Origin of the sequence: Aquimarina sp. MAR_2010_214, from assembly GCF_002846555.1 — a bacterium.
Lineage (GTDB): Bacteria > Bacteroidota > Bacteroidia > Flavobacteriales > Flavobacteriaceae > Aquimarina.
Map to the genome: position 1 here is coordinate 1095761 of NZ_PJMS01000001.1, position 230686 is coordinate 1326446.

At 33.3% G+C, this 230686-nt stretch carries 187 protein-coding genes and 1 tRNA gene (2 of these 188 cut by a window edge); 122 read left to right on the forward strand and 66 right to left on the reverse strand.

The window, feature by feature from the left end; translation table 11 throughout:
* Positions 1-343, reverse strand: partial view of a ferrochelatase gene (gene hemH, locus ATE84_RS04870; RefSeq protein ID WP_101446294.1) — the start only. It extends 692 nt beyond the left edge of the window; only the first 343 of its 1035 coding nucleotides appear in the window; the start codon lies at positions 341-343; the stop codon falls past the left edge of the window.
* A 213-nt stretch (positions 344-556) separates the two neighbouring features.
* Here hemH and ATE84_RS04875 point away from each other — a divergent pair, with 213 nt between their 5' ends.
* Positions 557-736, forward strand: a complete 180-nt coding sequence (locus ATE84_RS04875; protein ID WP_101446296.1) for a hypothetical protein — start codon at positions 557-559, stop codon at positions 734-736.
* 7 nt (positions 737-743) lie between these two features.
* Here ATE84_RS04875 and ATE84_RS04880 read toward each other — a convergent pair whose 3' ends face one another.
* A complete protein-coding gene (locus ATE84_RS04880; RefSeq protein WP_101446298.1) occupies positions 744-1634 on the reverse strand; it encodes an AraC family transcriptional regulator in 891 nt (296 codons plus the stop codon).
* 204 nt (positions 1635-1838) lie between these two features.
* Here ATE84_RS04880 and hemA point away from each other — a divergent pair, with 204 nt between their 5' ends.
* From hemA to ATE84_RS04930, 10 genes are all read left to right on the forward strand, one after another.
* On the forward strand, positions 1839-3089 hold the full coding sequence (hemA, locus tag ATE84_RS04885; RefSeq protein ID WP_101446299.1) for a glutamyl-tRNA reductase: 1251 nt from the start codon (positions 1839-1841) through the stop codon (positions 3087-3089).
* Between the two features lie 2 nt (positions 3090-3091).
* Positions 3092-4003, forward strand: coding sequence for a hydroxymethylbilane synthase (gene hemC / locus ATE84_RS04890; protein ID WP_101446301.1), 912 nt, complete (start codon positions 3092-3094; stop codon positions 4001-4003).
* 1 nt (position 4004) lies between these two features.
* A complete protein-coding gene (locus ATE84_RS04895) occupies positions 4005-4664 on the forward strand; it encodes a uroporphyrinogen-III synthase (protein ID WP_101446303.1) in 660 nt (219 codons plus the stop codon).
* A gap of 76 nt (positions 4665-4740) precedes the next feature.
* The gene (gene hemE / locus ATE84_RS04900) at positions 4741-5772 is read left to right on the forward strand and encodes a uroporphyrinogen decarboxylase (protein ID WP_101446305.1); all 1032 of its coding nucleotides are present in this window, start codon (positions 4741-4743) and stop codon (positions 5770-5772) included.
* A 2-nt stretch (positions 5773-5774) separates the two neighbouring features.
* The gene (locus tag ATE84_RS04905) at positions 5775-6266 is read left to right on the forward strand and encodes a hypothetical protein (RefSeq protein WP_101446307.1); all 492 of its coding nucleotides are present in this window, start codon (positions 5775-5777) and stop codon (positions 6264-6266) included.
* A gap of 74 nt (positions 6267-6340) precedes the next feature.
* Entirely contained in the window at positions 6341-7129 is a 789-nt protein-coding gene (locus ATE84_RS04910; RefSeq protein ID WP_101446309.1) for an EI24 domain-containing protein, read from the forward strand.
* Positions 7130-7187: 58 nt separating this feature from the next.
* Positions 7188-8090 (forward strand): oxygen-dependent coproporphyrinogen oxidase, encoded by a 903-nt coding sequence (gene hemF / locus ATE84_RS04915; protein ID WP_101446311.1) that lies wholly within the window; start codon positions 7188-7190, stop codon positions 8088-8090.
* A gap of 20 nt (positions 8091-8110) precedes the next feature.
* Positions 8111-8884: a hypothetical protein gene (locus ATE84_RS04920; RefSeq protein ID WP_233195745.1), complete on the forward strand. Its 774-nt coding sequence runs from the start codon at positions 8111-8113 to the stop codon at positions 8882-8884.
* A 199-nt stretch (positions 8885-9083) separates the two neighbouring features.
* Positions 9084-9686, forward strand: coding sequence for a hypothetical protein (locus ATE84_RS04925; protein WP_101446313.1), 603 nt, complete (start codon positions 9084-9086; stop codon positions 9684-9686).
* Positions 9687-9746: 60 nt separating this feature from the next.
* Positions 9747-10151: a hypothetical protein gene (locus ATE84_RS04930; protein ID WP_101446315.1), complete on the forward strand. Its 405-nt coding sequence runs from the start codon at positions 9747-9749 to the stop codon at positions 10149-10151.
* Positions 10152-10161: 10 nt separating this feature from the next.
* On the opposite strand, the gene ATE84_RS04935 is transcribed toward ATE84_RS04930, so the two are convergent.
* Positions 10162-11514 (reverse strand): PAS domain-containing sensor histidine kinase, encoded by a 1353-nt coding sequence (locus tag ATE84_RS04935; RefSeq protein ID WP_101446317.1) that lies wholly within the window; start codon positions 11512-11514, stop codon positions 10162-10164.
* Positions 11514-12878 (reverse strand): sigma-54 dependent transcriptional regulator, encoded by a 1365-nt coding sequence (locus ATE84_RS04940; protein WP_101446319.1) that lies wholly within the window; start codon positions 12876-12878, stop codon positions 11514-11516. The genes ATE84_RS04935 and ATE84_RS04940 overlap by 1 nt, the downstream gene beginning before the upstream one ends.
* Before the next feature lie 274 nt (positions 12879-13152).
* Between ATE84_RS04940 and ATE84_RS04945 the strand changes: the two genes are divergently transcribed.
* The 14 genes from ATE84_RS04945 (at position 13153) to ATE84_RS05010 (ending at position 40159) form a co-directional block, all read left to right on the forward strand.
* A complete protein-coding gene (locus tag ATE84_RS04945) occupies positions 13153-14457 on the forward strand; it encodes a TolC family protein (RefSeq protein ID WP_233195746.1) in 1305 nt (434 codons plus the stop codon).
* A gap of 1 nt (position 14458) precedes the next feature.
* On the forward strand, positions 14459-15709 hold the full coding sequence (locus ATE84_RS04950) for an efflux RND transporter periplasmic adaptor subunit (RefSeq protein ID WP_101446323.1): 1251 nt from the start codon (positions 14459-14461) through the stop codon (positions 15707-15709).
* 31 nt (positions 15710-15740) lie between these two features.
* A complete protein-coding gene (locus ATE84_RS04955; protein ID WP_101446325.1) occupies positions 15741-16436 on the forward strand; it encodes an ABC transporter ATP-binding protein in 696 nt (231 codons plus the stop codon).
* Between the two features lie 33 nt (positions 16437-16469).
* Positions 16470-17219 (forward strand): head GIN domain-containing protein, encoded by a 750-nt coding sequence (locus tag ATE84_RS04960; protein ID WP_101446338.1) that lies wholly within the window; start codon positions 16470-16472, stop codon positions 17217-17219.
* A 46-nt stretch (positions 17220-17265) separates the two neighbouring features.
* Entirely contained in the window at positions 17266-19650 is a 2385-nt protein-coding gene (locus ATE84_RS04965) for an ABC transporter permease (RefSeq protein ID WP_101446340.1), read from the forward strand.
* Between the two features lie 48 nt (positions 19651-19698).
* Positions 19699-22134 carry an ABC transporter permease gene (locus tag ATE84_RS04970; protein WP_101450838.1) on the forward strand — a complete coding sequence of 812 codons (2436 nt, stop codon included), beginning with the start codon at positions 19699-19701 and terminating at the stop codon, positions 22132-22134.
* A 47-nt stretch (positions 22135-22181) separates the two neighbouring features.
* Positions 22182-24572 (forward strand): ABC transporter permease, encoded by a 2391-nt coding sequence (locus tag ATE84_RS04975; RefSeq protein ID WP_101446342.1) that lies wholly within the window; start codon positions 22182-22184, stop codon positions 24570-24572.
* 47 nt (positions 24573-24619) lie between these two features.
* Entirely contained in the window at positions 24620-27049 is a 2430-nt protein-coding gene (locus tag ATE84_RS04980) for an ABC transporter permease (RefSeq protein WP_101446344.1), read from the forward strand.
* A gap of 48 nt (positions 27050-27097) precedes the next feature.
* Positions 27098-29476, forward strand: coding sequence for an ABC transporter permease (locus ATE84_RS04985; RefSeq protein ID WP_101446346.1), 2379 nt, complete (start codon positions 27098-27100; stop codon positions 29474-29476).
* A 51-nt stretch (positions 29477-29527) separates the two neighbouring features.
* The gene (locus ATE84_RS04990; RefSeq protein ID WP_101446348.1) at positions 29528-31957 is read left to right on the forward strand and encodes an ABC transporter permease; all 2430 of its coding nucleotides are present in this window, start codon (positions 29528-29530) and stop codon (positions 31955-31957) included.
* A 53-nt stretch (positions 31958-32010) separates the two neighbouring features.
* Entirely contained in the window at positions 32011-34431 is a 2421-nt protein-coding gene (locus tag ATE84_RS04995; RefSeq protein WP_101446350.1) for an ABC transporter permease, read from the forward strand.
* Positions 34432-34466: 35 nt separating this feature from the next.
* Positions 34467-36893, forward strand: a complete 2427-nt coding sequence (locus ATE84_RS05000; RefSeq protein WP_101446352.1) for an ABC transporter permease — start codon at positions 34467-34469, stop codon at positions 36891-36893.
* Positions 36894-36902: 9 nt separating this feature from the next.
* Positions 36903-39410 carry an ABC transporter permease gene (locus tag ATE84_RS05005; protein WP_101446354.1) on the forward strand — a complete coding sequence of 836 codons (2508 nt, stop codon included), beginning with the start codon at positions 36903-36905 and terminating at the stop codon, positions 39408-39410.
* 86 nt (positions 39411-39496) lie between these two features.
* Positions 39497-40159, forward strand: a complete 663-nt coding sequence (locus ATE84_RS05010) for an ABC transporter ATP-binding protein (RefSeq protein WP_101446356.1) — start codon at positions 39497-39499, stop codon at positions 40157-40159.
* 100 nt (positions 40160-40259) lie between these two features.
* Here ATE84_RS05010 and ATE84_RS05015 read toward each other — a convergent pair whose 3' ends face one another.
* The 3 genes from ATE84_RS05015 to ATE84_RS05030 form a co-directional block, all read right to left on the reverse strand.
* A complete protein-coding gene (locus tag ATE84_RS05015) occupies positions 40260-41789 on the reverse strand; it encodes a carboxypeptidase-like regulatory domain-containing protein (protein ID WP_101446358.1) in 1530 nt (509 codons plus the stop codon).
* 572 nt (positions 41790-42361) lie between these two features.
* On the reverse strand, positions 42362-45964 hold the full coding sequence (locus tag ATE84_RS05025) for a M1 family aminopeptidase (protein ID WP_101446362.1): 3603 nt from the start codon (positions 45962-45964) through the stop codon (positions 42362-42364).
* Positions 45961-46845 carry an ABC transporter ATP-binding protein gene (locus ATE84_RS05030; protein ID WP_101446364.1) on the reverse strand — a complete coding sequence of 295 codons (885 nt, stop codon included), beginning with the start codon at positions 46843-46845 and terminating at the stop codon, positions 45961-45963. Before ATE84_RS05030 ends, ATE84_RS05025 begins: the two co-directional genes overlap by 4 nt.
* Positions 46846-47146: 301 nt before the next feature.
* Between ATE84_RS05030 and hemB the strand changes: the two genes are divergently transcribed.
* The 9 genes from hemB (at position 47147) to ATE84_RS05075 (ending at position 55568) form a co-directional block, all read left to right on the forward strand.
* Entirely contained in the window at positions 47147-48121 is a 975-nt protein-coding gene (gene hemB, locus ATE84_RS05035; protein WP_101446366.1) for a porphobilinogen synthase, read from the forward strand.
* A 96-nt stretch (positions 48122-48217) separates the two neighbouring features.
* Entirely contained in the window at positions 48218-48604 is a 387-nt protein-coding gene (locus ATE84_RS05040; RefSeq protein ID WP_101446368.1) for a permease, read from the forward strand.
* A 62-nt stretch (positions 48605-48666) separates the two neighbouring features.
* Positions 48667-49068 carry a c-type cytochrome gene (locus ATE84_RS05045; protein WP_101446370.1) on the forward strand — a complete coding sequence of 134 codons (402 nt, stop codon included), beginning with the start codon at positions 48667-48669 and terminating at the stop codon, positions 49066-49068.
* Complete coding sequence (locus tag ATE84_RS05050; protein ID WP_233195747.1) at positions 49065-49583, forward strand: DinB family protein; 519 nt, start codon at positions 49065-49067, stop codon at positions 49581-49583. The genes ATE84_RS05045 and ATE84_RS05050 overlap by 4 nt, the downstream gene beginning before the upstream one ends.
* 334 nt (positions 49584-49917) lie before the next feature.
* Entirely contained in the window at positions 49918-51003 is a 1086-nt protein-coding gene (locus ATE84_RS05055; protein WP_101446372.1) for a CNNM domain-containing protein, read from the forward strand.
* Positions 51000-51479 (forward strand): methylated-DNA--[protein]-cysteine S-methyltransferase, encoded by a 480-nt coding sequence (locus ATE84_RS05060; RefSeq protein ID WP_101446374.1) that lies wholly within the window; start codon positions 51000-51002, stop codon positions 51477-51479. The genes ATE84_RS05055 and ATE84_RS05060 overlap by 4 nt, the downstream gene beginning before the upstream one ends.
* Positions 51480-51513: 34 nt before the next feature.
* Positions 51514-53469 (forward strand): histidine kinase, encoded by a 1956-nt coding sequence (locus ATE84_RS05065; RefSeq protein WP_101446375.1) that lies wholly within the window; start codon positions 51514-51516, stop codon positions 53467-53469.
* Entirely contained in the window at positions 53462-54220 is a 759-nt protein-coding gene (locus tag ATE84_RS05070; protein WP_101446377.1) for a LytTR family DNA-binding domain-containing protein, read from the forward strand. The genes ATE84_RS05065 and ATE84_RS05070 overlap by 8 nt, the downstream gene beginning before the upstream one ends.
* 433 nt (positions 54221-54653) lie before the next feature.
* Positions 54654-55568 (forward strand): M57 family metalloprotease, encoded by a 915-nt coding sequence (locus ATE84_RS05075; RefSeq protein WP_101446379.1) that lies wholly within the window; start codon positions 54654-54656, stop codon positions 55566-55568.
* A gap of 491 nt (positions 55569-56059) precedes the next feature.
* Here ATE84_RS05075 and ATE84_RS05080 read toward each other — a convergent pair whose 3' ends face one another.
* The 4 genes from ATE84_RS05080 to ATE84_RS05095 form a co-directional block, all read right to left on the reverse strand.
* Positions 56060-57961 (reverse strand): hypothetical protein, encoded by a 1902-nt coding sequence (locus ATE84_RS05080; RefSeq protein ID WP_101446381.1) that lies wholly within the window; start codon positions 57959-57961, stop codon positions 56060-56062.
* Between the two features lie 73 nt (positions 57962-58034).
* Positions 58035-58664: an outer membrane beta-barrel protein gene (locus ATE84_RS05085; RefSeq protein WP_101446383.1), complete on the reverse strand. Its 630-nt coding sequence runs from the start codon at positions 58662-58664 to the stop codon at positions 58035-58037.
* A 4-nt stretch (positions 58665-58668) separates the two neighbouring features.
* Positions 58669-59136: a T9SS type A sorting domain-containing protein gene (locus tag ATE84_RS05090; RefSeq protein WP_158237178.1), complete on the reverse strand. Its 468-nt coding sequence runs from the start codon at positions 59134-59136 to the stop codon at positions 58669-58671.
* 10 nt (positions 59137-59146) lie between these two features.
* On the reverse strand, positions 59147-60145 hold the full coding sequence (locus ATE84_RS05095) for an IS1595 family transposase (RefSeq protein ID WP_101444842.1): 999 nt from the start codon (positions 60143-60145) through the stop codon (positions 59147-59149).
* Positions 60146-60417: 272 nt separating this feature from the next.
* On the opposite strand from ATE84_RS05095, the gene ATE84_RS05100 reads away from it, so the two are divergent.
* The 4 genes from ATE84_RS05100 (at position 60418) to ATE84_RS05115 (ending at position 64910) form a co-directional block, all read left to right on the forward strand.
* Positions 60418-62235, forward strand: a complete 1818-nt coding sequence (locus ATE84_RS05100) for a histidine kinase dimerization/phosphoacceptor domain -containing protein (protein ID WP_101446386.1) — start codon at positions 60418-60420, stop codon at positions 62233-62235.
* A 70-nt stretch (positions 62236-62305) separates the two neighbouring features.
* Entirely contained in the window at positions 62306-62908 is a 603-nt protein-coding gene (locus tag ATE84_RS05105; RefSeq protein WP_158237179.1) for a DNA-binding response regulator, read from the forward strand.
* Positions 62909-63040: 132 nt separating this feature from the next.
* On the forward strand, positions 63041-64207 hold the full coding sequence (locus ATE84_RS05110) for a serine hydrolase (RefSeq protein WP_101446390.1): 1167 nt from the start codon (positions 63041-63043) through the stop codon (positions 64205-64207).
* Positions 64197-64910, forward strand: a complete 714-nt coding sequence (locus ATE84_RS05115) for a 3'-5' exonuclease (protein ID WP_101446392.1) — start codon at positions 64197-64199, stop codon at positions 64908-64910. Before ATE84_RS05110 ends, ATE84_RS05115 begins: the two co-directional genes overlap by 11 nt.
* Before the next feature lie 429 nt (positions 64911-65339).
* Here the strand turns inward: ATE84_RS05115 and ATE84_RS05120 are convergent, their stop codons facing one another.
* From ATE84_RS05120 to ATE84_RS05130, 3 genes are all read right to left on the reverse strand, one after another.
* A complete protein-coding gene (locus ATE84_RS05120; RefSeq protein ID WP_101446394.1) occupies positions 65340-68366 on the reverse strand; it encodes a M14 family zinc carboxypeptidase in 3027 nt (1008 codons plus the stop codon).
* Positions 68367-68491: 125 nt separating this feature from the next.
* Positions 68492-68722: a hypothetical protein gene (locus ATE84_RS05125; protein ID WP_101446396.1), complete on the reverse strand. Its 231-nt coding sequence runs from the start codon at positions 68720-68722 to the stop codon at positions 68492-68494.
* Positions 68723-69086: 364 nt separating this feature from the next.
* Positions 69087-72008, reverse strand: a complete 2922-nt coding sequence (locus tag ATE84_RS05130) for a fibronectin type III domain-containing protein (RefSeq protein WP_101446398.1) — start codon at positions 72006-72008, stop codon at positions 69087-69089.
* Positions 72009-72895: 887 nt separating this feature from the next.
* Between ATE84_RS05130 and ATE84_RS26055 the strand changes: the two genes are divergently transcribed.
* Together ATE84_RS26055 and ATE84_RS26715 are read left to right on the forward strand one after the other, a co-directional pair.
* A complete protein-coding gene (locus ATE84_RS26055) occupies positions 72896-73054 on the forward strand; it encodes a hypothetical protein (RefSeq protein WP_158237180.1) in 159 nt (52 codons plus the stop codon).
* Positions 73055-73124: 70 nt separating this feature from the next.
* Positions 73125-73247 carry a hypothetical protein gene (locus ATE84_RS26715; RefSeq protein ID WP_255411983.1) on the forward strand — a complete coding sequence of 41 codons (123 nt, stop codon included), beginning with the start codon at positions 73125-73127 and terminating at the stop codon, positions 73245-73247.
* A 539-nt stretch (positions 73248-73786) separates the two neighbouring features.
* Here the strand turns inward: ATE84_RS26715 and ATE84_RS05135 are convergent.
* The 3 genes from ATE84_RS05135 to ATE84_RS05145 form a co-directional block, all read right to left on the reverse strand.
* Positions 73787-76888 (reverse strand): GEVED domain-containing protein, encoded by a 3102-nt coding sequence (locus tag ATE84_RS05135; RefSeq protein WP_101446400.1) that lies wholly within the window; start codon positions 76886-76888, stop codon positions 73787-73789.
* Between the two features lie 185 nt (positions 76889-77073).
* Complete coding sequence (locus tag ATE84_RS05140) at positions 77074-78039, reverse strand: YheT family hydrolase (RefSeq protein WP_101446402.1); 966 nt, start codon at positions 78037-78039, stop codon at positions 77074-77076.
* A complete protein-coding gene (locus ATE84_RS05145; RefSeq protein WP_101446404.1) occupies positions 78039-79040 on the reverse strand; it encodes a bestrophin family protein in 1002 nt (333 codons plus the stop codon). The genes ATE84_RS05140 and ATE84_RS05145 overlap by 1 nt, the downstream gene beginning before the upstream one ends.
* 192 nt (positions 79041-79232) lie before the next feature.
* Between ATE84_RS05145 and ATE84_RS05150 the strand changes: the two genes are divergently transcribed.
* Entirely contained in the window at positions 79233-79715 is a 483-nt protein-coding gene (locus tag ATE84_RS05150; RefSeq protein ID WP_101446406.1) for a thioesterase family protein, read from the forward strand.
* Here the strand turns inward: ATE84_RS05150 and ATE84_RS05155 are convergent.
* Both ATE84_RS05155 and ATE84_RS05160 read right to left on the reverse strand, forming a co-directional pair.
* Positions 79712-80608, reverse strand: a complete 897-nt coding sequence (locus ATE84_RS05155) for a DMT family transporter (protein WP_101446408.1) — start codon at positions 80606-80608, stop codon at positions 79712-79714. The two genes, ATE84_RS05150 and ATE84_RS05155, sit on opposite strands and share 4 nt — an antisense overlap.
* Positions 80601-80954, reverse strand: a complete 354-nt coding sequence (locus ATE84_RS05160) for an arsenate reductase family protein (protein WP_101446410.1) — start codon at positions 80952-80954, stop codon at positions 80601-80603. Before ATE84_RS05160 ends, ATE84_RS05155 begins: the two co-directional genes overlap by 8 nt.
* 202 nt (positions 80955-81156) lie before the next feature.
* Between ATE84_RS05160 and ATE84_RS05165 the strand changes: the two genes are divergently transcribed.
* Positions 81157-81612: a DinB family protein gene (locus ATE84_RS05165; protein WP_101446412.1), complete on the forward strand. Its 456-nt coding sequence runs from the start codon at positions 81157-81159 to the stop codon at positions 81610-81612.
* 47 nt (positions 81613-81659) lie between these two features.
* Here the strand turns inward: ATE84_RS05165 and ATE84_RS05170 are convergent, their stop codons facing one another.
* Entirely contained in the window at positions 81660-82397 is a 738-nt protein-coding gene (locus ATE84_RS05170) for a DUF3298 and DUF4163 domain-containing protein (RefSeq protein ID WP_158237181.1), read from the reverse strand.
* 156 nt (positions 82398-82553) lie between these two features.
* Here ATE84_RS05170 and ATE84_RS05175 point away from each other — a divergent pair, with 156 nt between their 5' ends.
* From ATE84_RS05175 to ATE84_RS05200, 6 genes are all read left to right on the forward strand, one after another.
* Positions 82554-83693 (forward strand): cystathionine gamma-synthase, encoded by a 1140-nt coding sequence (locus tag ATE84_RS05175; protein WP_101446416.1) that lies wholly within the window; start codon positions 82554-82556, stop codon positions 83691-83693.
* Between the two features lie 103 nt (positions 83694-83796).
* Positions 83797-85140: an NADP-specific glutamate dehydrogenase gene (gene gdhA / locus ATE84_RS05180; protein WP_101446418.1), complete on the forward strand. Its 1344-nt coding sequence runs from the start codon at positions 83797-83799 to the stop codon at positions 85138-85140.
* A gap of 183 nt (positions 85141-85323) precedes the next feature.
* Positions 85324-85851 (forward strand): DUF4136 domain-containing protein, encoded by a 528-nt coding sequence (locus tag ATE84_RS05185; protein WP_158237182.1) that lies wholly within the window; start codon positions 85324-85326, stop codon positions 85849-85851.
* Between the two features lie 27 nt (positions 85852-85878).
* On the forward strand, positions 85879-86598 hold the full coding sequence (recO, locus tag ATE84_RS05190; RefSeq protein ID WP_101446422.1) for a DNA repair protein RecO: 720 nt from the start codon (positions 85879-85881) through the stop codon (positions 86596-86598).
* A gap of 4 nt (positions 86599-86602) precedes the next feature.
* Entirely contained in the window at positions 86603-89008 is a 2406-nt protein-coding gene (locus ATE84_RS05195) for a TonB-dependent receptor (RefSeq protein WP_101446424.1), read from the forward strand.
* A 20-nt stretch (positions 89009-89028) separates the two neighbouring features.
* A complete protein-coding gene (locus ATE84_RS05200; RefSeq protein ID WP_101446426.1) occupies positions 89029-89682 on the forward strand; it encodes an HAD family hydrolase in 654 nt (217 codons plus the stop codon).
* 132 nt (positions 89683-89814) lie between these two features.
* On the opposite strand, the gene ATE84_RS05205 is transcribed toward ATE84_RS05200, so the two are convergent.
* The 15 genes from ATE84_RS05205 to ATE84_RS05275 form a co-directional block, all read right to left on the reverse strand.
* The gene (locus ATE84_RS05205) at positions 89815-91137 is read right to left on the reverse strand and encodes a TlpA disulfide reductase family protein (RefSeq protein ID WP_101446428.1); all 1323 of its coding nucleotides are present in this window, start codon (positions 91135-91137) and stop codon (positions 89815-89817) included.
* A 323-nt stretch (positions 91138-91460) separates the two neighbouring features.
* Entirely contained in the window at positions 91461-91955 is a 495-nt protein-coding gene (locus ATE84_RS05210; RefSeq protein WP_101446430.1) for a nuclear transport factor 2 family protein, read from the reverse strand.
* A gap of 10 nt (positions 91956-91965) precedes the next feature.
* Positions 91966-92505, reverse strand: a complete 540-nt coding sequence (locus tag ATE84_RS05215; RefSeq protein ID WP_101446432.1) for a hypothetical protein — start codon at positions 92503-92505, stop codon at positions 91966-91968.
* A gap of 113 nt (positions 92506-92618) precedes the next feature.
* The gene (locus ATE84_RS05220; RefSeq protein WP_101446434.1) at positions 92619-93494 is read right to left on the reverse strand and encodes an ATP-binding cassette domain-containing protein; all 876 of its coding nucleotides are present in this window, start codon (positions 93492-93494) and stop codon (positions 92619-92621) included.
* Positions 93491-94162 (reverse strand): molybdate ABC transporter permease subunit, encoded by a 672-nt coding sequence (gene modB / locus ATE84_RS05225; RefSeq protein WP_101450840.1) that lies wholly within the window; start codon positions 94160-94162, stop codon positions 93491-93493. Before modB ends, ATE84_RS05220 begins: the two co-directional genes overlap by 4 nt.
* Positions 94162-94560: a molybdopterin-binding protein gene (locus ATE84_RS05230; protein ID WP_101446436.1), complete on the reverse strand. Its 399-nt coding sequence runs from the start codon at positions 94558-94560 to the stop codon at positions 94162-94164. Before ATE84_RS05230 ends, modB begins: the two co-directional genes overlap by 1 nt.
* A 3-nt stretch (positions 94561-94563) precedes the next feature.
* The gene (gene modA / locus ATE84_RS05235; protein WP_101446438.1) at positions 94564-95325 is read right to left on the reverse strand and encodes a molybdate ABC transporter substrate-binding protein; all 762 of its coding nucleotides are present in this window, start codon (positions 95323-95325) and stop codon (positions 94564-94566) included.
* A 19-nt stretch (positions 95326-95344) separates the two neighbouring features.
* Positions 95345-96970 carry a M1 family metallopeptidase gene (locus ATE84_RS05240; protein WP_101446440.1) on the reverse strand — a complete coding sequence of 542 codons (1626 nt, stop codon included), beginning with the start codon at positions 96968-96970 and terminating at the stop codon, positions 95345-95347.
* A gap of 225 nt (positions 96971-97195) precedes the next feature.
* Positions 97196-97642 (reverse strand): GNAT family N-acetyltransferase, encoded by a 447-nt coding sequence (locus tag ATE84_RS05245; RefSeq protein ID WP_101446442.1) that lies wholly within the window; start codon positions 97640-97642, stop codon positions 97196-97198.
* Between the two features lie 57 nt (positions 97643-97699).
* Positions 97700-98470 (reverse strand): hypothetical protein, encoded by a 771-nt coding sequence (locus tag ATE84_RS05250; RefSeq protein WP_101450842.1) that lies wholly within the window; start codon positions 98468-98470, stop codon positions 97700-97702.
* 232 nt (positions 98471-98702) lie between these two features.
* Positions 98703-99161 (reverse strand): SRPBCC domain-containing protein, encoded by a 459-nt coding sequence (locus tag ATE84_RS05255; protein WP_101446444.1) that lies wholly within the window; start codon positions 99159-99161, stop codon positions 98703-98705.
* Positions 99154-99483 carry a helix-turn-helix transcriptional regulator gene (locus ATE84_RS05260; protein ID WP_101446446.1) on the reverse strand — a complete coding sequence of 110 codons (330 nt, stop codon included), beginning with the start codon at positions 99481-99483 and terminating at the stop codon, positions 99154-99156. Before ATE84_RS05260 ends, ATE84_RS05255 begins: the two co-directional genes overlap by 8 nt.
* 130 nt (positions 99484-99613) lie before the next feature.
* Positions 99614-100183, reverse strand: a complete 570-nt coding sequence (locus ATE84_RS05265) for a trans-aconitate 2-methyltransferase (protein ID WP_101446448.1) — start codon at positions 100181-100183, stop codon at positions 99614-99616.
* A gap of 48 nt (positions 100184-100231) precedes the next feature.
* On the reverse strand, positions 100232-101056 hold the full coding sequence (locus ATE84_RS05270; RefSeq protein WP_101446450.1) for a class I SAM-dependent methyltransferase: 825 nt from the start codon (positions 101054-101056) through the stop codon (positions 100232-100234).
* 134 nt (positions 101057-101190) lie between these two features.
* Positions 101191-102582, reverse strand: coding sequence for a hypothetical protein (locus ATE84_RS05275; RefSeq protein ID WP_101446452.1), 1392 nt, complete (start codon positions 102580-102582; stop codon positions 101191-101193).
* Between the two features lie 92 nt (positions 102583-102674).
* Between ATE84_RS05275 and ATE84_RS05280 the strand changes: the two genes are divergently transcribed.
* From ATE84_RS05280 to ATE84_RS05325, 9 genes are all read left to right on the forward strand, one after another.
* On the forward strand, positions 102675-103037 hold the full coding sequence (locus ATE84_RS05280) for a VOC family protein (protein ID WP_025665873.1): 363 nt from the start codon (positions 102675-102677) through the stop codon (positions 103035-103037).
* A gap of 45 nt (positions 103038-103082) precedes the next feature.
* Positions 103083-103799 carry a DUF2461 domain-containing protein gene (locus ATE84_RS05285; RefSeq protein ID WP_101446454.1) on the forward strand — a complete coding sequence of 239 codons (717 nt, stop codon included), beginning with the start codon at positions 103083-103085 and terminating at the stop codon, positions 103797-103799.
* 2 nt (positions 103800-103801) lie between these two features.
* The gene (locus ATE84_RS05290; RefSeq protein ID WP_101446456.1) at positions 103802-104161 is read left to right on the forward strand and encodes a TfoX/Sxy family protein; all 360 of its coding nucleotides are present in this window, start codon (positions 103802-103804) and stop codon (positions 104159-104161) included.
* A gap of 32 nt (positions 104162-104193) precedes the next feature.
* Positions 104194-104766 (forward strand): Crp/Fnr family transcriptional regulator, encoded by a 573-nt coding sequence (locus ATE84_RS05295; protein WP_101446458.1) that lies wholly within the window; start codon positions 104194-104196, stop codon positions 104764-104766.
* A 781-nt stretch (positions 104767-105547) separates the two neighbouring features.
* A complete protein-coding gene (locus ATE84_RS05305; protein ID WP_143273576.1) occupies positions 105548-105742 on the forward strand; it encodes a hypothetical protein in 195 nt (64 codons plus the stop codon).
* A 29-nt stretch (positions 105743-105771) separates the two neighbouring features.
* Positions 105772-106233 (forward strand): DUF4440 domain-containing protein, encoded by a 462-nt coding sequence (locus tag ATE84_RS05310; RefSeq protein ID WP_101446464.1) that lies wholly within the window; start codon positions 105772-105774, stop codon positions 106231-106233.
* Positions 106234-106243: 10 nt separating this feature from the next.
* Positions 106244-107476, forward strand: coding sequence for a C45 family peptidase (locus ATE84_RS05315; RefSeq protein WP_158237183.1), 1233 nt, complete (start codon positions 106244-106246; stop codon positions 107474-107476).
* A gap of 121 nt (positions 107477-107597) precedes the next feature.
* Complete coding sequence (locus ATE84_RS05320) at positions 107598-107843, forward strand: DUF2911 domain-containing protein (protein ID WP_101446468.1); 246 nt, start codon at positions 107598-107600, stop codon at positions 107841-107843.
* A 225-nt stretch (positions 107844-108068) separates the two neighbouring features.
* Positions 108069-110483, forward strand: a complete 2415-nt coding sequence (locus tag ATE84_RS05325; RefSeq protein ID WP_101446470.1) for an outer membrane beta-barrel family protein — start codon at positions 108069-108071, stop codon at positions 110481-110483.
* Between the two features lie 557 nt (positions 110484-111040).
* On the opposite strand, the gene ATE84_RS05335 is transcribed toward ATE84_RS05325, so the two are convergent.
* The 5 genes from ATE84_RS05335 to ATE84_RS05355 all read right to left on the reverse strand — a co-directional run bounded on the left by ATE84_RS05335 (position 111041) and on the right by ATE84_RS05355 (position 116980).
* Positions 111041-113269: a xanthine dehydrogenase family protein molybdopterin-binding subunit gene (locus tag ATE84_RS05335; protein WP_101446472.1), complete on the reverse strand. Its 2229-nt coding sequence runs from the start codon at positions 113267-113269 to the stop codon at positions 111041-111043.
* Positions 113266-113730: a (2Fe-2S)-binding protein gene (locus tag ATE84_RS05340; protein WP_101450843.1), complete on the reverse strand. Its 465-nt coding sequence runs from the start codon at positions 113728-113730 to the stop codon at positions 113266-113268. The genes ATE84_RS05335 and ATE84_RS05340 overlap by 4 nt, the downstream gene beginning before the upstream one ends.
* Before the next feature lie 12 nt (positions 113731-113742).
* Positions 113743-114102, reverse strand: coding sequence for a cytochrome c (locus ATE84_RS05345; protein WP_101446474.1), 360 nt, complete (start codon positions 114100-114102; stop codon positions 113743-113745).
* 269 nt (positions 114103-114371) lie between these two features.
* Complete coding sequence (locus ATE84_RS05350) at positions 114372-116522, reverse strand: molybdopterin cofactor-binding domain-containing protein (RefSeq protein ID WP_101446475.1); 2151 nt, start codon at positions 116520-116522, stop codon at positions 114372-114374.
* A complete protein-coding gene (locus tag ATE84_RS05355) occupies positions 116519-116980 on the reverse strand; it encodes a (2Fe-2S)-binding protein (protein ID WP_101446477.1) in 462 nt (153 codons plus the stop codon). The genes ATE84_RS05350 and ATE84_RS05355 overlap by 4 nt, the downstream gene beginning before the upstream one ends.
* Before the next feature lie 1093 nt (positions 116981-118073).
* Here ATE84_RS05355 and ATE84_RS05360 point away from each other — a divergent pair.
* The 4 genes from ATE84_RS05360 (at position 118074) to ATE84_RS05380 (ending at position 120511) form a co-directional block, all read left to right on the forward strand.
* Positions 118074-119210, forward strand: coding sequence for a hypothetical protein (locus ATE84_RS05360; protein ID WP_101446479.1), 1137 nt, complete (start codon positions 118074-118076; stop codon positions 119208-119210).
* 17 nt (positions 119211-119227) lie between these two features.
* Positions 119228-119752: a hypothetical protein gene (locus ATE84_RS05365; RefSeq protein ID WP_143273577.1), complete on the forward strand. Its 525-nt coding sequence runs from the start codon at positions 119228-119230 to the stop codon at positions 119750-119752.
* 69 nt (positions 119753-119821) lie between these two features.
* Positions 119822-119986: a hypothetical protein gene (locus ATE84_RS26060; RefSeq protein ID WP_158237184.1), complete on the forward strand. Its 165-nt coding sequence runs from the start codon at positions 119822-119824 to the stop codon at positions 119984-119986.
* Between the two features lie 312 nt (positions 119987-120298).
* Positions 120299-120511, forward strand: coding sequence for a hypothetical protein (locus ATE84_RS05380; RefSeq protein ID WP_101446487.1), 213 nt, complete (start codon positions 120299-120301; stop codon positions 120509-120511).
* 122 nt (positions 120512-120633) lie between these two features.
* Here ATE84_RS05380 and ATE84_RS05385 read toward each other — a convergent pair.
* A tRNA-Asn gene (locus ATE84_RS05385) sits at positions 120634-120707 on the reverse strand.
* A gap of 530 nt (positions 120708-121237) precedes the next feature.
* Positions 121238-122554 (reverse strand): RIP metalloprotease RseP, encoded by a 1317-nt coding sequence (gene rseP / locus ATE84_RS05390; protein ID WP_101446489.1) that lies wholly within the window; start codon positions 122552-122554, stop codon positions 121238-121240.
* A 156-nt stretch (positions 122555-122710) separates the two neighbouring features.
* Between rseP and ATE84_RS05395 the strand changes: the two genes are divergently transcribed.
* The 3 genes from ATE84_RS05395 (at position 122711) to feoB (ending at position 125833) form a co-directional block, all read left to right on the forward strand.
* Positions 122711-123382 carry an SCO family protein gene (locus ATE84_RS05395; protein ID WP_101446491.1) on the forward strand — a complete coding sequence of 224 codons (672 nt, stop codon included), beginning with the start codon at positions 122711-122713 and terminating at the stop codon, positions 123380-123382.
* A gap of 112 nt (positions 123383-123494) precedes the next feature.
* On the forward strand, positions 123495-123722 hold the full coding sequence (locus tag ATE84_RS05400) for a FeoA family protein (RefSeq protein ID WP_034246606.1): 228 nt from the start codon (positions 123495-123497) through the stop codon (positions 123720-123722).
* A 14-nt stretch (positions 123723-123736) separates the two neighbouring features.
* On the forward strand, positions 123737-125833 hold the full coding sequence (gene feoB / locus ATE84_RS05405) for a ferrous iron transport protein B (protein WP_101446493.1): 2097 nt from the start codon (positions 123737-123739) through the stop codon (positions 125831-125833).
* Positions 125834-126018: 185 nt separating this feature from the next.
* On the opposite strand, the gene ATE84_RS05415 is transcribed toward feoB, so the two are convergent.
* On the reverse strand, positions 126019-126948 hold the full coding sequence (locus tag ATE84_RS05415; RefSeq protein WP_101446497.1) for a DMT family transporter: 930 nt from the start codon (positions 126946-126948) through the stop codon (positions 126019-126021).
* Positions 126949-127292: 344 nt separating this feature from the next.
* On the opposite strand from ATE84_RS05415, the gene ATE84_RS05420 reads away from it, so the two are divergent.
* Positions 127293-128441 (forward strand): lycopene cyclase family protein, encoded by a 1149-nt coding sequence (locus tag ATE84_RS05420; protein WP_101446499.1) that lies wholly within the window; start codon positions 127293-127295, stop codon positions 128439-128441.
* 28 nt (positions 128442-128469) lie between these two features.
* On the opposite strand, the gene ATE84_RS05425 is transcribed toward ATE84_RS05420, so the two are convergent.
* Entirely contained in the window at positions 128470-129204 is a 735-nt protein-coding gene (locus ATE84_RS05425) for a TerB family tellurite resistance protein (protein WP_101446501.1), read from the reverse strand.
* 320 nt (positions 129205-129524) lie between these two features.
* Between ATE84_RS05425 and ATE84_RS05430 the strand changes: the two genes are divergently transcribed.
* On the forward strand, positions 129525-129935 hold the full coding sequence (locus ATE84_RS05430; protein WP_024769985.1) for a BrxA/BrxB family bacilliredoxin: 411 nt from the start codon (positions 129525-129527) through the stop codon (positions 129933-129935).
* Positions 129936-130004: 69 nt separating this feature from the next.
* Here the strand turns inward: ATE84_RS05430 and ATE84_RS26065 are convergent, their stop codons facing one another.
* Positions 130005-130166 (reverse strand): hypothetical protein, encoded by a 162-nt coding sequence (locus tag ATE84_RS26065; RefSeq protein ID WP_158237186.1) that lies wholly within the window; start codon positions 130164-130166, stop codon positions 130005-130007.
* Positions 130167-130379: 213 nt separating this feature from the next.
* Between ATE84_RS26065 and ATE84_RS05435 the strand changes: the two genes are divergently transcribed.
* Genes ATE84_RS05435 through ATE84_RS05445 form a run of 3 tightly spaced genes read left to right on the forward strand, consistent with a single transcriptional unit; the run spans position 130380 to position 132798 of the window.
* Positions 130380-131120 (forward strand): lysophospholipid acyltransferase family protein, encoded by a 741-nt coding sequence (locus ATE84_RS05435; protein ID WP_369828505.1) that lies wholly within the window; start codon positions 130380-130382, stop codon positions 131118-131120.
* 11 nt (positions 131121-131131) lie between these two features.
* Entirely contained in the window at positions 131132-132133 is a 1002-nt protein-coding gene (locus tag ATE84_RS05440) for an acyl-ACP desaturase (protein ID WP_101446503.1), read from the forward strand.
* A gap of 11 nt (positions 132134-132144) precedes the next feature.
* Positions 132145-132798, forward strand: coding sequence for an HD domain-containing protein (locus ATE84_RS05445; RefSeq protein ID WP_101446504.1), 654 nt, complete (start codon positions 132145-132147; stop codon positions 132796-132798).
* On the opposite strand, the gene ATE84_RS05450 is transcribed toward ATE84_RS05445, so the two are convergent.
* Positions 132799-133872, reverse strand: coding sequence for a PA0069 family radical SAM protein (locus ATE84_RS05450; protein ID WP_101446506.1), 1074 nt, complete (start codon positions 133870-133872; stop codon positions 132799-132801).
* A 430-nt stretch (positions 133873-134302) separates the two neighbouring features.
* On the opposite strand from ATE84_RS05450, the gene ATE84_RS05455 reads away from it, so the two are divergent.
* The 32 genes from ATE84_RS05455 (at position 134303) to ATE84_RS05605 (ending at position 182234) form a co-directional block, all read left to right on the forward strand.
* Positions 134303-134893 carry a DUF4255 domain-containing protein gene (locus ATE84_RS05455; protein WP_101446508.1) on the forward strand — a complete coding sequence of 197 codons (591 nt, stop codon included), beginning with the start codon at positions 134303-134305 and terminating at the stop codon, positions 134891-134893.
* Between the two features lie 2 nt (positions 134894-134895).
* Positions 134896-135906: a hypothetical protein gene (locus ATE84_RS05460; protein WP_101446510.1), complete on the forward strand. Its 1011-nt coding sequence runs from the start codon at positions 134896-134898 to the stop codon at positions 135904-135906.
* Between the two features lie 14 nt (positions 135907-135920).
* Positions 135921-137864 carry a phage tail sheath C-terminal domain-containing protein gene (locus ATE84_RS05465; protein WP_101446512.1) on the forward strand — a complete coding sequence of 648 codons (1944 nt, stop codon included), beginning with the start codon at positions 135921-135923 and terminating at the stop codon, positions 137862-137864.
* A 162-nt stretch (positions 137865-138026) separates the two neighbouring features.
* A complete protein-coding gene (locus ATE84_RS05470; protein ID WP_101446514.1) occupies positions 138027-138473 on the forward strand; it encodes a phage tail protein in 447 nt (148 codons plus the stop codon).
* Positions 138473-138916: a phage tail protein gene (locus tag ATE84_RS05475; protein ID WP_101446516.1), complete on the forward strand. Its 444-nt coding sequence runs from the start codon at positions 138473-138475 to the stop codon at positions 138914-138916. The genes ATE84_RS05470 and ATE84_RS05475 overlap by 1 nt, the downstream gene beginning before the upstream one ends.
* A 1-nt stretch (position 138917) precedes the next feature.
* The gene (locus ATE84_RS26450; RefSeq protein WP_199176856.1) at positions 138918-139088 is read left to right on the forward strand and encodes a DUF5908 family protein; all 171 of its coding nucleotides are present in this window, start codon (positions 138918-138920) and stop codon (positions 139086-139088) included.
* A 2-nt stretch (positions 139089-139090) separates the two neighbouring features.
* A complete protein-coding gene (locus ATE84_RS05480; RefSeq protein WP_101446518.1) occupies positions 139091-139816 on the forward strand; it encodes a hypothetical protein in 726 nt (241 codons plus the stop codon).
* 2 nt (positions 139817-139818) lie between these two features.
* Complete coding sequence (gene vgrG, locus ATE84_RS05485; protein ID WP_101446520.1) at positions 139819-141564, forward strand: type VI secretion system tip protein VgrG; 1746 nt, start codon at positions 139819-139821, stop codon at positions 141562-141564.
* Between the two features lie 6 nt (positions 141565-141570).
* Positions 141571-141861 (forward strand): PAAR domain-containing protein, encoded by a 291-nt coding sequence (locus tag ATE84_RS05490; RefSeq protein ID WP_101446522.1) that lies wholly within the window; start codon positions 141571-141573, stop codon positions 141859-141861.
* A 12-nt stretch (positions 141862-141873) separates the two neighbouring features.
* The gene (locus ATE84_RS05495; protein ID WP_101446524.1) at positions 141874-142293 is read left to right on the forward strand and encodes a GPW/gp25 family protein; all 420 of its coding nucleotides are present in this window, start codon (positions 141874-141876) and stop codon (positions 142291-142293) included.
* 36 nt (positions 142294-142329) lie between these two features.
* Positions 142330-145740, forward strand: coding sequence for a baseplate J/gp47 family protein (locus tag ATE84_RS05500; RefSeq protein ID WP_101446526.1), 3411 nt, complete (start codon positions 142330-142332; stop codon positions 145738-145740).
* Positions 145741-145750: 10 nt separating this feature from the next.
* Complete coding sequence (locus tag ATE84_RS05505; RefSeq protein WP_101446528.1) at positions 145751-148564, forward strand: hypothetical protein; 2814 nt, start codon at positions 145751-145753, stop codon at positions 148562-148564.
* 15 nt (positions 148565-148579) lie between these two features.
* Positions 148580-152437, forward strand: a complete 3858-nt coding sequence (locus tag ATE84_RS05510; RefSeq protein ID WP_101446530.1) for a hypothetical protein — start codon at positions 148580-148582, stop codon at positions 152435-152437.
* Complete coding sequence (locus tag ATE84_RS05515; protein ID WP_101446532.1) at positions 152434-154044, forward strand: contractile injection system tape measure protein; 1611 nt, start codon at positions 152434-152436, stop codon at positions 154042-154044. Before ATE84_RS05510 ends, ATE84_RS05515 begins: the two co-directional genes overlap by 4 nt.
* A 52-nt stretch (positions 154045-154096) precedes the next feature.
* Positions 154097-154585 carry a hypothetical protein gene (locus ATE84_RS05520; protein ID WP_101446534.1) on the forward strand — a complete coding sequence of 163 codons (489 nt, stop codon included), beginning with the start codon at positions 154097-154099 and terminating at the stop codon, positions 154583-154585.
* The gene (locus ATE84_RS05525; protein ID WP_101446536.1) at positions 154582-155898 is read left to right on the forward strand and encodes a DUF4157 domain-containing protein; all 1317 of its coding nucleotides are present in this window, start codon (positions 154582-154584) and stop codon (positions 155896-155898) included. Before ATE84_RS05520 ends, ATE84_RS05525 begins: the two co-directional genes overlap by 4 nt.
* 81 nt (positions 155899-155979) lie before the next feature.
* Entirely contained in the window at positions 155980-156414 is a 435-nt protein-coding gene (locus tag ATE84_RS05530) for a hypothetical protein (protein WP_101446538.1), read from the forward strand.
* A gap of 59 nt (positions 156415-156473) precedes the next feature.
* Positions 156474-157133 carry a hypothetical protein gene (locus ATE84_RS05535; RefSeq protein ID WP_143273578.1) on the forward strand — a complete coding sequence of 220 codons (660 nt, stop codon included), beginning with the start codon at positions 156474-156476 and terminating at the stop codon, positions 157131-157133.
* A gap of 3 nt (positions 157134-157136) precedes the next feature.
* Complete coding sequence (locus ATE84_RS05540) at positions 157137-158531, forward strand: OmpA family protein (RefSeq protein WP_101446542.1); 1395 nt, start codon at positions 157137-157139, stop codon at positions 158529-158531.
* Positions 158531-162739, forward strand: coding sequence for a DUF4157 domain-containing protein (locus ATE84_RS05545; protein WP_101446544.1), 4209 nt, complete (start codon positions 158531-158533; stop codon positions 162737-162739). Before ATE84_RS05540 ends, ATE84_RS05545 begins: the two co-directional genes overlap by 1 nt.
* A gap of 4 nt (positions 162740-162743) precedes the next feature.
* Positions 162744-163442, forward strand: coding sequence for a hypothetical protein (locus ATE84_RS05550; RefSeq protein WP_101446546.1), 699 nt, complete (start codon positions 162744-162746; stop codon positions 163440-163442).
* A 144-nt stretch (positions 163443-163586) separates the two neighbouring features.
* Positions 163587-164405, forward strand: coding sequence for a peptidoglycan-binding protein (locus ATE84_RS05555; protein ID WP_101446547.1), 819 nt, complete (start codon positions 163587-163589; stop codon positions 164403-164405).
* A 120-nt stretch (positions 164406-164525) separates the two neighbouring features.
* Complete coding sequence (locus ATE84_RS05560; RefSeq protein ID WP_101446549.1) at positions 164526-165869, forward strand: ATP-binding protein; 1344 nt, start codon at positions 164526-164528, stop codon at positions 165867-165869.
* A gap of 272 nt (positions 165870-166141) precedes the next feature.
* The gene (locus ATE84_RS05565; protein WP_101446551.1) at positions 166142-167125 is read left to right on the forward strand and encodes a toll/interleukin-1 receptor domain-containing protein; all 984 of its coding nucleotides are present in this window, start codon (positions 166142-166144) and stop codon (positions 167123-167125) included.
* A gap of 2 nt (positions 167126-167127) precedes the next feature.
* Positions 167128-168198, forward strand: a complete 1071-nt coding sequence (locus tag ATE84_RS05570; protein WP_101446553.1) for an isoaspartyl peptidase/L-asparaginase family protein — start codon at positions 167128-167130, stop codon at positions 168196-168198.
* A gap of 161 nt (positions 168199-168359) precedes the next feature.
* Complete coding sequence (locus tag ATE84_RS05575; RefSeq protein WP_143273579.1) at positions 168360-169286, forward strand: hypothetical protein; 927 nt, start codon at positions 168360-168362, stop codon at positions 169284-169286.
* A gap of 151 nt (positions 169287-169437) precedes the next feature.
* On the forward strand, positions 169438-174963 hold the full coding sequence (locus tag ATE84_RS05580) for an alpha-2-macroglobulin (protein ID WP_101446557.1): 5526 nt from the start codon (positions 169438-169440) through the stop codon (positions 174961-174963).
* 57 nt (positions 174964-175020) lie between these two features.
* Positions 175021-175533: a hypothetical protein gene (locus ATE84_RS05585; protein ID WP_101446559.1), complete on the forward strand. Its 513-nt coding sequence runs from the start codon at positions 175021-175023 to the stop codon at positions 175531-175533.
* A 127-nt stretch (positions 175534-175660) separates the two neighbouring features.
* A complete protein-coding gene (locus ATE84_RS05590; RefSeq protein ID WP_101446561.1) occupies positions 175661-176431 on the forward strand; it encodes a 5'-nucleotidase C-terminal domain-containing protein in 771 nt (256 codons plus the stop codon).
* Positions 176421-177332, forward strand: coding sequence for a bifunctional UDP-sugar hydrolase/5'-nucleotidase (locus ATE84_RS05595; protein WP_101446563.1), 912 nt, complete (start codon positions 176421-176423; stop codon positions 177330-177332). Before ATE84_RS05590 ends, ATE84_RS05595 begins: the two co-directional genes overlap by 11 nt.
* Positions 177333-177376: 44 nt before the next feature.
* Complete coding sequence (gene pbpC / locus ATE84_RS05600) at positions 177377-179728, forward strand: penicillin-binding protein 1C (protein ID WP_101446565.1); 2352 nt, start codon at positions 177377-177379, stop codon at positions 179726-179728.
* Positions 179729-179936: 208 nt separating this feature from the next.
* A complete protein-coding gene (locus ATE84_RS05605) occupies positions 179937-182234 on the forward strand; it encodes a GEVED domain-containing protein (protein WP_101446567.1) in 2298 nt (765 codons plus the stop codon).
* Between the two features lie 92 nt (positions 182235-182326).
* On the opposite strand, the gene ATE84_RS05610 is transcribed toward ATE84_RS05605, so the two are convergent.
* Positions 182327-182830 (reverse strand): YciI family protein, encoded by a 504-nt coding sequence (locus ATE84_RS05610; protein WP_101446569.1) that lies wholly within the window; start codon positions 182828-182830, stop codon positions 182327-182329.
* A gap of 524 nt (positions 182831-183354) precedes the next feature.
* On the opposite strand from ATE84_RS05610, the gene ATE84_RS05615 reads away from it, so the two are divergent.
* Together ATE84_RS05615 and ATE84_RS05620 are read left to right on the forward strand one after the other, a co-directional pair.
* Positions 183355-184800 (forward strand): PAS domain S-box protein, encoded by a 1446-nt coding sequence (locus ATE84_RS05615; RefSeq protein ID WP_101446571.1) that lies wholly within the window; start codon positions 183355-183357, stop codon positions 184798-184800.
* A complete protein-coding gene (locus tag ATE84_RS05620; protein ID WP_233195748.1) occupies positions 184797-185198 on the forward strand; it encodes a response regulator in 402 nt (133 codons plus the stop codon). Before ATE84_RS05615 ends, ATE84_RS05620 begins: the two co-directional genes overlap by 4 nt.
* Before the next feature lie 101 nt (positions 185199-185299).
* On the opposite strand, the gene ATE84_RS05625 is transcribed toward ATE84_RS05620, so the two are convergent.
* Together ATE84_RS05625 and ATE84_RS05630 are read right to left on the reverse strand one after the other, a co-directional pair.
* Positions 185300-186205 (reverse strand): hypothetical protein, encoded by a 906-nt coding sequence (locus tag ATE84_RS05625; protein ID WP_101446573.1) that lies wholly within the window; start codon positions 186203-186205, stop codon positions 185300-185302.
* 138 nt (positions 186206-186343) lie between these two features.
* Positions 186344-186811, reverse strand: coding sequence for a CYTH domain-containing protein (locus tag ATE84_RS05630; RefSeq protein ID WP_101446575.1), 468 nt, complete (start codon positions 186809-186811; stop codon positions 186344-186346).
* Between the two features lie 107 nt (positions 186812-186918).
* On the opposite strand from ATE84_RS05630, the gene dinB reads away from it, so the two are divergent.
* Positions 186919-188010 (forward strand): DNA polymerase IV, encoded by a 1092-nt coding sequence (gene dinB / locus ATE84_RS05635; protein ID WP_255411987.1) that lies wholly within the window; start codon positions 186919-186921, stop codon positions 188008-188010.
* A 2-nt stretch (positions 188011-188012) separates the two neighbouring features.
* Here dinB and ATE84_RS05640 read toward each other — a convergent pair whose 3' ends face one another.
* A complete protein-coding gene (locus ATE84_RS05640; protein ID WP_101446579.1) occupies positions 188013-189158 on the reverse strand; it encodes a methionine aminotransferase in 1146 nt (381 codons plus the stop codon).
* A gap of 206 nt (positions 189159-189364) precedes the next feature.
* On the opposite strand from ATE84_RS05640, the gene ATE84_RS05645 reads away from it, so the two are divergent.
* The 4 genes from ATE84_RS05645 (at position 189365) to ATE84_RS05660 (ending at position 194296) form a co-directional block, all read left to right on the forward strand.
* Positions 189365-190024 carry a succinate dehydrogenase cytochrome b subunit gene (locus tag ATE84_RS05645; protein WP_101446581.1) on the forward strand — a complete coding sequence of 220 codons (660 nt, stop codon included), beginning with the start codon at positions 189365-189367 and terminating at the stop codon, positions 190022-190024.
* 13 nt (positions 190025-190037) lie between these two features.
* Positions 190038-192053, forward strand: coding sequence for a fumarate reductase/succinate dehydrogenase flavoprotein subunit (locus tag ATE84_RS05650; RefSeq protein WP_101446583.1), 2016 nt, complete (start codon positions 190038-190040; stop codon positions 192051-192053).
* Between the two features lie 6 nt (positions 192054-192059).
* A complete protein-coding gene (locus ATE84_RS05655) occupies positions 192060-192806 on the forward strand; it encodes a succinate dehydrogenase/fumarate reductase iron-sulfur subunit (RefSeq protein WP_101446585.1) in 747 nt (248 codons plus the stop codon).
* Between the two features lie 278 nt (positions 192807-193084).
* Positions 193085-194296 carry a phosphatidylserine decarboxylase gene (locus ATE84_RS05660; protein ID WP_101446587.1) on the forward strand — a complete coding sequence of 404 codons (1212 nt, stop codon included), beginning with the start codon at positions 193085-193087 and terminating at the stop codon, positions 194294-194296.
* Between the two features lie 230 nt (positions 194297-194526).
* On the opposite strand, the gene ATE84_RS05665 is transcribed toward ATE84_RS05660, so the two are convergent.
* The gene (locus ATE84_RS05665; protein ID WP_101446589.1) at positions 194527-196917 is read right to left on the reverse strand and encodes a M28 family peptidase; all 2391 of its coding nucleotides are present in this window, start codon (positions 196915-196917) and stop codon (positions 194527-194529) included.
* A gap of 212 nt (positions 196918-197129) precedes the next feature.
* Here ATE84_RS05665 and ATE84_RS05670 point away from each other — a divergent pair, with 212 nt between their 5' ends.
* Positions 197130-197600: a CBS domain-containing protein gene (locus ATE84_RS05670; protein ID WP_101446591.1), complete on the forward strand. Its 471-nt coding sequence runs from the start codon at positions 197130-197132 to the stop codon at positions 197598-197600.
* Positions 197601-197641: 41 nt separating this feature from the next.
* Here the strand turns inward: ATE84_RS05670 and ATE84_RS05675 are convergent, their stop codons facing one another.
* From ATE84_RS05675 to ATE84_RS05700, 6 genes are all read right to left on the reverse strand, one after another.
* Entirely contained in the window at positions 197642-198196 is a 555-nt protein-coding gene (locus tag ATE84_RS05675; RefSeq protein ID WP_101446593.1) for a pyridoxamine 5'-phosphate oxidase family protein, read from the reverse strand.
* A 384-nt stretch (positions 198197-198580) separates the two neighbouring features.
* On the reverse strand, positions 198581-198928 hold the full coding sequence (locus ATE84_RS05680) for a DUF2116 family Zn-ribbon domain-containing protein (protein WP_101446595.1): 348 nt from the start codon (positions 198926-198928) through the stop codon (positions 198581-198583).
* 62 nt (positions 198929-198990) lie between these two features.
* Positions 198991-199893, reverse strand: coding sequence for a histone deacetylase (locus tag ATE84_RS05685; protein ID WP_101446597.1), 903 nt, complete (start codon positions 199891-199893; stop codon positions 198991-198993).
* Positions 199894-199898: 5 nt separating this feature from the next.
* Positions 199899-201965, reverse strand: coding sequence for a methionine--tRNA ligase (gene metG / locus ATE84_RS05690; protein WP_101446599.1), 2067 nt, complete (start codon positions 201963-201965; stop codon positions 199899-199901).
* Positions 201966-202051: 86 nt separating this feature from the next.
* Positions 202052-203689 (reverse strand): DUF1501 domain-containing protein, encoded by a 1638-nt coding sequence (locus ATE84_RS05695; RefSeq protein ID WP_101446601.1) that lies wholly within the window; start codon positions 203687-203689, stop codon positions 202052-202054.
* 7 nt (positions 203690-203696) lie between these two features.
* Positions 203697-205226, reverse strand: a complete 1530-nt coding sequence (locus ATE84_RS05700) for a DUF1800 family protein (protein ID WP_101446603.1) — start codon at positions 205224-205226, stop codon at positions 203697-203699.
* 211 nt (positions 205227-205437) lie between these two features.
* Here ATE84_RS05700 and ATE84_RS05705 point away from each other — a divergent pair, with 211 nt between their 5' ends.
* Positions 205438-206334, forward strand: coding sequence for an LD-carboxypeptidase (locus ATE84_RS05705; RefSeq protein ID WP_101446605.1), 897 nt, complete (start codon positions 205438-205440; stop codon positions 206332-206334).
* 2 nt (positions 206335-206336) lie between these two features.
* Positions 206337-206696 (forward strand): YraN family protein, encoded by a 360-nt coding sequence (locus tag ATE84_RS05710; RefSeq protein WP_101446607.1) that lies wholly within the window; start codon positions 206337-206339, stop codon positions 206694-206696.
* Between the two features lie 124 nt (positions 206697-206820).
* Here the strand turns inward: ATE84_RS05710 and ATE84_RS05715 are convergent, their stop codons facing one another.
* On the reverse strand, positions 206821-208533 hold the full coding sequence (locus ATE84_RS05715) for an RICIN domain-containing protein (RefSeq protein ID WP_101446609.1): 1713 nt from the start codon (positions 208531-208533) through the stop codon (positions 206821-206823).
* Between the two features lie 559 nt (positions 208534-209092).
* On the opposite strand from ATE84_RS05715, the gene ATE84_RS05720 reads away from it, so the two are divergent.
* The 6 genes from ATE84_RS05720 to ATE84_RS05745 all read left to right on the forward strand — a co-directional run bounded on the left by ATE84_RS05720 (position 209093) and on the right by ATE84_RS05745 (position 215069).
* Positions 209093-210211, forward strand: a complete 1119-nt coding sequence (locus ATE84_RS05720; RefSeq protein ID WP_101446611.1) for an AraC family transcriptional regulator — start codon at positions 209093-209095, stop codon at positions 210209-210211.
* Positions 210212-210297: 86 nt separating this feature from the next.
* Positions 210298-211227, forward strand: coding sequence for a hypothetical protein (locus tag ATE84_RS05725; RefSeq protein ID WP_143273580.1), 930 nt, complete (start codon positions 210298-210300; stop codon positions 211225-211227).
* A gap of 178 nt (positions 211228-211405) precedes the next feature.
* A complete protein-coding gene (locus tag ATE84_RS05730) occupies positions 211406-212524 on the forward strand; it encodes an AraC family transcriptional regulator (protein ID WP_101446615.1) in 1119 nt (372 codons plus the stop codon).
* Between the two features lie 79 nt (positions 212525-212603).
* Positions 212604-213539: an SMP-30/gluconolactonase/LRE family protein gene (locus ATE84_RS05735; protein WP_101446629.1), complete on the forward strand. Its 936-nt coding sequence runs from the start codon at positions 212604-212606 to the stop codon at positions 213537-213539.
* A gap of 46 nt (positions 213540-213585) precedes the next feature.
* A complete protein-coding gene (locus ATE84_RS05740; protein ID WP_101444842.1) occupies positions 213586-214584 on the forward strand; it encodes an IS1595 family transposase in 999 nt (332 codons plus the stop codon).
* Between the two features lie 278 nt (positions 214585-214862).
* Positions 214863-215069 (forward strand): hypothetical protein, encoded by a 207-nt coding sequence (locus ATE84_RS05745; RefSeq protein ID WP_101446631.1) that lies wholly within the window; start codon positions 214863-214865, stop codon positions 215067-215069.
* Positions 215070-215185: 116 nt separating this feature from the next.
* On the opposite strand, the gene ATE84_RS05750 is transcribed toward ATE84_RS05745, so the two are convergent.
* Positions 215186-215506: a hypothetical protein gene (locus ATE84_RS05750; RefSeq protein ID WP_101446633.1), complete on the reverse strand. Its 321-nt coding sequence runs from the start codon at positions 215504-215506 to the stop codon at positions 215186-215188.
* Positions 215507-216021: 515 nt separating this feature from the next.
* Here ATE84_RS05750 and ATE84_RS05755 point away from each other — a divergent pair.
* Positions 216022-216987, forward strand: coding sequence for a hypothetical protein (locus tag ATE84_RS05755; protein WP_101446635.1), 966 nt, complete (start codon positions 216022-216024; stop codon positions 216985-216987).
* Between the two features lie 69 nt (positions 216988-217056).
* On the opposite strand, the gene mfd is transcribed toward ATE84_RS05755, so the two are convergent.
* Positions 217057-220416, reverse strand: a complete 3360-nt coding sequence (gene mfd, locus ATE84_RS05760; protein ID WP_101446637.1) for a transcription-repair coupling factor — start codon at positions 220414-220416, stop codon at positions 217057-217059.
* A 63-nt stretch (positions 220417-220479) separates the two neighbouring features.
* A complete protein-coding gene (locus tag ATE84_RS05765) occupies positions 220480-221622 on the reverse strand; it encodes an aminotransferase class V-fold PLP-dependent enzyme (RefSeq protein WP_199176857.1) in 1143 nt (380 codons plus the stop codon).
* A gap of 1253 nt (positions 221623-222875) precedes the next feature.
* On the opposite strand from ATE84_RS05765, the gene ATE84_RS05770 reads away from it, so the two are divergent.
* Together ATE84_RS05770 and ATE84_RS05775 are read left to right on the forward strand one after the other, a co-directional pair.
* Positions 222876-223691, forward strand: a complete 816-nt coding sequence (locus tag ATE84_RS05770; protein WP_101446640.1) for an SH3 domain-containing protein — start codon at positions 222876-222878, stop codon at positions 223689-223691.
* Positions 223692-223966: 275 nt separating this feature from the next.
* Entirely contained in the window at positions 223967-224398 is a 432-nt protein-coding gene (locus tag ATE84_RS05775; protein WP_101446641.1) for a TerB family tellurite resistance protein, read from the forward strand.
* A 33-nt stretch (positions 224399-224431) separates the two neighbouring features.
* On the opposite strand, the gene ATE84_RS05780 is transcribed toward ATE84_RS05775, so the two are convergent.
* The 5 genes from ATE84_RS05780 to fbp form a co-directional block, all read right to left on the reverse strand.
* A complete protein-coding gene (locus ATE84_RS05780; protein ID WP_101446643.1) occupies positions 224432-225973 on the reverse strand; it encodes an ATP-binding protein in 1542 nt (513 codons plus the stop codon).
* Positions 225974-225975: 2 nt separating this feature from the next.
* Positions 225976-226470, reverse strand: a complete 495-nt coding sequence (locus tag ATE84_RS05785; protein ID WP_101446645.1) for a Rab family GTPase — start codon at positions 226468-226470, stop codon at positions 225976-225978.
* Positions 226457-227281 carry a cell envelope biogenesis protein OmpA gene (locus ATE84_RS05790; RefSeq protein ID WP_101446646.1) on the reverse strand — a complete coding sequence of 275 codons (825 nt, stop codon included), beginning with the start codon at positions 227279-227281 and terminating at the stop codon, positions 226457-226459. The genes ATE84_RS05785 and ATE84_RS05790 overlap by 14 nt, the downstream gene beginning before the upstream one ends.
* 18 nt (positions 227282-227299) lie before the next feature.
* A complete protein-coding gene (locus ATE84_RS05795) occupies positions 227300-227653 on the reverse strand; it encodes a fructose 1,6-bisphosphatase (RefSeq protein ID WP_024769913.1) in 354 nt (117 codons plus the stop codon).
* A gap of 240 nt (positions 227654-227893) precedes the next feature.
* Positions 227894-228892, reverse strand: a complete 999-nt coding sequence (gene fbp / locus ATE84_RS05800; protein ID WP_101446648.1) for a class 1 fructose-bisphosphatase — start codon at positions 228890-228892, stop codon at positions 227894-227896.
* A gap of 175 nt (positions 228893-229067) precedes the next feature.
* On the opposite strand from fbp, the gene ATE84_RS05805 reads away from it, so the two are divergent.
* Positions 229068-229547 carry a GNAT family N-acetyltransferase gene (locus tag ATE84_RS05805; protein ID WP_101446650.1) on the forward strand — a complete coding sequence of 160 codons (480 nt, stop codon included), beginning with the start codon at positions 229068-229070 and terminating at the stop codon, positions 229545-229547.
* Positions 229548-229596: 49 nt separating this feature from the next.
* A protein-coding gene (locus ATE84_RS05810; protein ID WP_101446651.1) for an aspartate kinase crosses the window boundary here: on the forward strand, positions 229597-230686 show its 5' portion. Its footprint extends 164 nt past the window's final position; the window shows 1090 of its 1254 coding nt (coding positions 1-1090); it begins with the start codon at positions 229597-229599; its stop codon lies beyond the right edge, outside the window.

The following is a 230686-nucleotide window of genomic DNA, read 5'->3' on the forward strand; positions in this document are numbered from 1 at the left end:
CACCTTTATCCTGCAATTCTTGTAATCCTTTTTTGATATTCATCGAGCCATAACGCATTGATAAACTTACAGGTATTGAAGTAAGATCGGCAACTTTTTTCTGTAATCGTTCTGATAGTACAATTAAAGGGGAACCTTCATCCCACCATATTTTTTTATATGCTGCTGCTGATTTTTTTGGCCTGGTATTTAGGATGATCCCTTTTACCAATAGTGTTCTTGCCCATAGCGGAACATCGATTACTCTGGGATCCATCAAAAATTCACCAAGATATTTTTTTACATCCTTTGGATCTGTACTGTCTGGTGATCCAAGATTAACAAGGAGAACTCCTTTACTCATAATTTTCTTTTTGCACCAACAAAAATACAAACTATAAGGAGGAATGATACTAAAAGTGATAAGACTTTTTGATAGTAGTATTATAGAATTGATAATTGATAACCGTCGGATATGAGTTAAAAATAAAACAGAACTTAAAATACGTTAAATTCTGGCAAACTGAAAGTTGAGTAGTTTTATTTTAGTATTTTTAGATGATTAAAAAAAGCAAAGATGAAACGTATAATTGTAGATGTCGAAAAAGACAAACTGCCCTTTATTCTGGAGCTGTTAGAACAGTTTGATTTTGTATCAGTTTTAGCAGATACTTCAGATGAAGATCAAGGGATGTATGATTCGATAGTATCCCTGCAAAAAGGAATAGGGATTCCCAAAGGAGAATCAATAGACTAAATGGGTTTTAGTTTAAGCTCATTACATATTTTTTTGGAGTAGTGCCAAATTTCTTTTTAAATGCTGCAATAAAATGGCTTGCAGTGCTATATCCTACTTTTAAGCCTACTTCGTTTACATTATGACTTCCCGAGGCGAGTAGTTGTCTGGCTACTTCCATTTTGTAATCAAACAAGAACGTATATACTGGTTCACCATAGATTTGTTTAAATCCGTCTTTAAGTTTTTTAAGAGGTAATCCAATCTCATTTGATAACTCCTGAAGAGTAGGAGGTTCTGCCATACGGGCGATAATAATTTCCTTAGCTTTTCGGATTTTTAATACATTTTCTTCATCTACCAAAAATGGACATTGTTCTACATCTGCATCTCCGGGTCTATTAAAATAGAGACTTAATAATTCGTATGCTTTTCCTTTAAAATATAATTGTTTGATCGATTTATTCAAATTATAATTCATGATTTGATTCAATACAACAGCCATCGAAGGGGAAATACTAGCATCAGTATAATATTTTTTATCTCGATTCCCATCTCCAAGAAAAGGAATATAATCTGCTTCTTTTGAAAATAAAGAATGAAACCTTTTTATTGAAATCAGGACGGTAATCAACCAAGAATTCTTGTCCATTTCTAGATTCATAGGAAGATCACGCTGTGGATTATAGAGCAGTAGTGAATTTTCTTCAGAAAGGTTAATAGCATAGCTTCCGTTATTAAAATTAAATTTAACCCTCCCTTTTATAGAGAAGTGAAATTGAATAAAACTGCTGTTGATATCCCTTACAACTCGCTGATTTTCATTAGTTTCGTTCTGAAACTTTAGGATATAAAAATCATCTTCGATTTGAGTTTCTTCAAGAACCCCTGGAGCGTTATTTTTTAGTTCAATTTCCATAATTATAAAATTTTATTTATTTAGAACGAATCTAAACTGTCGATATAAGAACCTCTCGTATCTATACAAAAATAAGGGTTTTTGCTTGTTTTTCATGCAAATAATGTCTCAAATAACGTTTTTCGACACTATTAGTTCTTCTGGCGTTGTTTTTTCTGATCTATCTAAAATACTTTTGTTATGGAATATTATAGAATTGACTGCATGGAGTCTCACTTAAGAGCAAAAGGAACAAATTTTTACACTATTGGACTTAGTTATAAAAAAGCTGATGCAGAGATCAGGGGTCATTTTAGTGTAAACGATGAAGCCAAAGAAGGAATACTACAACAGGCCAAAAATGAAGGTATTGAAGCCTTGCTTGTTACCTCTACTTGTAATCGAACCGAATTACACGGTTTTGCTCAACATCCATTTCAATTAATCAAATTACTTTGCGAACATACTCACGGAACCATAGAAGAGTTCGAAAAAGTAGCCTATGTACATAAAAATAATAAAGCAGTATCACATTTATTTAAAGTGGGGACTGGTTTAGATAGCCAGATATTAGGTGATTTTGAAATCATAAGTCAACTAAAAAAAAGTTTTATAGCTTCTAAAAAAGTAGAAATTACTAATCCTTTTCTAGAAAGACTGATCAATGCAGTAATACAGGCGAGCAAGCGTATTAAGAACGAGACTGAGATTTCATCAGGAGCAACTTCGGTTTCTTTTGCTTCTGTTCAATACATTCTTAAGAATGTAGAAAATATTTCAGAAAAGAAGATCGTACTTTTTGGTACAGGTAAAATAGGCAGAAATACGTGTGAGAATTTAGTAAAACATACCAAGAACGATCATATTACTCTGATTAATAGAACTAAGGATAAAGCAGAAAAAGTAGCAGGAAAATTTAATCTTATTGTAAAAGATTATGCTAATATTCAGTCAGAAATAACAAACACAGATATTCTTATTGTCGCTACGGGAGCACAGAATCCTACTATTTCTAAACAGTTAATCCATTCACAAAAACCATTATTGATTTTAGATCTGTCTATCCCAAAAAATGTGGCAGATGATGTGAATGAATTACCTAATGTAACTTTGGTTCACTTAGATCATTTGTCAAAAATGACAGATGATACTTTACAAAGAAGAAAACAATACATTCCACAAGCCGAAGTTATTATAGATGAGATAAAAACAGAATTTGGCAGTTGGTTAGAAACTAGAAAATTTGCTCCTACTATTAAAGCACTTAAAAATAAATTATCTACATTAAAAGATGCAGAAATTAATCTACAACGAAAAAAGTATGCAGATTTTGATGAAGAACAAGCTGATATTATTACTAGTCGAATCATTCAGAAAATTACCAATCATTTTGCCAATCACCTTAAAGATGATAATACTTCGGCAGATGAAAGCATAGAATTGATTCAGAAAGTATTTCATTTACAAAATAAATAGTCTTGACAAAAACGATTCGTATAGGTACCAGAGATAGTGAATTAGCACTTTGGCAAGCTAATACCGTGCAAAAAAGTTTAGAAGAATTGGGATATAAAACCCAGTTGATTCCTGTTAAGTCAACAGGTGATATTATACTAGATAAGCCATTGTATGAATTAGGAATTACCGGGATTTTTACCAAAACACTAGATATAGCCATGTTACATGGTGATATTGACATTGCTGTGCATTCGATGAAGGATGTGCCAACTATACTCCCAAAAGGAATAGTAGAAGCTGCTATCTTAAAACGTGCTAATGTAAACGATATTCTGGTTCATAAAGGATTGGATTTTTTAGAAAGTAAAGGAACAATTGCTACCGGAAGCCTTCGAAGAAAAGCACAATGGTTACATAAATACGCAACACATACAGTAGTTGATCTACGTGGAAACGTAAATACACGAATGCAAAAACTAACCGATAGTGATTGGAATGGTGCCATATTTGCCGCTGCAGGATTAGAGCGTATTAATCTAAAACCCGATAATTATATTGATCTGGATTGGATGATTCCTGCACCAGCTCAAGGAGCTATGTTGGTAGTTGCCAAAGAAGAAGATGAATATTGCCTCGAGGCATTATCAAACTTAAACGATAGCCCATCGGAAATATGTGTACATATCGAACGAGAATTTCTACGGGAATTAGAAGGAGGCTGTACTGCACCAATAGGAGGACTAGCAGAGATTAATACCGATAGTATCCATTTTAAAGGAGCTTTATTTAGCCTTGACGGAAAGGATAAGATTGAAGTGAATAAAGAAATTAAAATCGGTGATGTGGAAAATCTGGGTAAGATATGTGCTCAGGAAATATTGAATAACGGAGGGCATGAATTGATGAAAGAGATAAAAGCAGAAATAGCATAGATTGGATACTTCACCAACAATACTCTCAACCAAAAAACTTTCTGCAGCTCAAAAAGAGTTGTTACTAAATACAGGTCTTGGGTTTGTCGAATATGATGCCATAACTATAGAACTTTTAGAAAATAATATTGAGAATACAATCCAGAATGCAATTTTTACAAGCAAGAACGCTGTGAAGGCAATTAAAAATTCCGGAATGATCATTTCAAACTGTTTTTGTGTAGGAGATAATACCAAAAAACGTTTACAGGAAAATGACTTAAATGTAGTAGAAACTGCTCAAAATGCATCAGATTTAGCCAAAATCATTATAAAAAAGTATAAAAATGAATCTTTTTTGTTTTTTTGCGGAAACTTGAGAAGAGATGAATTACCTAATCTTTTGGAGCAAAATAATGTTGAGGTAAAAGAGGAGATAGTATATAAAACACATTTAAAATCAAATAAATTTAATCGAATGTTTGATGGGATATTGTTTTTTAGCCCATCTGGAATCCAGAGTTATGTTTCAGAAAATAAAATAGGAGAAAGTATTGCGTTTTGTATAGGAAACACAACCGCTTCTGAAGCCAAAAAACATACAGATAATATTATTGTTGCTAATAAACCAACGGTAGAGAATGTAATTGTTCAAGCCGTGAAATATTTTAATAAATTATGATCCTGGTATAGGCCAGAATCATTTTGAATACTAAATAATAAAGAGATTTTCGCAAAGTAGAAAATTCACAATAGCTATGACAGAACTAAAAAACGATCTATTTCTTAGAGCACTAAAAGGAGAAACCGTAGAACGCCCACCAGTTTGGATGATGCGTCAAGCAGGACGATATTTACCAGAATTTCGTGCACTAAAAGCAAAATATGATTTTTTTACTCGTTGTAGAACACCAGAATTAGCGGCAGAGATAACCGTACAGCCTATAGATATCATTGGTCCCGATGCTGCAATCTTGTTTAGTGATATTTTGGTGATCCCGCAAGCAATGAATATCGAAGTCGAAATGAAAGATGGGATTGGTCCCTGGCTTCCTAATCCAATTCGATCTTTGGCAGATGTAGAACAGGTAATTGTTCCAGATGTTCATGAAGAATTAGGATATGTAATGGATGCGATAAAACTAACAAAAGAGCGTTTGGATAATCGTGTTCCTTTAATTGGTTTTGCCGGTTCACCTTGGACGATTCTATGCTATGCGGTACAAGGACAAGGATCTAAGAATTTTGATAAAGCCAAAGAATTGTGTTTTACACAACCAGAGGCAGCACACCAATTATTACAAAAGATTACCGATACTACTATTGCATATCTTAAGGCAAAGGTAGCAGCAGGAGTTAATGCAGTTCAGGTATTTGATAGTTGGGGAGGTATGTTATCTCCTGTGGATTATCAAGAATTCTCATGGAAATACATCCAGCAGATTGTAGATGCGTTAAAAGAAGAAACCGAAGTGATCGTTTTTGGAAAAGGGTGCTGGTTTGCATTACAAGAAATGGCGCAATCAGGAGCTGCTGCGCTTGGAGTAGATTGGACTTGTTCTGCACGTAATGCTCGTTATCTTAGCGGAGGAAATATAACACTACAAGGTAATTTTGATCCTTCGAGATTATTATCTCCGCCTGCAGAAATCAAAAAAATGGTGAAGCAAATGATAGATGCTTTTGGTAAAGATCGTTATATCGCTAATTTGGGACATGGGATTTTACCGAATATTCCTGTAGAGAATGCTCAAGCATTTGTAGATGCAGTAAAAGAATATCAAGCATAAGAATGAGTATTAGGAGTCTGTTAAAACGATTAAGTTTTAGACAAATCCTTAGATTGACAGGGATAATGCTTCAGAATCCTTTACTTGTCTACCCAACGCTAAAAGCTACAAGGAGAACCATGATTATTTGTGATTTGCATTATGGGAAAACACATCATAATCATGGAAAAGCGAATGCGTTTAGACATGCCTTGTGGAATATTTTGATTTGCTATAAAACCTTTAGAATTACTAAAAATGAAGAAAGCTCAATTCGGTGGACCAAGAAAATAACTGATTTGCATGAGAAACTGGCTCCGAATAAACCCATAGAAACTGCAATGGATTTGCAGAATAATGAAATGGGTAGAAAGTACTTTGTTTCTTTAAAAAATATTTCTGAAGATGAAATAGTTACCTTTTTAAAAAAGCATGTACAAAAAGCTAAAAAAGTAACAGAGCTCAATGCATTACTAGATCATAAAAATGATTTGGTTTATCTTTCGGAAAAATAAGAAGTTAAGAAATGTTGAAACAAACTTCATAAAAAAGCTACTTATAAAAGTGAATCAATCAAAAAAGAAAACCAATGCTTAAAAATATCATTAATGGGATCAAAGCTTATTTCGGGACGTTCAAACTTATTTCGAAATTGGGATTATGGAAATTTTTTGCCATACCTATTTTAATAAGTGTAATCGCAGGATTATCTTTTGTGGCATTAGCATATTTCTTTTCTGATAATCTAGGTACTTTGATTGCAAAAATTTGGCCTTGGGAGTGGGGATCGGAAACATTTGCTACTATTAGTACATATATTGGAGGTCTATTGATCCTGGTGATAGGGTTAATACTATATAAACATATTGTAATGGCATTATCCGCACCATTTATGAGCCCAGTTTCAGAAAAAGTAGAAACACATCTTCTGGGAGAAACAAATCATGTGCATCGCAATACATCATTTAGCCAACAATTATCTAGAGGTATCCGTATTAATATACGAAATCTATTTAGAGAATTATTATTTATGATTCCGTTGATTATTTTAAGTTTTATCCCGGTTATAGGTCTTTTATTTACGATTTTGATTTTTTTAATTCAGGCATATTATGTAGGTTTTGGGAATATGGATTATACAATGGAACGTCATTTTAACTACAAAGAGAGTATCCAGTTTGTAAGAAAAAATAGAGGCACTGCAATAGGTAATGGGATCGTATTTGTATTGATGCTCTTTATCCCTATTATAGGGTTTATCATCACACTACCTATATCTGTGGTTGCAGCTTCTACAGAAACAGTGAAAATTTTGAAAGAAAAAGGATTAATTGAACTAAAAAACGCATCCGAAGAGATTTCTAAAATTGAAGCATAATATCATGGTTAAATTCAATTGGGTTTTAAGATCTAAAAAAATATTTACATAGTTATAAATGAAAGATAAGTTTTATCAATATATACAAGACTTACAGGATACCATAACCTCAAAATTAGAGAAAATAGATGGTAAAGCTAAGTTCCAGGAAGACCTTTGGGAACGTCCCGAAGGAGGTGGAGGAAGAACCCGTGTGATCGAAAATGGAAATGTATTCGAAAAAGGAGGTGTAAATATCTCTGGAGTTCATGGAGCACTTCCTAAAGCCATGCAGAGCTATTTTAATGTAGGTGATGTTGACTTTTTTGCTTGTGGTCTATCCTTGGTATTACATCCTAAAAACCCAATGGTACCAACAGTGCATGCCAATTGGCGTTATTTTGAAATGTATGATGCAAACGGAACTATTGTAGATAGCTGGTTTGGTGGAGGACAGGATTTAACACCTTACTATCTATTTGATGAGGATGCAAAACATTTTCACCAGATATGTAAAGATTCTTGTGATAAACATCACCCAGATTTTTATACCATTTACAAAAAGAAATGTGACGAGTATTTCTACAACGCACATCGCGGAGAAGGTCGTGGAGTAGGAGGTTTGTTTTTTGATTATTGTAAAGCAGATGATACGATGTCGATGCAAAACTGGTATGATTTTGTAACCGAAGTGGGGAATAGCTTTTTAGAAGCTTATACTCCAATTGTAGAGAGAAGAAAAGAGCTGCCGTATACCGACACGCAAAGAGATTGGCAGGAAATCCGACGTGGGCGCTATGTAGAATTTAACTTGGTACACGATAAAGGAACTCTATTTGGACTAAAAACCAATGGAAGAATAGAAAGCATTTTAATGAGTCTTCCTCCTCATGTACAATGGCGATATGATTACCATCCAGAAGCGGGTAGTGAAGAAGCACGATTAATAGAAGTACTAACAAACCCAGTAGATTGGGTATAATTAAAAGGCACTCATTATTTATGTTGAAAATAATTAGAAGAATTGGTCTTATCATTAACTATAAGACTTTTGTTATTACTTTTCTCTCCTTGATATCCAGTTATGGATGTAGATATTTTGATTTTACAGCCAATTTTCCTTTAACATTAATTGCTACTGCAATCGTTTTTCCTATTGTTTTTTCTATAGGAGGAGCATATAAGCGGAGAGAAAATGCATTAGATGAATATGGTAGTATCAAGGCACATGGCAGGGCTTTGTACTTTGCAACAATTCACTGGTTAGAAAATCCTCCAATAACTCTTAAGGAAGATTTAAAAGTGCATTTACAAGGATTATTGAACGCTTGTAAGCATATGTTTACAAAACCTGTAGCCGAATTAGAAAACTATGAAAAGGAGGTGTACAGAAATTTTACAGAACTATCTTCTTTCATAAAAGAAATGAGAAAACATGGATTACCTTCGGGAGAAGCTTCGCGTTCCAATCAGTTTTTAAGTAAAATGATGATTTCTTTCGAAAAAATTAAGCATATCTATCAATATCGTACTCCCAGAACACTAAGGACATATAGTGATATTTTTATAATTATTCTTCCCATATTGTACGGACCATACTTTGCTTACAAAGCAAAAGAATACGCTGTGGGATTAGAATTTGCAATGCCAATTTTGTATAGTGTTATTTTGGTCGCTTTGGATAATATTCAATCTCATTTAGAAAATCCTTTTGATCAACAAGGAGAAGATGATGTTAATTTTAACGTAGAGAAGTTTATTTCTAATTTAGAATAAGAAATCCATAATTGACCTCTTAGGGCCTATATATAATGCCATATAATACTTACTAAAAAACCGAACACAAAGTCAAAAACCGGTTAAAGTGCTTAAAATTTCCGCCGAATGACATTTATATAATTTTTTTTTATTAACTTGCAAGACAATCATTTAGGGCTTATCTATAAAATGTTATATTAATTAACACAAATGCCTTATGAAAAAAATTCTACTATTGTTAATTGTAATCCTTGTTGTAGGATGCGAATTTTTACCCAAAGAATCTAAGTTTTCTAAGTTTTCTAAAAATACAATCGAATTTAAAAATAATACGATTGTGCTTACTAGTGGATACTCAAAAATAACTCCAGAAAAATTTAGAAATAGACTGGATTCTCTAGAAAATAAGCCAAAATTTAAAAAGGTTGCTTTACATGAATTGAAAAAAATAGAGGACAAAAAAGTAGACTTCGAGCTATTCGTGGACGAAAATAATGTCGAAAATTATGTTTTTATATATACATGTGATTTTTATCAATTTGATGAGCATAGAGCAGCTAGAGTTGTAGCAGCACTTAATGATCAATTACAAGATGAATCTAATGTTCAGGAAGTAAAATATAAAAGAATTCACGGTCGATTTTTCTTTACTCCGACTTCAAAAGTGGTTAAGCTTAAATACCTAAAAGCGTATAAAAAGGAGAAAAAATTTCAGACAGAGTATATTGTTGCATCAAAATCAGGAGGAATTGGGTTATTGATTAGTAATCTAGAGGATATTGATTTTGAAAGCTCTATAAAACGATTAGCATCAAAATAAGATAATTGATAATGATATATCTTTTATCTTAGTTCTTTTCTACTCTGTAAATTGTAGATCATGCAATGGATAAAGATATTTTTGGTACTGGTTTTGGTTGCGAGTTGTGCCCGCAATATAGAACCAACAGCAGATAACATTAATAAGATATTTACATCTAAAGATTTTACTTTCGAGTTTGTTCGTCAAACCGGACATGAAGAATCTCTTAGTTTTAGGAATGATTATCTAGTTTATAAAAGTGATAAACCTACATATCGTAGAGAAATAAGTTATGATGAGGTACTTTTGATCAATGATTTCATTCAAAAGATTGTTAATCTTCATTCTAAATCATTAGACCCAGAAACATCGTCACATTATACCATAAAAAATACAGCATATAAAGTAGTAATTGTACCAGATCTTGAAGATTACTACTTTGATGCTTTACTAAAAACGTTAGAACTGGATAAGATAGAATAAGATGGTAAACTTATTCAAAAAGTAAAGTAAAAGAAGTCTCTTGATTTGGTATAGAATGCACTGTTAAACTCCCCCCGTGCAAATGCATAATTTGCTTAGAAAGACTTAAACCAATACCGGTACCTTCTTTTTTTGTGGTATAAAAAGGTATAAATATTTGACTCATAATATCTGGATGGATCCCTGGGCCATTATCTTTAACTGTTATATACTTTTTTTCTTCGGGTGTAATTCCCAAAATGAACATAAGAGTTGCTTTTTCGGTCTCTTTTAAAGCCTGAATTGCATTTTTACAAAGATTGACCAATATTTGAGTAATTTGCTTTTCATCAGCATAAATTTCAAGATTTTCAGTAGTATTAATAATATCAAAAGAAATGGTATTAAAATCAATTTCCTGACTCATCAAAACTTTTATCTTTTCTAGTAATTCATACACTTTAATTATTTTCTTATCGGGTACAGGTACATTTAGAAAGCTACGATACGACTGTACAAAACTCATTAAATCATTTCCTTGGTTTTTGATTACTTCTAATCCTTTTGCGGTATTATGGATCTTATTTTCATCAATTTCTGTAACCGGTATGATCCTGTCTTTATCTTTATAATACCCCAAAATAGATTCTGATATTGAAGTAATAGGAGTAACAGAATTCATAATTTCATGGGTCAAAACCCTAATGAGTTTTATCCAAGAATCTGTTTCTTTTTCGTCTAATTCATTATGAATATCTTGTATTGTTATTAACCTTAAAACTTCACCATTTAATAGTATTTCAGAAGATTTAATGGCAAGCTGTATAGTTTCACGTTCGTTAGTGAGTTGAAAAAGTGTTCGTTCAAATGGTTTAATGGTATTAAATAGTTCATATAGGTTTTTATCAACTTGGGCTAGTTGTTTTATATGATTTAGAGGTGTATGATTTAATAGTTTCTCAACTTTGGGATTATTAAAAAGGATATGCCCTTTATGATTAAATGTCAAAATACCGATTTCTGCCTGTTTCAATATTTCCTGATAATACTGCTCTTGCGTTTGGTTTTTTAGGTGTACTTTTTGGATCACAGTATTAAGGCTATTAAGGCTACGATTTAATTCGTTGAATGATTTTGGACCTCCTTTTTCTGGAAATCGAAGAGTGAAATCTTCGTTTTTAATAGAATTAAAAAAATAAGCAATTTTTCGATTATTGTAATTTAGGTATTTGATTAAAAATACAGATTGTAATGAAAGGAATAATAGAAGAAAAAAGGATAAAATATATAGTTCTTTAAAAAAAAGAAAAGCCAATAGTAGTGATGTCAATGAAAGGATTACTACTCTTAGAATGAGTTGTGTATATAGGCTTCGACTTACCATTAGCGTTCTGATTTTTTTATTTTGTTATATAAAGTCTGTCTGGAGATACCAAGTTGATTTGCTGCAGCGCTGTAGTTTCCGTTGTGCTTGTCTAGTGCTTTAGAAATCATAAGTTGTTCCATTTCATCAAGAGTTTCCGGGCCTTTATCCAAAGAAATCCCTGAGCTGGCACTTAATAAAAAATCTGTTGGTTTCAATACATTTCCTTCACATAAAATTACGGCCCTTTCTATAGTGTGTTGTAACTCTCTTACATTTCCTGGCCAGCGATATCCCATTAGTTTTTCTTCGGCAGTAGTATTTATTCGAAGAGATGGTTTGCCATACTTTGAAGCGAATTTTTTTAAGTAGAAATCTGCCAATATCAAGATGTCATTATCTCGTTCTCGCAATGGAGGTACTTCTATATGAATTGTATTAATTCTATAGAGTAGATCTTCTCGAAAAATACCATCATCTACCATCTGGTTAAGATTACAATTAGTGGCACAAACCAGACGTATGTTTACAGGAATAGATTTATTAGAACCAACCCTTACTACAGTTCTGTTTTGTATTGCAGATAATAGTTTGGCCTGTGTTTGTAGTGATAGGTTTCCGATTTCGTCGAGAAACAAGGAGCCATTATTTGCTGCTTCAAACTTTCCTGCTCGATCTTCTTTGGCATCTGTAAATGCTCCTTTGGTATGACCAAACAGTTCACTTTCAAACAATGTTTCTGATATTGAACCCATATCTACACCAATAAAAACTTCATTTTTACGAGGAGACATTCTATGCAATTCACGAGCTATTAATTCTTTTCCTGTTCCATTTTCACCTGTAATCAAAACATTGACATCTGTTTTTGCTACTTTTCTAACTAAGTTCAAGACAGCGGTAAGTGCTTTAGAATTACCAATAATATAATTACTGTCCTGATTAATTACTCGCTTCAGATGGTTTTCTTTCTGTTTTAGTTCTTGTACTTCTTTTCTGGATTTACGAAGTAAAAAAGCTGACTTTATGGTTGCCAGTAGCTTTTCATTATTCCAGGGCTTTAATATAAAATCGGTAGCTCCTTCTTTTAACGCTTTTACAGCAAGATCAACAGCACCATAAGCTGTCATCATAATTACCGAAGTATGAGGAGCTTTTTTCTTTATTTCTCTAAGCCAGAATAAACCTTCATTTCCTGTATTAACACCAGCAGAAAAATTCATGTCTAATGCAACAATATCAAAATCACTTAGATTTTGCATTGAAGAAATTTGATTGGGATTAGAAATCGTTTTAATGTGTTTGTACTCAAACTGCAATAAAATTTCCAGTGCGCTTAAGACACTCTTATTATCATCAATGATTAAAACTTTTCCATCCTGCATCATTTATTATTTAAGTTACCATAGTAAAACTACAAATTTGAGACAGTACTCCTATAGCAGTGTAAAATTATTTGACACTATTTGTATAATAATTTTACATTTTTAAAATTCAGTATAAACGATTTAATACATAATTACCTGATAAGCAATTCATTATGTTTTTGGCATGAGATTAGGTTAAGGTTTGGTATCAAAATATTATTTAAGTGTTTAATAAATGATAAATTCTAAAAACAAAATCTTATATTTTCTCTTGATCTTGATATCAAATACGATGTATTCTCAAGATTCATGGTCATTAGATGATTGTGTAGCTTATGCTGTAGGCAATAATCTACAGCTCAAGGATTTTAAATACAACCAAGATGCTAACAAGGAAACATATCGGCAGTCGGTAAGAAATTTATTGCCAAATATCAATGCATTTTCAGATTATAATATTCGATATGGAAGATCAGTAGATCCTAATAATAACAATATTGTAAACACTGATTTTTTCTCAAATAATTATAGGTTGAATGCAGAAATTGATTTGTTTAGAGGTTTTCAAAAAATAAATACAATAAAAGCTTCGAAATTTTTGCATAAAGCATCAAATGAAGAAGTACTGCATCAAAAATACCTATTGGCATTTAGGGTGATGTCTGCTTTTTATGATATTCAGTTTATGGAAGGGCTTTTAACCATTTCTAAAGAACAAGAAGAAGTATCTGATACTAATTATAAACTTGTAAAAAGACAAGTAGAACTTGGTCAAAAAGCAAAAGCAGACTTGTATGAAGCAGAATCAGCTTTATTAGCTGATCAGTTATTGGTTACTCAAAATGAGAATAATGTAGCAGCAGCAAAGCTTAAGCTTATACAAGAAATGAACTTAGAAGGTGTTACCACTATTTCTATTCAATCTTCTCTTATAGAAGATGATGAGAATGTAGCCACTCTTCGAACAAATAAAGATTCTATTTACAGTAATGCCACAACTTTTGTTCCTATCATAAAAGCACAGGAGTTAAAAGCAAAAGCAGCCAAAAAACGATTAGCCATAGCCAGAGGAGGCTTGTACCCTTCTCTGTCTTTTTTTGCAGGGTATCAAACGGGATATTATGAAACTAATGTCAATGACAATACAGGAGAAGTTATCTCTTTTAAGAATCAGATTAAGGATAATGTCTCAAAATATGTTGGAGTTTCGCTTAGCATTCCTATCAGCAACGGATGGTCAAATCGTTCACGCGTAAAACAACAAAAGGTAGAAATGATGCGAGCAGACAATAATTTTGATATTCAGAAACAAGAAATGTTTAAACTCATTCAGCAACTTGTTCAAGAAGGAGACGCACTACGCACAGAATACCGACAGAGTTCACAAAAAATGAAAGCACAGGTTTTAACTTTTGAGATAGCACAAAAGAAATATGAAAAAGGATTAATAAGTGCTATAGAACTCAACCAATCTAAAAACGTATTAGCGAACTCGCAAAACGAAAACCTACAGGTACAATTACGTTTAAAAGTAAATGAAAGTACATTGGATTTTTATAATGGATTACCTGTTTTTAATATAAATAGAGCACAATAAAATGGATATAAAAATTGAAAAGAAAAAAGGATTAAGGCCTAAACATTACGGATACATTGCTATAGGTATAGTACTGTTTTTTGTAGGTTGGAAAATGGTATCCGGAAACTCAGCAGCTACATTTAGAACAGAAAAAGAAAAATTGTCGATTGCAGAAGTTTCTTTTGGGAAATTTGATGATTATATTACCATTAATGGTTCAGTAGCTCCAATAAGTACAATTTATATGGATGCTTATGAAGGAGGTAGAGTAACAGAAAAACTTATTGAAGAAGGAGCGATGGTAAAAAAAGGGGATATTATATTAAAGTTAGAAAATAGTGCTCTTTATGAACAGATTTTGGCTAGTGAAAGTAATTTAGCTTTGAAACAAAATGACCTTCGTTCGACAAAGTTGACTTTTGATTCTAGACAAGTAGAAGGTCGAAAAGATCTGGTAAGTTCAGAATATGAATTACAAAAACTGAAGCGAAATTATGAACAGAGTAAGGCTCTGTTTGAGGACGAATTGATTTCTAGAGAAGAATATCTAATTTCAAAAGAAAACTATGAGCTATCCAAAAAGCGGCATGAAATAATTAAACTTCAGACAGAACAAGATAAATCTCTTCGAGCTACATCTTTATCAGGATTAGATACTGATCTGGAACGTATGCAAAAAACACTTTCAATGGTGTATGAGCGTTTGGATCATCTAAATGTAAGAGCTCCTGCCGATGGTCAATTAGGATTTTTGGATGCAGAAATTGGGCAGAATATTCAACAAGGACAACGAATAGGTCAGATAAATGTATTAACAGATTACAAGATAGAAGCAACAATTGATGAGCATTATATTGATAGAGTGAAAAGAGATCTGACGGCTGTGTTAGATCGCAATGGTAAAGAATATCAACTTCGTCTTCGTAAAGTATATCCCGAAGTACGTAACGGGAAGTTTAAGGTAGACTTGGTTTTTGCAGATCAAAAACCTGAAACCATACGTGCTGGGCAGAGCTATAATATAAAACTGCAACTAGGAGCATCAAATGATGCACTGTTACTACCTCGGGGAAGTTTTTTCCAGAGTACCGGAGGGCAATGGATTTTTGTTGTGGATGCCTCAGGCGAAGTAGCATGGAAAAGAACAATACGTATAGGAAAACAAAATTCGAGATATTATGAATTACTAGAAGGATTAGAAGCAGGAGAAAAAGTAATTACTTCGAACTATGATAGCTTTGGAGATGCCGAAAAAATAATTTTGAAATAAATAGCATTTAAAAAATAAAATCAATCAAAAAATGATACAGATAGAGAACATAAAAAAGAGTTTTAGAACCGAGGAAGTCGAAACTCTGGCATTAAATAATGTAAATCTAAAAGTTGAAGCAGGAGAATTTGTGGCCATAATGGGGCCATCGGGTTGTGGGAAATCTACTTTACTCAACATCATTGGTATGTTGGATAATCCTAATGAAGGATATTATCACTTTAATGGTCAGGAAGTAGGCGGATTAAAAGAAAATCAACGTACCAAAATTAGAAAAGGGAATCTGGGATTTGTATTTCAGAGCTTTAATTTGATTGATGAACTTACCGTTTTTGAAAACGTAGAGCTTCCTCTGATTTATCTCAACATGAAAAAAAGTGAACGAGAGCAAAAAGTAAGACAGGTGTTGGAGCGAATGAAAATCGCACATCGAGAAAAGCATTTTCCACAGCAACTATCAGGAGGACAACAACAACGAGTAGCTATTGCCAGAGCTGTAGTAACTAATGCTAAGTTAATTCTGGCAGATGAGCCGACAGGAAACCTGGATTCTAAAAATGGTATCGAAGTTATGAATTTGCTTACCGAACTTAACCAGGAAGGAACTACCATTGTTATGGTAACACACTCAGATAGGGATTCTCATTATGCTCATAGAGTTATTAATCTGTTTGATGGGCAAATTGTTACCGAAAGCCAAAATAAGCCTTTCAAAGTCAATGTATAATATGCATCAAATAAACTTATTAAAATTAAAGTCATGATAAAATATTTGTACCACTTAGCAATCGCAATATTATTTTTTTGTATCAATCTATGTCAAGGTCAATCAGAAACTATTGCCGTAAAACACTTTGATAAAGTAATTATAAGTCCGCATATCCAGGTAACCTTTGTTCAGGGAGAGAAAGAAAACGTTATGATCAAAAATGCACGTTTGCCGCAAGAAAAGATCAATATCGAAGTTGCAGGAAACACACTTCGTATGTATTTGGATGGAGCCAAAACAACAACCAAAACAGTGAAAACAAACGAAAATGGATGGGAAAGAAAAAAACCTATCTACAAAGGAACTATGATAACTGCTGTTATAACATATACCCAACTTAGAGAACTTTCAATACGAGGAGAAGAAATAATTGAATGTAAAAGTCCAATAGAAAGAGATGATTTCAGATTAAAAATCTATGGAGAATCTAAAATGACAATGAATTCATTAAAAGTAAACTCATTACGTGTTTCTATTTATGGGGAAAGTTACTTGGAAATTAAGGAGGGTAGTGTAAACGATCAAAAATATACAGTGTATGGTGAAGGAAAAGTGAACACTTTAGGAATGAATAATGAAAATACTAAGATCACTGCATATGGCGAAAGTAATTTTAGAGTAAGAGTTTCAGATCATTTAAAAGTTACTGCTTACGGGGAGGCAACTGTGGCTTATAACGGAAACCCTTTGATAAATAAAGGAATAATTTTAGGAGAAGCAATCATTCAAAAAATGAACTAAGAATTCATCATTCTAATTAAATTCTGAAAATCAAAAAACGACAGTTATGTTTAAAAATCATTTAAAAATTGCCTGGAGAACTCTTCGTAAACGAAAAGTATTTACCTCTATTAATATTTTGGGATTGACCCTTGGTTTTGGATGTGCTATTTTAATTTTTTTATTTGTAACCCACCACCTTCAATATGATAATTTTCATAACAATTCAGATCGAATTTACAGAGTAGTAACTGAAGAGCATCGAGATGATGTTGGTTATGAGTCAAGTGTGCCTCCAGGTTTTCCAGAGAGTTTTGAAACAGATTATGATTATGCAGAAAAAGTTTCCAAAATAGCGATAAGAGACCATTGGCAAGTTAATGGTACAGATCATAGATCCAATCAGAGTTTTCACGAAGATATAGTTTTTGCTCAATCTGATTTTTTTGAGATATTAAATTTTCCATTAGTCGAAAAACTAGGAGATCATACCCTGGAAGAACCAAATACAGCTTATATCACTGAAAGCTTTTCTGAAAAAATGTTTGGTAACGAAAGCGCTTTAGGAAAAACATTTGTTTTAGAAAATGAAGAAACTATTCAAGTAATAGGGATATTAAAAGAATTACCAAAAACAACGGTAATTCAAGGAACAATCTTTCCTTCATTTACAACTTTAAAGAGTTATGATAACTTTTTATCCAGTAATTCTTGGGGAGGAATTAGTGATGCATTAAAATGTTTTGTATTACTTCGTCCTAATCAGAATATTGCTGAGATCGAAAATACATTGATCTCATTGGTCTCAAAACATCGTCCTAAAAGTAAAAATGTACATCGCTACAAACTACAAGCATTAAATGATATCCATTTTAATAATAAGTATGGAGGAATCAACGTAAGTTTACTTTGGATCTTTGGGTTAATAGGGTTTTTTATCATCGCAGTAGCTTGCATTAACTTTATCAATATTTCTACAGCGCAAGCCTTTACTCGTTCTAAGGAAATAGGGATTAGAAAAGTACTGGGAAGTTTCAGACAACATCTTTTTTGGCAATTCATTTCAGAGACATTTATTATCAGTTTTTTTGCGATGATACTAGGTTTAGTATTTGCTATATTGGTATTACCAGCGTTCAATGAACTTTTGGAATTAGATCTTTCTATATCCTCTTTGCTTAATGTTAAAGTAGTTGGATTTGTATTGATGTTGCTGATAGGTGTTTCAATTTTTGCAGGCAGTTATCCCGGAATTATACTGGCACGTATCCTTCCAACTTTGGCGTTAAAAGGAAAACTTACCCAAAAAGATACCGGTGGAAAATTAACTCGAAAAGTATTGGTGACTTCTCAGTTTGCAATTTCTATCATATTTATTGTCGCAACAATTATTATCAGAAAACAAATTAACTATGCAGTAAATGCAGATTTAGGCTTTGATACAGAATCAATAGTAATTGTAGAAATTCCTGAAGATATAGAAACCGTAAAAATAGAAGGTTTACAAGAACGAATCAATACTCTTTCTGGGGTAAAGAATAATACGGCTTGTTTAGCGAGCCCCGGAGCCTCTAGTAATAATTGGGGTACAGGGGTACGATATAATAATAGACCTGAAGTTGAAGAATTCTCGATTTCAGCAAAATTAGCGGATAGAGATTACCTTAATACATTTAACCTTAAACTGGTTGCGGGGCGTAATTTTTACCGCACTGATTCGATCTCAGAAGTCGTTGTGAACGAAAAACTTGCTCAGAAATTAGGCCTTGCAAATTCCCAAGAATTAATAGGTAAACAAGTAGAGTTCAATGGGGCTACAATTAAAGCATCAATTGTAGGAGTAGTTGCCGATTTTCATGATAGGAATTTTCATGAAACAAAGAGTCCTATATTTATTGCTCCTCAATCTAATGCATATAACGAATTAGCTATTAAAGTTTATAACCAAAATGCTAAAACTACTTTAGAAGGAATTGAAAGACTTTGGAAAGAGGTTTTTCCAAAATATATCTATGAGTTTGATTTTCTGAATGAGCGTGTAGCCCAACAGTATAAGGAAGAACAACGCTTTTTACTAATGTCAAAATTATTTTCAGGATTAGCTATTTTTATTAGTTGTCTGGGACTTTATGGATTGATTTCCTTTTTCGTGGGACAAAAAACAAGAGAAATAGGAATTAGAAAAGTATTAGGAGGAAGTGTAAGCGATATTTTGTTATTGGTTACACAAGATTTCTTAAAACTTATTTTAATTGCTGGGGCAATTGCTTCTCCTTTAGCATGGTATTTCATGAATAATTGGCTACAAAACTATACATATCGTATCGAAATAAATTGGTGGGTATTTGTCCTATCAATAGCAGGGTTATTAGTCATCACTTTGCTTACAATAAGCTATCGGGCTATTAAAGCTGCAACTGCCAATCCGATAAAAAGCTTGCGAACAGAATAAATCATCAACTTGTGCTGAACTTGTTTTCAGTATCAAAAAATGACAGTTATGCTAAAAAATCACTTAAAAATAGCCTGGAGAAGTCTAAAAAAGCAACCTTTTTTTACTTTCCTAAATACATTTGGTCTTGCTATTGGTATGGTAGGAGGATTACTGATTTCATTATATATCTACGATGAATTGAGTTTTGATAAGATGTTTGCAGATGCTGATCGTATCTATAGGATAAATGTTGATGTAAAATTTGGAGGAAGTGCCGAAGAATATGCAGAAGTATCGGCTCCTATGGCCGAAGCCATGAAAAGAGATTATCCACAGGTAGAACTGGCCACACGATTTAGGAATTTGGGGAGTATGCTTGTAAGAAAAAGTGATACCGAGTTAAATATAAAAGAAGCCGGAGCTACTTATGTAGATACCACTTTTTTTGAGATGTTTGGCCTTGACCTGTTGGTAGGAAATCCCAAGACAGCACTAAAAGAACCTAATACTTTGATCCTAACCAAAGCTGCAGCAGAAAAACACTTTGGGATAAACGAAGCTTTAGGGCAAAATGTGATATTAGACAATAGGGATACATATACAGTAGTAGGTGTTATAGATGATATGCCAGAGAATTCTTTCATTAGAAACCACAATATTTTTATTGCAATGGCAGGAAATGAAGATGCTGCCTCTACCGAATGGGGAAACCATAATTATCCAACTTTTATTAAACTAAGATCGGGAGCAGATATCAAAGATTTTGATACTTTTTTAAAATCTGCATTAAGAGACTATGTAATTCCTGGAGTACAAAAGTATGCACCTGGGATAACAGAAGAGCAATTTTTGGCTTCTGGGAATTATCTTAATTTTAGTACTATAGCTTTAACAGATATTCATCTATATTCTAGTAGATATCCAGAGTTAAGTGCAAATGGCGATATTCAAAACGTTTATATTCTTTCTTTTATCGCATTATTTTTGATTATTCTGGCAAGTGTTAATTTCATGAACCTATCCACTGCGCATTCCCTTAAGAGGGCAAAAGAAGTAGGGGTTCGTAAAACGTTAGGTTCTAATAAATCAGAGCTCATCAGGCAGTTTTTGATAGAATCTGGTTTGATTTCTTTTATGTCATTAGTACTAGCCATTATAGCGGCTTCAATTGCGGTTCCTTTTTTTAATGAACTTGCAGGGAAAGAAATTTCCATACCATTTACCAATCCTTTTTTCTGGTTGATTTTACTGGTTTCAGTACTAGTATTAAGTCTTTTTTCGGGTAGTTACCCTGCATTTTTTATGTCAAAATTCAAGCCTATCCAGGCATTGAAAGGTATAACCGAAAATGGTATCGGAGGAGGAAAAATCAGAAATTCCTTGGTTGTTTTTCAGTTTGCTATTTCTGTGTTTTTGATTATTAGTACTCTAGTTGTTTTTCAACAATTAAAATTTATTCAAAACAAGGATTTGGGATTTACAAAAGATCAGGTTTTAATTATAAATGATGTGTATGCTACCGAAAACAAAATAGCATCTTTTAAAGAAGAAGTACAGCAATTAGCTCAGGTAAAAAACACATCGGTAAGCGGCTTTTTACCAACACCTTCATTTCGAAGTAATAGTACATTTTATAGAGAAGGGTTAAAAGATGATCATGAAAAAGCAATCAATATGAGTGATTGGAATGTTGATTTTGATTATGTGTCAACTCTAAATTTAGAAATCATTGCAGGACGTGATTTTAATCGAAAATTTAGTACAGATTCAACAGCTATGATTTTAAATGAATCCGCTGTAGCTATTTTAGGAGTAACACCAGAAGAAGCACTAGGGATACGATTATCATCGGATTATGATGGAGGTGAAGTTATATTTAGAACTGTAGTGGGAGTAGTTAAGGATTTTCATTACGAATCTTTAAGAAGGGATATTGATGCGTTGAGTCTTTCGCTGAACAATAGTCTTGGATCAATGGCAGTAAAACTTAATGCCGGAGATTTCTCTAATACTATAGCGCAAATTGAAACTATCTGGAATAGAATATCTCCAGGTCAGCCTTTCAATTATTATTTCATGGACGAATCTTTCAATACAACCTATCAGGCAGAACAACGATTGGGGCGAATTTTTATCATATTTACGATTCTATCGATCCTAATTGCCTGCCTTGGATTATTTGGCCTGGCTGCATTTAACGCAGAAAAACGAACTAAAGAGATAGGTGTTAGAAAGGTGATGGGGGCAAGTGTAAGTCAGATTACATATAGGCTTACCATTGATTTTCTTAAACTCGTTGGGATAGCAATATTGGTATCTCTACCATTAGGATGGTTTGCTATGAGTAAATGGTTAGAAGATTTTTCATACCGAATAGAAGTCAGTTGGTGGGTATTGATCCTTGCAGCTTTTATTGCCGTTGGGATTTCGATATTGACTGTAAGTTATCAAAGTATTAGAGCAGCAATTGCCAACCCGGTAAAAAGCTTGCGAACAGAATAAATCATCAACTCATCCTGAATTTGTTTCAGTATCAAAAAACGACAGTTATGTTTAAGAATTATATTAAAATATCTTTTAGAAACCTATGGAAGCATAAAGGCTTTTCTTTTATCAATATTTCTGGACTAGCTATTGGATTAGCAGCAGGGTTTTTAATGTTATTGTATGTGGGTTTTGAGTTGAGTTATGATCACTTTCATTCTAAATCAGATACTATTTATCGAGTGGTTGCTAATATAGAAATGCCAACAGGTACAATGGAAACTGATAAACCTGCAATTGCTGTACCTCCCCATTTGAAAAAAGAATTTCCAGAAATTTTAGATGCAGTTCGAGTTATGGATATTAATCTGGATGTACGTAATGCAACTATAAAACTAAAAGAAAATAATGCTATAGCAGCAGATTCTACTTTTTTTAAAATGTTTGATTTTGAAATATTACAAGGAGATAAGAATAATGTGCTTAAAGCACCTTATAGCATTGTATTATCCGAGACTGCTGCAAAAAAATACTTTGGAAATCAACCTGCAATAGGGCAAACATTAAAAATCAAAAATGAAGATATACATGATATAAATTTTACGGTTACAGGCCTTATGAAGGATTTTCCAGAAAACTCGCACATGCAAGCAGATATGGTTATTTCTATGACTACATATACACAAGGAGTCTTAACCGATTTTGACCAATATTGGGGTACATATGATCCATCGGCATATCTTCTATTAAACCCTAATGTAGATCCTGTGGTTTTAGCATCTAAATTTCCTGATTTTTTAGAGCGAAATATTGGAGAAGATATGAAAAAAAGCAAGTCTTATGTTTCACTTTTTCTTGAACCACTAAATGAAGTGTATTTATACTCTTCTAGAGGAGGCGGAATAAGTGGGGATATCGATTCTATTTATGTGTTTTCTATAATTGCGATTTTTATACTTTTAATAGCAAGTATAAATTTTATTAATTTAACCACAGCTCGTTCTGTTGAAAGAGCAAAAGAAGTAGGTGTACGTAAAGTTATAGGAGCAGAAAAACGACAACTTACTTTTCAGTTTATAGGAGAATCGATCATAATAGCCTTGTTAGCCTTTATACTCTCTATTGTACTTATAGCGATATTTTTACCTCTTTTTAATACCTTATCAGGTAAAATTGTAAGTCCAGGTATTTTTTCCAACGTCACTCATATAGGAATACTGTTTATAATCGCTTTAACAATTGGAGCACTTGCAGGGACCTATCCAGCTTTTGTTTTATCTTCTTTTAAACCAGTTCAGGTGTTAAAAGGCAGTTTTTCTACAGGTACAAAAGGAATACTGCTTAGAAAAGGATTGGTAGTCGTGCAATTTACGATTTCTATCGCATTAATTATAGGAACCATAATTATCTATAATCAAATGAATTATATGCGCAATCAAGAATTGGGGTTTGATAAAGAACAGATAGTTGTTTTAGAAACAAATATTTCACCTGCACAGAAAAAATTACAAGATAATTTGAATAACCTACCAGGAGTAATTTCTACCAGTTTTGGTTCTAGTGTACCAGGAGGAGGAAATAATATAGCTTATTCTTTAATTAAAAATAAAAATGGAGAGGAACAGGTAATAAACATAGATGCATATTTTACCGATTACAATTTTATTTCTCAATTTGGATTAAAAGTAGTTGCTGGTAGAACTTTTTCAAGAGATTTTGGAACAGATTCTACTGAAGCTATGGTGCTTAATGAAGCGGCTGTTAAGTTATTAGGATACAATTCTCCTGAAGAAGCATTGGGGATTAATTTTTCCCAATGGGGTAAAAGTGGACAAGTAATTGGTGTGGTGAAAGATTTTCATTTTACGTCATTAGAAGAAAATATTAATCCTTTGACTATGACTATTGCACCTAATAGAACAGATCTTTTATCAGTAAAAATCAGTACTCGAAATATCGAAGAGACACTATCTTCTATAGAACAGAAATGGGAAACAATTCTACCCGATGATTCATTTGAGTTTTATTTTTTGGACGAAGCTTTTAATGAACAATATCGTACCCATGAACGTTTCGGAAATTTATTTATATCGTTTACTATACTTGCAATATTAATATCCTGTCTAGGACTATTAGGTTTAGTAGCATATAGCACATTACAGCGTAAGAGAGAAATAGGTGTTCGTAAAGTATTAGGAGCTTCTGTAATTAAGATTATAAAACTTTTATCTAAAGAATTTATAAGTCTAGTGGGCATAGCCTTTATTATAGCCTCACCAGTAGCTTGGTTTATAATGAGTTATTGGTTAGAAGACTTTGCATACAGAATAGGTATACAATGGTGGATGTTTGTATTAGCAGGAATGTCTGCATTATTCATTGCTTTTATAGCTGTATGTTTTCATGCTACCAAAGCTTCTTTCGCTAACCCGGTAAAAAGCTTACGAACAGAATAAATCATCAACTCGTGCTGAACTTGTTTCAGTATCAAAAAACGACAGTTATGCTAAAAAATCATTTAAAAATAGCTTGGAGAAATCTCACAAAAAATAAACTTCAGACATGTATAAACCTATTAGGTTTAACTGTGGGTACTGTTTGCTGTTTAAGTATAATAGTATATGTATTTGCTCAATTAGGTTATGATACACATCATGAAGATGCTGAATCTCTTTATAGAATAAGAACTGTAATTACTGGTAATGGTAACGGCGGTGCTGATTTTAATGCAGCTACAAGTTCTCCTCCCATAGCTTTTGCTTTAAAAGAAGATTTTCCCGAAGTAACAGAAGCTTGTCGTATTGTATATTTTGGTGAGGGTAATGATGCGTTATTGAGAGTTCAGGATAGTAAAGAAAGCTATTATGAATCTCGTGGTTATTTGGCAGATCCTACTTTTTTTAACCTATTTGGCTATTCTTTTAAAGAGGGTAATGCTACAGGTGCACTAACAAGCCCTAATACTGTTGTTCTTTCTTCTACATTAGCCAAAAAATTATTCGGAGCAGGAGAAGCCCTACACAAAAATCTGGTTTTAGGTAGTGGTGAGGATGAATTAATTTTGACTATTACAGGAGTTTTTGAGGATAATTCTGCAAAATCTCACCTTAATCCAAATTATATTTTAAGCATGAATTCTCCTGGATTGGGAGAGTTTGTAAGAAATGAACAAAATTTTGCAACTCAGAATTTTGTACATAGCTATGTAAAACTTCTTCCTGGGTCTAATGAGAAGCAACTGCAGGAAAAATTACCCGCATTTTTACAAAATCGTGGTGCACAAAATCTGGCAGCAGTAGGTTTTGATAAAGCCTTACTATTGCAAAAGGTTAAAGATATTCACCTTTACTCTAAAGGAATCTCTAATCAGATTGATACCGTTTCGAATATTCAATATTTATATTTACTACTTATTCTCGCTCTATTTATCCAGATAGTAGCATGTATTAACTTCATTAATCTTAGTACGGCACGGGCAAATAAACGTGCCAAAGAAATTGGAGTGAGAAAAGCAGTAGGTGCAAATAGAGGATCCCTAATACGTCAATTTTTAGGAGAATCAATATTACTATCTCTGTTTGCTTTGGTGGTAAGTATTCCTATTACAGCTTTAGTATTACCTTTTGTGAATATACTTACCAAGGGAAATATACACTATACTGCTTTATTTGATTTGAAAATTTTAATGCCTTTACTGGCATTAAGTATACTTAGCGGTTTATTTGCCGGAGCATATCCAGCTTTGATCTTATCGGCTATCAAACCCGTTAAGGTACTTAAAGGAACTATTAATGTATCAACTGGGAGTGGAAACTTCCGTAAGGCATTAGTTGTCTTTCAGTTTATTGTATCTATCGCCTTGATAGCAGCAGTAATAATAGTGAATAAGCAAGTAGAATATTCACAAACCAAAGATATGGGGTTTGATAAAGAAAACCTTATTGCAATTCGTTTAGGAACCGATGAAGCGATAGGAAAATTTGATGCACTACGGTCTCAAATATCAACAGTATCAGGAGTTACTGATGTGGCAGGTAGTAATCACTATCCATCAGAATATATAATGAATGATTTAGGATTACATCTTCCAGGAGAAAACCCTGTAAATCAGACATTGGTTAAATACAATGGTATTAGTGATAATTATTTTGAAACTGTAGGAACACCTCTGCTTGTTGGTCGTGATTTACGTGCTAATGATAGTACTCAGGTTATCGTTAATAAAGCTACTATTGATGCTTTTAATATTGATATAGATAATGCATTAAGTTCTAAATTGATACAAACGTATGAAGGAGAAACTTCGATATATGAAATTGTAGGAGTTGTAGCCGATTACCATTTTGCCTCTCTAAAAGAATCAATAGCTCCTATCATGCTTTTCAATGATAATGAACCAGGGTGGCTTATCGTTAAAACAGAAACTACAGATTTTAAAACCTTGTTAGCTAATCTGGATCGTAGCTGGACATCAATAAATCCTAGTACACCTTTTGTATACACTTTTGTTGATAAAGAAGTTGGAAAATTATTTGTTGAAGAAAAACGGCTAAGTCAAATATCAATTGTATTTACTTGCTTGGCTATTTTGATTAGTTGTTTAGGTTTATTTGGATTGATTTCTTTTATGGCAGAGCAGAAGAAAAAAGAAATAGGAATTCGAAAAGTGTTAGGTGCCAGCGTAGGAACTGTAATCAATATGCTTACCAAAGATTTTGTAAAACTGGTACTTATAGCTTTACTTATAGCTACTCCTCTTGCGTATTACTATATGGAAGACTGGTTACAGGGTTTTGCATACAGAATTTCGATTAGTTGGTGGGTTTTTGCTTTAGCTGGAACTATTACTATGGGTATTACAATATTAACTGTATGTGTACAGGCATTTAAAGCAGCAACCGCTAACCCGGTAAAAAGTTTACGAACAGAATAAATTGTCAACTCGTACTAAACTTATTTTCAATATCAAAAAACGATAGTTATGTATAAAAACTATATCAAAATCGCTTGGCGAAACCTAAAAAGGAACAAAGGGTATTCGGTCATAAATATCGGTGGGCTTGCCATAGGTTTGTCGGCTGTGATTTTCATGCTTTTTTATATCAATCATGAGAATAGTTATGATACGTTTCATAGTGAATCTGATAAGCTTTTTAGGGTCGAAAGAACATATGTAAGTAGTATCCAAAGTGATATCTGGGATAGTACACCTTACATATTATCAGATGAATTGCAAAACGCTATTCCAGAAATTACTAATGCGACCAGTATAAGAACTACCGCAAACTACCTAAGTGTTAATGATGCAATGTATCATGAAAAGAATGGACTGTTTGCTGATAATGAGTTTTTAAAATTATTTAGTTTAAAATTCACTGAAGGTGATCAGTACAGCTCATTAGAAAATCCAATGAGTATAGTGCTTTCAGAATCATTAGCCAAAAAACTTTCCCCAGAAAGTAATATTATCGGAAAAACAATACGTATCGATAAAAAATATGACTGTATAGTTACTGGCATATTTGCTGATTATCCCGATAATTCTCATTTAAGGATTGATTACCTACTTTCTTTTAGCTCATATCAAACCATTACAAGAAATACACTCGATGCGGGTTGGGGTACAAATAATGCATCTACTTATGTTCGACTAAGGAATAATGCAGAAATCGGCAAGGTATCAGAAAAGATAAAAGGGTTTTTAACAAATCACCTTACGCTGGAAGATGGAATTCAAGAACTACTTAGTTTAAGATCCATTAGAGATATTTATATGAAAACTTCTAAAGTAAGAGGTGGTGGAGGAAATAGAAGTGAGGTAACTATACTGTATCTTTTTCTTGCAGTTGTAATTTTTACCGCTTTAATCACTTTGTTAAATTATATAAATTCATCGACTGCCCAAGTTATGAAGAGGGAATTGGAAATAGGAATCAAAAAGGTTATGGGTAGCACAAAAAGACATTTAAGATATCAGTTTATTATCGAATCATTGGTTATGGTATCTATTTCTTTTAGTATTGCTATAGGTCTGGTACTATTATTTCTACCACTCTTTAATACGATTGTCGGAAAGAATTTATCTATTGTTTTAAGTCAGGATTGGCCATTTTTTGTATATGTTATGCTTGGTTCACTTTTGGTAGGTATTTTGGCTGGTTTATATCCTGTTTTCTTTCTTACATCCTTAAAAATTTCTTCTTTTCTTCAAGGGAATTCGTCTATTAAACGCCGTGCTGGTCTAAGAAAAGCTCTGGTTGTTTTTCAACTAGTATTAGTGATACCACTGGTATTTACTTCAATACTTATTATAGAGCAGTTTAAATATATAGAACAACGAGATATTGGATTTGTAAAAGAAGATGTATTAGTGTCATTTATAGATGTTATCAATAAAGAAGACAGAGAGGTACTTAAAACATTAGGAGAACGATTATTACAAAATCCTAATATTCTTAATTATTCTATATCAGATTCAGGTCCATTTGGTGGTGGTGGACAGCAAAGTATGGATTGGGAAGGTAATAGAACTAATGAAAAAGCTATTATTAGGTCACACAGGGTAGATTACGATTTCTTGAAAACCTACCAAATGACACTAACCGAAGGAAGAGATTTTTCTGAAGATTATGCTACAGATATCCAAAGCGCATGCATTATAAATCAAACTGCTTTAGAATTGTTCGGCTGGGACAATGCTTTGGGTAAGAAAATTGATAATGGCCGTTTAAAAGTGATCGGTGTAGTAAAAGATTTTAACGATTATACCGCATTCAAGAAAATCCCACCTATGATCCTTTTTATGGATGAAGGTTCTGGTGGTTCATATGTAACCATAAAAGTAGCTCCAGATAAAAGGGCAGAGGCCCAAGCATTGGTTAATACACTTTTTAATAATAATTTTCCAGAAAGCCCTATTGAATTCAGCTTTTTGGATCATGAGCTTGACAGTAGTTTTTTGAATTCACTAAAAGGCACCATCAATATTTTTATTTTTTTCTCGGTGCTGGCTATACTATTGGCAGTACTTGGGTTATATAGTCTGGTATCCTTTTCACTAAGAACACAGCAGAAAATGATAGCAATACGAAAAGTGCTGGGGGCCAATGCAAAAAGTATTTTTTTAATACTGCTTAAAGAGTATATGATATTATTCTGCATAGCTGCAACACTAGGGCTTATTACGGTTTATTTCATAGCAAATAAAATAATACATGTTTTCGCATATCATGAAGGTGTCAAATTTAGCTATCTAATTATGGCAGGGTTGCTAGCCTTATTTGTGGTGCTTTTTTCGGTGAGTAGCAAAATAATTTCTGCAGTATTACAGAATCCCATAAAAAGCTTGCGAACAGAATAATTTATCAACTTGTACTGAATTTGTTTCAGTATCAATCAAAAAAATATAGTTATGTTTAAGAATCATTTAAAAATTGCCCGGAGAAGTATCTTAAAAGATAAGATGTTTACTTTCATCAAAATAGGAGGTTTTGGTGTTGGGATTATGGCGTGTGTATTAATTGCACTTTTTATAAAAGATGAATTAAGCTATGACAAGCATTATGTTAATGAAAAACAAATTTATAGGGTATATACAGAAGTAATACATAAAGGTGAACTTATAAAATGGACTCATTACCCAGCACCTTTTGCCAAAGCCATAAAAAATGATTTTCCTGAAATACAAAAGTCAGGAAGATTTCTTACCAGTGAGCTTTTTGGTACTGGAAACAAAGAGCTTCGAATAGAAGGGGAGTCAGAAAATATTTTTGAAAATGGATTTATTTTTGCAGATCAGGAGTTATTAGAAATCTTAGAAATACCACTTGCACAAGGAAGTACCGAGAGTGCTTTATCTCAACCAGGAACTATAGTAATCTCTCAAGCCAAAGCTGATAAATATTTCCCTAACGGAGATGCTATTGGTAAAATCCTGATTTTAGATAATAATACAGAGAAACCCTACAAAATAACTGGTGTAATGAAAGATTCACCAGAAAACACACATTTTGAGTATAACTTTCTAATGACGATGGTGGGCAGGGATTTTTATCCTTATGAAAAACATAACTGGGGTGCACAGAACTATCATACCTATATTTTAGTAAATGATAATACCAACCTACAAGAATTAGAACAAAAAATGTTCTCCATTGTTGAAGACTATATGATTCCTACCGCTAGAGAATCTAACAGGCTTGATAAAATTGACTTCTTAAAAAGCTATCAATTCAAACTGCAACCTATAAGCGATATCCATTTAAAATCAACAGATATTAGTGATGGATTAAAACATGGTGATATTCGTTTTGTATGGTTGTTTGGTGCCATCGCAGTATTTATTCTACTATTGGCATGTATTAACTTTATCAATCTATCTACAGCCAAATCAGCCAATCGCGCCAAAGAAGTAGGGCTACGAAAAACTGTGGGAGCTTTTAGGAGAAATTTAATTTCTCAGTTCATCACCGAATCAGTCCTGTTTAGTATTATATCATTTGTTTTGGGTGTGCTGCTGGCGTGGGTATTACTCCCATATTTTAATACGATTGCTTCAAAAGCATTGGTCATACCATGGGGGCAATGGTGGTTTTTACCCATACTATTACTTTCGGCATTATGTATTGGGATTCTAGCCGGATTATATCCTGCTTTTTACCTCTCTGCTTTTAAACCAGCGAGCGTATTAAAAGGAAGTTTGAGTACAGGTAGTAAAAGTGGTAAACTAAGAAGTGGCCTGGTTATTTTTCAATTTACTACATCTATTATTCTTATCATCGGAACACTGATCATATACCAACAGGTGAATTATATCCTGAACAAGAAACTGGGTTATGATAAAGAACAGGTTCTGGTTGTTCAAGGCGCAAAAAGTTTGGGGAATAAGACACAAAACTTTAAAGATCGACTATTAAAATTACCCGAAGTAAAACTAGTTTCTGTTAGTGATTATTTACCTATCGAAGGAACCAAACGAAACGGAAACACCTTTAAAGAAAAAGGTAAAGAAAATGATGGGGTAGCTGTTCCTGCACAAATTTGGGAAGTAGATCATGATTACATCAACACTTTGGATATGCGTATAAAAAAGGGACGAGATTTTTCCAGAGAATTAGCTTCAGATTCTACCGATGCAATAGTCATTAATGAGATTATGGCTAGAAATTTTGGTTTTGAGAATCCTTTAGGGAAAAAAATAACTAATGGAAGAGAATCCTGGACTATAATTGGGGTAGTAGAAGATTTTCATTTTGAAACTTTAAAATATGACATTCAGCCGTTGGCAATGACTGTAAGTAATAACCCAGGGATGATTTCTGTACGTTTAGGCACAGACAATATAAATCAAGCGTTAACATCAATTTCCTCAATTTGGGATGAAAGCGTTCCTAATCAATCTTTTAGGTATAGCTTTCTAAATCAGGATTTTTCTAAAATGCACGAAGATGTACAGCGTATTGGTAAAATCTTTATCAGTTTTGCGTTGTTTGCAATTCTTGTAGCATGCTTAGGTTTATTTGCTCTTTCGGCTTTTATGGTAGAGCAGCGTAAAAAAGAGATTAGTATCCGCCTGGTTTTGGGAGCTCCCTTTAAGAGTATATATAAGTTATTGACATTAGATTTTTTAAAACTAATTATAATTTCAATAGGTATTGCTATTCCTATTGGTTGGTATATGATGAGTCGATGGCTAGAGGATTTTGCCTATCGTATTAACATTGGTTGGGGAATATTTTTGATAGCAGGAACCCTGGCAATAGCAGTAGCGATTTTAACTATAAGCTATCAGTCTATCGGGGCAGTATTTATTAAACCTTTAAAAAGTTTACGAACAGAATAATTATTAAACCTCACAGGTTTTAAAAACCTGTGAGGCTTAAATATCACTATATCATGCACACTTTATATTTTAAAATAGCAATTAGATATCTTTTAAAGAATAAACTCTATTCTTTTATTAATATTTTGGGATTAGCCATTGGTGTTGCTTCTTTTATTTTGATCATGGTTTATGTGAATTATGAACGTAGCTATGACACTTTTGAAGGATCAGAAAATGTATACCGGGTATATATGGATGCTCTGGAAGGTGATGTTTTTGAAGCTTCAGATGCGCAAACTGCCAATCTTATTGGCCCTACCTTAAAACAAGAATTTCCCGAAGTGATAGAGCAGGTGCGTCTTTATCGTTTTGATAAGGTGACTTTTAAATATGATGGGAAAATCATTGAAGAATCCAAAGGCGCCATGGCAGATGAAACCTATTTTGAGGTATTTAATTATCCCCTTTTAAAAGGAGATAAACAAAATGTACTAAAAGAACCTAATACTATTGTACTCACAGAATCTTTTGCTAAAAAGATATTTGGAGCGCAAAACCCTATAAAAAAGACGTTATTAGGCTTTCATGTAGGAGAAGAAGTGTTATTAACGGTAACGGGAGTTTTAAAAGATATTCCCGAAAACACTCATATGAAAACCAATTTCCTGATTTCTTTGGATACGTATGCAACTTGGTTTGCATCAGATGCAGAAAAAAAATTAAACTGGGGACATTGTAATTTTTATACGTATCTAAAAATAGATAAAAATACAGATAAGGATCTTCTGAAAAGTAAAGTGATTGCTAGTGACTTTGAGGACGATGCAGATGAAAGGTACAATATTGAGCCTCTAGAAGATGTCCATCTGTATTCTAATAAACCTTATGAAGCCGAAACTAATGGTAGTATCAGTAGAATAAAATTTCTAACAACCATAGCTTTTATAGTACTGTTATTATCATGGCTCAATTATATCAATTTATCCACCACCAAATCCCTGGAGCGTGCCAAGGAAGTTGGTGTTCGTAAAGTTGCCGGGGCACAACGGATACAACTTATTTTGCAATCGTTAACAGAATCGATTGTTCTAAACGGTATCGCAATTGCCATAGCAATTATACTTGCCCTAAGTATGCTTTCAATCTATAACAATGTTACAGGTAAAGAATTGGTTATACAGAATTCTACTATTATAGAGCTATTACCTATTATTAGTTTTATTGTAATTGGTATGATCCTAACAGGACTATATCCTGCTATTTTACTAAGTGGATATTCACCGTCAAAAGCATTAAAAGGAAAGATACGTGCTTCTGCCAGTGGATTGAATATTAGAAAAGGATTGATTGTTATGCAATTTCTAGCCACTATTGTTTTGCTTATTGGTACGATAGTCATTACCAAACAAATAGATTTTATGCAAAAACAACCGATCGGTGCAGAATTGAATCAAACTATTTCTTTTCATGGCGAATTTTTAAGTAATATATCAGATTCCCTGGCTAGAAATAAATGTAAAATCCTTGAAACAGAGCTGCAAAAATTTCCTTTTGTAGAGAGTACATCAAGAACTCAGACATATCCTGGCGACGGTTATCATAATTTATCAGGATTTATAGGGCTGAAATACCCCAACGGAACAGAGGATAGCAAAAAAGTATTTTACAAATATGCTGCAGACAGTAATTATCTTGATGTATTAGATATTCAATTTCTTGCCGGAAATAATTTTATAAACAATCCCAAAGGAAATAGCAATACTGTTATAATTAATGAAGCTTGTATGCGTGAGATAGAAGTTTTTAACCCAAATGAAGCTATAAATAAAACCATAAACTTTTTTGGAAGGGACTGGGTGATTTCTGGGGTTATTGAAAATTACCATCATTTCGGATTAAAAAAAGAGATACATCCTATGATTATTCTACATGGCAATAGCAGTGATAATTTATTAGTAAAATTTGATGAGACTGTTGCTTCTGTTTCAGGATATAACAAAGCAATTACCCAGATAGAAGAAAAATGGAAGCAAATACTGCCACAACGAACTTTTGGTTATACATTTTTGGATAAAAAGTTTGAAGCCCAATATAATGATGATAAAGAATTTAGTGCTGCCTTCAGGATATTTACTCTTCTGGCAATATTTATTGCCGCGTTAGGCTTATTTGGGTTAACATCTTATACCTGTGTACAGCGTAAAAAAGAAATAGGAATTAGAAAAGTAAACGGAGCAAGTATTTTTAAGATTCTGAAATTACTAAACATTGATTTTATCAAATGGGTTGGGATTGCATTTATAATTGCTATTCCTATAGCCTGGTATACTATGAATTCCTGGTTAGAAAACTTTGCAATAAAGACAAGTCTTAGCTGGTGGATATTTGTACTTGCAGGAATAATGGCACTTGGTATTACATTGATTACAGTAAGTTGGCAGAGTTTTATGGCAGCCAATCGAAACCCTGTTGACGTACTTAGAGACGAATAGTAAATGATTCTGAATCAATAAAGAAACAAACCAATATGTTAAAAAACCATATAAGAGTAGCGTGGAGAACACTTTTGAAACACAAAAGCTTGTTTACAATTAATATTTTAGGTCTAGCTATAGGAATTGCTACCGCCCTTATTATATTCCTTTTTGTAGTAGACGAATTAAGTTATGATCGCTACCATAAAAAAGCAGATCAGATTGTTAGAGTTGTACTAAAAGGCAAGATGAATGGTGAATTAATAAAAGAAGCCGTTACCCCCGGTCCTGTTGCATACACATTACAAGAAGAGTTTCCAGAGGTTTTACAGGCAACTCGTATTAAATCAAACGGAACCCCGCAAATTACCTATAAAAATAACACATTTAGAGATCAAAAATTTGCATATGTAGATCCTAATTTTTTTCAGGTATTTACATTACCACTCATTAAAGGTGATCCTGCTACAGCACTACTAGAACCTAATACTATTGTTATTACTCAAAAATTAGCATCAAAGTATTTTGGAAATGAAAACCCTCTGGGAAAAATAGTAGATTTTAAAGAATGGAATCAACGCTATAAGGTCACAGGAGTAATTAACGAGATTCCTGAAAATTCTCACTTTCATTTTGATGCTTTTGGATCTATGAAGGGATTTGCAGATGCAAAAGAACTTAAATGGATAGAATCTGGTTATCATAGTTATCTTCTTCTTGATAAACGTGTGGATTATAGAAATGTAGAAGAGAAATTACCAAAAATCGTTCATAAATATATGGGACCCCAGATAAAAAAATCTATGGGGATGACTTTTGAAGAGTTTCATGGAAAAGGGAATGATATAGGATTATTTCTACAACCTTTGACCGATATTCATCTTCATTCTGATTTTGCAGATGCTACCAATCTCAATCCTGGGGGTGACATCCAAACAGTATATATTTTTGGTGCTATAGCGATATTTATATTAATAATAGGGTGTATAAATTTTATGAACCTTTCTACCGCTGCAGCATCAAAAAGAGCTAAAGAAGTAGGGGTAAAAAAAGTACTTGGATCACCAAAAATCCAATTAATTAAACAGTTTCTGATAGAATCTTTTATTGCAACGATGATTGCTATGGTATTGGCATTAATTCTAGTTGTGATTTCGTTACCGTTATTTAATGACCTATCTGAAAAAACATTAGAAGTGACTTATATTCTTCACCCTAAGGTTTTGATGTACTTGCTGCTATTAGGAATTAGTATTAGTTTTCTGGCAGGAAGTTATCCGGCTTTTTTCCTCTCTTCATTTACCCCAATAGCTGCACTGAAAAACAAATTCACCAATACGGGTAATAGTAAAGGATTAAGAAGCGGGTTGGTCATTTTTCAGTTTACGATATCGGTAGGCCTTATCCTGGCAACCATAGTAGTAGATCAGCAAATGTCTTTCATTCAAAATAAAGATGTTGGTTATGAAAAAGACCAAATGCTAGTATTAAGAGATTCATGGATATTAGGAGATAACGAAAAAGTCTTTAAGGAACAATTATTTAAAGACTCCAGAGTATCTAATATTACAATGTCTGGCCATATCCCTGCGGGACCTTCTTATAATCATATGTCTAGTATTTATCCAGGTCAGGATTCTGATGCAGTTAGAAGAACTGTAGTGTATAATATTGATGAACACTATATTCCAACTATGGGAATGCAGTTAATTACTGGAAGAAATTTTGAGAAAGAAGAAGGATCAGAGACCACAAATTTGATTATTAACGAAACGGCTGCCAGGATTTTGGGCTTCACCAATAATGCAGTTGGTCAGGCGGTAACAATGTCTATAGATAATGAAGGAGGTACAAGACTGTATTCGGTGATCGGAGTGGTAAAAGATTTTCATTTTAAATCATTACACCAAGCTATAGATCCTCTTATTATGATTAATGAACCGAGTTCGGGGCTTATTGTAAGAGCAAAAACTTCAGATATGAAAGGATTGATCGCCAGTGCAGAAAATATATGGAATGGTTTTAAAGTAAATGAACCTTTTAATTATGGTTTACTTGATGAATTATACAATCAAACGTATCTAAAAGAACAAAAAATGGGAACTATTCTTAGAGTATTTGCTTTGCTCACCATTTTTGTGGCATGCCTGGGGTTATTTGGTCTAGTAACTTTTACAGCAGAACAACGATTTAAGGAAATAGGAATTCGTAAAGTATTAGGATCTACCATACCTCAAATTATTATGATGCTCTCAGTTGATTTTATGAAACTGGTATGTATTTCTTTTTTAGTAGCATTTCCTCTTGGGTTTTATGTCATGAATACATGGCTTCAGGATTTTGCTTACCGCATACAAATACAGTGGTGGATATTTGTTCTGGCAGGTTGTATAACACTATTAATTGCATTTATGACTATAGGTTGGAAAAGTTTCAGAGCAGCATCAATGAATCCTATTAAAAGTTTAAGAACTGAATAAACAAAAGTTATGTTTAAAAATTATATCAAAATAGCATGGAGAAATGCTATTCGACAAAAACAATTTACTATTCTTAATATATTGGGATTAAGTATAGGAATAGGTACATGTTTTATCATTGGATTATATATTCATAGTGAAATGACCTATGATACTTTTCATGATAATGCAGATCGTATTTATAGAGTTAATCAGCCTAATATTTGGGACGATTGGAATGAGATATCTTCTGCTACAGGCCCCAATGTGGCTATCGCATTACGAGAGGATGCTCCAGAGTTTGAAGAAGTAACAAGACTCTTAAGGACGGGTACACAGATAGTACGATCCAAACATAATGAAGAAGCAAGTTTATATAGTGAAGAACAATACTTTGCTGCCGAAGAAAACTTTTTTAACATATTTTCTTTTAAGTTTTTACAAGGCGATTCTAACACATCGCTTAGTGAACCTATGAGTATGGTCATGACAAAAAAAACAGCAGAACGTTATTTTGGCACAGAAAATCCAATAGGAAAAACAGTAGAAGTAAAAGATTATGATAACTCCTGGAAAACCTATACCGTAAAAGGAGTACTTGCTGATGTTCCTTATAAATCACATATTCAATTTGATATGTTGGTGTCTTTAAAAAGTCATTCTGAAATGATGCAAAGAAACGGTTGGAAATGGATTTGGACAGCATTTTCGACTTATGGATTGGTGAAAGAAGGGACTGATATAGCTGCGTTTTCCGAAAAAATTCAGGCCATACCACCAAAATGGGCGCCGCCTACAACAGAACGTATTTTTAATCAAACGTTTAAAGAATTTACTGCGGGGCATGACTGGACATTATACCTACAACCTCTTAGAGAAATATACTTATCTGATGCTCCCGGTATTCATTCCTTTGGACCAACAGGAAACCCAATGTTTGTCAAAATATTTGGAGCCATAGGTATCCTTGTACTCATATTATCTAGTATCAATTTCATGAACCTCTCCACAGCAAGATCATCAAAGAGAGCAAAAGAAATAGGAGTGAGAAAAGTTTTAGGATCCAAACGAAATGCACTAATCAAACAGTTTGTTTTAGAATCTACCCTCTTCGTTTTAATAGGTACTGTTTTTGCATTGATATTCGTACAACTTTCTTTGGGTGTATTTAACACTATAGCAGATGTGCAACTAGAATTGATTCCGTATTTAGGGAACCCAATATTTCTGGCAATTGTACTATTGTTTATATTAGGATTGGGATTAATTTCAGGAAGTTATCCTGCGTTTTACCTTTCGATGTTTCAGCCTATAGAAACCCTTAAGGGAAAAGTAAGCACAAAATTTAAAGGAAAAGGAATTAGAAATGGATTAGTTGTCTTTCAGTTTACTATTTCTATTGCTCTGGTGATTTGTACTTTATTTGTACAAAAGCAATTGTCATATACTTCTTCTTTAGATTTAGGATTCGAGAAAGATAATATTCTACAAATTCACAATATCGAGCAGATTGGTTTTGATACCGAAGCACTCAAAACAAAGCTTTTATCAAATCCTGCTTTCTCAAAAGTTGGAAAATCATTTGGGCTTCCTCCAAATATATGGTCTGGAGATCGATATAAAACACTGGGAGCTAATGATCAGGTGGTTCAGCTTAGAAATGTAAGAACAGAAGAAGATTATCTCGATGTATTGGGAGTAGAATTTGTTGCCGGTAGAAATTTTGATTCATCAAGACCTAATGATAAATATAAAGTGATATTAAATGAAAAAGCGGTAAAAACTCTGGGGTGGGGTAATAGCGAAACCTATACTACAGATTCTCCTATAGGAAAAATAGTGGCTTTAGCCTCTGGAAGCGAAGATCAATTTGAAGTCATGGGCGTGGTTAAAGATTTTAATATTAATAGTCTACAACAAGAAATAGCACCACTGGTTATTATTCATCAACAAAATGATAAAGTTTGGGATTATGGGGCTGGATTATCGTATTATTCGATAAAACTTAATCCTGCAGTGGTTAAAAACCCTAATGATCTTCAGGTGTTGATTGATGGAGTTAAAGATGATATTGCACAGATAGATCCTTCGGTACCATTCGAATATAGTTTTATGGATCAGGATTTTGAAAACACTTTTGTATCAGAACAAAGAATGGGAGTGATACTTAGTATATTTACTATTATGGCATTACTTATAGCATGTCTTGGATTATTTGGTTTGGCTGCTTTTACAGCAGAGCAACGTATCAAAGAATTAAGTATTAGAAAGGTATTAGGTGCCAAGGTATCAGAATTAGCTTTTTTATTCTCTTCAGAATTTACAAAACTGGTTCTTATTTCTATCATCCTTGCCTCACCTATCGCATACTTTTTGGTAGATGAGTGGCTCAAAGATTTTGCATACAGAACCCCAATAGATAGCTGGGTGTTTATAGTGGCAGCGATAAGCGCATTTGTAATTACATTGGCAACAGTAAGTTTTCAAACCATTAAGGCGGCATCGACAAACCCCGCGAAAAACTTAAGAGCAGAATAAAATTATTTCAAACCTCACAGGTCTTAGAGACCTGTGAGGTTTAAAGTAAAATCTATTTTAAAAATTAACAATTAAAAAAATAAAATATGTTATTACAACTAAAAAATATATCCAAATGGGTAAACTCAGGAGGGCAGAAGGTATTTTTACTAAAAGACATTAATTTTTGGGTAAATGAAGGAGATTTTATATCAATAATGGGACCCTCTGGTTCAGGGAAATCTACTTTACTTAATATCATTGGGATGTTGGATGATTTTAATGAAGGAGAATATGCGTTCCTGGAAGAAAAAGTACATTCACTAAGAGAAAAACACCGCGCGAATTTGTATAAACAATATATAGGATTTGTATTTCAGGCATATCATTTGATCGATGAATTAACGGTGAAAGAAAACCTGGAGATGCCATTATTGTATAAAAAGCATAATTCATCAGAACGTAAATCTTTGGTAGCCGATATGCTGGATCGTTTTAATATTGTGGGTAAAAAAGATCTTTTTCCTTCTCAGTTAAGTGGAGGACAACAACAATTGGTGGGTGTTGCCAGAGCACTTATTGCCAGTCCCAAACTGATCCTTGCAGATGAACCTACCGGGAATCTTAATTCTAAACAAGGAGAAGAAATCATGGAAATTTTCACACAATTAAATAAAGAAGGAGTAACTATTATACAAGTAACCCATTCTAAAAAGAATATGTCATATGGCTCTCGAGTGATCAACTTATTAGACGGTAAGATCGAGTAAGTATTTTGTTTTGATCAGACCTCACAGGTCTCTAAGACCTGTGAGGTCTGGAGTTTATAACAAGTCAAGTCCCGAAAGACTAGAATAACATGTAATCTTATTATTTTTGCCCTGCCTCTGTATCGGTATCAGGAGCAACTGTAAATTGTTTTATAGCAGAATTTGGTTCTATGATGTTGTATCCTTTCCAGAATTCTGGATTGTATCTGGATAAGTATTGTGGTTTAATACCCTTGTTTTCGGTGCTAGCCTTGTAATCAGCTTCAGACAGTTGTTTCGAATCAAAAACAACAATCTCAAACTTACTTGTATTGGTCATAATAACATCCAGGGCTAACGATAATTCATTTTGCTTACGTCTTCCTTTAACAAACTTATTTTTCTCAATTACTTTTAGAGAGCGATCAAAACCAAAGAGATTTCCTCTACGCATTTCGAGATATTTAAGATCATATGTATTGTTTTGTCCTTTAGAAAAAATCACTTTGTTGCGATACAGGTTATCTCGAAACATAACACCCAGAAGTTTAAAGCTTTTAAGGTTTTTTACATTCTCATAGTCTGCTCTAATAATCGCAAAATCTTCAGTATTAACATATAATGTACCTTTAAAATCCCCTCTCCATTTAGGAGAAAAATTAATAATATACACACTATTATCATCGATATATGTATAATCGATAAGTTCGAAATTATACCTTCCAGATTTATTCAAAAAATTAGACATCACATCTTTGTTAAAGAAAAGACTAGACATTAAACTTTCTAATCCGGATTTTCGGTGTTTTAAAAATTCACTCTTGTCGTCTTTTTTCTTTTGATTATCAATTTCATCCTTTACAATTGATGCTTCTTCTCTACTTTCTATTAGAGAATCTACCTGTACCTTGGTACCAAACAGGCCGGATTTTATTTTTAAGTAAGAATTGGGTTTTACATTTTTCTTAAATATAGCTTCCATACGTTCAGCTACAGCCTCCATAGACACTCTATTATTTTTGTCATAGAGTTCTGCTGCTTTAATGATATGAAGTTTCCGCTTATCAAAATCACCATATAGGTCACATAAAATTTCTGTATAATATTCTGCTTTTTTAGGTAAAACACCCGTCACACTATCAATCAATTTTTTGTTGAGCTCTTTGATTGTTGATTTTTTAAATTTGACGTCGAATTTTTTTACAGTATTAAACTCAGATTCTCTAAAAAATAACCGTCTTTTGGATAACCCAAAATTATAATTTTGGGCTACTCGTTCTTTAACGTTATCAATAATCTCATCTACGGTTAGATTTTTGTTTGAAATAAAAACCCCTTTTAGTTCTATAGCTTTGGGCTGGATGTAAATAATACTATCGGTTACATTTTTTACCGAGACGCCTACTTTTTCATATCCCATAGAGGAAATGTAGATAGAGTCAATTTTGGCAAGATCCCCATTTAGGTTTAAGCTAAACCTTCCTTCTTCGTTAGTAATAACCCCTTGTTCTTCTGATAACTGTATAGTGGCGTAAGGGATAGGTTTATTAGTTTTTTTATCTACCACCTTAGAAGTAATGGTTTGACCAGTTACCATAGTACTTATGGATAAGCATAAAAATAAAACTAATATTACCTGGTTATGATTCATAATTTGATATTTAGATCAATAAAGTTCCTATATATTAAGACGCAATACAAATGTATAAAGTTGCCCGATACAATCACAAAAGGAAGACTGAAACAAGAACTAATTGTTACAAATGAATGTACAAATAAAAAAAATCACAATCAAGATACTAGTATCTTGATTGTGATTTTTTAAGTATAGAAATATATCGCTAATAGCAATATTGGTTAGTTATATTGTTCTAAAAATGCTTGTATAGTATTGATCTTATGATTCAATCTTTGACTCAGAATACGATATTTCTTAAAAAATACTAAATATTATTTGTATAATTTACGGTTTTACCGTAATTTTATGGTGTCAAAATTGTAAGTTTAAAAGAAGAAGGCTTTAAGTAAACACAAAAATGATGCGGTTTTATACTGTGTCATTTTTTTATTTTTACATCAGAATTGGTATAAGAAGATATATGGAAAGCAAAAAAGAGAATTCAATCATGAGAACTTGTAATCCATATAATTATCATATCTAAAAAAATCACGATCAAGACAGCGCTTCTCAATCGTGATTTTAAATGAGCAGATATATAAAGATTATTCTTCTTCTATCGGCTTTAAGTTATCTCCAGAATTTCTATCGATTAATTTATTATAAGGATCAATACCTGCTTTTATCGGTTTTTTATCGGTAACAATAGTAAACGTGTTTTCACCGGGTTGCAACCATTTCCGTTCGAGGTAATATGGGGTTTTAAGCGGCACTTCCTGATCATCAATACTATCTTCACCAAATAATCCAACCTCTATATAATTGGCAGTGTCACCAATGCGTTCTTCTTTACCCGTATCACTATAGTACATCTTTTTTGAAGCTACAGTAAAAGTGGTTTCATACCGGCCATTATCCAAAGCTTTGGTTTTAGCACTAGTAACGCGATTTTCATAGAGTACGATTTTGGTAAATCCATCTTCTACAGCATATTTTAAGGAATCTGGAGCTATTTTATAAATAGCGTCATATAGATCCTCTGAGGTAGGATATACTCCTTTTTTATACTCTCTATATTCATTAAGAAAACCTTTAAGAGCTTTATTCACTTTATCTTCGCCAAGAAGATCCTGAAGCTCATACATCACCATTGATCCTTTTTCATACCAGATATGTGGTCCTGTTTCTACATTCATTAAAGAACGTTCTGGCTTAAAGCTAAACGCTCTACTTTGTAAATACCGATCTAAGGAGTATTTAAGGAAGTTTTTAATTCCATTTTCACCATATTCATGTTTCATGGTCATAAGGGAAGAATATTCTGCTAGCGTTTCAGAAATTATATTGGCACCAGATGTTTTACTTGGTGCAACAAGGTGCCCCCACCACTGGTGTGCTACCTCGTGAGTAGTAACTCTAAATGCATAGTTAAAATCTTCGGCCTTATCAAAATTAGCAGCAAACCCAAAATCTTCAGAATAGGGGATGGTAGTTACAAAAGACTGTGCAAATTTTGAATGGGCAGGAAATTCTACAATCCTGATTACCGAGTTAGGATACTCATAGAAATTGGTTGAGCAATAATCTAGAGCTACTTTAACTCCTTTGATAAAATGCTCTAGATTGCGCTTGTGTTTTGGTGAATGGTAGATCTCAATATCCACTTTTTTTCCACTAGGTGCAGTCCAACTGGATTTTTCTACATCATATCGTGCAGATACGACATTAAAAAATAAATCAGTTTTTGATTCTAAGGTGTAGTGATAGTATGATCTGTCGTTTTCTTGCCATTGTTTTATCAATTTACCAGGAGCCAGGGCAGTCTGATCTGTAGATGTGCTAAGTATAGCTTCAAAATTAATATAATCAGCATCCTCATTAAACAGATTTTTCTTTAGTGCCAGACTATCTGTTCGGCGAGGGAGTAGATAATCGAGTTTTTCTAGTCCATGTTTTACACGCACTCCATTGTCCATAAGACTTCGCTCATAATGAAACCTCGGGAATATAAAATGATTAAGAAAGGATCCATTATATAATACTTCGGTCTCCATTTGATTGGCAAAACCTTTAGTTTCTGAAAATACTTCAATCGTAAGATTAGCTTTCTCATCGGGTTGCATTGCCTTAGGGAGTTTATAAAAATACATCCTGTATACAGAATCTGTTACCACTGGCGAGAGCGTAGTACCATTATAAATCACTTTTTGTAGACTGGTATGTGCCCCCGAATATTGAACCTCGAGTAATAAGGTGTCTATAGGGGTATCATAATTATTAATGATTTTAAAGTCTCCTTTGGCTTTTATATTACGATCTTCAGGAAAAATATCGATATAGGCTTTTAGATCGGTTACCTGTGGGTGAGCCTGCCCTATATACTTCGCATATTTTTTTTCGGCATTTGCATTTATCTTTTCTGAGTGGTTCCCGTCAATCATCGTATTAAGAACCTTAAGGTTATAATAATTATACCCGGCAACAGAAATAAATGCTAATACCGTAACGACAAATACTCCAATGGTTTTGGGAGTGAATCTTTGTTTTGCGAGTGATAATCGCTCTTTGGTCGTAGCAAAGAATCCACGAGTCCAGAATATTTTTCCTATGATCATTAAGATAGCTGTACATAGAATCCAGTACATGTTTAACCAGGTAATTCCTGTAAGATAATGACCAAAACCATTAAGGTCACTTAAAAAAATTGGTGTCGTGCCAGTAAACATATACATGGGGTTGGTACTTTTAAAAGCAAGTGCTACCAAAAGAGGTAATCCAAAATAAATGATAATGACTATAAAATGCCCCAAGAACTTATTATTCACTAGTACATGAACAAAGAAAGAAAGTAAGATAGTTGTTAAAAAACCAGGGAGCACCAGGGCAAAATTATAAATGAAATACATACCCAGATCATATTGGAAATATCCATTAAAGGTTTGGAATAAAATACCAATAATAATGTTTGCTATTGTAAGGACAAGAGCTATCCCAATAAGTGATATTATTTTTGAAAAATATAAGCTGGAATCACTAATAGGTAGGGCATCATAAAAAACAAAGGTTTTATTTTTTCTTGTTCTATGAACAGCCTCTCCCGAATAAATGACTAATATAATTATCGAAAAGAATGAAATCACCCCATTGATATACATTACAATATATCGGGTTAACGGTAAATTTGGAGTCCCGTAAGTTTCATTAAGATTATAAATACTGAATACAGAAAAGATAACTCCTATAATCAACAAAATAATAAAAACAGGGCTTTTAAAAATAGATAGGAATTCAATTTTACTAAGAGATAAAAGGTTGTTCCACTCTGTTTTTTTGGTAAAATTTTGTGTTACAGAAGTGCTTAGTGAAGGTGTATACTCACCGTTTTCTATTTTATTTCCTTTTTTACCAGAAAGTAAGAATTTTTTATAATCAAACCTGAAAAGAGTAATAAGAAAGAATATCAATCCTATAGCTAACCAGAACATTCTATTCAATAAAAATTCACCGTATATAGGAAGTTGATTGGTATTCAATTCATTAATCGACCAGTATTTTTTGACAAAAGTAAAGGCTCTATTTCCAAAAGGATCAAGATAAGGTGTTAACCATTGGTTGTCGAGGCTGGATACAAAATCTCCCGAAATGCTATATAACAAAAACAAGCAAATTCCGCCTAGATAGATAATAGGCATTTTCTTAAAAAAGGCCATTAGGCAGAAGAATAAGGATCCTATTAAAAGTGCATTGATTTGTAATAAAAATATAAAAGGTAACAGATAAGACGATAGATTAAAGCTAGTATACGTACCATAATCAGGGCGATCTAAAAATATACCAATACCAAATCCGATTATCGCTCCTAATATGATAAAGATATTGAGTAAGGTAACAATAGTATAACTACCCAAAAACCGACCTAATACATATGATTTTTGAGTAATCGGAAATGTAAAATAAGTTTGTGCTGTTTTATGATCCTTATCTCTGAAAATAGGAACTCCCATGATTGCTGCGTAAAAGAAAATGCAGATTACAGATATGGGCCCAACAACCCCTGCTATGGTATTAGGACTGTTTACAAATTGAGCTGTTACCGATTTTTCAAAAACCGACATTAAAACAGCTATCATAAATCCAAGAGCTATATAAATCCAGGTGGCAGGCCGTTTTAAACGGTATCTTAGTTCGAATAAGAATATTTCTATCATAATGCTGCCTCCTCTTCTTTTCTGTTAATACAGTAGAAATAGAAATCTTCTAAATCATTATTTACCGCTTCAAACCCTTCTCCTGGATTAGTATCACTATACACATTTATATAAAATTCTCCTCCTCTTAAGTAATTAGACAGTACCGTAAATTCGTTTTCAAAAGCTTCTAATTCAGATTTATCAATATGTTTTCTGTATACTTTTCTGTTTAGAGTATTAGACAATGTTTGTGGATTGCCCTGTACCAGTATTTTACCTTCATTAAACACAGCCATGTTTTGGCATAGATTGGTCACATCATCTACAATATGCGTACTCAAAATAACAACCGCATTCTCACCTAACTCGCTTAATAGGTTATGAAAACGGTTACGCTCCAGAGGATCCAGTCCTGCTGTAGGCTCATCAACAATAATTAGTTTAGGATTTCCTAATAGTGCTTGAGCAATACCAAAACGTTGTCTCATTCCACCCGAAAAATCACCAAGATTGCGATTCCTAAACTTATATAAATTTACTTTATTCAGTAAATCTGCAACATAACCTTTACGTTCCTGGCTGTTGGTAATCCCTTTTACTTTTGCAATATGATTAAGCATCATCTCTGCAGAGACCTTTGGGTATACTCCAAAATCCTGAGGCAGATATCCTAATACTTTTCTTAGTTCTCCCGGTTGTTTAAAAACATCAATCCCATCAAATTCAATCGTTCCCGAATCTGCTAATTGTAGTGTGGCAATGGTTCTCATCAATGTTGATTTACCGGCACCATTGGGTCCTAATAGACCAAACATTCCTTTTTCCAAAGTAAGGTTAACATCATTTAATGCTTGTGTTCCGTTGGGATACGTTTTATTAAGATTCTTTATGGTAAGCATATTTATATATTTGCTAGTTAAATTTTTAAACTCTTTCTACGCCGCCCCTATTAGTTGCAAATTTATCATTTTACTACTTAATTACTTTACAGCTCCTTTATTAAGAGGTTATGATTATTCTGCTTACAAATAAAGAACAAAAGTTAGGATGAATTCATTTCAATATTAGTAATCTTTGTTAAGATTTTGTTACATGATTTGATATATTTTTAAGTAAAATTACCTTTAGTACCTAATTATTAATGATCAATAAGTAATAGATATATCAGTATCTTTACAGGATTAAATTTTACAGTTAAGAATGCAACAAATTCGCAGAAACAGAAGACTAAGAACAAATGATGCTATTCGTTCTTTGGTAAGAGAAAACACAATTACACCTCATGATTTTTTGGTTCCCCTTTTTATCGTGGAAGGAAAAGGTATAAAAGAAGAAATCTCTTCTATGCCTAATTATTATAGGTATAGCTTAGATTTGTTGGGTAACGAAGTTAAAGAGCTATGGTCTTTGGGTTTGAAATCGGTACTACTTTTTGTAAAAGTACCTGATCATCTTAAAGATAATAAGGGTACAGAGGCATTAAATCCAGATGGATTAATGCAACGAGCGATCAAGACCGTTAAAGATGCCGTTCCCGAAATGTTAGTGATGACCGATGTAGCCTTGGACCCATATTCTTCATATGGTCATGATGGTATTGTAGAAAATGGGCAAATCATTAATGATGAAACCTGCAACATTTTGGCAGAAATGTCATTATCACATGCACAGGCAGGAGCAGATTTTGTAGCGCCAAGTGATATGATGGATGGGCGAATCTTAAGTATGAGGAAACTTCTTGAAAAAGAAAACTATAAAAATACAGGTATTATGAGTTATAGTGCCAAGTATGCTTCTGCTTTTTATGGACCTTTTAGAGATGCCTTGGATTCTGCACCAGGATTTGGAGATAAAAAGACGTATCAAATGGATTTTGCCAATCGTGATGAAGCGATCAAAGAAACACTTATGGATATCGAAGAAGGTGCAGATATCGTGATAGTAAAACCTGGATTATGCTACCTTGATCTGGTAAGAGATATCAGAGATGTTGTAGATGTACCTGTAGCAGTATACCAAGTGAGTGGTGAGTATGCTATGCTAAAAGCTGCTGCAGAAAAAGGATGGCTGGATCATGATGCTGTAATGCTAGAACAAATCATGGCATTTAAAAGAGCAGGAGCGCAAATTATTGCTAGTTATTTTGCTAAAGATGTAGTGAAACTTTTAGGGTAATCTTTAAATCCAATAATAAATATCTTTTAGATGAAGTAAATTATTAGTATTATATAAGGGTATAATTGAACAGTCGAATTCAAAAAATCATGAGTTATGGTAAGCAGAGATAGGATATATCAGACGTTTGGAGAGTTACTTTATGTAATTGCAATGAGTGACGGGTTGATACAAAAGAAAGAAGTTGAAACCCTCGAAGATATTTTGAAAGGACATCCTAAAGCAAAGGAAATCAAATGGTCTTTTGATTATGAGAACGAAAATCAAAACGACGTCGAAACCTTATATAAAAAGATTATCGAAGTGTTTTCTGATAATGGCCCCGATCAAGAATATGATTTTATGATGTATGCATTAGCCAAAATTGCAGATGCCAGTGAGGGAATGAATACAAGTGAAGAGAAAATGATTACCAATTTCTCTAGAGATTTATTAGAACGTTTTAAAAGCGATATCGAGAAAATTCAAGAAAAATATAAGTAGCCTTTAGTCAGAAAAGAGACAATTTTTCTGACCAGAGACAAGTAACACGATTTATTATTTATATGCAAAAAATAGCCCTATTATGTATGGCGATAGCTTTATTTTGTGTAAGCTGTCAATCTGAAAAAAAAGAAAATTCAACTGTTACAATAGGAACAAAAGAACAAAAACTCTCCCCGTATGATCTGGGAAAGAAAGTATTTCATGGTAAAGGAAAATGCTATACTTGTCACAAGATTGATAAAAAATCTATTGGCCCAGGTGTTATCGAGATTGTAAAGGTTTACAAGGATCAAAATAAGGATCTGATGTCATTTTTAAAGCAAGAAGCAGACCCTATAGTAAACCCGGAGACCTTTGCTGTAATGAAAACCAATTTTGCGATTATCAAAACATTTACAGAAGAAGAGCTTAAAGCCGTAGAAGTATATATGACAGAAGTAAATGCTAATACAACAAAATGATATATAAACTTTTAGTATTTGTTTTTTTGATTTCGGGTACCGTTATAGCTCAGCAGGGCACTCCAAAAAGTGCCTTTCTTGAAAAGTGGAAAAACTCTAAGGACTATCTTTTAAAAATTGCTGAGCAGATGCCAGAAGATAAATTTGAGTTTAAACCTACCGAACGGGAAATGAGTTTTAAAGAACAATTATTTCACATTCGTGGCAATATGCTTTGGTTAGGGACTACGTATTTTTCTTCAGAAGAATTTGATCGAGAAAAATTAAAAGAAAACCTTCCTGAAACCAAAACTGAAATCATTACTTTACTTACTAAGGCATTTGATAAAGTATATACTTACATTCAGGAAACCGATAAAGATGATCTGAAGTTTGAGGTTGATTTTTTTGCAGGCCGAAAATCAAAGCTGCAAATTCTTAACCTATTACAAGACCATGTTACTCATCACCGAGGGCAGCTCATTGTTTATCTTAATCTAAATGATATCGAACCACCACGTTATGTGGGGTGGTAGTCATTTGACACTATGTCTACATCAAAATCTATATTGCATAAGTGTCTTTTTAGATTCCTGTTAATATTTTGGTGTATAAGCAATATTTATGTAGTAGTTTTAACCCGTTGTGCATTTGACCTTTTTTAATTCGAAATTCGTCAGTTCGATTTCGACCAAAGGAAGAAGTGTATCGAGAATAGAATTTTGAATCGAAAAAGCTATTCTCGATAGCTCTGCTGAGCTTGTCGAAGTACAATTTTTTTATGTTATTATTTTCTAAAAACACAACAGGATAGTTTTAATTTAAAAATACATTTCAAATTCCGTACTTTAGTACCATACTTAAACCACAATGACTCTATTAATCATTTACGCCGTACTTTCTATTTTCTTTTCGTTTTTATGTTCGATACTAGAAGCGGTTTTGCTTAGTGTAACCCCAACTTTTATCAATGTCAAGAAAAAAGAGGGCAAAGCATATGCTAACACATTAGAAAATTTAAAAAAAGATGTAGATCAACCGCTGATTGCAATCTTAACTCTAAACACAATTGCCCATACTGTGGGGGCTATTCTGGTTGGAGTGCAAGCAGAGCAACTACCTTATAAGTTTGAAATCCTTGGTGTTAATATGGTAGGGATTGTATCTACAATCATGACACTGTTAATTCTAGTATTGTCAGAGATTATTCCTAAAACAATTGGAGCAACATTCTGGAAGCAATTGGCAAATTTCACATCCAAATCACTTGTGATTTTGATAGCACCATTAAAGTACACAGGTATTCTATGGGTATTACGTCTTACTACTAAACTTATTGGTGGTAAAGGACATCATGGGTCAGTGTTAAGTAGAGAAGACTTTACAGCAATGACAGATATTGCTCATGAAGAAGGTGTTTTTGAAGAATCTGAATCCAAAGTGATTAAAAACCTATTAAACTTTAAAGAAATTTTAGCCAAAGATATTATGACACCCAGAAGTGTGTTAAAAATAGCTCCCGAAGATCAAAATATCGCTGAGTTTTTTAAGGCTAATAAAATGTTACGATTCTCCAGAATACCAGTATATAAAGATAATCCGGATCATATTAGTGGTTATGTGCTTAAGGATGAGGTTTATAAGGGAATGGCAGAAGACAATCATGATATGATACTTGCAGACCTTAAACGACAATTGTTTGTAGTAGATCGAAATCTAGCTGTACCAAACCTATTCGAAAAATTCGTAGAGCAACGAGAACATATTGCTCTGGTAGTAGACGAATATGGGTCGGTAAGTGGTCTGGTTACTATGGAAGATGTAATTGAAACACTATTAGGGTTAGAAATTGTAGATGAAAGTGATACCGATGCTAATATGCAAGATCTGGCACGTAAAAATTGGGAAAATCGTGCAAGACGACTTGGGATTTTAGACGATAAAAAAGAAGAATGATCGATGAGGTTTATATAGAAACCCCATTAGGTATTGCAACGATATCAGGAGATAAAGATGGAATTGCGAGTGTTTCTGTTACCAAAGAGTCAGACAATCTACCTTCTAAAGATATTCCTTTACATTTACAAAAGGCAGTCTCACAGCTCAAAGAATATTTTGAAGGCCAACGTATAGATTTTGAGCTCACTTTGAATCCTTCTGGTACTGATTTTCAGAAAAAAGTTTGGGCCGAATTGCTCAAAATTCCTTTTGGCAAAACCGTATCCTACCTTGATATAGCCAAAAGATTGGGAGATCCAAAAACAATACGAGCCGCAGCAAGTGCCAATGGTAAAAACCCATTATGGATTATAGTCCCTTGCCATCGGGTTATTGGCAGTGATGGATCACTTACCGGATATGCTGGTGGATTATGGAGAAAAAAATGGTTGCTTGACCACGAAAGCCCTGTAAAGCAACAGTCTCTATTTTAAACTTTAGAATATAAATAATAATAATTTGCCTTTTATGAAAACTTCATTCTATATCATGAGCTGTATGCTCATTCTAATTTCTGTAGAATTGTCTGGACAAGAGTCTTTGGATAGAGAATTAAAGCAAGTAATCAATTATAATATCAAGTCAATAGATTCTTTATTAATAAAAGCAGATAGTTTAAGTAACTCTAAAAATTATGAAGAGGCAGAGAAAGCTTATAGATCCATTTTCGAGCTTGCTCAAAAAAAGCAGCAAAAAAAATTAATACTTGATGCTGGTTTTAAATTAGAGCGATTTCTATCTGAAACAATGGAAAAATATGAAGAATCTAAAGAAGTAATTATTTTTTTAAATGAGTATTGCGATCAGTTAGATGATAAAGACTGTCAAATTAAAAGTATTTTTCGATTAGGAGAACTATATCAAATAAAAGGAGAGTTTATTAAGGCTCTCGAATATTTTAGTGAAGCTGTATTGAGGGCAGAGAATTCAGAGAACAGTTATTTACGTTGGAAAACAAGAACGTTAAGAGGGTTTTTACTAGGAGAGATTGGAGATCAAGATAATGCTAAAAAAGACTTTGAAAAAGCATTAAACTATCTAACAGAAGAAGATTCAGATTCTTATAGGAGCACATCCTACATTAACATTGCATCTTCATTTAGTGATAAAAAGCCTGATTCTATAATTTATTACTCTAAACTTTCTGCAAAATATTGTAACAATAATAAAAGTTCTAGAAACTGTTACATTGCTTATAATAATATAGCATGGTCTTATCTATTAAAAGGCAAACCAAAAAAAGCATTAGAACTTATCAATGCTAATATTGATATTGATAATATGCAGTTTAGTTATCGTGATAATTTGTATGCTGGAGTAATGCATACTATTGGGGCAATAAACTATGAATTAGGTAATTATAAAGAATCACTCGAATATTTTGAGATAGCTAATACATATTTTGAAAAAAAACGAACTATAGTTAATTCGATTATTGTGAAAGAGGATCTTTCTAAAGCATACGAAAAAACAGGTGACTTACGATCAAGCATTAAGGCTCTAAGAGAAATTATACCATTATTTTCTAAGATGGATAGTTTAAAAATTACCCGAGAGATTGCAAGGATTGAAAGCAAAAAAATTCTTAATATTAAAGACGAAAAAATTTCTGACCTTAAGCAAGAAAATGTAAAAATAGAAAAGAAGGTAAACAAAACTAGATGGGTTATTTATTTTTTAGGCCCTTTTCTAATTATAATTATATCTATTCTGTTATATCGAGGGCATAAGAATGCCTTACGATTTCACCGAATTAATGAAGAGCTAAGTTTAAGTAGATTGAAATCCCTTAGATCGATGATGAATCCACACTTCTTATTTAATTCATTTAGTACTTTACAAAATTACATTCTTAAAAAAGATAATCTTAGAGCAAATGAATATATGACAGAGTTGTCAAACCTGATCCGAAATGTTCTATCTAGTTCGGATAGTATTTTTATTAATTTTGAAGAAGAATTACAAATTTTAAAATCGTATATTACGATAGAACAGGAAAGATTTGGTAAGAATTTTGAAATAAAGTATCAAATAGATGATGAATTAATACGAATGAACCCTACCATTCCTTCTATGGTAGTTCAACCTTATATAGAAAATGCATTAATTCATGGATTTTCTCATTCGGATAAAAAAGGAATACTAGTGCTGTCTTTTGAAAAAGAAGAGGATACTTTACTATGTAAAGTGATTGATAATGGGATAGGAAGAGGTGAGGCAGAACGATTACAGAAAAAAGGGAATGATAAAATGCATTTATCTATCGCAACAAGAAATACCAATGAGCGTTTAAGAATTTTAAGTGAAATAATAAATCAGAAAGCAAGTGTTGTTATCCGAGATCTTTTTGAACCTTCAGGTGTATCTAAAGGGACAGAAGTAATAATTACACTTCCATTAATGAAAACCAAAATGAATGAGTAACCTGCTTAAATGCATAATTGTAGATGATGAAATAAAAGATAGAGAGAATATGCGCTTACTTTTAGAATCGTACTGCCCTCAGGTAGAGATTATAGGAGAAGCAAAGGATCGTACTTCTATATTATCTATATTATCCAAAACCAAACCTGATTTGGTTTTTATGGATATTCAATTGGGTGCTATATCTGTATTTGATATTCTTAATGAGTTGGATAGTATTGATTTTAAGATCGTGTTTGTTACTGCATATGATAAGTATGCCATACAAGGATATCAGTACGATGCTATTGATTATTTATTAAAACCGGTAAATCCAAAACGGTTAATTAAAGTAATCAATAAAATATTACTGTTTAACAATCATTCAGGTTCTAAAGAAAAGGTGCTACAAGATTTTAGTGATTTATATACCAAAATGATGGAAACGCCTAAGATATCAATTACTGATGCCAAAGGAGTTCATAGGGTTAAGGCAATAGATATTATTTATTGTGTTAGCGATGGTAATTATACCACTTTCATCCTTAAAGACAATTCAGAGATTATCATTTCCAAAAATTTAAAACATTTTGAAATTAAACTTAAAGACTATAACTTTTTAAGAATACATAAATCTTATCTGATTAATATGGATCATATTGATTTTTTGATAAAAGAACAAGGAGGATCGGTAATTATGAAAAATGGAAAATCTCTTCCGGTTTCTAGAAATTGTAAAAAAACTTTATACGAAAAGATGGACATATTATGAAGTGTAATATAGTTCAGATCGTTCTTTCGTACAATTAATTGAAAAGTAAAACATACGCTATAGTAGTTGTGAAATCTGTTTCTAAAAAAACAACGTCTGATTAACGTAAATCTTGTTACGTTAAACTTACATTAGTAGTTTCTTTCCGAATTACAAATGATTTTTTTGTATTATTTTAACTTAAGTTTAGAAGAGTATAAAAAGTCTCAATTAAAGTGTTTTTTTCATACTGAAATGAAGAAAGATTGTATCAAAAAAAACCTTCCAAAAGTATACGATAGTAGATGTTAAGATTACACAACATCATCAAATGAACTTTATAAGTTCAAAAAAGCAGTAAATACATTCAAATTGTTGTTTAAAACATTGAGTTAATAATTGATATTAAAGGAGTATTACATTTAGTGCGTATTTAATTCAAATTACTTCAATTATGAGTTTTTTTTTAAGAACAGCTATATTGTTTTTGATAGCAACTTTAATAGGAGCATCTTCATGTACCAAAGACGAAGTTGATTCAATTGATGAAGTTCAATTCACTCATTTACCAAAAGATGTTTTAGTAAAACTAAAAGAACTGAAATTAGATCCCTCAGATTTTAATATGATAGAAATTGTTGAGATAGATGGGTCTAAAAACGAGATGATTGTAATGGGTGATATGATGATAAGTAAAGAAAGACTTATAAAAACCAATGCAAACGAGTCTGTTTATATATCAAATCGAACGAAGTTTATTGTAGATACAAAGATTCATGATGTGATTAATCTGTATGTTAATACAGAAAACACTGCATATGGCCTGTCAAAAAAAACTCAGGAAGCATTGAGAGATGCTATAAAAGAGTATAATGAAATACCAGGAACTACCATTAGATTTAACGCAATTTTTAGTAGTGATAATTCCAGGTATAACGAAAAAAATTATGATGTTTTGGTCAATGTTCAACCTGATTTATTTAGTGAAACTGATATTACAGGAGCCTCAGAATTTCCAACAAAAGAAGGGCACCCAGGTGAGCATTTTGTTCTTTCTGTAGGAGCTAATAAAGCTAGTGCTAAAAATTATAATTCTCTAAAACACTTAATAATGCATGGATTAGGTCATGTTATTGGGTTTAGGCATGTAGATTGGGCCACCAGATCTTCTTGTGTGAGGCATGAATTTCAAAAAGAAGAATCAAAGGAAGATGTTGTTATTTATATTTCAAGAATGTTTTCTAGTATGTCACCACAATTTGATTCTGTTATGAATGCTTGCTGGAGAGAAACGGAAGGAAAATTTTCTACCTCTGATAAAAAAGCTATAAAAAGCCGTTATCCTCTTCGTAGTCCACTGTTAAATTGATTATTGTCGGGGTTAAGAAAGTGAAAAATATGATTATCCGCTAGTAATATGGATAATTTGATAAGATATCTCATCATTAGAGTTTATGTTAGTCAGTGATAAAGAGTACCTTGAAAACAGGTGCTCTTTTCTTTCTCTTAGATCATACTTTTATGAGGAATAAAGTTTTTAATAGTTCTCATGTTTTTAAACCTGAGTTCGATGTAATATTTTAGTTTAAAAAAGATGTCAAATTGAGTGATTTTTCATAATGACCTCTCGACTTTAGCCTGTTCTGAGCTAAGCCGAAGGACTCGAGATGACGTGGAGAAAAATTGTATCGACCCTTCGACGAAGCTCAGGATGAGAAGGATTTTTATGAAAATTTTCTTGTCTTCGATACAATTTTCTATCGAAAATCACTCTGACTGACGTGAATTTGGTATATCGAATTCAGGTTCTAACAGTGATGATTCTATTTATGAATTGGATAATAGATGATCTTGGTTATATTAATTAACCCCTATACTTTCTAATGCAATTTCTAATTTTTCAATTTTTTCGGATAATTTTTCAACTTTAGAAAGTGTTTCTTTCATTTTTAAGATTTCTGTCTCTTGTTTTTTCAAGATAGTAATCCATTCATTTGTTTTAAGGCCTACAGATACATTAATACGATTAACTAATGAGTTATTGGAAGCAGACCAAGCACGACCAATAATATTTTTAAGGTCCTTAACCTCTATATCTTTTTCAGCAATAGCAATAGAATATCCATCGTTATTACCACTGGCAACAATAAAATCCCCAATAGCAACTTTACCAGCTACCAATGCTGGTACTTGCCCCATGAAACCTACCTTTTCATAATTTTTTTGTTCGTTTTTGTCGGGCATATTACCCAAAACAATAGGATTTGCAGAAATAGTTAATACATGATCAGCATCCTTAGTGTTTTTAGAAATCTTACCTCCTTTAATGCCAACCACTTCACCAAAAACAAATGTATCTGTAGGATTTTGTTTTTCTAACCATTCTGCATAATCTGCTCCTTTAGATCCATATATAATACCTTGATTGCTAGCGACTTGTTTTAGAGGGATTACTATAGAAGCCATAGCTATTGACCATGGTGACAATGGAAGAAACCCCAAATTATGTTCAGCACCCCAACCGATCATTGCTCCTATTTGATCTGATGCTTCAAGTCCTATCTCAGGATCAAAAAAACCATCAAAATTAAGAGAAGGAAACTCCCCTATGTCAAAATCGGAAGTAGGTAGTGATCCTGGATTAAAAGAAAGAGAAGGGAGAGAACCTCTACCAAAATCAAAGTCAAATTTTGCAAAATTGATATCTAAACTTGGTAACGAACCTCTTCTGAAATTTGCATTAGGTAATGAACCGTTATTAAAAGCTAGTGAAGGGAGTCTTCCTCCTGTTAATACGCTATCAAAATCAAATACATTGAATAAAGTATTGAAATCAGGAACAGGAAAAGATTCCCATAAATCTCCCCCCAATAAGTCATAACTTTCTATTCTTCCGGCTACATAATCGTCTTTTCCATAAAATGTTATAAATCGATTTCTAAAACTTAATGTTTCGTTATTAATTCGAATAGCAATACCATCTGCATTACCTCCAGCATTACTTTCAAAAAGAGCAATATGCTCTGCGTTAGAATCACCATCTGTTACTTCTTTATCAGAACGAACAATTAAAGTAGACAAAGTGGTATTTCCTTCTACATCCAAACTATCCTTTAATGTTGTATTCTTATCCACATGTAATGTTCCTGATAAGTTGGTAGAATTTTCATTATTTACATTCAGGTCATTATTTAGATTTGTGATGCCGTCTACCATAAGTTCTCCAGATAGATGAGATAGGTTTCCATCGATAACATACAAACCTTTTTTTAAGATAATATCTCCATCGATCTCTGTATTTCCTGAAAAGATAGATTTTCCACTCACTTTCATATCACCTGTTGCTATAATATCCCTGTGAAACGCATAGGGAGTAAATAAAAGTTGTTGATTGCTTAAGGTTTCAAAATCTCCATTTTGATTAATTTCTACGAGTAAGTCTTTTCTTTTTCCATCCCAAACAATAGCATTAAAACTTTTTTCAGAAGTAGGTTGTCCTTGCCCAATGACCAGATTTATCATTCCGAATGCATCAGTTTTTACCTGATGTGTTTCTTGAAATTCAGTCTCACTCGAGGCTGTGCGCATTATTGTAAATCGTAGAAGTATGTCTGCATGAACTAATACGTTTCCATTAACATCCTGTCCAGGTAATTGTTGAGTGTTTTTATCTAAAATGACTGCTTGATATGTTAATCCATCAGTTTGAGCTAATAGACTGTTAAAAGTTATAAGTAGAAGTAATTGTAGTATTTTTTTCATAACCTAAGATTTTATACTATTTACCCGATGAACTTCTTTTGTTATAAATTCGCAGGATATATAGAGGTGTTGTTTATTGTTTTTCGAGATTTATAGCCAAACCAATGCCGATCATATTTGCATAAATGTATAATTTGGAATCGCCGCCTTGGGATACTTGAGACAATGCAAAACTGTTTATATATTGATAGGCTAGACTAATGGTAGTATTTTTAGAAATTGGGTGTTTAATTCCGATACTTCCACGGTAAAAGAAGGTAGCGTCACCAAATTCTCCTAGATGTCTAAGATTGAGGACTTGATTATTAATTACTTGATTACCGTGTATTAAAAAATCGGTAGATAAAGCAGCTTTAAGATAAGGCTCAAAATTACCTACACTAAATGGAGTGTATTCTACCCCCAAAGCAATACCCAAATAATCAGCCTCCCATTCAAAATAATTATTTTGAGTGGGTTGACTTCCTTTAGAACCAAGACTGTTATAGATAACATCCAGTGTTAAATCGAGTTTGCTTTCAAATATTTCAAAATTTATACCTGTTGCAATGAAACTTTTAGAAATAGGTTGAAAATTTTCGAAGTTCTGACCTTGAGAATCTTCAAATCTAAATGAAGAAATGGATTTTCCGGTTTCTATACGCAATGTCTGTGCAGAAGTTGATATACTAATAATTAAAAAAAGTAAGTAGAGTTGTTTCATGAAATTAATTTTTGATGATTTGTGATCTTAAAAAAGTTCCAGCAGTAGAGATTCTAATTAAATAAGTTCCCGATGAAAAAAGAGAAACATCTATATCGATACTATTAGTAGCATCATAGGTCTTAGAGAATATGGTTTTTCCGTTTAGATCTATAATATCAATATCAATTGTTGACTTAACTGTTTTTTCAAAATCAACATGTAATACAGATGCTGTTGGGTTAGGATATAGAATAGGTTTTAGAGATTGAGAATCTTGCAACACGTTGCCTTTGACTACTAAGGGGTTTTGATACCCCTGAAGCACGACATAATTAGTGCCTATAAAGGTGCCGATAACACTTTTTTGCGCAATACTCTGGCTTATCGTATATACGTTGTCTTGTAGTTTTATAACCGTACTCCCTCCACTATGGCCAATGGTAAATTTCTGGATGTGCTGTGCTTTTGCAGATAAAGCAAGTGCAAACAATAAAATTTGGCTAAGTTCTAAAAAGCATATTATTTACTACTATGTTTTTAAATTCCATCCAGGCAGTATTGGAAGCAAAGGCTATAGCTGCTACGGTTGCCATTTTACTGGTTGAATTTTTTATTTTTTCTAAGACTAAAAACCAATTCAGATAATTCTGAAGGTATTTTGTTGCCACTCCATTGAAGGGCTCCATAAATTTCCTTAGACGCATATCCATATTATTCACATTTTGTACGTGATATATTTTGTCAACAGCTCTTTGACCCTTCGAAGCATTAAATTTTTTGTGTGCTACCTTCTTGTCTTTTGCAAATGCAGTATAGCTTCTGTGACTGTCGCTACAAAGGGTTTCTACTTTAGCCAACTTCCCTTGTAATATAGTCTCCAAGTCACTTTTACTAATGCGACCTCTGGTAGCTACTTTGAAATCTTTGTTCCCTGATCGGTCACAACTGGCTATCACAGCTACTTTTTCATTACTGAGACCAGCTTTACTTGCCTTTGCGCCACGTTTTCTAGCAGGACGATCCAAATTTCGATTCCCTTTTTCAGAGTAAGCAAAGAAAAGATCATCACTCTCTAGGATTCCTTGGAATTCATCCACACTTACGCTCCCAAAGGAGACAAGTAATTTGTGCCTCCAATCAAAAGAAGTCTGAATAGAAATCCCTGTTTCTTTGGCACTCTTGCGAATACTATATCCAGAGAGTAAACAGAATAAATAACGATTAACTTTGTCTTTCTTCTTGAGGTTGTACCAGAACTTACCGGTAGTTTCACTAAAGTTTTTATGACAAGTATTACAAACATAGCGCTGTACTCCTTTGAGCTTACCATTAGCCTTAATTTTATTGCACTTACAATGAGGACAGCTTATGGCTTTACTCTGATTGCTATCAATCAGGGCTGAACCCTCAGTAGAGATCTCCAATAATGTGGAAACAATTTCTGATTGAACCAAAGCCGATGAACTAATGAAAAAATCTCTAAAATCTTCTGGTATCATTTCTCCGTTTTTATAAAGTAAAGATAAAACATATTCTAATTAGAACTTAGCCTAAAATTTTTATTAATAATTTCATGAATATCTGATTTACAATAAAGTAGTTGCTTTACTATTTTTATAGCAACATTAATAGTAGAATAAGAAGTAGTGTGTTTTTAATAAATTTTTCCCACATCAAAACTACTAACTTTAAAAACCTTAAAAAATAGGGCATAAGCCTCATTTTTTGGCTCCACATTGTAATTTTCAAGAACAAGGTATATCTTTGAGAGATGCTGAAAAAAGTTGTTTTTTGTTGTTTAATATTACTTTGTATAGGTTGTTCTGTTAAAAAAAAAGAAAAAGAGAATTCTTTAAATATAGCTACATATATAGACCAAGAAGATAAGGTTGAGATAAACAAAATTGATAATGTCCCTTTTAAAACAGGTGATAAGCAAATTATTAATTACAAATTAGGAATTCCTGCATTATGGTTAAGAATTAATATCTCAAAGCTTAAAAAAGAACAAGATCATGTATTACTTATCGGAAATGCATTAACCGATAGTATCATTGTGTATAGTAAAAAAGATTGGGAACTGAAAACTACTCATCTAGGAGTAATGATACCCAAAAGTAAGCTCGATTATAAGCATTATAAGAATGTTTTTATATTGAATGAAAAACATAGTGATACTCTTTATGTAAAAATAAAAAGCAGGACTGCACTCGAAATTCCGGTAGCATTAATTTCAAAAGAACAACTTTATCGTAAAACCAACAAAGCATTGTTTTTTTCGGGCTTTTTATATGGGATAGTATGTATTCTCATTTTTTACAATATATACCTGTTTATTCATCAAAGAAATTTTGCATACGTTCTCTATTCTTTCAGTGCATTTTTTAATCTATGTATACAAGCATTATTATTAGGGCATTTTCAGTATTATATTCTACCAGAAAGCCCCAATAGTATACACTATGTATTTTATGTATGTATTTCTCTAAGTACTTTCTTTATTACTCTTTTATGTGCTGCCGTTTTGGAATTAAAGAAAAAGAATAAGCTTTTGTTAAAATTTACCAATTTTATAGCATTTTTATCTCTTAGTTGTATCCCATTATTATTCTTTCTAGATTTTTCTATAGTAGCTATTTTTATCATGATAGTTATCACATTTTTTAATTTTGGGATTTTATTTATTTGTATTCATCAGTTTTTAAAAAAGAATAAGATTGCTGGTATGTTAGGTGTTTCTTGGGTTGTTTACCTTACAGGGACTGCTATTAATTTTTTGAGAACTTTTGATATTGTTTCTTCTAATTGGTTTACTGTAAATATTACGTTTACTACATTTTTTGCAGAATTTTTAATGATGGCAGTTATTATGCATTATCTACATTTTTTTAGAGCAAAAGAAAAAGAACAAAAGCAATTAGAGTATACTGAAAAATTAGATCTGGAAGTACAACAAAAAACAAAAGAGCTTTCTCTGGCTTTACACCAGAAAAACGATTTACTTTCTGAGATCCATCATAGAGTAAAAAATAATTTACAAATAGTATATAGTTTGCTCAATTTACAAGAAAGACGTACAAAAAGCAATGCATTAAAGGATGTGTTTGAAGCAGGAAAAAATAGAATTATGGCAATGTCATTGGTACATGAACATTTGTATAAGAACAATTCTTTTAAAAAAATAGATAGTAAAAATTATATAACAGAACTTATTAGCTATCTTTCTAATTTGTATGGAGAAAAAATAGATATTCAAAAAAAGATTACATCAGTTTCAATTCCAAATGATGTGGCCATCCCGCTAGGACTAATTATCACCGAAATAGTATCAAATTCTTTTAAGCATGCGTTTTTTTATTCTGAAGAAGGTAATCATATAGTTGTTGTTTTTTATAAAAAGAATAATGATCTTCATTTAGAAATCTCAGATAATGGTAAAGGGTATGATCTAGAGGGTCAAAAACCGGAAAGCAAACAAACATTAGGCATACAGATTATTAAAGGAATGTCTCAGCAATTGTTAGGAAAACTATTTATAAATACCGTAAACGGAACCTCTTACCATTTGATTTTCCCCCATAAAAAGTAAAAACTGTATCTTTATTTTAAAACAAACACCATCTTATAGTGTATGATGGTAAAAAAAGTAGTTAAGCTTGTTGTCAAAAAAGGAAATAAAAATATTAATATTAGAAGATGAATTTTTAATAGCACAAGATATTTTTGAGACTGTAACCAATAATGGGTATATAAATACAAAAATTGCCAATTCATATAGCGAAGCAAAACAAGTAACACAGTACTGGTTTCCAAACATAGTGTTATCTGATATTAATCTAGAGACGTGTAAAACAGGAATAGATTTTGTTACTAATATGAAAAACACACATCAAAACTTTGAAGTTATTTTTATTTCGGCAATTAATGACAAAAACAGGATTAAAGAAGCAATATCTTTTATACCTCTAGGGTATCTAACAAAACCTTTTGATGAAAAGCAATTAAATATTAGTATAGAATTAGCAATAAATACTATTAATGCTAAAATAAATACAATATCTCCAGAATTAAAGCATTTAAGTCGTACTGAATTAAAAATAATACAACTTATTTCTAAAGGATATCAAAGTATAGAAATATCCCAAAAATTATCGGTTAGTGAGAAGACTATCAGAAACCACCGGTATAATATTATAAAAAAACTAAAGCTTCCTGCAGAAAAAAATAATTTGTTAAAATGGGCTATGATTCATATACGCTAATAATTATTTGGCCTATTCAAACCTTTTTCATTTCATAATGAGCGAACTTTTAAATGTAATTAATTTTCATACATTAGCTACACCGGTATTTTGTTCTATAGGTACTGTAATATCAACAATAATTTTATTGAAATGATAAAACGGATTCTCAAATTTTTCTTAAAAAGTTTACTTATTGTTATAGTACTCTGTGTAGCACTGTTGTATATTTTTGATTATGATTATATACTTAAAGGAGTAAGAGTGGTTTATATGACGGGACATACCACGGCATACATTGATGATTATTCTTATTTTGATAATCGTACTATAGAAAAAGGGAATGGTACCATTGCTTGGGCTACGCATCCAGAATATAACAAAATGCAAAGTACAGAGAAACTTAATGCGATTAATAAAGAACTAGGTACTGTCGCTTTTATGATCATAAAAAATGATAGTATTTGGTACGAAAACTATGCCGAAGGATTTGGAGTAGATTCTAAAACCAATTCTTTTTCTATGGCAAAAAGTGTGGTAACGGCCTTGTTAGGCAAAGCCATTATGGATGGTCATATTAAAAGTTTGGATCAACCTGTTGGAGATTTTTTTCCTGAGTTCTCTCAAGGTCTTGCAGCAAAAACCACAGTAGGGGACCTTTCTTCTATGTCTTCTGGCTTAAACTGGACGGAGCATTATACTAGTCCGTTTTCGATTACAGCCAGAGCGTACTATGATCCAAATATCAGAGATATAATGCTGGGCTTGGATGTTATTGAAGAACCAGGACAAAGATTCGAATACTTAAGTGGGAATACGCAATTATTGGGTATGGTTATTGAAAAAGCTACAGGTAAAAAGCTCGCAACATATTTAAGTGAAAGTTTTTGGAAACCTTTGGGGATGGAACATGAAGCCATATGGCAATTAGATGGTGAGGAGAGTGGTATGGAAAAAGCATATTGCTGTATAGCAAGTAATGCTAGAGATTTCGCTCGTTTTGGAATGCTCTTTAAAAACAAAGGGATGTTTGCGGGGGAACAAATATTGCCAGCAGAGTTTACAGAATTGGCAACAAAACCAAGATTTGAAGATGGGCAAATGTATGGATATGGTTTTTGGCTATCAGATCATTTAGATAAGAAAATTTTTGCCATGCGTGGTATTTTGGGACAGTATGTAATTTGTATCCCAGAGGATAATATTATGATTGTTCGATTAGGGCATAATCGTGGTCAGTTTGTTCCGGGAGAATCATTTACCGAAGATTTTTTCGTTTTTATTGAAGAAACTTATAAAATGCTAAAGAATGCTTCATAAACTTAACCTAGAACACATCCTATTTCTAGATATAGAAACGGTTCCCGAATATGAAAGTTTCGAAAACCTGAGTGAGGAAACAAAATATCTATGGGCAGATAAAACCAAGTATCAACGTAAAGATGAGTTTACTCCCGAGGAGTTCTACGAACGTGCAGGAATATGGGCAGAGTTTGGTAAAATTGTATGCATATCTGTTGGATATTTTACTTTTAAAGGAGAAACAAGGTCTTTTAGAACAACTTCATTTCATGGAGATGAAAAGCAACTATTGATTGAGTTTAAAAATCTATTAGAAACCCATTTTGCAAGACCACATCATTTACTTTGTGCGCATAACGGAAAAGAGTTTGATTTCCCATATATCGCCCGCAGAATGATTATTCATAACATTACATTGCCAAATAAGTTAAATCTCTTTGGTAAAAAACCCTGGGAAGTAGCACATTTAGATACTTTGGATTTATGGAAATTTGGAGACTATAAGCACTATACTTCTTTAAAACTACTTACAAATATTCTAGGTATTCCATCACCAAAAGATGACATTGATGGGAGCGAGGTACGGCAAGTTTTTTATGAAGAACAGGATATTGACCGTATCATTATTTATTGTGAAAAGGATACAGTTGCTGTTGCACAAATCTTACTTAGACTGCGGCAAGAAGAATTATTAGAAGACGATGAGATAATATCTGTATGATTTCAACAAAAATTTAGTCTTTTATTTCAATTTATTTTTTTATATGGAAAAGAAAGGAAACGAGTCCTTTCTTATTCCATAATACTACTAATTTTGACGAAATATTTACAAAGTCGAGTCGAAACAGGGGTAACAACTCATTATTTTAATCTGAATCTTTTTTCTTTCTGTAGTGTACAGAATTAATTGCTCTTACACTATAAAAAAACAACATATACTTTATGCTATTGTTTTCTTTTAATTATGACGTTGTGAAAAAGAGTGTTTACGAAGTGAATATCTAAGATACAGATTCTATTGATATGTACAAATCTTTTTTCAAAATAATTTTTTTCTTATGATATTTTCTGGCTAAGAGGTGATTCTAAATAATAAACAAAAAAACCACCTTATATAATAAGGTGGTTTTTAAAACATATTTGATTTTACTTATTTTAAAATAAGCTTTTTAGTTATAGTTTTAGTTTCTGATTTAACCGAAACAAAATACATTCCTGATGGTAAGTTGTTTAGCTCTATTCTATTTGCAGACATATTACCATGTCTTACTATTTCACCTGCTTCATTAACGATTTTGTACGTAGAACCATTAAAATTATTCATTCTGATTATAATAAAATCTTTTGCAGGGTTTGGATATGCTTTTAATTGCTCATTAAAAGGTGGAGCAGTAGCAGTTACAGAGAATGCTGTTGTAGCAAAAAATGCACCACATGCCCCAAGGTTATTCCATCCAGTGCTAGTAAGTTCATAAAGAGATCCTTGAAAAGTGACACGATCACCAACTTGATAATTTACTGAGCTATTATATGGATCTACTCCTGCACAAGGATCAGAACTTCCTCCTGTGGTAGTTACATCTAGAGTGTTACTAGCTGCAGAAACATTTCCTGCTGCATCTTTAGCTTTTACAGTAAACTGGTATGCTGTGTTAGCAGTTAATCCAGTGATGTTTCTTGTAGTTGCTGTTACCGATCCCAGATTAGTAGTTCCTTGATATACATCATATCCTGTAACTCCTACATTATCAGTAGCGGCATTCCAAGATAGTGTAAGTGTTGTTTGAGCAACATTAGAAGCTGTTAATCCAGCAGGAGCAGAAGGAGCTTGAGTATCTGTACCACCAGATCCACCGATCACTACAGTATAATCTTCTACCTCACCATAATCAAATGATTCACAAGGATTTGGTGTTCCATTATATTTCATAGATACCCTCATTCTTGTGTTTCCATCTTTTGCAGTTGCAGGTACAGTAAAGCTTCCACTTACTGGAGTAGTTTTAGAAGCTGCTTTAGTCCATACTTGTTCTCCTGTATCAGCAAAATCACCATCTTGATTATAATCAATCCATACAGAGTATCCTTCATCATATGTAGTTCCAGGCCATGTAGGAGTAATCGTAATAGTGTTAGCCCCTCCTTTAGAAAGATTAGTAGATTCAGCAGTAAAATCGCTATACCCACCACTTCCTGCGGTAGAGGTTTTATTGATAGTTCCTACTTGAACCTTACCAATATATTCATCATTAGTCTTTTTACCATTAGAAGCACAGTAGTTTAGTTGTACATCGGTGGTTGTAAAGTTTACAGAAGTGCTGTAATCTGAAGTAGTACCATCGGCACACTTACTTCTTACCTGAGCTTCATACGCTGTTGTCGCAGATAATCCCGTAATAGCGTTAGAAGTTCCGCTTGCAGCAACTGTAGTCCATGAAGAAGCTCCAGTTTGACGATATCTTACATCATAAGTTGCACCAGCTACTGCAGTCCAGTTAATAGTCGCTGTATCAGATCCTATTGCAGAAGAAGATACTCCTGTAGGTACTGTTGCAGTACAAGTTGTAGAACCACCATTATATGTTATGGTAACATTTGTAGTGTACTCCCAGGTGCCATTATTTATAGTAACTGTGATAGGAATCTGAGTTCCTTTGGGTGTAGTTGATTTTAACTGAAAATCAATAGCTCCAGTATCAGTTCCTAAAATTGCAATACTATTATATTGTTTAGGTTGCCCTAAAGTGCTTATATGCGAAGAATTCGATGATAAACTTACCTTCCAGGTGGCTTGATTAAGACTAAAACGTTTGATAGAATACGCTACTGTTCCTGATGTACTTGTAATTGTTTGATTTACATTATCAGGCGTTACTTTTGCATATTTGGTTGCCATTCTTAATATCTTGATATTAAATGGATAAACCTCATTACATAAAGGAATAATTCTACTGGAAGCTGGCCAGAATCCATCGTTTGAAGCCCCTACTTCTGGAGTCATGGCAAACACCTTGGGTTTAGAACTTTGTTCTCCATACATCCAATCATCAGAACTTCCTCCTGCATTATATGATACTGTTTGATTTGCAGTACCATAGGTGTAGGAATTTTCTGCAGTCATATATGTGCAGATTTTTACAAATGTACTTTGGTCAGGAGTAAAAGTATTTGCTTTATATCCCCAAGGGTGAATCAAAAGGTTACCATAAGAGTGATAATTAAGTGCAGCTACAAAATTATGTTTATTTGTAAAATCTCTCATTGCCTGAGTTTCAGGCTCCGAAAATTTTGAAGGTCCATGATACTGATCACTATTTGGGTTTGAAGAAGATCCTCCTGGTGCAGCCCATTGATAACCGTAGTTACGATTTAAATCCACACCATACGACCCTCCGTTGTTGCGTCTGTTTTTCCTCCATAAACCTCCTCCATTAGGGTTGGTTTGTTGATTATGGATATATCCATCTGGATTAACAACCGGGATAAAATACAACTCTGTATTGTCTACCAGTGTTTTAATTTCTGAATCAGAATTGTAATTTTCTAACAAATACCACATAAAAAAAAGATTTTGAGAAAGCCCTATAGGTTCTCTGGCATGATGTATAGAAGTGTATAGCATTTCATCTTCGTTTTCATCAGTATCTGCATTGTCACTTATTTTTACCATATAAATCGGTCTACCCTGAGTCGTGGTACCGATAGATGATTTAGCAGTGATCAATTGAGGATACAGTTGCCTCATTTTATCTAATGCAGCTATCGCTTCATCATTGGTATGAAAACCTCTTATACTTCCTAAAGTAAAATTGCTAGGAGAGGGTACTTGCTGAATATTATTTTTACGGGCCTTACGAGCATTTCTTCTATCGATTCTCTTATTTATTCTAGGAATTCTTTTGGAGAGGTTACGAATTTTGATTTTATATTTAACGTTGTTTTTTCTTAATAGATTAAGATCTCTTTGAGAAATTTCGGCAGTAACTTTTCCATTTTCATAGTGAAAGTGATCGACCTCTAATCCCTTTACTTGTAGAGATTTTAATTGTTCTTTATCTGTATCAAAAACGACACGATAATATTTTTCTTGTGCTTGTAATATAAGCATGTTGCATAGAAAAAAAATAGTACATATCCATGGGATATACGATTTTAAAGAATTAGTGTTTGTTTTCATTGTTTGCGTGTTTAAGAGTTAGTTTTTGTTATTTTCTATATGGTATATATGAAGAACATAGAATGATTGATGAAACATTCTTCATATTTGTTTGTTAGAAGTGTAGAAAAAAATAAAGTTAATTCTTAGGAGGATGTAGAAAAATTTCTGATCCCCGAATACATATTACCAGCATGTATAGTAAGATAGCCTTGAGAAATATTCTGATAATTTTTAGGGGCTATAGGAATGTTAGAGCTAAGAATTATTTGTTTTTTTGATAGTTTACTCTTTTTCTTTTTTTCTTGTATTGTTAGGAGAGAAAAAGTTAAACCAAATGCCAATTGTGGAAAGGCATTTTTGTTAAAATCTTTCATTATGACGAAGTTTGAGTTTTGTGCATGGTTAATAGACCATAAATATAATTTTAATAAATCATATATCTTTAATAATTATCACATATTTTTTGATATAAGTGCTTGTTTTTGAGGTGATAAGTGTGGTAAAAATGTAATTCTTTTACTGTTTCTTTTTTGTAGGTTTTGAAAAAAGAGATGAATTGTTATAATAAAGCAGACCGCTGAATTGATTATAACAGAATAGATGAAGTAGTAAATTATTTTATTCTGTTATTTCCCTAAGTAATCAGGGATATGATTAGTAGCAAGAAATATCATGTTTTTTTATGAAATTATAAAACTCTCCTCAAAACATTTTGTTTTGAGGAGAGTTTTTAAAATCCTATTGCTTGAAAAATTGTATGGTTTTGTTACCAATTTTTACAATATAAGGTCCGGTTTGTAATTCCTGAACGTTAATTGTATTTATAAAGGTTCCCTGATCAATAGGTTCCCCTAGCATATTAAATATTGCATATTTTTTACTTTCAGAATCTTGAGTAACTATATTGAGAATAGATCCACTCACAGGGTTTGGGTATACTTTTAGTTGCCCATTAAGTTGAGTAGAGGAGATAGAAGCTGCTCTGGCAAAAACTCCACATGCTCCAAGGTTTTTCCATGAAGAAGCAGTACGTTCATAAAGGTACCCTCTATACGTTACACGATCACCAACTTGATAATTTACTGAACTACTATATGCAGGCACTCCAGCACAAGGGTCAGAACTTCCTCCTGTAGTAGTCACATCAACCGTATTACTAGCACCAGAAACATTTCCTGCTTCATCTTTGGCTTTTACACTAAATTGATATGCAGTGTTTGCTGTTAACCCAGTAATACTGGCAGAAGTCGAATTGGCACTTCCTAGTAGGGTAGTTCCCTGATATATATCATATCCTGTTACTCCTACATTATCTGTAGCGGCATTCCATGATAATGTAAGTGTAGTTTCTGTAACATCAGAAGCTGTTAAACCTTCAGGAATGCTAGGTGCTTGGGTGTCACCGGTAGATGATCCCGAAACAAGAGGTACTTTCCATACACCTCTTCCATAAGTACCAGCTAATAACACTTTATCTGTATAATTAACTTCTAAGTCTCGTACAGAAACATTAGGTAAATTTTTAGAATAATTTTCCCAATTGTTATTACCTTGTTTATAATAAACCCCTAGATAAGTACCTACATAAATAGTTTCTGTACCTTTTTGGTGGCGTACCACATTTTTAGCTTCACTAGGCAGATTACCAGCAATATTAGAAAAATTTGATCCCTGATCAGTAGATTTAAAAACTCCGGTAGAAGTATTAGATGAAGAAACACCACTAGTAGAGATATAAATGATATTGCTATTATCATTGTGTACTTCTATAGAAGTAATATCTGTAGCAGAAGTATGAACTTTTGTCCAGTTCACTCCTTTATTAGTACTTTTATATAAATTATTTTTACGAGAAACATAGATATTGTTTGTATTAGATGGGTCTATTTCTATATGATCCAACTTACCACCAAAATTGTAGTTAGTGAGTTTTTGAAAAGTAGTATTGTTAAGCTTATAAAAACTTGAATACCCTGCATATATGTTTCCATTTTTATCAGAAACCAGAGGTGTAACCCAATTTCCTGATTCAGGCCCTCTAGCTACTTGAGTTTGTGTTGTTCCTCTATTGGTCGTTTTATACAGAGAGGATCCAGTTTGTATAAACCCATAATAGGTATTGGGGTTAGCACCACTCACTGCACAATCCATCCCATCAGCACCAAAATAATTTTTCCATTTGTTACCATCTCTAGCGTATCCTCCATTATCTTGAAGTCCACCTACAACATTGTTAGAACTACTATTTGCTGCTACTGATATTCTGTAAAACTGACCTATCTGTAATCCTTTGGTTAAATCTGTAAAACTTCCACCATTATTTTCTGATAGATAGATTCCTCCGTCACTACCACACATTAATTTTCCGTTATAATAGCGTAAAAAGTGAATATCTGCATGGGTGTATGTGGCTTGTTGAGGTTTTGCCCAATCATTGATTACTGAGAAATTATTTCCTCCGTCTGTAGATTTCCATATATTAAAACATCCTACAAAAATAGTATTTTCATTAGTGTCTGAAACTGCTAGTGCTAAATCATACCAAGCCTGACCTGATTCTAAGATATCAGTGGTTTCTCTAGTTTTTGTAAAGCTACTTCCACTATTAGTTGAACGGTATAAGCCTTGAAAAGCATATCCTGCATTTCTGGTTTTGGCACTTAAAACATACACATAGTTAGGATTAGCAGGAGTAACATCAATAACAAGTCTTCCAGAACTTGATGGTAATCCACTTTGGATTTTTGTAAAACTAGTTCCTCCATTTGTAGATTTGTAAAAAGAATCTTTTGTAGCGGCATAAATTACATTAGAATTACCTGGTTTGAGTTTGATATCTTTTACATCTGCATTCAATGTTTTAGTCCATGAGGCTCCTGCATCAGTGGTTTTATAAACTCCTTGAGTAGTTGCTACCCATAATGTATTAGAGTTCTTGGGGTCAATATAAATATCGTTGCTCGTTGTCTGTGAATTTGAAAATTCTAAACCTGTTTTTGCCCACGTGTTTCCTCCGTCTGTAGATTTAAGAACTCCAACACTATATGAGTCATTGGCATCATCATCTCCGGTAGAAATATAAATAATATTCGAATTATTAGGGTCAATAGCTATACCAGAAACTCCGATTTGAGGAAGATCATCTGATAAAGCAGTCCAATTTGCACCTTTATCTGTAGATTTCCATATTCCTCCTGCGGGAGCTCCAATATAGAATGTATTCGGATTATTAGGATCTACAATAGCAACATTTACTCGTCCTTGTCCTGGAGACCAAGAACCTGTTACTTCATGATTAAATGGCCCCATAGGAATCCAGCTTGCAGCTGCACTTTTAGAAGAAGAGGTCATATTATTCTTTTCTTCCCAAGCTTTCCATAGGTGCTGAGGGGTTGGCATGGTGCCATCTGGTAATAAAGAATTTTTCCAATATTCTTGCCACCTCATAAAGGGTTTGTATCCACTACCTTTTTTCTTGTAGTTTTTGTTTGCCCAATAGGAATTAAAAGCATTAGTTATTTTTTGAAATTTTATAGGAGTGTCGATTCTCGAAGAACTCCTGCTTTGGTTTAGCTCCTGCATCCAGGGAGCACTCGAATTATATTGAGAATGCCCAATATAACAAATAAGCGTGATTAAAATGATAAGTGATTTTTTCATTTTTTAGGTTTTAATGTGTAATTGATAAAAATTGATTTTTGATGGCTAATAAGCCATAAGTTTGCTTGTAGTATAGAAAAGTGTAATTAATTCTTAAGACTAGTAGGGTTGAATATTTTGATACTTTTATAAGAGTTAACACTATCACTAATACTAATGCATTTAAGGTTTTTTCATGAGTTGATTTACTTGTTAAGTTTATAGTTTTGAAAACTACTTAAAAAGGCTTCGCTAATCAATCTGTATACGTCCATAAACATGTTTTGAGCTGTCTTAAAACATGTTTACGGATTTTATATTATTGATAATCAGTGTATTATTTGTTTTGTTAAAAAGGAAGCGAGAATGCTTGACATTAATATAAAATCCGTAAACAAGTCTTGAGAAACAATTTTATTACGGTAAAACTGCAGAAAAAAAGCTTCAAATTAATATAGAAATATCATGAAAAGCGATTTTCGTAAAAGAGAAGTGAAAATTAGCACAAAAATACTCGTTTGTAAATGATTAGAATTTATGTGGTATAAAAAAACCCTCTCCATAAAAGGAGAGGGAGTTCAGTAATTATACTTCTGTTGTGTCCCCCAACACATTCGAATTATATCAGTACAAGACAGATTAATTCATTGAATTTCCCTTGATATAATTACTAATGAACAGATAAAAAATCTCTGCTAAATTATGCTTTAGAATACCTCCTAAATATTAAAAAATGTTGTGTGAAAATGAGTGTGAAGTTATTTTTGAAGGGCGAATATATAGATTAATCTTAATATAATATGTTTTATTATAGTAAATTACTATGTATGCATAATATATAGCTCTTTTCTTCTATTAAAATTTAGGAGGTATTAGAAACATATTTAATAGATATAAAGACTCAAGTCTTGTTAATCTTCAACAAACATTTTGAACAATGGTTATCTGATCCTTCTCGTATCGAGAATGGATATCAATACGAATCTACGCAGGCTGCAATGATGTCAAATGTTGAGCAAGAAGTTTTACAATTATCTGTGGTTGTGTTTCTAAGAGCAAGAACTTAAAAAAAATTCAAACTCGATTTGGAAAGATAGAGTCCTGTAAGTCTCATGTCATTGCTCAATCTCCAGGTTTATGGGTATAAGTATTTTGGTTCAAGGAACCATGTGCTATATGGGTCAGTATTTGGCATTTAGTGAAGCAGAAGATGTGATCAATAATTTGACAGGTGGCCAAGGGTCAATGCCAAGTAAATAGAGCGTGTTTACCACAAATATGGATAATGGATTGAAGATGCTGATAATGTGTTTATCATAAATATATTGAAAAAGGACTGCTAATAGGATCGAGAGCCATAGAATCTGCTTATAAAGATGCGCTGCAACAGCGATGAACTATGGAAAGTTTTCAACAAATGGCGCAACTAAGAGTAGTATATAAAAGCAAACAAGAATACAGGATCAAACAATTATGCCGAAATGCAGCGTAATGGGAAATTTGTCGTACACTCCAATTGAGGAAAAGCATTTTTGTTAAAACCTTTCATTATGACGAAGTTTGAGTTTTGTATATGGTTAATAGACCCTATATATAATTTTAATAAATCATATATATCCAACAATTACTATATGTTTTGTGTTGTAAATGTTTGTATTTGAGAACTTAAATGTGATAAAGATGTAATTTTTCCCATCATTCTTTCCAAGTAATCATTGATATCATCACTTGTAATTTAATATTTCAGGCAAAAAAAAATTCCCTTAAAACTCTAGTTTTAAGGGAATTTAGATAAGGTTTTATTGTTTAACGAATTGTGCAGTTTTGTCACCAACCTTTACAAAATAGGATCCTGATTTTAATTCCTGAACATTAATTTTGTTTATAAATGTCCCTTGATCAACAGTTTGCCCTAGTATATTAAATATCACATACTCTTTACTGCTAAGGTTGTGAGTATCGATATTGATAATAGTACCGCTTACGGGGTTTGGATATGCTTTTAATTGCTCATTAAAAGGTGGAGCAGTAGCAGTTACAGAGAATGCTGTTGTAGCAAAAAATGCACCACATGCCCCAAGGTTATTCCATCCAGTGCTAGTAAGTTCATAAAGAGATCCTTGAAAAGTGACACGATCACCAACTTGATAATTTACTGAGCTATTATATGGATCTACTCCTGCACAAGGATCAGAACTTCCTCCTGTGGTAGTTACATCTAGAGTGTTACTAGCTGCAGAAACATTTCCTGCTGCATCTTTAGCTTTTACAGTAAACTGGTATGCTGTGTTAGCAGTTAATCCAGTGATGTTTCTTGTAGTTGCTGTTACCGATCCCAGATTAGTAGTTCCTTGATATACATCATATCCTGTAACTCCTACATTGTCAGTAGCGGCATTCCAAGATAGTGTAAGTGTTGTTTGAGCAACATTAGAAGCTGTTAATCCAGCAGGAGCAGAAGGAGCTTGAGTATCTGTACCACCAGATCCACCGATCACTACAGTATAATCTTCTACCTCACCATAATCAAATGATTCACAAGGATTTGGTGTTCCATTATATTTCATAGATACCCTCATTCTTGTGTTTCCATCTTTTGCAGTTGCAGGTACAGTAAAGCTTCCACTTACTGGAGTAGTTTTAGAAGCTGCTTTAGTCCATACTTGTTCTCCTGTATCAGCAAAATCACCATCTTGATTATAATCAATCCATACAGAGTATCCTTCATCATATGTAGTTCCAGGCCATGTAGGAGTAATCGTAATAGTGTTAGCCCCTCCTTTAGAAAGATTAGTAGATTCAGCAGTAAAATCGCTATACCCACCACTTCCTGCGGTAGAAGTTTTATTGATAGTTCCTACTTGAACCTTACCAATATATTCATCATTAGTCTTTTTACCATTAGAAGCACAGTAGTTTAGTTGTACATCGGTGGTTGTAAAGTTTACAGAAGTGCTGTAATCTGAAGTAGTACCATCGGCACACTTACTTCTTACCTGAGCTTCATACGCTGTTGTCGCAGATAATCCCGTAATAGCGTTAGAAGTTCCGCTTGCAGCGACTGTAGTCCATGAAGAAGCTCCAGTTTGACGATATCTTACATCATAAGTTGCACCAGCTACTGCTGTCCAACCAATAGTAGCTGTATCAGATCCTACCGCAGAAGAAGATACTCCTGTAGGTACTGTTGCAGTACATACTGTAGCTGTTCCTGTTAATCCAGTAACAATAAGAGAGAAATTTTGACTTCCTCCTGTTAATGTTCCTTTATGAGTAACTGTAATAGTATATGTTCCTGAAGCATTCGCTACATCAACTCTTTCATATGGATCTACAGTATTGTCTCCCGTTGCATTAGTAGTGATACTTGTTAATTTGTAAGGGTTAGATGTAGTAGAACCTTTTGTAACTCTAATATCTAAGTCATTTACTAATACAGCCGTGCTAGAATTTGTCGCAGTTACAGCAGTTCCTGCTCTATCTGTCCAAGAAATAGAAGCCAATAAAGGGCTACTACCATCAGAGTCAACAGTTACAGTATACGTTTGACCACTTGTAAGTGTTAGTTCTTCTATTTTTGAAACAGTTCCTTTATTAGTGATTGCTTCTGCAGCAACTTTAGCGTTTAATAATCCCCATCCATGTACTGCATCAGGACCAGAAGGACCAATATCATCTGCAGTATGAAGAGCTAACCCTTTTAAGGTAGCAGCTTTCATGTAGTTTGAGTTAATATTGTTATAATGTTGTTGTAATAATAGAAGTGTACCTGTCACATTCGGAGATGCCATAGAGGTTCCTGTATAGCTGCTATATGAACTATCACTATCAGTTGTACTAGAGTATACCCCTGTCCCATTACCTGTAATATCTGGTTTGATTCTTAAATCATCAGTAGGTCCTTCACTACTTCCACTATTTATAGTAACACTGTTTAAGGTACCATCGTTATTTACATTAGCATCTCGTGCATTAGCTACAACTAGATTGTTTTTAGAAGTACTATGGCCAGATAATTTATCATAAGAAGAATTTCCGTCCAATGGTTGAGCATTAGAGCTATTGTCATCTCCATCATTACCTGCAGCTGCTACCATAAGATAGAAAGGTGCATTATACATAATCTGATCCCAATCTCTTGATTCATCAATATAAGCCCCAAAATATTGATCCGGTATTTGAGGGGCACCATAACCATAGGAATGATTAGATAATAACATTCCATTTGAAGCAGCATTAGTTGCTTCTGTTTTGTCATTATTCCATTCGTATGTTTTAGCTTTTGCCTGTGATGCCATACCTTTTGCATTAGCATTTGCTCCAGAGGCCATTATAGTACCTGTAACGTGTTGCGCATGATTACTATTCCTTACAATAGTAGTAACACCATCACCAATAGTAACCCTGTTGTTTCCACCAGCTCCATCAAATTCTTGATGAGTAGGTTTTGTAGGTCCTCCATCCCATACATGTGCAGTCATGTTTTGACCGTCTAGATTTAAACCTAAAGAACCACCAGAATTAATATGATTAGCTCTAGTTGACTTGGCAGCACTTACATTATAAGGAACATAGTAGATAGGCTCCCCGTTTGGTCCCAATTTTTGAAGTTCTCCAAAACCTCCATTTGCTGCTTCAATTCTAACTTTCCATCCATTTTTTTTAGCAGCTTGAATTGCTTCTTGTTTTTGTGTAACAGTTGTATTAGCATATGAAGTTTGTAATAGATTCAGTTTTGCTAAGTTACTCTGTTGTACAATCTGTTGTTTTTGCTGCTTACTCTGAGCAAAAAGTCCTGTTGATAACAGGATCATAGAGACAAATGCAAAGGTGCTCGATACAGGAGCCACTTTGCTGGTAAAACCCAATATGGATATTGGGTTTTTGTAGCTTTTTTTCATTTTTGTTGAGTTTAAGTTGATTTTATTTCGTTTTTTTGAATTATTCCAAGAAAACGCTCGAATTTCTTAAATTATTCGTAATAAAAAAAAGTTTTTCGATGAAGAGAAAGAGAATTACTGTATAAAACATTAAAGCAATAATAATGCAACTATGTTGCAAGAAAAATCTTTCTTTATATTTAATATTAATTTGGTTGCTCAAAAAAATTCAATGTTCGCAACTCATTATAATATGCTTTATTAGGAAGGTAAAAACCTACATGACCGCCATATTCAGGAGTTTCAAGAAATAGATTAGGGTTTTTCTTGGCTTCATCAAAAGGGTAACATAGATCTCCTAGGAAAGAATCATTTTTAGCATTTAGGATAAGGGAGGGAACTTCGATATGTTTCAGAAATTGCCTGGAGCTACATTTAGAATAATAATCCATCGCATTTTCATACCCATGGGCTTTACTTGTATACAAATTATCGATATCCATAAGAGATTTGCAGGCTTTAATATCTGATGTGCTTAAAGTGTCAGAAAATTGAACTTGTCGATCATACAATTTGGCTTTTAAGTGATTGATAAACCGTTGTTGATAGATGTAATTTTTTGGTTTGTTTATTTCTGATAGTGAATCATAAAGATCACAAGGAACCGAAATAGCCGCTGCAGTTTTTATCTCTGGCGCCAAAGAGCGACCTTCTCCAAGATATTTTAACATGATATTACCTCCTAAACTAAATCCACATATTGATATATTAGTATAGGTATATGTTGCGAGAATATGTTTGATAATACGATCTAAATCATCACTGGCTCCAGCATTATAGGATTTATAAAGACGATTTACTTCTCCACTACAATTTCTAAGGTTTATTGCTGCAGAATCCCAGCCGTTATGATTTAAAAGTCTTGCCAGTCCAAGCATGTATTGGCGTTGCCCATTACCTTCTAAACCGTGGATAATCACAGTTAGTTTTTTTGAGTTTGGTGCTGTGCTGTAACTCCAATCAAGATCTATAAAATCTCCATCATCAAGTTCTACACGTTCTCTTTTTTGTGATACTCCTTTTACTTTACGCCATAGATTAGGGTATATGGTAGACATATGACCATTTCTGAATAAAAAGGGAGGAGTATACTGGGATTCAATTAAAGGCATTAGTACAAAATATTATCTTTTGGTTGTTCTTTTTCTGGTAAATCTTTTTCATTTAACATATCACGTAGGTCAATTTCAATAGTTTTGCATAATGCAGTAATAGGTACATCATTAGCTCTGCCTTCAAAAGGATCTTCACTATTGCTTCCAATTTTTTCCATAGTAAAAAAGATCCAACTGATTAATACAGATAGTGGTACCATTAAAAATATGAATCCTTGTTTTATGTCATGATTCATTTCGTTTAGTTCATTTTCAAAGACATTAAGCAGACCAAAAGGGAGCAAAAGAATGAATATCCAAGTAAAAAGAGTACTGAAATATGCATATTGCCTTGGGAAAGGCGTGTTTTTGATACGTTCGCACTTCCCTTGAAGATTGTAAAATTCTTCTAGTGTGTTATGAAATAACTGTTTGTCAAATTCTGTAATTTTGCCTTCTTCCAAAAGTTGTTTAAGATGTAACCCTTGATTTTTAATTATATGAGTTGCAGCATTCTTCCTTTTAACAAGATCTAAATACTCTTTTTCAGAAATAAAATGCTTTGCCTCATCGCATGCAGGCTTTTGTTCGCCATGTTTTTTGAACAGTTTTTCTAGTGCAGCATTTTCTTTTAGACTAAAGGAATTTGGTTGTCTGAGTTGTATTCTTAAGGCGTTAATCCAAGCGATATGCCTATATATAAGAATTTGCTTGGTTTCTTTGTTATCTTCGACTAAGCATATTACTTGATTTGCCCACGTACGCGAATAATTAACAATACCACCCCAGATCTTACGAGCCTCCCAAAATCGATCATAACTTTGACTATTTTTAAAGCCAATATAAAATGCAACAGCAATACCTATTACAGAAAGTGGTTGAAAAGGGATGTCTATAAATTTCCAATCTAAAAAATGATATATTGAAAAAACACTGGTAGTATACAATGTGAAGAAAATAGCGTTTTTCCAGATATATCTTAGAATAAGTCCCCAACCAATATTTCGTTTTATATACATTATGAGTTTTTTTTAAAAATAGGAAGACTATGCAGGTTTTCAAAACCTGTATCACTAAAATCTTAAAAATAGTATATGGCTCTGGATATTTTTTTGTTTTATATGCAAAATCAAATATACATATTTATTAGCACTCTATTATGCGTGCATAATAAGTTATTTTGTACTTTTGTCGACCAAAAAACAGACATTATGTATTTAAAAGATTTTGAAATTAGATGGAATGATATTGATGCAAATCGTCATTTGGCGAATAAAGCATATATAGAATTTGCCGCACATACCAGAATGTCTTTTTTAACAGAAAAGGGTTTTGATCAACGTCTTTTGGGTAAGTTTAATATTGGTCCTGTCGTATTTTATGAGCATATTTATTACTTTAAAGAGGTGTTTTATGGTAGACCGGTAAAAGTTTCTTTAGAAATTTCGGGATTAAGCGAAGATGGGAAGTTTTTTGAGTTCAGACATAAATATTATGATTATAAAGGCCGAAATTTTGCACAATGTGAAATGATGGGTGCCTGGATGGATTTGAATACTCGAAAATTGATTGCTTTGCCAGGTGAAATACACCAATTGTTAGACACAGTAGAACGACCAGAAGATTTTAAGGTACTTACCAAAGAAGATACAAGAAAATTTGCTAAAACTCCAGTAGATTTAGAACAAGTTTAAGAGGCTGTTTTTTTTGGTGGTTTGGTAACCAGATACACACCCAGGAAAACTAATAATGCAGATGCTATCTTAACTGTGTTTAATGTATCTGCCCCCATGAACATGGCAAAACTAATAGCCAATAGAGGTTGTAAATAAATGAATGCTGCAATTGTAGATGCTCTTAAGTGTCTTAGTGCAAATATATTTAGTAAATATGTTAGAAAGGTAGTCGCTATCACAACAAAAATCATTTTCCATATGACCTCATGAGGTAGTGAAATCCATTCTACTTCGCTAAATTCTGAAATGGTAATCGGAAAATTAATGATCACACTGAGTAAGAAAAACCATTTCATTAAAGTAATAGAATGATACTTGCTGGTTAAAGGTTTTACCAATACTAAGTAAATAGCATATGAAGCTGCATTGATAATAAATAAAGCATTTCCTAATGGGATGTTTGGTGCATCCTGACGTATTTCAGAACCAAAAAGAATAAGACCGAGTGCTCCCGAAAAACCTAATAAAATACCAATAGTTCTTAAAAAGGTAATTTTCTCTTTTATAAAAAAAGCAGATAAAATAAACACCAAAATTGGAGAGATGGTGATCATTACAGAACTATTGATTGGTGTTGATAATTGCAATCCTTTAAAAAACATAAGCATGTTGATCACCATCCCAAAAATAGTACAGGCAATTACCCTTGGCCAGTCATTGCGTTCTATTTTTTGTTTTGGTGCCCACATCGATGCAAACCAAAATAATAGTGTCGCACCAACTACTCGCAATAAAATAAATCCAAATGGTTTGATATAGGTAGGCATTACACCTTTGGCCACGGTATGATTTATACCATATATCAAACTGGCGCCAAATGCAGCAAGTAATGCAGCAGTCCTTTTATCCATTAATAGTGTTATTGGCTTCTTCGACTACTTTTTTACTGTTACCAACAAAAATTTTGTCATTTACAATAATTACTGGTCGTTTTAAGAAGGTATAATGTTCTAAGATTAATTTTTTATAATCTTCTTCAGATAAATTCTGATTTTTAAGATCTCGTTCTTTGTATAATCGGGCTCTTTTGCTAAATAAGGCCTCATAGCTTCCAGACAAGTCGTACATTTTTTCAATTTGCTCTGTGGTAATGGATTCGTTTTTAATGTCTTGCAAAATAAAATCCGAAGAAGGATTTAATTCGTTTAAAATACGTTTGCAAGTATCACAAGTAGACAAATGGTATATCTTTTTCACAGTTGATTATTTTAAGTGTCAAAATCATCACAAAGGAAATTCATTTCACAATTAAAACTCATATTTTTGGCTAAAAATTATGAAATGAGCCACAATGATTATGTTGTAACTATACAATACGATCATTGGCAAATTTTATACCTGTGCTGAGCATAGTCGAAGTATGACTTTTGAAAAACAATAAAATAAACAGATAAGTACCATGCAAGATTCAATAACAATTACTCGCGTAAATCGAAAAATATTAGAAAAAATATTAGATAACTATTCTTTGGATCAATTAAATGAAGTGCCTGAAGGATTTAAAAATAACCTAATATGGAATATTGCGCATGTAGTGGTAACTCAACAACTATTGGTGTATAAATTGAGTGGTTTACCAATGATGATTGATGATGAAATGGTAGACTTGTATCGAAAAGGAACAAAGACCGAAAGACCAGTTACTGCAGAAGAAGTATCAGAAATAAAGAAACTTTTATTTACAACATTAGATAAAACAGAAAAGGATTTAAGCGATGATATCTTTAAAAATTACAATGACTACGAGACTAGTACTGGATTTGTATTAAAATCTATTGAGGATGCGATGAATTTTAATAATTATCACGAAGGGATTCATTTAGGATATATCTTGGCACTTAGAAAAGCGATTTAAGTAAGTTTTGATAAAACAATTTATCTTAGGAAAGATAAATTGTTTTATCAAAAAATCTTAACTGCAAAAAACGAAGCAACTTCTTCCTTATTCAATTTTAATTCTATAGGTCCTTCTGCATAGGAGTTGATTTCATATTGATTGTAATAGAGAACAACTTCTTTATCTGTAAACCCTATGGTTGAAGGTAAACTGAAAGTATCATTTTCAAAAAAGAAACCGGTACTATTAATCGATTCATTTTCTGGGATCTTATATTGTGTTCTAAAGACCTTTTCTACATAATGTTCAAACTCATTATAATTTTTAAATAATGCTTTGTTCGAAAATCGTTTTCCTGTTTTTGTGTCAATATTGATATAAGAAACTGTACCATTTCCATGAGCACCACCAGTAAATATATAAGAATCCATTATAATAGAGAGTAAACCTTGACATTGGAAACTAAGTTCACAATCAATAGTGGCTTCATAAGGAACGATTTCTTCAGGGAATTCTTCACTAATATTTTGATATGAACTATTAAATTGAGAGATCGCTTCGTTAAGAGTTGGTGCTGATACGTCTTCACCAACATTTAAAATAGAACAAGCTACATTTTCTATTTCTTTATTAATAGTAGTAGTTATGAGATTATCACCAACTATTTTTAATACGTTGATTTCTAAAGAAGCACAATCCACATTTTTACAATCAAGAAGAGTGTCTACTGTAAAATTTTGTTTTTCAAAAGTGAAAGATTCTTTAGTGTCACAGCTATATAATCCCCAAAAAATTAGTAGCAAAAGAATGAATTTTGATTTGGTGTTAGTTTTTGTGTTAATCATCTACTAAAGGTATTCAACGGAATATGATTAGAACGAATTTAATCATACATTTGTCCCGTTTTTCAACATAAAAATGACCAAGTTAATTTATTCTTGTTAAAAACTAATAAATAGATGAAATTTAACACTAAAACAATTCACGGAGGACAGCAACATGATCCAGCTTATGGTGCTGTTATGCCTCCGATATATCAGACATCCACATATGCTCAAACTACTCCAGGAGGGCATAAAGGTTTTGAATATAGCAGAACACATAATCCAACAAGAAAAGCATTAGAAGATTCTTTTGCCAGTATCGAAAACGGAAAATTTGGACTTGCTTTTGGATCTGGTCTTGCTGCCATAGATGCAGTAATCAAATTATTGAAACCTGGTGATGAGGTTATTTCTACGAATGATTTATACGGAGGAACCTATCGTTTGTTTACTAAAATCTTTGAAGATTTTGGAATCAAGTTTCACTTTATCGGAATGGAAAATGCAGATAAAGTAGAAGATTATGTAAATGAGAATACTAAATTAGTATGGGTTGAAACACCAACCAATCCTATGATGAATATTATTGATATTAAAGCCATAGCTGCAATATCAAAAAAACACAATATTTTGTTAGCCGTAGATAACACTTTTGCTACTCCATACCTGCAAAGACCTTTGGATCTTGGTGCCGATATTGTAATGCATAGTGCTACCAAATATTTAGGAGGACATAGTGATGTGGTTATGGGAGCATTGATTGTAAAAGATGAGAAATTAGCAGAGCAGCTTTATTTTATTCAGAATGCAAGCGGAGCTGTTTGTGGACCACAAGATAGCTTTTTGGTATTAAGAGGGATCAAGACATTGCATATACGTATGCAACGACACTGTGAAAATGGTGAAGCCATTGCAAAATATTTGAAGAATCATCCTAAAATAGAAAAAGTATACTGGCCAGGTTTTGAAGATCATCCTAATCATGAAGTTGCTAAAGCACAGATGGATGGTTTTGGAGGCATGATATCTTTTGTTACAAAAGGCAGTGATTATGATAGTGCAATTAAGATCGTAGAGAATCTGAAAATTTTCACTTTAGCAGAATCTCTTGGTGGCGTAGAAAGCCTTGCAGGTCATCCGGCAAGTATGACACATGCTTCTATTCCCAAAGAAGAACGTGAGAAAACAGGAGTGGTTGATTCCTTAATTAGATTAAGTGTTGGTATAGAAGATGTAGATGACCTAATTACTGATCTTGACCAAGCCATTGGATAACCTAATTATTAAATTAAAAAAATAAACTTGTTTTTTTAGGAATATCATATATTTGACCTGATATTTCAACCTATAGATAAGAATCTATTAATTCAATTAACATATGCAAACAAAGATAGATGCATTCATGGAAGAAGTAAAGGCTCGTAATGCTCATGAGCCTGAGTTCTTACAAGCGGTACAAGAAGTTGCCGAAACTGTAATCCCTTACATCGCTACAAAAGAAATTTATAACGGGAAGAACATCCTGTTAAGAATGGTTGAGCCAGAGAGAGCGATCATGTTTCGTGTGCCTTGGGTAGACGATAAAGGAGAAATTCATGTGAATAGAGGATACCGAATTCAGATGAATTCTGCAATAGGACCATACAAAGGAGGGTTACGTTTTCATCCTTCTGTAAACATAAGTATTTTAAAGTTTTTAGCTTTTGAACAGGTTTTCAAAAATAGCCTAACTACTCTCCCTATGGGAGGTGGTAAAGGAGGATCTGACTTTGATCCTAAAGGAAAATCTGACGATGAAATTATGCGCTTTTGCCATAGCTTTATGAGTGAGCTTTTTAGACATATTGGCCCTGATACCGATGTTCCTGCTGGAGATATTGGAGTAGGAGGTCGTGAAATAGGATTCTTATTCGGGATGTACCGTAAAATGCGTAATGAATTTACTGGTGTTCTTACCGGAAAAGGACTTACTTGGGGTGGATCTTTAATTCGTCCTGAAGCTACTGGATACGGAACTGTTTATTTTGCTAAAAATATGCTTGAAACTCAAGGAGGTTCTTTTGAAGGAAAAACAGTAACAGTTTCTGGTTCAGGAAATGTGGCACAATACGCTGCAGAAAAAGCAACGCAACTAGGAGCAAAAGTGGTAACACTTTCTGACTCTTCTGGATACGTTTATGATAAAGACGGAATTGATGCAGAAAAGCTTGCTTTTGTAATGGAACTTAAAAATGTAAGAAGAGGACGTATAAGTGAATATGCTGATAAATATCCTTCTGCAGAGTTTCATAAAGGAAAGACTCCATGGGAAGTGAAATGTGATATTGCATTACCATGTGCTACTCAAAATGAGTTGAATGGAGAAGATGCAAAAACACTAATAGCTAATGGTTGTGTTTGCGTTAGTGAAGGAGCTAATATGCCTAGTACACCAGAAGCAATATCAGCTTTTCATGAAGCTAAGATTTTCTTTGCCCCAGGAAAAGCCTCTAATGCAGGAGGTGTTGCAACATCTGGTTTAGAAATGACTCAAAACTCTTTGCGTTACAATTGGACTCGTGAAGAAGTAGATAATAAACTAAAACAAATTATGGAAGATATCCATTCTGCGTGCCTTGAATATGGTACAGATGATAATGGATATGTAGATTATGTAAAAGGAGCAAATATTGCTGGTTTTGTAAAAGTAGCTGATGCTATGTTGGCACAAGGCGTGATATAATAAGTTTTATTTTTATAAACAAAAGCCGTTTAGATAGTTTTCTAAACGGCTTTGTTGTTGATTTAAGAGAATTAACACTTTTAAATATTAGATCTTTGGATTGAACTTAGGCTTATATAATTTTGTTATGTATTTTTATGATTCCTTATGAAAACTCAAAAATGAGTTCTTAAACTGATGCTCATGAAACATATAACCCTTTTCTTTTTCTTAGCACTATTCATCTCATGTGGGGTTACAAATACAGTTTATGATTATGATGAACAACAGGATTTTTCAATTTACAAGACCTATGCTTTTTATCCAGAGATGAGTTCTGGGCTTAATGATTTGGATCAAAAACGATTATTGATAGTAACAGAGAGCGTCATGCAAAACAAGGGGTTTACCAAATCTGAAACTCCTGATATTTATATGAATTTTAAAACGGTTATTAATAAAACACCTTCTCGTAACAGTATTGGTGTAGGAGTTGGTAGTGGTAGTAGCGGAGTTAGTATTGGTGTCGGAGGATCTATTCCTATTGGTGGACCAGAAACTTTTTTAGAACTTACGATAGATTTTGTTGATGTCAAAAAAGATGAGTTGGTATGGCAGGCGATTGCCGAAAGGCGTTTTCATCCTAATGCAGCTCCAGATGTACGTACTAATTTCTTTCAAAAAATAATAGAAAAAACCTTAGCCAAATATCCACCCAAGAAGAAAAAATAAATTGCTTTTACTTATTTTTGATTTATAATGATAATCAATTCACCAGCAATAGTAATACACTCCTTACGATATAGTGAAGCAGACTTGATTGTTTCATTATTTACAAAAACAAGTGGGCTACGCTCTTATTTACTGAAAGGAGTTTTAAAATCTAAAAGAGGAAAAATTAGAGCATCATTATTTCAACCCCTTACCTTATTAGAAATACAAGCTTTTCATAGAGATAAAGGTTCCTTAGAGAGAATTAAAGAAGCCAAAATAAAAACAATTTATAAATCCTTACATACAGATTTTATAAAAGGTACAGTAGTGTTTTTTATTTCTGAAGTGCTTAAGAATTCTATCCAAGAAGAAGAAACAAATACAGATTTATTCGAATATCTTGAAACCGCTTTAATATGGTTAGATACACATGATACTATTGGTAATTTTCATATTACGTTTTTAACCAAACTTACCCAATATCTTGGTTTTTATCCTGATACTCCTCATATAGAATCAGATTATTTCAATATGCAGGATGGTATTTTTCAGTCTACCAGTAGCAATGTATACTGTGTATGTGGAGATCAGGTAAAATTATTCAAACAATTTTTAGGTACAACATTTGAAGCAAGTATGGATATTAAACTATCAAAGAGCATACGAAGTGATATTCTGGCTATGCTATTAGTATATTTTGAGCTACATTTGCACGGTTTTAAGAAACCGAAATCACTTTCTGTTTTAAACGAAATTTTTAATTAAGATAATGCGGTTATTTATATTTCTTTTGTTGACTATGTTTTTTGTATTGCCTGGCAATGCTCAAAAAATCACGATATTTAGTACTACAAGTAATCAACCTATTCCTAATGTAGCTATTTACAATAAGATTAAGTCTAAGAGTGCTATTACTGATTTTGATGGAGTAGCCGATATTTCTGCGTTTTCTGATACCGAAATCTTATACTTTACTCATGTCTCACATTTGAGTATAAGTATGATTAAGTCTAAAATACCAAAATCACTTTCTATATATTTAAAGCCAGATGAAAACCAACTTTCTGAAGTTGTTATTTCAGTATCAAAATGGGAGCAAGAACAAAAAGAAATTACACAAAAAATAGTAAGTATTTCTTCTAATGATATTGCATTGTCTATGCCGCAAACATCTGCTGATCTTTTACAAAGTAGTGGACAGGTTTTTATTCAAAAAAGCCAACTGGGAGGAGGAAGTCCTATCATTAGAGGTTTTTCTACGAATCGATTATTGCTTACCGTAGATGGAGTACGAATGAATACTGCAATTTTTAGAGGAGGAAATGTGCAAAATGTAATTTCGGTTGATCCCTTTACTGTAGATAGAACAGAGGTAATATTAGGGCCAGGTTCTGTTGTATACGGTAGTGATGCAGTAGGTGGGGTAATGAATTTTTATACTACACAACCTAAATTTGCCATAAATAATAAGAATAAATTAAGTGGTAATGCACTTATTAGATATGCCAGTGCCAGCAATGAAAAAACGGGACATGTGGATTTTAATATTGGATTAGAGAAATGGGCATTTTTGACAAGTGTAAGCTATACAGATTTTGACGATTTAAAAATGGGAAGTCATGGTCCCGATGACTATTTGAGAAATGAATATGTAGAAATCTTAAATGGAGAAGATTATATAATTCAAAATGATAATCCGAAAAAACAAGTGTTTACAGGGTATGATCAGATTAATTTATTACAGAAAATTCGTTTTATGCCTAACGAAAAATGGGATTTTAATGCGAGTCTTATCTATACAGAGACATCAGATTTTCCTCGGTATGATCGCTTGATTAGAAGGAGAAATGGAAATTTAAGATCTGCCGAATGGTTTTATGGACCACAGCTTTGGTTTATGGGTAATCTACAGGTGTCACATAAATCAAAAAACAAGCTGTATGATAAAATGAAAATCACTGCAGCATATCAATATTTTGAAGAAAGTAGAAATGATCGTAATTTTAGAAGTGATATCCTAGAAAGAACTCAAGAACAGGTAGATGCTTACTCTTTAAATTGGGACTTTGAAAAAAAGTTTAGCAATAAGACCACATTGTATTATGGATTAGAATATGTGCTGAATCAAGTATATTCTGATGGGTCAGAACGCAATATTGATACTAATATCATTGAAGATGCACCTTCGAGATATCCAGATGGGTCTACCTGGCAATCTATAGCGGCATACTTAAGTATAAAGCATAAGTTAAGCGAGAAACTAAGATTTCAAGGAGGATTGCGATATAATAGAATCATCTTGTATTCAGAATATGATGATAAATTTTTTGATTTCCCATTTACAGAAGCAAATATTGATACCGAAGCATTAACAGGTACTGCGGGGCTAAGTTGGTTTCCTAATAATATGATACAATGGAAATTGAACTTCTCTACAGCTTTTAGAGCACCTAATATTGATGATGTTGGTAAGATTTTTGACTCAGAACCTGGATCTGTGGTAGTACCTAATCCTGATATAAAATCAGAATATGCGTATAATGGTGAAATAGGAGTAAAATTAAATTTTGATAAAAACATATCTGTAGATTTGTCGACGTATTATACGCATCTTAAAGATGCATTAATACGAAGAGATTATAGCCTAAATGGGCAAACAGAAATCGAATTTGGAGGAGAACTTAGTAATGTACAAGCTATTCAAAATGCTGCAAATGCCAGAATATATGGTTTTGAAGCAGGAATAGAGTACAAGTTTTTTGAGAATTTTAAACTAACATCTAAGTATACTTTTGTTGGAGGAGAAGAAGAATCTGATGACGGCACGACAGCTCCATCAAGACATGTTTCTCCTCAATTTGGAACTACTAAATTGAGTTACATATCACCTAAATTTACAATCGATGCTTTTGCTATATATAATGGAGAGTTTAGTTATGAGGATCTAGCACCTTCTCAACAAAATAATGATTTTTTATATGCCAAAGATCAAGATGGGAATCCATATTCTCCATCCTGGTATACCTTTAACCTTAGGACACAATACCAAGTAACTAGAAATATAAAAGGAATATTATCGATAGAAAATATTACTGACCAACGATATCGCCCGTATTCTTCTGGAATTGCTGGAGCAGGTAGAAATTTTATCCTATCAGTAAAATATACACTTTAACATCATAGAATAGAAGCTGTATGAAGAATACATTATTCATATTTGATATCGATGGAACACTCACAGATAGTGTGCCTATGTATTTGATTTCGGTTACAAAATCGTTATTAGCATTGGGAATTTCTGATATCGATACCGATTATGATAGGTATAAACACCATACCGATAGTTATGCATTGAGATATAATTACGAGCGCAATTTTAAGACAGCCTTTCCAGAGTCATTACTGGATGATTTTGAGATTGATTTGATTCATCAAATGAACATGTTTGATCCTGTAAAAGAAATTGATGGTGCTAAATCATTAATTCGGTTTTTTAAAGAGGATAACATTCCTTTTTGTTTTGCCACAGGAGCATTACCAAAACCTGCAATGATCAAATTAGATCAATGTGATATTTGGTATGATGAAAAACTATTAGCAACTTCAAAAACGCACGAGTCGAGAGAAGGATTTGTTTTGGATGCTATAGAAAGGTCAAAGTTGTATTATGGTAAAGAAAATTTTGATCGTATTGTATCCATAGGAGATGGTGTTTGGGATTTGAAAACAGCTCAAAATTTATCTCTTGATTTTGTAGGGATAGGAGATAAGAATAAAGTAAAATTACTAGAAAACGGAGCTAAACACTGCTTTTCTACGCTATCAGCATTCAAAAAATCACTAATTTAATTTATAGTAGCTCTTAGCTTTTGCATTTGGTAGATGTCAAAACCTTTTTTATGCATCGTATGTTTTTGTTTCTGAATTGATTACTAGAAATTGTGCTATGGTATGAATCATCCTTATTTGAAACAGTATGCATTATAATGTTTTAATAACCCCAAGCATTTCTTTATAAGAACCCCCATGACCTCGATACATAATTTTTAAATCTTTATTTAGAATTATAAATGTAGGATAGCTCATAACCTTAAGCTCTGAGATGATCTTTGGTTTAATAGTACTAGCACTTTTGGGTTTTCCTTTTACATAGGTTTGTTGCCATTCTATAGCATTACTGTTTACATACTTCCTGACTTTGGTAACATCTTCCTGATAAGCGATGCCTAGAATAGCCAGTTTGTCTTTGTTTTCTTCTCTTAATTTTTTTAAATCCGGGGTTAACTTTTTACAGGGGCCACACCAGGTTCCCCAGAAATCCAGGACTAGATATGTATTGTTGTCAAAGAGGCTGGATAATGTAATGGTATCTCCTGTAAGCGTATTTAATTTGTAATCTTTGATATAGTTTCCCGTATGTTCTCCATATACTTTGCCTTTAAGCTCTAATTTTCTTAAATATATTTCTTTAGCGTTTAAGTTGATTCTATCCATTAGAAAATAAGTCGAATCCAATCGTACCATATCCCCCTCATTATATTCGATATAATACCCACTGGATCTTTTTAAAAAATCCTTGTTTGATTCCTGAAAAATTGCAAAACTTTTTCCACCCAAACCATATTCTTTCATTGCGACTTTATAGTTCTTATCATTATAGGTAAACTCTCCATACCAATAGCCTAGTTGTAGTGATACCAATTGTAAACTACTTTTGATTTTTTGTATTGGGGTCATTTCGTTATAACGGTAAGAATACGTATTTGGAATTACTTTTATAGACTTAGCAGTTCCTATAAAAGTATCTTTTTCTATCTTTTTATAAGGCATTAAAAAAGTTTTAAAAAAATCCTTGGCCTTATCTCTATCGGTACTCAAACTGCGATCAAAAAGGATTAGCTCGTCATCGCTAAAATCCTTATTCCTGTTTTTATCCAGGATATAGAACTGTTTATCCTCTTGATATCCACTTACACAAAACAGTTCCTGCTCTCTAATTTTAGTTCTTAGTTTGTCGGTCAGTTTTTTTTCTTTTTTTAGTTTTCTGATTTCATGTCCATCATTAAGTGTTAATCTACCTACAACTACTGTATCTACATCGGGGATCCCAATAAATTCTTTTGGTATAGCATCCAGCATGGTGAATGGCATTGTAGGTATAAGAAAAGGGTCATTTTCTAATGTTTGATGTATTGGTATCAGAATTTCCTCCTTTTGTTGTGGTTTTTGTGTACAGCCTATAGTTAAAAACAGAGCACAGATCAAAAGAAATTGTATTCTAAATTGTGTTTTATAGCGAATCATATACCTATTAGTTTAAGAAGTGAATAAATAATCTCTGAGGCAAAATTTTGAGAAATTCTATAAATTGAAATAATGAGAGATGACAAATAGTAGCCTCTTAATAGTTCAAAATAGATACAAAGTCATTTTTGCCATAAAAATTATTACAATAAAATATATTAAATAGGATAGGATAACACTAATATATGTATTATAGCTGAACTAAAATAGTTATTAATTATTAAATGTTTAATTATAAATGACATAGGAGTTCAGTCACGTCAATATATAAAAGATGTTTATGACTGCTTTTCTACGCTGTCAACATTCAAAAAATCACTAATTTAATTTATAGTAGTTCTTAGCTTTTGCATTAAGGTGGTGTCAAACTCTTTTTTAAGCTTGGTGATTTCGGCTACATTTTCATTAGGGATAGCAATAGATAACACATAGTGCTTTATTTTCCAGCCATTAGCCGTTTTTTGAAGAATACCACTACCACGACAAATCCCCATTTGAGTATCTAATAACTCATCAAACCACACGATATCACTTTCTTTTTTTGCAAAAATATTTCTTTCAAGAGTAGAGAAGCTCCAGGCTTTTCCTTTATCAAAATAAGGTTTGGCAAAAGCTTTAAATTCAGAGTTATTCCAATTTTCTGTAGGATCTGTTCCTATAAAAATAGCATCCTCTGTCATTAACCCAAAATAGGCTTCAAAATTAGCATCGGCAGCAGCTTTGTGCCATTGCTCAAGAGTAGTATTGATTTCAGTATTTTGTTGTGCAAAACAAAAACTGTTGACGATTAGCAGTAAAGATAGAATGAGCTTTTGCATGAGTTTAATTTTATAGTTTTTTCTCTTGATTTTCTAGTTCTCTTAAGAGTTCTTTTTCGATATTTTCTGGGATTGCTAATGACAACTCATTTAATTGTATGATCAAACTATTATAAGCTTTAATCAATCTTGTATTAGCCTTCAGAACCTTATCAGAATCTTTATTTTTCTTTTCAGAAAGCAGCTTTAGCAAGCCTGTTTCAGTAGATAGAACACTAATTCTAGAGTTAATAGTATTTATATTTAGATCTTCAGAAAGATTTTCTTTAAATGTACTCACTAATAAATCTATGCTATCAACATGTTTGTTCACGTAAAAAGAATTCTCATTGCTTAGTACGGTTATAAAACTTCTTAAGTTTTGAAAATCATCAAAACTCTCAAGGCTTTTTTCTGCCTCTGGAGAAAGTTTTAAAAGGTCTAATTTGATCTTTTCTTTAGAAAGACTATCTAGCTTAGTGATAGGATTTTTTCCCTGTGTATTGGTGGTTTTTTCACTTTGACACCCAAAACAAATTAATATGATTCCTAAAAAAAGAAATATTCGCATCCTGTATTTTTTAGTAAGGACTCAAAAATAAGGTATTTATATCAGTTCTTACATAAAATTAATTCTAGAAAATACGATGTCGTTGATATCTATATAGAATTGCTAATATGTAATTAACCTATCTTTTGAAATAGAGGATTAAACGCTTTCGAAGCAACAATTACTTTATCTCCTATAGTAATTGTTTTAATGTCATCTTCTTCGGCAACTATTTTTACAAAGTTTGAACCTATCAAAATGGTAACAATATAAATGATATCTTCTTGTTCAATTTGAATTATTTCTCCGGAAAACTGAAATTTTCCACTTACTTGTTTCGTAGTAAATACTTCAATTGGTTTTCCTTGTTTGATTATTTTTCCGTTTTCAATAATAAATACACTATCAGACATTTTTATAACCTCGCCTATCTCATGACTTATCAATAGAGTGGTTAAATTAAATTGCTTATGTACGTTAAGAATATAGTCTTGTAGTTTGGTACGCATTTTTATATCCAATGCAGAAAGAGGCTCATCCAGCATTAAGATTTCTGGCTTTCTTACCAATGCTCTTGCTAGGGCTACTCTTTGTTTTTGCCCTCCCGAAAGATTTTTTGGCTTTCGATCTTGTAGATCACCTAATTCGATAATATCTATGAGTTCATTAACAATTTCCTTGTTTTGTCCTTTTTCTACTGCAAAAAGAAGATTTTCTTTTACAGTCATATTAGGAAACAAAGCATAATCCTGAAATACAAATCCTATTTTTCGCTGTTGGGGTTTTAGGCAAATTCCCTTTTTGGTATCAAGCCATGTTTTTTGATTGACTGTAATTGATCCTTCATCTGCTTGTAGTAATCCAGCAATCATTCTTAGGATAGAAGTTTTTCCCGCTCCAGAATCTCCATATAGTGTAACTAATTGACTTTGCTCGATATTGATATTAATATCAAGTTGCATCGCTCCATTTGCTGCCGTTAATTCTTTTTGCAAAGCTATATGTATCATTTCCAGAATCTTTTTAAATACCCACCATTGATTAGATATACCAATAATAAGATGCTAAATGTAATTGCAAATAAGATGAGCGAATACCAATTTGCTACATCGTAGTTAAGAGCTTCTACTTCATCATAAATAGCAATAGAGGCCACTTTTGTTTTTCCGGGCATATTGCCACCAATCATTAATACGACACCAAATTCACCAATGGTATGCGCAAAAGCCAATACAACTCCTGTGAGTAATGATGGTTTTATATTAGGAAGTAATACTTTGAAAAGAGTTGTAATTTTAGATTTTCCTAATACATAGGAGGCTTCTGTTATTGATGAAGGCAAATTCGAAAATCCAGCTTGAATAGGATGTACCATGAAAGGTAAACTATAGATAACAGATGCAATAACAAGTCCCTGGAATGAAAAAATAAGTTGTATCCCAAGATACTCGTTTAACCAACTTCCAAAAGCATTTGAAGGACTAAAAGCTACTAGCATATAAAACCCTAAAACGGTAGGAGGTAAAACTAAAGGCATACTCACCAGAGTTTCTAAAAACGGTTTTACTCTTGATTTTGTATGAGCAAGCCAATAGGATAGAGGTATAGAAATAACCAATAACAAAAGCGTGGTAACTAATGCGAGTTTAAATGTTAATATTAAAGGTTGCCAATCCATCATTCTGATAACATTATTTCGGTAGTTTTAATCATAGCGGTGATTTTTTCGCCAATTTCTAATTGCATTTGATCAGCAGCATCAGAAGTAATAATTGCGGTTAGGTGTCCAACTGTAGAATCAATAATTACTGTGCTTAATAATTTTCCTTTTTTTATATTAATAATCTCTCCTATAGCTTTGTTTTGTATACTTAAAGAGTGTTCTACTCCTTTCCCAACAATTACTTCTGTTTCTTTGAAAATCATTTTGATATGATTTCCTTGTTTTAAATAGGAAGCCGTATCGGGTGTTTCGATTATGATAGTATTAAAATAAATATCATCAATACCTACAGTAACCAATGATAAACTACCGTTGGTTTTTATAGATGTTATTTTACCCTGTAGGACATTCATAGGCTAGTTTTCTTTTGTTAAATACCCAAAACTTTCGAGAATTCTTCTTGCTTCTGCAGAAGATAAAAAGTCGTAGAATTTTTTTGCCTTTTCTTGATTATTATGGTTAAGAATAACAACACCTTGAGCAATCGCAGAATGATCAGTATCTTCTATATCAATCCAATTTCCTTTATTGTTCATTTCTGGAGATAAAACTACGGATTTTGAAGTAAAACCAATTTCTGCGGATTTTGAGATAATAAACTGATTAGTTTGTAAAATACTTTCTCCATAAACTAATTTATTCTTTACACTTTCATATAGGTTGTGTTTTTTCAGAACCTCAATTGTAGCCATGCCATAAGGAGCCATTTTAGGGTTTGCAATTGCAATATGGTTTATTTTCGAACTTTTCAGAATTTCTAGTGAAGGGTGAATACTATCAATCATTGATCCCATAACCAATTTTCCATATCCATAAATCTTGGGTGCTTTAGTCGCAAAACCACTATTAAATAATTCTTTTGGATATTTCATGTTGGCAGAAACAAATATATCAAAAGGAGCACCTTCTTTGATTTGCGCAGTTAGTTTTCCCGATGAGCTTATAATGAGATCACAAACGATACCTGTTTGGACTGTAAAAGCTTTTGATAGTTCTTTCATCGCAAATTGCATATTAGCAGCTACAGCAATAGTTAATTTTTCCTCTTGTTTTCGTTGACATCCTATCGTAGTAGTTACCGTCAAATATGTAAGAAATATGAATATTGCTTTTTTCATTTTAGGGTATTTTCCAGTACTATTTTTTGTTTAAAGATATCAACTCAAAAAGCAACCAGGTATTTGGATCGAGTTCTATAGAAGTCACTTGTTTCTTTGATACAATTTTTGATATTTGTATCTTTTCAGAAATCATAACTGTTTCTATTGCCATAGTTCCATCTTTGTATGTTATTTTTATATCAAGAGGGAAATTATAAATACTACTTTTTTGATTTTGATGTATTTCTACCTGTAAGAGTTCATTTTTATAATCCCATGTAGCTTCTAGTTTGGGATGTCCTATTTGATAAAGCCATTGCTTAAAAAAGAGGGATAAGTCTTTCCCAGAAATATGTTCCATGATTCTTTGCAAATCTTCTGATAAGGCATTGCTATATTTATAGGTTTCATAATATGTACGAATGCTTTTCCAAAAAAGCTGATCACCTAATTCTCTTCGTAACATATGTAATATCCAACCTCCTTTTTGATAAGAGTATGGATTGAGCAATTGCATATAATCTTCTATATTAGGATTTACTATCGGTGCGGGATTTTTTTTGGTATAATCTATTATGGTAAGACGTTCTGCTTTTATTCTATCAACGAATTGATCTCTACCATACTTATTTTCAAAATATAGATTTGTGAAGTAAGTAGCAAAGCCTTCACTAAGCCATATATGATGCCAATTGAGTTCAGAGGCAGAATTTCCAAACCATTGATGAGCTACTTCATGAGCAATCAAAGCTTCGTTACTTCCGGTACCTGTTACACTCCTTTCTGCGTAAAAAATATTACCAGCATTTTCCATTCCTCCAAAACGAGTTTTAGATTGTACATTGGCTAATTTTTTAAAAGGAAAAGGACCGATGTGATTAATCATATAATCAATAATAGGAGTTGCTAAAGTATAGTCACTAAACCCTTTTTCTCTATCTTGTGGATACACCCAGGAGGAAACAGGAATCCCATAAATTTCTCCTTGTTCTTCTACAGCGAATCTTGCCGCACCAATAACCATCACTTTGGTAGGTATTGGGTTAACCATTCTCCAGCGAGTTATTATTTTATTATCGGAAATATTTGTTTTCTCAACCATCATACCATTACCAATAGTTTGATAATGAGAAGGTGCAGTAATGACCCATTCGACAGTTGCTTTATCTGAAGGATGATCCACTACTGGTAACCAATTTTTACTTCTATCGGGCCAGTTATCTCCAAAAAAAGTACGTTCATTGTATTTGTTTTTTGAAATGATCAATCCATCTTCGGGAATACCTTTATATTGTATAGTATATATTCTAATTTCATCTTGTTTGGTTGCATCAATATTAAAGATGAGCTGGTTGTTATCGTGTGTATAGGAAGTAATATTGTTTTTGTTTTCTGAAACAGTATAAACTGACATCCCTTTACCATTTGATTTCTTTTTAACAAAATCGAGAACAAAGGTTGTGACTGCTTTTTTGAATCTGATTTTGATTTCTGCAGTACCTTCAATTTGATTGTTTGTATCCGATAATTGTATGTCGAATTTATAATTAAGAATATCGATGGTTTCAAAACGCTCCTGATGCTTTTGGGCTTGAGTATTAAAAAACAAGGAAAAAAAACATAATACGCTTATATATGTTCTTTTTAGAATAATTGTGCTCATAAAATTGTCATTTTGATAGAATAAAAACTATTCAAATATCAGACGTTTAAAATACTCAAAATATTGAAGCAATCTATTCATTTTGACAGGATCTATAAGAATGAATTATATTGGTTAAACCAATGCTGATGATAGTAGAAAAAATGACGACTGGAAGTTGATTCTTTTTGATATTAAAAGACACGTATTTCATCATATAACTTTTATAGTATTGACCGCTGTTGTTTATTTTGCATACACATTAGGATCAAATTTTTCCATATAAATTTCTGGTTTTGGAAGCTTTGTAAACCCGTACTTTTCATATAACCACTCAGCAGTACTTGTTAGTAAAATCCAACGTCTTAAATTTTGTAAATCAGGGTGTTCCATGATAATTTCCATTAGCCATTTGCTAAGCCCTAAACCTCTATGTTTCTTTAGGATAAAAATATCTCCTAAATAAGCAATAGTTGCATAGTCAGAAATCACTCTTGCATAACCAATTTGTTTATCCCCGGAATAAAGCCCAAAATTAAGAGAATTCTCTATTGATGTCTTTACAATATCATATGAAATCCCATCACTCCATCCCGATTCATTGGTTAGAAAATTATGTATCATTGAGATATCCAACTTATTTTTATCTGTTGATATAGTATAATTGTCTTTACTTGTGACAATATTTTTCATTTGTACGTAATATATTTAATAAATTATTTTCAACACTTCCAGTTAAATAGGTGCAAACTAATTTTTAAACCCTGTCGTAAACAGATTTCTTGCTCCTTTTATACCACATTTTTGATATGTATTATACGTTTGAGCCGCTCTTTCTTCAATTTGTTTTCCTGTTTCATTTTTGATCCAACCATCGATTGCTGATTTTAATGTATATGCTTCGGGGGCCATTAAATGTGTAGTCCATAAAATAGGATTTGCTTTTGCTTGTTCTATTTCTTTTGAAAAATAATTTTGACTATAACATGCTAAAATTATCACATCTCTCTTTTTTGTAACACTTTCTTTGTAGGGGATATGTACATTAAACTCCATTAAGCCATCATGACCGATGTATGATAGTAAATCAGAACCTCCACCAAACTTTAATGTTTCTGAGCCTATATCAATCAAAATTGGATTTTGAGCATTGGAAGCTTGTAGAAAATCTTCAATACAAGTTTGAATTTTTGCGCCATCATACGCATCAGCTAATAAATAGATCTTTTTAGTTACATGTTTAAATAAAACTCTATCTAGAAGGACTGAGTCATTCATTTCGAAATCTTTTACCAATTTCCAGTCTTTTGCCTTGAATTTAAAGAAAGACTTTATTCCATAACCAGCGCCCCAGTATAAATTATGTTTTGGATCTTTTCCGTTCCCTAATTTTTTCGGTACAGGAACAATTCCTTGATTCTCATTATCACATAATGCTACATATACATGAATAGTTTTTGCCTGACTATACATTTTGAAGCATAAAAAAGAGATCAGTATCAAAAGGAATATTTTTTTCATGATCATTAATACTTGTTTTTATACTAAATATACATAGTTTTAATCGATATCAAGGTTTTCTGAAAGGGAGTTAGATCTGGCATGGCTTTGAATACTTCATTAAGACTCGAACTGTCATAATCTTTAGATCAAATAACATAATATCAAACCTTATAATAAATCCGGATCATTTATTTTTTTGTGGTTTCATGTATGTATTGATCATTGTATATCTAATATTTAATAAAAGATTTTATTTTTCTTCAAGAAACTGTCCAAGTCTATCAAAAACAGATCCCCAACCATTCATAATACCCATTTTTGTTTGTTGTTCACAATATTCTTCTGTTGGATGTATGACATTAAAAGTAAAATTGGTTTTGTCTCCATTTTTTTCAAATAGAGCTTGTATTTCTACACCTTCTGTCATGGGTTTGAAGTTTGCGGAAGAACATATTTTTTCGAGCTCGACAATTTCTAAATATACACCATCAGAAATGAATTCGTTCCCGTCTGGCATTTGCATAGTATATTTCCACTTACCACCAACTTTAAAATCATGTTCAATAACTTTTGTGTTGATTCCTTTTGGCCCCCACCATTGAGCGATATGTTCGGGATGGATCCAGGCTTCCCAAACTAATTTTATAGGGGCGTTAAAGGTTCTTTTTAGAGTTACAGTTCGATTGTTTGGTTCACTTTGATTACTCATTTTCTTTATTTTTTGTTTGTAATTTGGTTAAATAATTTTCGAAAGAATCCAGTCTGTCTTCCCAGAGATTTCGATATTGTTCTATCCATAAGAAAGCGGGGATAAGGTTTCTGGGTTGAATTTGGCATAACCGTTCTCTCCCTTGCTTATTAATAGTTATTATGCCACACTCTTTTAAGATTTTTAGGTGTTTTGAAATAGCGGGGCGACTAACGTCAAATTTTTGTGCTACGGTATTTACAGTCAATGTTTCGTTTGCCAGTAACTCTATAATTTCTCTTCTAACCGGGTCGGCTATTGCTTGAAAGACATCTCTTCTCATAATTTTTAAGTAACTGATTGGTTACAAATATAAGTGTAATCATTTGGTTACTCAATTTTTTTCAAAAGAAATTGTAATTAACGAATAGAATTAATTTTGAGAGAGTAGTGGCTAAAGTAGAGAGCGATTATTATTTTTTATTTGCGATTAGCAAAAGAGAATCATTATCCTCAAACTCATTATAATCACTGATTGATAGAATGTCAAAATACTTTAGATAGGCTTTTCTAAGTGTTGATTCGTTATGATAATTTACAAAAAGACCTTTGAAAACTTCAGAACCTTCTCCTTTCCAAAAAGAATGGCATATTATTCCATTAGAATTTAAAATTTCATATTGCCTTTTAACAGTGTCGATCAATTCATTATCATTTAAGTGATGTAAAACTTTATTTGAATAAATCCCATCAAATTTTTTGTCAGTTTTTAAAGTAATGGCGTCTAACTCAAGGAATTTTCCTTTGGGATTTTTGGAGATCAGATGATTCAGAAATTCGGTTGAGTTATCAGAACCAGTAATATCATATGATTTGTTCAGGATTTTCCAATCTGTACCGGGGCCCGAACCAATTTCGAGTAAGGTCGAATTGGAAGGTAAAACTTGTTTAAGTTTTTCAATTAAGAATTCTCCATTAGCATCTTTTGCTAATCTGATATACTCTTCGACTGATTCTTTTGTTTTATAATACGTTCCTGTCATGATTAATTGTGAATTCTAATGTACTACAGATGTTATTGGTGCTAGTTTTTATTTTTTATAGACTCCACTCTGAAGGATGATTTTTTCTTCTTTAAGACCTCTTAACAAATTAGTGATTTTATCTTTTGTAGATGCTCCCATTAAGACATTCAGTCCTAATTTTGGTGGGCCAAATTGCGTTATCTTTTCTAATAGATTCTCAAAGAATATAATTCCGTTAGCAGTTTGGTCAGAAGATCGTTCTTTTTTTAATCCTAACGTATCAAGAATAGATTCCATGTTAGAAGTTTGTTCAAGAAAACTTATTTTTGATTCATTTGCCCAGGGCATTGGGTAGTCTACTTGATGATCTCCTTTTTTGAAAATATCATAATAAATAAAGGTTCCTTTGGTAGTTAATACTCTATCTATTTCAGAGTAGAATTTTAATTTGTCGTTAATGTTCATTTGTACGTGTTGCGTCCAAACTACATCAAACGATTTGTTTTCAAAAGGTAAATTAGTTGCATCTCCCTGAATAAATTCTGTACTATTATTTAGACCAACAAGCTTAGATAGATTAGTTGCGGTTTTTATAAATTCTTCGGATAAATCAAGACCAATTGTTTTGCAGTTAAATTCATCAGCTAACATCCTGCATGGTCCACCTATACCACATCCAACATCTAATAGTTTAGCGTTATTTACACTAACTGTTTTTGCTAATTCGCGAGAGACTTCTGCTCCTCTCACATGAAACTCATCGACACTAGCTATATCTTTTCGGTTAACATTTTCTATATCGACTCCCATTTCTTTGAGGCGATTTAAAATATCATCATATAAATCAGGTCGATAATAATGGTTTTCAATTTGTGAAGTTAAAGTTCCCATGCTTCTTGTTTCAAATTAGTACAAGTGGTATATCCACTGTTTTGTTGTGTGAAAACTAAGATAGTAAAAAGGAGTGATGTAATAGAAAACTATGACATTGCATATGCATCACTTTTTGATTCTTTCTCAAGAAGTTAGCAATTTCTAAATACCCATTCTTTAAAATCAACATATCCTAGTATATGACCAGGAATTGGATGCTCTTCGAACTGTTCTTTAAGCTCAGTAAAAGCTTTTCTTTTCTCTATAGCATCATATTCGACGGTTTTTGATAAAAACTTTAATATAATTTTTTCGTAGAAAACTATGTTTTTTTGTTTTTTAAGATGTTTTTTCATAGAGTTTATCAAATACCGTAGGGTAAATCCATTTACTAGTTCATAATGAACCAGTAAATTTAGCCAATAGGTGTAGGTGATTAAATCTTTTCGATCTTTTTTAGTTGAGGAGTTAAGGATATCATTGATCCATTGTAATGCTTTTTTGTTATCCTTTTTTAAAAAGTAAATATTTGCAAACTGAAAACGAAACGATAGCCAATAATTGTTAGGGACAAGAGTTTTATGAAGCTCAATAAAATTTTGGATCTCATCAATAATCTCGTGAGTGGTATGGAGTTCTTTTAGGTTTCTATGAATTTCAAGTTCAATATTATAGAGTCTTAACTTTTCTTTAATCAAAGCTGCAGAAATAGTGCCAATGGCAAGTGCTTTTTGTTTTAAAAGTAAAATTCTTACAAACGCCTCTTTGTATTGTTTTTTGAATACAAGAAAACCTAGGAGGTTGTTGTTTACTGAAAAATACATTGAAAAGTATTCTTTTAGCAACTCAGGGTTTTGCTCCCATTCCTTGATCAGATCTTCTAGGGTTTGTTTTGCTTTATCTGTATGTTTGGTAAGGAGTTGTTTTCTGTATTTATGCAGTGTTTTAAGGGTTTTGTTTTGTAGTGAAACACTTTTCTTATGTGATAATGAGAATTGTGTGGGGTCTATGTTGGCTAATAGAAGACTGATATATTCATTAGTAGACTCAAGTGTTTCTTTTTGTTTTTGGATAATGGTTTTAAATGTTTCAAAGTCCTGAGGGTATAGTGCCTGGTGTACCTTTCTTTTCCAATCTTGTATGTGAAAAAGTAAAACATCCTGCTGAAAGTTTTTTGCTTTTTTTTCGGCTCGATTTAACTCGCTTAAACAAATGGCATACTGACCTTTGTGAAATAGGATTTCTACATTGCGAATGATGTCCATAAGCTCCGTATTTTTTGAAATCCTAGAATGATAATTCCTTAGTGATTGAAGAATACGTTGTTTTAAATAGTTTTTTATTGTGGTTAATTGATTTACAAATGCTTTGTCTTTAAAAAGGACTTTGATTTGAGTCTCATTGTATTCCTTTTGGGCTTCTATTGCATCAAAAAGATTTAGGTATTCTGAAGATTCATTTCCTTGTGTACTTAATTTAAAATAACGCTTTTCACTTTTAGATAAGGATTGGATGAGGTAGAATAACTCTTCGTTTTTTTTCATTTTAGAAACCTATGTTTTTGTAAAAGTATAATTTTTTTGACACATATGATCACTTACCTTTGAGATATTAGAAACCAATAAATTATAACATCATGTCAAATGCGATTAGCTGGTTTGAAATACCAAGCACTAATTTTGAAAGAGCAATACAATTTTATAATGTGCTTTTAGAGGCCGAACTACAACCTATGGAGATGGATTTTAAAATGGCTTTTTTTCCTTATAAAGATGGAGGCGTAGGAGGTTGCATTACCCATGGTAATGGCAATAAACCTTCGCAAGAAGGTACATTTGCATATCTTAATGGGGGAGATGACCTATCTATTCCTTTGGCTAGGGTAGAGAAAGCAGGAGGGAAGATTTTAATGCCAAAAACTTCACTGGGAGAAAATGGATATATGGCTATTTTTCTGGATACAGAAGGGAATAGAGTGGCGTTCCATTCTATGAAATAGTATTTTGTGTGTTTTGTCACATTGAGCAAAACTAAAAGGTTCAATGTGGCAAGAGATACTTATTTGTTCTTTTTATTAATTTTAATTACTGTACCGATGCATTATTTTACAGAAGATTTTGTAGCTTTTTTTAAAGAGTTGTCAAAGAATAATCATAAAGATTGGTTTCATGAAAACAAAAAAAGATATGAAGCTAGTGTGAAAAAACCGTTCGAGACATTTGTAGGTTCAATGATAAGAGAAATACAGCAACTGGAACCGACACTACAAGTTGAACCTAAAGATTGTATACTTAGAATTAATAGAGATATTCGTTTTTCTAAAGATAAATCTCCTTATAATTTGCATTACACAGCCTTTATTTCGAGTAAAGGGCGTAAGGACAAAAGCATCCCGGGCATATTTTTACGTTTTTCACCAGAAATGATAGGTATAATGGGTGGGTGTTTTGGCCCTTCAAAAGAACAGTTATATAATATAAGAACCACAATTAGTAAGTCACCTAAGAAATTTAGAGATTTATTAGAGGATAAGGATTTTGTGCAGAAATTTGGAGAAATTAAAGGCGAAACAATGAAACGTATTCCCAAAGAATGGAGAGAGGTATGTGAAAAAGAACCTTTAATTGCTAATAAGCAGTTTTATTTTGTTGGAGAAGAAGCTCCGAGTCTGATTAGTAGTACTACTTTGGTTGAAGAAATGATGACCTATTGGCAAACGATGCACCCCGTAAATGAATATTTATCAAAAGCAATTCAGTAACTATGGCATACAACGAATTTATAGCAGATCGCATTCGACAAATTTTTAGAGAGCAAAAAGCAGATTTTTATGAAAAGAAAATGATGGGAGGGTTATGTTTTATGGTCGATAATAAAATGTGTTGCGGAATCCATTATAGTAAGAAAAAGGAAATGGATTTACTAATGGCACGAATAGGAATAGATGCAACTGAAGAGGCTATGAAAAAAGAAGGGTGCCAACCCATGGATTTTACAGGAAGACCTATGAAAGGTTTTGTTTTTGTTACCCCCGATGGTTTTGATTTGGATGAAGACCTAGAGTATTGGGTGCAATTATGTTTAGATTTTAACCCTTTTGCAAAAAGTAGTAAGAACAGATAGGATTTGCTTAATTTTGCAGTTATTTATAGACTATGATTACCGTCCTGACTGCTTATGCTAGAAATTATATTGATATCTCGGATGAGGAGATGCAATTGTTTTTTAAATATCTTAAAATACGAAAATTCAAAAAGAAAGAGTATGTGTTGGAAGAAGGAAAAATCTGCAGGGCGAGATACTTTATTTTAAAAGGATGTGTACGATCCTACTATATTGACGAAAAAGGAGTAGAGCGAATTTTGAATTTTGGGATTGATAACTGGTGGTTTACGAATTATAATAGTTTGGTTAATCAAAGTCCATCAGAAGATTTTATTCAAACTATTGAAGATTCAGAATTGTTAGAATTAGATCAGGATTCTTTTGAAGAGCTGTCTGCTAAACTTCCAAAAATTGATAGATTGTTTAGGATAATCACTGAAAAAACTCATATTGCTCATATGAATAAAGTGAAATACACTCGTAATCTTTCAGGAGAACACCTTTATAAGCAATTTGTGTTAAGTAACCCTAAGTTTTCACAGCGGGTTCCTCAATATATGATCGCTTCTTATTTAGGGCTGTCGCCAGAATTTGTAAGTAAAGTAAAAGCAAAAGGCTTTTAGTACAATAACATACGATAACCATTAAGTATAGATCAATTGAAGCACAAAATGCTTCAGCAAGATTTTTCATTGCTAAAATAAAAGCATTTAGAACACGCAATCTAAAACTCTTTCTTTTTAGATTAACTAGAAATTTACGTAAACAAAACTTCTGTTCTTGATCCAGATTCATTATGATTATAGATGGATTATTTACGATAGTGCTAAGTACCTTATAAACGCAAAAAAGTCTAACATTGCTGTTGGACTTTTGCTCCCCCTTTTGGACTAGAATCAAGAGTCCTTTTTAACAGAACAAAACTCCCAATAAAAGCAGGTAAGAAATGCATATAGTATTTAGGTTGCACTCTTTTTATGTTTGGTTTATCATAGTATTTAAAACAAATCCAGATTATGGTTCCTGCGCTTGCCAATCTCAAGAATTCCATGGCTATACCCAGAATAAGAATACTTCCTGAAAAAAATAATTGACTTGAGAACACACAAGGAAATAGCAAGGTTATTTTCAACGTATTCACGCTTCACATAAAGAAAATAAAGTGAACCCAAAATATTTAATGATGCAACATTTCCAGAGAAAAAAGCTAAAACTATGAATGTGATTATTTTAAAAACATCTTAAGATTTCCGAAATCAAGAAGGTGAATATCTGTATTGATAATATACTTGTCCAGTATTTTAGACTATAGATGCTTCAAACCGTTTCCAAAAATAATGTTGAACAATAGGCATGGAAAAACAATTAAAAAATAGGAAAAGACGCTCTCAAATAACATTTTTAATGTCTATGATAACCATCATAGGCTATTCACAGAGTCTCATTGATAAATATAAAGGAAAAACCAACACCATCGATAACGTCATCAATACTTTATATGCCGTAATTTCTGGTGAAAAGGGAGAAGAGCGTGATTGGAAACTAATGAGATACATCAATACTCCTGCGTATTCTTATGCAACAAGTAGTACACCTTAAAAATATATACAAACTAAATAACAATTCGCATGTATAAAAAAGCAGCACTACTGTATCTCTTATTTTTTTCTGGGTTAGCTCAAGGACAAGAAACCTCTTTGGATAACAATCTGTACGATAGATTGGATTCAATCCAACGTGTGATTTATGATTTAGAGAAATCTTTTCAAAAAATGACGAATACCAATGGTATTGCCAATGCCTTTACACATTTTTCAGATGATGATGGTGTAATCAATCGGAACAACCGTTTGCTTCACGGAAAAGAACAGATTTTTAATTTTTATAATAACAAGATGTATTCCCATGCTAAAGTGGATTGGGAACCCAATCGTATTATGGTTAGTAAATCTTCAGATTTAGCATTTAGCCACGGGAACTATACCTGGCTAATTCCCGATGAAAATGGAGAATTACAAAAATACACAGGGATCTATCTTACCATTTGGAAAAAACAATCAGATGGTTCATGGAAATATGTTTGGGATTAAAAAACAAAGTATGAAATACAGACCTATAGTAAGATATCTCCATAATATGCAATTAAATGATTTTATAATAATGAAAAAAAGATTACTAATTATAGGTATACTATTTTCGATTGGTTGTTTTGCTCAGGAATCGGACAGAGCGCTCAAAAGGGTGAGTTTTTCGGGGACAGGTTATAAATTAGGTTTGCAACATGGCACAGAATTAAAAGAAGAAATTGAGGCAATAGTATCTGCATGGAAAAAAAATACCAGCAAGCAATTGGGTAAGGATGCGGACAAAGTGGTTGCCGATTTTTTTGAATATTCAGACTTCACCAAAGCCATTAAACAATGGACCCCTGAGCTTTACGAGGAAATTATTGGTATTTCGGATGGTTCAGAACAAAAGTTCAGGGATGTATTTGTGTTAAATCTTTTAGATGAATTTTGGGTATACGTAAACAATATACATAATCACCACTGTAGCGGAATGGGAGTTCCAGCCTTGAATGGAAACCCCGGATATCTATCCCAAAATATGGATCTGGAAAATTATACGGACGGTTTTCAGGTGCTCATGCGATTGAAACGGACAAAAAAACAACCAGAACAGCTTATTCTCACGCATCCTGGGCTCATTGCCCTAAATGGACTAAACGAAAATGGAGTTGGGGTTTGCGTTAATACTTTGATACAGTTAAGGGCAGCCGCAAATGGATTACCTGTGGCCTTTATCATCAGGAAAATAATAGGTACTAGCAACAAAAAAGAAGTCCTGCACTTTATCCGTAAAGTGAAACATGCTTCTGGACAAAACTACATTATTGGAATACAAGGAGAGGTATTCGACTTTGAAGCATCTGCAAATAAGGTAGTCCGATTTATTCCGGCAAACAAAAATGGTACCGTATACCACACCAATCACCCCTTGATGAACAATGATCTCAAACCTTGGTTTGAAGCTTATAATCCAGATTTAATAAAAGAACAGAACTCTTTAAAAACCGATAGTCATTATAGGTTTAGAGCCATAGAAAAACGAATGACGACTCAAAAAGAGGTAACAGAACAATCTTTAATAAACGCATTACGATCAAAGGATAATAACAAAAACCCAGTCTGCAAGACCAACAATAAAAATGGACAAGGCTTTACGTTTGCTTCAGTTGTGATGACCTTATCGGAAAAACCGTACTTGCAAATCGTTCCTGGGCCTCCAGATGAATCTGAATTCATTAGGGTTGATTTTAGTAAGGCGAAGTAATTAATTATGCCTGGCTATAAAACCAAAATGTATTTATATAAAACTCGGTATAATTATCTATAAAATGAAGTATAATGAAAAAGTGTAAAAAAGGCCATAAGATATTTATAGCGGTGTTTTTATGTGCTCCATTTTTAATGAACGTACAATTGCATACATTAAAAATACCCCAACCCAGCAATTAGGAGTTGCGGATATTACCATTAACTATAGTAGTCCGTCGGCCAATAATAGAGAGATCTGGAATGACCTCAATGTAATACCACAAAATGGGAACCCCATTGCGTGGCACGCTGGTGCTAATATGAATAATCCTTTTGCCAACAACTTTTGTATTCTCCTTTTATGGGAACAACAAAACATATGAAGGAAAAAGATCGAAAACTTTGCTGTTACATTTCAATGTAAGACAAAAATCAGTAAACAATATCGAACGGAAAATTTAAACAATTAACTTTTAAAGACGAACCTCTAAAATTGAGTTGGGGATACCTCAACCGGAAATGGACTTCTTGTTAAAAAACAAAATCAATACAGGGTACGATCTTGGATACTACCAAATAGATGTGCTCTTAAAAACAATAGAAAACTTATGCTAAAAAAAAATATTCTACTGCTCATGTCTGTAATTGGCCTTTGGGGTAATGCGCAAAAAAATATAACAGGAAAAGTTGTTGATATAGACAATAATGCCATTGCTTTTGCCAATGTTGTAGCTAAATTAAAAACCGATTCTACTTTAGTCAAAGGGGCCATTTCTGATGATGAAGGAAGTTTTAATCTTTTAATGAAAGAACCAGAAACTTGCTTTTTAATGATTTCTTATGTAGGGTTTAAAACTAAAACGATTGCTTCAATTATTTCAGATGATTTGGGAACCATTGTTTTGGATGAAGCGGCAGAGCAGTTGAACGAAGTAGCAGTAGTCGTGCAAAAGCCATTTATCCAAAGGGAACAAGACAAGCTTGTTGTCAATGTTGAAAACAGTATCGTTAGTGCGGGGAGTAACACATTGGAGGTGTTGGGGAGGTCTCCAGGGATCATTATAAATCAAGATGATAATATTTCACTAAGTGGTAGAAGTGGAGTAAGGATATATATCGATAACAAGGACACTCGATTACAAGGCGAGCAATTAGCCAATCTTCTTCGTAGTCTTCCTTCTTCCAATATTGAAAAAATAGAGATTATCTCAAATCCATCAGTAAGATACGAGGCACAAGGAAATGCGGGTATTATCAATATTGTGACAAAAAAAGGAAAACTTTATGGGACCAACGGGAGTTTGACTTTAAGCCCTGGCCAAGGGAAGTATTTTAGATGGAACAATAGCGTCGACTTCAACCATAGAACAGAAAATTTTAACATTTTTGGACAGTATTCCTTTTCCGATATGAACCGCTACCAGGAGATTGTGATTGATCGTGTTTTTCTACAAGGTGACGACCCCATATCCTATTATAACCTGCAGAATGATTTTGAACTACCAATTAGTAATCATAACGGGCGTTTGGGGATCGATTATAACCCCAATGAACGCACAACTATTGGACTATTGTTCTCAGGACTCAGAAGTCAACAAAAAAATATATCTACTAGTCATGTGTTTGGGTTTGATATTGAAAGAACCTCAATTTCAGAAGAGCTGACCACCACTAATATTAAATCGAATTGGAACCAATTTACGACCAACTTTAATGCTGGACATCGCTTTAAGGACAAGTCAAGCATTGACTTGAATCTAGACTATGCCCGATATACCAATGGTTCGGATCAAAACTTCGTTTCTGATTTTGAATTTTTTGATACTGGCGATACTGCCCAAGATATTTTATTAGGCGATGTGGATGGTTTTTTAAATCTTGCTGGAATAACACTGGATTATCGTTTGCCATTAAAGAATGGTAATGTATTTGAAACCGGTTGGAAGAATACTTGGGTAACCGCAGATAACGATCTAAAGTATGTGAATGACCAGAATGGTACCATAGTGCCAAACGAAAACTTGAGCAACCATTTTATTTATGATGAAGCAATATATGCTGCTTACGCAAGCTATAGTATCAATAAGAAAAAATGGAATGCTCAATTGGGTCTAAGGGCCGAAAATACATTTATTAAGGGAAATCAGGTCATCACGGATAACGTTTTTAAAAATGATTATTTCAACCTTTTTCCAACAGCTTCCTATAATTATACATTGAATGAAAAACATGCTTTGGGCATTTCATTGGGAAGACGTATTGACCGACCTAGCTATGGGCAATTGAACCCATTCAGAACCTTTGTGAATACTAATACATTTAGGGAAGGAAACCCTTTTCTTCAACCTCAGTTTACTTGGGTATCAGAACTGAACTATACCTTTAAACGACGATACTATGTTGCTTTAAATGTAGGCTATACCACCGATAACCTGAATAATGCAATTATTCGAAATGGTGACGAAGAGGTCGTAGTGGTAAAGCCCATAAACATTGATAAACTAAAAAGCTATTCCCTGGTCGCCAGTTTTCCAGTCCGATTTTGGAACTGGTGGGAGAGCAATTGGAATATCAATGCTTCGGTAAGTGATTTTGATGGTGAAATCAATGGCTTCAATTTTGACCGTAACAATCCTGTAGTAAGTTTGAATACCAATCATAACTTCAATTTGGGAAAGGGTTATCGATTACAGGTGAATGCCTTTTATCTGTTCCCTAATTATGCCACCGTTACTAAGATTGAAACTATATCTGCAGTCTCCTTGGGTTTCCAAAAGAACATATTGAAGGATAAGGCAACACTTCGATTTAATTTCAATGATATCTTTTGGAACCAATACCCTACGGGGAGAACCCGGTTTGGCAGCCTTGATGACACTTTTACCAGTTATAGAGATACCCGTTTTGCGACTTTGTCATTCACATGGCGCTTTGGCAAACAGACCGTTCAACCGCAACGTCGAAGACAATCAGAAATACAAAATGAGTTGAACAGAGCCAGGCAAACAAACAATAATGGATAAATTAATGAATGATATTTAAAACAAAAGGAGTCATGAAGAGATCAATCTCTATTGGCGTCTTTTTACACGCTACATTTCATATACAAGATCGTTATCCACAATTATGAGTCGTCCTGAGTAAAGGCTACATAATTTCGAATATTATGTATAAAACGACAAAGTAATTAGACGTTACAGTGAACCTTTTAAATTAAAAATTTTAGCTGAACTTAGTACTGGAAAATACACAAAGAGTGAACTAGGAAAACTAAGAAACAAGATAAGTTTGGAAATGTATTAAAAGAGTAATTCACTCATAAAAATATATTTTATAAAAAACGGAAAGTGATTTAACTAAAAACAATAATAGATAACAATCGCTATAAGTAATTACTTGTCTTTTGCCTACTTCTAAAATTTCAGAGGATTTTCAGCTTGGTGTGTCCTTATAAAGTTTCGTGTTAACCTACGAAAACACTAATAGTTAAGACCGTTCGGGTCAATTCACCTGAGGTGAAATTTAATCCTTGCCATTAGGGGTTGACTCGAACGATGTACTGCTTCCGAGTTGAAAGAGCTCAGTTCTTTGCTTCATACAAATCATACTTGGTTACCGGTATTTTTCTGATTCTCTTGCCTGAAGCACTAAAAATAGCATTTAGCACTGCCGGAGCTAAAGGTGGCGTTCCAGGTTCACCAAGCCCAGAAGGGCGCTCATCACTTTTAATGAAAACAACCTCAATTTCTGGTAATTCATCCATCCTAAGTACTTTGTTATTATGGAAATTATTCCTTTGTACAATTCCATTCTCAACTTCCACACCTCCATATTTTACTGCAGATAGCGCCCAGATGATTGACCCTTCAATCTGCCCCTTTCCAAAATGGGGATTTATTACCATACCACAATGTACTATTGCGGTGACCTTGTCTACGATAAAGCCAAACTCCTCATGCATTGTAACCTCAGCAATTTCGGCACAAACTGTATTGCCAAAATTTGCGATGGCAAACCCCTTGCCTTTTCCTTTTATGGTTTCTTTTGACCATAAATCACTCTTTTTAATATAGGATAGGATATCCAGTTGTCTTTGCCTTAATAATTTCTTTTTTGGTAACATGTGCTTTATTGCCCAATCGGACATGGTTTTAGGGTCTCCCCAATCCACTTCATGACTTAATAGTTCTATACGATATTCTAAAGGGTCTTTCTGAAGCTCATGAGCTAGTTCGTCCACAAAACATTCCTTAGACAAGGCCGCCGAATGTTCCCCAACACTACGCCAAGCACCTTCGTGCAAAAGGGTTGGAACCATGGTTCGATAGCAACGGATATTAGGAAAGGCGTAATAATGCTCCCATTTTTCAGACCAAGTTACATAGTCAACAGTACATATGCCCCGGTTCTCTAGAGCTTCAACTGATTTTTTCGGTGTGATTGCAGCTTTTAAATAATTCTTCAAATAGGGTTGAAAATGATCGTTCCTAATTTCATCTTCCCTAGTCCAAGTAATTTTAACTGGCTTTTTAATCTTTCTTGAAATGAAGGCAGCCTCTATTGAGGTATCAGCATGGTATCGCCTTCCAAAGGATCCTCCTGAATTTAAGACATGGATCACCACTTTTTCAGATGGTATTTCCAAAACCTTCGCTACTTCCGAAATTGTTTGCTCTGCATCTTGAGTGCCTACCCATATCTCACAAATATCATTACGAAAATCTGCTGTAGCATTTAGGGGTTCCATAAGAGCATGGGCCTGATAGGGGTTGTCGTACTCCATTTCTAAAATCTTGTTCTCGCTTTTGGTGAAGCTCTCCTCAACATTACCAAGGTCCATGGTCATTTGACTTGGCGTATCTTTCACAGCCTGCATGTTATTGTTCAAAGAAGCGACACTTCTAGATTCATTTTCACCTCCATCCCATTCAACTTTAAGTAGTTTTCTGGCTTTAAATGCTATCCATGTTGATATGGCAACCACCACTATTCCTTCATTAACATATCCTAATACTGGATTCAATATACCTTTAATTTGTTCAGATAAAACTATTGGAAAAATATCTAGAACGCCTTCTATTTTTTTGGCCTCGGTATCATCATAATTTTTGAGTTTACCTTTGTAAATAGGGCATTTCTCTATAGAAGCATAGACCATTCCTGGGATATCCATGTCTATCCCATATTTTGCCTTCCCAGAAATGACATTTTTGGTGATACGATTTTTCATCGGCTTACCAATATATCGGTATTCTTCCGGTTTTTTTAGGAGGATTTCAGTAGGAATTGGTAGTTGAGAGGCTATCTCGGCCAATTCACCAAATTCTATTGTTTCATCAGTTACAAGATTGGTAATGAAACTATTTTTTACCTCCAATACTAATGGATCAACACCCCATTTTTTTGCTGCAGCCTGCTTCAACAATTCCTTGGTAGTGGCTCCCGCCATACGAATAGAATCCCATGTTCTAGAAATAGAACCGCTTCCTCCGGTGGTGCCCATTTCTTGCCAAGTGTATTTTGGACTGTAATCCACTTGTTGGATTTTTACCTTTGCCCAATCCGCCTCAAGTTCATCTGCAATAATAGTAGGAATTGAAGTTCCTGTACCTTGTCCCATTTCATGCTTTGTGAGCATTATTGTAATCTCCCCGTTTGTGTCAATGGAGATAAAATTATTGAACTCAATTTCTTTTTGTTCCAGGTTGAACGCGTTTATCTTCCCATAACTAGGAAAGGCAAGAGATAATACCAATCCGCCCCCAACTTTACCACTTACTTTCAAAAAACTCCTTCTCGTTACATTCATGGTTTCATATTTTTAGCTGCAGCCTTAATTGCATTGCGAATTCTGGAATACGTCCCGCAACGGCATATATTTCCCTTCATGGCTCTATTGATGTCATCATCGGTCGGATTCGGAATACGGTTCAACAAAGCAGTCGCCGTCATAATCTGTCCAGATTGGCAATAGCCACATTGCGGTACATCCTCCGCTTCCCAGGCCAATTGAACAGGATGGTCGTTTTTAATGGACAAACCTTCAATGGTAGTGATAGATTTATTCTTTACACTTTCAATGGTGACACTGCAGGACCTCATTGGTAAACCATCAATATGCACAGTGCAAGCACCACATTGAGCAATACCACAGCCATATTTTGTTCCATATAGTTTTAATGCATCCCTTAAAACCCAGAGTAGCGGGGTATCAGGGACAACATCAAAGGAATAGGTTTTGTTATTTATTTTCAACGAATAGTTTGTCATCATCTATGAATCTTAAAATTGTTTTAATTCGGTTTTGGTTAAAAACGGCGCCTTATTTTGCCAAGTATTTTGAATATAATTGATAACATCTGTGATTTCCTTATCGGTAAGCATTATTGGTTTCATACCGCCCTCAAAACCAGATCCAAACTGGATGAGGGTTACAGTTCTTTCAGTTTGACTCCTTGTAATGTCATCCGATTTCAACAGCGAAGGATATATACCTTCTATTCCCTGACCGTCTGGTTGATGACAACTGATACAGTTAGTGATGTAAACTTCTTTTCCATTCGCAATACTTTCTTTTTCTGCCTTTGGTTGGCAGGAAAACATAGCTAAAAAACAAAAGGATGTAATCAAAGGTTGTTTCATTCTCAATAGATGCTATTTTAGATAGATGACTTACTTGAGAAATCTTCTCCTAAAGCTTTAGTTAGTTTCAAATATTTCAACTTCTAAGGTTATAATTTGAATAGGGTAATTTCAAACCAAGAGTGAAAAAAAATGTATCGATTTCGAAAACCAATAGATGATTTAAGAGTATAGAACAATAATTTAACGCTTGTTAACAAGTCATTTTTGAAAAGTATGAAGGAGTGAATTTCTTTCATGAATGCGTTGGTTTAAAATTATTTTACATACTATAGTTTTGTTGATATGGGGATTTCCCGAATTCGGTTTCCAGTTGCAGCAAAAACTGCGTTCAATAGTGCGGGAGCAACACCCGGTACCGCGGGTTCACCGGCGCCAGATGGTGAATCTTGACTATCCAATAAATGAACATCGATTATTGGAGCCTCATCTATTCTCAATACATCATAAGAGTGATAATTTTCTTGTTCCACGCTTCCATTTTTAACCGTAATCTTATCTTTAAGTGCGGCAGTCAATCCCCATATTACACTTCCTTCAACTTGAGCTTTTACCAGACTTGGGTTGATGACCTTGCCACAATCCATAACGACCGTAACGCGCTCTACATATAATTCTTTTCCATCTATTGATATCTCGATTACCTGTGAGCAATAGGACGTGTTATAGCTTATGGAAGAAACTCCTTGGTAGTGGTTTTCCTTTGTTTGTCCCCAATTAGATTCAAGTTTAACTTTTTCAAGGGTACGCCTTAATTTTTTTGGATAAAGGTTGTCTCCGACCCAAATATCCATAATCTGCTCCACTACCTCTGCCTTTTCCAGTAAATGTAATCGATATTCAATAGGATCTATTTGCGCAAGATCGGCCAATTCATCAATAAAACATTCCAGACTAAAAGCCCACGGATGGGCATAAACACTACGCCAAGAAGCTCTAGGTAATAACCAACCTTTCTTTTCATAGATACTGTTGTAATGAACCTTGGGTAGGGGATAAGGATAAGGACGAAATCCATTAGTGCCTCCCAAGGTGCCTTGATAGCCAAGGGCAACAGCTTTATTGTTTTTATCCAACACGGCGTCCCAAGAATCAACACAAAGTGGATGGTACTTAGATGTCCTAAAAGTGTCTTCTCTAGACCACGTTACTTTTACAGGCTTTCGTATTTTTTCCGAAATTAAAACGGCTTCTTCCACATAATCGGAATGGAACCGTCTGCCAAACCCGCCCCCCGAAGGTAAGTTGTGAGATACTATGGCGGCTTCGGGGATTCCAGTGAGTTCATAGATGCGTTCTCTGAACATGGCTGGTGCTTGGCTACCCGCCCAAATTTCAATCGTATTTCCTTTATGGTGAGCAGTCGCGTTAAGTGGTTCCATACAAGCATTAGCTTGATACGGGGAAATATAAGTTGCCTTAAATTTCTTGTTAGAGTTCTTTAAGATTTTGGCAGCTTCCTTAAAATTAGCATTTATTCTTTTAGGTTCTTTTAGTTGTTTTATAAGTTCTTCTTTGACATCACTGTCTGATTTTTTAGCGAATCTTCCCAAATCCCACTCAATTTCCAATAACTTTTTCGCCTCCAAAGCAGCCCAAGTATTATTAGCCAATACCGCGACCCCTGATCTAACACCTCCTTTAAAATCATTAGTGGGGTTTATTTTTGTACTTGAAACTTCAATTACGTTGATAACTCCTGGGAATTCCTTTGCTTTTGTTGCATCAAAGCGAATCAATTTACCGTTCCAAACCGGACAACGAGCTATTGCTGCATAAACCATATTGGGTATTTTGAAATTGATACTATAAGGCAATTGACCTTCAACGATGGTTTTTGCTCTTTTTCCTATCACTGGTTTCCCAATATATTTATACGCAGAGGCATCTTTTAACTTAACTTTTAAGGGTATGGGAATCTTTTTGGCCAATTCTATTAAACTCGTATAAGAGGTTTTTTTTTCTTTGGATTTACAATTTACCCAACCATTCTCACTGTAACAATCGTTAGGTTCCACTCCCCATTTTTGTGCGGCGGCCAGTATAAAGATTTCCCTAGTCGTTGCCATAGCCTTACGTAAAGGATTCCAAAGAAGTCGTAGCCCATTACTTCCTCCTGTATCTTGAAAGTTTCCATATCGTTCAAAGGCCCCATCGCCGAATTCTACCTTAAGTTTTTCTATAGCAATACCGAGTTCATCTGCAACAATCATAGTAAGTCCTGTAGAGGTGCCTTGACCTAACTCAGTTATTGAACAAATAAATGTGATGGTATTATCCGGATCTATTCGAAGAAAAAAGTTGGGCTCCCAACTTTCTTGTGTTATCGTTTCAATATTACATGAAATAGGAATGAAGGTACTCATTAAAAGCCCTCCACCTGCAAGCGCTGAGGTTCTAAAAAAATGCCTTCTTTTCATAGTTTCTTATTTTTTTGAATGACTAGTTGAATGGATTTTTTAATCCTTGGATAGGTGCCACATCGACAAATATTACCACGCATACCTAACTCAATTTCCTCTTCCGTGGGATTAGGGTTTTGTTTTAGTAGCGCCAAGGCATTCATAATTTGCCCACTTTGGCAATAGCCACATTGAGGAGTATCATTTTCTACCCAAGCATCTTTTAAAGACCGTAAAAGGGAATTGGGTTCTGAGTGTTCAATGGTGGTAATTTTTTTGCCCAATGCTGATGTAATGGGAATACTACATGAGCGTGCAGCCTTACCATCTACCAAAACAGTACATGCACCACATTGGCCAATGCCGCAGGCGTATTTGGTGCCGGTCATCTCCAGCAAATCACGTAAAACCCACAATAGAGGCATGTTTGCATCAGCTTCAAATGTATGGTCTTGATTGTTGATGTTAAGTGTCATTCTTAGTTATTTTTGATTGATTTGTCATTGCTAAAAAATCAAGCGTAGGAATCAGACGATGTTTTATGCACGATAATCTTTAGTATTTATAAAGATGAATTGTTTACCGAATGTTTTCATTTCTATTTATTCAATTAATCAACCACCTTGTAAATCAATAAATTGAATAAGGCTATTTTAATACGAATAATGGAGAATCCATTATTGATTTCCGAAATGAGTAGACTTTTAAAGAATGAACAATAGAAATTTCACATCTTTTAACGAATCTTGCGTTCATCCAAATCAAACACACGGTTGAATTTCTCTAACCTTCGGATATCATTGATTCCTTATAGTGAGCTAAATTCAACCGTGTGGTTCCTTTATGATAAACCCTCTGGACTCAAATCTCAATATTTTCTGTATCATTTCACTGGTATCAATCAGAATTCTTTAATCCATGATATAAGCGTGGAAGATTTTTTCAAAAGAATTTAGTTGACCTTTTTTTCTGATAGGTCAATCTTGTGAAGAATAAGGCATAAACCCTTTTTGTTTTGTTTGTTTCGTTTAATTAAAAACAGAATTGATAGTTTTTCTTTCATAACCAATTGATTTAGATTTAACAATTGGCATACAACTCGGTCAAAAGTTGATCTCTCCAAATTTTACTTGGACACCTAGTAGGTCTCTTTTTTTAGAGAAAGTAGATATATTATGATTAGATGGATTATTTATGATAGTGCTAAGTACCTTATAAACGCAAAAAAGTCCAACATTACTGCTGGACTTTTGCTCCCCCTCTTGGCGTATTTCTTAACATTTCATACTATATCATAATATCAAAATACACTATAATTCAGCGTGTTACATTTTTTAGTTGTCCTATGTAGTATCATGAAATAGTATAGAATAGTGGTTTGGTTGGCACAACTGGGATACATTCTATTGGAGATAAGTGTAAAACAACTTTTATTAACGCCTCTATTGCTAATCTCAAATATGAGTTTGTAAATGGGCCTATAGTATTTAATATTTAAAAAACCAAGTATTATTATAACAATTTAGTATATTAACATCAAATTTTAAATAAATTAAAACCTAAAACAACATGAGAAATTTATTAAAGTTTGTGTTCCTTTTTGTGATTGCCTTCCTAATAGCTAATTGTCAAAAGGATGAATTGTCTGTTGAAAATGACATTAGCCAAAAGGCAAAGTCATGGTATGAAAGTAATCATAATCAAAAGTTCGACGATAATCTAAATTTTTATGGTAGTCCAGATTGGGATAATCATTTTCAGGTTGAAGATGACATTTATTTTCCGTTGATACCAAAGTTAATTAATACTAAAAATAAAATAAAACTCGATGATTTACAGAATAAAACTTACGCAAAATCTTATCTGGTATTAACTATAGATAAGAACAACTTTAAAGAGTCTTTAAAAGTCTTTCTTAATACAAACGACAGTTTTAAGGATATTAAACAGGTATTGAAATTACCCTATATAGAATATAAATATTCGAGTGACAATAACGGTATTATTTCAAAAAGCACTTCACTCTTTCAGCCAAATAACACAAATATTTATAAAGAAATATTGAATCCTTCAACCTCAACACAAATCACTTCAAAATCACGTTGCCAAACTTACTATGTGATTAAAACAACTTATGTCGATAGTAACCCTGTTCATATAGACATACTTTATAGCTATGAAGTATGTGGCAGTGGCGGAGGAGGCACTGGTGGCGGTGGCAGTGGTGGTGGAGGAGATCATGGAGATCATGATTCTTTACCGACAGCAGATGAAGAGCCAACTCCTGTTCTGTTTTTTACAGATTGTAAAAGTTTTGAATACGCAAAAGTATTTGGTCAAAACATAGCTGCCACTATAGGAATTAACGAATCTTTCCATGCTGATCATAGAGTTCTTAATGGTATTATGAGAAGAACAATTGAAACACATATAGATGTAGCTACTTTTGTCGCTCCTTCTGCCCTTAGACCCGGGCAAGCAGCTAATTTGACGGCTATGGCTGTTGCCAGTGCTAACATAAATACACAACTATGGTTCTCTGGAAATACAGGAGCAAGTGAATTACAGGTGAAAATACAGTGGGAGATTCACTTAAAAAAAGCTATGAAAGCAATCGGAGGTTCTATAGACATAGGAAAAAACACTTATGGGGTAAGAAGTCCCGCACCTTACTTAATTGCTTTTACACCTACTAATTGTGATTAAATTATAAAATAATAAAGATGAAAATATTAATTTTAGGCTTTCTAACGCTATCATTTATGACTAGATCACTTGATATTGAAAAATTATTGTACAAACATATTGATCAAATACAAAATGCTTTGCCGATACATGAAGGAAATCATCCTTCCATAAATTCATATGTCATTAAAGGAGATTACGAATATTTAGGAGAACAATATAAAGACATTTATATTTCCACAGATAAAAATAAGATTATACAAAATTTTTCTTTTGGTATTATCGGAAGGATGAACAGACAATTTTATGACAAAATGATAACGGAATATGGTGAGCCTGATGAAATTACAAAGAAGGATAACATTACTACTGGCAAGCCATCGATCTCAAGAGGAATCACATCTATGGAAAGCACATATACTCTCAAAGAATGTACTTTTGAAGAGGAACCACTTTATATTATCTGGAATAAAGAAGGATATACAGTAAAGGTATTACTTAAACAAGAACAACGAACTACAATTAAATCTATTTTTATAACCATTGGTAATGTTAATCTTTAACTTTTGGTTTTAGAAGAACAACATACTTTTGCAGGATATTAAATGATACTTTTAATTATAACTATTTTAATGGGAAATCCTTTAAATACAGAGTTTATAGGTAAACATATAAGTGAGATTCCTAATGTTAAACTTAGTGTAAAAGAAACTAACTACAACCCTGTATCTGAAAACTTCAGATACAGGGTTGTAGTTAGAAAAACCTTATCAATTCTTCACTATTACAACAGATAAAAACGATACTATCAAAACCCTTTCTATCAAGATAAACGAAGTACTAGATAGGTCATTTTTTGATCGTATGGTAAAAGAGTACGGTAATCCTGTTGGGATTTATAAAATAGGTGAAATCCTAGAGAGCAACACATTATTTCATGAAAACGGGGGAAGCTCCACACAAACAAAAGGTTTCATGAAAAAATGTTCGTTTGAAGAAGAACCAATCTTGATTATATGGAATATAAGGGGTTATAGCCTAACCGTTAAAATAAAAAGACAAGGCTCGTTTCCGAGCACTTCAGTAGATTTAGAGAAGGTAAAGTTAATATGAAAGTTCCTAAACCTTTAAAACTAAAGAAATGTCCTTTCGGTTGTGATGTAGACTACGAGCTTATTAAAGAGAAACAAAAGTTTACGTCAAATGGTAAAATGTATCATGGTGAAAGATTGTTGTATAAGTGTCCCGAATGTAAGCAGGGATTTACAACAACAGAAAGTGATACAATTAGTATGGAGAATTTAAAGAATAAATTAAAATGAAAGTCAGTACTAAAAAACTAATTGCTAGGGAGTTTTTATTCTTTTTAGGAACAACGGTCGGACAAAACAATCTTATAAAATAAAAAACCCCAGTAAACATAGTGCTTACCGGGCTTTTGAAGCTCCCCCTCTTGGACTCGAACCAAGGACCCTCTGATTAACAGTCAGATGCTCTAACCAACTGAGCTAAGGAGGAATTTATTTTTGCAAATATAGAATGTTTTTCTCTTTTTGCGAGTGCAAATATATACTATTTTTTATATCTCAAAAAGATTTTTCTGATTTTTTAAGGTTATTTATAGAGGAATTGACAAATATAATTCTGACTATGAGTAGTAGTTTTATGAAAACTATCAGCTATGTATTTGTAGTTAAAGGGTTTAGTGTTCTTTTTGTTAAATAAGAGATCTAGTTCCTGTTTTTGTACGAGATAGTGTTTTTTTAATATAAAATGAGTTCTTCTTCTGATAATAGTTTTGGAATTGGATGGCAATTATAGCATCATTAATACTATTAATGTGCAAACTTGTTATTTCGATTTCGATTTTTTAAGTGATTATAGATATAAAATTAATATGCATAGATTTCAAAAGTGTAAATAGTATTAATTTATGAAAAAGGATAATCCAATAAGAAATAAAAAAATCAAGTCAATACAACCTCAGTTATATTGACTTGATTTATCTCATAAAGAGAACTATATGAAATTAGCGGTCTATTGATTCGCTATTGATCAAAAATTGCCCTATAAATATCATTACCATTGGCAAATAATAATAGAGCGATAAGCAGTATAAAACCTGCAAGTTGAGCATATTCCATAAACTTATCATTAGGTTTTCTACCTGCAATAATTTCGTATAATAAAAACATGACATGACCACCATCTAATGCGGGTATAGGTAGTATGTTCATAAAGGCCAAAATGATAGAAATAAAAGCTGTAGTTCCCCAAAAGGCTCTCCAGTTCCAGGCATCAGGAAAAAGATTTCCTATAGCTCCAAATCCACCTACTTGACTTGCTCCTTTTTGGGTAAATACATATTTAAATTGTGCTATATAGTCATGCAAAGTCCAATATCCAAAATCGAAACCTTTGGAAATACTTTCTCCGAAGGAGTATTTCTTTTCTTGAACCTTATAACCATTTCTAACAACAACACCAATTAGCCCATCTTCATTAGGAGTTATTGAAGTAGAATTAGTTTCATTGTTTCTTGTATAATTTATAGAAATAGGAGTGCCTTTGTTTTCAAGAATTGTTTTTCTAAACTCGTGCCAATATTGTATAGGTTTTCCGTTTACTTCAGTTATTCTATCTCCTTTTTTAAGACCAGCTTTCTCAGCTATTTCAAGATATGTACTGTCTATAACAGGCTTATTTATTGGAGAAAAAGGCCGTAAGATTCCAGATTCAAACATAGTTGTTCCTATGTTTTCAGGAATTTGGATAGTTTCCTTATTTCCACTTTGGTGTAAAACACTAATATTTTTGACATCACGCATAAATAAATAGTGATTGATCTGGGTTACATCTTCTAATGTCTTGCCATTTACATCAAGAATTCGATCTCCGTCTTCGAACCCTAATTTTTTAAATGAATCTTCTACAGCAAAACCATTTGGCATATCATCAAAACCAACATAATTGGTTCCCCAGGTAAATATAATCGCCATATAGATTAAAAATCCAAGGATGATATTTACTGTAACACCACCTAACATAATAATCAGTCTTTGCCAGGCAGGTTTAGATCTAAACTCCCATGGTTGTGGTGGGCCAGCCATCTGCTCTTTATCCATACTCTCATCAATCATACCGGCGATTTTTACATATCCTCCTAATGGTAACCAACCAATACCGTAAACGGTTTCACCTATTTTTTTCTTAAATAGTGAAAATTTTACATCAAAAAAGAGATAGAATTTTTCTACTCTTGTTTTAAATAATTTAGCAGGAATGAAGTGTCCTAATTCGTGTAAAACGATTAGAATAGATAAACTTAATAGTAGCTGTATTGCTTTTATAAAAAATGGACTCATAAGTCGTTGTTCAAAATTAAATCACGCAAAAGTAACCTTTTAGAGGAGTATATGAAAAAAAACTACCTACAGTTCGATAGATTTAGGATTTTTTTAATGAAAACGACCTTTTTATAAGTGATAATCCTTGTAATTTTGCAAGCATAATAAATCATTATGCTTCAGTTTTTTTCTAAATACAAATTTTTTGCAATTGTACTTTTTGTATTATCCGCTATTATTATTTCTATAATATATTCAATTCTTAAACCTAATAGAGTTTTACAGGTGTATGAACCCGATATGGTGAATACAGAATTGGTAGATAGTACTGTACAATATATACGTAAATATCATAAAATTCCAGATTTTAAACTAACCAATCAAAATGGAGAAGAAATAACCCAGCAAAATTATAAGGATAAAATCTATGTTGCAGATTTTTTCTTTACGACTTGCCAAACGATTTGTCCGATTATGACCGATCATATGAAAGAGATCCAGGAGCGGTTAAAAGAGGACAGTGAAGTACTTTTACTTTCACATTCTGTGACTCCAAAAATTGATAGTGTAGCCAGGTTAAAAAAATATGCTATTGAAAAAGGGGTAGACGATACTAAATGGAATTTGGTTACGGGGGATAAAAAGCAGATCTACGATTTGGCGCGTAAATCTTATTTGGCTGCCAAATCAGATGGAGATGGAGGGCCATATGATATGGTACATACAGAAAACTTTATTCTTGTAGATAAAAAGAAACGTATCCGAGGATTTTATGATGGAACCAATCCAGAAGATATTGATCGGTTAATAGAAGATATTGCTATTTTAAAGAAAGAAGGTAAATAGTTGAGAATTTCTCTGACATATTGTTTTTATTACTTTTATTTTGAAACTTTAGCTTTTTCAATACGAATTTTTACACTATTTTTGCCTTGTTTAAAATTAATCTAAATAAACTTTGAAGACTACAATTGCTACACTAAAGAGAGGTCAGCGTGCTTTGATTAAGGAGATTACTTCAGATATTATTCCTCTAAAATTATTAGAAATGGGATGTTTACCAGGAAATGAGGTCGAATTACTTCAGACAGCTCCTTTTCAATGTCCAATGTATCTTAATATAAATGGTAGCCATCTTGCCATTCGTAAAGAAATTGCAGCCCAAATTGAAGTTCAAATTATCTAAATAGCAATTCTTTTATGGCTAAGCAAATCAAAGTTTCGCTTATCGGAAACCCAAATACCGGAAAAACATCTGTTTTTAATTTGCTTACGGGCCTTAATCAACAGGTTGGTAATTACCCTGGGATTACTGTTGAAAAAAAGGAAGGAATATGTAAGCTGTCTCGTGGAGTAAAAGCCCATATAATGGATTTACCCGGGACTTACAGTCTTAATGCTTCTTCATTAGATGAAAATGTAGTTATCGAATTATTGCTTAATAAGAAAGGTAAAGATTATCCTGACGTAGCAGTCGTAGTTAGTGATGTAGAAAACCTTAAACGAAATTTACTTCTTTTTACACAAATTAAAGATCTGGATATTCCTACTATTTTGGTAATCAATATGGCGGATCGTATGCATAGAAAAGGGATTTCATTAGATATTCCATTATTAGAAAAAGAGCTAAAGACTAAAATAGCTTTGATTAGTGCTCGTAAAGGAGAAGGGATTGATGAGCTTAAAAAATTAATAGAATCCTATGCGCAATTACCAAAGACACCTTGCCTTAATGCATTGTCTTTTGCACCAGAGTATTTTGATCGACTACAGCAAACATTCCCTGATCAATCTCTATATAAACTTTGGCTTGTAATTACCCAAGATGTTAATTTCAGAAAACTTGATAAACAGGGTATGTCTGTTTCACCGGATTTTAAGATTAAATCTGAAGGTGAACTGAAACGATTTCAACAAAAAGAGACTATTAAGCGATACCAATTTATAAATAATGTACTTAAAAATGGCCTTACGGTAGATGAAAAAGCAGCCACAGGTATGCGAGCAAGGTTGGATAGAGTGCTTACTCATAAATTTTGGGGATATTTTATTTTCTTAGCAATACTCTTACTGATATTTCAGGCTATTTATGATTGGTCATCGTATCCGATGGATTTAATTGATGAAGGTTTTGCCTGGTTAAGTGAAGTAACAAAAGCTTCTCTACCTTCTGGGCCTTTTGTTGATTTGATTACAGAAGGTATTATTCCTGGGCTAGGAGGGATTGTTATTTTTATTCCTCAGATTGCGTTTCTGTTTCTTTTTATTTCAATATTAGAAGAAAGTGGTTACATGAGTCGTGTGGTCTTTCTTATGGATAGGGTAATGCGAAGGTTTGGATTAAGCGGTAAAAGTGTTGTTCCTTTAGTTTCGGGTACAGCTTGCGCTATTCCAGCGGTAATGGCTACAAGAAATATTGAAAACTGGAAAGAAAGATTAATCACCATTTTAGTTGTTCCTTTTACAACTTGTTCTGCAAGGTTACCTGTATATCTAATTATTATCTCATTAGTAATTCCTGATAAAAAAATAGGCTGGATATTTGGTTATCAAAGCCTTACTTTAATGTTGTTGTATTTTCTTGGTTTTGCCACGGCTGTAGGTTCAGCATGGTTGCTTAATAAGATATTAAAAATCAAAAGTAAATCTTATTTCGTAATCGAAATGCCGGGATATAAGATTCCATTATTCAAAAATGTAGCTATAAATGTAATCGAAAAAACAAAAGCGTTTATTTTTGGAGCAGGAAAGATCATTTTAGCAATCTCTATTGTCTTATGGGTTTTGGCAAGTTTTGGACCTAATAAAAACTTTAATAACGCCGAAGAAATTGTAACAGAACTTTATCCTAGTCTTTCACAAGAAGAACTGGATAACAAAATCGCATCTTATAAACTCGAATATTCTTTTATAGGATATGCAGGTAAAGCAATAGAACCTGTAGTGGCACCTTTGGGTTATGACTGGAAAATCGGAATTGGTATTATTAGTTCTTTTGCTGCCAGAGAAGTTTTTGTAGGAACGTTAGCAACTATATACAGCGTGGGAAGTGATGAGGAAGAAACGATAAAAAATAGAATGGCTGCAGAGATTAACCCTGTAACAGGCGGCCCATTGTTTAATTTGGCTAGCGGAATTTCATTATTACTGTTTTATGCCTTTGCCATGCAGTGTATGAGTACTCTGGCCATAGTAAAACGAGAGACAAACAGTTGGAAATGGCCAATGATTCAGCTCGTTTTTATGAGCATTTTTGCGTATGGTGTGGCACTAGTAGTGTACCAAATTTTAAAATAAAGTGTTAAGTTTTAGTATCTTTATACGACTCTATATACTATGAATATTCTTATCCAAAATATAATCGTGCTTTTAATTTTTGTGGGAGCAATCGCATTTTTGATTAAAAAATTCTTTTGGAAAACTTCATTATCTTCTGTAAAGAAAAAGTCATCAAAATCTTGCGATAGTACAGGTTGTGGATGTCATTGAGGATTTGATTTCTTAAACCATTTTAACGGACCGTTACTAATAAGGTATACTCCAAAAAAGATCAAAATACAGCATGATAATTTTATTATAGTGATATCACTTTTATATTGACTATTTACAACAAAATAAGAGATAACACCTACAAGAATCATAGCCACGGCAGGTTGTACATAAATATAACTACTCGAGACGGTAGGTTTTACAAATTGTAAAGCAAACATATTAAGCAAGTATGCCAAAAAAGTTGGGCCTACCACAACATAAAATAGAGAAATCCAATTTGAAGTAACAAAAGCGCTAAAGTCTGTATGGATCAATTTTTCTATACAAAATGGAAACATAAATATAAATCCAAATAAGAACGTCCAAACAATGACAGTAATGGGTTTGTATTTAGACATTAATGGTTTTACAATCACCAAATAGAATGCAAATGCTAAGGCGTTAATACAAACGAAAATATTTCCTAATAAAGAACCTGTTCCTACTCCAGAATTTCCTATATAAATTAATAGTAGGGCACCTGCTCCTCCAATTGATATCCCAAGAATACGCTGCAATGTTAGAGGTTCTTTAAGCAAGAAATAACTAATAATTACTGTGAAAATGGGTATGGAAGTAATAATAATAGCAGCATCAACAGGAGAAGTGAGGCTGAGTCCATTCATCGAGAAGAACTGATTAGTGGCTATTCCTAAGAAACCGCATAATACTAAGCGAGGAATATCTTTTCTTTCTACTTGCTCTTTAACAAAGAGTTTAAGAATCAAGAATAATAGACCTGCACCGCTGATTCGAAGAAACACTAATGCTGAAGCTTCAATCTTATCAGGCATTAATCCTTTGGCAACAAGATAATTTGCACCATATACAATATTAACGCTCAACAGAGCTAAATGAGCTTTTATCTTGTTAGAAATCATTTGGCAAAGAAAAGGAAAGTTGATGAAACTCTATTTTAAAAAAGAGTCTTTTATTTAATAAGCAGCTCTAGATAATATTCTGAAGGAATAATAGGAGTTTTTGCAGAAGGATAAGGCTTTAAATTATGTATGCAAACCGTATTCTTATCAATTTTCAATACTTCTTTTATACGATTTGGATCAATGCCATCTGTTCCAAAAAGAAGTTCTTTTTCCTCTATTAGGATTTCGTCTTCTTCATGATTAGAGATAATTAGTATTGAAGATATATAAAAAATAAACCTAAATACATTATGACATACCCATATTGCTGATTTTTCATTTTATATTTGACTATTAAATATATGCAAAAGTACGATTACATAATTTCTGGTTTAGGAGCTTCAGGTTTGATGTTAGCATACCACATGGTATTAGATTCTTTTTTTGATGAAAAGCAAATCTTACTAATTGATAGAGAATTAAAAAACAAGAATGATCGTACCTGGTGTTTTTGGGAAAAAGATATAGGGATCTGGGATGAAATCGTAAGCAAAAAATGGGATACTATTTATTTTGGAAGCACTAATTTTTCAAAACAAATAGAGATTCTGCCGTACCAATATAAACTTGTAAGAAGCAAAGATTTTTATGATTTTATTTTAAGAATTTTAAAAGAGAAATCTAACATCAACATCGTACAAGAAGAAATCATTTCTTTGACCGATGAAGGGAATATTGTTGAAGTCGAAACCGATACCCAAATATATCTTACGGATAAAGTTTTTAATAGTACTGTGTTATCTGAAGATTACAAAAATCAAAGCCAGTATCCTGTTTTAAATCAGCATTTTGTAGGATGGTTTGTGAAAACGAAAAGCCCTCTGTTTGATGCTAAAACTGCTACTTTTATGGATTTTACAGTAGCTCAGAAAAACAATACACGATTTATGTATGTGCTACCTATTTCTGAAACCGAAGCATTGTTTGAATATACACTATTTTCTAAAGATCTTTTGGAAGAAAAAGAATATGAAGATGAAATAACAAGATACTTAAGGGAAAAAGGAATCAATGAGTATAAGATTGTCGAAAAAGAAAAAGGATGTATCCCAATGACCTGTTATGAATTTGGAAAGTATAATTCTAAAAACATCTTACATATCGGTACAGCTGGTGGATGGACAAAGCCCAGTACAGGGTATACATTTAATACTTCTTTTAAAAAAATAAAAAAACTAATCTCTTACCTTAAAACTAATCGAGATCTTTCAAAATTTGACAAGAGAACTAAGTTCTGGTATTATGATTTACTATTTCTTGATGTTTTGTATCAAGAAAACAAAATAGGTTCAAATTTGTTTTCCAGATTATTTCAAAAAAATAGAAGTACAAAGATTTTAAAATTTTTAGACGAAGAAACCACTCTATTAGAAGATGTCAAAATTACCACAAGTCTACCCGTGGGTAATTTTTTAAAAGCGCTTTACAGACGAATTTTTAACCTGAACTAATACTGTTCAATCAATTATAAATAATTAGTTATATGATCCCACGTTCTTTTTTAATTTGATCATATGCTTTTTGTACCTCTCTAAATTTGGCTTCGGCACCTTTGATATGGATCTCATCCATATGCTGTACTTTATCAGGGTGATATTTTTTTGCCATGGTTCTAAATGCTTTTTTTACTTCGGCATCGGTAGCTGCTTTATCAATTTCCAGGATTTTATAAGCATGATCTCCAGTTTTGAAAAACATGGCTTTAATACTCTCAAAATCTTTAAAATTTATTCGTAAAAACCCTGCTATTTTCCGAATCTCTTCAGCTTCAGAGATGCTTACTGATCCGTCAGCATTTGCAATTCCGAATAAAAAGTGTAAAATCTGTAATCTGGATGGATATCGAGTATGTTGATTGATATACATACAAACACGTTGTGCAGAAACATGCCTGTTTTTAATAATTTCATTAAATGTTCTAAAGGTAGCATTAGCTCGTTCTTTGCCATAAGCACTCACAAAATATCGTCTTACGTAATCAAGCTCTGTTTGATTTATTGTTCCATCTGCTTTAATAACGATAGAAGATAGCGATAGTAAATTAAGTTCAAAATCGGCTGGAGTTACTTTTGGTTCTTGAGAAAATACCGTTTTAAATCCACCGCTAGTTTTGATTTTTGTTGCATCAAGAAGACTCCCTAGTATAAAACCTAGAACTGCCCCGGGTAATCTAAAAAAAACAGCTCCTAATATTGCAGCAAACCATTTAATCATTCAAAACATTTTTTTGGGTTGTAAAGATAAACTAATTATTAAAAGATAATTTTTAGTTCTCTATTATATTAGTAAGAAGTATTCCTAATTTGTTACGGATATAGATTATAATATCTAGTTGTCTTGATTGACTCTGTATAGATTATAAGGTGCTCTTGGCCTTTAGAAATATGTAAAACAGGTATAAATTGAATACTGGGAATTTGATTTTAATTGTGTGCTATAAGTGAATTCTCAGACTACTTGTCAGTTGTGCTTATGTGGTACATAATTTGTAACTTTGTATCAAATTGTAATACGAAAAATAAAAGATAAAAAATATGTATCCAGCAGATTTAGTAAAACCAATGCGCGAAGATCTTACCAATATTGGTTTTGAAGAATTACATACAGAAGAAGCAGTAGACACAGCAATAGCAAAAGAAGGAACTACATTGGTAGTCGTAAATTCGGTATGTGGTTGTGCTGCGGCAAATGCTCGTCCGGGAGCAAGAGCTTCACTAGAGAATGATAAAAAGCCTGATAATTTAGTAACTGTTTTTGCAGGAGTAGATAGAGAGGCGACAGATAAGGCACGTAGTTATATGATTCCGTTTCCTCCATCATCACCATCTATGGCATTGTTTAGAAACGGAGAATTAGTTCATATGCTAGAGCGTCATCATATCGAAGGACGTCCTGCAGAAATGATAGCAGAAAACCTTAAAGATGCTTATAACGAGCATTGCTAAAATGATTTTAAGTAGAAAGTATAAAAATTCGGTTTGTATAACCGAATTTTTATACTTTAATTCTAAATTTTAGCATTCATGGCATTGACCGCCCTCACCATTTCCAGATTCATTACCTCCGGGAGCATTATGACCACCACCACAAGAACAGCCACTACCTCCATTAACTTGTTTTAATACTTTTTGATTAAGTACTTGTACTCCTTCTACTTTTAAAATGTTTGCTAACATAATTTAAGCTATTTAATGATTTGTATGTTTCCTGAGCATTTATAGACATTCAGGAATTATGTCTTTAGTTTATGTCACCTCGATGATAAATGTTACCAAATAATCATCAATTATTTTTTAATTTGATATACAAAAATATTGGTCAACTAAAAATAATATAAGACCTTGCGATACCTTTTACACAAGTTAAATTTTATTAATTATGCAGATAAAATGGAGGCAATAAAAAAGATATTAAGTTATCCGCTTTCTATAGTTTTCTATTTGTTTTTTGGTTTGACCCTAGTGATTTTTCATGGATTACAGTGGTTAGGCGTAAAATTAGGAGGCCCCAGAGGACATAGAGGAGTTGTAAATATTATGAATCTATGCTTATTACGGTGTTTACACATTTTGGGTGTAACATTTAGTTTTAAAAATAAATATGCGTTACCTCAGGATCAACCTTTAATATTGGTATCGAATCATCAAAGTATGTTTGATATACCATTGATATCTTGGTACTTGCGAAGATATAAGCCAAAATTCATTTCTAAGATTGAGCTAGGCAAAGGTATACCAAGCATATCTTTTAACTTACGACATGGGGGTAATGTTTTGATTGATAGGAAAAATCCAAAACAATCAATTCCGGCATTATCAAAATTCGGAAAATTTGTTGCTGAGAACAATTTTTCGGCGGTTATCTTTCCCGAAGGTACGCGTAGTAAAGACGGAAAACCTAAAACATTTGCTCCAACAGGATTAAAAATCTTATTTAAAAATGCACCAGAAGCCCTGATCGTACCAATAACTATAAATAATAGTTGGAAACTGGTTAGATTTGGTAATTTCCCTATGGGAGTAGGAATACATATGACATTAGAAGTACAAGAACCTATAACAATCGATAAAGAACCCGAAATATTACTGGATAAAATAGAAGAAAGGGTTACTTTAGCAATCAGAACATAATACTAACCATAATGGCTTTAGATAATATTAGATTAGAGGTAATGCAACTACTAGAAAAGAAGGTAGATGGTTTTATTGATAAATTTTTGATTCCGGTAGATAAAATATGGCAACCAACTGATTTCTTACCTGATTCACAAAATGAAGATACTTTTTTTGAAGAAGTAAAAGAATTGAGAGAATTAGCTAAAGAACTTCCTTATGATTTTTGGGTAGTTTTGGTAGGAGACACTATTACTGAAGAAGCTTTGCCTACTTATGAGTCCTGGTTAATGGATGTAGAAGGAGTCAATCAGCATGAAAATGGAAAAGATAATGGATGGGCCAAATGGGTACGCTATTGGACAGGTGAAGAAAATAGACATGGGGATGTATTGAATAAATACCTCTATTTGTCGGGTAGAGTGAATATGATTGAAGTAGAAAGAACTACACAACACTTAATTAATGATGGTTTTGATATAGGTACGGATAGAGACCCTTATAAAAACTTTGTGTATACTAGTTTTCAAGAATTGGCAACTTATATTTCTCATAACAGAGTTGCAAAATTAGCTAGACAATACTCTAATAAGTCATTGTCTAAGATGTGCAAAATTATTGCAGGAGATGAAATGCGTCATCATAATGCATATAGTGAATTTGTAAGAAGTATTTTTGAGGTAGATCCAAGTCAGATGATGATTGCATTTAGTGATATGATGAAGAAAAAAATTGTGATGCCAGCACATTTACTTAGAGAATCTGGCCAATCCATAGGAACTGCTTTCGAAGATTTTTCATGGTCTGCACAGCGTATCGGGGTATATACCTCACAAGATTATATTGATATTGTGCAACGTCTTATCGAACGATGGGAAATTGATAAAATAATAGATCTTACAGATGAAGCAGAAAAAGCACGTGACTTTTTAATGAAATTGCCAGCAAGAATGCAACGTATTAGTGAGCGATTGGTTATCCCAGAAGAAATTTTTGAATTTAAGTGGGTGCAACCAGCAATGACAAAATAATACTACTAGGTATGACTGAAGATCAGATTATATCTAAAACTATTGATTTTGTAAAGGATACACTTAGCGGAGCAGAAGGAGGACATGACTGGTTTCATATTGAAAGAGTACTTAAGAACGCTCAATCAATTTCTAAAGAAGAAGAAGTAGATTTTTTTATAGTCTCATTAGGCGCGTTACTTCATGACATAGCAGATTCAAAATTTTATGATGGAGACGAAACTATAGGGCCCAAAATGGCTGCAGATTTTTTAAGAAACCTTCAGGTAGAACAAGCAGTTATTGATCATGTGATCAAGATTATCAAAAATATTTCTTTCAAAGGAGGGAATGTAGATCAGAAATTTAGATCTCCCGAATTAGATGTCATACAAGATGCAGATCGATTAGACGCTATCGGTGCTATAGGAATAGCAAGATGCTTTAACTATGGAGGGTTTAAAAACAGAACATTGTATGATCCCGAGATTATTCCAAATCTAAAGATGAGTAAGGAAGAATATAAATCTTCAACATCGCCTACAATTAATCATTTCTACGAAAAATTATTGCTGCTTAAAGATAGAATGAATACTAAAACAGGTAGAAAACTGGCAGCAGAAAGGCATCAATTTATGGAACAGTTTCTAGAACAATTCTATAAAGAGTGGGAAGGGAAGTCTTGATCAGAACAATCGCAACTGTTCATCTTTATAGAATTGATGTAGATTACAGTTTAAATGTATCTTTTGCTTCTCTGGAAAGTATTTTTGCCTTGCTATAGTAAATAATTGATGAATTTGATCTGCCATGTTTCCAGATCCTCTCATTCTTCTTCCAAAAGCACTATCATTTAGGTTACCTTCATGACACTGCATGACCTGATGTAGTATCTTATCCTTACGATCGGGTAAAGTATTTTCTAACCATTTGGTAAATATGCTACCAATTGCTCCATTTAATCTTACGATTGTATATCCTATATTTTTTGCACCACACATAGAAACTTCTTTGGCTAAGGGTAATATCTCATGACTATTGATAGATGGAATTATTGGTGCCATCATCACATTTGTAGGGACCCCTGAAGCATTTAGCCTTTCTAGAGTTTCTAATCGTTTCTTTATACTTGCAGTTCTTGGTTCAAGAATTCTTCGTGTTTCTTCTCTTAATGTAGTGATAGAGAGGTATACCGATACCAGGTTATGTTTTGATAATTCAGAGAGAAGATCCAGATCTCTAAGGATTAAAGCGTTCTTGGTAATGATACCAACAGGATGCCTGTATTTTAGAAAAATTTCAAGAAGTTTGCGGGTAATTTCAAGTTTTTTTTCAATAGGTTGATAGCAATCGGTATTTCCAGAAAGTGAAATCGGATATGCTTTCCATTTTTTATTTCGCAACTTTTTCTCTAATAATTCAGGAGCATTTTTTTTGATCAAAATTTTACTTTCAAAATCTAATCCAGCACCATAACCCCAATATTCGTGAGAATTTCTGGCATAACAATATACACAACCGTGCTCACAACCCTGATACGGATTGAGAGAATATAACATACCAACATCAGGACTGGTTACTCTGTTGACAATCGTTTTCGGAAACGTTTCTATATAAGTAGTTTGATATTTATTGATAGACTCTCCCTGATCAAGGCAATAATTAAGAAAGTCATCTCTTGTTTCATGATATAGTTCAAAAAATCGATTATGTACTTTTTCTTGTGCCCCTCTGCCTTTTATATGTTTTTGTGTCTTCATTACTATTGATGATTTGAGTTATAAAGATAATATAGATTATGGAATAATTCCTTTTTTAACTGGAATTATTCCATAATCTATGTTGTGTTTATTCATTTGAAGCGTTACTAGTAAACGTTTTTCTGTAGATGATCTATTTAGTCTTAAGAAAAACTAATAAAATTTAAAATGCTGTATTATAGGTTTTTACCCCTTTATATTAAAGTTGTTTAACTATAAAAAAAACAGTGTAATGACTCTGCGATTTTTTTAGAATGTGATTTATATTTATAGTGTCCTAATCAAAATCTAATTTCAATTTCTAAATTGATTTAGGCACTCCACCCCTAACCAAATTTTATACCCCAATAGATCAACAATGAAATAGCATATAGCTTTTATCTCTCTGATATTGCTATAGAGTAATGATACATTATTAATTAAGAATAATATGATTTTTGAAGTATTACAAATCATAACCGAAGAGGTTAATAATTTCTTTGATATAGAATTCGAAGAAAAACCGGTTTCATTGGATAATATAGCTTTTATAGAATCCGAACAGGGAGACGGGCCTAATAATAGCAATAATATAGTATTAACATTATTGCATACCGAGGAAGAAACCACCTTAAGAAATTTCCCAAATCATTCTATCGAAGGAACTAAGGTAGCATATAGAAATCATAAGATTCATCTGAACCTTTATATGATGTTCTCAGCCAATAGAACAGACTACACCGAGTCATTGAAAAGTATATCTAGAGTTATGGAATTTTTTCAAGCTAAGCGAACCTTTACACAAGCAAATACCAGTTTTGACAGAGAACTGGATGGTATGAATACTATAAAAGAATTCAAGTTTAATGTGGAGTTGTTTACCCCATCATTCGAAGAAATGAATTTTATCTGGGGAACCCTGGGAGGCAAACAATACCCAACGGTAATATACAAAGTCAGCGTACTGGAAATCGAAAGAGATAAAGTACAGTCTGAAGGAAGTTTAATTACAGAAATCAACGGGAGCTTAAATCATAATTAACAATGGCATTTAGAACACTCTATAAAACCCTATTTCATATAGACATACATCATTCTTATTTCCTAAACGATGGAGAAGACGCTTTTCTGGATATGACTGATGCAGAAAAGAAAGAGCAGCTTAGAAAATATATGATATCTGATTATATGGATGTCGTACCGGCAATGGCTACACAGAAAGAATTAAAAAACCATAAAATGGTGTTTAGAACAGAAACAGGCGGTTTTAGGGTATTATGTAAAGTTAATGAAGAAGACGATAAATATAGGACACAAATACCCCTTGGCGAAGAGCTAAAATTGACTTTTTACCTATATGCAAATGACTATTTGTTTGACAATTATACGGCACTAACTAAAGAAGAGAACAAGTTGTATTATTTTTCGAATATCAAACCTGATACCGAAGCAAATCCGTATTCCTATATCCCAGTAAGCTCATCCAATGATCTCATTACAGATGATTTTTTACTCACTGAAGAAAGTACTCAGGCACTAGTATTTGCTTTGGAACAAGAAAATAAAAGAGTAGACACCAATGCTCGTCTAAGTTCAATTGCGGATTTAGAAGCTGCGGATTTGAGTACCGATGAAGGTAAATTAATCATAAATCAAGCAATCCAAAAGGAAAGAGGAAGAGGTTTGTTGGGCATTATTCAATTGTATATGCAAGGAGATAATGATCTGGATGTAACAGAAATTGATGCTGCTGATCCAGAGGATGTAAAAGATTTCATTTTAGATCCCGTACCAGAGTTTAAACTTCATTTTGATAATAAAAAAACCATCTGGAAATATATCAATGTAGCTACTGAAGTAGAATTAGAAACTACAGTAGAGAAACCATTAACGATACATGGTTTTATAGAGATAGTTCCGGAGGATGATTTAACTGCACCACTTCCTGTGGATATAGACAAATATCTATTTCCTAATCCTACAGCACATAGTATAAAGCTAGTAACTAACGAGAACACAAATACAATAATAACATATTCTGAAATTTATATTTAAAAACAATTAAAATTATGGCAACGACGTACAAAACACCAGGGGTCTATATCGAGGAGATTGTAAAATTTCCTCCATCCGTAGCCCAAGTAGAAACCGCGATACCAGCATTTATCGGATATACCGAAAAGGCTACTAAAAAAGTGGCAGATGATTTGCTTCTCAAACCCACGAGAATTACCTCTCTGTTAGAGTTCGAAACTTATTTTGGATTTCCACTACAAGAGGTTAATATAGAGGTAGATATATATGATGCTTTGGTAAATGGCGATGTAGAAAGAACCATAACCGTAGATCAAAATCAGGTAACAGCAGACCGACAACCTTATTTAATGTATTATGCATTACAGATGTATTTTGCAAATGGAGGAGGGCCTTGTTATATTGTTTCTGTAGGTAATTATTCCGGGGGAACGGTTCTATTTAATGACCTTAATGATGGTTTAGATTTATTACAAAAAGAAGATGAACCAACCTTGATCCTTTTTCCTGATGCTACAGCAATTGCGGATCCTAATGAATTTTTTGCATTATACAACAATGCATTGACACAATGTAATGATCTACAAGATCGGTTTACGATAATTGATACTTATACATACGATGATACTAGTGATGATCCTGTTGATGCATTACGATCAGGTGTAAACCTTGAAAAAGATTACCTGAAGTATGGAGCAGCATATTATCCTTATGTAGAAACAATTTTGGATTATAGTTATGATGAATCCAATGTAAGTATCAATCATACCAGTGAAGAAGAAACCCCAGAAAGTGTTGCGGCCATGGATGCGGCGGAACAGGCAGATACCGATATTCAGGGGCAATTAAATACTATTCCGGCTTTGGTTACAGCATTAACTGATGCAGAAGGACTTATCGACGATGGTACGAACGGAGAAGCTAATACGAATAGAGTAACGGTTACGGATACTATTCAACCTATTATAGATTCACTAAACGCAATAGTAGCAGCCGGATCGGCAGCCGTTGTAGCAGGAAATGCTGCGGGTGATGCAGGTGTTACAGCGGCTTCAGGAAACTTGAATACAGCTGTTACAGGTGGGGCAAATATTCCCACAATGATTACTGCTTTAGAAGGTCATATAGCAGCTATTATTGCAGCTCCCAATACCGCAGGAGGGGGAGGAACGGTAAAAACCGAATCAGCAGCAGCGGCAGCAGCGGTAACGAATGTAGAAGCTGATGTTCAGGCAATATTGGCACTTGTGAATCCGGCTTTAATAGCTGCAATAACGGCAGCTCAGGATGCAGATTCAACGATTACAGGAGCTTTGGATGGTCAAAACCTGGCAGCCCTGGAAAATGTAGACAGTAGTACATACAACAGAATAAAAGTAGAATTAGGAATTCTTCCATTAGAACTACCACCTAGTAGCGCTATGGCAGGAGTATATGCACGTGTGGATAGTGATCGTGGTGTATGGAAAGCACCTGCTAATGTAGGGGTAAATTATGTAATTAAACCTACCATAAAAATAACCAATGAGCAACAAGATCGTCTCAACGTGGATACCATAGCTGGTAAATCTGTTAATGCAATCCGAAATTTTACAGGAAAAGGAACCTTAGTTTGGGGAGCCAGAACCTTAGCGGGTAATGATAAAGAGTGGAGATATGTACCGGTAAGACGATTCTTTAATATGGCAGAAGAGTCTATTAAAAAGGCTACAGAACAATTTGTTTTCGAACCAAATGATGCCAATACCTGGGTGAGAGTAAAAGCAATGATCAATAATTTCCTAACACTACAATGGAGAGCAGGAGCATTAGCAGGACCAACACCAGATAAAGCATTTTATGTAAATGTAGGATTAGGAGAAACCATGACAGCCAATGATATCTTAGATGGTAATATGATTATAGAGATTGGAATGGCAGTAGTTCGTCCGGCAGAATTTATCATTCTTAAGTTCTCTCATAAAATGCAAGAAGCATAATCTTAATTAAAACGTAGTGTTTTTACAATAATCTAGACTTTAGTTTCTCTCCCAAAATGTGGTGAGACATGAGTCCGAATGATAGAGGGAATCCTTATCAGTATGAATGTTATGAAATAGAAATTAAACAATAGAAATAAATAATAATAAACAATAGAAATCATGGCAGAATATCCATTACCAAAGTTCCATTTTAAAGTAACCATAGGAGGTGATACCGAATTAAACTGCACCGAAGTATCAGGTTTAGATTTTGAAACCGAAATGATAGAATACAGAGGAGGAGGAGACAATGATTATTTCAAGAAAAAACAACCTGGAATGACCAAGTTTGCTAACATCTCGATCAAACGAGGAACATTTTTATCTACAAAAGGACAGTTCTTCGATATGTGGAAGAAAAATGTATTCTTCCAGGAAGGTGAGGAGCAATACCGAAGTGATCTTACCATTAGCTTACTAGATGAAAAACATGAACCTATAGTAACTTGGGAAGCATCTGATGCGTGGTTAATGAAGATCCAATCCACAGATTTAAAAGCTGATGGAAATGAGATCGCTATAGAATCTGCAGAGTTTGCAATTAACAGTCTTAAACTTGCTTCATAATGGCCATTTATTATCCACCCGTAGGATTTCATTTTAGTGTTGAGTTTACCGGCTTATCGACCAGTAACAAAGATCATCAATTTCAATCCGTTTCCGGATTGACCGTTGATGTCGAGACCGAAGATGTAACCGAAGGAGGAGAAAACAGATTCAAGCATAAAATTCCTGTGAGAACCAAATACCCTAATCTGGTATTAAAAAGAGGGTTATTGGTGGATTCTGATGTAGTAGATTGGTGTAAAAAAGCAGTAGAGAATTTTGACTTCGAACCGATTGATTTGATTGTCAAGTTGCTCAACGAAAAACACGAACCACTATTATCCTGGAATATAGTACACGCATATCCTATAAAATGGGCAATCGCAGATTTCAATGCAGAAGAAAGTAAAGTGGTCATAGAAACTATTGAATTAGCGTACAACTATTATAATACTATAGCATAACATGGGAGCAATTGAAATTAAAGAACTGCACATTAAAATTAATGTAGATAACGAGAAGAAATCATCTGCAGAGACTGCCGACTCTAAAAAGTCAGGAGCTAATAAAGATATGATTATCGCAGAATGTGTAGAACAGGTTATGAGAATCATAGCCAAACAAATCGAACGGTAGTCATGAGCAACGGAGAATTAACAAAACTTAAGGTCAAAGCGTATAGCGATCCTCAATTTAACAATGAGGTTGCGGATGGAGAGTTTACCACTTTGGTGAACCCTGAGAAGTATACGTTCAATTATAAGATAGAACAAAACGAAGATCAGGCATCAGGAACCAGTGATTTATCTCCTAAATTCAATAAAAAACTCCCGGAAAATATCGAGTTAGAGTTCCTTTTTGACAGAACCGGTGTTATTATACATTATGGAAGTAATCCTGATGAAAGTTCGGATGATACAGTATTTAAAGATAAAGGAGAAGGTGTCATCGATGATATCGAAAAGTTTAAAAAAGTAATTCTTGATTATAATGGTGATGAACATAAACCTAATTATGTAATGATCTATTGGGGTGCACTTTTATTTAAAGGAAGTCTCACCGAAATGAGTATCGATTTTAAGCTTTTTAAATCTGATGGTACTCCTATCAGAGCAGTTGCTAAGGCAAAATTTCAGGGATTTGCAGAAGACGACCTAAGAGTGGCGAAAGAGAATAATCAATCTCCTGACCTCACCCATTTACGCCTGGTAAAAGAAGGAGATACTTTACCATTGATGTCACATCGCATTTATGGAGATTCTAAATATTATCTCGAAGTAGCTAGAGTAAATGGAATAGCATCCTTTAGAAAACTAGAAGTAGGAAAAGAAATCTTTTTTCCACCTATTGAAAAAATATCATAACCATGGCAGAAGGTAGTGTAATACAAACATCAAAAAGCGCGGATTTAGTTACCCATAAGCTACTGGTTAGTGGAGAAGAACTGTCCAAGAAGTATCAGGTAAAAACGATTACTGTAGAAAAAGAAGTGAATAGAATTCCTACTGCTACAATTGTACTGATGGATGGAGAGCCTTCAAAACAAGATTTTGAACTAAGTAATGAAGAGCTATTAATACCAGGAACAGAAATTGAAGTTACAGCAGGATATCATTCAGATGAAGAGACTATTTTCAAAGGTATTGTAATCAAACACAACATTAAAGTCAGAACCAATGGATCCTATCTCATTCTGGAGTGCAAAGATGAAGCAGTTAAACTTACTATAGGTAGAAAGAGTAAATATTTCTACGAAAGCAAAGACAGCGAAATCATCGAGGAAATTATTGATACGTATGGAATTGATAAGGAAGTAGAAGATACCAATTATGAACATAAAGAATTGGTGCAGTACAATGTTTCTGATTGGGATTTTATGGTAAGTAGAGCACAAGCTAACGGAAAACTTTGTTTTGTAGATGATGGCAAGTTAAGTGTTAAGAAACCAGACTTTAGTTCAGAAGAAATAGAAACGGTGACTTTTGGAGGAACTATGCTGAATTTTGATGCAGAAATAGATGCCAGACACCAAATAGATAAGGTAACATCCTATAGCTGGAACTATGCTGATCAGGAATTGTTAGAAATAGAGGCAGTCGATCCAGCAGTATCATTAAATGGAAATCTGGAACCATCTGACTTGGCTTCAGTAGTAGCGTTAGAAAACTTAGAATTAAGACACGGAGGGGCACTTTCTACAACAGAATTACAAGATTGGAGTGATGCTAAATGGATGTTCCAACAATTATCTAAAATTAGAGGTCGGGTACAGTTTCAAGGAATTCCAGCGGTAAAACCAGGAACAATTCTGAACCTGCAAGGAGTAGGTGACCGTTTTAATGGTAAAGTTTATATCACAGGAATAAGCCATCATATTTCCGAAGGAAACTGGACGGTAGATGCGCAGTTTGGAATTAACCCAAAATGGTTTTCAGAAACGTATGATATCAATTCAATGCCAGCATCGGGGTTATTATCAGGGATCTGTGGATTGCAGGTAGGGATAGTAAGTCAATTAGAAGAAGATCCTGACGGAGAAGATAGAATCTTAGTACAATTGCCAATTGTAAATAACGAAGAACAAGGAATTTGGTGTCGTGTAGCATCATTAGATGCCGGAGAAAATAGAGGATCCTTTTTCAGGCCAGAAATTACAGACGAGGTAATTGTTGGATTTATCAATGATGATCCTAATGATGCGGTAGTTCTGGGAATGTTACATAGTAGTGCTAAGCCAGCACCTATAACCGCAAGTGATGATAATCACGAAAAAGGATTCATTACCAGAAGCGAAATGAAAATTCTTTTTGATGATGATAAAACATCCATATCTATTGAAACACCCGCAGGGAAAAAAGTGGTTTTGGATGAAGATGCAGGATCTATAGTGATAGAAGATGACAACTCCAATATCATTACCATAGACGATTCTGGAATAGCAATAGAAAGTGCGAGTGATATTAATATGACTGCCTCTGGAGATGTCAACATCGAAGGGACCAATGTAAATATTACCGCTAATGCACAATTCAAAGCAGAAGGATCAGCAGGAGTAGAAATGTCATCAAGCGCAACAGCAACTTTAAAAGGATCTTTAGTACAAATAAATTAAAAAAATATGCCACCAGCAGCAAGAATAACAGATATGCATACCTGTCCAATGGTTACAGGAGTCGTTCCTCACGTTGGAGGACCAATATTACCAGCAGGAGAACCGACAGTACTTATTGGAGGATTACCCGCAGCAAGAGTTGGTGATATGGCAACCTGTGTGGGCCCACCCGATACTATAATTATGGGATCAGGCACAGTATTGATTGGAGGAATGCCTGCAGCTCGTATGGGAGATACTACATCACATGGAGGGGTAATAGTATTGGGATTACCTACAGTATTAATAGGAGGATAATATAGAATTAAAATGGATACAAACGCATCATTTTTAGGAACAGGTTGGGGCTTTCCGCCAGAGTTCAATAAAAAAACAGAAGGAAAGGGAGAAGTAGTCATGTTATCTGATGAAATAGATATAAAAAGTAGTCTGGAGATTTTACTATCCACCCGTTTAGGAGAACGAATTATGGTTCCCAATTATGGCTGTAATCTGGATGAATTATTGTTTAAACCCTTAAACCTGACATTAAAAACTTTTGTCAAAGAATTGATCAAAAATGCGATCCTGTATTATGAACCCAGAATTGATGCAGAAAAAATACAGATAGATCAAACCAATGAATTAGATGGAGAACTATTGATCATTATTGATTACAGAGTTCGAGTGACCAATGCGAGAAACAATCTGGTATTCCCATTTTATAAACAAGAAGGAACGAATATTTAATAAGAACTAAGATGAGTTCTAAAAAAATAAGATACAATGAGTAGCAGTTGCGAACATAACGATTTATTGTTGATGAGAAATGGTACTTCTCAAAATCAACGTTGTATTGATGCTCTGGACCCGGGAAATATAAAATTACATAATCTGGATACAGAAGACTGGATGCGATTTGCCTTAAAGTTTTCTGAGAAAGTAAACTATTTTGATACTAAAACGAATACCCTTTCAGGTGATTGGGGTGACTTTTTTATCAAAGAAAGTGAGATTAAGGATTTTGTAGTAAAATTAACCGGTCTGGAAGAAACTGAGAATGATTCAAAAGTTTTAGAAAGCAATATACAACCACACCTTACACTGTTTGCAGCATTTCTAAAATTAACCTCTTTTTCTCAGGAAAGATTAAATGGTCTTTCTAAAAAACATCTGGACTTTTATTATAAAGAAGTACTAAAACTAGATAATAAAGCTCCCGTAGCTGATAAAGTTCATTTGCTATTTGAATTAGCCAAGAACGCCTCAGAGGTTAGAATAGAAGAAAATACCGCACTGGATGGCGGAAAGGATGGAAACGGAGCAAAACGTATTTATAAAACCAAAGACGAAATCATTGTCAATAAAGCCTCTGTGGCATCGTTGAGAAATGTATTTCACGAAGAAAACGTAGGAGTTAAGAACGCTTTTGTAGCCAATTCCTTCGATGGAATGGGAGAAGATTTTCCTGATGATGAGATAAGATGGTGGCCTTTTGGATATCCAACAAATACTCCTGGAGCAACCCAGGATACAGGATCTTACCCTGATTTGCCTTTTGCTAAAACAGGGTTTGGATTATCCTCTCCGGTTTTGCTACTCAAAGAAGGAAAACGAACCATAACATTCACTTTCGATCTAAGTTTGTTCAAGCTAGGGAGCTTAACAGAAAATGATTTAAGTGACATTCTGGAAGTATCATTTAGTGGAGAAAAAGAATGGGTACTAGGAACAATCATTACTAAAAAAAATAAACCCATTAATTTTCTGGATGACCCCTCTTCAATACAGGGTAAAATACTGAAAATAGTAGTATTGGTAGATGAAGGGTCAGACCCAATAATTCACTATAATCAAGAAGTGTTATTGGAGCCATATGCAACGATAAATCCCATAGCAAGATTTATTATTGATAACAACGAGGATAGTAATAAGGGAGATTTGTTTCAGCAGTTGTTTTCTAAAGCAACTGTCAATTCAATTACCATTGATGTTTCTGTAGCTGCAATACAAGATATTGTAGTAGAGAATGATCTGGGAGTTTTAGATGCTTCAAAACCATTTTTACCCTTTGGTCCACAGCCAGTAGTTGGATCTAATTTCTTTATCGGAATACCAGAAATTTTAGATAAAAACTGGAGCTCAATAACTGTTGACTTAAGTTGGAAAGACAAGCCAAAAGACTTTAGAGATAGATATTATGCGTATCGTGAAGAATTTTTAACGAACCTCACCAAAAGTATTTATAATCTAAAAGCTCCAGAACCGTCACCAACGGATAATTTAACAAACCTGACCAAAAGTATTTTTGATCTAAAAACTTCAGGATCGTCACCAACGGATAAATTTAAAGTAAATAAGGTGACACAAGAGTCTGAAGATAAGTTGATCAGAATAGTTACAGGAGAAGATTATTTTAAGGTAGATATAGATGTACTCCAAAATGGGGTTTGGGAAGAAATAAAAGAGTATGAACTATTTAAAGATTGGTTGATACAAAATTTCGAGAAAAAAGAATCGGTAAAGAAAATTTCTTTAAACCCAGATAAATTTGTTAGCGCAAAATCCAAAGCTTTTTCATCTTTAATAGGTCAGAGCGCAATTTTGCCTACAGGACAATCATTTATAGGTACTGAAAAAAAATCTCAGGAGAAACCAGAAAAAGCTCCCGAAAAATTCTCTGCAGCCAGTAAAAAAGGTTTTGTGAGAGTTACATTAAATCAATCTTTTTTACACTCATTGTTTCCCAGAATCTTTTCGGTAGCGATGTCTAAACCAGAAGAAGAAGACACTATTGTAATTCCTAATGAACCCTATACACCACAGGTAGAAACTATAAGTATAAGCTATAAAGCAACGGCTAGTACCATTGATAAAGAGATAAGTCTTTTTCATGAACATCCTTTTGGAATTTCTGAAGAAAATACGGCATTAAAGAAAGATTCTGTGTTAAAAGATTCGGATAGGGGGATTAAGTTATTGCCCACTTATAAAAAAGGGTCGCTGTTCATCGCTTTAGAAAATGCAGAAAATTTACAAACGGTATCTCTATTGGTTCAAACCTTGGAGGGAAGCGAAAACCCTGAGACTACTAATGATTTTGAAGAAGGAGAGAAGCTACAATGGTCAATTTTATGTGCTAATGAATGGTTAACATTGAATACCGATTATATCATTACTAATAATACCGATAATTTTTTAAAATCAGGTATTGTAAAACTTTCTATTCCTAAGCAAGCCACTAAAGATAATACGAAACTGCCTACAGGTTACTTTTGGCTTAAAGTAGATAATCCGAGAGATTTTGATACTGTAAGTCAACTTATGGATATCAAAGCACAAGCTGTATTAGCCCAATTCGAAGACAATAATAATGAGTTAAGTCATTTGCAATATGGAATTCCGGCAGGAACAATTTCTAAATTGGTAGAACGATTGGCAAATGTGAAAGGAGCTGTTCAGAATTTTGGATCCTCTGATGGAAAACTACAAGAAACGGATAAAGAATTTTACCAAAGAGTTAGTGAACGATCACGACATAAGCAACGAGCAACTACGCAATGGGATTATGAACATCTTATTTTACAAGAGTTCCCAGATATATATAAGGTTAATTGTTTGAATCACACTTCTTCAAATTCATTTTTATCACCAGGAAATGTAACCTTGATTGTGATACCAAATACGATCAATCAAAACGTATATGACCCTTATAAACCTAGAGTTAGCAAAGCAAAGAGGAATGAAATACAGAGCTTTATCAATCAACTAAATACGCTCCATGTAACTGCTGAGGTGATTAATCCGATCTATGAAGAAGTACAGGTAACCCTGAAAGCAAAATTCTACGAGGGTAAAGATGAGAATTTCTACTCAACACAATTACAGAAGGATATTGCGCAACTCTTAGCGCCGTGGGCTTTTGAGAAAACATCTGTTATAAATTTTGGAATCACACTTCATGAAAGTGTAGTTATAGATTACATCGAGAAATTGGAGTATGTGGATTACATAAAAGATTTTCAGTTAAAAAAAGAAACAGGTACAACGAATAATGGTGTTAAGATATTTTCTACGGTAAAGAAAGTAGTGCCTTCCAGTGCTAAAGTGATTCTTACCTCTGTAAAATACACTAAGCATAAAGTAGACGCTGTCACACCAGAAGAAGGTTGCACAGTATTAACATCAGCATCATAATTATAGAATAATGAAGGAAACGATATCCATACCGAAGAATGTAAATACGGGAGATGATCTCGATTACGGATACCTGAGAGAAATAGGTGTTGACTATATCGAAAAGATCGGAAGCCAGTTATGGACAGATTATAATGTTCATGATCCGGGAGTAACCATTCTGGAAATGCTATCCTATGCTATAACAGATCTTTCTCAGCGAATAGAAATGCCCATTCAGAATTTACTGGCATCAGAAAAGAACAATCTGGCTAAAATGCATGAACAGTTTTTGTCTGCAATACATATTCTACCCTCCAAGCCAATAACAGCATTGGATTACAGAAATTTATTCGTTCATGTGGCCGGTGTTAAAAATGCCTGGATCAAGGCGCATGATCAATACATTTATATTAATTGTAAAAAGCATCCAGCAGAACTTTCGTATATCCCTTTCGGTGAAACTCAGACTGCACCAGCGCCTTTTAAACTTCAGGGACTTAATGATATTATTTTGGATCTCGAAGAGGAAGTAGAAAATTCGGATACTATTATTAAAGCAATAAGAAATCTATATCATCAAAACAGAAACTTATGTGAAGATGTGGTGGATGTTACACTTATAAAAGAAGACCCTATTGCCATTTGTGCATATATAGACCTGGAACCTGGAGCAGATGAAGAATATATTTTAGCATTGATCTATCGAGCTATTGATCATTATTTTTCTCCTTCTATTAATTTCTATTCTCTGCAGCAAATGTTTGATAAAGGATATACAACCGATCAAATATTTGAAGGCCCTATTCCCTTTACTGGTGCGTGTGTAGATGTCGACAATGTAAGAGGAGGATTCATAGATAAAGAAGAACTCATAGCAGCTGATCTCAGAAAAGAAGTACGACTATCGGATATTATTCAATTGATTATGAATATCGAAGGAGTACATGTAATAAAAGATATTTCCATTGGTAATTGTGATGGGAAACTTGGGTTAGAAGGTTCATGGAATATATGTGTCAAAGATTGGCATAAACCGATACGATGTGATAAAAGTACATTTAATTTCACCAAAGGATTACTCCCAATTGGTATTAATGAAGTTAAAGTAGAAGAGCATTTAAAAGAATTAAAAGCTGAAGAAAAAGAAAAACAACAAAGCGTCAGTATAGAAGATGTAGAAATCCCTCTGGGAACATACCAAAACCCTGAAAGTTACACCACTATTCAGAATGATTTTCCGGATACGTATGGAATTTCTCCATTTGGATTACCCGGAAACGCAAAAAAAGCAAGAAAGGCTAAAGCAAAGCAACTAAAAGCCTATTTGTTGTTTTTTGATCAATTACTGGCGAATTACTTTAAACACTTGTCCAAGGTAAAAGATTTACTATCCATTGATGAGGATCTAAAAAAACTATATATAAATAATATAGTCCTAACAGAGGAAGAAGAACTAAAAGCAAAGCAAACTTTTTATACGCAACAAGTAGAGGACATTGCTGGCATCGAAACTATAGTTACTGATCACACGAAATACGACCAGGATCTTATTCATATTATGAACGAAATAAAAGGAGAGGATACTGGCAATACCATTTTTTATGAAAGAAGAAACGAATTATTGGATCACCTGATTAGTCGTTTTGCAGAACGTTTTGGAGATTACGTATTTATCATGAAGTCGCTTTATGGCGATAATGATAGTGCTAATGATGAGATTCTACGAGCCAAGTTGAGTTTTTTACAAGATTACCAGGAAATTAGTTGTGCTCGTGGGTTAGGGTTTAATTATTGCCATCCAGAAACTACAGCAACCGATAACGGTATATGGGACACTTCTAATGTTTCGGGTGCACAAAAAAGAATTTCTAAACTGCTTGGAATATTAGATTACCAAAGAAGGGATTTAGCGACCGAATTCTTAGAAGTCTATGATGAACTTGATGAAGATGGAATTACAGAGTATAGATGGAGAATAAAAAATGAATCCCAGATACTGCTATCATCAAGTAAACATTACCATACGTTAGACAAAGCCTTTGAAGAATTATATCTGGCATATCATTTAGCTAAAAACTCGGATAATTATGATTTTAAATTAACAGAAGATGAGACACAAACGTATTTCAATTTAATCAATCCTGCGATTACAGATTTAGAAAATGAAGATCGGATTATTGCCAGAAGAATTGCCTTTACCGATACGCTCGAGGAAGGAATTGAAGCCAGAGATACGCTAATAGAATTGATAAAGGGTATCAATGCAGATGAAGGCATGTACATTATAGAGCATATACTATTGCGCCCGGATATCAATAATCTAAATCAGTTTGATCCCAACCCTCCGGATGAGTTATTACCAGATGCAGGTTCACAAGATTTTATGCCGACCTGTTTAGATTCAGATTGTAAATCCTGTAGTCCTGTCGACCCGTATTCATTTAGAGTTACAATAGTGTTGCCGGGTTGGACACAGCGATTTGGAAATAAGGATTTTAGGACATTCGCAGAGCAATTGATTCGAGAAGAACTACCAGCTCACATTTTAGCAAAAATCTGCTGGATAGGATACCCAAAAGGTTTGGTGCCAGATGAGGAAAATGGAATGCTAAACTTACAAGAAAAGTATAAAACCTTTTTAGAGCAATTGCATTGTGATACTACCATTGAAACAAAAGAAGATATAGAAAATTATAGAACTACAGTAAACGAACTTGTTGACTGTATGAATAGTGTACATACAATTTACCACACCGGAAAATTACATGATTGTGATAATGAGGATACAGAAGAATCTGGTAACAAAATAATATTAGGAAGAACGAATATTGGCAACCTTTAAAAAAGAACAAAAATCATGGCAACAATAAAATTAGAAGAAATCACAACACAATACCGATCATTTGTCGATGATCAGGTACTGACTGCAGAACAACTCAATACAATAATAGATTATTTTGAAGATCAAAATAGGTTGACACGTATTTGTTTAAGTGGAGTAGGGGTCGTGTGTGGGTTAGAGGTAAACTATGTTGAGAATAGTTCAATCACCGTATCCAACGGGTGTGGAGTAACCACAGATGGAGATTTGATTAAGTACGTAGCACAAACATACACGCATTTCAGATCTTTCGAAGATAGAGATGCCGAGTATACTAAGTTTACAGGGATCGATGATATTAGAGAATTATTAACTACAGAAGAATCCGAAACTGCTGAAGGAGCTGCTTTATTGGATACAATAGAGGATCTAGAAGATAAGGTTGTAGTACTTTACCTGGAAAATTATTCAAAAGAAGAGACGCCATGTACTTCTACGGATTGTGATACACAAGGAGAGGAACAGGTTGCCAAAATTAGAATACTACTGTTATCTAAAACTAATGTAGAGACCATTAGTAATAAAACCAACGATCCTATATTTGACAAACATAATAATACTAAAAAATTCATTAACCTTCCTGAATTACCAGTAAAACGAGTAATTCTAAAAAACAATTATGTAACGAATGCTTCAGGAAATACAATTATTTCTCAAAACTCCAATACCGCCAATTATTTTAGATTAAAGAATAGTTATTTTGAAGTTATTAAAAACACTCCTATTCTTACAGATCTAAAAGCAGGAATAACCAGGTTGTTTACAGATTTTAAAGTCTTATTGGATACAGATTCTTTAGTAGTAAGTACATCATCTGTAATTAATGATAATATTACCACGCTTTTCAATTTTACTTCCAAAAATATTCCATTAGATATACAGTATCGATATGATATATTAAAAGATTTGATATATACATATAATGAAATCAAATGTCTTTTATTTGATTTAAGAGTAGTTTGCTGTCCCAATAAAAACTCATTCCCAAAGCATTTACTATTGGCTGAGTTAACATCTCAGGAAGAATATCTGGAATGCAGACATCGTTTTTATCCAACACCAATAATTTCTCATGGTAAAGAAAAACTAGAAGAAATTAGAAATCTAATACTTCGTATGCATTATATGTTAGAGGAATATAATATCCCGCAATCTGCATTAATCGAAGTTAAGGTAGTACCATCTAATAATTACGATCAGGCATTGAGCAAACGCGCTATCCCGTATTATTTTAGAAGTACAAAAAACCTAATTGAGAATTGGGATTACGATAAGACCAAAAAATATGAAGCAGATCGAAACCTGGGGCATCAAAGCGCGAATTTGTCATCTAATGATGAAATCCAAAACCCTTTGGATTATGATATATGTAGTAATGATTTTTATAGAATCGAAGGGCATCTGGGAAAAGATTATCGCACGGCAATAAAGGATCTGGATACGATAAAGAACGAAAAAGGACTAGCATTCGATATTAAGGTATTAAGTATTGATGAAACTTTAGAAAGCTTAGATTTTTCTGATTATAAATGTCAGTTTGATGACCTAAATGTAGTCTTAAAAGCATGGAGAGCAGAGCAAAATTGTTTAAATGCCAGTGTAGCAAAGTTCTTTTCGGGTTTTAGCTTAAACGATAAGGGGAAACATAAGTTTTATAGAGTGAATGATTTTGAGCAATCTTCAGCAGCAGCATTGGATACCGCCTCAGAAACAACATTCACTGCAGAAAGAACATTATTAGCACCGATAAGCGCTACATCAACAAGAGGTCTTTCTCTGGATACGTTAGCATTACAGAGTACATTTGGAGATATCGGAGGGTTTCAAGCAACATATAATGTTGATACTGTAGTTGAGGATAATTTGGTAAAGGATAATGATGTACTGGGAAAAATAATAGATAAAGCGATTAAGGAAAAACCAGAAGGTTCTGCAGAAGATATCATAGCAGTTATCAAAAAAGATATAGATGAAGATCCGGTAATAGCCACTTGGGAGGCTGAAATAAAAGAAGTAGCAATAAATCAACCAGCAGAAATTTTGGCATTTACTAAAGTGGCAACCCGATTTATTCCTAATGATGTTCAGGAAATGGATATCAAGAGAATTAATGATTATAAAATCACGGTAGAAAATCTTTGCGAAAGAGTTGAGGCATATAAAAAAAGAACCACAGGATTGCTCTATTCTAATGTGTCCAGTTATAGAAGAGCTGGATTTGAACAGCAATATGCGTTATTACTAAACCAATTATCAATTAACTGTTGTGCTGCAGAAAAAATTGAAATTCTGTTAGCAGAAATACAAAAGAGAAAAGAAGAAGTGCTCTCTCAGAAGTTATTATCTAAGTTTGTTGAAAAACACACAGGATTAGAGCATAAAGCAGGAGTAAAACCTGGAGGAACCTTTGTAATGGTTTACAAAGGAAAAACACCACTGATTAGAAGAGTAAATACATTATCCTTAGCAAATACGGCAGTTTTACCAACAGCATTTTCGGCAAGCAATTTATCATTGGCTAGTACGATTAATACTTCTTCCTTTGGCACTGCAGCTATCAACCCTACGTTGGCTATCAACCCTTCTATAACAGCTATTGATCCAGGCTTATCTGCGATAAATACTAATCTTTTGGATTTTACCAGGTTTGGAGATTTGTTATTGCCTCCAATTGCCAATGTAACAGAAAATACAGTAGTTGCAGATTTTTCATTGCCATATAGTTGTTGTTCTGATTGTTCACCAACCGCATTTATTATACCTAAACAACCTGTATCCTTGAGATTACCTGTAGATTATCTATGTCTGGATGATAATACCACACCAATAGCATTTGAGGTAATACCAGCGGATGGAATTGTTGCTGAAGATGTAGAAGAAGGACTTAATGGCGGAGTTGTTCAGACTGACGGTAAGTTTTTCTTTGATGCTACACAGATAAGCACAGAGTTATTAAGCAAAGAAATCAAGTTTACAGTAAACGATCAATTTACAGAAGCAAAAATTACGGTGTATAGAAAACCAGAATTTGATTTTATTAATTCAGAACCAAAGTATTCTGATGACAATACATTAGCTTCTGTAAACTTTACGGTTCAAGGAGTTGATCTTCCAACAGGGGTTAAATATTTATGGGATTTTGGAGATAACACATTACCAAATAATAGAACAGACGAAAATCCAAGACATGAATATAAGTTACCAGTAAACGATAAGAATCTGGTTACCGTAGAATTAACAATTACCAATGGTAAATGCAGTAATACAGTTTCGCACGATATACAATTCGAGGTAGCTGTAGTGGACAGGCAATGTATTAATGATGCTACTAAGGTTGTTGAAAATGGAAGAGATGAGTTAGCTCAGTTCAATGATATGTCACAAGAGTTAATTAGAGATATTTTCGAGCCTACTCTTACTCAGTATAAAGAGATAAGGGAGAGAGTAGAAGAATTTGTAAACGGAGAGTTTAATGGAGAACTCTTAGAAAGGTTTAGACCTTTAATTCTTGTAACAGCCGAAGCTATTATTAAGAGAATAGAAGCTCAAGATAGTTTTGAATTCTTTGCATTGATCAACATCTTTAGACTACAGGTACAATTATTCTATACAATTTTATGCTGCCAATCTATTGATCAGATTGAAGAATCTAGAAGCCTAATAGAGGATGTGCTGGCAGATATTAGTTCAGCATTAACAGATTTCAGAAACAATCAAATGAGTATAGATAAAGAGGAAAAATTGAGAAAATTCCTAGAGACTACGCTACAAAAAGTAGAAGATAAAGACCTTCTTGTGGAGAGAATCAAAGAACAATTAGAATTATTAATATGAACACTCCAAAACATATTATAAACAAGATACTCTTTGAGGTAAATACATCAGATACAAAAATAGCGTATTACCTTAAGGATAACCTGGATACTTTTATAAAACAAAGTATGCTTCCGGTAATGGAAAGTTGTTTTAACTCAATCTCAGAAAATAAAAATCATAATCTAAGATTTGACAAATTGGAGTTGAATATTGATAGTGTTAATGTAAAAGATCAAGTACAATTACAATTAGATATTCTCAAATCGCTTCAGAAACAACTATTGATTACACAGAAATCTGAAGAAGGTAAAACAAGTGATTCCTCATTTTCAATTGTTAATAAAGAGAAAAACGATGTAGATACATTTTTTCATTTTCTAAAAACAGGACAACATCCTTGGTGGAATTCTAATATGGATCTTTTTAGCACAGAATTCATTGCTAACCTAGTTTCAAATAAAAGTTTTAAAACGAAACTAAAAAAAACAGTACAGAATAAAACCGTTAGACAGCGATTGATTTATCAGTTTGAAGATAAATTGTTGTCACAAATATTGGGAAAAAAAGGCGCTTCTAAAAATATTTCGGATAATATATCCAGAAATCAATATTGGGAAGTAATCACCAAATATGTGATGGATGAGAATATTACCAGCTTAAAAAAAGGACTGGGTAATTTGTTTTTGAAGGTTAGAAGCGAAGAGGTTGAAAAAGATAGAATTTCAAATGAGTTTTTATCATTAGAATTAAAGAAACTTTCTAATTCGATATCTATTAAAACAATCCTTCTTGAAAAGGTAAAAGAAGAAGTTTTAAAAGCATTTAAATCTAAAAAAGGAAATAAAATTTCAGAGAAGAATCTTGTTACTGAGATACAGAAAATTGTAAAAGAACAAATAGATAAGAAAACTTTAGCTCATTTGGTAGGGATCATAATAAAAGAAAGTATCAGAGTGCAGCAAATACACCTTGAAACAATAACCAAAGAGATAGTATCCATAACATCCGCTATGATTTCAAAAAAACTAGATTTTTCAGAGATTAAAGAGATGAAAACACTTACAAAAGATTTGCACACTGATAAACAACAAGAAGAAATACAAATAGATACTGGAGAATACGAAAGCGAAGTATATATCAAAAATGCTGGCTTGGTACTGGTTCATCCATATTTGAATTTATTCTTTGAAGCTGCAAAAATGACTGATGATAAGGGAAATATAAAACCAGATGAAAGAGAGAAAGCAGTTCATCTACTTCATTATTTGGCAACAAAAGATGAAAACCCATCAGAAAGTAGTTTGGTATTCGAAAAGTTTTTATGTGGTTTTCCTATTCATAAACCGATTCAGAGAACGGTTAAACTATCCAAAAACTTAAAAAAAGAAGCGGAGGATTTATTGAATTCAGTATTAAAATATTGGGGTGCACTTAAAAATACTTCTCCAGATGGATTAAGAGAAGGATTCATAAAACGAGAGGGGAAATTGGTCTTAGGGGATGAATCCAAGTATAGAGTGATTGTAGAGAAAAAAACACAGGATATCCTGTTAGAAAAATTACCGTGGAATCACACATTGATTAGACTTCCATGGATTGATAAATTAGTCTTTGTAGAATGGTAAGGTGTTTATACATACGCTAATTCACAGGCAATTATAAAAAATAGGTAGACTTATGAAAACCTCACTTTACATATTAGTATTGTTTGTAATAACAATGGCTCTTTTATTTCGGTTTGATATATCCATATTGGAGTTCAAATCTATAGAAGACATCGACCTAAGTACATTATTACTTTCATTTCCGATAGTATTGGCACTTGTAGAAAGGTTTAATGAACTTTTTATCATCAAGAAAAAAGACAAGAATAAGCTCGATGAGGATAGTGAAAAACAAGTTTCCAAAAAGAATTTTATACTGGCGACACATACTTCATTTGCAGTGGGATTATTGCTGGCAATTGTTGGATTTAGAATTATAGAGACCTTTATGAATCCACCATATGAATCAGAATTATTTCAAGGTGTACTGTTTAGGGGTTTGGATTGCATACTAACAGCTTCTGTGATTGCAGGAGGAACAGATGGGTGGCATCAATTGGTAAGTCTTATCAGTGATGTTACCAAAGCAAAAAGAAAAGAAGCAAAAGAAGAAATATCATGAGGCTAAACAGAAGGAAAAAACCAATAAATCAAACTCAAAATAAAGGATCTTTTATTCAACCAAAGTTGAAGGTGGGTAAACCTGGAGATAAATACGAGGTTGAAGCAGATAAAATGGCAGATCAAGTCGTTAGTAAAAGTTCATCAAACTCAGACGGAGCAATCCAAAAAAAAGGAGGCTCTGAAGAAGAAGTACAACAAAAACCATTGGCATCTTCTATTACTCCATTAGTACAAACAAGCATGTTTAAAGATAGAAAAGAAGGAGGAGTTCAGAAGATGGAAGAGGAAGAACCTGTTCAGGCTATGGAGGAAGAGGAATCTGTTCAAGCTATGGAAGAAGAGGAACCTGTTCAAGCTATGGAAGAAGAGGAACCTGTTCAAGCTATGGAAGAAGAGGAACCAGTACAAGCAAAATGCGCAGCATGTGAAAATGAAGGAGAGGTTCAAGCTATGGAAGAGGAAGGTATTCAAACCAAGTCAGAAAACCCTAATACTGCTGGATCAATAGAGTCTAAACTTAATACTAGTAGTAAAGGAAATAAATTGTCTGGTGATACTAAAAATGAAATGGAATCAGGTTTTGGAGCAGATTTCAGTCATGTAAACATTCATACAGATAGTAATGCTGTACAAATGAGTCAAGAATTAGGAGCGCAGGCCTTTACACATGGTACTGATATATATTTTAATAAGGGAAAATACAATCCAAGTTCTAAAGATGGAAAACATTTATTAGCGCATGAACTGACACATACCATCCAGCAGAGAGGTATGGTACAACAAAAAAGAATAAATAAAAAAAGAAATCCCGCGATACAACTTCAAAAAAAGCCGAAATGTGTTCGCCCTATTAAGTGGAAACATAAAAATGCCAGAAAACATGGAGCAAATGCAATTAGAATTGATATAAATTGGAAAAGTAGTACAGGAGCTTTAGCAGATCTATCTAACTGCACGGTTAGAGAAGTAGTCAAATATGGCAAAATACCTAACCCACCATTTACATGGACACCACCAAATCCAACAATACTTAGTGTAGCAGGAACTAGTGGTGCCGCAATGGATACACACAGCTATCCTCCCGGAATTGCGAGTCTCTCAAAAAAATATGGAAAAATGATTGCAACTCAGGTATACCAATGGAAATGTACTGGACCTAATTGTGATAGTAAATGGCATACTTTTCCCGGTCAGCGGTATACTATTAGAAGAACAGTATATAGAATAAAAGGAACAACAAAATGGTTTTATAGAATTGTGAAATATGGAGGTTCAGGTTTTAAATCTGCGAGAAGGGTGAAAATACCATAAAATGAATTCATTTTCATGAATAAAGTACAGATCATTATAATAAACACCATTTTCTGTTTAACAATAATAATACCTATAAAAATGGATAAAACTCAGGAATCTTCTCTTGCAGGTTGTTTTCAACTTGATAAAAGCAACTACTGTATAAACGAAAATATTTGGTTGGACTTTAGCATAGAAAATACATCCAAAAAAGAAGTCTATGTGTTTTTTCAAAAAGAAGAACCAGAAGAGATAAAGATAGAGGTAAAGGAATCCAAAGGATATGCAATGAACTCAAACAAACAAGAGTTAGGTATAAGTCTACTACCAGAATATGAGTTGAAACCTGGAAAAGAATTATCTACTAAATATCTTTTGAACCATTGGATAGAGTTTGAAAAAAAGGGAATATATACAATTACCGTTTCTATCAATATTGAATATAACGGAATTAGTATAAAGAGCAATCAATCAAAGGATTTAAACAAAACAGAAACGATTACTTCTATAATTTCATTAGAAATAACAGAATAAAACATGAATAGAAAGTACAAAAATGAATGAAAAATGAAAGTCTTATAAAAAATGAAACCATGGAAACAATATTAAACGACTTACATCTGTATGAATTGGTACTATTATTTTTAGGAATTTTTCTATTCCTGATTTTGAGTGCTGGCTTAGTGTATTACATTATAAGAAAAGAAGAGATTAAAAAATTATTGTTTTTTTTTCCAATACCCATTTTAATGATAGGATATCCCAGTGTACAAGAAGTAACCATCTCAGGAGATAAAATCGCATTCTCAAAATATCAAGATGAGTATATTCAGAATCCAAAGGATACAGTTGTAAAACAAAAATTAGAAGCCCTAACAGAAAAATTAGAAGAACGAGCACAAACACCAGAAGATATTTTGCAAATCAGTAAAGCAAAATTATTGTTAGGGAATACCAAAGAAGCAATAGAATATGCTGATAAAGCAATTGAGGTAGAAAAAGAAGATGCTGATAATGAAACAGCTTCATCAGATACCCATACTCAAAAAACTAAAACGACTACCCAAGCAAAACAATTAAGACAATTAGCCCAAATTCAGGATTTAGTTGTGAATGAAAAAGATACTACACTGTTCAATAACAAAATAAGAAACATGAAAGTTAATGAGCAATTAAAAGGTACTGAGAAAATAGTACAAAGAAACGCTATAAATGGTATAACCAAAAAAGTAAAGAGAAAAATTAATCATTAATGAATGTTTAAATCTGCTTCGACAAATACCGCAAGTGCTAAATCAAGTAATCCTTCTCTTCTTGAAAATGAGAAAAAAGGAAATGGTTTTATACAACCCAAACTTAATATAGGAAAGTCAAATGATACATATGAAATAGAAGCAGATCGAGTGGCAGATACTATTGTCACTAAAAGAAATGATCGAAATAAATCACTTTTTGGTTCACCTCTCACTCCTGGTGTTCAAAAAAGTGAAGAAAAGGAAAATGAAATACAGGAAAAATCTATATCTGAAAGTATAACTCCATTAATCCAAAAACAAGAACCTAGTGAACCTCTACCTCCAGACAGTAGAACATTTCTTTTTCCATCAATTTCGCAAACTTTTGGGCGTTTTGGCGTTACTTATTTCCCTAATGATCCTCTACCCTTAAATGGTATATTGAATGTAGAATTGAAAGTTCATTTTACATTTAATGGACGTTTTACCCCCGAAGAACAACTCACCTTTACTCAAAATTTTGAAAACTCTATTGAAAATGCTTGGAGCAATAAACATCGGCTGGTATTAAATGATCCAAATATGGATCAGCACTTCTCGAATGTACAAATTAATATTGTTACTGTAGATAGCCCTGCAGATGCTCAATTTACAACAACAGTAGCCAGAAGGAATAGATATTTTAGATCCAATGTTGAAGGCACTCAAGTAGAATTAGATAATAACGACGCAGATAATAGTAAAAGTAATCAAGTAACTAGAGCCGATTTTTTTAAACAAGTTGGTGATTTTGGTTTTGATAGTTCAACAATTAATAGTGATGTACAACAGGATTTAGATGAGGTCACTTCTTTTTTAAATAGTATTCCTCAAAATATAAGAGCTGCAGAAGATATAGATAACATGCTATTTATGGAATATACTGGAAGAGCAAGTTCAGGTGGGAATAGAGCATATAACAAACGACTATCTCAAAAAAGAATTGATTCTGTAAAAGGTCATATTGATAGTCAATTCCCCGAATTAACAGCTATAGAATCCGTCAGTGCAGATGGTGAAGTCAATACACAGGCAGAATCAAAATATCGGAGAGTAGATGTGAAAATTGACTCACCTTTAACAAATGAACTAGAAACTACAAATCAAAATACAGCTGCACATGAAGCTGGTCATATGTTTGGGTTAGATGATGAATATATTGAAGAAAATAGATCAAAACATCGTTTTGAAGGTGATGAACCTGATCATGCTAATCTTGTAGAACAGTTAATTGGTAATGAAGCAGCAGAAGAACTAAGAGTGGGGAATAATGAAAGTATTATGTCGCATGGTATGGAAGTAAAACGTGGTCACTATTTACCATTTCTAGCGGCAATCATAAGACTAACTGGAAATGACAATTGGAATGTTGAATAATGTTTAAAACAGCGACTAAAACATATAACAAATCTAATAGCTCTTCTCTTTTTAATAAAGGGAAAGCTGACTCCTCTTTTATACAACCCAAATTAAATATTGGTAAACCTAATGATAAATATGAAGTAGAAGCAGATCGGGTGGCAGATACTGTGGTAGCTAAAGGAAACACTACAGCTGATACATTTTTTAATCCTGCCCCATTGGTTCAGAAACAGAAAGAAGACGAGGTACAAACATTAGTAGAGCCAGATAACGAAATCCAACAAAAGTCACTGGTAGAGAGTATAACTCCATTGGTCAGTAAGCAAGCAGAACCTTTACAGGAAAAAGAAGAACAAGAAGAAATCCAACAGAAGACGGAAGAAGAAGTCCAGAAAAAAGAAGCTGAGGAGGAAATCCAACAGAAATCAGAGGAAGAACTACAGAAAAAAGATGCGCAGGAAGAAATTCAACAGAAGGCGGAAATAAAAGAGGATCAGGTTCAATCAAAATCAGATAGTCATATTGTTATTCCTGAACTTCAAAAGCAAGAAGAGGAAATTCAGAAAAAAGATGATCAGGAAGAAGTTCAACAGAAACCAGAAGCTGATGTTCAGAAAAAAGAGGTAAAAGAAGATCATATCCAACCAAAAATAGATAATCATGCCGTCACTCCCGAGCTTCAAAAACAAGAAGAAGAAATTCAGGAAAAAGAGGAAGAAGAAGAACAGCAACCGATTCAAACCAAAGTCAATACCGCTGCTGGTTCAGATGAATCTGGAAATTCGTCAGTAGAATCTCGTTTAAATAGTTCCAAAGGTGGAGGTTCTCCTTTACCAGATGGGGCTAAAAGTCAAATGGAATCCGGTTTCGGAACCGATTTTAGTAATGTGAGGGTACATACAGATTCTAGTGCAGTACAAATGAGTAAAGATTTAGGAGCTCAAGCATTTACCCATGGAAATGATATCTATTTTAATGAAGGTAAATTTGACACTTCTTCATCTTCGGGGCAACATCTTTTAGCACACGAATTAACACATACCGTACAACAAGGTGCTACGGTACAGCGTAAACCTGAAATTTCACAAACATCCAATACCGTACAATTATTACCAGATATTATTGCGGGCAAACTTAATGAATATGCTCGTTTTATACCTGGGTACACTTTATTTACAGTATTGATAGAATACAATCCAATTCTGGGAGAAACAGTACGAAGAACACCAATCAATGTGGTAGAAGGTTTACTGGAACTCATACCGGTTTGGGGAGTTCTATTGGTGGATAAACTTAGAGAATATGATGTTTTACAGACGGCATTCGATTGGATTAATGAGGAGTTAACCAGACTAAACCTCACGACAGATAGAATTGAGCGATTGATTAATGAAGCATGGGAAGATATGGATTTTGTAAGATTCGACCCGTTTGATTTTAACGTAGGAGTTCTGGAAAGAACCTTTACTGGTTTATATAACGATGTCATCTCTTTTGCAGATTCCTTAAAAGACCAAATACTAGAGTTTATAAAAGATGCTGTAGTATCACCACTTGTAGGGTTCCTCGAAGAAAATAGTCCAACCTATGTATTAGCTACTAAAGTGATTGGGAGTAAGTTTCCTTTGGAAGATGAGGTCAATGCTCCAACAGTAGAAATATTAGAAGATTTTCTAGTGCTTATAGGTAAAGAAACCGAAGTCGAAGAAATGAAAAATAAAGGAACACTGCAAGAAACTGCAGATTGGATTGATACCCAATTGATTACTTTTTTCTCTTTATTAGGTCGTTTCAATGCCTTATTTACCAGAGCTTGGGATGCTTTCTCATTGGAGAACCTTCGGGATATACCGACTGTTTTCAGTGAATTGTTAACAGATTTCACGGAGTTATTACAAGACTTTTTGGATTTTGCAGCCGAAGTGGCGCTCAAAGTACTTGAGATTATTAAGAATGCGTTATTAGCATGGTTAAGTAGTTTTGCAGATGATATCCCAGGATTCCATTTGCTTACTGTTATTATCAGAATAAATCCGTTTACCGGAGAAGCTGTTGCTCGTTCCACAGAAAATATTATTCGAGGATTTATGGGACTTGTTCCGGGAGGTGAAGCCAAATTCCAGGAACTACAACAAACAGGTGTTGTAACGAGTGCAGCTCAACGTATTGATGCGTTAATTGCTAGATTAGGGATTTCAGTAGCTTTTATAGTACAGTTATTTACAGATATTTGGGATTCACTCTCTATAGATGACCTGATTAGTCCTATCGAAACCTTCCAAAGAATTGCGGCACAGTTTGGAGAACCTATAAGTCGCCTTTTCTCTTTTGTAGTAGAAGTAGTGAAAATTATTATCGAGCTGATTCTGGCGATGATGAATTTTCCAACAGATCTAATTCAATCTATTATAGCAAATACATTACAAGCCTTTAATGATATTAAGCGAGATCCGGTAGAATTTCTTCTCAATCTGATCCGGGCAATTAAACAAGGTTTTGTGCAATTTTTCAATAATTTCATAAATCATTTATTGAGTGGTTTACAGAGGTGGCTTTTTGGAGAATTAGACAATGCAGGGATTCAACCTCCTGCAGATATAACGTTTCAGTCGATTTTAAGTATGTCTATGGATGTATTAGGAATTACGGTAGATAATATTCTGGAACGTTTAGCTTTAAAAATTGGACAAGATAAAGTAGATAAAATACGTGCAGGGTTGGATATGTTGACCGGCATCTGGACATTTATAAAAGATGTTATAGAACGTGGACCAATTGCCATCTGGGAGTATATACAGGAAAAGATAAGCAATCTGTGGAGTATCATTGTTGATGGGGTAAAAGGTTGGATTATGACCACAATTGTTACAAGGGTAACCACAAAACTGTTATCCATGTTAGATCCAACTGGTATTATGGCTGTGGTGAATAGTGCTATTGCATTTTTTAATGCAATCCAATCATTCATTGAGAAGTTACGAGAAATGCTCGAAATCTTAAACACTTTTGTTGCCGGGATTGCAGAATTAGCACGTGGATCTATAACAACAGCAGCAAATTATCTGGAAACAGCACTCGCCGATGGTATTCCTGTGGCGATAAGTTTTCTGGCAAAACAAGTAGGATTAGGAAATTTAGGAGAGAAAATATCAGAGATGATAGAACTGGCCCGTGAAAAAATCAATGAAGGTATTGATTGGTTAATTGATAAAGCCATGGCTGCAGGTACTGCATTTTTGAATATGCTCGGATTAGGTGGAGAAGAAGAAGAGGATGCGGAAACCCCGACGGGACCAATTAGTGCAGCTATTGCAGAAATAAATTCAGAAGGAGAAAGAGAAAAAGATGAAGGAGAAGTAACTGAAGAAGAAGCTCAAGGGATAAAAAATAAAGTAAATACAGATCATGCATCAGTAATTAATATTTCTTCAGTCACCGATGGTGGAGATACCTGGAATTATAATTATGTACAAAGAGCTGTTGAAAAAATTCCTAAGAAAACTGTTGAACCTACAGTAATTAGATATACACCTGGAAAAGTTGTGGCTGATCCGCTTACTAGTGATAGAAGTTCAGGAAGTCGTCCAGGCGTATTACCAGGATGGGCACATGCACAAACTTTAAACGTAGTTCATGATTCATGGGTTAGAGGTCATATGCTTAGTGAAGAATTAGGTGGAACAGGTTCCGCGCAGAATTTATCAATAATCTCTAAATCAATTAATGGTCTAATGGAAACTGGTCCTGAAAATTTTGCAAAAACAGCAACTACAGCGACTAGTTCTAATCCTGGTAAAAAGTTGTATTATGAAACAACTTGGGAAAATCACCCTAAATCTGGTACTGTCGAAAACTTTGCTAAAACAATTACAGTCAAAATAGCTGAATATAATGGAGATGTTAGAGGTCCCCTTGTTCCATATCCATTCACTCAGTCAGCTCCACCACTAACCGCAGCTGGAGTAAGTTTTAACATAAACGAAATTGGTAGACCAACTATTGTAGCGCAATTTAAAGTATCTTCAAATTTTGCATTAGACATCTTAGAAGCTAAAGCTACATATGGACGATTCGCAAGTGTTGCTGATTTAATTAGTAAAATTGAATTATTATACACCTCAAAAGGGTTCTCCCAAGGGTCTAGAAAATGGAACTCTATTCGAACTAATGTAACCTTAATAAACTCCAATATGAGTACTAATTCAAACCTTCAAATAAGTTAGTAAAATGGAAGTAATAATTGAAAAAATTAAAAAATTTCGAGAAAATATAAAAGAAAATCCTAATGTGGAAATTAATGAAGCAGAGTGGAAAGATTTTCTTGAATTATCAAACTCCAGTATTCAATGGATTATTGAAGATTTAGCCAATATAGGAAAAATCACTATGGAACCAAAGTATTATAGTGTCATGAATTTTTCAAGCCTGAGTATTAAATGGAAAAGTAAGAGCCAAAATTACTTTTTATACGGAGGGTTTCATATTAATGGAATCTTTGAAGCTCTTTCAAACCCTTCTACTTTTTGGAAAATAGACTTTTCTCTACCCTCAGATGCTGCAGTCCCAGATAACCTTAAACACTTTGAAAAACTAAACTGGTTCGAGAAACAAGCGTGGGGTGATGATTGGAGATATGGCTGCTTCGTAAGAGGTGTGAACAAGTTTCCACCAAAAATAGCCTTTTTTGATAGGAACTGGTATACGTTGCTTAATTTGTCTTTTGAAGATTATTTGGAAGCTATGATTGTATCTTGTGCTGTAAAAGGGTGGCAATATTTTTATATAGATTGGAATCAAGAAATACTACATAAATCAATTGCTCTGGAAGATATGGAATTAGCAGTAAAAGCGCTTCCTGAATTATTTCCAAAACAAGATTTTACATACCATATCGATAAATTAAATGAAGTAAAAGGACTTAAATAATATCGTATTAAACGATTGATTAACATCAACTACTTAGTTTGATGATATGATTAAACGTAGGAAAAAACCCCTAAAAAGATGAGTCTTTTACCTCATGAAAAACCAGTAAAATAAGAGTAAATTTAAGTTTTAAAGAGATTAGGGATGAAAAAAACAGCATACCAAAAAGAACTTGCTATTAAAGCGATTCAAAAACGAAGAGGAACTGATAATAACAAAAAAGATGTCATGAAAATTCAATCCTGGTTGACATTATTTTCTATCAGAAACCCAAGTAGTGGTACCGCGACAGGTATAGATGGAGATTTTGGCCCAGCTACAGAAAAGGCAGTGAAGAATTTTCAGGAGTCAAAAGGTCTTGTAAAAACAGGTGTTGTTGATCAAGAGCTATTTAATAAACTCTCAATTAACCTGAAAGAGGCTTTTGAAAAACCTTTAATTAGTAATGGTCTTAGAGGTTTGGTTATAGAAGTTGCAGAAAATCATCTAAAACAACATCCTTTTGAGCTCGAAATACAAGGGCAATCTAATAGTGGTCCTTGGGTACGTAGTTATATGGATGGTCATGATGGATCTCCATGGTTTTGGTGTATGGGATTTGCACAGGCTATTCTTGATCAGGCAGCAAGTACTCTAGGTAAAAATTTTAAAACTCTAATGCCACTAACTTACAGTTGTGATACGGTTGGTAATACAGGCCTGGAAAAAGGATTATTATCAAGATTTCGTACCATAAGAAGAAATTCTTCTATCATAAAACCAGGGGATGTATTTCTAATTCAAAAATCACTTTTAGACTGGACGCATACAGGTATAATAACTTCCGTGCAAGGAGATGTAATAGAGGCAATAGAAGGGAATACAAATCATCAAGGTTCCAGAAACGGAGTAGCAGTAATGAAAAGAATGAGAAACTTTAGAAAATCCAAAATAGACATATTTTCAATAGAGCCATTGGTGTAAAAAACCAACATGAAATGAACTATAATAATTAGGTTGATGCAAACCTAAATGAGTATTAGTGAATTCCATATCACTATAGGGCACGTTTAAGTATGACTTCTAAAACAATAGTATAAACAGATGAAACAAGTTTTAGTCCAGAACACAATACATTTTAATAGTAAGCTATCTTTTTTAAGAGAGGTAATAGAATATCGTTTAAAAACTGAATATACCAATGAATCGGTAGTTTTTCCAAAATTTGATGATATCGTATCTGATGATTCCTTGTTTTCGATATTTGTTAGAAAACAACAATTGACATTAGAAGAAATAATTACATTATTGGTAGCAATTGTTCCTCATATATCTCCTAATTTTTTTACAACAATCATATCAGATTTTTTGCCAAATGGAGGAGAATTACCAGAATTCGGAGGAGTAAAAGGCAAAAATCATAGAGGAATTATACCAACGGGAGAAACGATACAGTTTATAATAGGAGGAAGTGATATCCAAAAAAGAATCCAATTTACAGAAATGTTCTATGAAGATCATCTGTTTATCAAAGAGGGCATTCTATACTTAGGTGATGTACCGTCTGGAGACCCAAGAATGAGTGGGCGTTTGATGATGGATGAAGAGTATATTGAATTGTTTACTACCGGAAAAGTACTAAAACCTACAATGAGCAAAGATTTTCCTGCAGAAAGAATCGAAACACAACTAGACTGGAATGATCTAGTGTTACAAAGCAAGACATTGCATCAGGTAAAAGAGATAGAAACTTGGTTAAACTATAACGATGTGGTACTAAATGATTGGAACATGAAATCTAGAATTAAACCTGGATATCGTATTTTGTTTTCTGGTCCACCGGGAACAGGAAAAACTCTTACAGCTTCATTATTAGGTAAGTATACAGGAAAAGATGTCTATCGTATCGATTTGTCTATGATCGTATCGAAATATATTGGTGAAACAGAAAAAAACCTATCTAAATTATTTGACAAAGCAAAAAATAAGTCGTGGATTATGTTTTTTGATGAAGCAGATGCGATTTTTGGGAAACGTACTAATGTTAGAGATGCTCATGATAAGTATGCTAATCAAGAAGTGTCATATTTACTGCAACGGATTGAGGCACATTCGGGATTAGTAATTTTGGCTTCAAATTTCAAAAACAATATAGACACAGCCTTTACCCGTAGGTTTCAATCTATTATTGAATTCGAGAATCCATCTTATAAAGAACGGTTATTACTTTGGAAAAAAAATCTACCAAATAAAATACCAATACACAAAAATATTTCTTTAGAAGAAATTTCAAAAAAATATGCGCTCACTGGCGCAAATATCATTAATGTTGTGCAATATACCTGCCTTAAAACATTGGCAGAAAAAGATACATCTATTCAGTTAGAAACGTTATTAGAAGGAATTAAAAAAGAATACCTAAAAGAAGGTAAAATGATCACCATCTAATGAGTATTCTATATTGATAGTAATATCTATCTCTTCAGAGTGTATAGCTATCATGTTTCTAAATGCGATGCAGTCATAGCTAAAATTTCTTCTATCCTTTATTATCATTGACTTCATGGTTTTAAACATACCTTTTTTTACGGTTTAAAAGTAAAACTTTTGTTGGAATATTTCCTATCAAAAATGGAAATATTCCAAATAAACAAAGTAATTTTGTAATAGCGGTTTTTAGTAAGAATTGGTCAGTTTTAGGTTAAAAAAAGAAGTCAGTGATGAAAAACAAGAATTATGAATATGATGTTGCGCTTTCTTTTGCTGGAGAGAATAGGGCATATGTAGAGGAGGTTGCAAATAGCCTCAGGATAAGAGGAATTAAAGTGTTCTACGACCTGTTTGAAGAGACAAACTTATGGGGTAAAAACTTATACGAGTATTTATCCGAGATATATCAAAACAGAGCAAGGTATACGGTGCTATTTATCTCTGGATTTTACAATCAAAAATTATGGACAAACCATGAGAGAGCCTCTATGCAGGCAAGAGCATTTCAGGAAAGTAGAGAATATATTTTACCAGCTAGATTTGATGATACAGTGATTCCTGGAGTATTGAAAACAGTAGGGTATATCAACCTGAAAGATAGAAGTCCAGATGAATTTGCAGGCCTGATCGAAAAAAAATTAAAAAAGGATCAAACCTTTTTAAAAAGCAAATGGTCAAAGATTTCTACTCTGGTCAATCCTAAACCTTTCATTTTTACTATTAAAGTAGGAAATGAAAATAAGGAATCAATTAAAAATGCCAAAGTGGTACTTGTCGCTAATAATTCCACATACCTTGAAGGATTTTCTGATGAAAAAGGTCTGGCACATTTTATTATTCGAACACGTAAATTATATACGGTGCTTATTGCACACCCTGGATATCCGGCAGTATTATTTAAAGATATTAACCCAAAGGAAGACATAGAAGTAACTATTGAAAAATCAAAAGGATCGGGTTCTGTAATCCTTAATAAATCTGGTGAAATACGAGGGATTATGGGAAGGATAAAACCTGTATTGAAATCAAACAGCAAAATATCATTATATGCTGATAACATAGCTATTGAGGGGGGACAGCATCAACCTTTTGATATTGAGTTAAATAAATCAATAACTTTGGAAGATAATGGAGGAAATAGTATACATTTAACGCTTAGATTCTTTCAAGGAAGAATCGCCTTAATCGATTTTTGTAAACACAAATTACCTTAATTATGAAAAGAGTAATCATCTTTTTTAGTTTTATTTTGTTTTTGGCGTGTAAAGAACAGCCAAAAGAAACAGTAGAAAAACCAATTGTTGAAACTGTTAAGGAAGACACTAAAAAACCAGAAGATAGTTTTGGAATTGTAATTCATGGTGGAGCAGGAACTATCTTGAAAAAGAACATGACTCCAGAAAAAGAAGCAGCTTATAAAGCTAAACTTGAAGAAGCAATAAAAGTAGGACATACCATTCTTAAAAATGGAGGGACAAGCCTTGAGGCTGTTGAAAAAACAATAAATGTACTTGAAAATTCCCCGTTATTCAATGCCGGAAAAGGAGCTGTATTTACTAGTGAAGGTACAAATGAATTGGATGCCTCTATTATGGATGGAAGCAATCTGAATGCTGGAGCAGTAGCAGGAGTTAAAACGGTTAAAAACCCAATTAACCTGGCTAAAGAAGTAATGCTTAACTCTCCTCATGTACTATTATCAGGTAGTGGAGCCGAATTGTTTGCTAAAGAAAGAAGCCTTGAAATTGTTGACCCCGCATATTTTTTTACAGAAGACCGGATGAAATCACTGGAGAGAGTAAAAGAAAAATTGAAAAACAAAGAAGCAAATAAAACAACCGCTTTTTATGATCCGTTTATAAAAGATGCTAAGTTCGGAACGGTGGGCTGTGCAGCATTAGATAAAAATGGAAATTTGGCAGCAGGAACTTCTACAGGTGGAATGACCAATAAAAAATGGAATCGTATAGGAGATTCACCCATTATTGGAGCTGGGACATATGCTAATAATGCAACTTGCGCAGTATCAAGTACAGGATGGGGAGAATATTTTATACGAGCGATGGTAGCGCATGATATTTCAGCATTAATGGAATATAAGGGACTTTCTCTTAAAGAAGCTGCCAAAGAGGTGATACAGAAAAAACTGACCGATCTTGGAGGTACAGGAGGAATTGTAGCGATCGATAATAAAGGCAATGTAACCATGGAATTTAATACCGCAGGAATGTATCGTGCAACAATGAATGCTAGCGGAGAACTTACTATAGGAATATATGAAAAATAATACTCCTGATTTTAAATTTTAAAAATTTACCCTCCTAAATAAGGAGGGTTTTTTATTTTGAAGATATCCGAGGGTTGAAAATTCCCTGTTTTCAGGGGATAACGACATTAAAAATCGCTTTACCTTTATCAAATAATTACAATATTGTAAACAATAGATAAGTGAAAAGAATATTAGTTTTAATAATCATCTGTGTAATTCATAAAGGGATGGCTCAAAATAAAGAAGATATAGTTGGCTTATACTCGCTGGGATCTCATTCACCAGAAGGAGGAAGTCATTTATTCGTTTTAGAAAACGGCAAGTTTGTGATTACCTACTTTGGCGGTGTGCAAGTCGGTCAATGGAAAAAAGAAAGAGATCATACATTTTTGTTTACTCCAAATGTCAAGACAAATCAGTTTGAACTTTATGGAAGACACAATAAAAACATAAAGGACAGCTTAAAAATCTCTTTTATGGGTTTTGAAGAATCACAGAATTTTGTGGGATTAAAAAAAACTAAAGATGATGTACATATAATGAAACAAGTGTTTAATGAAGATGCTAACTGTTTTAATTATCCTTATGTAGAAATTTTTAAAAAGCATACAGATATAATTTCTTTTATGACTTCAAATGAAGAAATGAAAGCGACTATCATTGACTTCGACACAAAAAATTTTAATGACTTTATTGCCTATTTTTTTCCTTCAGAAAATGAAGCATACCCTTTTTATGCTAAGTTAAAAGAAAACAAATTGTATTTAGACGAAAATGAGTATTCAGAAAAACATCCTTTGCCGGCAGAAGGAGAAGATATTGAATTTATTAGAGCAATAGCCAATAAGAATACTTCTGAAGATAAGATTTTTTGTAATCCTTCTTATAACAAATTTGAAGGTAATATCAATGATTCTTACGTTTTTAATAAAGAAAAAGAAGCATATATACATCCGGATTACTATACTGAGGGAGACGAATTTAAAGAAGATACCTATGATAACTTATCTATTATTTATGAGTATCAAGCTTGTACAAATGACCTTTCTAAGAATATTGACTTTAAAATAGAAGATAAACCTATATTTCAAGTTAATTGTCGATAAATGAATGAAGAAATGTAGTATGGGAATCCAAAAAAAATAAAATAAAAAAGGATTAAATAATAGAATTGAAATTTATAACCTTAAGTAGGTTAAGATAATGTGGAATACAATCAAAAATATACTACCTTTAATCCGCTAAACATCGACTAATATGAAATTATCACGAATCTTCTATTTGTTATTTTTTGTAACACTAGTATTTTCTTGTAAGAAAAAGGATGACCAATCTATAGCTGAGGCTAATGCTTCAGAATTAAACAAATATCAGGAATATATCTCAGATGTATCTTCAGGAGTTATTTCGGTATTAGATAATGTATATGTGGTTTTACAAACACCAGTAGAAGGTTGGAGTGATAATCAAGAGCTGCCAAAAGATATACTTACTGTTTCACCAAAAGTGAAAGGTAAAATAATTGCCGTAAACAACCGAACTATTTCTTTTCGTCCAGAAGAAGGGTTTGACGAAGATACTGCATATACTTTTACATTGGACTTAGAGGAACTGGTTAAAGATTTTAAAGATGATCTTGATGAAGAATTTGTCTTTACAGTAAAAACATTAAAACAACAATTTTCTGTTATTACAGATAACCTTCAGTCGTATAGTAAAGATTGGCAATATATAGATGGAACAATAACATCAAGTGATCAGATGAAATTTGATGTTGCTAAACAACTTATTTCTGCAACACAGAAAGGGAAAAAAGTCACTGTAAAATTTAGCGAATCAATTGATAAAAGCCGTCAATTTAGTTTTAGAATAGATAGTATTCAGCGTTTTGAAGAGGATTCTGAAGTTGAAGTTAAATGGTCTGGTAAGTCTTTTAATATTGATACCGAAGGCGAAGATATATTGTCTATACCCGGAAAGAATAATTTCTCGGTAATCAGTGTTTCAGTAGCTAATGTAGATAGTCAATATGTTGAAATTAATTTTTCTGACCCACTTAAGAAAAATCAAAATTTTAATGGCCTGGTCACTATTTCTGGAGCCAAAAAATTAAAATACACAGTAAACGGTAATGTACTTAAAGTATATCCAAAACAAGAACTTAAAGGAACCTTAGGAGTTACCGTATTTGAAGGAATAAAAAGCACTGATAACTATAAATTAAAGAACACGTATACAGAGAATGTGTCTTTTCAACAACCAAATCCAGAGATTCGTCTGTTGCAAAGCGGAGTGATTTTACCAACCTCGGATAATCTGAAATTTAATTTTGAAGCTATCAACCTTCGCGCTGTCGAGGTACAGGTAGTTAAGGTGTTTGAAAATAATGTACTTCAATTTTTGCAAAACAATAACCTAGATGGCTCTAATAATTTAAGAAGTGTAGCAAGACCAATTGCTAAAAAGCTTATTAATCTACAAGAAAACCCATCTTTAAACCTTAGTAAATGGAATGCTTTTGCAATTGATTTAAAAAAGCTAATTACACCAGAACCTGGGGCAATCTATAGAGTAGAATTAAATTATCGAAAAACCTATTCACTGTATAAATGTGATGGAGCAGCAGCCAATGATACTCCAATCACAGAATTGACAGATAATTATGACGAAGAAGAGGAATCGAGTTTTTGGGATAGCTCTCAATACTATTATGATGAGTACTACGACTACAATTGGCAAGAAAGAGAAAACCCATGTAGCACTTCTTACTTTAGAGATAAAAAAATCAGTGCAAATGTATTAGCCTCTAATCTGGGAGTAGTAGTTAAAAAAGGACTTAATAATGCATACATGGTTACGGTTAATGATATCATTACAACTAGTCCTGTTGCAAATGCGAAAATAACTTTTTATAACTACCAGCAACAAGAAATGGGTGAGGGGACTACAGATGCAGAAGGAATAACTGGTTTTGATGCAGATCGTCCGGCATATTTTGCCATTGCCCAATCCGGAAAACAGCAAACTTACGTGAAATTGAATGATGGAAACGCATTATCAGTAAGCAAATTTGATGTTTCTGGAGTGAGATTGCAAAAAGGAATCAAAGGATATATTTATGGAGAACGTGGTGTTTGGCGCCCTGGAGACACCCTGTTTTTATCTTTTATGCTTAATGATAATGCAAATAAATTACCAAAAGGACACCCGGTAAAGTTCGAACTACGTGATCCATACGGTAAAGTGACCTATCAGGAAACAAAGACCAATAGCACTAACAATTTCTACAAATTTGTTGTGAATACTTCTGATGAAGCACCTACTGGTAACTGGCAAGCCAAAGTTAATGTTGGAGGAGCTAGTTTTAGTAAAACACTTAAAATAGAAACCATAAAACCCAACCGTCTTAAAATCAAAACAACCTTTGATGATGAAGTTCTGGGGGCTAATAAGAATATACAAGGTAATCTCGAAGTGTTATGGTTACACGGAGCGATAGCTAAAAACCTGAAAGCAGATATCAATGTTCGATTCAACCCAGGTAAAACCAGTTTTAAAACCTTTCCGGGGTATGTTTTTGATGACCCAACACGTAGGTTCGGAACCGAAGAACAAGAAGTATTTCAAGGGCGAATTTCTGGTGAAGGAAAAGCAAGTTTTAACCTTAAACCAAAACTTGAGAACAAGGCTGCAGGAATGCTAAAAGCTTCTTTTATTACCAAAGTATATGAAAATGGAGGAGATTTTAGTACCGATGTCATTAGTAAAAACTATTCACCATATAGTACGTACGTTGGAGTAAATGTTCCTAAAGGAGACAAAGCACGAGGGATGCTGTTAACAGACACAAAACATAATTTTGAAGTTGTTTCTGTAGATGATAAAGGAAATCCTAAATCAGTTAAAAATCTTGAAGTTTTTATCTATAAAGTCGATTGGAGATGGTGGTGGGATACATCTGAAGATAACTTGTCTTCTTATAATAGAGGATCATATAATAATGAAGTATTTAAGACCAAAGTAACGACTAAGAGTAATGGTAAAGCAAATTTCAATTTTGAATTAAAATACCCCGAATGGGGAAGATATCTGGTAAGAGTAGTAGATCCAAATGGAGGGCATGCTACCGGAAAAATAATGTATATCGATTGGCCGGGTTGGGCAGGGAAATCAAGAAAAAATGACCCCTCGGCAGCAACCATGTTATTGTTTTCAACAGATAAAAACACCTATAATGTTGGAGAGAAAGCTATTGTAACCTTTCCATCAAGTGAAGGAGGAAGAGCATTAGTAACTGTAGAAAATGGTACCGAGGTGTTATCTTCACAATGGATAACTCCACAAAAAGGAGAAACGAAATTCGAATTGCCAATCGAAGAGTTATACACCCCCAATGTATATATCAATATCACATTATTACAACCGCATGCGGATACCGCAAATGATTTACCGATACGTTTGTATGGTATCGTTCCAATTTCTGTCGAAGACCCTAACACCAAGGTTCAGCCTAAGTTAACCATGCCAGATGTATTGAGACCAGAAGAAACGATTACACTGAAAGTTGGAGAAAATAATGGTAAACCCATGACATATTCTATTGCTATAGTAGATGAAGGTTTGTTGGATCTAACACGATTTAAAACCCCAAATCCCTGGAATAGCTTCTATGCTCGTGAGGCACTTGGAGTAAAAACATGGGATGTGTATGATGATGTAATTGGAGCTTATGGTGGAAGTATCAATCAGGTATTTAGTATTGGAGGTGATGCTGAAGCAGGTGGTAGCAAATCCAAAAAAGCGAACCGATTTAAACCTATGGTCGTCTTTAAAGGACCATTCGAACTTAAAAAAGGAGAAACTCGTGCGCACAAAATTAAGATTCCAAAATATGTTGGATCTGTACGTACCATGATAGTGGCTTCAGATGCAGAAAAGGCAGCTTATGGTAGCGCAGATAAGACAACACCAGTGCGTAAACCCTTAATGGTACTGACTTCAATTCCTCGTAAAATTACTCCTGGAGAAAAAGTAACTATACCGGTTACCGTTTTTGCGATGGAAAATAAAGTGAAAAATGTAACGGTTACTTTAAAGCCTAATAAAGGATTTACAGTCATTGGTGAGGCCCAGAAAAAACTATCGTTTCCTCAACCTGATGAGAAAATGGCCTATTTTGATATTGAAGTATTAGAAGGAGCTTCTATTACAGATATTGAAGTAGTGGCTAGTGGTGGTGGAGAAAAAGCATCATACAAAGTTCCAATTAATATAGTGAACCCAAATCCAATGACAACAGAAGTTACTTCGATTGTTCTGGAACCCAATAGTGAGCAAGAAATAGACTTTGCAGCATTTGGAATTGATGGAAGTAATAGTGCAGCGATTGAGTTTTCATCATTACCGCCAATGAATTTTGAAAGTAGATTGAGCTACCTGATTCGCTATCCACACGGTTGTGTTGAACAAACGACTTCGGCAGCATTCCCACAATTATATCTTGGTGATGTTTTCAATTTATCATCTGATAAAAAGCAAAAAATACAGAAAAACATAGAAGCTGCAATATATAGATTAAAACGTTTTATACAACCTAATGGAGGGATGTCATATTGGCCTGGATACAGTAATCCAAATGATTGGGGAACTACCTATGCTGGTCATTTCTTGCTCGAAGCAAACAAACAAGGATATGTATTACCCATAGGTTTTAAAAGTAACTGGATTAATTATCAGCAACAGCAGGCTAAACGATGGAGAAGTGGTAATAATGATCTGGCACAAGCCTATCGATTATATACGCTAGCACTTGCTGGTAGCCCTGATTTGTCATCAATGAACAGGCTAAGAGAAACATCAAGACTATCTAATGATGCTAAATTGAGATTAGCCGCAGCTTATGGGTTAATTACTCAAACCAAAGCAGCAAACCAATTACTTAATTCGGCAAATATTGATTTTCAGCCCAGAAATAATAATCATTACACCTATGGATCTAGTAATCGTAATCGGGCAATGGCACTAGAAACTCTTGTAGCTCTAGATCAAAAAATGAATGCACAGAAAGTGGCGGTAGATCTAGCTAAAGAATTATCTTCCAAAAACTGGATGAGTACCCAAACTACATCCTATGCACTAATGGCAATGGCAAAATATGCAACTTATGTAGGAGGGAAAGGTGTAAATGTAAACTATATTCTTAACGGAAAATCAACAAATGCTAATACAGATAAAACATTGGCAACTTCTGGTGATAGATCTATTCTAAAAGATAATAAACTGGTTCTTAAAAACAATAAGGATAACACCATTTTTGTACAAATTGCAACAAGCGGAATTCTACCTGTTGGCAAAGAAAAAGTAATTCAAAGCAAGTTTAAGGCAATTATTGATTATAAGACTAAGGATGGTAATATAATTAATCCAGCTCTATTAACTCAGGGAACAGATTTTGTAGCAGAAGTAACCATTACTAATGCTACAGGTTCTAAAGTAAAAGATGTTGCATTGACTGAAATTTTCCCATCAGGGTGGGAAGTGGTCAATACTCGATTTACAGATTTTGGATCGTTTAAAGCCAATGCTGTGACACATACTGATATCCGTGATGATAGAGTGAATTTCTATTTTGACCTAAAACCAAATGAAAGTAAAACAATGACTATTTTATTAAATGCATCCTATTTAGGTAAATACTATCTGCCAGGTATTCAATGTGAAGCCATGTATGATCATGATTATTTAGTGAGGAGTAAAGGAAAATGGGTGGAGGTAGTAAAGTAGATTGCAAAATTTGAAAACAGAACATTTTTATATGTATATCAAAATAGTACAAATATTATGAAAAAACACCTGCTTAGATATGTAGCTTTTTTTGTATTAGGATTGTATTCTTCTCAATCTATTGCCTGTGATTGCTACTGCGAGGGAGACTGTTCATTTTCTACAGTTTCGACAGGAGGATTTGTTGCTCTGGTAAAAGTTATTGAGTATTCTGAATTTTTAGAGTTTGAAGATGATGGGAAATTAAAGAAAATGCCTTTAGCAATGAAAGTAGAAATTATTAGAAAATATAAAGGTGAAGATACTCGTAAAATCATTCAGATTTGGGGTGATGATGGCATGTTATGTCGACCATATACCGATAATTTTAAAATAGGGAATCATTATTTGATTGCTCCAAATAAAATCATGAAAGATTCTGAAAACGGGAAAAGAAATGATTATGATTTCTTTGCATGTGAGACGGGTTTTTTGGATGTTGATCTCGAAAAAAAGATGGTTTATGGAGCATATTCCAAAAACATAAATAAAATTTCATTAGATAAAGTAGAAATTGCCTTAAGTAAATAAAAATTATTATATCATTCTTACGCCCCTTTTCCAATAGTAAAACATCTGCATAACAAAGCAGTTATTTTAACTTAACCATAAACGAACATATTGTTTTTTTTACTACCATTGTTGAAAAGTCGAAAATATGAATACTAGGTTTTATAATCTCTTACTGGGTCTTTTTTGCTTGATAAGCATTTGTTCCTGCAGGCAACAATCGGTTTCTGTAAATAAGATTTCGGCAGTTCAACAAAAAATTGATTCTACAATAGTTACAGATAAAGCTATAGATTCATTTATTGCACCTTTCCGAGATCATTTAAATAAAACTTTGGATGCTACCTTATGTATTGCAGCAGTAGATTTTACTAAAGATGATGGCAAATTAGAAAGCAAGTTAGGTAACCTTACGGCAGATATTTCCTTACAACAGGTAGAACCTATTTTTAAAAAGAGGTATAATAAAGAAATTGATTTTGTATTATTAAATCATGGAGGTATGCGGGCACCAATACTAAAAGGGCCGGTAACTGCAAGAACAGCCTTTGAAGTGATGCCTTTTGAAAATGAATTGGTAGTGGCAGAATTATCTTATGAAAAAGTACAAGAATTAGCTTCTTATTTGGCCGAAAAACAACGAGCACACCCCGTTTCTAATTTACGACTTAGTATTGTAAAACAATCAAAAGAAGTACAAGAATTAATTGTTAATGATAAGCCATTGCGAGAAGATAAAAGCTATTTTGTACTCACTACAGATTATTTACAACAAGGAGGAGACAGGATGAATTTCTTTAAAGACCCTATACGGCTATATAAAACAGATTATAAACTCAGAAATGCACTAATCGATTATTTTAAATCGATAGATACATTAAAAGTGCAACTGGATAAAAGAATGAGATATGCAGAATAGGAGAAGGTTTATACAGCAAATAGTATCGGCAACAGCTTTAACTAGTTTAGGAGGAGTAAGTTTAGTATCCTGTGTTAAGCCGGTATCAAAAAAGGTAACAGTGCTACATACCAATGATGTACATAGTCAGATTGACCCCCTACCTGACAATCATTACAAATACCCGGGATTAGGAGGATTTGCCAGAAGGGCATCGATTATAGAAAAAGTACGAAAAGAAAATCCAAATACTATTTTATTAGACGCAGGGGATATCTTTCAGGGTACTCCATATTTTAATTATTATGGTGGTGAAATTGAATTTAAACTGATGTCGAAACTAAACTATGATCTTGCTACCATTGGAAATCATGATTTTGATAATGGAATAGATGGATTATTAAGTCAATTGCCTAATGCAACTTTTGATTTTGTATCAGCTAATTATGGTTTTAAAAATACGGTGCTTGATGGTTTAGTAAAACCGTATAAAATACTAATTAGAGAAGGGATTAAAATCGGAATCTTTGGATTAGGGGTTGAACTTGAAGGTTTAGTGAATAAAAGTTTATATAAAGAAACCCAATATCTCGACCCTATTGAAGTTACTCAAGATATCACCAGAATATTAAAAGAAGAGCAACAATGCGATCTTGTTATTTGTCTTTCTCATATTGGGTATGATTATAAAAATGATAAAGTTTCTGATCTTCACCTAGCTAAAAATACAAAAGATATCGACCTGATTATAGGTGGTCATACACATACATTATTACCGAAACCAGTAATTGTAGATAATTTAGTGGGAGAGAAAGTGCTCATCAACCAATGTGGTAAAAGCGGAGTGTATATGGGGCAAATTGATTTTTATTTTGATTCCAACGGGAGTAAAACAGCAGGAGGAAGATCAATAAAGGTTTAAAATACTTTTTCGAATAATTTTAGATTTATTATCCATCGGACACATTGTTTAAAAACATAAAAAACTACATAAAAACTCGTCCAAAACGCTTCATAATTCTTGGAGTAGTATTGATTGTATATTATTTTTTATTACCAAGACCATTATTTAATGATCCAACCGCTACAGTAATTGAGACCAGAGGCGGAGAATTATTAGGCGCTAAAATAGCAACCGATGGGCAATGGCGTTTTCCTGAGACTGATAGCGTACCTGAAAAATTTGAACGGTGTATCATCGCATTTGAAGATCAGCAATTTTATAGACATTTAGGATTCAATCCCGTGGCAATGGGCGAGGCAATAAGTGAAAACATTAAGGCAGGTAAAGTGGTTAGAGGAGGAAGTACAATTACTCAGCAGGTTATTCGCTTGGCACGAAAGGGTAAAAAGCGTACCTATTTTGAAAAACTAAAAGAATTGGTACTGGCCACACGATTGGAGTTTGGGTCTTCTAAAGAAAGGATTTTGAAACTATACGCCTCTCATGCTCCTTTTGGGGGTAACGTAGTAGGGCTCGATATGGCGTCCTGGCGTTATTTTGGGTTACCAGCACATCAATTATCCTGGGCAGAGACTGCAACACTTGCAGTATTACCTAATGCCCCTTCCTTAATCTACCCAGGAAAAAACCAAACTCGATTATTAAAAAAAAGAAATCGATTACTTCATATACTTTTAGAAGAACAGACAATTGATTCATTGACCTATGAACTATCAATAAGCGAAGGACTACCTCAAAAGCCTTACTTTTTGCCACAAATAGCTCCGCATTTGTTAGAAAGGTTAGCAAAAGAACATGATGGCAAAAGAGTACAAATTACCATTGATCCGATACTACAAAAACAGGTTAATCAAGTAGTTAGAAAGCATTATGAAGTACTAAAACAAAATGAAGTACATAATATGGCAGTTTTGGTTTTAGATGTTGATACCAGAGAAGTGCTAAGCTATGTAGGAAATTCTCCAACCGATAGAGCACATCAAAAAGATGTAGATATTATCCAGGCCGGGCGTAGTACAGGAAGCACATTAAAACCACTATTGTATGCAGCCATGATGGATAAAGGCGAATTGCTACCAGAACAATTGGTTTCTGATATTCCTACGGTAATATCAGGATATAATCCAAAGAATTTTGACGAAGGTTATAGTGGAGCAGCACCGGCTAATAGAGCATTGGCACGTTCCTTAAATATACCTGCTGTTCGATTATTACAGCAATATGGATTGCAGCGATTTCGGGATGAAATGAATGCATTTCAAATTAAAGATTTGAAATACGGAGCCGATCATTATGGGTTATCTCTAATTGTTGGCGGTGCAGAAGGTAATCTCTGGGATCTTAGTAAAACATATGCTGGCTTTGCAAGCACATTAAACCACTATCAAAGTACATCTAGTGAATATTTTTATCGAGAATTTACAGAACCGATTATTTTGGCCGATAGAGAAGTAGATTTTGGTAAAAGAACACAGCAAAAACCAGTGTATGGTGCTGGAAGCATTTGGTTAACTTTTGAAGCAATGAAAAAAGTTAATCGGCCAGCAGGTGATGAAGCTTGGGAATTTTATGATTCTTCTAGAGAGATCGCCTGGAAAACTGGTACTAGTTATGGTAACAGAGATGCTTGGGCAATCGGTGCCAGCCAAAAGTATGTGGTAGGAATATGGATTGGTAATGCCGATGGAGAAGGGCGACCAGAGCTTACGGGATTAAACTCAGCAGCTCCTGTTTTGTTTGATGTATTTAATCTATTGCCAAAATCTAAATGGTTTCCTCCTCCGTATGATGATTTGGCTGCTGTACAGGTTTGTACTAAGAGTGGTTTTCTGGCAAGCAGCAATTGCCCTACAAAACAAATGTATGTCCCTGCCTCAGGAACCAGGACCAAACCTTGTTCGTATCATCAACTAGTGCACTTGGATACTACAAGACGATACAGAGTAAACTCTTCTTGTGAACCGGTTGCTAATATCATTCATGAATCTTGGTTTGTATTACCTCCATTACAAGAATATTTTTTTAAGACCAATAATGCAGACTACCGTTCTTTACCACCCTACCGACCAGATTGTGTAAAAGAATCTCAGGACCAAATGGATTTTATTTTCCCAAAACCCAATAGCAGTGTGTACTTACCAAAAGGATTTGATGGTAAAACCAATGAAGTAATTCTTAAGATAGCACATACAAGTCCTGAAACTCAAGTGTTTTGGTATATAGACCATCAATTTGTTGGAACAACAAAGCAGTTTCATGAAATGGCAGTGGCTCCAAAACCAGGAATACATATTATTACTGTTTTAGACGAAAAAGGAAATGAATTAAAGCGGAAAATCGAAATCAAAGAATGAATTTAATTTAATCCCGTAATTGTTTTATTTTTTTTCCGTAAATGCCTTAAAATAAGATTGTTAAAGAAAACAAAAAATATTTCAATTTTGTGTTAAAACGCCAAATTTGTTAAACTTTGAACAAGTGTCTTGTTATCTTAGAATCAATATTTTACAAACTAGCTAGCGTTAATAATTAACGTATAACTCAACTTAACTCTTAAAACCAATGAAAAATGCAATTTTATTGCTTGTCATAGCATTATGTTCAAGCATTACCGCCTATTCCCAAATAGGCCAAGGAGGAGAACCTTTGTTCTCGAATGAAAATGTTTCAAAATCAAGTCAAATTCCCAGCGTAACATTACCTAAACTGGATATAGCAAAACTGCTAAAAGAAGACGAACAGGAATCAAGCAAAGACGTACCAATGCGTTTTGCATATCCTCATAAAACGAATCTTAATCCAAAAAATTCAGGAAAGTGGTATACCAATTCAAAAGGAGATCGATATTGGCTTATTGAGATTGAATCTAAAGGGGCAAAATCACTGAACTTAACTTTTTCTGAATTTGATCTTCCAGAAGGAGCTAAATTATTTGTTTATAACAAAGACAAATCAGATGTTCGTGGGGCTTTTACGTCTGCAAATAATAAAAGTTCAAAACGATTAGGTTTAGCTCCCGTAAAAGGAGATAAAATCATAGTTGAATATTTTCAACCTGCTCAGGTAAAACAACAACCAGATTTAAATATTTCTACAATTGCTCATGATTATAAAGGTATTATGAGTATGGCAAAAGCCTTTGGTAGTTCTGGATCTTGTAATAATAATGTAATTTGTGCAGAAGGAGATCCATGGAGAGATCAAATTAGATCAGTAGCATTAGTAATTTTAGGAAACGGAACCAGATGGTGTTCAGGATCTTTAATAAATAATACTGCAAATAATGGAACTCCATATTTTTTAACAGCAAATCACTGTACATCTAATCAGACAGTAACCAACTGGGTTTTTGTATTTAATTATGAGTCTCCGGGATGTACTAATAACTCTGATGGATCAACAAGCCAATCTATATCTGGTTCACAGATGATGGATAGTGGTTCAAGTTCTGATTATGCATTGTTAAAGCTTTCTTCTACACCGCCATCTAGTTACGATGTGTATTACTCAGGGTGGGATGCCACAGGAAGTATTCCTACCAAAACAACAGGTATTCATCACCCTGCTGGTGATGTGAAAAAGATATCATTTGATAATGATGCGCCTACGATCACAGGATACAGTGGAGGATCAGGATCAGGAACTACTCACTGGAGAGTTCTGGACTGGGATGATGGAACAACTGAAGGTGGATCTTCTGGATCTGCTCTTTTTGATCAAAATAAAAGAATAGTTGGTCAGTTACATGGTGGCGGTGCTGCTTGTGGAAATAATAGCTCGGATTGGTATGGCCGTTTGTCGGTAACGTACCCAAATATTTGCCAGTGGTTGGCTCCGGGATGTACTACCAAAACAGTAGATGGTTATAATCCCGGTAACGGTGGTGGAGATACACAGGCACCTTCTACTCCTGCGGGATTAAGTGCTTCTAATGTTGCAGCAACTTCGGTATCACTTTCATGGACTGCTTCTACCGATAACGTAGGTGTAACTGGTTATGATGTGTACCAAGGTAATTCAATCGCTACATCGGTAACAGGTGCATCGGCTAATATTGCAGGATTGACAGCTAATACAGCATATCAATTTAGAGTAAAGGCTAAAGACGCGGCAGGTAATACCTCAGGATTTAGTAATACCGTTAATGTGACCACTACAGGCGGTGGTGGAGTTACCTATTGTTCTGCTAATGGAAATAATTCATCAGAAGAATATATCAGCCGAGTTCAACTAGGATCTATTGATAAAACTTCTACTGCAGGAAGTGGTGGATATAGTGATTTTACATCAGAATCTACAAACCTATCCAAAGGAAGTTCTAATACAGTTACGGTGACACCTACCTGGACCGATAGAAAGTACAGTGAAGGATACCGGGTGTGGATAGATTATAATCAAGATGGTGATTTTACAGATTCTGGAGAACAAGTCTTTACACAATCAGCTAATCAAAACGCTTCAGTAAGTGGAAGTTTTACGGTACCCTCATCTGCTACCAATGGAACTACCAGAATGCGAGTTGCTATGAGATATAATACTGAACCTTCTCCTTGTGGATCATTTAATTATGGAGAAGTAGAAGATTATACTGTTGTGATTGGCGGATCAAGATTAGCTACTAAGAAAAATAACAATGTAGCAATTTATCCTAATCCAGCTAAAGATATACTTAATATATCGTTCAGTACTCAATCAAAAGAAATTTCATATTCGGTAATAGATATTTTAGGAAAAACAATTATCTCAATATCAGGTGAAAATAAGTCAACTATAGATGTTGGAGGCCTGAAAAAAGGAATTTATTTTCTGAAGTTTACCGATGGAAATAATCAGTATACTAAACGCTTTGTGAAGCAATAAAATTAAAATCTAGCTAGCTAGTGCGTAAAATATTAGAAAGAGAGCAGGGTTCCTGAGTTTAATCAGGAGTTTTGCTCTTTTTTAATTTACACTTATCTCAAAGGAAATCCTTTTGCTGCCCACCACAGATGTATTTCAATAATTAAACGTCCGGATTTTACCATAGGATCCATATTGGCTAAGCTATCTGCCATTTTTTGTGTTGGTGTATTGTAAATTGTGATTCCTCGAATATCGCCATCATCTCCAAAAGGTCCCGAAATATCTGCATACCCTTCTTTGTACATTTTGCCAAGATGTGCAAGGTGTAGTTTTTGCAAACTGTCTGCTTCTTTCTTACTTTGAGAACGATCAGGCCCTTTTTTTAAGAAAGCAATAAAATATTGCTGCATAATCACAGTGTCACCAGTTTCTTCATCTATATAGTCAAAAATCTTAAACCCGTTTTTTTGCAACCTTTCCTTGATTGATTGTACTGAAGGTTTTATTTCTTCAGCAACCTCTTTTGTACTCTCCGATTGTGGGATGCTTTCTTCTTTGGGTTGTTTACAAGAAAAAAGAAATAGTAAAGCAAAAAATAGGAGTAGTTTTTTCATCTTAATAAAGCTTTTAGTGATTTGTGGGATTAAAATAACGAATTTTACTTGAAGATGATAGGATTATTTAGCCATCAAAATAGAGTTAGATGGTTGTTTAAGCCAATGTAGATACTATTTTCTCCTCCTTTTTAGTATGAAATGATATTTCTTAAGCTAGCTAAAATTATATTCTTATCTGCATAAATATAGGTGTCATTGGTAATATAATACGTAGAAAACTTTAGGTTTATAATAGATCGGGAATATTTGGTGATATATTTAAATAATACAGTTTTCTGTTTATGTCTTTTAGAAGATGTAAATTTTATTTTTGATTTACAGTTGTTTATGTTGTGTTATTATAGTAACTTTAATACAAACATTATATCCCGATTACCCTCTAATGTTTTACCTTACCCTGAGACTGGTTTTTTTAATATCTAAATATTAAAAAAGAAATAACTACAATGATAGTTTTATTAAGCTACCTCATTAGTAAACTCCAATGTCAAAATTTCATATAATACTGTAATGATAATACGATGAAAACAAGTTCTGTATATATAAAAAAAAATGTACTCAATAATGATCTTATCACAATAGTAAATGATAATGGGTATTTTGTTGAGTCAAACCCTCAGTGGTCCGTTTTATTGGGATATAGTAAAAAAGAATTGTTAAATATTCCTTATTTGACTTTGGTACACTACGAAGATAGGAGCAAAGCCAAACAAGAAATCAATAACCGATTGCAAACTCCTGACTCTAAACCATTCGTGGTTAGACTTGTCAGTAAAATGGGGGATGTAATATGGTTAGAATCTATTATTACCAAAATAGGATATGAAGAAGGCTTTTTACTAATTGCAAAAGATATAACTCAAAAAAAAGCAGAAAAATCTTCAATAGAAGCGGATTTGATTGCTTTAAAACTTAAAAATAGGCAATTAGAAGATTTATTTAATTTAAGTCAGGATTTAATAACTATTTCAAATCCTGAAGGGTATTTTACCAAATTAAACCCGCAATGGAGTAAAACTATGGGGTATACCGAAACAGAATTAATGGATAAACCTTACTTAGCATTTGTGCATCCAGATGATCAACAAAATACTGTTGCAGAAGCAGCAAAACAATTTGATGGTACTACTATATTTAACTTTAGGAATAGATACCTTACTAAAGCAGGAGAAATTGTTTGGTTAGATTGGAACGCCACTGCATTAGATCATACCGGAGAAGTATTTGGAATTGCCAGAAATATTACAAAAGCAATTAGACAAGAACAAAAAATAGAAGCAACGTTACAAGAATTGATAGCAAAAAATAAGCAATTAGAAGACTACGCATATATAACCTCTCATAACTTAAGATCACCAGTGGCTAATATCTTTATGCTTACTAAATTTTTGGAAGAAAGTACGCTTACCGAAGAGCAAATGAATTATACGGATATGATCAAAAATTCTGCAGAGGTACTTAATAAAACAATGAAAGATTTGATAAACGTGGTGCAGATTAATGAATCTACAGATATGACTATTCAAAATATTTCTCTTCAAGAAACATGTATAGAAGTAAAAAGGCAATTAAGTGCAAAAATCATGGAGACCCAGGCAAAAATCATTACTGATTTTAAAATTGAAGAAATTTCCTACTCGATTGCTTACCTGAGAAGTATATTTCTTAACCTTATTTCAAACTCTCTAAAATATTCCTCTTCTAAAAGAAAGCCAGTTATTCATATTTCTTCAGAAAAAGTAAATAATAGAATTCAACTAATATTTAAAGATAATGGATTAGGAATTGACTTAGATAAATATGGAAATAAAGTGTTTGGGTTTAGAAAAACGTTTCATAAAAATGCTGATGCCAAAGGACTAGGGCTTTTCATAATCAAATCTCAAATTGAAGCTTTAAAAGGGACCATAGCTATTGACAGCGAGCTTGATAAAGGAACTACATTTACTATAAATATTGTATTATGATTAAGGAGAACCATATTTTATGTCTTATAGATGACGATAATATTCATCAGTTTATTATAAAAAAAATCGTACATAAACTTAGCCCTAGTCAAAAACTACTTGTATTCTCTAACGGAGAAGAGGGTATTAATTTCATCAGATCAACAATTGGAAAAATAGAGAAGTTACCAGATTTAATTTTACTAGACTTAAATATGCCTGTTATGGATGGCTGGGAATTTTTGGAAGAATTTGTTACAATCACTCCAGAAATTAAAAAAGATATTATTATTTACATCTTATCGTCATCAGAAAACCCTACAGATAAAGAAAGAGCTAAAAAATTTGAATTAGTTTCTGGGTATCTAATCAAACCCATTAATGAGGATCAATTAGAATCATTATTTGAAAGTGTCTGACTTATACATTAAGTTTTTATTGTCATCAAACTCATATCTATTTTAGATAACCCCACCAAATATATATTGTATTTGATGGGAGTTATTCTTTATCAAATATACTATCTAGAGGTATATACTAATCCAAATGAAAAAACGGATTCTTTATTATAATTTCTACCATCTAGAGTAGCGCCATAACCGGCAGAAACACCTAGAGCATTTTTGTAAACGGGAACATAAAAATCAAAAGAAAGATTGGTATAATCTACTTCAGTTTCAGGTAAAATAGCAGGCCCTCCCGCGTTACCAAATTCTGGAGTACCAATATCATATCCCGACATAGAGTTTTGTATGTTGAGTTTGGCATGTACATAAAGAAACTCATTATAGTATCCTATTTTAGCACTATACAACATGGCATTAGGGATATCAAAATCATTGCTGTTACGTATACTATACCCAAACTGTAGTTCGCTAAATATTTTAAACGGGGTACTATACTGAAATATAACTGAACCATTAATAGTGGTAGCTTCATTACCTAGAGAAAGTACACCTCCTCCTTCATAATTTCCTACAGGAAATGTTACTCCAGAAGCGCCTCCTAGCGTTATCTGAGAAGAGTTGTCGAATTTTTTCTCCAGAACTTTAGCTTTTAGAAAAATCCCTAAATCCTGAATGCCATCTATCTGTGCTACGTTTTGAACGGGATCAAGTGCTTCATCTTCACTTTCGACACTAATGTATGGTAAGGTAAGAGTGGTAGATAACCAGTTTGTAATAGCATATTGACTATAAAAAGAGATAATAAATGAAGAAATTTTTCCTAAACCAGCAGGATTTCCTTCAGATAATGCAGATCCTCGATAGAATTGATCATAACTTTTGTATCCATAACTGGAAGCCAACGTAAAAGAATTCTTTTTAGGATAAAATCCATTTACTGGAACTTGTCCTATGGCATTTAAAAATGGAGAAAAACATAATATGATCCCTACTAGGGATCTTTTGGATTTGTGCAACATAACTGTAATTTTGGTTAATAAATAAGTACGCTTAGCCGTGCTTATTCAGTTCACCTTACCAATACTATATGTTACTCTTTTGTTAAGATTTATTAAAGCAATGTTAATTGAAGTTAAAGACCTATTGATCTTACTTTTTTACCATAAATAATATGGTTTTTTACTTAATTGAGAATTATAATATTTTCGATCTCCGGTAACTTCTTCTCCTAACCAATTGGGTTTTAGGAATGTTTCATTTTCGTTTTCTAATTCAATTTCTGCTATAATGAGACCTTTGTTTTCTCCAAAGAATTCATCAACTTCATAGATATGGTTTCCTAGAGAGATTTCATATCGTATTTTTTCGATGATTCCTTTTTCACATAAAGGCATTAGTTGCTCTGCTTCTGATACATCAATTTCTTTTTCCCATTCAAATCGAGAAGTTCCCGAAGAGTTACCAATTCCTTTTACAGTAATAAAAGCGTATTCCCCTTTGATTCGTATACGAACCGTTCGTTCTGGGTCAGTATTTAAAAACCCTTGTATGATACGCGTACTTTTTTGCGCTTCATTTTTAAAATCCTCTGATGTAACGAGAAATTTACGTTCTATTTCGATCATGGCTAGTTATTCGGTTATTTCCAACGATATGGGAGTGTTTTATAATTAGAGATAAAGATATTATAATTTGAATCATCAATATCTATTATTTTTGTAAAGTGGAAGAGTTGGACACAAATAGAAAAATCATACATGTAGATATGGATGCATTCTATGCTTCGGTAGAGCAAATGGATAATCCCGAACTTAGAGGAAAGCCATTGGCCGTTGGAGGAGGAGGAAAACGAGGTGTGGTGAGTGCGGCTAGTTATGAGGCCCGTGTATTTGGTGTACGATCTGCTATGCCTGGTTTTAAAGCAAGAAAACTTTGTCCTGATCTTATCTTTGTTCGACCTCGATTTGATCGGTATCAAGAAATTTCTTCTCAAATCAGAAAAATATTCTTTGAGTATACAGATCTTGTAGAACCTTTATCCCTGGATGAAGCGTATCTCGACGTTACCGAGAATAAAAAAGGAAACCCCAGCGCAACACTGATTGCCCAGGAAATCCGAAAACAGATTTTTGATGAGGTTGGATTGACAGCTTCTGCGGGAATATCGATCAATAAATTTATTGCCAAAGTTGCAAGTGACTATAATAAGCCTAATGGGCAAAAAACGGTGAACCCCGAAGAAGTAATCGAATTTTTGGAAGATTTGGATGTTAAAAAATTCTATGGAGTGGGTAAAGTTACCCAAGCCAAAATGTACCAGATGGGGATTTATACCGGAAAAGATTTAAAATTAAAATCAGAAGAATTTCTTACTCAGCATTTTGGCAAATCAGGAGGGCATTACTATCGTATTGTAAGAGGAATTCATTTAAGTGAAGTGAAACCAAACAGAGAACGTAAATCTTTAGCTGCAGAACGTACCTTTAGCGAAAATATAGCTTCAGAAATTTATATGCTTGAGCGTTTAGAAAGTATCGCAGAAGAACTTCAAAAACGTCTTAAGCGAAGTAAAGTTGCTGGTAGAACAGTGACCTTGAAAATTAGATATAGTGATTTTACGTTACAAACCCGAAGTAAAACATTACCTTATTTTGTAAACGATACCGATATCTTATTAGAAACCGCAAAAGAGTTATTGTATCAAGACAAGATGAAGAACTCTGTACGATTATTAGGGATTTCTCTGTCTAATCTTAATACGGGTAAAGAGAAGAAAAAAGAAAAAGAAGAGATAGAAATTATTCAGTTACGATTTGATTTTTAGTTTCAAATCTCAGACAAAATCTCTGCGGCTCTCTCTAATGTATCCTCTGTTTTAGCAAAGCAGAAACGTAGTACGTTATCATCTTGCTGATTCAAGTTAAAAACGGATACTGGGATAGATGCAATCTTATATTCTTTAGTTAACCTTTCAGCGAAAGCTACATCACTTTCATCAGTAATAGCAGAATAATCCAATACCTGAAAATATGTCCCGGATGCCGGAGTAAACTTAAAACGAGAATCAGTAATCATAGACAGGAAAAAATCTCGTTTTTTTTGATAGAAATCAGGAAGGGAAAGATAATGTTCAGGAATTTTTAGATATTCAGCCAAAGCATATTGCATAGGGTGGCTACTAGAAAAAACATTGAACTGATGTACCTTTCTAAATTCTGTCATTAATTCTTTTGGAGCCAGGCAATACCCCATTTTCCATCCGGTAGTATGAAATGTCTTTCCGAAAGAAGCAGTAATAAAAGCACGTTCTGCTAATCCAGGAAACAATGCAGCACTTTGATGTGTCTGGCCATCAAAAATAATATGTTCATATACCTCATCACTCAATAAAATGATATCCGTGTTCTTTAGTAATTTTTCTAACTGAAGCATATCTTCTTTAGACAAAACACTTCCGCTGGGGTTATGAGGCGTATTGATAATGATCATTTTGGTTTTAGAAGTGATTTTAGTAGCTACTTCTTGCCAGTCTACGCTAAAATGGGGCGCAGACAACTGTATGGGAACGATCTTTCCTCCAAATAATTCGATAGATGGTTCATACGAATCATAGGCAGGTTTAAATATAATCACTTCATCTTCAGGATGTATAAAAGCCGAAATAATAGTAAAAATAGCCTGTGTAGCACCAGAAGTTATGGTGATATCGGTTTCAGGATGATAATTACTGTTGTATAATGAGTTGGTTTTTTTAGTAATAACTTCTCTTAATGATAGCAATCCGGGCATTGGTGCATATTGGTTATATCCGTTTTGCATAGCCTGAGTTACCAAATCAATTAGTTTTGGACTTGCCTCAAAATTAGGAAAGCCCTGAGAGAGGTTTAATGCTTCATATTGATGAGCCATTTTGCTCATTATTGTAAAAATAGTAGTGCCAACCTGAGGTAATTTAGAGTCGATGTGTCTCATACCATAAAATTAATATAATTGTAAAAAGAACTGCTTTTTTTGATTAAAGTTAGTGCTATATTTTGAATGATTTAGAAAGAAATGATAAGCAAAATTTATTTCTTTTTTATATTCATTATAAATAGCGAAATAAACCCAAGGTAAAGCTTGGCTAAAAAAGCATTGAACCCTATTTTTGCTTCACAACTAATTAAACATTTTAAATAATGGGTGGATTGATAAAATCTTCAATAGCTAGAAAAGTTGCCATGGCACTTTCGGGACTTTTCTTAGTTTTTTTCTTATTACAACACTTTGTCATCAATTTTACTTCAATTTTTAGCGCGGATACATTTAATGAGATATCTCATTTTATGGGTACAAATCCGTTAGTTCAATTTGCATTGCAGCCTGTTCTAATTTTTGGAGTAGTGTTTCATTTTGTGATGGGGTTTGTGCTAGAAATAAAAAACAAGAATGCTAGAGCGGTTAAGTATGCAAAATATAATGGAGGTGCTAACTCTTCGTGGATGTCTAGAAATATGATTTATTCTGGGTTAGTGATTCTTGCGTTTTTAGGAGTGCATTTCTATGATTTTTGGGTTCCGGAAATAGTACATAAATATGTAGAATTTGCTCCAGAGGATCCTACACGATATTATCCAGAATTGCTGCATAAATTTGTGAGCCCGATCCGTACAGGATTATATGCGCTCTCATTTGTGTTTTTAGCATTGCATTTATGGCATGGATTTGCATCTTCGTTTCAATCTGTTGGGTTTAATAATAAATACTCGGTAGCGGCAACCAAGTTTGCAAAGGCTTTTGCGATAGTAATTCCTGTTGGGTTTATTGTTATTGCTATAGTGCTTCATCTTACTCATTAAAAACACCACTAGTATGTCAATTTTAGATTCTAAAATACCTGAAGGTCCACTGGCAGATAAGTGGACAAATTATAAAAATAAAATTAATCTGGTTAATCCAGCTAATAAACGAAATATAGACGTTATCGTTGTTGGTACAGGATTAGCAGGAGGAAGTGCGGCCGCTACATTGGCCGAACTTGGATATAATGTAAAAACATTTTGCTATTCTGATTCTCCACGTCGTGCGCATTCGATTGCAGCACAAGGAGGAATCAATGCAGCAAAGAACTATCAGGGCGATGGTGATTCTGATTACCGATTGTTTTATGATACTGTAAAAGGAGGGGATTATCGTTCTCGCGAGGCTAATGTATATCGATTGGCTGAAGTTTCAGGAAATATTATCGATCAGTGTGTAGCACAAGGAGTTCCTTTTGCACGTGAATATGGTGGTTTATTAGATAACCGTTCTTTTGGTGGAGTACTAGTATCTCGTACATTTTATGCCAAAGGACAAACAGGACAGCAATTGCTTCTTGGAGCATATTCTGCAATGAATCGTCAGATCAACAGAGGAAAAATACAAGCTTTTAACCGCCACGAGATGTTAGATTTAGTGAAGGTTGATGGAAAAGCTCGTGGAATTATTGCTCGTGATTTGGTTACTGGAGAAATTGAGCGTCATTCTGCTCATGCTGTAGTATTGGCGAGTGGTGGATACGGAAATGTATTCTTCTTAAGTACCAATGCAATGGGGAGTAACGTCATGGCAGCATGGAGAGCACACCGTAGAGGAGCTTTCTTTGCAAATCCATGTTATACCCAGATTCACCCAACTTGTATTCCAGTATCTGGAGATCATCAGTCTAAATTAACGTTGATGTCTGAATCGTTGCGTAACGATGGACGTATATGGGTGCCAAAAAGAAAGGAAGATGTAGAAGCAATACGTACGGGTAAGTTAAAACCAACACAGTTATCTGAAGATGAAAGAGATTACTATCTAGAACGTCGTTATCCAGCTTTTGGTAATTTGGTACCACGTGATGTGGCTTCCAGAGCAGCAAAAGAACGTTGTGATGCTGGTTTTGGAGTGAATAAAACAGGAGAAGCTGTATATCTGGATTTTGCATCAGCAATCCAACGATATGGAAAAGAAAAAGCAATGACTTCGGGTATGCATAACCCTTCTAAGGAAGAAATTACGAAGATGGGAGAAGAAGTTATCGAAAGTAAATATGGGAATCTATTTCAGATGTATGAAAAGATTGTAGATGAAAACCCATATAAATCTCCGATGATGATCTATCCTGCTGTACATTATACTATGGGAGGTCTTTGGGTAGATTACAACTTACAAACAACTATACCAGGATGTTATGCTGCAGGAGAAGCCAATTTCTCTGATCACGGTGCAAACCGCCTTGGAGCATCAGCATTGATGCAAGGATTAGCAGATGGATATTTTGTATTACCCTATACGATAGGGGATTATTTATCTCATGATATTCGAACAGGAAAAATCCCAACGGATACACCAGAGTTTGATCAAGCCGAAAAAGAGGTGAAAGATCGTATCGAGAAATTAATGAGTGGATCAGGAGAGCATTCTGTAGATTATTACCATAAGAAACTAGGTAAAATCATGTGGAACAAATGTGGGATGTCTCGTAATGAGAAAGAATTAAAAGAAGCTATCGAAGAAATCTCCGTACTACGTGAGGACTTCTGGAAAAATGTAAAAGTTCCGGGAACGGTTAATAGTATGAATCCAGAACTAGAAAAGGCAGGAAGAGTTGCTGATTTCTTAGAATTAGGAGAATTATTTGCCAAAGATGCATTAAATCGTAATGAATCTTGTGGAGGACATTTTAGAGAAGAATCTGTAGAACAATCTGGAGAACAAAAAGGAGAAGCACTTAGAGATGATAAAAACTTTAAGTATGTAGCAGCGTGGGAATACAAAGGAGAGCCTAAAGATGCCGAATTGCATAAAGAAGATCTCGTCTTCGAAAACATTGAATTAAAAACACGTTCTTATAAATAAAAAGCTATGAATCTTACATTAAAAATATGGCGTCAAAGTGATGCTAATTCCAAAGGAAAGTTAGTAGACTATAGTATTTCTGGAATAGAAGGAGACATGTCTTTTTTAGAAATGTTAGACGTGTTAAATGAAGACTTGATCAATAAAGGAGAAGAACCTGTAGTTTTTGATCACGATTGTAGAGAAGGAATCTGTGGAGCCTGTTCATTACAGATCAATGGCGAACCTCATGGCCCAGATCGTTTGATAACTACCTGCCAATTGCATATGCGTAAGTTTAATGATGGAGATACTATTTATATAGAACCGTTTAGAGCAAAGGCATTTCCTGTAGTAAAGGATTTAATGGTAGATCGCTCTTCTTTTGAACGCATACAGCATGCAGGAGGATATATTTCTGTCAATACCTCAGGAAATACACAAGACGCAAATGCTATCCCTATTCGTAAAGAAGATGCAGACGAAGCTATGGATGCAGCAACTTGTATTGGTTGTGGAGCCTGTGTAGCTGCTTGTAAAAATGCTTCAGCAATGTTATTTACTTCGGCTAAAGTTTCGCAATTTGCATTGCTACCACAAGGTCAGGTAGAAGCTACAGAACGTGTGTTGGCAATGGTAAACCAAATGGACGAAGAAGGATTTGGTAACTGTACCAATACTGGTGCTTGTGAGATTGAATGTCCTAAAGGGATTTCTTTAGAAAATATTGCTCGAATGAATCGTGAATATTTGAAAGCAAGTATGAAAGGATAATCACTTTCTTTTAAGTTATAAAATAGAAACCGAAGTATGAAAATACTTCGGTTTTTTGTTTTCTAATCTCATGAATAGGATAAGAGCGAAATCTATAGATTTACGTAATAACAATAGGATGTAAAAGGTTAAATTATTTTAATGTTAACTTTTGTTTTTTTTTCGATCAACTATGGTTTTATTTGTTGATAACCAGTATATTAGTGTAGGTGATAAAATCACTACTACCCCCTAAGAAAAAATCACAAATTGTTTATTAATCTTTTAAAACCTAAAGTATGGATAATCTAACAGTTTCTTTAGAATCCTCAAAAGTTCGTATTGAATTTTTGAACGAAAAATGTAAAATTGACAATGATTTCTTAAGCCTTTTGATCGAGTCTTTAGAAAAGGCAAAAAGCAAAGCCGAAAAGAACTTAAATGAGAATTTGTATAATGCATTAGAGTGGCCAACAAATGTAGAGGATTATGTTGCTTATCTAAGATTTTTTAGTAGGTGGGCACCACGTCAGAGTGGAGAAGAAGCTTGGAAAAATCCAGAAGATGGGCAAAGCCAAGAAGTATATGATCGTTTATGTCACTTTTATTGGTTGATTGACCAAAAAGTTGGAAAAGGAGAGACTACTATTGTAGAAAATATCCCATGGTTTAGTCAATGGCTAGTCGATTATGCAAAGGATTGGGGAAGCTTTTTAAATACTACAGATTCTTTTGATGACGAAATTTTGGAATCATTTATAAAATATTCTCCAAAATATAGAGTAGAAGACTCTATGGTTAAAGGGAAGCCTAATAATCCAAGTGGATGGTTAACGTTTAATCAATTTTTTGCAAGAGAATTGAATCCTGGTTTACGTCCAATTGAAAACCCAGAAGATAATACAGTGATAGCATGTCCTGCCGATTGTACATATAAACAAACTTATGCTATTGATGCCGATTCTAATATTCCGAAAATAAAGATGAAAAAGACACATGAATATGCAAGTATTCAAAAACTATTAGAAGGTAGTCAGTATAAAGATGCTTTTGCTAACGGTACTTTTGTACATTATTTTCTAGGACCATATTCATATCATCGTTTTCATACACCAGTAGCTGGTTTTATAAGAGAGTGTTATCCAGTGCAAGGATTGGTATATCTAGATGTACATATTAATCAGAATCAGTTTAATGCTCCAGATCAATCTCGGGGAGGATATGAGTTTACACAAGCAAGAGGGGTTGTTACTATTGATACAACAAACTCTGATTATGGTAATGTCGGAATCGTTGCGGTTATCCCTATTGGTATGTGTCAGGTATCTTCAGTAAATATGATTGCTACACCAAATAGACAATGTCTTAAAGGAGATGAGTTTGGGTATTTTCTGTTTGGAGGGTCTGATATTATTGTTTTGTTTCAAGAAGGTGTAAATCCTGAAATAAATACTAGTTTAGATTATAGACATTATGGAAGAGAGATGGCTAAAGGAAGGATTTTAGATTAAAGAATTAATCTTTATGATTTTCAATTTATGAAAAAGTAATCAATACCTATGTTGATTCTATTAAATTAGAAGCCGAAGCATTTTCATGCTTCGGTTCTCTTAGTTTATTGTTTTTTATATTGAAAAACGGTATACAAATTCTACATTTTGAAACATACTATGATTATTAATATAGGGTATACTTTGAACTTTATTTTACGGTAAATTTAAAGTATAATAGATATAATTATCTATTTATTAATAGTTGTGTTTTCGACAGAAGTTTGATTGACTGTAGTAGTATCAATTTTCTTCTCTTGATATTGTTCTATTGCAAATCTCTTTTTAATGATTACAGCATCATTTATCACAAATGGTTTAGGCATCATATTTTTATTTCTCGACGGGATCGAGAAATGTTCATTAGTAAGTAAATCATATGAGGATTCATATACAACAAATTTTGGTAATGAGTCCTTATGAAACTGCATTTGTAATTCTAGTGGTTGATTTTTACTTACATAATAAGTAAGCAGATTTTGACTCCATCTTTTTGTAAACGCATTGTAGGTTTTACCATCGGAGTAATCAAAATCTATTGCTGTTTCGCCATTAACTCGTAAAGCATCAAAGTTAAACAAGGTTTCGGTATATAAATCAACTCTTTGGATGTCTCGTTGAGGAGCAATGCACAGCTCCAGATGTCTCAGATTTCCGATTATAGTATCTTTACCGATATCTAATTTTGATTGGGTTATCTTTTTGATAGGCGCTTGATTGGCATAAGTAAAAGGTCTTCGATACTTGCTTTGCAACGTGTTCGCATTATAAGTTTCGGCAATGTTTTCTTCTGTGTTGATATAATTTTTTGTCCAGGAATCAAGAATGTTATCATAAGAAACCCAAACGGCCTTGTCTTGATCGATATCTAAAATATAAGCAAGACTATTAGGTTTTTGCCGTTTTTCGGTAAAATCTGATTTTATATGAGCAGCTATAAAAAAGACTAAACTTAGAAGAAGACATAAATTCCCAAATATTTTTTTTCTTTTGTAGAATCCAAATACCGGAATCAGTGCACCAAATAATAGTACTGATAAGATGGCAGAGACAAAAAGAATCTTTAAGCCTAAAGCCACAGGAAAAGATACAATAAAAGGAGATACAATAAAGATAGCTGGTAATGCTAAAACAACCATTAATATTGGATTAGGCCTTTTTTGTCGAATAAGAACAACTAATGATATTAATCCAAATAGCACAATGATTATAAAATAACTAGCTCCTTTAAGATATAAAGCTGCTAGTGAGCAAATAACCAGCCAAATAAATAATGGCGCTATAAGCAAGTTAGCTTGATTTTTACTTTTGCTAAACCTAGCATATACCTTAAAACAAATAGCTATTGATAATAATACAAAAACAGTAATATATTGATACCCATTATAGGTAAATCCATGTTGAATTTCATTGTAATGAGGATAGATAATCTTAATTAGTTGCCATCCTCCAAATGTTAAGCTCCCTGCAAGAATTAGACATAAAAGAAAAATAACTAACCCTACTAAAGCTTCTTTAAAATCTATACGATATGCAAATTTTCCATAGAAAATTAGCCCTATAAATAAGATAATTGCAATAATCAATAATACATATATCCAACTAAAAGGATATGTAACAAGACTAAAAATTGGAGCATTAAAATAAATATAATCCTGATCAGATTTAAGTATGTTTAAGTCGACCTCAGAAAAGTAGGAGAGTAGAGGCATGAGGTAACTTCCTTGATGCTGTAATGTGTTTAAGTCTAGATTTTGCCATGTATCATTGGCTGTGTGATAATCAAAATGATCATCTATAAAAGCAAAGTTAAACCCTTCGACATCTGCTTGTTTTCTAAAAACAGTAAGATCGGTATCATTGGGTAGCATTTTATAAATACTATAGGCTAGAGAATTAGTAACCGGATATTTTGCACCAGCTTTAGAGAATTCACTAATCATTTTTCCATTCTTACCGTTAGTTTCTATAAGCATATAAGAATTACCACCACTTCCTCTGGCCTCAAAATTAAGAACAAGCCCAATATCTTTGGCCCAAGGATGCTTTTTTACAAAAAGATCTGCTCCATTAAGCCCAAGTTCTTCTCCATCAGTTATACAAATGATAATATCATTTTTTGGAACTTTATTGGTAGCCAAATATGCTCTGATTCCTTCAAGAATAGTTGCGACACCACTACCGGCATCACTAGCTCCATATGATGAATGTGGAGAACTATCATAATGAGACATGAGTACCAGAGACTTTGTAGAATTACTACCCTTAATCTTTGCAATAATATTTTTAGGCTTACTTATTGCTCCTCCGTCAGAGATAGAAATACCTTCTTGAATTTCGGGACGTAATCCTAGTTTTTTTAATTCATTAAGAATGTATGTTTTAGTCTCCTCATGTGCAGAGCTACCCAGATAGTGACATTCTTTAGAGATGTTTTTTACATGCTCTAAAGCACGAAGTGTAGAAAATTCCTGTTTAGAGGTCTTGAGATCTGTTATTTTTTGTGGCTTACTGCTGTAAAATGTGTAAACTAATGAGATAGAAATGAGGAGTAACGTAAGTAATGAGGGAAACTTTCGCATGTGTGAGTATTGATTTAGGTTAAAGGTAAGAAATAAGCTACAATTATTAAAAATATACCTTTCAAAGTGATCATTGGTGATTTCATTAAATAGTTAAAAAAGACACTGATAAAGGTATAAAAATTAGGTTTTAATTACATTAAAATTGGAATCTAACTTGAATAAGTTGTTGTAAATCACTATATTTAAGATTCACTAAATCACTAGATATTATGGGGATAATCAGTTTTCAAGGAGCTCGCTCTAAGACGAAGAAGCAGGATGAGACACTTATAAAGGTCTCTGATTATATGACAAGAGATTTGATTACATTTAGTCCTGGTCAACCGGTTATGGAGGTTATCGAGACATTAGTAAAGCATAAAATATCAGGAGGACCTGTGGTTGATGATAATAATCAATTATTAGGCATTATTTCTGAAGGCGATTGTATTAAACAATTGAATGAAAGCCGTTATTATAATATGCCAATTGAAGATACGAGAGTAGAAAAATTTATGGTTAAAGATGTAGAAACTATAGATGGTAATCTCAATATTTTTGATGCAGCGAATAAATTTTTACAGACCAAAAGAAGACGTTTTCCTATTTTGGAAGATGGTAAACTAATTGGACAAATTAGTCAGAAAGATGTAATGAAAGCAGCATTGAAAATGAATAGTCAAAATTGGAGAAATCATTAATCAAACTTATTAGAAGCTAAGAATAACGGGTTTAGTAATTGTTATTTTTTATCAGAACCCGTTATTCTTGTTTCGAAACCATCAATACTAAATGCATTCTTCTCTTTTTGATAATTTTCTAATCGTTCTTCTCCTTGTTTTTCAGACCAGGATTTTAATTGTGTTCTTTCTTCTTTAAAATCCATAAATGGAACAGCATATCCGCAAGAGGTTTGTATCATATCTACATGCATCTCAATAATTTGCCTTGAACCAATGATCTCAGGAAATAGGTGAATATAGTTATGATATGTTTTATCTTGTTTATGAAATATATTGGCAGTTCCGTAAAGTCTCAAGATTAAAGGTTTTCCTTCAAAGGCACAGAATAGAATAGTCATTCTATTATTTTTTATGACATGAGCGGCAGTTTCATTTCCACTTCCTGTTAAATTGAGCCAAACAATTTTGTTTGGTCCAATAACCCGAAATGTATCCATTCCTTTAGGAGAAATATTAACTCGTCCTTCATTGGCTGCCGTTCCTACAAAGAAAACTTTTTGTTTCGTTATGAACTCTTTTAATTCTGTACTTATCTCGGTTACTATTTTTGCCATTTTTAGATTGTAATTTGTGTACAATTCCTGAGAATACTTAATATCCAAACATTAGTAGGTGTCCTAAATTACACTTTTTAAAACATAAAAAAAATTAACAATTTTAAAATAGGGTATTTATAATGTATGCTGTTGTCATAGTAACAGTTATTATAATTGAAAGTCAAAAGTTGATTTTAAATATTGATTGTTGTAAAAAATGTTAGACTATATAAATTTTTGGTTTAACAAACAGTGAAATTGTAACTATTATAATTAGTATTAAGTTGAGTTTGTGTTAAGTATAATTAAGTTTCAATTCATACCCCCTAGGCGTAGTTAACCTGGGGGTTTTTTAGTTGTAGGTATAAGTGTTTTATATTTTAAGAAGTACGAAATGAACTACTAATTTCTTTTTACAACTGCGTAAAAATCATTTTCTAGTGGTAGATATCCCTGGTCGTATACGAAATAATAGGTGTTTCCGGTTTTGGTAACATAGATACTAGTGAAATGCTGAAAATCAAAACCCTTAGCCATTAGTTTCGTCTTAGTGGTTTTAGTCTTGTCTTTTGGGTTTAATTCTTGAAGAATGCGATAGTTTTTACGTAACAGGTTGTTAATGTTGCGCATCAGGTTTTTACTATCCTTGTTAAGCTGATTGTTATATGCATTACGACAATAATCACTACAGAATTTTTTATCTGCTCGACCAATGATTTTGTCACCACATACGGGACATTCTTTTTGCATCAGGATATAATTTGATATGAAGATACAATAAATATCCGTTTACAAATGATTAGCATCAAATATCAAAAGAAAATATCTTGTGCTAATCTGTAGGTGTTGGCGTGTGCTTCTATAATGGTTTTGATATCTGGAGAATAACCACCTCCCATAGAGCACATTATTGAGATATCAAGATCTTTACAGGTTTGAAGTACAAATCGATCACGTTCTGTACAACCAGAAAGAGTACACCCTAATTTACCTAATTTATCGGTAGATAAGATGTCTACACCACTCAGGTAGTATATAAAATCAGGTTTCTGATCATTAATAAGTTGAGGAAGAGTTTCTTTTAGGATTCTTAAGTATTCCTGATCTTCGGTTTGATTAGGAAGTTCGATATCCAGATCTGATTTTTCTTTTTTAAAAGGATAATTGTTTGCTCCATGCATCGAGAAGGTGAATACAGTATCATCATTTTTGAATATTTCTGCGGTTCCGTTACCTTGGTGTACATCAAGATCTACGATTAAAACTTTTTTTGCCAAATTATGTTGTAAAAGATATCGTGCTGCAATAGCTTGGTCATTTAATAGGCAAAATGCTTCACCACGATCTGTATATGCATGATGAGTACCACCAGCTATATTCATAGCGATACCATATTGTATGGCATATTCTGAAGCCTTAATGGTGCCATCGGCGATAATCATTTCGCGATCAATGAGTTCTTTTGATAAAGGAAAGCCGATTTTTCTTACCGATTTAGGACCTAGGGATAGTGTATTAAGGCTTTTGTAGTATGTTTTAGTATGTACTGCCAAAATAGATTTTGCATCCGGGATATCAGGGGTAAAGAAATTTTCTTCTTTGCAGGTTCCTTCATAAAGCAATTGTTTTGGCAATAGCTCGTATTTGATCATCGGAAACCGATGCTTTTCTGGCAAAGGATGCGTATAAATTGGGTGATATGCTATTTTGAGCATATAACTTAACTAACAATTGCCCCGGGATTTACACCATCCTCATCAGGATTTAAAAATACTAGTTTCCCTTCTGGGGTCTCTGTCATTAAGATCATTCCTTCACTTTCTACACCTCGTAATGCTCTTGGAGCAAGATTAACCAATACCGTTACCTTTTTGCCTACGATTTCTTCTGGAGAAAAGTGTTCTGCTATACCCGAAACGATTGTTCTGGTATTAATTCCTGTATCTACTTTAAGGACTAAAAGCTTTTTGGCTTTAGGCATTTTCTCAGCTTCGATGATAGTTCCTACACGGATATCTAGTTTGGTAAAATCATCAAAAGTTGCTGTATCTTTTTGTGGCTCTACCACTTTGTTTTCAGCTTCGTTAGCCTTTTTAGTTGCTTCCAATTTTTCTAATTGTTTTTGAATTTCAACATCTTCGATTTTAGAGAATAACAATTCTCCTTTTTCGATTTGATGTCCTGCCGGAAGGAGTACTTCTTTTGTCGCAATTTCATTCCATGTGGATTGCTGATCGAGTTTCGAAAAGTCAAGAATTGATTTTAATTTCTCCGAAGTAAATGGTAAAAATGGCTCTGATAATGTAGCTAATGCAGATGCAATTTGTAATGCAACATACATTATAGTTTTAGTACGCTCTTCATCTGTTTTAATCAATTTCCAAGGTTCTTCGTCCGCCAAATATTTATTCCCTAATCGAGCAACATTTAGTAATTCCTGGCTGGCTTCTCTAAATCGATATCGTTCTATAGAACTAGAGATAACTGCAGGATAGGCTTTAAGCTCTGTTAAAGTTTGCTCATCAACTTCAGAAAAAGCACCTGGTAAAGGTACCACACCATCGTAATATTTATTGGTTAGTACGACTACTCGATTGATAAAGTTTCCGAATATGGCAACCAATTCATTGTTATTTCGCGCCTGAAAATCTTTCCAGGTAAAGTCATTGTCTTTGGTTTCGGGAGCATTGGCAGTTAATGCATATCGCAATACGTCCTGTTGATCAGGAAATTCTTCTAGATATTCATGTAGCCATACCGCCCAGTTCTTTGAAGTTGACAGTTTATTACCTTCGAGATTTAAGAATTCGTTTGCAGGTACATTTTCGGGTAGTATGTAACTTCCTTCTGCTTTAAGCATACTAGGGAAAATAATACAGTGAAAAACTATATTGTCTTTTCCTATAAAATGAACTAATTTGGTGTTCTTATCTTTCCAGTAGGGTTCCCAGTCTTTTCCTTCTCGTGCTGCCCATTCTTTGGTAGAAGAGATATATCCTATAGGAGCATCAAACCATACATATAATACTTTTCCTTCTGCACCAGCTACCGGAACAGGAATTCCCCAATCCAAATCACGTGTTACTGCACGAGGACGTAATCCATCATCTACCCAGGATTTGATTTGGCCATATACATTGGTTTTCCAATCTTTTTTATGCCCGTCTAAAACCCATTCCCTTAGGAAACTCTCATATTGATCTAGTGGTAAAAACCAGTGTTTTGTTTGTTTCAGAATAGGTTCTGCTCCAGAAATCGTAGATTTTGGATTGATAAGATCTGTTGCATTAAGAGAACTACCACAATTTTCGCATTGATCACCATACGCTTCTTCATGGCCACACTTAGGGCAAGTACCTACTACAAATCGATCTGCCAGGAATTGCTCGGCTTCTGGATCATATAGTTGTTCTGATGTTTCTTCTATAAACTTACCGTCATCGTATAATTTCTTAAAAAATTCTGAAGCGGTTTCATGATGAATAGGAGCAGAGGTTCTTGAGTAGTTATCAAATAAGATCCCAAAATCTTCAAAGGATTTTTTAATGATAGTATGATACTTATCAATAATTACTTGTGGAGAAACTCCTTCTTTTCTAGCACGCATAGGAATAGCAGCACCATGCTCATCACTACCACAAATAAAAGCAACATCATTGCCAGTCATTCTAAGGTAACGTGAGTAAATATCTGCTGGGATGTAAACCCCTGCCAGATGGCCTATATGAATAGGGCCATTGGTATATGGTAAAGCTGCTGTAATTGTATATCGTCCTGTCGTGCTCATAATGCTAAAAAATAAGGCGCAAAGGTAAAAAAACACTAGCAAAATACACCAACAGTAGTATGCAATTATTATGGATATTAATTAATTTATGATATTACTATTGATCGGCTAAATTCGCCAGTATTAGTTTGGATACGATAAACATAAGGTCCAGTACTTAATCTTGTATTTGCTAATTCTTTTACATTGATAACAAGATTCCTTCTTTCCATAAGCATTTCATTAAATAAGATAGCTACTTTTTGTCCTATGATGTTATATAAAGAAACCTCTATATGAGTAGTGAGTGGAGATACTATATTAATAAACGTTTGACTATCATCGTCATAGGTGGGGATGTGTGTCAAGCTTTCCCCATCTGTTGGAATACTACTGGTACCAGAGCAGTTAAATCCTAAATCTAAAGACTCAAAAGGTCCTCCATCAGTATCTAGTAAAGCTCTTCCTACTAAACCTTCATCAATACATAACCAATCTTTCATAACGGTAGCATACACTTTTCTGAAATCTGTAGTGTTAAATACATTACCTCCTCGAGTCAAATTGTTTAAGTCGGGATGCTCTCCTACAAAACCATTCCCGTTAAGAGCAGAGCCAAAAAATAGGGTTGGTGCTGCAGTACCGTGATCTGTTCCCAGAGAACCATTTTCTTTAAATCGTCTGCCAAATTCTGACATGGTCATAGTAAGCACTTTATCATCCCAACCAGCAGCGGTAAGATCTTGATAGAATGTGTTTATACCTTCAGAGAATGAATTGAGTAATTGTTGGTGTCTTAGGGTTTGATTATTATGTGTGTCAAATCCTCCTAAAGTAACCAGATACACTTTGGTACCTAAACCTCCTTTAATTAATCTTGAAATGATACTAAGTTGTCTTGCAAAACCATCATCTTCTAGATAACCTGCAAAATCATTTGGTCCAGATCTATCATACGCTTCAGTAATAACTTCTGCATAATTAAACGTGGTATTTGTAGCTTCTCTTAAGAATCTTACTTTATCATCATAAGTACAGTCATTTAATCCGTTAAGATCATAGAATGTTTCATTTTCTATGATTTGAAGTAATCTTTCGGGACTTGAAACTGCAAAAGAATAATCACTTTCTGGTCCTTTAAAGATTAAGTTTCCAATACTTCCTATCTGTATAGAAGGCGGGCTTACTGGTGGATTGAAAAAATAATCTGGAAAAATTTCACCAAAATATCTACCCATAAACCCTGTACGGTCATCTTCTCTAAGGTTTGTATTAGAATAAATATCAGATCCTTTAAAGTGAGATAATGAGGAGTCGTCATACCCAACACCATGAACAACCTTCATTTGTCCATCTCCCCAAACACTTTCTAATTTGTTCATAGGTTTAGGCATAGCAAAATCATCATCAAGCGTAATAAATTCACTAGGTGGGATTTTGATCAAAGGTCTTGCATTAGCGTATATATCATAGTCATATACTGGGATTATGGTATTAAAACCATCATTACCTCCTTGTAGTCTTACGATAATAAGAATATTATCACTTTCTGCTTGTGTTAATGCTGTAGATAAAGACGAAGGAGCTGATACTGATAATGGCGTATTGCCAAGCATGATTGATCCTCCTCCAACGAGTCCCAGTGCCTGAAGAAATGATCTTCGATTCCATGTTTTATGATCTTCAGTATTGCAGTTACCGTCTTTATTTGGTTTTATATTTTGATTGTGATTCGTTTCGCACATAGTAATTTTATTTTAGTTGAAATTCGGGGATAAGTATGATATGCAGTAAAAAGGCATAGAATTGATCTGCCACTTCTGGACGATCTAATCTCCATATAGCTGGATCTGTTGCCCCTGGATCATAATAACTAGGTGGAAAAGCAGGAATATCTTTAAAAACACCTAAAATTTCATTAAAAATAACTGGATCAGAGATACCTCTCGGAAAAAAATAATTCACCAATGCTCTTACTACAATTTCAACCTCTGAACCACTTAGACTAGTTGCTAGATTTGCGTCGGCTAAAGTGCCTATAGGCAATCCCACTACAAAATCTCTAAATTGCTGTTTGTTTTGTGCCCAAGCAGCTCTTATATTAAATTCTATACTTCCCCAACGGCCAATCAAAAAATCAGGACTAATCCAATCTTCATCGCCTTGCCAGCCTTCGACATCTATGGGATTAAGTACATCTTGTCCTAACATACGAACAGCACCTCGTAAACTATCATTGATATCCATAATATTAAGAGAAAATCCTAATTCATTATGAAAAGAAATCATTATATCACAAGGACTTTTGATAATTGCACCTATAGCTTCTATATTAAAAAAGTGCTCACTTTTAAATAACTGGCGAAGTACGGCTGCTATTTGATACCCGCTTGTAATAAAAGTTTGTACCATTTGGGCAACAATAGCATCATTACAGGTAGGGCTTACAAAATAGGTGTACAGTTTTGCGCAAATAAAAGTTGCAACTTGATTACCTCTTTGTTGAAATAAAATATTGACAACATCGTCATAAGTCCAGTTTCCGGTTTGACCGAAAATAGTTTTAGAGTCATTACTAAATTGTGCTGGATCAAAAAGAACATCTCCCCAGGGGATATCATTTGTATTTACATATCCGGTTAGCGCTTTTGCGGTTTCCTGAATATCATCTTCTGTATACCCATTATCTACACCAAGGGTAAAAAGTTCATACAATTCTCGGGCATAATTTTCATTTGGTCTATCCCTTATATTTTCATCTCCATTGAGATATACCAGCATGGCATTTGATATGCCTATATCGTATACAAAATCCCTAAAATTTCCCAAAGCGTGCATTTGAAGGAGATTATAGTACTGAGATTGATAAGCAGGACTACGATAGGTATCATCTTCTGTAACAAAATGGTTGCTCCAGAACAATGTAAGACGATCTCTTACCTTATTTTGGATCAAATCATTTATCATTTGATTTTTTCCTTGAGTTCGATAGAATCCTATATCGTTATTTTCGTTTGCTGCTTCGGCAGCTTCAAATTGATCTCTATTCCATAAACCCCATGCAGGAGGGGGAGTGGTATTTAGAGCAATAGCATTATCGATAAGCTGATCAACCAATGCAGAAGGATTGTTTTGAGTCAAAGCAGCAAGAACCTCTGCTTTTGATGCTCCAAAAGCAATTCTACGGTACAAATGATTTATTTTGCTTACGTTCCAGGGATTTCCTGGAGAAGGCACATATTCTGCTAAGGAAGCAAGATTACATGAAGTATCCGACATCATAGGCAATAGGGTTTAAAAGTAGAGTAATGGGGACAAAATTCCTTACAATATAATAGATTATAACGAAAGTATTTGTTAATTAGTATCTTAAAATTGAAAAAAAATAAGAAGAGAACCTTATAAGTAGTTGGTTATGTCTAGAAAATGAATGTCTTTTGTCATAAGAAATCTTTCACATTACTATTAAAAAAATAAGAACTCAAGAGTGAAAATGTTAAAGCCCGATTTTGTTAAAAAAGGAGATAAAATTGCCATTGTTTCTACAGCAAGAAAGATTAACTTAAAAGAAATAAGAGAAGCTATAGTACTATTAGAAACATGGGGATTAGTGCCTGTATTAGGTTCGACAATAGGAATAGAAAGTAATCAATTTGCAGGATCTGATCAGGAACGAGTATCTGATTTTCAAGAGATGTTAGATGATAAGGAGATTAGAGGAATATGGTGTGCAAGAGGAGGGTATGGAACCGTAAGAATTATTGATAAGATTGATTTTTCAGGTATTCTGAAACATCCAAAATGGATCATAGGATATTCTGATGTTACTGTACTACACTCACATCTTCATACATTAGGTATATGTTCATTACATGCACCTATGCCAATAGATATCCATAAAGGCACAAAGGCATCGATAGCTTCATTAAGAGATATTATTTTTGGTAAAAAAAATGAATACATTCTTCCTTCTTCCAAAAAGAATATTCAAGGAGATTGTAAAGGTCAGTTAGTAGGAGGGAATTTATCTATTTTATATTCTCTATGCGGTTCTACGTCTTCTATAGATACTACAGGTAAAATTTTGTGCATTGAAGATTTAGATGAGTATCTTTATCATATTGATCGTATGTTGCAAAACTTTAAACGCAATGGGTATTTTGACAACTTATCAGGATTGATTGTTGGAGGAATGACCAAAATGCATGATAATAATATTTCCTTTGGGAAAAAAGCGAAAAGGATTATTCTCGATATTGTACAAGAGTATGATTTTCCGGTGGCATTTAAATTTCCAATGGGGCATATAGAAGATAATAGAACTTTGATTATGGGTGCAGAAGTCTTTTTGCAAGTCCATAAGAATCAAGTAACATTAGAATATATATAAGGATGGCAGAACATAATGCTCTTGGTGAAAAAGGAGAAAAAATGGCAGTTGATTTTCTTATCGAAAAAGGATACGATATTTTAGAAAGAAATTATAGGTATCTGAAACATGAAGTTGATGTTATTGCTCGAAAAGAAAATATTGTAGTTGCTGTAGAAGTAAAAACGAGAAGTACACCCGAATTTGGTGACCCACAAGATTTTGTAAAACCGAAACAAATACAATCTCTTGTGAAGGTTATTGATCATTATGTTACCGAACAGGATTTGGATGTAGAAGTACGTTTTGATATCATCGCTATTATAAAAAATAAAATAGGAACAAGAATAGAACATCTCGAAGATGCATTTTACCATTTTTGATACTACTAAGTCTTCATAAAATTTGTAATCCTTGAATCTAAAATAGAGAAGAGAAGACGTAGGAATTAAAAAAAATAAGGGGGCATTTTATAGGCCCCCTAAATTATTTTATGATTTTTGATATCTATTTTACAACAAACTTTTTTATTAAACTTTCTCCTGACCTAATGATATATATTCCTTTTGCCAAATCAGAAATATTAATTTCAGAAACGTTTTGTGTAGAGATTTCTTTATGAATTACTCGTACCCCTTGAATGGTATACACATCTATATCGGTTTTTTCTTGTAAAGCATCATTCGTTTGAATATTTAAAATACCTGATTTATGATTTGTATATACAGATAAATTTGGTTGAATATTGTTTTTTGCTGTTGAAATAGAAGTAAATTTAAGTCTTTGGTTGTTACCACCATGATACTCATAAATACCAACATTTGCATTATTATTTGTACCAAAGGCATCTATAGATTTTTGACTTCTAGAATCTATAACTTTATAAATATTTGTGTCAAGCTTACTTATTTTCCATTTTTGATTTGACCCTCCGTGGTACGTATAGGACCCTATATTATCACCATTATTTTGTCCAAAAGCATCCAAAGATTTTCTGCTATTTACATTTATAATTTTGTAAATACTATTTCCTAAATTAGTTACCTCCCATTTTTGTAAACTTTCTTCATTATAGTTGTTGATTTGAATATTGGAACCATTAGAATTTCCTTGAGCAGTCAAAGCTTTTCCATTGTGTTCAAAAGTGATATTATAAGTACCACTGGGAAGAGTATCGTTATCAACAGTTACAGTATGTTTACTTGTTCTTCCTAATATATCCTCTAGTATAACTTCTACTACACTTCCTGAAGAGGCCGATATTGATGAAGATCTAGTTTCTGGGGCAATTATAGATTTTACCGTATTACCATCCACTTTGATTGTATATTTGAATTGAGGAGTCGAAGATGTTGGTACATTCCATGAAATATTTGAAGAAGATACTGATTGTATTGAAAATGAAATAGCAGGATTTGAAGGTGCAGCATTTGTGTCGGTATTAAAGGTAATAGGCGGATTACCAGAAAAACTTGGCGAAGTATTTCCTCCACTTTGCATAAAATAGATTCCATCATCAGCTCCAGCATCTACAGCGTTGGTGTAATTGGATGATCTGGGTTCTACATTTCGATTATAAGTACCTTGATTCATGGGTGCCCAGGTTCCATTTGTTTTTCTTTTAAAACCATCTTTCATTTCAAATCGTCTTTTATGCATTCCGGTACTAAGCCAGTCTTCCAAAAAAGCATTTGTAGTGCCATTAAATGTTACACCGCTAACCGGATAATTCATTGTAACCATATGATACCATTTGTTTTGAGAATCTCTACGAATCCAAAAACCAAAATACGTGTGAGAACCTACATTCCAGCGACGAGTTACTACGGTATTCCATTCATTAAGATTCCATCCAATAGTAGGATTCATAGATTTTAATCCCGTTCCTTCGCCTCCAAAATTTTCAACAATTGTACCGGGACCAACATAATCGGCAGTAATAGCTTGTCCATTACTAGGATCCCATATTGAATAAATAAAGACATGTCCTTTATCAGGAGAGTCCTGAAAACCACAGTATGCCCCTCCTTCACTGCCGGCATTCCATTGCATTGTACAATAATAGGTAGCGTTGGTAGTAATGGTAGACCTTACGGTTTTCATAAGAATATCACCTGTACCATTATCATTGGCTCTAAGATGTGAAGACGGAGCAGAGTTTTGCGCAGAAGAAAAATTAATTATCGAAATTAAAACTAAAAAGAATATTGTGTTTTTCATAATATAAAGATTGTTAAGTGTTAGTTGGTTTTATGAAGACATTTTTTATGTTCTGATGTTGTTCAAATATCCTTATAATGATTTAGTTACATGTGGATATTTTAGTCATATACCTCTAGATTTTCGGAATATCGTGATTAGAGTCTTAATACTATGGTTTGAAAAAGACATATACTAGTTTGGGCAGATTACATCAAGCGGCACCTGTCTTAATTGAATATATTGTTAAGGAGTAGAAGGAGATAGGTTTCTATGAGTTAGAATAGAGTATAGTAAAATCGTTACTAGATTATAGTGTCCTAACCCGTTGTGCATTTGTGAAAAACATTGTAAAAAAAGCGTCAATTCGAGTGGTTTTTCGAAATAGAATGAAGAAAAATTGTACTTCGGCAAGCTCAGCAGAACTATCGAAAATAGAATTTTGAATTAAAAAATCTCAAATGCATAACGAGTTATTCTAATTATACCTGTACAATGATTTTTTGAGGTGTGAATATATACATTAGGTCGAAAAATAGTTAATAATAAGATAGTTTTGTATAAAAATTAATTACTTCTTATGCAGTCTTTTGAATTAATTGACCTAATTGTATTTTTAGGTATTAGCCAAGGAATATTTTTAGCTATTGTAATTCAGGTGTTACAAAATAAGAATAGACTTGCTAATAGAACATTATCTCTGATTTTAACCATAGCTTCAATAATGTTAACAGGTCGATTTTTCTTTACTATAGAGACCGATAACAAAGTCTTCTTTAGGCTAGCACTTTTTGTAGATATACTAGTATTTGTATTTGGCCCCTTGTTATATCTTTATTATAGAAGATTAATATTTAATGAAAAATCAAAATACAAATTACACTATACATGTTTTATTCCTGCAACAGGAATGTTAGCATATCATTTTTGGACGTATCAATTTTCTTATGATGAATTTGTTTTACTGGCTCAGAATGGCAATCTTACACTATCTTTTTTAATTATAGAAGCGGTTGGAATTCTCTTCAACTTATATTTTGTATATCAGTGTTTTCAGTTATTAGGGATATACCAAAAAGAAGAAAAAAACAATTTATCATATTCTCAAAATCTGGTAAGATACCTTAATGCAATTTTGATTATAGGGAGTTTGTTTTTATTGTTATGGATAATAAGTTTTGTGCTAGGATATGGTTTTAAGATATATTCCTCATTTTTAAGCTACAATGCCATATGGATAGTGGTTTGTGTTTTTGTTTATATAATAGGTTTTTATAGTCTAAAACAACCTGATCTTTTTAGAATGCCTTTATATCTAAACACACACATTAAAAAGAAAGAACGACTGGATAATGAAGTGGTTAAAAACTTAGAGGTTATGCTAGAAAAACTTATGATAAATGAGAAAATATATCTGAATCATAAACTTACCTTAGTGGATCTTGCAAAAAAATTGGATACATCAACAAACAATGTTTCCTGGTTACTCAATAATATTCATAAATGTACTTTTTATGATTATATCAATACATATAGAGTAAAAGCATTTATAGAAAAGATTCATAATGGAGAGCATCATCATCATACGCTCCTAGCATTATCAATGGATTCTGGATTTAATTCTAAGTCTACTTTCAATAAAGCATTTAAGGCAGTTATTAAAGATACGCCAAGCAACTATATAAAAAAAACTGCTTAATTGTATAAAAATGTTTAAACGTACCCAAACGGTCGATTTCTTTGTTTCCTGAAGTTACTTTCACAAAAACTTTAAAAATTAAAGAAATGAAAACACTTTTTAAAAGAATTAAAATTATAACGACTTCATTAGTTGCTTTATTGAGTATGTTCTTATTATTCCTGTCTTGTAGTGGTGATGGAATCGACCCTGATCCTGAAGTAAAAACCATACTTAACAATTTTGTAGGGAATGGTGCAGTATCTGTAGATAGAAACGGAAATGTTTATGTTTCAGAATACGGTAGATTTATTGATACAGGTGGTAGTGGAACTCGAATTTTTAAACTTTCTCCACAAGGAAAAATTTTAGATACAATACAAGGCCTTTCTGGACCTATGGGGACTGCGAAAGATTCTAAGGGAAACTTGTATGTTAATAATGCCAATAATACTGTAAATGGCCAAGTGTTAAAAATAACACCTGAAGGAGATCGTATAGTTATTGCAACTATTAATGGTTGGCCTAGTAGCATGACCATAGATCACCATGATAATTTATATATTTCTAATTATACTGCATCTACGGTACATAAAGTTTCTTCGAATGGAGAAGTTACAGAATATGCAAATGACCCTAGGTTATTAGGAGGTGTAGGAATTGATTTGGATAGTAAAGGGAATGTAATTGTTGCCAATTTTTACACAGCCGATATATATTCTATTGATAAGAATGGCCAAATCTCATTGATTGCCAATATCCCCGATATTGTAATTCAAAATTTTGGGATTGGTTATATCACAATAATAAACGATACTATTTATGCTACAGGAATTGCTGTAAATTATATTTATAAAGTTTCATTAGAAGGTGAAATAGAGATTCTAGCTGGTAATGGAGAAGTCAAACAAGTAGATGGGCCTTTATTAGAAGCTTCTTTTCAAAATCCAAATGGAATATCTTCTAATAAATATGCTAAGATTTTATATGTTTCTGAATATACAGGTAGTGGAGGTATTCGTAAAATAGAGCTTTAATCAAATATATTGATAGGAATTAATATTAGATGAAATTATTTCATTAGAATAGAAAACAGCTGCTAAAAAAGAGATGAGGTGATATGTAATTTCTTTTTTTAAAGTACGATATGATCCATTCGGTCGAAAAAGTATAAGATAATATGATAGTTTTGTAATAAACAGTAATTATTTGTTAATGCAATCTTTCGAATTCATTGATCTTATACTTTTTTTTGGAATTAGCCAAGGTGTTTTTTTGGCGGTTACTCTTCAGATTATTAAGAATAAGAATAAAGCGGCAAACAGAATACTTTCTATAATGTTAATGCTTTCTGTTTTTATGCTTTTGGGCAGAATGATTTTTTTTAAATTCTTGACTATAAGATTGTTTCAATGGTCTATTCTTATTGATTCGGTAATTTTCTTATTTGGGCCGCTATGTTATATGTATAGTAGACGATTGATATTTTTTAAAAATGATACGTTTAGACTTTCTTGGTTTCACTATATACCTGTTGGTTTTCATCTTTTATTTTCGTTTTACATTTTTTCTTTTCAAGTAGATGATTTTTCAGATAAGTTATCGTCAGGATTTTTTAGAATACCTTTTTTTATTATTGAAGGAGCAGGGATTGTTTCTAATATATACTATTGGGTTCTTAATGTGAAAATTTTGAAAACATATATTCATAAAGAGAAAAATCATGTTTCTTATACTCAAAGTTTGGTGTCGTTTTTCAAATTTTTTCAAATCTCAATCTTTATTGTTATTACGGTATGGATGATCAGTTTTATCTCAATGAACTTTTTTAATTATTCTATAAAATTTATTAATTATAATTCGGTTTGGAGTACAATTTCGGTATTCATATTTGTGATCGGATATTATAGTCTTAAAGAACCAGAATTGTTTAGAGTACCGTTTCAAAAAGAAAAAACAAAATCATCACAACGTTTACCACAAGATCAGATTATTTCTATAGGAAAAGAACTAAACAGGCTGATCGAAAAAGAAAAGATTTTTCTAAAACCTGATTTAACGCTTCGTGATCTTTCTGTACATTTAGATACTTCTACTCATAATATTTCATGGTATCTCAATCATATATCAAAAAGTAATTTTTATGATTATATCAATCATTTTAGGATAAAGGAATTTTTATCGAAGATAGATAATAATGAACATCTTCATCATACCATACTCGCCATTGCTATGGAAGTAGGTTTTAATTCGAAATCAACTTTTAATAAGGCCTTTAAATTCGAAATTAAGGATACACCAAGAAATTATATTAAGGGATTAAAGGCGGCTTAAAATAAGTGCGAATAGATCCAAACCGTCGATTTTTATGAAGTGCTTGCATATTTTAGGGCAAACTTAAAAATCATTCAATATGAAAACATGTATTCAACACATTAGTATAAAAGCATTGATGCTTTTTGTTTTATCTTCAATGGCAATCACACTAATTTCTTGTTATGGAGATGGAATTGATCCAGACCTCGAAGTAGAAACTGTAGTTTCACCTTTTTTTGGTAATGATGCCGTTAGTGTAGATAAATTTGGCAATATTTATGTCTCAGAATTTGGCCAGTTTGCAGGAGCAAATGGTAATGGAACCAGGGTTTTTAAAATATCCAAAAATGGTGATGTTACAGAATTTGCGTCGAATTTAACAGGTCCATTAGGGAATGCAATTGATCAACAAGGTAATTTGTTTGTTGTTAACAGTAGTGGTGGTGGATCAGGAGAGATTCTTAAAATTACACCAGACGGCACACAAACTGTAGTAGCGACCATTAGTGGTTTTCCATCGGGACTAACTTTGGACCATGATAATAATCTATATGTGTCAAATTTTGGAACCCCGACGGTTCATAAAGTTACGACTGAAGGAGAAGTAACCGTATATGCATCTGATCCAAAATTAGCAGGAGGAGTAGGGATTGATTTTGACCGTAAAGGAAATCTAATTGTTGGTAATTTTGCTACGGCAGATATATTATCTATAGATCCAAAAGGGAATGTTTCTCTTATCACTACTATTACTGATGCTGTGGTTAATGGTTTCGGAATTGGGTATATAACTGTTGTTAGAAATACGATATTTGCTACAGGTATTGGGGTAAATAAGATATTTAAAATTTCTATGGATGGTACAACAGAAGAGTTTGCAGGTACAGGAGATGCAGCTCAAACCGATGGATTACTTAAAGAAGCATCATTTAATGGCCCTAACGGAATTACTTCTGATCCATACCATACAGCGATGTATATCTCAGAATTTGGAGGAACCGGAGGGGTGAGAAAAATTAAATTTTATGGCTAAGTTCTAATTAGAATATGTTTTATCTTTACTTTATAAAAACGGAGAAATGATACCAGAAGATTTTAGAGATTTTTTCATTAGTTCATCGGCTTTGGTTCAATCAGAAATTGTTTCCACATTATTGGAGATCTCTACTGAGGGTTCAGCCCTGATTGATAGCAATCAGAGTAAAGCCATAAGCTGTCCTCATTGTAAGTGCAATAAAATTAAGGCTAATGGTAAGCTCAAAGGAGTACAGCGCTATGTTTGTAATACTTGTCATAAAAACTTTAGTGAAACTACCGGTAAGTTCTGGTACAACCTCAAGAAGAAAGACAAAGTTAATCGTTATTTATTCTGTTTACTCTCTGGATATAGTATTCGCAAGAGTGCCAAAGAAACAGGGATTTCTATTCAGACTTCTTTTGATTGGAGGCACAAATTACTTGTCTCCTTTGGGAGCGTAAGTGTGGATGAATTCCAAGGAATCCTAGAGAGTGATGATCTTTTCTTTGCTTACTCTGAAAAAGGGAATCGAAATTTGGATCGTCCTGCTAGAAAACGTGGCGCAAAGGCAAGTAAAGCTGGTCTCAGTAATGAAAAAGTAGCTGTGATAGCCAGTTGTGACCGATCAGGGAACAAAGATTTCAAAGTAGCTACCAGAGGTCGCATTAGTAAAAGTGACTTGGAGACTATATTACAAGGGAAGTTGGCTAAAGTAGAAACCCTTTGTAGCGACAGTCACAGAAGCTATACTGCATTTGCAAAAGACAAGAAGGTAGCACACAAAAAATTTAATGCTTCGAAGGGTCAAAGAGCTGTTGACAAAATATATCACGTACAAAATGTGAATAATATGGATATGCGTCTAAGGAAATTTATGGAGCCCTTCAATGGAGTGGCAACAAAATACCTTCAGAATTATCTGAATTGGTTTTTAGTCTTAGAAAAAATAAAAAATTCAACCAGTAAAATGGCAACCGTAGCAGCTATAGCCTTTGCTTCCAATACTGCCTGGATGGAATTTAAAAACATAGTAGTAAATAATATGCTTTTTAGAACTTAGCCAATTTTATTAAAACATTAAAGATGTTAGAGTTAGACTAATTTACACTTCTATTTTGAAAGAAATATTATAAAACAAGCCCGTACAAATGATGTATGGGCTTTCAAATTTCTTAATAATTCTATTAAGATTATTTAAAATAGATACTAAGAGGTTCGTTTGTATACATTCGGTCGACTCAATGAGCAATACAATTTAGATTTGTGATCAACTTAAAAATTGTAATAGGCACTTATACCTGTTATGATATTAATTATTCATCTTAAAACTAGATCATTATGTTACAGTCAATTTTAAAATTAAAACAAGTTAAACTACTAGACAGAAAAGCTAAAGTAAATATTAATGGAGGAGGTATTAATAATACAGTTTGTCCTAAAGAGGGAGATATTTGTTCTTCAAGTTTTTTGTTAATACCTTGTATGGGGCCTGCAGATGATATTTCATGTGTCAATGGAGTTTGGACTTCTTGCAGCTACTGTTGATAGGTTAGTTCAAATCGAAGCTCATGAATTGTCTTAACCTTAAAACCATATCATTATGTTACAATCAATTTTGTGAGCTTTGATTTTGAATACAGATTAATAAAATTTAAGAAATACTAAGCTGTTCTTATTTTTAGTGCCCTTAGATAACTTTTAACTTCAATGTACATTGCTTCTTTGCTGTATACATCATCAATGTTATTATAGCAATGATACCCAAAAGAATAATTCATAGAAAATTCTTCTATATCGATCAATTCTGGATTGTTTTTGTAGTTTTCTATTTCTTCTGTAAACCTCCTCTTTAGGTTTGAATAGTTTATTGCATACAGTTTATTAGTATTAAGGTCATCTATCAATTGACTAACTCGATTATTTATCTTTTGTAGTTGTTTCCAGGGATCTTTTAGAAAACTAAATTCTTCTCTTGCATTCATAATCAATGTTGGTTTGTTGTTATAATTATGATGAAATTAAAAATATTTACCTCGTTAAAAGATATTTCTCGACAAAACACATTAAAACTGGCGTTAAAGTGTTGTTTTTTGTCGGCGAATGGTTTTTGTGATATGACTTCTGAGAATTACTTCCTCGACTTCAGGATACTGTATGGTACGAACACTAATATTACATTGTTCTACCAGTTCTTTTTGGGTAAGTCCTTTAATTTTATGACCTAGGGTTTTAACTGTTATATGATTTGATCTATTTCCTTTATCCCCAGCTCCCTAAGATTCATATCATATAAAAGTATTGAGCGAATTTGGATATTAGGACCTTTTAATAATAGCAAATAGAAGGAGTTTAGTGGTTTGTTAATACAGGTTTTCTTTATTTTTACACTTTATAGTGGTTTATACTTTTATGGTTCTAGCAAAAAAGTATAAATCATTTCTTTTAATAATTGTGTTTTCAGAACTCTAATTTTTTAAAATTAAAATAGTATCATAAAATGAACTACAAATCAAAAACCTTAATTATTGTCATAATTCTTTTTACCTCAGCACTTGGGGTTTCTCAGGTAAGAGTTGGGAATTTTTCACATATTAAAAATAAATTTAAGAAATTAAATAATAAAGATTTAAAAAGGTTTACGAATACCCAAACAACATTTGTTTTTCCTAATGTTTTTCCTAAATCATCTTATGAAAATATCCTTAATCAGGTTTGGGATATAACCCCTTATAAAGTAGTTTATGAAGATGATTTTACAGGGGATGACTTAGAAATTGACAATGCTTTGGCTAGATTTGAAATTATGGAGCTTGAAGTAACTACACAATCAGGGATGATGAAATCATATAGTTTTACCTGTATAGATTTTGGTGTTATTGACAAAATTAAAAAGAAAAAGAAAAACAATGTTTGGAGCATATCAAGAGTAGGTGCAATTTATTTTACACCAGATATCAAAATAAGGCAGCAAATAGCAGCACCATTTAACGCAGGAGAAGTTGTTGGTGATTTTATCAATTTTAGATTAGGATATTTAAAAAATTATCTACAATTAGTAAATAAAAATTTAAAAAATGAAAGGCCTGTTGATATTTATGATGATTATGTCCTCCCTGAGTTAAAAGATCTTAAAAATCATACTTTGTATATAGATTCTAATCTATTATACGGGTATGATGGCTTTTTTGGATTAGAAAAAAAGAGCCCAGAAATAGAAAAGTTAATGCAAGATTATCCTTTTAAATATGAAGTAGTTAAATACGGCACACTAGAAGAAAAAATCTTTAACGAAAAGAAAGATTTCTATTACTTAATGTATAATCAGATAAATTATAATAAAATAATAAACATTGTAAATGGAAAAACCGGAAATGCAATTTATCAAGAACACACTAAAATGTCCTTTAATATAAAACCTAAAGATTTTAAAAAAATTAGTTCTAAAATAAGTAAACTGAACTAATCTTTATAACATGAGTTCGACAGAAAATTATATCGAAAATCTACACCGAACTCACGTTATTTATTGTCATTACGCTTCAACATCAACCTTAGATTGTAACGGTTGTAACACTTGTAGTGCCATATCAACAGAACTAATATTTTCAAAAGTTAATAATAATCGTAGGCCGTTTCGCGTATTTTTTTCTTTCATTTTACAAATTTCAGAATTTTGTTGTACATATTTCAATACATATGTAAATGCCGGACTTTGATAAAAACCAGATTGTTGATCGCTTATAAAATAGCCAATCAATTTACCTTGTTTCATAATAATTTTTTCAAGTCCAATAGATGTGGCTATCCATTTTATTCTAACCGAATTTAATAAATCTACTGCCTGATCAGGTAATTCACCAAATCGATCTACCAATCGTTTTTCGTACTCCTGCAAGTCTGATTCTTCTTTGATCCCATTAAGCTCGGTATATAAACTAAGTCGTTCGGTAATATTATTGATATAATCATCAGGGAACAACAATTCGAAGTCGGTATCGATCTGTGTGTCTTTTAGATATACTTTATCCGTTGCTTCTTCTTTATATAATTCTGCAAACTCGTTTTCTTTGAGTTCTTCGATGGCTTCATTAAGGATTTTTTGGTATGTTTCGAAACCAATTTCATTAATAAATCCACTCTGTTCTCCTCCTAACAAATCTCCCGCTCCACGAATTTCGAGATCTTTCATCGCAATATTAAAACCACTTCCTAGTTCTGAGAATTGCTCTAGTGCTGTAATACGTTTACGAGCATCATCGGTCATAGCAGAATATGGAGGAGTGATAAAATAACAAAATGCTTTTTTATTACTTCGACCTACACGCCCTCGCATCTGATGTAAATCAGAAAGTCCAAAATTATTGGCATTATTGATAAAAATAGTATTTGCATTTGGGACATCTAATCCACTTTCTACAATAGTGGTAGAGATCAATACATCAAACTCTCCGTTCATAAAAGAAAGCATAAGACTTTCTAGTTTTTTTCCTTCCATCTGCCCATGGCCAATACCAACTTTGGCATCAGGAACCAATCGTTGTACCAATCCCGCAACTTCTTTTATATTTTCAATTCGATTATGAATAAAAAACACCTGGCCACCACGCTGGATTTCATAACTTACAGCATCTCGTATTGTTTCTTCACTAAACCGTATTACATTGGTCTCAATAGGGTAGCGATTGGGAGGGGGAGTGGTAATGGTTGATAAATCCCGAGCTGCCATGAGGCTAAACTGTAATGTTCTTGGAATTGGTGTAGCAGTTAAAGTTAGTGTATCTACATTTTCTTTTATGGTCTTGAGTTTATCTTTTACTGATACCCCAAATTTTTGCTCTTCGTCAATAACTAATAATCCGAGATCTTTAAATTTTACATTTTTGTTAACCAGTTGGTGAGTCCCAATAATGATATCTACTTTACCTGCGGCTAAATCTTCGAGAGTCTCTCTTTTTTGTTTTGCTGAGCGGAAACGATTTATATATTCTACAGTTACCGGGAAATCTTTAAGGCGTTCTCTAAACGTTTTTGCATGCTGAAAGGCAAGAATTGTAGTTGGCACTAGAATAGCTACTTGTTTCCCATTGTCAACAGCTTTAAATGCGGCCCGGATTGCAACTTCGGTTTTACCAAAACCAACATCTCCACAAATAAGACGGTCCATTGGGCGTTCACTTTCCATATCAGCTTTTACTGCGGCTGTAGCAGTACTTTGATCGGGGGTATCTTCATATATAAAAGAAGCTTCCAGTTCGTGTTGTAAATAACTATCAGGATTGTACTGAAATCCTTTTTGAAGCTTTCGCTTGGCATATAACTGAATCAAATTAAAGGCAATATGCTTTACCCGAGCTTTGGTCTTTTGTTTAAGTGTTTTCCAGGCTTTTGAACCTAATTTGTAGATCTGTGGTGGTTTGCCATCTTTACCATTAAACTTTGAAATTTTATGGAGCGAATGAATACTTAGGTATAGTACATCTCTTTCTCCATAAATTAGTTTGATAGCTTCTTGTTTTTTGCCTTCTACATCTATCTTTTGTAATCCACCAAATTTACCAATTCCATGATCAATATGAGTTACATAATCTCCTACATCCAGGTTAGTAAGCTCTTTTAGAGTGATCGCCTGTTTTTTGGCATACCCATTCTTAAGATTAAATTTATGGTATCGTTCAAATATCTGATGATCAGTATAGCAAACAATTTTGTGATCGTGATCAATAAATCCCTGAAAGGCAGAAAAAACAATAGTTTCATATTGTTTTACATCAAGATCTGCATCGTCAAAAATATCATGGAAACGTTTTGCTTGTTGTTCGCTTACGCAAAAAATATAATTTTTATATCCTGTTTCATGATTTTCATTCAGATTTTGAATTAATAAATCAAATTGTTTATTGAAAGAGGGTTGGGGCTTAGTGTTAAATTTAATCGCATAATCTGCCTTGGTAAGAGGGCGATTTCCGATTTCAACCAAAGTAAAATCTAATAATTGCTTTTTGATGAGTTCTGAAGTAGCAAAAAGTTCTGTTGGAGTGCCATGCTTGATATCCTTAGAAAGCGTTTTGAAGGCTTCTTGCGCTTTTTCAAAATTTTTATCAATTCTGGCAGAAAGAAGGTCGATGTCTTTTGTAAAGATTACCGTTTTTGAAGCAATGTATTTTAGAAAACTCTCTCTGGTTTCTTGCAATGCTTTGTTTTCAACGTTTGGAATGATAGAGATTTTTTTGATCTGATCTGTAGATAGTTGAGTTTCGACATCAAAAGTTCTAATGCTATCGACTTCATCACCAAAAAATTCTATTCTATAAGGTTCATCATTGCTAAAAGAAAATACGTCTACGATCCCTCCACGAACCGAAAATTCTCCTGGTTCGGTAACAAAATCTACTCTTTGAAACTGATATTCAAATAGTACTTCATTCACAAAGTCAAGTGAAAGCGTATCATTAATATTAATTTTTAAGGTATTTTTCTCCAGCTCTTTTCGAGTCACTACTTTTTCAAATAATGCATCAGGATAGGTGATTATTAATGCTGGTTTTTTTCGGGAGTTGATACGATTGAGTACTTCTGCTCTCAGTAATACATTTGCATTATCAGTTTCTTCAATTTGATAAGGTCGACGGTAACTCCCGGGGTAAAAAAGAACATTCTTATCCCCGAGTAATTGTTCGAGGTCATTAAGATAGTAGGCAGCTTCTTCTTTGTCGTTAAAAATACAGAGAAATGGTTTGTCGGCTTGCCTAAAACTGTTTTCAATAATAAAAGATAATGATGATCCAATACCACCTTGCAGATGTGTTTTTGTTTCAGACTGGGCAATAGCTTTTCCCAGTTTCTGCAATTGCTGAGACTGTAAAAAAGTTTGCGAGATTATGGTTGTACTCACGTAGCAGATTTTGAGACAAATATAAGTGCTATATCAATTTCTGGCAAAGAGATATTAGATTTCTTAACCAAATTGTGCTAGTAATCGATCAAAATCTGTTTCAGAATTATATACATTAGAGGATATTCGTATGGCATTACCGCGAAAAGAAATAAAAATATCTTCTTGTTTCAGCTTTCTTTTTAATTTTTCTAAATCTATATGAGCTGGTAAATAAATACCAAAAAGGTGATGTGCTCTATGGTGATCTTCTTCGATAAAACAGCCTAAACTTCTAAGTTGTTGTACTGCAGTTGTAGAGATTGTTTTACAATATTCCTGAATTGCAGCAGGTGTCCATTCGATCAATTGTTCTATTGCACGAATCAACATTGGGGTTAACACAAAATTACTAGATTCGCCAACCGAATATCTGGCAGCTTTTTCCTGGTAACGATCTTCATATTGGGTCAATCCAGCAAAATCCTCACTGTTATAACGGTTCATCCAGTTATGTTCTATAGGTATTCCTTCATTAAAAGAGTCACTATAATATGCTACTCCGGTAGAATAAGGACCAAGTAACCATTTATATCCTGCACAAATCAAAGCATCGGGTTTAATTTCTGAAACAGAAAAAGGAAGGGCTCCCACGCTTTGAGTTCCATCAATGATTAAAAAAGCATTTACATTTTCAGTCTTTGCACGTATTGCTTTTAGGTCAAATAATGTTCCATCTGCCCAATGCACATGGGGCATCGCTACAACAGCAGTTTTTTTGGTAATTGCATCTAGAATATTCTGATTCCATGTTGCGCCTCGATTTTCAAATTTTTTTGGAGGTTTGATTACCGTTATAGAAGCACCATGTTTTTTTGCTACCTCTTGCCAGACATATACATTACTGGGAAATTGCTCATCGATTACTATAATTTCATCCCCAGAATGGATGGGGACATTATTAGCAGCATTAGCAATACCATAGGATACCGAAGGTATAATTGCAATGTTATTATAATCAGGAGCATTAACCAAAGTGGCAAAACGTTGTTTTAGGATCTCTCTTTTGGTAAAAAAATCTTTGGGCATGATCTCATTAGGCCTGGCTTTTTGGATAACAGTAGTTAATCCAACTTCGGTTACAGATTTTAATTGAGGGGCCATATAAGCTCCGTTTAGATAAGTGATATTATCTGATAGATCAAAGAGGTGCTTTTGATGTTGCATATGTATCTGTTATTGAATATAAAAAAGAAGGTGTCTAAAAAATCAATTTTTCTGTGATCTCGAGCGAAGTCGAGAGATAATTATCCTTGATTATCAGTACATTTAGAATCCACTCAATGTGACAGTTAGTTCTAAAATATTTTTTTTAGACACCCTCTTCTGTAAAGGTATATGATTAGGAATGTGTGATGATATTGATCAAAGTTAAAACTATCCTAATTATACAAACTTCTAGTTTTAGTAGTCAGAAAAGATAATAAAAACTTAATTTATTCTAAAGAGTAGTGGAATAAGGAGTTAGTGATCTTTTCTTTTAACAAGAAAAAAAATATCAAAAAATAACATTTTTTTTTGCCAGTCCCGAAAAACGAAACTGGCATGTTTTATTATTGCACTATAAACATTTGCAATAATGATAAATCCAATTTTAAATCCTGATCAGGGTAGGACTAAGTCGGGAGGAAATTTTGGACTATGTAGGGTAGGGTTACCCCTTTATTTTTCCAGCTATTAGCTGATTTTTTGCAATTCTTAAAATTCTCCCATGCCTAGCATGGGAGGGTTTTATCACTGTAATGTACAAAGAAAATAGATTTTTGGTAAGATTTATTAACAAAAGCAGCAATGAATTAAGTTTTTCTTAACAATTAAAATTTCAACATATGGGAATACCTTAATGTTTCTATATTTGCGCCTTCTTTTTATTGTCTAAGAAAAGAAGATAAATAAATCAAGATTATTGTATTCAAAGAGATAAAAACAAAAAGCGAGATCAAAATTACCTCGCTTTTTTACATTTTATATACCAGTCTCGATAAGAGAGGTGCTATCCTATATCTCCTCATGGCTTACCTGTGTATAGCATAACTAGAAGAAGCAGGTAGTTGTTTTATAAAATTAATAAATGGTTTAAAGTTTAACGTTACTGTAAATGTGTATAAAGTTTTCATATCTGATTATTTTTAGATTATTAATTTCTTTGGATATAATATAAACAATTGCCGTGCCAAAAAAACAAAAACGCTGTTAAGTCAATGGTATCAGGATGTTACAAGGGGTGTGTTTTTGGATGAACACGTATAAAGTGTTCAATATTTACTTTTTATAGTCTCATTTCTAAGCTTATATGAAACTAAGGGTAGTTGAGTTTGACATAACTTTTAAACTGATCAGAAGCCGTTAAATAGTGGTGTTTCACTGAAAATGGGGTAGCTTTAAAAATTAATAATATTTAAATTTGAAAAAAGTGTAAAATGAAGATGATAAGAATATTATTTTTTTTAGTTGTTACTACAGTAAACTTAGGCTATGGTCAAGCCAATAATAATGCAGAGCTACATACTTCGAATTCGAATGATACAACATTAGTAATAACAGGAGATAATATTTGGGTTCGCGAATATCCAAAGACAGGAGAAGTTGTGTTTACTCTAAATGATGGTGAGGTATGTCGTGTTTTGGAAAAAGGAGAAGAACAAATTATTCGAGGAAATAGGGATTTTTGGTATAAGATAGAACATAGTAGTAAAATTGGATGGGTCTTTGGTTCACAGACTTCAATAAGACAGAATGCCGATCTTAAAAGTTTTGAACCCTTTCTGGAGCATTTTTTAGAAACTTCTTTTTTTGGAAAAAAAATTGATAGTTTAATGCATTTTAGAGCTTCAATAATTACAGATATTATCCATAAGGAGATAGGTTTTTATAGATTGTATAATCCTGGTGCTGCTTGTGCACGTTATCAATCTTATGATAATTATAGTATTATAATGCCTAAAGTAGATACTCCCGTTTTTTTTGCAGAAGAATTTCCTGAAGATGGTTTTTGTGAAAAAAGCTCCAGTCCAGATGGAATATATTATAAAAGAATTGACAGTTTACCCAGATATCTAAATATGGATGAAGTTTTTGAAATGGAAAAAATTAATATTCCAACAAAATATAGAGGTGGGCCAAAGGTAAAAGTGAATATTTTATACAAAGAATGGATAATCAAGACGATGTATTTTATGGTGGCTGATAATAAATGGTGGCTTGTAGTTATTGATGATTGTGATTGTTCTGCATAGAATTATAGTAGCAGACATAAAATATAATGCATAGTTAACTATATACTATTTATGTCTTTGAAGAGTAAATATACTTCCACTATATAAGTCAAGGTATAAAACAAGATTGGAGTTATTGCTTAAAAACTTAGTTTTTGAGCAAAGAAATTAAAAAACAATCTCCTTTTTTGATCAAATTATAAATCCAAATAGTCGAGTTCAAAAAAATGACAATTATTAATTTTAATAAGGTATATAGTTTAGTTATATTTGCGGCAAATTAAACAAAATATACAATGTCAATATCTGATTTATTTGATAGCGGATTTCAGAAAAGAAACCAGGACCATTTTGCAGCAATTGTAAAAGTAGCAATGAGTGATGGAGTAATTACTGACGAAGAGAAGGCTTTTTTGGATAGATTAGCCAGAAGACTGGATATTTCTGAGAATGATTATAAAGAAATTTTAAAAGATTATAGTACACATCCTATTAACCCTCCAACAAGTTATGAAAGAAGGCTTGAACGATTGTATGATCTATCTAGGATGGTATATGCAGATCATATTAAAGGTGAGGATCAGGTAGTTTTACTAGAGAAGTTGAGTATTGGATTAGGGTTTAATCCAGAAAATGCAAAATATATTGTTGATAAAGCTTTAAATCTAGTTGATCAGGGTGTAGACAGTGATACTTTTGAAGAAGAGGTTAAAAATATGAATAGATAATGCGTATCTATTTTTACATGATAAAAAAGCAGCCTAATTGGCTGCTTTTTTTGCTATTTGTTTTGTGATTTTATAAATCAATTCTTCCTGCTCAAAAGGTTTTGCTATAAAATCATCCATCCCAGATCGTATACATTTATCTCTGGCAGCATCACTAGCTTTCCCAGAAAAACCAATAATAGGTACTTCTGAAATGAATTTATCTCCATAATTATTTCGAATCATGTGAGTAGCTTGATATCCATCTATTTTGGAAACCGTAAGGTCCATCAAAATCAAGTCATACTTGCGACGTTCTATATAATTAATTGCCTCTTCGCCGTTAATAGCAATGTCAACAAAAAAATTACCTTGCGAGATCAATACCTTCATAATTAGATACTGCGTTATTTCTTCATCTTCAACAACTAAAATTCTAAATTTAGTTGCGCTTTTTGGTAAGGTATATTTTTTCTTTTTTCGTTCTGGAGTTGATTTTGTGATCTCAAATTTAAATGGAAGCTTTATATTAAACATAGTTCCTTTTTCGGGCTCACTGGTTACTTCTATCTTTCCATTTAAGAGATCTACTAGGTTCTTTACTATAGCAAGTCCAAGACCAGTACCAGAAATTCGTTTGTCAAGATCAAAGCGAGTAAATCGCTCAAAAAGATAAGGGATGTTTTCTTCCATGATACCAATCCCAGTATCTTCGATTTTAAAATTAAGACTTAGCTTATTGGTACGTTGATAATTTTTGGTTATCGAAAAGATAATCTTCCCTTCTTCAGTAAATTTGAAAGCATTGGTCAGGATATTATTTAAAATCTGATATATTCTGGTTCTGTCTCCGATAAGATATTCTTGAATGCTGGGGTCTATATTGGTCTCAAAAGTAATTTGCTTTTCTTCAGCTACCTTAGCATAAGATTCATGAAACCCATCTATTAAATTCTGAAAAGAAAAACGTTCTTCTACAATCTTTAGTTTTCCTGATTCTATTTTAGACAGATCAATCATATCATCTATCAGGGCATTAAGATGAAGGCTTTCTCTTTTTATAATTCTGGCAAGTTCTTCTTGTTCAAAAGTCAATTTGGTTTTCTCTAGAACTTCTACAAACCCTAATATACTTGTGAGAGGAGTTCTTATTTCATGATTAATATTAGCAATAAAACTATTCTTAAATTCTTCTTTCTCTAAAAGGTATTTGTTTTTAAGTTCTAATTCTTTAGCTAATAAAATTGACTCATTTTTTTGCTGTGCTATTTGATTCAGGTCTTTGTATTTTCCTGTATAATCAAAAAGAATAATTATAATTTCTTCTTTTTCAAGAGTAAACGTGACGTCGCAAATTTTTTCTGTTTCACCATCTTCTAGGTGAATACAAGGGAAGTTTAATTCTTTTTTATCAGAAGAGGTGTTTTTTTCAAATTCTCGTAGGATTTCAAAAAAGGGATGAGCATCAAAAATTAAGGAGCCTTTTTTCCAATCAAAAAAAGTAGCATCACTTTCTGTAATGATACTATCATAAGTAACATGAATAATTTGTACTTGTGGATTAAATTGCGAATGGTCGTTCTGATGTTTCGTCATGCTCACTTGGTTATTTCTTCTGCCAAATCTAAAAAGAAACTCTCGACATTCTTATTTGTTTTAGCACTGGTTAGGCCATCAAAAGGAATGTTTTTTGCTGTAAGTTGGCTTCTGATTTCTTTTTCATTAACCAGATCAAGTTTATTACCTAACACTCTGGCTGGTACTTTGATGTAATTTTCTTTAAGATATTCAAGATCTTTAGTAAGCGTTGCGTATGTTTCTTCTCTGGTAAGATCAAAGACATAAATAAAGGCATGCGATCCAAGAAGGTATGATTTTCTGGTGTCTTCTATACTAATAGAATGCCCTTCTGTATCCCAAATGATCATAGATAACTCTCTACCATCTGGAAGTTGTATCAATTTCTTTTTTATTTGAACTCCAAGGGTTACCTTGTATTCTTCAGAAAATTCGTTATCCATAAAACGTCTGAATAGAGATGTTTTTCCGACGCCAAAGTGCCCTAAAAGCACTACTTTTTTAGACAATTTCATCTGCAAAATATTTTTTTAATTTTTTAGTAAAAAGGGTGCTGTTTTCTAAATCTTTGCTAGAAATATGATTTTTAGCAAAATCTATAATCTGATCTTCCAAAACTTCTTTAAACATCATAGTATATGCTCCAGAAATTACAGCAGCTACATAATACGAGTAAAAATTTTGTATATGTATGGTATACAATTCATACTCTATGAGTTCTAAATTTTGATTCCCTCCTTCAAAAGCATCTTCAACAAAACTTTTTATAGCGGTGAGCATTCCTGCAACCATTTCTTTATCTATAGTGCCATCTGATAATGGGCTATAATCTGCAAGTAATATACCAGAGTTTTTTTCGATAACAAACATTTGTATTAACCTTGGTTTTGCGTAATCTGTAATAGCAAGATCACCTTCACTAACTCCTTGAACCTTGGCTTTAGTTTTGCGAAACCAATTTCTGAAAGAAAATGCTTTTTTTGTTTTTCTAGTAATGTTTTCACTCAATAATTTCATTTCATGAGCAATATATTTCTTGATCATTTTACCAATGATAGGAAATAAAGCTTCTACTACAGCATCTTGGGAATTTTGGATTTCTTCTCGTAAGGTTTCTGTAATGGTTGGCCCTAAGGTTTTAGGGATTTCTTGTACGAATTCCTCTAGTCTGTCATCAATTATGGGATCGACTTTATTGGAGAGCTCTTTTTTTTGGTGAACAATTTTGGTTAAATCATCAATCTTTTGAGCAATGGAATCGGCAAATTCGTGTTCTTCTGTAAAAAGAAGTTCTTTAAGAATTTTAAGTTTATCCTGCTCTTCCATAATTTAGGACAGATTGGATTATTTTTGATTGATTTTCTCGCCTAGGTTGATAAGAAGATCTCCCAATGTTTTTTTATCAACTTTTTTGGTGTCAAGCATATCAGTTTTATCAGCCAAATTATCTTCTAATTCAGTAATTCTGATATTTATATCTGTACTTAGATTGTCAATTGCTTGATTTAACTCTTTACGGGTATCATCGATAAAATCTTCAAGCTCCTTCTTTTTTGAAGTAATTTCTTTTTTTACTTTTTCAAACTCTGAATTATAAGCAGCAATATTTTCCCCAAAAATCAGATTCTTTATTGCTTCTATTTTTGAAGATGGGTCATCAGCAACTTTTTCTTCAACAGCTTTATTTTCTTTAGCCATTTTAATCGGTTTATTAGATTCTTAATTTTGAATTCACGTAAAATTAACATAAAAACGTTAGAAAAGGCGCTATAATAGCGATAATGTTAATTTTACTAATTCAAAATCTTATTCTTTTAAAAAGATTGCGTTGTACGTTTTATTCTAATTCTTAAGATAGGGATATATCGAAGTTCTATAAAAATACAAATATTCGATATACAAGGATAATAAAAATAAGGTTATTTTATCTATTTAGACTTATTTCATAAACGACTCTACTTTTTCAACCATATTTTTACTACCACAAATAAAAGGAGTACGTTCATGCAATTGAGTCGGTTTAATATCCATGATTCGTCTATATCCATCACTAGCCTTACCGCCAGCTTGCTCAGTAATAAATGCCATAGGATTGCACTCGTATAATAAGCGAAGTTTTCCATTAGGAGATTTTGAAGTATTTGGATACATATACACTCCTCCTTTTATCATATTACGATGAATATCACTCACCAGAGAACCAATATATCTCGAAGTATATGGGCGATCTTCTTTTTCTTCCTGGCAATATTTGATATAGTCTTTAATCCCTTGGGGGAAATGAATATAGTTACCTTCGTTTACTGAGTATATGTTACCGTCTTCCGGGAATTTCATATTAGGGTGTGATAAATAGTATGTTCCCAATGCAGGATTTAATGTAAAACCATTCACACCATGACCTGTAGTGTAGACAAGCATAGTAGAGGTTCCATAAATGATATATCCTGCTGCTACCTGTAAATTACCAGGTTGTAAAAAGTCATCCAAAGTTACAGGAGTTCCTGTTGGCGTTATCCTTCGATAGATCGAGAAAATGGTTCCCACAGAAACATTAACATCTATATTAGAACTCCCATCTAATGGATCCATAAGAACCACATAATTATTGCGATGGTCGTTTTTTTGCCCTTTTATAGTAATGAACTCATCGTTTTCTTCAGAGGCAATTCCACATACAATCTCTCTATTTGTAAGAGTGTTGATAAAGGTCTCATTAGCCAAAACATCTAATTTTTGTTGATCTTCACCTTGTATGTTGGTTTCTCCGGCAGCTCCCGTAATATCAACTAATCCAGCTTTGTTTACCTCATGATTCACCATTTTTGCAGCTAATCGAATTGAGTTGATCAAACGAGAAAGCTCTCCGCTTGCATACGGAAAATCATTTTGATTCTCTATAATAAATTCTCCTAAGGTTTGATTTCTTCTTGTCATTTATGGTGAAATTTAGTTGCTGCAAAAGTATTATTTTTTAGGCAACTATAACGTTTTCGGAAGTTTTAATTATTAAAGTCCATTAAGAATTACAAAAACACATAATGTGACCGCATAACATTAGAAAATTATCTGATTTCTAATACATATTTTATAGTTTTGATAAACTTTTTTTATGAATTATGTAATTAGAGATGCCAAACAAGAAGATATGGCTCAAGTGTTGGGTTTAATCCAAGAATTGGCAATTTTTGAAAAAGAACCTGATGCGGTTGAAATAACTGTTGAAGAACTTATACGTGAGGGTTTTGGAGATCATCCGCTTTTTCATTGTTTTGTAGCAGAAGTAAAAGATGAAATAGTAGGAATAGCCTTGGTTTATTATCGATTTTCTACCTGGCAGGGACGTTCTATTCATTTAGAAGATCTTATCGTTAAAGAATCTATGAGAGGAACTGGTTTGGGTAAAGCATTATATAAAGAAGTGCTAAAATACGCTAAATCAAAAGGAGTGAGAAGAGTAGAGTGGGTTGTTTTGGATTGGAATACTCCTGCTATTGATTTTTATGAAAAAAGCGGAGCAAAGCTTTTAAAAGATTGGTATTTGGTTCAAATGGATCAGGATGGAGTTAATAAATTTGTGTCAGAATCATAATGCTTTCAAAATAAGATTATCTAATTATTATTAAAGAAACACTTGGTTAATGAGAGTTTTTAAATTCGGTGGAGCATCTGTAAAAGATGCTAATGGGGTAAAAAATGTACTCAATGTACTTGATAAAACAGGGTTTTCTAATCTTGTAATTGTTATTTCCGCAATGGGAAAGACAACCAATGCTTTAGAGCGTATTGTCGAATTATATAGTAACAATAGTAAAGAACTCAAAACATCACTTCGAGATCTGGAGATTTATCATAACGAAATTCTAGAAGCACTTTTTGAAAACAAACAACACCCTGTTTTTGATAGAATTGAAGGGCTTTTACTAGATATGCAAACAACATTGACTAGAAATAAGTCAACTCAATATGATTATGTTTATGATCAAATAGTAAGCTATGGAGAGTTAATTTCAACGACCATTGTAAGTGAGTATTTAAATCACAAAGGGTACCAGAATGAATGGTTAGATGCACGAGATTTTATTAAAACAGATAACATTTATAGAGATGCCGAGGTAGATTGGGAAACTACCCAACACTTGATACTTGAAAAGGTTAATAAAAATGGTCTTAGTATTACTCAGGGATTTATTGGATCTGATGAGAATAATTTCACTACTACTTTGGGCAGAGAAGGGAGTGATTATACTGCCGGGATTTTGGCATATTGCTTAAATGCAGATAGTGTAAGTATTTGGAAAGATGTGCCAGGGGTGCTAAATGCAGATCCCAGGGTATTTGATAAAACCCAATTATTGTCTCATATTTCTTATGAAGAAGCGATAGAACTTGCGTTTTATGGAGCTTCTGTAATTCACCCAAAAACGATTCAACCTTTACAGCGTAAAGAAATACCGCTATATGTTAAATCCTTTCTTAACCCTGTTGATCAAGGAACCTCTGTAAAGAAAGGCCAACCATTGGACCCTCACTTACCCTGTTATATTGTAAAGAGAAATCAGGTTTTAGTCTCACTTTCTTCTTTGGATTTTTCATTTATCGTCGAAAATAATATTAGTGAGATTTTTAGTCTTTTTCATCAATATCATATAAAAGTAGATCTGATTCAGAATTCTGCAATTAGTTTTTCGGTATGCCTTGACGATAAATTTGATCATTTTGAAAAACTTT

Bases quoted from the DNA above. Each gene is read 5' to 3' on its own strand.
- ATE84_RS05530 (WP_101446538.1), top strand. From the start codon at position 155,980: ATGGATAAAACTCAGGAATCTTCTCTTGCAGGTTGTTTTCAACTTGAT.
- ATE84_RS05515 (WP_101446532.1), top strand. From the start codon at position 152,434: ATGAACACTCCAAAACATATTATAAACAAGATACTCTTTGAGGTAAAT.
- ATE84_RS05245 (WP_101446442.1), bottom strand. From the start codon at position 97,642: ATGAAAAATATTGTCACAAGTAAAGACAATTATACTATATCAACAGAT.
- ATE84_RS05025 (WP_101446362.1), bottom strand. From the start codon at position 45,964: ATGATAGAAATATTCTTATTCGAACTAAGATACCGTTTAAAACGGCCT.
- ATE84_RS05015 (WP_101446358.1), bottom strand. From the start codon at position 41,789: ATGAATCATAACCAGGTAATATTAGTTTTATTTTTATGCTTATCCATA.
- ATE84_RS05125 (WP_101446396.1), bottom strand. From the start codon at position 68,722: ATGAAAGATTTTAACAAAAATGCCTTTCCACAATTGGCATTTGGTTTA.
- ATE84_RS05755 (WP_101446635.1), top strand. From the start codon at position 216,022: ATGAACTACAAATCAAAAACCTTAATTATTGTCATAATTCTTTTTACC.
- ATE84_RS05665 (WP_101446589.1), bottom strand. From the start codon at position 196,917: ATGCGAAAGTTTCCCTCATTACTTACGTTACTCCTCATTTCTATCTCA.
- ATE84_RS05555 (WP_101446547.1), top strand. From the start codon at position 163,587: ATGAAAAAAACAGCATACCAAAAAGAACTTGCTATTAAAGCGATTCAA.
- ATE84_RS05110 (WP_101446390.1), top strand. From the start codon at position 63,041: ATGATAAAACGGATTCTCAAATTTTTCTTAAAAAGTTTACTTATTGTT.
- ATE84_RS05540 (WP_101446542.1), top strand. From the start codon at position 157,137: ATGTTTAAATCTGCTTCGACAAATACCGCAAGTGCTAAATCAAGTAAT.
- hemA (WP_101446299.1), top strand. From the start codon at position 1,839: ATGGAGTCTCACTTAAGAGCAAAAGGAACAAATTTTTACACTATTGGA.
- ATE84_RS05335 (WP_101446472.1), bottom strand. From the start codon at position 113,269: ATGAATGTAACGAGAAGGAGTTTTTTGAAAGTAAGTGGTAAAGTTGGG.
- ATE84_RS05075 (WP_101446379.1), top strand. From the start codon at position 54,654: ATGAGTTTTTTTTTAAGAACAGCTATATTGTTTTTGATAGCAACTTTA.
- ATE84_RS04995 (WP_101446350.1), top strand. From the start codon at position 32,011: ATGCACACTTTATATTTTAAAATAGCAATTAGATATCTTTTAAAGAAT.
- ATE84_RS05080 (WP_101446381.1), bottom strand. From the start codon at position 57,961: ATGAAAAAAATACTACAATTACTTCTACTTATAACTTTTAACAGTCTA.
- ATE84_RS05495 (WP_101446524.1), top strand. From the start codon at position 141,874: ATGGATACAAACGCATCATTTTTAGGAACAGGTTGGGGCTTTCCGCCA.
- hemE (WP_101446305.1), top strand. From the start codon at position 4,741: ATGACAGAACTAAAAAACGATCTATTTCTTAGAGCACTAAAAGGAGAA.
- ATE84_RS04935 (WP_101446317.1), bottom strand. From the start codon at position 11,514: ATGGTAAGTCGAAGCCTATATACACAACTCATTCTAAGAGTAGTAATC.
- ATE84_RS05640 (WP_101446579.1), bottom strand. From the start codon at position 189,158: ATGAGACACATCGACTCTAAATTACCTCAGGTTGGCACTACTATTTTT.
- ATE84_RS05685 (WP_101446597.1), bottom strand. From the start codon at position 199,893: ATGCTCAAAATAGCATATCACCCAATTTATACGCATCCTTTGCCAGAA.
- ATE84_RS04965 (WP_101446340.1), top strand. From the start codon at position 17,266: ATGTTTAAAAATCATTTAAAAATTGCCTGGAGAACTCTTCGTAAACGA.
- ATE84_RS05580 (WP_101446557.1), top strand. From the start codon at position 169,438: ATGAAATTATCACGAATCTTCTATTTGTTATTTTTTGTAACACTAGTA.
- ATE84_RS05010 (WP_101446356.1), top strand. From the start codon at position 39,497: ATGTTATTACAACTAAAAAATATATCCAAATGGGTAAACTCAGGAGGG.
- ATE84_RS05465 (WP_101446512.1), top strand. From the start codon at position 135,921: ATGGCAACGACGTACAAAACACCAGGGGTCTATATCGAGGAGATTGTA.
- ATE84_RS05510 (WP_101446530.1), top strand. From the start codon at position 148,580: ATGGCAACAATAAAATTAGAAGAAATCACAACACAATACCGATCATTT.
- ATE84_RS05675 (WP_101446593.1), bottom strand. From the start codon at position 198,196: ATGGCAAAAATAGTAACCGAGATAAGTACAGAATTAAAAGAGTTCATA.
- ATE84_RS05705 (WP_101446605.1), top strand. From the start codon at position 205,438: ATGTTAAAGCCCGATTTTGTTAAAAAAGGAGATAAAATTGCCATTGTT.
- ATE84_RS05765 (WP_199176857.1), bottom strand. From the start codon at position 221,622: ATGCAACATCAAAAGCACCTCTTTGATCTATCAGATAATATCACTTAT.
- ATE84_RS05415 (WP_101446497.1), bottom strand. From the start codon at position 126,948: ATGATTTCTAACAAGATAAAAGCTCATTTAGCTCTGTTGAGCGTTAAT.
- ATE84_RS05650 (WP_101446583.1), top strand. From the start codon at position 190,038: ATGTCAATTTTAGATTCTAAAATACCTGAAGGTCCACTGGCAGATAAG.
- ATE84_RS05240 (WP_101446440.1), bottom strand. From the start codon at position 96,970: ATGAGCACAATTATTCTAAAAAGAACATATATAAGCGTATTATGTTTT.
- ATE84_RS05195 (WP_101446424.1), top strand. From the start codon at position 86,603: ATGCGGTTATTTATATTTCTTTTGTTGACTATGTTTTTTGTATTGCCT.
- ATE84_RS05365 (WP_143273577.1), top strand. From the start codon at position 119,228: ATGAAAATATTAATTTTAGGCTTTCTAACGCTATCATTTATGACTAGA.
- ATE84_RS05205 (WP_101446428.1), bottom strand. From the start codon at position 91,137: ATGATTCGCTATAAAACACAATTTAGAATACAATTTCTTTTGATCTGT.
- ATE84_RS05610 (WP_101446569.1), bottom strand. From the start codon at position 182,830: ATGAAAAAACTACTCCTATTTTTTGCTTTACTATTTCTTTTTTCTTGT.
- metG (WP_101446599.1), bottom strand. From the start codon at position 201,965: ATGAGCACGACAGGACGATATACAATTACAGCAGCTTTACCATATACC.
- ATE84_RS04950 (WP_101446323.1), top strand. From the start codon at position 14,459: ATGGATATAAAAATTGAAAAGAAAAAAGGATTAAGGCCTAAACATTAC.
- ATE84_RS05295 (WP_101446458.1), top strand. From the start codon at position 104,194: ATGATTACCGTCCTGACTGCTTATGCTAGAAATTATATTGATATCTCG.
- ATE84_RS04910 (WP_101446309.1), top strand. From the start codon at position 6,341: ATGCTTAAAAATATCATTAATGGGATCAAAGCTTATTTCGGGACGTTC.
- ATE84_RS05605 (WP_101446567.1), top strand. From the start codon at position 179,937: ATGAAAAATGCAATTTTATTGCTTGTCATAGCATTATGTTCAAGCATT.
- ATE84_RS05630 (WP_101446575.1), bottom strand. From the start codon at position 186,811: ATGATCGAAATAGAACGTAAATTTCTCGTTACATCAGAGGATTTTAAA.
- ATE84_RS05055 (WP_101446372.1), top strand. From the start codon at position 49,918: ATGACTCTATTAATCATTTACGCCGTACTTTCTATTTTCTTTTCGTTT.
- ATE84_RS05735 (WP_101446629.1), top strand. From the start codon at position 212,604: ATGAAAACATGTATTCAACACATTAGTATAAAAGCATTGATGCTTTTT.
- fbp (WP_101446648.1), bottom strand. From the start codon at position 228,892: ATGACAAGAAGAAATCAAACCTTAGGAGAATTTATTATAGAGAATCAA.
- ATE84_RS04960 (WP_101446338.1), top strand. From the start codon at position 16,470: ATGATAAAATATTTGTACCACTTAGCAATCGCAATATTATTTTTTTGT.
- ATE84_RS05430 (WP_024769985.1), top strand. From the start codon at position 129,525: ATGTATCCAGCAGATTTAGTAAAACCAATGCGCGAAGATCTTACCAAT.
- ATE84_RS05655 (WP_101446585.1), top strand. From the start codon at position 192,060: ATGAATCTTACATTAAAAATATGGCGTCAAAGTGATGCTAATTCCAAA.
- ATE84_RS04990 (WP_101446348.1), top strand. From the start codon at position 29,528: ATGTTTAAGAATCATTTAAAAATTGCCCGGAGAAGTATCTTAAAAGAT.
- ATE84_RS05450 (WP_101446506.1), bottom strand. From the start codon at position 133,872: ATGAAGACACAAAAACATATAAAAGGCAGAGGGGCACAAGAAAAAGTA.
- ATE84_RS05070 (WP_101446377.1), top strand. From the start codon at position 53,462: ATGAGTAACCTGCTTAAATGCATAATTGTAGATGATGAAATAAAAGAT.
- ATE84_RS05290 (WP_101446456.1), top strand. From the start codon at position 103,802: ATGGCATACAACGAATTTATAGCAGATCGCATTCGACAAATTTTTAGA.
- ATE84_RS05440 (WP_101446503.1), top strand. From the start codon at position 131,132: ATGGCTTTAGATAATATTAGATTAGAGGTAATGCAACTACTAGAAAAG.
- ATE84_RS05210 (WP_101446430.1), bottom strand. From the start codon at position 91,955: ATGCAAAAGCTCATTCTATCTTTACTGCTAATCGTCAACAGTTTTTGT.
- ATE84_RS26450 (WP_199176856.1), top strand. From the start codon at position 138,918: ATGGGAGCAATTGAAATTAAAGAACTGCACATTAAAATTAATGTAGAT.
- ATE84_RS05805 (WP_101446650.1), top strand. From the start codon at position 229,068: ATGAATTATGTAATTAGAGATGCCAAACAAGAAGATATGGCTCAAGTG.
- ATE84_RS05120 (WP_101446394.1), bottom strand. From the start codon at position 68,366: ATGAAAACAAACACTAATTCTTTAAAATCGTATATCCCATGGATATGT.
- ATE84_RS05645 (WP_101446581.1), top strand. From the start codon at position 189,365: ATGGGTGGATTGATAAAATCTTCAATAGCTAGAAAAGTTGCCATGGCA.
- ATE84_RS26060 (WP_158237184.1), top strand. From the start codon at position 119,822: ATGGGAAATCCTTTAAATACAGAGTTTATAGGTAAACATATAAGTGAG.
- ATE84_RS05435 (WP_369828505.1), top strand. From the start codon at position 130,380: ATGGAGGCAATAAAAAAGATATTAAGTTATCCGCTTTCTATAGTTTTC.
- ATE84_RS04940 (WP_101446319.1), bottom strand. From the start codon at position 12,878: ATGCAGGATGGAAAAGTTTTAATCATTGATGATAATAAGAGTGTCTTA.
- ATE84_RS05525 (WP_101446536.1), top strand. From the start codon at position 154,582: ATGAGGCTAAACAGAAGGAAAAAACCAATAAATCAAACTCAAAATAAA.
- ATE84_RS05565 (WP_101446551.1), top strand. From the start codon at position 166,142: ATGAAAAACAAGAATTATGAATATGATGTTGCGCTTTCTTTTGCTGGA.
- hemB (WP_101446366.1), top strand. From the start codon at position 47,147: ATGCAACAAATTCGCAGAAACAGAAGACTAAGAACAAATGATGCTATT.
- ATE84_RS05140 (WP_101446402.1), bottom strand. From the start codon at position 78,039: ATGCCTTTAATTGAATCCCAGTATACTCCTCCCTTTTTATTCAGAAAT.
- ATE84_RS04920 (WP_233195745.1), top strand. From the start codon at position 8,111: ATGTTGAAAATAATTAGAAGAATTGGTCTTATCATTAACTATAAGACT.
- ATE84_RS05130 (WP_101446398.1), bottom strand. From the start codon at position 72,008: ATGAAAAAATCACTTATCATTTTAATCACGCTTATTTGTTATATTGGG.
- ATE84_RS05695 (WP_101446601.1), bottom strand. From the start codon at position 203,689: ATGTGCGAAACGAATCACAATCAAAATATAAAACCAAATAAAGACGGT.
- ATE84_RS26065 (WP_158237186.1), bottom strand. From the start codon at position 130,166: ATGTTAGCAAACATTTTAAAAGTAGAAGGAGTACAAGTACTTAATCAA.
- ATE84_RS05660 (WP_101446587.1), top strand. From the start codon at position 193,085: ATGGATAATCTAACAGTTTCTTTAGAATCCTCAAAAGTTCGTATTGAA.
- ATE84_RS05780 (WP_101446643.1), bottom strand. From the start codon at position 225,973: ATGACGAAACATCAGAACGACCATTCGCAATTTAATCCACAAGTACAA.
- ATE84_RS05150 (WP_101446406.1), top strand. From the start codon at position 79,233: ATGTATTTAAAAGATTTTGAAATTAGATGGAATGATATTGATGCAAAT.
- ATE84_RS05625 (WP_101446573.1), bottom strand. From the start codon at position 186,205: ATGTTGCACAAATCCAAAAGATCCCTAGTAGGGATCATATTATGTTTT.
- ATE84_RS05680 (WP_101446595.1), bottom strand. From the start codon at position 198,928: ATGCAAAAAGAATGTCCCGTATGTGGTGACAAAATCATTGGTCGAGCA.
- ATE84_RS04930 (WP_101446315.1), top strand. From the start codon at position 9,747: ATGCAATGGATAAAGATATTTTTGGTACTGGTTTTGGTTGCGAGTTGT.
- rseP (WP_101446489.1), bottom strand. From the start codon at position 122,554: ATGAGTCCATTTTTTATAAAAGCAATACAGCTACTATTAAGTTTATCT.
- ATE84_RS04980 (WP_101446344.1), top strand. From the start codon at position 24,620: ATGCTAAAAAATCATTTAAAAATAGCTTGGAGAAATCTCACAAAAAAT.
- ATE84_RS05475 (WP_101446516.1), top strand. From the start codon at position 138,473: ATGGCCATTTATTATCCACCCGTAGGATTTCATTTTAGTGTTGAGTTT.
- ATE84_RS05395 (WP_101446491.1), top strand. From the start codon at position 122,711: ATGCTTCAGTTTTTTTCTAAATACAAATTTTTTGCAATTGTACTTTTT.
- ATE84_RS04975 (WP_101446342.1), top strand. From the start codon at position 22,182: ATGTTTAAGAATTATATTAAAATATCTTTTAGAAACCTATGGAAGCAT.
- ATE84_RS05775 (WP_101446641.1), top strand. From the start codon at position 223,967: ATGTCAATATCTGATTTATTTGATAGCGGATTTCAGAAAAGAAACCAG.
- ATE84_RS05135 (WP_101446400.1), bottom strand. From the start codon at position 76,888: ATGAAAAAAAGCTACAAAAACCCAATATCCATATTGGGTTTTACCAGC.
- ATE84_RS05620 (WP_233195748.1), top strand. From the start codon at position 184,797: ATGATTAAGGAGAACCATATTTTATGTCTTATAGATGACGATAATATT.
- ATE84_RS05085 (WP_101446383.1), bottom strand. From the start codon at position 58,664: ATGAAACAACTCTACTTACTTTTTTTAATTATTAGTATATCAACTTCT.
- ATE84_RS05445 (WP_101446504.1), top strand. From the start codon at position 132,145: ATGACTGAAGATCAGATTATATCTAAAACTATTGATTTTGTAAAGGAT.
- feoB (WP_101446493.1), top strand. From the start codon at position 123,737: ATGGCTAAGCAAATCAAAGTTTCGCTTATCGGAAACCCAAATACCGGA.
- ATE84_RS05535 (WP_143273578.1), top strand. From the start codon at position 156,474: ATGGAAACAATATTAAACGACTTACATCTGTATGAATTGGTACTATTA.
- ATE84_RS05590 (WP_101446561.1), top strand. From the start codon at position 175,661: ATGAATACTAGGTTTTATAATCTCTTACTGGGTCTTTTTTGCTTGATA.
- ATE84_RS04955 (WP_101446325.1), top strand. From the start codon at position 15,741: ATGATACAGATAGAGAACATAAAAAAGAGTTTTAGAACCGAGGAAGTC.
- hemF (WP_101446311.1), top strand. From the start codon at position 7,188: ATGAAAGATAAGTTTTATCAATATATACAAGACTTACAGGATACCATA.
- ATE84_RS05795 (WP_024769913.1), bottom strand. From the start codon at position 227,653: ATGGCTAAAGAAAATAAAGCTGTTGAAGAAAAAGTTGCTGATGACCCA.
- ATE84_RS05560 (WP_101446549.1), top strand. From the start codon at position 164,526: ATGAAACAAGTTTTAGTCCAGAACACAATACATTTTAATAGTAAGCTA.
- ATE84_RS05785 (WP_101446645.1), bottom strand. From the start codon at position 226,470: ATGAAATTGTCTAAAAAAGTAGTGCTTTTAGGGCACTTTGGCGTCGGA.
- ATE84_RS05045 (WP_101446370.1), top strand. From the start codon at position 48,667: ATGCAAAAAATAGCCCTATTATGTATGGCGATAGCTTTATTTTGTGTA.
- ATE84_RS05310 (WP_101446464.1), top strand. From the start codon at position 105,772: ATGTATAAAAAAGCAGCACTACTGTATCTCTTATTTTTTTCTGGGTTA.
- ATE84_RS05425 (WP_101446501.1), bottom strand. From the start codon at position 129,204: ATGATTAAATGGTTTGCTGCAATATTAGGAGCTGTTTTTTTTAGATTA.
- ATE84_RS05165 (WP_101446412.1), top strand. From the start codon at position 81,157: ATGCAAGATTCAATAACAATTACTCGCGTAAATCGAAAAATATTAGAA.
- ATE84_RS05230 (WP_101446436.1), bottom strand. From the start codon at position 94,560: ATGAATGTCCTACAGGGTAAAATAACATCTATAAAAACCAACGGTAGT.
- ATE84_RS05115 (WP_101446392.1), top strand. From the start codon at position 64,197: ATGCTTCATAAACTTAACCTAGAACACATCCTATTTCTAGATATAGAA.
- ATE84_RS05155 (WP_101446408.1), bottom strand. From the start codon at position 80,608: ATGGATAAAAGGACTGCTGCATTACTTGCTGCATTTGGCGCCAGTTTG.
- gdhA (WP_101446418.1), top strand. From the start codon at position 83,797: ATGCAAACAAAGATAGATGCATTCATGGAAGAAGTAAAGGCTCGTAAT.
- ATE84_RS05490 (WP_101446522.1), top strand. From the start codon at position 141,571: ATGCCACCAGCAGCAAGAATAACAGATATGCATACCTGTCCAATGGTT.
- ATE84_RS05720 (WP_101446611.1), top strand. From the start codon at position 209,093: ATGCAGTCTTTTGAATTAATTGACCTAATTGTATTTTTAGGTATTAGC.
- ATE84_RS04880 (WP_101446298.1), bottom strand. From the start codon at position 1,634: ATGGAAATTGAACTAAAAAATAACGCTCCAGGGGTTCTTGAAGAAACT.
- ATE84_RS05770 (WP_101446640.1), top strand. From the start codon at position 222,876: ATGAAGATGATAAGAATATTATTTTTTTTAGTTGTTACTACAGTAAAC.
- ATE84_RS05345 (WP_101446474.1), bottom strand. From the start codon at position 114,102: ATGAAACAACCTTTGATTACATCCTTTTGTTTTTTAGCTATGTTTTCC.
- ATE84_RS05220 (WP_101446434.1), bottom strand. From the start codon at position 93,494: ATGATACATATAGCTTTGCAAAAAGAATTAACGGCAGCAAATGGAGCG.
- ATE84_RS05325 (WP_101446470.1), top strand. From the start codon at position 108,069: ATGCTAAAAAAAAATATTCTACTGCTCATGTCTGTAATTGGCCTTTGG.
- ATE84_RS05305 (WP_143273576.1), top strand. From the start codon at position 105,548: ATGTCTATGATAACCATCATAGGCTATTCACAGAGTCTCATTGATAAA.
- ATE84_RS05360 (WP_101446479.1), top strand. From the start codon at position 118,074: ATGAGAAATTTATTAAAGTTTGTGTTCCTTTTTGTGATTGCCTTCCTA.
- ATE84_RS05550 (WP_101446546.1), top strand. From the start codon at position 162,744: ATGGAAGTAATAATTGAAAAAATTAAAAAATTTCGAGAAAATATAAAA.
- recO (WP_101446422.1), top strand. From the start codon at position 85,879: ATGATAATCAATTCACCAGCAATAGTAATACACTCCTTACGATATAGT.
- ATE84_RS05455 (WP_101446508.1), top strand. From the start codon at position 134,303: ATGATTTTTGAAGTATTACAAATCATAACCGAAGAGGTTAATAATTTC.
- modA (WP_101446438.1), bottom strand. From the start codon at position 95,325: ATGAAAAAAGCAATATTCATATTTCTTACATATTTGACGGTAACTACT.
- ATE84_RS05700 (WP_101446603.1), bottom strand. From the start codon at position 205,226: ATGATGTCGGATACTTCATGTAATCTTGCTTCCTTAGCAGAATATGTG.
- ATE84_RS05715 (WP_101446609.1), bottom strand. From the start codon at position 208,533: ATGAAAAACACAATATTCTTTTTAGTTTTAATTTCGATAATTAATTTT.
- ATE84_RS05255 (WP_101446444.1), bottom strand. From the start codon at position 99,161: ATGAGTAATCAAAGTGAACCAAACAATCGAACTGTAACTCTAAAAAGA.
- ATE84_RS05570 (WP_101446553.1), top strand. From the start codon at position 167,128: ATGAAAAGAGTAATCATCTTTTTTAGTTTTATTTTGTTTTTGGCGTGT.
- ATE84_RS05505 (WP_101446528.1), top strand. From the start codon at position 145,751: ATGAAGGAAACGATATCCATACCGAAGAATGTAAATACGGGAGATGAT.
- ATE84_RS05215 (WP_101446432.1), bottom strand. From the start codon at position 92,505: ATGCGAATATTTCTTTTTTTAGGAATCATATTAATTTGTTTTGGGTGT.
- ATE84_RS05320 (WP_101446468.1), top strand. From the start codon at position 107,598: ATGTGCTCCATTTTTAATGAACGTACAATTGCATACATTAAAAATACC.
- ATE84_RS05670 (WP_101446591.1), top strand. From the start codon at position 197,130: ATGGGGATAATCAGTTTTCAAGGAGCTCGCTCTAAGACGAAGAAGCAG.
- ATE84_RS05275 (WP_101446452.1), bottom strand. From the start codon at position 102,582: ATGAAAAAAAACGAAGAGTTATTCTACCTCATCCAATCCTTATCTAAA.
- ATE84_RS05740 (WP_101444842.1), top strand. From the start codon at position 213,586: ATGATACCAGAAGATTTTAGAGATTTTTTCATTAGTTCATCGGCTTTG.
- ATE84_RS05460 (WP_101446510.1), top strand. From the start codon at position 134,896: ATGGCATTTAGAACACTCTATAAAACCCTATTTCATATAGACATACAT.
- ATE84_RS05030 (WP_101446364.1), bottom strand. From the start codon at position 46,845: ATGCTTACCATAAAGAATCTTAATAAAACGTATCCCAACGGAACACAA.
- ATE84_RS05280 (WP_025665873.1), top strand. From the start codon at position 102,675: ATGTCAAATGCGATTAGCTGGTTTGAAATACCAAGCACTAATTTTGAA.
- ATE84_RS05250 (WP_101450842.1), bottom strand. From the start codon at position 98,470: ATGAAAAAAATATTCCTTTTGATACTGATCTCTTTTTTATGCTTCAAA.
- ATE84_RS04905 (WP_101446307.1), top strand. From the start codon at position 5,775: ATGAGTATTAGGAGTCTGTTAAAACGATTAAGTTTTAGACAAATCCTT.
- ATE84_RS05200 (WP_101446426.1), top strand. From the start codon at position 89,029: ATGAAGAATACATTATTCATATTTGATATCGATGGAACACTCACAGAT.
- ATE84_RS05260 (WP_101446446.1), bottom strand. From the start codon at position 99,483: ATGAGAAGAGATGTCTTTCAAGCAATAGCCGACCCGGTTAGAAGAGAA.
- ATE84_RS05585 (WP_101446559.1), top strand. From the start codon at position 175,021: ATGAAAAAACACCTGCTTAGATATGTAGCTTTTTTTGTATTAGGATTG.
- ATE84_RS05595 (WP_101446563.1), top strand. From the start codon at position 176,421: ATGCAGAATAGGAGAAGGTTTATACAGCAAATAGTATCGGCAACAGCT.
- ATE84_RS05730 (WP_101446615.1), top strand. From the start codon at position 211,406: ATGCAATCTTTCGAATTCATTGATCTTATACTTTTTTTTGGAATTAGC.
- ATE84_RS05710 (WP_101446607.1), top strand. From the start codon at position 206,337: ATGGCAGAACATAATGCTCTTGGTGAAAAAGGAGAAAAAATGGCAGTT.
- ATE84_RS05545 (WP_101446544.1), top strand. From the start codon at position 158,531: ATGTTTAAAACAGCGACTAAAACATATAACAAATCTAATAGCTCTTCT.
- ATE84_RS05270 (WP_101446450.1), bottom strand. From the start codon at position 101,056: ATGGGAACTTTAACTTCACAAATTGAAAACCATTATTATCGACCTGAT.
- ATE84_RS05145 (WP_101446404.1), bottom strand. From the start codon at position 79,040: ATGTATATAAAACGAAATATTGGTTGGGGACTTATTCTAAGATATATC.
- ATE84_RS05315 (WP_158237183.1), top strand. From the start codon at position 106,244: ATGAAATACAGACCTATAGTAAGATATCTCCATAATATGCAATTAAAT.
- ATE84_RS05725 (WP_143273580.1), top strand. From the start codon at position 210,298: ATGAAAACACTTTTTAAAAGAATTAAAATTATAACGACTTCATTAGTT.
- ATE84_RS05750 (WP_101446633.1), bottom strand. From the start codon at position 215,506: ATGAATGCAAGAGAAGAATTTAGTTTTCTAAAAGATCCCTGGAAACAA.
- ATE84_RS05000 (WP_101446352.1), top strand. From the start codon at position 34,467: ATGTTAAAAAACCATATAAGAGTAGCGTGGAGAACACTTTTGAAACAC.
- ATE84_RS05185 (WP_158237182.1), top strand. From the start codon at position 85,324: ATGAAACATATAACCCTTTTCTTTTTCTTAGCACTATTCATCTCATGT.
- ATE84_RS05100 (WP_101446386.1), top strand. From the start codon at position 60,418: ATGCTGAAAAAAGTTGTTTTTTGTTGTTTAATATTACTTTGTATAGGT.
- ATE84_RS04945 (WP_233195746.1), top strand. From the start codon at position 13,153: ATGTATTCTCAAGATTCATGGTCATTAGATGATTGTGTAGCTTATGCT.
- modB (WP_101450840.1), bottom strand. From the start codon at position 94,162: ATGGATTGGCAACCTTTAATATTAACATTTAAACTCGCATTAGTTACC.
- ATE84_RS05790 (WP_101446646.1), bottom strand. From the start codon at position 227,281: ATGGAAGAGCAGGATAAACTTAAAATTCTTAAAGAACTTCTTTTTACA.
- ATE84_RS05060 (WP_101446374.1), top strand. From the start codon at position 51,000: ATGATCGATGAGGTTTATATAGAAACCCCATTAGGTATTGCAACGATA.
- ATE84_RS04985 (WP_101446346.1), top strand. From the start codon at position 27,098: ATGTATAAAAACTATATCAAAATCGCTTGGCGAAACCTAAAAAGGAAC.
- ATE84_RS05615 (WP_101446571.1), top strand. From the start codon at position 183,355: ATGAAAACAAGTTCTGTATATATAAAAAAAAATGTACTCAATAATGAT.
- ATE84_RS05175 (WP_101446416.1), top strand. From the start codon at position 82,554: ATGAAATTTAACACTAAAACAATTCACGGAGGACAGCAACATGATCCA.
- ATE84_RS05520 (WP_101446534.1), top strand. From the start codon at position 154,097: ATGAAAACCTCACTTTACATATTAGTATTGTTTGTAATAACAATGGCT.
- ATE84_RS05040 (WP_101446368.1), top strand. From the start codon at position 48,218: ATGGTAAGCAGAGATAGGATATATCAGACGTTTGGAGAGTTACTTTAT.
- ATE84_RS05005 (WP_101446354.1), top strand. From the start codon at position 36,903: ATGTTTAAAAATTATATCAAAATAGCATGGAGAAATGCTATTCGACAA.
- ATE84_RS05340 (WP_101450843.1), bottom strand. From the start codon at position 113,730: ATGACAAACTATTCGTTGAAAATAAATAACAAAACCTATTCCTTTGAT.
- ATE84_RS05480 (WP_101446518.1), top strand. From the start codon at position 139,091: ATGAGCAACGGAGAATTAACAAAACTTAAGGTCAAAGCGTATAGCGAT.
- ATE84_RS05470 (WP_101446514.1), top strand. From the start codon at position 138,027: ATGGCAGAATATCCATTACCAAAGTTCCATTTTAAAGTAACCATAGGA.
- ATE84_RS05350 (WP_101446475.1), bottom strand. From the start codon at position 116,522: ATGAAAAGAAGGCATTTTTTTAGAACCTCAGCGCTTGCAGGTGGAGGG.
- ATE84_RS05355 (WP_101446477.1), bottom strand. From the start codon at position 116,980: ATGACACTTAACATCAACAATCAAGACCATACATTTGAAGCTGATGCA.
- ATE84_RS05065 (WP_101446375.1), top strand. From the start codon at position 51,514: ATGAAAACTTCATTCTATATCATGAGCTGTATGCTCATTCTAATTTCT.
- ATE84_RS26715 (WP_255411983.1), top strand. From the start codon at position 73,125: ATGGGTATAAGTATTTTGGTTCAAGGAACCATGTGCTATATGGGTCAG.
- ATE84_RS05745 (WP_101446631.1), top strand. From the start codon at position 214,863: ATGTTACAGTCAATTTTAAAATTAAAACAAGTTAAACTACTAGACAGA.
- ATE84_RS05050 (WP_233195747.1), top strand. From the start codon at position 49,065: ATGATATATAAACTTTTAGTATTTGTTTTTTTGATTTCGGGTACCGTT.
- ATE84_RS04970 (WP_101450838.1), top strand. From the start codon at position 19,699: ATGCTAAAAAATCACTTAAAAATAGCCTGGAGAAGTCTAAAAAAGCAA.
- ATE84_RS05500 (WP_101446526.1), top strand. From the start codon at position 142,330: ATGAGTAGCAGTTGCGAACATAACGATTTATTGTTGATGAGAAATGGT.
- ATE84_RS05380 (WP_101446487.1), top strand. From the start codon at position 120,299: ATGAAAGTTCCTAAACCTTTAAAACTAAAGAAATGTCCTTTCGGTTGT.
- ATE84_RS04925 (WP_101446313.1), top strand. From the start codon at position 9,084: ATGAAAAAAATTCTACTATTGTTAATTGTAATCCTTGTTGTAGGATGC.
- ATE84_RS05265 (WP_101446448.1), bottom strand. From the start codon at position 100,183: ATGACAGGAACGTATTATAAAACAAAAGAATCAGTCGAAGAGTATATC.
- vgrG (WP_101446520.1), top strand. From the start codon at position 139,819: ATGGCAGAAGGTAGTGTAATACAAACATCAAAAAGCGCGGATTTAGTT.
- ATE84_RS05420 (WP_101446499.1), top strand. From the start codon at position 127,293: ATGCAAAAGTACGATTACATAATTTCTGGTTTAGGAGCTTCAGGTTTG.
- ATE84_RS05095 (WP_101444842.1), bottom strand. From the start codon at position 60,145: ATGATACCAGAAGATTTTAGAGATTTTTTCATTAGTTCATCGGCTTTG.
- ATE84_RS04875 (WP_101446296.1), top strand. From the start codon at position 557: ATGAAACGTATAATTGTAGATGTCGAAAAAGACAAACTGCCCTTTATT.